Annotated in this window: 195 protein-coding genes, 1 pseudogene and 2 riboswitches (2 of these 198 only partly in view); of the genes and pseudogenes, 116 read left to right on the forward strand and 80 right to left on the reverse strand. The window is 46.8% G+C overall.

Annotated elements, in window-relative coordinates:
* Positions 1-1,063, reverse strand: a protein-coding gene (locus tag H6X83_RS01860) for an IS3 family transposase (RefSeq protein ID WP_246419068.1) whose coding sequence is annotated in 2 segments (ribosomal slippage) — positions 1-805 and positions 805-1,063 — 1,152 coding nt in all (it extends 88 nt beyond the left edge of the window). Because the reading frame shifts where the segments join, the coding sequence is not laid out codon by codon here.
* A 401-nt stretch (positions 1,064-1,464) separates the two neighbouring features.
* Positions 1,465-1,566, reverse strand: a complete 102-nt coding sequence (locus H6X83_RS14755; protein WP_212507486.1) for an IS3 family transposase — start codon at positions 1,564-1,566, stop codon at positions 1,465-1,467.
* Between the two features lie 244 nt (positions 1,567-1,810).
* On the opposite strand from H6X83_RS14755, the gene H6X83_RS01870 reads away from it, so the two are divergent.
* From H6X83_RS01870 to H6X83_RS01890, 5 genes are all read left to right on the forward strand, one after another.
* Positions 1,811-2,359 carry an ATP-grasp domain-containing protein gene (locus tag H6X83_RS01870; RefSeq protein WP_212507487.1) on the forward strand — a complete coding sequence of 183 codons (549 nt, stop codon included), beginning with the start codon at positions 1,811-1,813 and terminating at the stop codon, positions 2,357-2,359.
* Positions 2,360-2,501: 142 nt separating this feature from the next.
* Positions 2,502-3,104, forward strand: a complete 603-nt coding sequence (cas5, locus tag H6X83_RS01875) for a CRISPR-associated protein Cas5 (RefSeq protein WP_212507488.1) — start codon at positions 2,502-2,504, stop codon at positions 3,102-3,104.
* A complete protein-coding gene (locus H6X83_RS01880; RefSeq protein WP_212507489.1) occupies positions 3,094-5,196 on the forward strand; it encodes a type I-C CRISPR-associated protein Cas8c/Csd1 in 2,103 nt (700 codons plus the stop codon). The genes cas5 and H6X83_RS01880 overlap by 11 nt, the downstream gene beginning before the upstream one ends.
* Positions 5,196-6,083, forward strand: coding sequence for a type I CRISPR-associated protein Cas7 (locus H6X83_RS01885; RefSeq protein WP_212507490.1), 888 nt, complete (start codon positions 5,196-5,198; stop codon positions 6,081-6,083). Before H6X83_RS01880 ends, H6X83_RS01885 begins: the two co-directional genes overlap by 1 nt.
* 2 nt (positions 6,084-6,085) lie before the next feature.
* The gene (locus H6X83_RS01890) at positions 6,086-8,347 is read left to right on the forward strand and encodes a CRISPR-associated endonuclease Cas3'' (protein WP_212507491.1); all 2,262 of its coding nucleotides are present in this window, start codon (positions 6,086-6,088) and stop codon (positions 8,345-8,347) included.
* Positions 8,348-8,591: 244 nt separating this feature from the next.
* On the opposite strand, the gene H6X83_RS14655 is transcribed toward H6X83_RS01890, so the two are convergent.
* The 6 genes from H6X83_RS14655 to H6X83_RS01915 form a co-directional block, all read right to left on the reverse strand.
* Complete coding sequence (locus tag H6X83_RS14655; protein ID WP_281391039.1) at positions 8,592-8,723, reverse strand: hypothetical protein; 132 nt, start codon at positions 8,721-8,723, stop codon at positions 8,592-8,594.
* 315 nt (positions 8,724-9,038) lie between these two features.
* Positions 9,039-10,352 (reverse strand): DHA2 family efflux MFS transporter permease subunit, encoded by a 1,314-nt coding sequence (locus H6X83_RS01895; RefSeq protein ID WP_246419429.1) that lies wholly within the window; start codon positions 10,350-10,352, stop codon positions 9,039-9,041.
* Between the two features lie 81 nt (positions 10,353-10,433).
* Complete coding sequence (locus H6X83_RS01900) at positions 10,434-10,874, reverse strand: MarR family winged helix-turn-helix transcriptional regulator (RefSeq protein WP_212507492.1); 441 nt, start codon at positions 10,872-10,874, stop codon at positions 10,434-10,436.
* Positions 10,875-11,516: 642 nt separating this feature from the next.
* The gene (locus H6X83_RS01905; RefSeq protein WP_212507493.1) at positions 11,517-12,173 is read right to left on the reverse strand and encodes an ABC-2 transporter permease; all 657 of its coding nucleotides are present in this window, start codon (positions 12,171-12,173) and stop codon (positions 11,517-11,519) included.
* Complete coding sequence (locus H6X83_RS01910) at positions 12,170-13,027, reverse strand: ABC transporter ATP-binding protein (protein WP_212507494.1); 858 nt, start codon at positions 13,025-13,027, stop codon at positions 12,170-12,172. Before H6X83_RS01910 ends, H6X83_RS01905 begins: the two co-directional genes overlap by 4 nt.
* A 3-nt stretch (positions 13,028-13,030) precedes the next feature.
* Entirely contained in the window at positions 13,031-14,404 is a 1,374-nt protein-coding gene (locus tag H6X83_RS01915) for a radical SAM protein (protein ID WP_212507495.1), read from the reverse strand.
* A 530-nt stretch (positions 14,405-14,934) separates the two neighbouring features.
* Here H6X83_RS01915 and H6X83_RS01920 point away from each other — a divergent pair.
* Complete coding sequence (locus H6X83_RS01920; RefSeq protein WP_212507496.1) at positions 14,935-15,468, forward strand: YyaL domain-containing protein; 534 nt, start codon at positions 14,935-14,937, stop codon at positions 15,466-15,468.
* 417 nt (positions 15,469-15,885) lie between these two features.
* On the opposite strand, the gene H6X83_RS01925 is transcribed toward H6X83_RS01920, so the two are convergent.
* From H6X83_RS01925 to H6X83_RS01935, 3 genes and pseudogenes are all read right to left on the reverse strand, one after another.
* Complete coding sequence (locus H6X83_RS01925; RefSeq protein WP_484484217.1) at positions 15,886-16,440, reverse strand: ABC-2 transporter permease; 555 nt, start codon at positions 16,438-16,440, stop codon at positions 15,886-15,888.
* Between the two features lie 61 nt (positions 16,441-16,501).
* Positions 16,502-16,955, reverse strand: a pseudogene (locus tag H6X83_RS14850) (DDE-type integrase/transposase/recombinase); the annotation flags it as partial.
* 128 nt (positions 16,956-17,083) lie between these two features.
* Entirely contained in the window at positions 17,084-18,106 is a 1,023-nt protein-coding gene (locus tag H6X83_RS01935; protein ID WP_212507499.1) for a LacI family DNA-binding transcriptional regulator, read from the reverse strand.
* Between the two features lie 423 nt (positions 18,107-18,529).
* On the opposite strand from H6X83_RS01935, the gene H6X83_RS01940 reads away from it, so the two are divergent.
* The 4 genes from H6X83_RS01940 (at position 18,530) to H6X83_RS01955 (ending at position 23,922) form a co-directional block, all read left to right on the forward strand.
* Positions 18,530-19,918 carry an ABC transporter substrate-binding protein gene (locus H6X83_RS01940; RefSeq protein ID WP_212507500.1) on the forward strand — a complete coding sequence of 463 codons (1,389 nt, stop codon included), beginning with the start codon at positions 18,530-18,532 and terminating at the stop codon, positions 19,916-19,918.
* 119 nt (positions 19,919-20,037) lie between these two features.
* Positions 20,038-20,901 carry a carbohydrate ABC transporter permease gene (locus tag H6X83_RS01945; protein ID WP_212507501.1) on the forward strand — a complete coding sequence of 288 codons (864 nt, stop codon included), beginning with the start codon at positions 20,038-20,040 and terminating at the stop codon, positions 20,899-20,901.
* Positions 20,902-20,936: 35 nt separating this feature from the next.
* Positions 20,937-21,767, forward strand: coding sequence for a carbohydrate ABC transporter permease (locus H6X83_RS01950; RefSeq protein ID WP_212508461.1), 831 nt, complete (start codon positions 20,937-20,939; stop codon positions 21,765-21,767).
* A 94-nt stretch (positions 21,768-21,861) separates the two neighbouring features.
* Positions 21,862-23,922: a glycoside hydrolase family 31 protein gene (locus tag H6X83_RS01955; RefSeq protein ID WP_212507502.1), complete on the forward strand. Its 2,061-nt coding sequence runs from the start codon at positions 21,862-21,864 to the stop codon at positions 23,920-23,922.
* Between the two features lie 80 nt (positions 23,923-24,002).
* Here H6X83_RS01955 and H6X83_RS01960 read toward each other — a convergent pair whose 3' ends face one another.
* A complete protein-coding gene (locus H6X83_RS01960) occupies positions 24,003-24,374 on the reverse strand; it encodes a substrate-binding domain-containing protein (RefSeq protein ID WP_212507503.1) in 372 nt (123 codons plus the stop codon).
* On the opposite strand from H6X83_RS01960, the gene H6X83_RS01965 reads away from it, so the two are divergent.
* A complete protein-coding gene (locus H6X83_RS01965) occupies positions 24,375-25,520 on the forward strand; it encodes an extracellular solute-binding protein (protein ID WP_212507504.1) in 1,146 nt (381 codons plus the stop codon).
* Between the two features lie 238 nt (positions 25,521-25,758).
* Here the strand turns inward: H6X83_RS01965 and H6X83_RS01970 are convergent, their stop codons facing one another.
* The 3 genes from H6X83_RS01970 to H6X83_RS01980 all read right to left on the reverse strand — a co-directional run bounded on the left by H6X83_RS01970 (position 25,759) and on the right by H6X83_RS01980 (position 27,239).
* Entirely contained in the window at positions 25,759-26,100 is a 342-nt protein-coding gene (locus H6X83_RS01970) for a hypothetical protein (RefSeq protein WP_212507505.1), read from the reverse strand.
* On the reverse strand, positions 26,055-26,384 hold the full coding sequence (locus H6X83_RS01975) for a hypothetical protein (RefSeq protein ID WP_212507506.1): 330 nt from the start codon (positions 26,382-26,384) through the stop codon (positions 26,055-26,057). Before H6X83_RS01975 ends, H6X83_RS01970 begins: the two co-directional genes overlap by 46 nt.
* A gap of 582 nt (positions 26,385-26,966) precedes the next feature.
* Positions 26,967-27,239, reverse strand: a complete 273-nt coding sequence (locus H6X83_RS01980) for a hypothetical protein (RefSeq protein WP_212507507.1) — start codon at positions 27,237-27,239, stop codon at positions 26,967-26,969.
* A gap of 255 nt (positions 27,240-27,494) precedes the next feature.
* Between H6X83_RS01980 and H6X83_RS01985 the strand changes: the two genes are divergently transcribed.
* Both H6X83_RS01985 and H6X83_RS01990 read left to right on the forward strand, forming a co-directional pair.
* The gene (locus H6X83_RS01985; protein ID WP_212507508.1) at positions 27,495-28,280 is read left to right on the forward strand and encodes a sporulation initiation factor Spo0A C-terminal domain-containing protein; all 786 of its coding nucleotides are present in this window, start codon (positions 27,495-27,497) and stop codon (positions 28,278-28,280) included.
* A gap of 258 nt (positions 28,281-28,538) precedes the next feature.
* The gene (locus H6X83_RS01990) at positions 28,539-29,975 is read left to right on the forward strand and encodes a GHKL domain-containing protein (protein ID WP_212507509.1); all 1,437 of its coding nucleotides are present in this window, start codon (positions 28,539-28,541) and stop codon (positions 29,973-29,975) included.
* Between the two features lie 168 nt (positions 29,976-30,143).
* Here H6X83_RS01990 and H6X83_RS01995 read toward each other — a convergent pair whose 3' ends face one another.
* Positions 30,144-31,745: a response regulator transcription factor gene (locus H6X83_RS01995; RefSeq protein WP_212507510.1), complete on the reverse strand. Its 1,602-nt coding sequence runs from the start codon at positions 31,743-31,745 to the stop codon at positions 30,144-30,146.
* Positions 31,742-33,247 carry a sensor histidine kinase gene (locus H6X83_RS02000; protein WP_212507511.1) on the reverse strand — a complete coding sequence of 502 codons (1,506 nt, stop codon included), beginning with the start codon at positions 33,245-33,247 and terminating at the stop codon, positions 31,742-31,744. Before H6X83_RS02000 ends, H6X83_RS01995 begins: the two co-directional genes overlap by 4 nt.
* A 264-nt stretch (positions 33,248-33,511) precedes the next feature.
* On the opposite strand from H6X83_RS02000, the gene H6X83_RS02005 reads away from it, so the two are divergent.
* The 9 genes from H6X83_RS02005 (at position 33,512) to H6X83_RS02045 (ending at position 44,622) form a co-directional block, all read left to right on the forward strand.
* Positions 33,512-34,687 carry an IS110 family RNA-guided transposase gene (locus H6X83_RS02005; protein WP_212507512.1) on the forward strand — a complete coding sequence of 392 codons (1,176 nt, stop codon included), beginning with the start codon at positions 33,512-33,514 and terminating at the stop codon, positions 34,685-34,687.
* Between the two features lie 368 nt (positions 34,688-35,055).
* Complete coding sequence (locus tag H6X83_RS02010; RefSeq protein WP_212507513.1) at positions 35,056-36,408, forward strand: ABC transporter substrate-binding protein; 1,353 nt, start codon at positions 35,056-35,058, stop codon at positions 36,406-36,408.
* Between the two features lie 107 nt (positions 36,409-36,515).
* Positions 36,516-37,433, forward strand: coding sequence for a carbohydrate ABC transporter permease (locus tag H6X83_RS02015; protein ID WP_212507514.1), 918 nt, complete (start codon positions 36,516-36,518; stop codon positions 37,431-37,433).
* A gap of 20 nt (positions 37,434-37,453) precedes the next feature.
* The gene (locus H6X83_RS02020; RefSeq protein ID WP_212507515.1) at positions 37,454-38,317 is read left to right on the forward strand and encodes a carbohydrate ABC transporter permease; all 864 of its coding nucleotides are present in this window, start codon (positions 37,454-37,456) and stop codon (positions 38,315-38,317) included.
* Between the two features lie 61 nt (positions 38,318-38,378).
* Positions 38,379-39,491 (forward strand): beta-galactosidase, encoded by a 1,113-nt coding sequence (locus tag H6X83_RS02025; protein ID WP_281391067.1) that lies wholly within the window; start codon positions 38,379-38,381, stop codon positions 39,489-39,491.
* A gap of 27 nt (positions 39,492-39,518) precedes the next feature.
* The gene (locus H6X83_RS02030; RefSeq protein ID WP_212507517.1) at positions 39,519-41,366 is read left to right on the forward strand and encodes a sensor histidine kinase; all 1,848 of its coding nucleotides are present in this window, start codon (positions 39,519-39,521) and stop codon (positions 41,364-41,366) included.
* Positions 41,359-42,864, forward strand: coding sequence for a response regulator transcription factor (locus H6X83_RS02035; protein WP_212507518.1), 1,506 nt, complete (start codon positions 41,359-41,361; stop codon positions 42,862-42,864). The genes H6X83_RS02030 and H6X83_RS02035 overlap by 8 nt, the downstream gene beginning before the upstream one ends.
* 89 nt (positions 42,865-42,953) lie before the next feature.
* On the forward strand, positions 42,954-43,814 hold the full coding sequence (locus H6X83_RS02040; RefSeq protein WP_212507519.1) for an NAD(P)/FAD-dependent oxidoreductase: 861 nt from the start codon (positions 42,954-42,956) through the stop codon (positions 43,812-43,814).
* Positions 43,815-43,947: 133 nt separating this feature from the next.
* Positions 43,948-44,622, forward strand: a complete 675-nt coding sequence (locus H6X83_RS02045) for a Crp/Fnr family transcriptional regulator (protein ID WP_212507520.1) — start codon at positions 43,948-43,950, stop codon at positions 44,620-44,622.
* Between the two features lie 104 nt (positions 44,623-44,726).
* Here the strand turns inward: H6X83_RS02045 and H6X83_RS02050 are convergent, their stop codons facing one another.
* Positions 44,727-47,192 carry an FAD-dependent oxidoreductase gene (locus H6X83_RS02050; protein WP_212507521.1) on the reverse strand — a complete coding sequence of 822 codons (2,466 nt, stop codon included), beginning with the start codon at positions 47,190-47,192 and terminating at the stop codon, positions 44,727-44,729.
* Positions 47,193-47,277: 85 nt separating this feature from the next.
* Positions 47,278-47,589, reverse strand: a complete 312-nt coding sequence (gene trxA, locus H6X83_RS02055) for a thioredoxin (protein ID WP_212507522.1) — start codon at positions 47,587-47,589, stop codon at positions 47,278-47,280.
* A 252-nt stretch (positions 47,590-47,841) separates the two neighbouring features.
* Between trxA and H6X83_RS02060 the strand changes: the two genes are divergently transcribed.
* From H6X83_RS02060 to H6X83_RS02080, 5 genes are all read left to right on the forward strand, one after another.
* Entirely contained in the window at positions 47,842-48,219 is a 378-nt protein-coding gene (locus tag H6X83_RS02060; RefSeq protein ID WP_246419587.1) for a BlaI/MecI/CopY family transcriptional regulator, read from the forward strand.
* Positions 48,216-49,904, forward strand: coding sequence for a M56 family metallopeptidase (locus H6X83_RS02065; RefSeq protein WP_212507524.1), 1,689 nt, complete (start codon positions 48,216-48,218; stop codon positions 49,902-49,904). The genes H6X83_RS02060 and H6X83_RS02065 overlap by 4 nt, the downstream gene beginning before the upstream one ends.
* Before the next feature lie 150 nt (positions 49,905-50,054).
* Positions 50,055-51,860: a leucine-rich repeat domain-containing protein gene (locus H6X83_RS02070; protein ID WP_212507525.1), complete on the forward strand. Its 1,806-nt coding sequence runs from the start codon at positions 50,055-50,057 to the stop codon at positions 51,858-51,860.
* Between the two features lie 351 nt (positions 51,861-52,211).
* Positions 52,212-52,559: a helix-turn-helix domain-containing protein gene (locus H6X83_RS02075; RefSeq protein ID WP_212506439.1), complete on the forward strand. Its 348-nt coding sequence runs from the start codon at positions 52,212-52,214 to the stop codon at positions 52,557-52,559.
* Positions 52,559-53,401 carry an IS3 family transposase gene (locus H6X83_RS02080; protein ID WP_343063143.1) on the forward strand — a complete coding sequence of 281 codons (843 nt, stop codon included), beginning with the start codon at positions 52,559-52,561 and terminating at the stop codon, positions 53,399-53,401. The genes H6X83_RS02075 and H6X83_RS02080 overlap by 1 nt, the downstream gene beginning before the upstream one ends.
* 71 nt (positions 53,402-53,472) lie before the next feature.
* Here H6X83_RS02080 and H6X83_RS02085 read toward each other — a convergent pair whose 3' ends face one another.
* The gene (locus H6X83_RS02085) at positions 53,473-53,682 is read right to left on the reverse strand and encodes a helix-turn-helix transcriptional regulator (RefSeq protein ID WP_212507526.1); all 210 of its coding nucleotides are present in this window, start codon (positions 53,680-53,682) and stop codon (positions 53,473-53,475) included.
* Between the two features lie 34 nt (positions 53,683-53,716).
* The gene (locus H6X83_RS02090) at positions 53,717-53,884 is read right to left on the reverse strand and encodes a hypothetical protein (RefSeq protein ID WP_212507527.1); all 168 of its coding nucleotides are present in this window, start codon (positions 53,882-53,884) and stop codon (positions 53,717-53,719) included.
* 142 nt (positions 53,885-54,026) lie between these two features.
* Here H6X83_RS02090 and H6X83_RS02095 point away from each other — a divergent pair, with 142 nt between their 5' ends.
* Positions 54,027-54,203 carry a ribbon-helix-helix domain-containing protein gene (locus H6X83_RS02095; RefSeq protein WP_212507528.1) on the forward strand — a complete coding sequence of 59 codons (177 nt, stop codon included), beginning with the start codon at positions 54,027-54,029 and terminating at the stop codon, positions 54,201-54,203.
* Between the two features lie 238 nt (positions 54,204-54,441).
* On the opposite strand, the gene H6X83_RS02100 is transcribed toward H6X83_RS02095, so the two are convergent.
* The 3 genes from H6X83_RS02100 to H6X83_RS02110 all read right to left on the reverse strand — a co-directional run bounded on the left by H6X83_RS02100 (position 54,442) and on the right by H6X83_RS02110 (position 57,070).
* Positions 54,442-54,954 carry a ferritin gene (locus tag H6X83_RS02100; RefSeq protein WP_212507529.1) on the reverse strand — a complete coding sequence of 171 codons (513 nt, stop codon included), beginning with the start codon at positions 54,952-54,954 and terminating at the stop codon, positions 54,442-54,444.
* 82 nt (positions 54,955-55,036) lie between these two features.
* A complete protein-coding gene (locus H6X83_RS02105; RefSeq protein WP_212507530.1) occupies positions 55,037-55,411 on the reverse strand; it encodes a desulfoferrodoxin in 375 nt (124 codons plus the stop codon).
* 657 nt (positions 55,412-56,068) lie between these two features.
* Entirely contained in the window at positions 56,069-57,070 is a 1,002-nt protein-coding gene (locus H6X83_RS02110) for a LacI family DNA-binding transcriptional regulator (protein WP_212507531.1), read from the reverse strand.
* Between the two features lie 419 nt (positions 57,071-57,489).
* Here H6X83_RS02110 and H6X83_RS02115 point away from each other — a divergent pair, with 419 nt between their 5' ends.
* The 6 genes from H6X83_RS02115 (at position 57,490) to H6X83_RS02140 (ending at position 64,724) form a co-directional block, all read left to right on the forward strand.
* Positions 57,490-58,434, forward strand: coding sequence for an ABC transporter permease (locus tag H6X83_RS02115; RefSeq protein ID WP_212507532.1), 945 nt, complete (start codon positions 57,490-57,492; stop codon positions 58,432-58,434).
* A 10-nt stretch (positions 58,435-58,444) separates the two neighbouring features.
* Complete coding sequence (locus H6X83_RS02120; RefSeq protein WP_212507533.1) at positions 58,445-59,371, forward strand: carbohydrate ABC transporter permease; 927 nt, start codon at positions 58,445-58,447, stop codon at positions 59,369-59,371.
* Positions 59,372-59,416: 45 nt separating this feature from the next.
* Positions 59,417-61,039, forward strand: a complete 1,623-nt coding sequence (locus tag H6X83_RS02125) for a type 2 periplasmic-binding domain-containing protein (RefSeq protein ID WP_212507534.1) — start codon at positions 59,417-59,419, stop codon at positions 61,037-61,039.
* Positions 61,040-61,117: 78 nt separating this feature from the next.
* Positions 61,118-63,514 (forward strand): glycoside hydrolase family 31 protein, encoded by a 2,397-nt coding sequence (locus tag H6X83_RS02130; RefSeq protein WP_212507535.1) that lies wholly within the window; start codon positions 61,118-61,120, stop codon positions 63,512-63,514.
* 450 nt (positions 63,515-63,964) lie between these two features.
* Positions 63,965-64,600, forward strand: a complete 636-nt coding sequence (locus tag H6X83_RS02135) for a hypothetical protein (protein WP_212507536.1) — start codon at positions 63,965-63,967, stop codon at positions 64,598-64,600.
* A complete protein-coding gene (locus H6X83_RS02140) occupies positions 64,575-64,724 on the forward strand; it encodes a hypothetical protein (RefSeq protein ID WP_212507537.1) in 150 nt (49 codons plus the stop codon). The genes H6X83_RS02135 and H6X83_RS02140 overlap by 26 nt, the downstream gene beginning before the upstream one ends.
* 204 nt (positions 64,725-64,928) lie before the next feature.
* Here H6X83_RS02140 and H6X83_RS14720 read toward each other — a convergent pair whose 3' ends face one another.
* Positions 64,929-65,306 (reverse strand): helix-turn-helix domain-containing protein, encoded by a 378-nt coding sequence (locus H6X83_RS14720; RefSeq protein WP_212507538.1) that lies wholly within the window; start codon positions 65,304-65,306, stop codon positions 64,929-64,931.
* 117 nt (positions 65,307-65,423) lie between these two features.
* Between H6X83_RS14720 and H6X83_RS02150 the strand changes: the two genes are divergently transcribed.
* Entirely contained in the window at positions 65,424-65,735 is a 312-nt protein-coding gene (locus tag H6X83_RS02150) for a hypothetical protein (RefSeq protein ID WP_246419435.1), read from the forward strand.
* Between the two features lie 159 nt (positions 65,736-65,894).
* Here H6X83_RS02150 and H6X83_RS02155 read toward each other — a convergent pair whose 3' ends face one another.
* The 4 genes from H6X83_RS02155 to H6X83_RS02170 are packed head-to-tail and all read right to left on the reverse strand — an operon-like array spanning position 65,895 to position 71,096.
* Positions 65,895-67,436, reverse strand: a complete 1,542-nt coding sequence (locus tag H6X83_RS02155; RefSeq protein WP_212507539.1) for an alpha-amylase family glycosyl hydrolase — start codon at positions 67,434-67,436, stop codon at positions 65,895-65,897.
* Positions 67,437-67,484: 48 nt separating this feature from the next.
* The gene (locus H6X83_RS02160) at positions 67,485-68,378 is read right to left on the reverse strand and encodes a carbohydrate ABC transporter permease (RefSeq protein ID WP_212507540.1); all 894 of its coding nucleotides are present in this window, start codon (positions 68,376-68,378) and stop codon (positions 67,485-67,487) included.
* 17 nt (positions 68,379-68,395) lie between these two features.
* A complete protein-coding gene (locus H6X83_RS02165) occupies positions 68,396-69,328 on the reverse strand; it encodes an ABC transporter permease (protein ID WP_343063131.1) in 933 nt (310 codons plus the stop codon).
* A 58-nt stretch (positions 69,329-69,386) separates the two neighbouring features.
* Positions 69,387-71,096: an extracellular solute-binding protein gene (locus H6X83_RS02170; protein ID WP_212507541.1), complete on the reverse strand. Its 1,710-nt coding sequence runs from the start codon at positions 71,094-71,096 to the stop codon at positions 69,387-69,389.
* A gap of 227 nt (positions 71,097-71,323) precedes the next feature.
* Here H6X83_RS02170 and H6X83_RS02175 point away from each other — a divergent pair, with 227 nt between their 5' ends.
* A complete protein-coding gene (locus tag H6X83_RS02175; RefSeq protein WP_212507542.1) occupies positions 71,324-72,853 on the forward strand; it encodes a response regulator transcription factor in 1,530 nt (509 codons plus the stop codon).
* A gap of 18 nt (positions 72,854-72,871) precedes the next feature.
* Positions 72,872-74,623 (forward strand): sensor histidine kinase, encoded by a 1,752-nt coding sequence (locus tag H6X83_RS02180; protein ID WP_212507543.1) that lies wholly within the window; start codon positions 72,872-72,874, stop codon positions 74,621-74,623.
* A gap of 435 nt (positions 74,624-75,058) precedes the next feature.
* Here H6X83_RS02180 and H6X83_RS02185 read toward each other — a convergent pair whose 3' ends face one another.
* The 3 genes from H6X83_RS02185 to H6X83_RS02195 form a co-directional block, all read right to left on the reverse strand.
* Positions 75,059-75,220, reverse strand: a complete 162-nt coding sequence (locus H6X83_RS02185) for a hypothetical protein (RefSeq protein WP_246419439.1) — start codon at positions 75,218-75,220, stop codon at positions 75,059-75,061.
* Positions 75,221-75,280: 60 nt separating this feature from the next.
* Positions 75,281-76,687 (reverse strand): glucuronate isomerase, encoded by a 1,407-nt coding sequence (uxaC, locus tag H6X83_RS02190; RefSeq protein WP_212507544.1) that lies wholly within the window; start codon positions 76,685-76,687, stop codon positions 75,281-75,283.
* A gap of 78 nt (positions 76,688-76,765) precedes the next feature.
* The gene (locus tag H6X83_RS02195) at positions 76,766-77,764 is read right to left on the reverse strand and encodes a LacI family DNA-binding transcriptional regulator (protein WP_212507545.1); all 999 of its coding nucleotides are present in this window, start codon (positions 77,762-77,764) and stop codon (positions 76,766-76,768) included.
* A gap of 225 nt (positions 77,765-77,989) precedes the next feature.
* On the opposite strand from H6X83_RS02195, the gene H6X83_RS02200 reads away from it, so the two are divergent.
* From H6X83_RS02200 to H6X83_RS02245, 10 genes are all read left to right on the forward strand, one after another.
* Positions 77,990-79,456 carry a tagaturonate reductase gene (locus H6X83_RS02200; RefSeq protein WP_212507546.1) on the forward strand — a complete coding sequence of 489 codons (1,467 nt, stop codon included), beginning with the start codon at positions 77,990-77,992 and terminating at the stop codon, positions 79,454-79,456.
* A gap of 4 nt (positions 79,457-79,460) precedes the next feature.
* Positions 79,461-80,945 carry a UxaA family hydrolase gene (locus H6X83_RS02205; protein ID WP_212507547.1) on the forward strand — a complete coding sequence of 495 codons (1,485 nt, stop codon included), beginning with the start codon at positions 79,461-79,463 and terminating at the stop codon, positions 80,943-80,945.
* A 33-nt stretch (positions 80,946-80,978) separates the two neighbouring features.
* A complete protein-coding gene (locus H6X83_RS02210; protein ID WP_212507548.1) occupies positions 80,979-81,626 on the forward strand; it encodes a bifunctional 2-keto-4-hydroxyglutarate aldolase/2-keto-3-deoxy-6-phosphogluconate aldolase in 648 nt (215 codons plus the stop codon).
* Between the two features lie 298 nt (positions 81,627-81,924).
* Positions 81,925-82,683: a response regulator transcription factor gene (locus H6X83_RS02215; RefSeq protein WP_212507549.1), complete on the forward strand. Its 759-nt coding sequence runs from the start codon at positions 81,925-81,927 to the stop codon at positions 82,681-82,683.
* Positions 82,670-84,439, forward strand: coding sequence for a cache domain-containing sensor histidine kinase (locus tag H6X83_RS02220; RefSeq protein WP_212507550.1), 1,770 nt, complete (start codon positions 82,670-82,672; stop codon positions 84,437-84,439). Before H6X83_RS02215 ends, H6X83_RS02220 begins: the two co-directional genes overlap by 14 nt.
* 17 nt (positions 84,440-84,456) lie before the next feature.
* Positions 84,457-85,785, forward strand: a complete 1,329-nt coding sequence (locus tag H6X83_RS02225) for an ABC transporter substrate-binding protein (protein ID WP_212507551.1) — start codon at positions 84,457-84,459, stop codon at positions 85,783-85,785.
* 215 nt (positions 85,786-86,000) lie between these two features.
* A complete protein-coding gene (locus tag H6X83_RS02230) occupies positions 86,001-87,344 on the forward strand; it encodes an ABC transporter substrate-binding protein (RefSeq protein ID WP_212507552.1) in 1,344 nt (447 codons plus the stop codon).
* Positions 87,345-87,437: 93 nt separating this feature from the next.
* Positions 87,438-88,340 carry a carbohydrate ABC transporter permease gene (locus H6X83_RS02235; protein WP_212507553.1) on the forward strand — a complete coding sequence of 301 codons (903 nt, stop codon included), beginning with the start codon at positions 87,438-87,440 and terminating at the stop codon, positions 88,338-88,340.
* Positions 88,341-88,353: 13 nt separating this feature from the next.
* Entirely contained in the window at positions 88,354-89,232 is an 879-nt protein-coding gene (locus tag H6X83_RS02240) for a carbohydrate ABC transporter permease (RefSeq protein WP_212507554.1), read from the forward strand.
* Between the two features lie 28 nt (positions 89,233-89,260).
* The gene (locus H6X83_RS02245; RefSeq protein WP_212507555.1) at positions 89,261-90,835 is read left to right on the forward strand and encodes a glycoside hydrolase family 43 protein; all 1,575 of its coding nucleotides are present in this window, start codon (positions 89,261-89,263) and stop codon (positions 90,833-90,835) included.
* A gap of 250 nt (positions 90,836-91,085) precedes the next feature.
* Here the strand turns inward: H6X83_RS02245 and H6X83_RS02250 are convergent, their stop codons facing one another.
* Positions 91,086-92,114 carry a LacI family DNA-binding transcriptional regulator gene (locus tag H6X83_RS02250; RefSeq protein ID WP_212507556.1) on the reverse strand — a complete coding sequence of 343 codons (1,029 nt, stop codon included), beginning with the start codon at positions 92,112-92,114 and terminating at the stop codon, positions 91,086-91,088.
* 195 nt (positions 92,115-92,309) lie between these two features.
* Here H6X83_RS02250 and H6X83_RS02255 point away from each other — a divergent pair, with 195 nt between their 5' ends.
* The 5 genes from H6X83_RS02255 to H6X83_RS02275 all read left to right on the forward strand — a co-directional run bounded on the left by H6X83_RS02255 (position 92,310) and on the right by H6X83_RS02275 (position 102,221).
* Positions 92,310-93,572 (forward strand): extracellular solute-binding protein, encoded by a 1,263-nt coding sequence (locus H6X83_RS02255; protein ID WP_212507557.1) that lies wholly within the window; start codon positions 92,310-92,312, stop codon positions 93,570-93,572.
* 94 nt (positions 93,573-93,666) lie between these two features.
* The gene (locus H6X83_RS02260) at positions 93,667-94,554 is read left to right on the forward strand and encodes a carbohydrate ABC transporter permease (protein ID WP_246419443.1); all 888 of its coding nucleotides are present in this window, start codon (positions 93,667-93,669) and stop codon (positions 94,552-94,554) included.
* A complete protein-coding gene (locus H6X83_RS02265) occupies positions 94,551-95,396 on the forward strand; it encodes a sugar ABC transporter permease (protein ID WP_212507559.1) in 846 nt (281 codons plus the stop codon). The genes H6X83_RS02260 and H6X83_RS02265 overlap by 4 nt, the downstream gene beginning before the upstream one ends.
* Positions 95,397-95,414: 18 nt before the next feature.
* Complete coding sequence (locus H6X83_RS02270) at positions 95,415-97,145, forward strand: alpha-glycosidase (protein ID WP_212507560.1); 1,731 nt, start codon at positions 95,415-95,417, stop codon at positions 97,143-97,145.
* Between the two features lie 393 nt (positions 97,146-97,538).
* Positions 97,539-102,221, forward strand: a complete 4,683-nt coding sequence (locus tag H6X83_RS02275) for an endo-beta-N-acetylglucosaminidase (RefSeq protein ID WP_212507561.1) — start codon at positions 97,539-97,541, stop codon at positions 102,219-102,221.
* Positions 102,222-102,337: 116 nt separating this feature from the next.
* Here the strand turns inward: H6X83_RS02275 and H6X83_RS02280 are convergent, their stop codons facing one another.
* Positions 102,338-107,812 (reverse strand): Ig-like domain-containing protein, encoded by a 5,475-nt coding sequence (locus tag H6X83_RS02280; RefSeq protein WP_212507562.1) that lies wholly within the window; start codon positions 107,810-107,812, stop codon positions 102,338-102,340.
* Between the two features lie 700 nt (positions 107,813-108,512).
* Here H6X83_RS02280 and H6X83_RS02285 point away from each other — a divergent pair.
* The 4 genes from H6X83_RS02285 to H6X83_RS02300 are packed head-to-tail and all read left to right on the forward strand — an operon-like array spanning position 108,513 to position 111,855.
* Positions 108,513-108,713, forward strand: coding sequence for a hypothetical protein (locus H6X83_RS02285; RefSeq protein ID WP_212507563.1), 201 nt, complete (start codon positions 108,513-108,515; stop codon positions 108,711-108,713).
* A 13-nt stretch (positions 108,714-108,726) separates the two neighbouring features.
* The gene (locus H6X83_RS02290) at positions 108,727-109,941 is read left to right on the forward strand and encodes an extracellular solute-binding protein (protein ID WP_212507564.1); all 1,215 of its coding nucleotides are present in this window, start codon (positions 108,727-108,729) and stop codon (positions 109,939-109,941) included.
* A gap of 43 nt (positions 109,942-109,984) precedes the next feature.
* Complete coding sequence (locus tag H6X83_RS02295) at positions 109,985-110,980, forward strand: carbohydrate ABC transporter permease (protein WP_212507565.1); 996 nt, start codon at positions 109,985-109,987, stop codon at positions 110,978-110,980.
* Positions 110,977-111,855 carry a carbohydrate ABC transporter permease gene (locus tag H6X83_RS02300; protein WP_212507566.1) on the forward strand — a complete coding sequence of 293 codons (879 nt, stop codon included), beginning with the start codon at positions 110,977-110,979 and terminating at the stop codon, positions 111,853-111,855. The genes H6X83_RS02295 and H6X83_RS02300 overlap by 4 nt, the downstream gene beginning before the upstream one ends.
* Positions 111,856-111,976: 121 nt before the next feature.
* Here the strand turns inward: H6X83_RS02300 and H6X83_RS02305 are convergent, their stop codons facing one another.
* A complete protein-coding gene (locus H6X83_RS02305) occupies positions 111,977-113,014 on the reverse strand; it encodes a LacI family DNA-binding transcriptional regulator (RefSeq protein ID WP_212507567.1) in 1,038 nt (345 codons plus the stop codon).
* A gap of 498 nt (positions 113,015-113,512) precedes the next feature.
* On the opposite strand from H6X83_RS02305, the gene H6X83_RS02310 reads away from it, so the two are divergent.
* The 8 genes from H6X83_RS02310 to H6X83_RS02345 all read left to right on the forward strand — a co-directional run bounded on the left by H6X83_RS02310 (position 113,513) and on the right by H6X83_RS02345 (position 121,483).
* Complete coding sequence (locus H6X83_RS02310; protein ID WP_212507568.1) at positions 113,513-115,459, forward strand: glycoside hydrolase family 127 protein; 1,947 nt, start codon at positions 113,513-113,515, stop codon at positions 115,457-115,459.
* Positions 115,460-115,817: 358 nt separating this feature from the next.
* Positions 115,818-116,030 carry a FeoA family protein gene (locus H6X83_RS02315; RefSeq protein ID WP_212507569.1) on the forward strand — a complete coding sequence of 71 codons (213 nt, stop codon included), beginning with the start codon at positions 115,818-115,820 and terminating at the stop codon, positions 116,028-116,030.
* A gap of 12 nt (positions 116,031-116,042) precedes the next feature.
* Positions 116,043-116,264, forward strand: coding sequence for a FeoA family protein (locus H6X83_RS02320; protein ID WP_212507570.1), 222 nt, complete (start codon positions 116,043-116,045; stop codon positions 116,262-116,264).
* 79 nt (positions 116,265-116,343) lie between these two features.
* Entirely contained in the window at positions 116,344-118,512 is a 2,169-nt protein-coding gene (gene feoB / locus H6X83_RS02325; RefSeq protein WP_212507571.1) for a ferrous iron transport protein B, read from the forward strand.
* A gap of 22 nt (positions 118,513-118,534) precedes the next feature.
* Positions 118,535-118,687 carry a FeoB-associated Cys-rich membrane protein gene (locus H6X83_RS02330; RefSeq protein ID WP_212507572.1) on the forward strand — a complete coding sequence of 51 codons (153 nt, stop codon included), beginning with the start codon at positions 118,535-118,537 and terminating at the stop codon, positions 118,685-118,687.
* A 45-nt stretch (positions 118,688-118,732) separates the two neighbouring features.
* A complete protein-coding gene (locus tag H6X83_RS02335; protein ID WP_212507573.1) occupies positions 118,733-119,080 on the forward strand; it encodes a metal-dependent transcriptional regulator in 348 nt (115 codons plus the stop codon).
* Positions 119,081-119,219: 139 nt separating this feature from the next.
* Entirely contained in the window at positions 119,220-119,678 is a 459-nt protein-coding gene (locus H6X83_RS02340; RefSeq protein WP_212507574.1) for a VOC family protein, read from the forward strand.
* Between the two features lie 236 nt (positions 119,679-119,914).
* Complete coding sequence (locus tag H6X83_RS02345) at positions 119,915-121,483, forward strand: glycoside hydrolase family 43 protein (protein WP_212507575.1); 1,569 nt, start codon at positions 119,915-119,917, stop codon at positions 121,481-121,483.
* 63 nt (positions 121,484-121,546) lie between these two features.
* On the opposite strand, the gene H6X83_RS02350 is transcribed toward H6X83_RS02345, so the two are convergent.
* On the reverse strand, positions 121,547-121,756 hold the full coding sequence (locus H6X83_RS02350; RefSeq protein WP_212507576.1) for a rubrerythrin: 210 nt from the start codon (positions 121,754-121,756) through the stop codon (positions 121,547-121,549).
* Between the two features lie 315 nt (positions 121,757-122,071).
* Between H6X83_RS02350 and H6X83_RS02355 the strand changes: the two genes are divergently transcribed.
* Positions 122,072-123,040, forward strand: a complete 969-nt coding sequence (locus tag H6X83_RS02355; RefSeq protein ID WP_212507577.1) for a C-terminal binding protein — start codon at positions 122,072-122,074, stop codon at positions 123,038-123,040.
* A 76-nt stretch (positions 123,041-123,116) separates the two neighbouring features.
* On the opposite strand, the gene H6X83_RS02360 is transcribed toward H6X83_RS02355, so the two are convergent.
* From H6X83_RS02360 to H6X83_RS02400, 9 genes are all read right to left on the reverse strand, one after another.
* A complete protein-coding gene (locus H6X83_RS02360; protein ID WP_212507578.1) occupies positions 123,117-124,247 on the reverse strand; it encodes an NAD(P)/FAD-dependent oxidoreductase in 1,131 nt (376 codons plus the stop codon).
* Positions 124,244-124,573, reverse strand: a complete 330-nt coding sequence (locus H6X83_RS02365; protein ID WP_212507579.1) for a (2Fe-2S)-binding protein — start codon at positions 124,571-124,573, stop codon at positions 124,244-124,246. Before H6X83_RS02365 ends, H6X83_RS02360 begins: the two co-directional genes overlap by 4 nt.
* Entirely contained in the window at positions 124,570-126,153 is a 1,584-nt protein-coding gene (locus H6X83_RS02370; RefSeq protein WP_212507580.1) for an FAD-dependent oxidoreductase, read from the reverse strand. The genes H6X83_RS02365 and H6X83_RS02370 overlap by 4 nt, the downstream gene beginning before the upstream one ends.
* Entirely contained in the window at positions 126,150-126,476 is a 327-nt protein-coding gene (locus tag H6X83_RS02375) for a (2Fe-2S)-binding protein (protein WP_212507581.1), read from the reverse strand. The genes H6X83_RS02370 and H6X83_RS02375 overlap by 4 nt, the downstream gene beginning before the upstream one ends.
* Positions 126,477-126,518: 42 nt before the next feature.
* Complete coding sequence (locus tag H6X83_RS02380; protein WP_212507582.1) at positions 126,519-127,658, reverse strand: tyramine oxidase subunit B; 1,140 nt, start codon at positions 127,656-127,658, stop codon at positions 126,519-126,521.
* A gap of 171 nt (positions 127,659-127,829) precedes the next feature.
* Positions 127,830-128,711, reverse strand: coding sequence for an aminotransferase class IV (locus H6X83_RS02385; protein ID WP_212507583.1), 882 nt, complete (start codon positions 128,709-128,711; stop codon positions 127,830-127,832).
* 28 nt (positions 128,712-128,739) lie between these two features.
* Positions 128,740-129,492, reverse strand: coding sequence for an amino acid ABC transporter ATP-binding protein (locus H6X83_RS02390; protein WP_281391042.1), 753 nt, complete (start codon positions 129,490-129,492; stop codon positions 128,740-128,742).
* Positions 129,480-130,301, reverse strand: coding sequence for an amino acid ABC transporter permease (locus H6X83_RS02395; protein WP_212507584.1), 822 nt, complete (start codon positions 130,299-130,301; stop codon positions 129,480-129,482). Before H6X83_RS02395 ends, H6X83_RS02390 begins: the two co-directional genes overlap by 13 nt.
* Positions 130,302-130,303: 2 nt before the next feature.
* The gene (locus tag H6X83_RS02400; protein ID WP_212507585.1) at positions 130,304-131,431 is read right to left on the reverse strand and encodes a pyridoxal phosphate-dependent aminotransferase; all 1,128 of its coding nucleotides are present in this window, start codon (positions 131,429-131,431) and stop codon (positions 130,304-130,306) included.
* A gap of 515 nt (positions 131,432-131,946) precedes the next feature.
* Here H6X83_RS02400 and H6X83_RS02405 point away from each other — a divergent pair.
* Positions 131,947-132,834, forward strand: a complete 888-nt coding sequence (locus H6X83_RS02405) for a transporter substrate-binding domain-containing protein (protein WP_212507586.1) — start codon at positions 131,947-131,949, stop codon at positions 132,832-132,834.
* Between the two features lie 117 nt (positions 132,835-132,951).
* Positions 132,952-134,142 carry a M20 family metallopeptidase gene (locus tag H6X83_RS02410; RefSeq protein WP_212507587.1) on the forward strand — a complete coding sequence of 397 codons (1,191 nt, stop codon included), beginning with the start codon at positions 132,952-132,954 and terminating at the stop codon, positions 134,140-134,142.
* A 113-nt stretch (positions 134,143-134,255) separates the two neighbouring features.
* Here the strand turns inward: H6X83_RS02410 and H6X83_RS02415 are convergent, their stop codons facing one another.
* Together H6X83_RS02415 and mgtA (H6X83_RS02420) are read right to left on the reverse strand one after the other, a co-directional pair.
* Complete coding sequence (locus tag H6X83_RS02415; protein ID WP_212507588.1) at positions 134,256-134,774, reverse strand: winged helix-turn-helix domain-containing protein; 519 nt, start codon at positions 134,772-134,774, stop codon at positions 134,256-134,258.
* 40 nt (positions 134,775-134,814) lie between these two features.
* A complete protein-coding gene (mgtA, locus tag H6X83_RS02420) occupies positions 134,815-137,481 on the reverse strand; it encodes a magnesium-translocating P-type ATPase (RefSeq protein ID WP_212507589.1) in 2,667 nt (888 codons plus the stop codon).
* A gap of 210 nt (positions 137,482-137,691) precedes the next feature.
* Here mgtA (H6X83_RS02420) and mgtA (H6X83_RS02425) point away from each other — a divergent pair, with 210 nt between their 5' ends.
* The gene (gene mgtA, locus H6X83_RS02425; protein WP_246419458.1) at positions 137,692-140,424 is read left to right on the forward strand and encodes a magnesium-translocating P-type ATPase; all 2,733 of its coding nucleotides are present in this window, start codon (positions 137,692-137,694) and stop codon (positions 140,422-140,424) included.
* A gap of 13 nt (positions 140,425-140,437) precedes the next feature.
* Positions 140,438-140,590 carry a hypothetical protein gene (locus H6X83_RS02430; RefSeq protein WP_212507590.1) on the forward strand — a complete coding sequence of 51 codons (153 nt, stop codon included), beginning with the start codon at positions 140,438-140,440 and terminating at the stop codon, positions 140,588-140,590.
* 99 nt (positions 140,591-140,689) lie between these two features.
* Here H6X83_RS02430 and H6X83_RS02435 read toward each other — a convergent pair whose 3' ends face one another.
* From H6X83_RS02435 to H6X83_RS02470, 8 genes are all read right to left on the reverse strand, one after another.
* Positions 140,690-142,366, reverse strand: a complete 1,677-nt coding sequence (locus tag H6X83_RS02435) for a type 2 periplasmic-binding domain-containing protein (RefSeq protein WP_212507591.1) — start codon at positions 142,364-142,366, stop codon at positions 140,690-140,692.
* Positions 142,363-144,069 carry a sensor histidine kinase gene (locus tag H6X83_RS02440; RefSeq protein ID WP_212507592.1) on the reverse strand — a complete coding sequence of 569 codons (1,707 nt, stop codon included), beginning with the start codon at positions 144,067-144,069 and terminating at the stop codon, positions 142,363-142,365. Before H6X83_RS02440 ends, H6X83_RS02435 begins: the two co-directional genes overlap by 4 nt.
* Positions 144,056-145,576, reverse strand: a complete 1,521-nt coding sequence (locus H6X83_RS02445) for a response regulator transcription factor (protein WP_212507593.1) — start codon at positions 145,574-145,576, stop codon at positions 144,056-144,058. The genes H6X83_RS02440 and H6X83_RS02445 overlap by 14 nt, the downstream gene beginning before the upstream one ends.
* Before the next feature lie 168 nt (positions 145,577-145,744).
* The gene (locus tag H6X83_RS02450; RefSeq protein ID WP_212507594.1) at positions 145,745-147,358 is read right to left on the reverse strand and encodes an alpha-amylase family glycosyl hydrolase; all 1,614 of its coding nucleotides are present in this window, start codon (positions 147,356-147,358) and stop codon (positions 145,745-145,747) included.
* 2 nt (positions 147,359-147,360) lie between these two features.
* Positions 147,361-148,221, reverse strand: a complete 861-nt coding sequence (locus H6X83_RS02455) for a sugar ABC transporter permease (protein WP_212507595.1) — start codon at positions 148,219-148,221, stop codon at positions 147,361-147,363.
* Entirely contained in the window at positions 148,221-149,618 is a 1,398-nt protein-coding gene (locus H6X83_RS02460; RefSeq protein ID WP_343063132.1) for a carbohydrate ABC transporter permease, read from the reverse strand. The genes H6X83_RS02455 and H6X83_RS02460 overlap by 1 nt, the downstream gene beginning before the upstream one ends.
* Positions 149,619-149,759: 141 nt before the next feature.
* Positions 149,760-151,061 carry an extracellular solute-binding protein gene (locus tag H6X83_RS02465; RefSeq protein ID WP_212507596.1) on the reverse strand — a complete coding sequence of 434 codons (1,302 nt, stop codon included), beginning with the start codon at positions 151,059-151,061 and terminating at the stop codon, positions 149,760-149,762.
* A 261-nt stretch (positions 151,062-151,322) separates the two neighbouring features.
* Positions 151,323-151,583: a hypothetical protein gene (locus H6X83_RS02470; RefSeq protein ID WP_212507597.1), complete on the reverse strand. Its 261-nt coding sequence runs from the start codon at positions 151,581-151,583 to the stop codon at positions 151,323-151,325.
* A gap of 261 nt (positions 151,584-151,844) precedes the next feature.
* Between H6X83_RS02470 and H6X83_RS02475 the strand changes: the two genes are divergently transcribed.
* A complete protein-coding gene (locus H6X83_RS02475) occupies positions 151,845-152,456 on the forward strand; it encodes a recombinase family protein (protein WP_212507598.1) in 612 nt (203 codons plus the stop codon).
* Between the two features lie 58 nt (positions 152,457-152,514).
* Here H6X83_RS02475 and thiE read toward each other — a convergent pair whose 3' ends face one another.
* Genes thiE through thiW form a run of 3 tightly spaced genes read right to left on the reverse strand, consistent with a single transcriptional unit; the run spans position 152,515 to position 154,506 of the window.
* Positions 152,515-153,144: a thiamine phosphate synthase gene (thiE, locus tag H6X83_RS02480; protein WP_212507599.1), complete on the reverse strand. Its 630-nt coding sequence runs from the start codon at positions 153,142-153,144 to the stop codon at positions 152,515-152,517.
* Positions 153,141-153,962 (reverse strand): hydroxyethylthiazole kinase, encoded by an 822-nt coding sequence (thiM, locus tag H6X83_RS02485; RefSeq protein WP_212508468.1) that lies wholly within the window; start codon positions 153,960-153,962, stop codon positions 153,141-153,143. Before thiM ends, thiE begins: the two co-directional genes overlap by 4 nt.
* Positions 153,963-153,966: 4 nt before the next feature.
* The gene (thiW, locus tag H6X83_RS02490; RefSeq protein WP_212507600.1) at positions 153,967-154,506 is read right to left on the reverse strand and encodes an energy coupling factor transporter S component ThiW; all 540 of its coding nucleotides are present in this window, start codon (positions 154,504-154,506) and stop codon (positions 153,967-153,969) included.
* A gap of 316 nt (positions 154,507-154,822) precedes the next feature.
* Positions 154,823-154,922, reverse strand: a riboswitch (TPP riboswitch).
* Positions 154,923-155,266: 344 nt separating this feature from the next.
* Between thiW and thiD the strand changes: the two genes are divergently transcribed.
* Positions 155,267-156,073, forward strand: coding sequence for a bifunctional hydroxymethylpyrimidine kinase/phosphomethylpyrimidine kinase (gene thiD / locus H6X83_RS02495; RefSeq protein WP_212507601.1), 807 nt, complete (start codon positions 155,267-155,269; stop codon positions 156,071-156,073).
* Positions 156,074-156,356: 283 nt separating this feature from the next.
* Here the strand turns inward: thiD and H6X83_RS02500 are convergent, their stop codons facing one another.
* Complete coding sequence (locus H6X83_RS02500; protein ID WP_212507602.1) at positions 156,357-157,244, reverse strand: AraC family transcriptional regulator; 888 nt, start codon at positions 157,242-157,244, stop codon at positions 156,357-156,359.
* Positions 157,245-157,364: 120 nt separating this feature from the next.
* Between H6X83_RS02500 and H6X83_RS02505 the strand changes: the two genes are divergently transcribed.
* Complete coding sequence (locus H6X83_RS02505) at positions 157,365-159,344, forward strand: glycoside hydrolase family 31 protein (RefSeq protein ID WP_212507603.1); 1,980 nt, start codon at positions 157,365-157,367, stop codon at positions 159,342-159,344.
* 92 nt (positions 159,345-159,436) lie between these two features.
* On the opposite strand, the gene H6X83_RS02510 is transcribed toward H6X83_RS02505, so the two are convergent.
* Together H6X83_RS02510 and H6X83_RS02515 are read right to left on the reverse strand one after the other, a co-directional pair.
* The gene (locus H6X83_RS02510) at positions 159,437-161,353 is read right to left on the reverse strand and encodes a methyl-accepting chemotaxis protein (RefSeq protein ID WP_246419460.1); all 1,917 of its coding nucleotides are present in this window, start codon (positions 161,351-161,353) and stop codon (positions 159,437-159,439) included.
* 752 nt (positions 161,354-162,105) lie between these two features.
* Positions 162,106-162,681: a flavodoxin family protein gene (locus tag H6X83_RS02515; RefSeq protein WP_212507604.1), complete on the reverse strand. Its 576-nt coding sequence runs from the start codon at positions 162,679-162,681 to the stop codon at positions 162,106-162,108.
* 252 nt (positions 162,682-162,933) lie between these two features.
* On the opposite strand from H6X83_RS02515, the gene H6X83_RS02520 reads away from it, so the two are divergent.
* The 7 genes from H6X83_RS02520 (at position 162,934) to H6X83_RS02550 (ending at position 169,257) form a co-directional block, all read left to right on the forward strand.
* A complete protein-coding gene (locus H6X83_RS02520; protein WP_212507605.1) occupies positions 162,934-163,101 on the forward strand; it encodes a sigma factor in 168 nt (55 codons plus the stop codon).
* A complete protein-coding gene (locus H6X83_RS02525; protein WP_212507606.1) occupies positions 163,058-163,474 on the forward strand; it encodes an RNA polymerase sigma factor in 417 nt (138 codons plus the stop codon). The genes H6X83_RS02520 and H6X83_RS02525 overlap by 44 nt, the downstream gene beginning before the upstream one ends.
* Positions 163,449-164,552: a hypothetical protein gene (locus H6X83_RS02530; protein WP_212507607.1), complete on the forward strand. Its 1,104-nt coding sequence runs from the start codon at positions 163,449-163,451 to the stop codon at positions 164,550-164,552. The genes H6X83_RS02525 and H6X83_RS02530 overlap by 26 nt, the downstream gene beginning before the upstream one ends.
* A gap of 218 nt (positions 164,553-164,770) precedes the next feature.
* Positions 164,771-166,123, forward strand: a complete 1,353-nt coding sequence (locus tag H6X83_RS02535; protein WP_212507608.1) for a metallophosphoesterase — start codon at positions 164,771-164,773, stop codon at positions 166,121-166,123.
* A gap of 215 nt (positions 166,124-166,338) precedes the next feature.
* Complete coding sequence (gene vanR, locus H6X83_RS02540; RefSeq protein ID WP_212507609.1) at positions 166,339-167,037, forward strand: VanR-ABDEGLN family response regulator transcription factor; 699 nt, start codon at positions 166,339-166,341, stop codon at positions 167,035-167,037.
* Positions 167,027-168,208: a sensor histidine kinase gene (locus tag H6X83_RS02545; protein WP_246419461.1), complete on the forward strand. Its 1,182-nt coding sequence runs from the start codon at positions 167,027-167,029 to the stop codon at positions 168,206-168,208. Before vanR ends, H6X83_RS02545 begins: the two co-directional genes overlap by 11 nt.
* Before the next feature lie 152 nt (positions 168,209-168,360).
* Entirely contained in the window at positions 168,361-169,257 is an 897-nt protein-coding gene (locus H6X83_RS02550; RefSeq protein WP_246419462.1) for a D-alanyl-D-alanine carboxypeptidase family protein, read from the forward strand.
* Positions 169,258-169,381: 124 nt separating this feature from the next.
* On the opposite strand, the gene H6X83_RS02555 is transcribed toward H6X83_RS02550, so the two are convergent.
* Complete coding sequence (locus H6X83_RS02555; RefSeq protein WP_212507610.1) at positions 169,382-170,170, reverse strand: helix-turn-helix transcriptional regulator; 789 nt, start codon at positions 170,168-170,170, stop codon at positions 169,382-169,384.
* Positions 170,171-170,273: 103 nt separating this feature from the next.
* On the opposite strand from H6X83_RS02555, the gene H6X83_RS02560 reads away from it, so the two are divergent.
* The 8 genes from H6X83_RS02560 (at position 170,274) to H6X83_RS02595 (ending at position 182,369) form a co-directional block, all read left to right on the forward strand.
* The gene (locus H6X83_RS02560) at positions 170,274-171,809 is read left to right on the forward strand and encodes a GH39 family glycosyl hydrolase (protein WP_212507611.1); all 1,536 of its coding nucleotides are present in this window, start codon (positions 170,274-170,276) and stop codon (positions 171,807-171,809) included.
* 245 nt (positions 171,810-172,054) lie between these two features.
* Positions 172,055-173,836, forward strand: coding sequence for a histidine kinase (locus H6X83_RS02565; protein WP_212507612.1), 1,782 nt, complete (start codon positions 172,055-172,057; stop codon positions 173,834-173,836).
* Positions 173,808-174,566, forward strand: a complete 759-nt coding sequence (locus H6X83_RS02570) for a response regulator transcription factor (RefSeq protein ID WP_212507613.1) — start codon at positions 173,808-173,810, stop codon at positions 174,564-174,566. Before H6X83_RS02565 ends, H6X83_RS02570 begins: the two co-directional genes overlap by 29 nt.
* Before the next feature lie 185 nt (positions 174,567-174,751).
* Positions 174,752-175,696 (forward strand): ABC transporter permease, encoded by a 945-nt coding sequence (locus H6X83_RS02575; RefSeq protein WP_212507614.1) that lies wholly within the window; start codon positions 174,752-174,754, stop codon positions 175,694-175,696.
* Between the two features lie 12 nt (positions 175,697-175,708).
* Positions 175,709-176,653, forward strand: coding sequence for a carbohydrate ABC transporter permease (locus tag H6X83_RS02580; RefSeq protein ID WP_212507615.1), 945 nt, complete (start codon positions 175,709-175,711; stop codon positions 176,651-176,653).
* A 52-nt stretch (positions 176,654-176,705) separates the two neighbouring features.
* Positions 176,706-178,199 carry an ABC transporter substrate-binding protein gene (locus tag H6X83_RS02585; protein WP_212507616.1) on the forward strand — a complete coding sequence of 498 codons (1,494 nt, stop codon included), beginning with the start codon at positions 176,706-176,708 and terminating at the stop codon, positions 178,197-178,199.
* A 76-nt stretch (positions 178,200-178,275) separates the two neighbouring features.
* Positions 178,276-179,274, forward strand: a complete 999-nt coding sequence (locus H6X83_RS02590; protein WP_212507617.1) for a glycoside hydrolase family 130 protein — start codon at positions 178,276-178,278, stop codon at positions 179,272-179,274.
* Complete coding sequence (locus H6X83_RS02595; protein ID WP_212507618.1) at positions 179,271-182,369, forward strand: alpha-mannosidase; 3,099 nt, start codon at positions 179,271-179,273, stop codon at positions 182,367-182,369. The genes H6X83_RS02590 and H6X83_RS02595 overlap by 4 nt, the downstream gene beginning before the upstream one ends.
* A gap of 223 nt (positions 182,370-182,592) precedes the next feature.
* Here H6X83_RS02595 and H6X83_RS02600 read toward each other — a convergent pair whose 3' ends face one another.
* Positions 182,593-184,083 carry an ABC transporter substrate-binding protein gene (locus tag H6X83_RS02600; RefSeq protein ID WP_212507619.1) on the reverse strand — a complete coding sequence of 497 codons (1,491 nt, stop codon included), beginning with the start codon at positions 184,081-184,083 and terminating at the stop codon, positions 182,593-182,595.
* Positions 184,084-184,175: 92 nt separating this feature from the next.
* Here H6X83_RS02600 and H6X83_RS02605 point away from each other — a divergent pair, with 92 nt between their 5' ends.
* Positions 184,176-186,299 (forward strand): glycoside hydrolase family 3 C-terminal domain-containing protein, encoded by a 2,124-nt coding sequence (locus H6X83_RS02605; protein ID WP_212507620.1) that lies wholly within the window; start codon positions 184,176-184,178, stop codon positions 186,297-186,299.
* A 52-nt stretch (positions 186,300-186,351) separates the two neighbouring features.
* On the opposite strand, the gene H6X83_RS02610 is transcribed toward H6X83_RS02605, so the two are convergent.
* A complete protein-coding gene (locus H6X83_RS02610) occupies positions 186,352-186,978 on the reverse strand; it encodes a TetR/AcrR family transcriptional regulator (protein ID WP_212507621.1) in 627 nt (208 codons plus the stop codon).
* 269 nt (positions 186,979-187,247) lie between these two features.
* A riboswitch (FMN riboswitch) is annotated at positions 187,248-187,363 on the forward strand.
* A gap of 164 nt (positions 187,364-187,527) precedes the next feature.
* Between H6X83_RS02610 and ribD the strand changes: the two genes are divergently transcribed.
* The 6 genes from ribD (at position 187,528) to H6X83_RS02640 (ending at position 193,683) form a co-directional block, all read left to right on the forward strand.
* A complete protein-coding gene (ribD, locus tag H6X83_RS02615; protein WP_212507622.1) occupies positions 187,528-188,631 on the forward strand; it encodes a bifunctional diaminohydroxyphosphoribosylaminopyrimidine deaminase/5-amino-6-(5-phosphoribosylamino)uracil reductase RibD in 1,104 nt (367 codons plus the stop codon).
* A 14-nt stretch (positions 188,632-188,645) separates the two neighbouring features.
* Entirely contained in the window at positions 188,646-189,251 is a 606-nt protein-coding gene (locus H6X83_RS02620; RefSeq protein ID WP_425489199.1) for a riboflavin synthase, read from the forward strand.
* A gap of 11 nt (positions 189,252-189,262) precedes the next feature.
* The gene (locus tag H6X83_RS02625; RefSeq protein ID WP_212507624.1) at positions 189,263-190,462 is read left to right on the forward strand and encodes a bifunctional 3,4-dihydroxy-2-butanone-4-phosphate synthase/GTP cyclohydrolase II; all 1,200 of its coding nucleotides are present in this window, start codon (positions 189,263-189,265) and stop codon (positions 190,460-190,462) included.
* A 24-nt stretch (positions 190,463-190,486) separates the two neighbouring features.
* Positions 190,487-190,954: a 6,7-dimethyl-8-ribityllumazine synthase gene (gene ribH / locus H6X83_RS02630; protein WP_212507625.1), complete on the forward strand. Its 468-nt coding sequence runs from the start codon at positions 190,487-190,489 to the stop codon at positions 190,952-190,954.
* Positions 190,955-191,129: 175 nt separating this feature from the next.
* A complete protein-coding gene (locus tag H6X83_RS02635; protein ID WP_212507626.1) occupies positions 191,130-193,421 on the forward strand; it encodes a glycoside hydrolase family 3 C-terminal domain-containing protein in 2,292 nt (763 codons plus the stop codon).
* Positions 193,422-193,497: 76 nt separating this feature from the next.
* Positions 193,498-193,683, forward strand: coding sequence for a DUF6440 family protein (locus tag H6X83_RS02640; RefSeq protein WP_212507627.1), 186 nt, complete (start codon positions 193,498-193,500; stop codon positions 193,681-193,683).
* A 53-nt stretch (positions 193,684-193,736) separates the two neighbouring features.
* On the opposite strand, the gene H6X83_RS02645 is transcribed toward H6X83_RS02640, so the two are convergent.
* Genes H6X83_RS02645 through uxuA form a run of 3 tightly spaced genes read right to left on the reverse strand, consistent with a single transcriptional unit; the run spans position 193,737 to position 197,171 of the window.
* Positions 193,737-195,353 carry a mannitol dehydrogenase family protein gene (locus H6X83_RS02645; RefSeq protein WP_212507628.1) on the reverse strand — a complete coding sequence of 539 codons (1,617 nt, stop codon included), beginning with the start codon at positions 195,351-195,353 and terminating at the stop codon, positions 193,737-193,739.
* A 7-nt stretch (positions 195,354-195,360) separates the two neighbouring features.
* Positions 195,361-196,071: a GntR family transcriptional regulator gene (locus H6X83_RS02650; protein WP_212507629.1), complete on the reverse strand. Its 711-nt coding sequence runs from the start codon at positions 196,069-196,071 to the stop codon at positions 195,361-195,363.
* Positions 196,072-196,091: 20 nt separating this feature from the next.
* A complete protein-coding gene (gene uxuA / locus H6X83_RS02655; protein ID WP_212507630.1) occupies positions 196,092-197,171 on the reverse strand; it encodes a mannonate dehydratase in 1,080 nt (359 codons plus the stop codon).
* Between the two features lie 368 nt (positions 197,172-197,539).
* Between uxuA and H6X83_RS02660 the strand changes: the two genes are divergently transcribed.
* The 8 genes from H6X83_RS02660 (at position 197,540) to H6X83_RS02695 (ending at position 207,392) form a co-directional block, all read left to right on the forward strand.
* On the forward strand, positions 197,540-198,400 hold the full coding sequence (locus H6X83_RS02660; protein WP_212507631.1) for a YitT family protein: 861 nt from the start codon (positions 197,540-197,542) through the stop codon (positions 198,398-198,400).
* Positions 198,401-198,470: 70 nt separating this feature from the next.
* On the forward strand, positions 198,471-199,067 hold the full coding sequence (locus tag H6X83_RS02665) for a winged helix-turn-helix domain-containing protein (protein WP_212507632.1): 597 nt from the start codon (positions 198,471-198,473) through the stop codon (positions 199,065-199,067).
* A 37-nt stretch (positions 199,068-199,104) separates the two neighbouring features.
* Entirely contained in the window at positions 199,105-199,893 is a 789-nt protein-coding gene (locus H6X83_RS02670) for a Cof-type HAD-IIB family hydrolase (protein WP_212507633.1), read from the forward strand.
* Positions 199,894-199,895: 2 nt separating this feature from the next.
* The gene (locus tag H6X83_RS02675) at positions 199,896-200,606 is read left to right on the forward strand and encodes a class I SAM-dependent methyltransferase (protein ID WP_212507634.1); all 711 of its coding nucleotides are present in this window, start codon (positions 199,896-199,898) and stop codon (positions 200,604-200,606) included.
* Between the two features lie 219 nt (positions 200,607-200,825).
* Entirely contained in the window at positions 200,826-202,916 is a 2,091-nt protein-coding gene (locus H6X83_RS02680) for a glutamine synthetase III family protein (RefSeq protein ID WP_212507635.1), read from the forward strand.
* 229 nt (positions 202,917-203,145) lie between these two features.
* Positions 203,146-204,804, forward strand: a complete 1,659-nt coding sequence (locus H6X83_RS02685) for a tripartite tricarboxylate transporter TctB family protein (protein WP_212507636.1) — start codon at positions 203,146-203,148, stop codon at positions 204,802-204,804.
* A 181-nt stretch (positions 204,805-204,985) separates the two neighbouring features.
* The gene (gene ftsH / locus H6X83_RS02690; RefSeq protein ID WP_212507637.1) at positions 204,986-207,004 is read left to right on the forward strand and encodes an ATP-dependent zinc metalloprotease FtsH; all 2,019 of its coding nucleotides are present in this window, start codon (positions 204,986-204,988) and stop codon (positions 207,002-207,004) included.
* Complete coding sequence (locus H6X83_RS02695) at positions 206,985-207,392, forward strand: C-GCAxxG-C-C family protein (RefSeq protein WP_212507638.1); 408 nt, start codon at positions 206,985-206,987, stop codon at positions 207,390-207,392. Before ftsH ends, H6X83_RS02695 begins: the two co-directional genes overlap by 20 nt.
* A 69-nt stretch (positions 207,393-207,461) precedes the next feature.
* On the opposite strand, the gene H6X83_RS02700 is transcribed toward H6X83_RS02695, so the two are convergent.
* The gene (locus H6X83_RS02700) at positions 207,462-207,824 is read right to left on the reverse strand and encodes a hypothetical protein (protein WP_212507639.1); all 363 of its coding nucleotides are present in this window, start codon (positions 207,822-207,824) and stop codon (positions 207,462-207,464) included.
* A gap of 94 nt (positions 207,825-207,918) precedes the next feature.
* Positions 207,919-208,095, reverse strand: coding sequence for a DUF4250 domain-containing protein (locus tag H6X83_RS02705; RefSeq protein WP_212507640.1), 177 nt, complete (start codon positions 208,093-208,095; stop codon positions 207,919-207,921).
* Between the two features lie 212 nt (positions 208,096-208,307).
* Here H6X83_RS02705 and H6X83_RS02710 point away from each other — a divergent pair, with 212 nt between their 5' ends.
* The 5 genes from H6X83_RS02710 to H6X83_RS02730 all read left to right on the forward strand — a co-directional run bounded on the left by H6X83_RS02710 (position 208,308) and on the right by H6X83_RS02730 (position 212,508).
* Positions 208,308-210,431 carry a sodium-translocating pyrophosphatase gene (locus H6X83_RS02710; protein ID WP_212507641.1) on the forward strand — a complete coding sequence of 708 codons (2,124 nt, stop codon included), beginning with the start codon at positions 208,308-208,310 and terminating at the stop codon, positions 210,429-210,431.
* 136 nt (positions 210,432-210,567) lie between these two features.
* Positions 210,568-210,960, forward strand: coding sequence for a secondary thiamine-phosphate synthase enzyme YjbQ (locus H6X83_RS02715; protein ID WP_212507642.1), 393 nt, complete (start codon positions 210,568-210,570; stop codon positions 210,958-210,960).
* Between the two features lie 338 nt (positions 210,961-211,298).
* Positions 211,299-211,811 carry an NUDIX hydrolase gene (locus H6X83_RS02720; protein WP_281391044.1) on the forward strand — a complete coding sequence of 171 codons (513 nt, stop codon included), beginning with the start codon at positions 211,299-211,301 and terminating at the stop codon, positions 211,809-211,811.
* Positions 211,808-212,062, forward strand: a complete 255-nt coding sequence (locus tag H6X83_RS02725) for a hypothetical protein (RefSeq protein WP_212507644.1) — start codon at positions 211,808-211,810, stop codon at positions 212,060-212,062. Before H6X83_RS02720 ends, H6X83_RS02725 begins: the two co-directional genes overlap by 4 nt.
* 137 nt (positions 212,063-212,199) lie before the next feature.
* Positions 212,200-212,508 (forward strand): hypothetical protein, encoded by a 309-nt coding sequence (locus H6X83_RS02730; protein WP_212507645.1) that lies wholly within the window; start codon positions 212,200-212,202, stop codon positions 212,506-212,508.
* Between the two features lie 59 nt (positions 212,509-212,567).
* Here H6X83_RS02730 and H6X83_RS02735 read toward each other — a convergent pair whose 3' ends face one another.
* A complete protein-coding gene (locus H6X83_RS02735; RefSeq protein WP_212507646.1) occupies positions 212,568-213,422 on the reverse strand; it encodes an AraC family transcriptional regulator in 855 nt (284 codons plus the stop codon).
* Positions 213,423-213,612: 190 nt separating this feature from the next.
* Between H6X83_RS02735 and H6X83_RS02740 the strand changes: the two genes are divergently transcribed.
* Positions 213,613-214,593: a D-isomer specific 2-hydroxyacid dehydrogenase family protein gene (locus H6X83_RS02740; protein WP_212507647.1), complete on the forward strand. Its 981-nt coding sequence runs from the start codon at positions 213,613-213,615 to the stop codon at positions 214,591-214,593.
* Positions 214,594-214,687: 94 nt separating this feature from the next.
* On the opposite strand, the gene H6X83_RS02745 is transcribed toward H6X83_RS02740, so the two are convergent.
* Entirely contained in the window at positions 214,688-215,683 is a 996-nt protein-coding gene (locus tag H6X83_RS02745; RefSeq protein ID WP_212507648.1) for a helix-turn-helix transcriptional regulator, read from the reverse strand.
* Positions 215,684-215,837: 154 nt separating this feature from the next.
* Between H6X83_RS02745 and H6X83_RS14660 the strand changes: the two genes are divergently transcribed.
* On the forward strand, positions 215,838-215,960 hold the full coding sequence (locus tag H6X83_RS14660) for a hypothetical protein (protein ID WP_281391045.1): 123 nt from the start codon (positions 215,838-215,840) through the stop codon (positions 215,958-215,960).
* 5 nt (positions 215,961-215,965) lie between these two features.
* On the opposite strand, the gene H6X83_RS02750 is transcribed toward H6X83_RS14660, so the two are convergent.
* From H6X83_RS02750 to H6X83_RS02765, 4 genes are all read right to left on the reverse strand, one after another.
* On the reverse strand, positions 215,966-216,130 hold the full coding sequence (locus H6X83_RS02750) for a hypothetical protein (protein WP_212507649.1): 165 nt from the start codon (positions 216,128-216,130) through the stop codon (positions 215,966-215,968).
* A complete protein-coding gene (locus H6X83_RS02755) occupies positions 216,127-216,438 on the reverse strand; it encodes a hypothetical protein (protein ID WP_212507650.1) in 312 nt (103 codons plus the stop codon). Before H6X83_RS02755 ends, H6X83_RS02750 begins: the two co-directional genes overlap by 4 nt.
* 72 nt (positions 216,439-216,510) lie before the next feature.
* Positions 216,511-217,470, reverse strand: coding sequence for a YihY/virulence factor BrkB family protein (locus tag H6X83_RS02760; protein WP_212507651.1), 960 nt, complete (start codon positions 217,468-217,470; stop codon positions 216,511-216,513).
* 35 nt (positions 217,471-217,505) lie between these two features.
* Complete coding sequence (locus tag H6X83_RS02765) at positions 217,506-218,444, reverse strand: DMT family transporter (RefSeq protein WP_212507652.1); 939 nt, start codon at positions 218,442-218,444, stop codon at positions 217,506-217,508.
* 223 nt (positions 218,445-218,667) lie between these two features.
* Between H6X83_RS02765 and H6X83_RS02770 the strand changes: the two genes are divergently transcribed.
* The 5 genes from H6X83_RS02770 (at position 218,668) to H6X83_RS02790 (ending at position 224,526) form a co-directional block, all read left to right on the forward strand.
* Positions 218,668-220,035 (forward strand): MATE family efflux transporter, encoded by a 1,368-nt coding sequence (locus tag H6X83_RS02770; protein WP_212507653.1) that lies wholly within the window; start codon positions 218,668-218,670, stop codon positions 220,033-220,035.
* Positions 220,036-220,338: 303 nt separating this feature from the next.
* Positions 220,339-221,637 carry a galactokinase gene (locus H6X83_RS02775; RefSeq protein WP_212507654.1) on the forward strand — a complete coding sequence of 433 codons (1,299 nt, stop codon included), beginning with the start codon at positions 220,339-220,341 and terminating at the stop codon, positions 221,635-221,637.
* A 204-nt stretch (positions 221,638-221,841) separates the two neighbouring features.
* Complete coding sequence (galT, locus tag H6X83_RS02780; RefSeq protein WP_212507655.1) at positions 221,842-222,825, forward strand: galactose-1-phosphate uridylyltransferase; 984 nt, start codon at positions 221,842-221,844, stop codon at positions 222,823-222,825.
* A gap of 94 nt (positions 222,826-222,919) precedes the next feature.
* Positions 222,920-223,930, forward strand: a complete 1,011-nt coding sequence (gene galE, locus H6X83_RS02785) for a UDP-glucose 4-epimerase GalE (protein WP_212507656.1) — start codon at positions 222,920-222,922, stop codon at positions 223,928-223,930.
* 257 nt (positions 223,931-224,187) lie between these two features.
* Positions 224,188-224,526 (forward strand): cupin domain-containing protein, encoded by a 339-nt coding sequence (locus H6X83_RS02790; RefSeq protein ID WP_212507657.1) that lies wholly within the window; start codon positions 224,188-224,190, stop codon positions 224,524-224,526.
* Positions 224,527-224,568: 42 nt separating this feature from the next.
* Here H6X83_RS02790 and H6X83_RS02795 read toward each other — a convergent pair whose 3' ends face one another.
* The 4 genes from H6X83_RS02795 to H6X83_RS02810 form a co-directional block, all read right to left on the reverse strand.
* Positions 224,569-225,381, reverse strand: coding sequence for a purine-nucleoside phosphorylase (locus H6X83_RS02795; protein ID WP_212507658.1), 813 nt, complete (start codon positions 225,379-225,381; stop codon positions 224,569-224,571).
* A gap of 639 nt (positions 225,382-226,020) precedes the next feature.
* On the reverse strand, positions 226,021-226,875 hold the full coding sequence (locus H6X83_RS02800) for a hypothetical protein (protein WP_212507659.1): 855 nt from the start codon (positions 226,873-226,875) through the stop codon (positions 226,021-226,023).
* Positions 226,876-227,198: 323 nt separating this feature from the next.
* Positions 227,199-227,900, reverse strand: coding sequence for a DUF3298 and DUF4163 domain-containing protein (locus H6X83_RS02805; protein WP_212507660.1), 702 nt, complete (start codon positions 227,898-227,900; stop codon positions 227,199-227,201).
* A gap of 502 nt (positions 227,901-228,402) precedes the next feature.
* Positions 228,403-228,615 carry a cold-shock protein gene (locus H6X83_RS02810; protein WP_212507661.1) on the reverse strand — a complete coding sequence of 71 codons (213 nt, stop codon included), beginning with the start codon at positions 228,613-228,615 and terminating at the stop codon, positions 228,403-228,405.
* A 414-nt stretch (positions 228,616-229,029) separates the two neighbouring features.
* On the opposite strand from H6X83_RS02810, the gene H6X83_RS02815 reads away from it, so the two are divergent.
* Together H6X83_RS02815 and H6X83_RS02820 are read left to right on the forward strand one after the other, a co-directional pair.
* The gene (locus H6X83_RS02815; RefSeq protein WP_212507662.1) at positions 229,030-229,392 is read left to right on the forward strand and encodes a FlxA-like family protein; all 363 of its coding nucleotides are present in this window, start codon (positions 229,030-229,032) and stop codon (positions 229,390-229,392) included.
* A 78-nt stretch (positions 229,393-229,470) separates the two neighbouring features.
* Entirely contained in the window at positions 229,471-229,743 is a 273-nt protein-coding gene (locus H6X83_RS02820) for a hypothetical protein (protein WP_212507663.1), read from the forward strand.
* A 4-nt stretch (positions 229,744-229,747) separates the two neighbouring features.
* On the opposite strand, the gene dinB is transcribed toward H6X83_RS02820, so the two are convergent.
* Positions 229,748-230,686: the 3' portion of a DNA polymerase IV gene (dinB, locus tag H6X83_RS02825; protein ID WP_212507664.1), read on the reverse strand. 312 nt of this gene lie beyond the right edge of the window; only the last 939 of its 1,251 coding nucleotides appear in the window; its start codon lies beyond the right edge, outside the window; its stop codon occupies positions 229,748-229,750.

A 230,686-nucleotide genomic window follows, 5' to 3' on the forward strand; every position in this document is an offset into this window, starting at 1 on the left:
TCAATATATTGGAATATGGACAACTGTAATTCCTGTAGGGAGTGATAAGCTTTCCTGTTGGTTTCTTCTTTTTTTAGATATTTGAAGAAACTTTCACAGCAAGCATTATCAAAAGGATAGCCCTTTTTGGAAAATGATTGCACAACATTAAGAGAATCTAGAAGCTGTCGAAATGAAAAAGCAGTATACTGAGATCCTCGATCAGAATGAAACATAAGTCCAGAAGGGCAGTTTCTTCTATCATAAGCTTTTTTGAACGCAGTCATGACGAGGTCGACATCTGGCTTGCCTGATATGTTCCAGGAGATGACTTTGCGAGAAAATAAATCCATTACAATACAAAGATAATACCATTTGCCGGCAACTTTGATGTATGTGAAATCACTTGCCCAGACAATGTTTGGAGTTTGCTGATTGAACTCCTGGTGAAGGTGGTTGGTACACTCGCCGTTGTCCCGATGCTTATAATTTTTATAAGGTTTTTCGGTGGACATCCGTGGAAGTTTTAGAGTCCTCATCAGTCGGTACACTCGTCCGACACTGATGTTAATGCCATAATCACGCTGGAGAACATAGGTAATCTTGTAAGCTCCAAGACGTTTGTTATAATCTGCATAGATTTTAAGAATAAGCTTTGCAATCGTTTGATTGTCTTTTGTACGATCAGCCGGTTCGGTGTTGTAATGCTTATAGTAAGTACTTCGATTAACGCCAAGAACCTTACAAAGGAGCTTGATATTGTGTTGGAAACGGAGCTTATGAATAGCTTCTAATCGTTGTTTGAGTGTGGCGTGAAGATGGCAATCGCTTTTTTTAGTATAAGGAGTTCCTCCTCAAGCTGAGCATTACGCTTTTGGAGGTCTTTGACCTGCTTAGCAGTTAGTATTTCGCCATCATCCGTTTCGACGATTGAGTATTGTTTAATCCAACGGCCAAGTGCGGTGATAGAAACGCCATACTCTTTACAGAGTGCTGCTTGTGATTTGCCGCCAGATTGATAAAGGTTGACGAGAGTTCGTTTGAAATCTTCGTCATATCGGGTTCCGGTTTTACCAGTGGACATGAGTAAGTGCCTCCTTTTGGGTGTCTACTTAATTATAATTGATAGTTACTTCAGGTGTCCACTTATTTAATATAGATCCAAGCAAGAAATAATAGCAATTACGAAAATGATAGACAAAAGGGTGTCCACTTTTAATAAGAGGATACCTGCAATTTTGATAATTGCCATAAAAGGTTGAATTGTCTGGAACAAAAGGAACCATAGTGTAAAGGCCTTTTTGGGTGTATGCAAACGATTGGCAATATTGAATGGTTACACAGTAAGAAGCCAAGAAGACGCAAACCTCATAAGAAAAACAATAAAGCCGCCGGCGGGTCATTTGAATTGACCCCAAAAGTTAGACAATATTTATAAGCAAACAACTGGAAAGGTCAAGAAAAAATAGACACAAAGTTAAGCATTTAAAAATTTTGCACTTCAAACTGAACTGGGCTAAGCCAGCCCAAAGCAGAATGAATGCGCTTCGTGTTATAGTAGGTTTCGATATATTTACCGGTTTTCATGTAGAGAAAGAGGCTGGAACCTTGTTGGAGGTTCCAGCCTCTTTCTCTCTAAGTACGTTTTATGGTACTGTACTTTTGCTATGATAAGAATAGTTCAAAACTAAATTGACAAAGTGTAGTTCGGATTTTGAAAGCGAAAATAAATTTATTAGGAGGAGCAGACATGAAGGTTTATATACAGACAGGCCAACAACACGCACCTTGTAATTACTACTTTTTCAATGCCGTTCATGGGTTTCGTTAAATGGGTTTTGAATGTATTTCTTTTTGCAGCAGAGAGAAACTGAACACAGCGAGTCCAGAGAATGTCGTGGTTGGGTATGCAAATGCCGTTCAAGAGCATCTTTTTGACGTTGGCATTATGACGCCGGAACGGGACTATCCCGCTGAATTAAAGAAATACCTGGGGCGAAAAATTTGGAAAACAAGAATTGATTATGTAAACAGTAGTCCGGAACTGTGGCCGGTTTTTGTAAAACCGATCGAAGACAAAAAATTTACGGGCAGAGTTATTTATTCACCGAAAGAACTGATATGTTGCGGCAGATGCGGTGAAAATGCAGAAGTGTACTGTTCGGAAGTTGTACCGTTTACGGCTGAGTGGCAGTACTTTGCACGTTACGGAAAAATTCAGGATGTCCGTCCGTATCGTGGGGACTGGCGGCTGCATTTTGATCCAGCTGTAATCGAAAATGCCATTCAGGAGTACACTTCGGCACCGAATGGTTATGCAGATGACTTCGGTTTGACAAGTGATGGCAGAACTCTTTCAATGGAAATCAACGATGAGTAGCCTTGGGATGCTATGAATTTTTGTACATGGATTACGCAAAGCTGCTGTCCGCACGGTGGGCGGAACTAACCGATACATCGGATGAGTATGCATTTGATTTGTAACCGCAAAAAGCGTATGAATACAGAAAGGAGAAACAAATATGATAGAAAAAAGGTATAATTGGGCATTTGAGATAGCAGGACGAAATGCTTGCTTCACCAGACCGGATACCGGTGCTGTACCAATTTCTTATCCGGCACCCACTCGATCTGCTCTCATTGGAATCGCAGAAAGCGTTGCACTGTTTAAAAACGCTTATTTTTGGCCGGAGCGTGTGGAGATTTGCAGTCCCATTGTTTATCATAAGTATGTCCAGAATTACAATGGTCCATTGCGTGAGAAGACAGGTCCGTTTCAATTAGTCATAACAGTTTTGGAAAATGTAGATTACAAAGTCTACGGCACCATTAAAAGCTATGATAAGCCTACCCACGAAGTAAACTACGCACATGAGATGCAGGATATGTTTCTTAGAAATTTAGAAAAAGGCCGTTTTTTCAGCACACCGCACTTGGGCCTTTCCGAGATGATACCGGCCTATTTTGGACCGCTGCGTTCAGATACAGTTCCGGATGAAAGTATCAATCTGATGATTCCGTCTATGCTGGATACAATGTATGACAGACAGACCGGAGGGCGTCTTTCTCCCAAATTTCAACAGAATGTCCGCATTGAAAAGGGGGTGCTGCGGTATGCTGAATGAACTGTACCAGCTTGCCGGTACATTGGAAAAACAGCAGGTGCTTTCTGAGATGCAAACACAGCGCGATATACATAAAGTAGCGAAGTGCCAGTGTCTGTATATTCGGTTAGACCAAGCGGGCATGCCGCAGTATGTCAAGATACTTTCTCCACAGAAAACCGGAATCCTGTGGAAACACAGCAAGGGAAATCATAATAGTTTCCCGGCGATCCGCGTACAAAAGCCCCTTTTAGCAGAGAGTGTTTCACGGTCATTCAATGAAGCAGCATGGAAAAAAGCAGATGTGCAGGAAAAGGGAAAGCTGTTTTCTACGTTGGAAGATACGGCAAATCATGACAGCCAAGAGATTACAGTGAAAAAGTGGACATTGGAACAAATGGTACCGGTTTTGCAGAGCGACGATTCGGATTTAGAGGCGCTGCGGCGCTTGCTGCTTCGTTTTCCACAGGAATACAGTGCTGATTTTTATTCTTCACTGCGTAAAGCAGTGAAAGAAAACCTTACAGACCTTTTCACATCAGCAGAGAATGCAGAATTCCTCAAAAAGTTATTTGTTGGAGCCGGTGATATGAAAAAGGGAAAATATACGGCGGGCTGTATGTGCTATTTTGATATAGCGGAAACAGAAGAAGTAGACTGCATTGTCGCTAGTTTAGATACGGAGCAGGCGCTGATTCGCTGCCTGTTAACAAAGCCAGAAGAAGCATCCAATGCAGCCGCATTGGGTATATCGGCGCTTTCTGGGGCGAATTGCCCGCTGATATCGGATAAATATCCCAATCCATCGTTTCAGGTGCTTGGCTTGGTATCCTTGTTTTCCAATAATACATCAGCTATTCCGTGCTACCTTCGCTACCAACTGGAGGGAGCACAGGCTTTTTCGGCAGGCGTAGACGAAGTACAGCAAATAACTGACGCACTTGCCTTTTTGATGGATGAACAGCGCAAGGGGAAAACTTGGAGCAGCTTTCCGGGTGTTGCTAAGAAAAAGCCCATGCTTTTGTTGGCATGGCTGGAAGATGACTCGGCTTGTGAAGCTAAACTGGCGCAGTCCCTATCGGATGACGGACAAATAAAAATTTATGAATCTATATGTAACAATGTACTTGATTATTTAAAATTGAAAATAGAATCTGTTCCGGACAAGGCGGTACATTTGCAGCTCTTTGAAACACTGGACGCGGGACGCAAGCAAATTGCCTATGCAAATGTTTTCACAGCACAGCAGGTATATGCAGATATATCGGAATGGTGTGAATCCGCTAAAAATTTGCCCCGTATTTTGTTTGCTGTTAAGTTTAAATCCAAGGATGGTCGGGAAATCCGATGGTACAGGCCACACTGTCCGGGACCAGGCGCCGTTTGGCGGGTGCTGCATCTGCAGTATCATTCACAGCTGGGTGTGACAGACGGAATAGACCAATTTGTGCGTGAGGTTACTTCTGAGCGGCCAACGCTGCAGCAAATTTATGGGCTGTTTTTATCACATACGGAGAATCAGCAGACGGACTGCAAATTTGCACGGGAATTTTTGCAGCAGACGCTCACAACGGTTAGCGGATTCTTGGTGGATGCGGCTGGCTTTCAGACCACACAATTCAAACAGCCGTTTTCGCAGAAAAACATGGAAAAGCTTTGTGCGGCGGTTTCCCTGCTGGGAATTTTGCTTTACAAGTGTCAAATTAAGAAGGAGAATTATATGGAGAATCAGGCGTTTTTATTGGGACGTTTTTTGAAGTTAGCAGACCAACTGCATAAAGAATACTGCATTGCTGTGCGCAATGGTGGGGATAAAACGCAGCCGCTGCCAAATCAGCTCATGGGAAATGCAGTGTTTATGATTGCTTTGCAAAATCCGGTGGAAGCACTTGACCGTCTTGAAGAAAAGATGCGCATTTATATTGGTTGGGCAGAAAGAGAAATAGACTGCAAAACCTTAAAACAATTTGAAAAGGTTTCTGCAGAACTGCATCGGTCATCTGCATTTCCACAGAAGCTTTCTGCAGAAGAACGTGCCGAATTGCTGCTGGGATATCTGGCACAACTGCCGGATGACAGTGCAGATAAATCAAATCAGGAGGAGAATGCATAATGAATCGGGAAACTTTACATCGTATGACAGGACTTTTGTGGATTGAGGCCATTAATTCAAATCCAAACGGGAATCCAGACCAGGATAATGACCCACGACGCCGTGCAGACGGCTTTGGTGAAATTTCTCCGGTTTCTCTGAAGCATAAGGTACGCGCATTAATCGCCGACAAGGAAGGTCCCGTGTGGCAGGAAATCAGTGAGGAATTGGGAATTACACCTAAAGACGCTGGCCACTATGACATATTGGAGCAAAAAGACACAAAGCGGACGGAAATTAACAAATTGACTGCTGAAGAATTTATTAACCGCTTTTGGGATGCCCGCGTTTTTGGCTCAACATTTCTGGAAAAGAAGAACAGTGAGGACTCCAAGAACAGTCAAATTCATACCGGTGCCGTGCAGTTTGGCATGGGTGTTTCTCTGTCACCCGTTGAAGTAGAACGGCTGACGACCACTAAGCTTTTACCGGCACAGGACGGTAAGGGCAAGGGGATGGCGCCGCTTGCTTATCGTATTGTACCATATGGATTGTATACGATGCCGTTTTTTGTGAATGCCACAGCGGCAAGGCGCACAAACTGTACTCCGCTTGATATTGAATTGATGCTTCATGTACTGCCCTACGCATATCAGGAAACCGCTTCCTATATTCGCTCGCAGGTCAACTTGGTCCATATTTATTGTACAGAACATGCCAAAGCACGCGGCTGTTACAATGACTTTAAAATTATTGAGGCGCTTACCCCAACACCGCTGCATCCGGGTGAATATGCGCATAGCTTGCAGGATTATGATTTGGAACTTGTGGAAAAACGGATAGAGCAGCTCAATCAGCAGATGGAAGGCAAGGTCAGTCCGGTGTGTGATTTGATGGAGCAAATGTAAAGATGGAATATCTGGCACACAGTGCATCATTTTGCGGACAGGAGCAGACATACCGAGAACATATTCAGGGGACTGTGCAAAAAGCTGAAAACCTCTTGGAAACAATGCGTCCGTTTTTTTCGGAGCAGCAATTTGAAAAGATGTACGCAAAACTTCAGGCAGCTGCGGAGATGCATGATCTTGGGAAACTGAGTGATGCAAATCAAGAGGTCCTGCATGAGCAAAAACGGACAGGCAGACTGCCGGAACGGCATAGTGTAATGGGTGCCCATTGGTTTTACGAGCAAGGCGACTCACTTTCGGCTGCATTGGTTTATGGACACCATTACCCCGGACTTCCCGATATTTATGAAGAACTTGGACAAGAAATGCCGTTTTGCAAAAATTTCAAAGCAGAGGAATTTCAATTTGATGAGGCAAAAATTCAGAAAAATATGAATAATTGCTGTGACAGACATCAGGCTGTGGCGGGTGGTTTGCCGCAGCCTGATACAGCAAAATTACAAACTGCGCTGGAAGAGCGATTGCTGCTGTCCTGTTTAGTGACTGCTGATTGGTGTGATACCGGCGGCAAGAAATTACCGCAGCCGCTTGCTCCAAGATGGTCAGAACGTTTAGCAGCATTAGACAACTATGTTGCAGGTCTAGAAGAAGACGCGCAGAAAGCTGAAAACAGCAAAGAAAGGGAACGTAACCGGCTGCGGCATGATTTTTATCAAGCCTGCCGAACGCAGACAGATACAAACGCTTCTCTGCAAAATTGTGAAGCGCCGGTTGGCACTGGAAAAACAACAGCGGTGTTGGCTCATTTACTGCGCTGTGCAGTGCAGCGAAATCTGCGGCATTTGTTTATTGTGTTGCCTTATACCAGCATTTTAGAGCAGATGAAAAAAGTCTTAAAAGATGCCATCTTATTGGAAGACGAAAAAAATGAATCCGGAGAAATCATTGCTGTTTTGCATCACCGTGCAGAATATGACAAAAAAGAATGGAGAAGTCTGGCGGCAACTTGGGAAGCACCGATTATTCTTACAACGGCTGTTCAATTTTTTGAAACACTGGCATCAAATGAGCCGGCACGCTTATATAAACTTCATCAACTGCCGGGCTCAGGTATCTTTTTGGATGAATTTCATGCCTCTGCACCCGTGCAGTGTCTGCCTGCCGTTTGGGAGTGGCTTACGCAGCTGCAAAAAAATTGGGGCTGCTCTGTAGTGCTCTCCTCCGGTACGATGATTCAGTTTTGGGAAGAACGGAATTTTCGGAAAGCATATTTTAGTGGCCACGCCGAAAAACATCCGGTAACTGTCCCCACACCAATGCTGCCTGCAACTTTGCAGAAAGAGATGGAGCAGCAGGAAAAAATTCGTGTGCACATGCACCTCTTACCGCAGGAGTTTGCACAGTGTCGCTTCAGTACACTGGACGAACTGCTCTGTTTTGCGCTGTCACAAAAAGGCCCGCGCATCATTATGTTGGACAGCCGCCGCGCGGCCGCACAAGTTGCCTATGAACTGTACTGTAAAGGGGAAAAAGTATATCATTTATCAAATGCATTTGCACCGCAGGACAGTGCGCGCATTTTGGATAAAGTAAAGGAACTTTTGGATCCGAAAAACGGCGCGGACGGAAATTGGACACTTGTTTCTACCACCTATGCAAGCATGGGACTTAACCTGTCCTTTCGAAACGGTTTTTGCAGGGCATTTTCCTGTGCTTCATTTTTGCAGCTTGCGGGTCGTATCAGCCGAGAGGGAGAATATGAAAGTCCTGGCTTGTGGGCATTTACGCTTGATGACAGTCGCTTCCCAGCCAGCAGTGCATTTTCAGTTTCTGCTGAAGTTTGGCGGGAAATGATAACTGCCGACACACTGAAAAAGCCGCTGCAAGGCAGTGCACCGTCTGAAATGGTAACGCATGCTTTTTCACAGGAATGCAAACGCAGCCATATCCGAAAAATGCAGGATAAACTGTTAAGCGATGAACGAAACTTTGAATTTTTGACGATGGCAAAAGAATTTAAAATTATCACGGAAGACGCGGAGGTGTTGGCTGTCACCAATTCTGAAGTTAAAAAGATGCTGGAAAATGGTGAAATTCCCTCGCAGGCGCAGCTTCAAAACAACAGTGTTTCCATTTACTTTAATTTAGTAAAGAAACTGCATCTTACAGAAATACCGGATACTCCGAAAATCTATTGGCTGCCCCCTGAACAATATGACGCAGATTTGCTTGGTTGTTATAAAGCGCTTGTGCTAAAGTGAATCAGAAGAAAAATTTTGCCCTGCAGTGGTTTGCAGAGTACAGGGCATGACTCCTTTAAAGCAGTTTATTGAAACCCTTGGTCGCTGTGGAGGTGCAACTCCCTGGCGACCGTTTCTTTTTCCATAGCAAGCTTGATTGTATTCAAAACAAGATTTACCGTCTGTTCGGTTCCTGTCTTGTAAGCGACAATGCTGTTGTCAAAGAGATTGCGAATCATAGACAGATACAGAACGCCTTGGTCGGTTAATCCAGCCTTTTATCTGATTTTTCTTTAATCCTAATTCGTCCTGCAATTTCACGTCGCGTTTTTCCTGCTGCCCTCATCGCCAAAATTTTCGGCTCAAATGCTTTTATATTCGTCCAACTTCTTTTCATAAAAAGAGCCTCCCATCGTAGTTTAATTATCCTACGATGGGAGGCTCTTTTGCAATGTCCGTTTTTACTGGGGCAGTTCAAAAGGCGGCAGGAGGCCATTTTCATACCCAAGCAATACATAAATTTCTTGGACATACCGGTTAATTGTTTTATGCCGCTGGACCTTCGTTTTTGTCTGAATCGCTTTGTACAGATTTCTGTGCATTTCCTTGTTTAAAGAAGAAGGCCAAAATGACACCAACGACCAAAATACCCGCTGACACGAGCATAGAAGTTTTGACACCACTTACCAGACCAAGCGCTTGTGTTGTTGCACTATGGTTGCCAGCTGCACAAATATAATTGTTTTGCACTGCTGTCATAATTGCAACCATAAGGGAAGTACCAAAAGCGCCGCCAATCTGCTGGAGTGTATTGCTGATTGCAGTACCGTGCGGATACAAATCCGGCGGAAGCTGGTTCAGGCTGTGCGTCTGTAAAGGTGTATTCAGCAGGCCCACCGCAACCAGTGACAGGCAGTGTAACAAAATAACAACCGCAATCACTGTGGTCGTAGACCTGTGAGAACAGGAAGAACACAACCAGTGACAGAATGAAGCCCGGAACGACCAAAACCCGTGGTCCATATTTATCGTAAAGGACGCCGGAAATCGGTGAAAAGATACCGTTGATCAATCCACCTGGCAGCATCATGACGCCTGCAACCAGAGCACTCAGGCCCATTGCTCCTTCCATGAACATGGGCAGAATTAGCATAATTGCAAAGTTCACCATCTGTGTAATCATAATTAATAACATACCGACGGAAAACACCGGATAACGAAATGCCCGTACATCCAACATTGGCTCTTTAAGCTTTAACTGCCGCACAGTAAACAATGCCAGAACAACGACACCGCAGATGAGCGGAACTGCTGTCAATGCAGCATTTCCACCGCCAATATTGCTTGCTCCATAAATCAAACCGCCAAAGCCAATTGTGGAAAGAATGATTGACAAAACATCTAACCGCGGTTTGGTCAGTTTTGTAACATTGACAAGGAATATTGCGCCAAATATTAAAACGATGATGCTAAAGGGCAGGATGCATAAGAACAGCCATCTCCAGCCAAGTGACTGTACGATGATACCGGAAAATACCGGCCCGATTGCAGGCGCAGAAAACATGACAAGGTTAAAGATGCCGAGTGCCCTGCCGCGCTTTTCCACTGGATTAATAACAATCAGAGTGTTGACGATATTGGGGATCAGCATGCCGGTTCCGACAGCCTGTACAAGGCGGCCGGTAAACAGAATCGCAAACGATGGTGCAAAACCCGCAATTATCGTTCCGAAAATGAAAAAGAGCATTGCAATTTCATACAAACGTTTTGTTTTGATCGTTTGTATGAGAAACGCTGAAATAGGAATTGAAACAGCCATAATCAGCATATAGCCTGTGCTTAACCACTGTGCAGTAACCGCTGAAACGCTAAACTGTTTCATGATACTCGCAAGCGCCATGTTCAATACAGTTTCATTGAACATGCAAAAGAAGCCTGAGATTGTGAGAATTGCTGTAATCAGGCCAACTTTGATGGGTTTACCATTCACATCCAGACCCGCCGCATTTGTTGATGTTGTTGACATTGTGTACATACCCTCCAATAAGTAAAATAAAAAATAATTTAAAAGCGCAGCTGGTTCAGCTGCGCTTTTATCGGGCAATTTTTAATGGTTTAAAAGAAATTCCAAATTATCGTCCATCTTTTTAAGCACCTGCTTAAAAATAGTAACTTTATCATTTGGTATGTCCGCCGTAATTTCTTTAAACTTTTCTTCTATAAAAGGAGCTACATTTTCTACCAGACTTTTGCCCTGTGCAGTAATTTGCAGCAGGAAAGCTCGTCTGTCAAGCTTGTCCACTCCCCGTTTTACTAAATACTTACGTTCAAGGATATCAAGAATCCTCAGCAGAGAGGCTGGGTCTTTACCAGATTTCAAGGAAAGTGTTTTTTGATTAATGTTTTCCTGCTCAGCCAGTGTGGAAAGCACTACCCATTGTTCGAGCGTGATATTATAAGACTCCAGACTGCGATTTAAATACCTCAGCAATTTTTTTTGCATTCGGTTGGTCTGTAAGCCAATGGACTCATCCAAATTCGTCGGCATTGAAACCCTCCCCTGCATATATAGTTGATACTAAAACTATTGATATATCAATTATAATCAAGAATTAGATTTTTGTCAATAATTTAAAAATAAAATTCAGCCGACTCTGGATTCATTTCGCGCGCGCAAAGGTCTTATTAAGCGGATTTTTAAGCAGCCAAACATCTATAACCACCTTCGTCTGCACAGTTCTCTATACAATTTGACACCAACAGAATATGCTTTGAAAATCTCAGGCGATTACTAACTTCCTATCTGGACGGCTTTTGGGGACAGGTCAGCAGAATGAATAATTGAAACAATGAAAAAAGCTAGACGAGATCAAGGTGCGTTTGATAATTACCAACCGTGGCTCATCATTGTACACTACCCTTCACTCGGCGCAGTAATCGTGTACGGGATGATTGTACCGGAGAATCCCAATCATTTTTTGTGTTGAGAATCATTTTTATTGTGGACATGAACCATCTTCTTCATTTTTTCAAGAAATGTACATTTCACATCTGTTTCTGTTTTAATATTATGACTTCTAGTTCCACATTTGGGGCAAAAAGATCCAATGTACACTTGCCCACAATGCAGGCAACGCTGATACGGTTTTAGCTTCATGCTTTACTACACCTCGTAAATATATTTTTGTAATTATATTCGATGACTTTTCAAAACGTGAATTGTTATTTTAATTGAAACAAAAGCTGCAAGAATAAAAATACCTACAATCATTATAGCAACCATGTTTGCAGGAATAGAAGACATAATATTCGTAATTTTAATGTTTTTCAGGCTACTCAGAACAATAACGACAATAACCGGGATTAGAATAAATCCCATAATAAAATATCGACTGTTTGCAGTACCAAACCGATAGGTTGCTGGAATGGAAACACAGCCAAATATAAATCCGTAACAAGCAGTAATTAATGTATCAATTGTAATTATAGCAAATGACATAGGAATGAATCCAATCGCTGAAACAAAATTTCCAATGGTAAAAATTATGCCGCCGGAAATTATGCAATACAGAAATAGTGGAATATATTTACTAAGTGTTTCATCAGTTACGGAAACCGGCAAAACACGGACATAATTTTTCCATTTGGACTGTTCATCAAATGAAATAGACTGAATCACCAGCCCTGGCAGATAAACGCTCAACAGCATTGAAAGGATGGGTATAAAATACACTTTATTTGCTATGGAGCATACAACTGCTAATACAATCGGCATAAGTGACATTGCGCTCATTGTTTTTTTTGTCATAATCCAATCTTTACACCATAGCGCTAATACTTTATTCATTCGTTTTCTCCTTTAATGTACATAAGCATAATATCATCCAGACTGGCAATCTTTATTGGGAAATGATATTGCTCTTTCGGAAAATCAGAAGTGATCAATGCATGATATTTGTTACCTACTTTCAATGTGGACTCTAGAAATTGTGCTGGAATGGATTGCATTTCTTCTTCAGAACATTCAATAATCATCTGTTTTGTATTTAAATTTTCCGTAAATTCATCAAAAATTATTTTTCCATGATGAAGAAAGATGACTTTATCAGAAAATCCTTCCAAGTCGCTTGTTATATGAGTAGAGAAAAATACAGAATTTCCCCTGTTAGCATACTCTCTCAACATTGTCATCACTTCATGTCGTACAACAGGATCAAGTCCTGATGTAACCTCATCAAGGATTAAATACTTTGCCTGATGGCAAAGCGCAGTTGATAATAGTAACTTTGTTTTCATACCTTTTGAATAATTGCAAATTGGTTTGTCAATAGGCAAGTTGAATTTTTTCAAGAAACTATTATAAATTTTCAGTGACCAATTCGTATATATTCGTTTTAAAATGCGGCTTATATCCTGTGCATTCAGCTTGTCATAAAAAAAAATGTCGTCCTGAACAATACCAATTTGGTTTTTGATCTCCGCTTTTGCATCCATAATGTCCTCTTCACCGTATTTCACTTCACCGGTATCGCGTTGAATCTGATTTAGAAGCAGAGAAATCAGGGTTGTTTTCCCTGCACCATTTTCTCCAATCAGACCAACAATTTGTCCTGGTTTAACTGTAAAACTAATGTCAGATAAATGGAAGTTCGAGTATTTTTTCCCTAGATGTTCTACAGAAATATTGTTTTGCAAAGTCATATTTTAGTTTTCCTCCATAAAATGTATATATGGTAATATTTTAGCTCCATTTTTATTATTAGAGTACCATTTACATTCTGTTCCAATTTCACGAAAGTGCTTTAAGGATCTCAACAAACAATGTCCGCATTCGATTTTATAGCGGCACATTTTACAGAACTTAGATTCAGGATATGGTGCGATAGTTTTGCGGAGAACTGCAAGGAATTTTTTATTGTTATCATAGATTTCTTTTATGGAAGTTTTAAGAGCGTTTCCTAAAGGAATACTAAAATATTTTGCCGTATCCATATTGCACAATTTAATGAGTCCTGCTGAATTAATTGAAACATGAGAAACTATAGCCCCACAATTTGTATTTAAATTTTGCGGTTGAATTATCATATTCGGGAAATAGTTATTTACTTTTTTTATTTCCCTATTAAAAATAAGGACCTGATTTTCATTTAGGAAAAGAGGAGCGGCAGAAGAAGAATCGGTCTCTGCACGACCAAGTGGTGTAACGATGGAGGGCGAATATAGTTCAACCCCACTATCGTGACACCATTCTGCAATTTGAAAGATTTCATTTATGTTTTTAGAAGTAAAAATAGATGCTACGCGGATATTTACACCTTCATTTGTAAGTGTCAATATATTATTTTTAACCTTTTCAAGATTTCCACAAGACTGTGTAAACCAATCAAAATATGATGAATCTAAAGAATGTAAATCAATTTGCACAAAAATATTATTTTTGTTTTCTACTAGTACTCTCTGTAAACTATTTGACATATAAACACCATTTGTTAATAACATAACTTTTGGAATACCCTGTTGTAGAGCATATCTAATTATGTCAGAAATATCTGGATGCACACTAGGATCCCCACCTGTAATTTCTAATATATTAATTTTAATAGTTGCCAAATCACTTATAATTTTTTTACATTGATTAAGTGATAATTGTTGATTCAATTCTCGTCCATATGAGCCATAACAATGTCGACATCTTAGGTTGCAATTATTTGTAATTTCTAAGGTGGCAACAGTTGGATAGTCATTTTGTTCATTAATAATTGACGGACATGCATTTACTGGGATAGAAGATTTAAGTAAATCAAATGAATAATTATTTACTAGTTGATTTATAAACTGATAAATATTATTTTCAACATTTACTGGGGTTTCATTATATTTCTTTGTAAATATATTGACGATGGAATCAAAATTATGCTTTCCATCACAAAGTGTCAAAATATCAAATGCTACTTCATTAATTGGATTCTTTTGAGGCAGTGTTTTGGGGTTATTTGTGCACATAAGATAGTATATGGTTGATTGTGGTAATTTACAAATGTAGATTTCAGGTATAGGCTTAAAATAAATATATGACATAAAAATCACACTCCTAATTTGACAAAGGATTCCACCAATTTTGTGAAATTAGTGGAATCCTTTGTCATTATGTAATTAAAATTACCATTGAGTCAGAGAAGAACTTGAAGCCAAACTAATTGAGCCAACCAGTGCAGGAGTAAAGCCACATGTTCCACATCCCATACATCCTACACAGATGACGCAGTTCCATCCATTCGGTGAAATTTTCGCCATAGGCATTTTAAGATCCCTTTCTTTAAAAATTAATCAATCCGGATCAACTATGTATATATTACATTTTTTTTCATTATTTTTCAAGAGGTTGCTTCCTTTTTTGTGAATATATTGTTGTTTTAGCTAAAATAAGAACTAATGTAGCGTATGTAGTGGTAAGCGTTTTTGTAACACAACTGTGTAAATGAATCAAATCCGTATCTTGTTGCATAGAGCGTCCGATAATCGTTTTACGTGCGTTTGCACTGTTGAAGCTCTATGATGCAACGTTTAACGCAGATTATTTGGAACGGGCGACGGAAATATCTGATCAGATGATCAAATGTTTTTTTGACGAAAGCAAAGGCGGTTTCTTTTTATATGCCAATGACAGTCAGCAGCTTATCACCCGTCCCAAAGAAACCTACGATGGTGCTATCCCATCTGGCAACTCGGTCGCCGCATGGGTGCTTGCCAGGCTTTCTCGACTTACTGGCGAAAAAAAGTGGTTTGAATACAAAGAAAAACAACTTGCTTACCTTGCGGGACAAATACGGCAATATCCAGCCGGACACAGCGCCGCCCTATTCGCTTTTATGCAGGAGCTTTATTCTTCTCAAGAACTTGTATGTGTCACAACTGACGAGCAGAATTCCGCCGAACTTAAGAAATTTTTGCGGGAAAATGAGCTGCCGTTGCTATCCACACTGATAAAAACGAGAGAAAACCAGCTTATGCTTGCCAAATCGGCACCGTTTACCAGAGAATACCCGTTTCCGAAAGAGGGAACTGCTTATTACCTTTGCCAGGATGGTACCTGCGCTGCACCGGTGCACAATTTGCAGGACTTGAAACATCTTTTAGTCTAATCAGCCAGAAGGTAATTACTAACTTTCTATCTGGACGACTTTTGAAGGCAGGTCAGCAGAATGAATAATTGAAACAATGAAAAAAGCTAGACGAGATCAAGGTGCGTTTGATAATTACCAACCGTGGCTCATCATTGTACACTACCCTTCACTCGGCGCAGTAATCGTGTACGGGATGATTGTACCGGAGAATCCCAATCATTTTTTGTGTTGAGAATCATTTTTATTGTGGACATGAACCATCTTCTTCATTTTTTCAAGAAATGTACATTTCACATCTGTTTCTGTTTTAATATTATGACTTCTAGTTCCACATTTGGGGCAAAAAGATCCAATGTACACTTGCCCACAATGCAGGCAACGCTGATACGGTTTTAGCTTCATGCTTTACTACACCTCGTAAATATATTTTTGTAATTATATTCGATGACTTTTCAAAACGTGAATTGTTATTTTAATTGAAACAAAAGCTGCAAGAATAAAAATACCTACAATCATTATAGCAACCATGTTTGCAGGAATAGAAGACATAATATTCGTAATTTTAATGTTTTTCAGGCTACTCAGAACAATAACGACAATAACCGGAATTAGAATAAATCCCATAATAAAATATCGACTGTTTGCGGTACCAAACCGATAGGTTGCTGGAATGGAAACACAGCCAAATATAAATCCGTAACAAGCAGTAATTAATGTATCAATTGTAATTATAGCAAATGACATAGGAATGAATCCAATCGCTGAAACAAAATTTCCAATGGTAAAAATTATGCCACCGGAAATTATGCAATACAGAAAGAGTGGAATATATTTACTAAGTGCTTCATCAGTTACGGAAACCGGCAAAACACGGACATAATTTTTCCATTTGGACTGTTCATCGAATGAAATAGACTGAATCACCAGCCCTGGCAGATAAACGCTCAACAGCATTGAAAGGATGGGTATAAAATACACTTTATTTGCTATGGAGCATACAACTGCTAATTGTCGTGGTCAAGAAAAATTGTAACGCACCTACCCAAATCGTTTACGCAGCGTATCTTGTTTCAAAGGGTGTTCTGAAATGATTGAAAGAATGTGGACGAACATGGTTGTACCAACCATACGCGAATTCTTCGATAACACGGTAAAGCTGCTTTTCGGTTTCATAGCTATGTAGATAAATCAGATTGCTTTTGTGCGTGTTGAAATATCGTTCCATCGGAGCATTGTCATAAGGGCAGCCAACTCTGCTCATGCTTTGTCGAACACCGTGACGTTTGCAGAAAACAGTGAATTCTTTCAATACGAACTGGGAGCCTTGGTCACTGTGCAGGATCAGTTGACCTTTGCGAATGTGCTGGGCTTTCAGCATTTTTCGCAGAGTTATAACGCTTGCTTCCATTTGAGAGGTATAAGTATGTAAAGTCCGTACACCAAATGGTGTTGCGAGCGTCGACTGTGAAATTCTGCTGAACCAAATTTTTGAAAACCTTATATGCCGTTTTTGCTTAAAGTTAAATAACTAAAATAAGCGCCCTTGACTTCTTGGAAGAGGTCAAGGGCGCTTTGCGTCTGTGGCAGAAGTGACTTATCACATCGTTTATGCAGCTTGCGGGAAATGCTGTTTTTATTGGTCATCCTGCGCAATTGTACGCACACTTTTGCGTTCTACAAGGTGGACGGGCAGATGAATATTTGTTTCGGCGGGTGGTTTACCGTTCAGCATATCCATTAAAAGTGAAACCGCCATGGCGCCTTTTTGGGAGGGATCCTGATGCATGGTGGTCAGCGCGGGACGGGCATTTTTGCCTAAAATATTATCATCAAAACCAACAACTGAAAGTTCCTGCGGAATCTGCAGGCCGTTATCCTGTAAATAGTTCATCGCCAGCATAGCGTAGTAATCCGAAGCAAAAAAAGCAGCAGTAAATTCGTTTCTGCGGTGCAGCAGTTCAGCCGGTGCTTTTTCATGGTCATCAGCAGAGAAAGGAATATACCACGAATCCTGATAGGTGATTCCATGGTCATGCAGTGCTTCCCTGTATCCTTGAAATCGTTCGAAGTCAACACTGATCAGGTTGTCGGATGAAAAGGCAATTTGGCGGTGGCCGTGTTTAATCAGATAGGAAGTTAACTGATAGCCTCCACTGCGGTCATCCAAGCCAATATTTGCAAACAGATGATCTTTTCCATCGAAATAGGAGTCAATGAAAACAACGGGTTTGTGCGTAATTGTTTCGATATGTCCCCATGCATCTTTGTGCATATTACAAATGATGAGTCCGTCTACGTTCCAGGAAAGCGCCAAATGAATGGCTTCTTCCTCTTTATTTGTAATATGAACCATCATATAGAACTGGCGCTCCTCGATTGCAGCGGCAATGGAGCCGACTAGCTCACCGTTAAAGGGGTCTGCCAGTGCCTGTGCGCCGATGCCCTTTTCAAAGCACAGAATTACACCAATGATGCGGGTCTGGTTTCGAGCCAGATTGCGTGCATTCATGTTTGGAACGTAGTGTGATTCTTTGATTACCTGCTGCACTTTTTCAATTGTAGCAGGAGACACTTCTTGTGTGTTTCCATGAATGACGTTAGACACAGTCGTGGAACTAACGCCAATTTTTTCGGCCAGCTGTTTTATCGTTATCATTTTTTCAGTAGGTCCTTTCCAGCGCAAGGAGTGTAAAATCTTTTTCAATAAAATTATATTCCACATATAGAGAAAAAACAATCGAAGAACTGAATATAATGCCGGAAAAATCCGGTGAATATTTCTCAGCCGGCCGTTTGTTGCTGAAGATTGGCGGGAATACAGTGTATGTGCAAAGGAAAATACAGTTTTCAACGCGGTGCAAGCAGATAAAACATATACAAAATGAACAAATACTCGATTAAATTAAAAATATTTAAAAACTTATGCGCAAAAGTATTGCAAAATAAGAAAACGAGATGTATAATAATCACATAAAATCAGCAGAAAACAAAATAACTTTTGCGGCAAAGCTACAATAAAAATACGTACAAGAACCTGCTGATTTTTAGAATTGTATTGGAGAAAGGGAGTTGTTGTAAAATGAAATGCAAAAAGATCTTGGCAGTTGCAATGGCTGGCGCAATGTGTGCAGCTGCACTGACCGGCTGTTCGGGAAGCGGGGAGTCTTCCGCAGCCAGCACACCGACAAGCAAGGATGCTGCTTCTGCGTCCGGTACCTCTGCGGGTGCGGTTCCTACTGACAAAAATATCAGCCTCAGCATGTTTCAGTTTAAGGTAGAAGCAAAGGATGCGTTCCAGAAAGTGATTGACGCATATCAGCAGAAACATCCGAATGTGAAAATTACCATGGAAACAGTTGGCGGCGGTTCCGATTACGGTGCAGCACTGAAAACAAAAATGCAGTCTGACCCGCCGGCCATTTTCAATATCGGCGGTCCGCAGGATGTGAAGGACTGGAGCAGCAAGTTGGAAGACCTTTCTGACCAATCATGGGTTTCACACTTGCCGGCAGATTCGCTTTCAGATGTTAAGCAGGGAAGCAAGGTGCTGGGGATGCCTTTTGATCTGGAGGGCTACGGCATTGTGATTAATAAGAAAATGTTTGAAGATGCCGGTGTTTCCTATGATTCCATGCTTACATATGACGGCATGAAAAAAGGTTTTGATACACTGAAAGACAAGATTGCCAAGGGTGAGATGAAGGACAAATATCCGCAGTTGGAAGCAGTTATGGAATATCCGGCAAAGGAAACCTGGGTAATTGGCGATCACGACATCAACGCAGCATTGACACAGGATTTCAAATCCGCTACAGATGCATTCAACGCCAAGGAGATTCCTTTTAAAGCGGCGGATGCCTACAAAAAGATGATTGATTTTCAGGCCGGCTACACATCAAATGCAAATGACAAGGGTAAATTGAATTCCATTGATTACAGTACTTCTTTGGAAGGCGGCCTTGCGATTGAACGTGTTGCCGCGATTGAACAAGGCAACTGGATTGCGCCTTCCGTTACGAATGTAGATGCAAACGTGCTGCAGAAGCTGGACCTGCTGCCATTCCCGATTCCGGGTTATTCCGAAGGCACATGGCCGGTTGGTGTGCCGGAATACTGGGCGGTGAACAAGGATGTCAGTGCTGACCAAAAAGTAGTAGCAAAGGATTTCCTGAACTTTATGTATCAGTCTGATGAGGGCAAGCAGATTATCATCAATGACGCAAAATTTGCCGTTGCGTTCGACAACTACGGCGATTTGAAGCCAAGTGATCCGCTGAATCAGCGTGTTATGCGGGCTGTGCAGGATAAGAAAACCATGCCCGGCTGGGTTTACAGCGGCGCACCTGCCACTTGGACACAGAAAGTTGCCGGTGCCAATGTGCAGAAGTACCTGAGCGGTGAGGAAACCTGGGATCAGGTTGTAAAGAACTGCAAGGATCAGTGGAAGTCCATGCGTGCTTCTTCCTGATGTATTCCATTTGTTTACAAGTCAATACTTTCCTTATAGGGAGCCGCCGCTAGAACGGCGGCTTCTGTTCTAATGGGGAAACTTTACAGTTACATGATATTTCTAAGGGGGAATTACCAATGCGAAAAAGCAAAGCGAGGTTCTGGCTGTTTCTGCTGCCTGCGCTCGTTGCCTTTAGCCTGATTGTACTTATCCCAATGCTTATGGGATTTTGGTATGCGTTTACAGATTGGAACGGTATTTCAGAAAGCGCCAAATTTGTTGGTGGACGCAATTTTGTCACAATTTTTCAGGACCAGACCTTTCTGCACGCATTTGGCTTTACGGCGCTGTTTGCAGTGTGCGCAGTTATCCTGGTAAATGCTGTTGGCTTTGCTTTGGCGCTGCTGGTAACACAGAAGTTTCCGGGTGCAACGGCACTGCGCGGCGTATTCTTTATGCCAAACCTGATTGGCGGTTTGCTGCTGGGTTTTACTTGGCAGTTCATCTTCACCTCCATTTTTTCTGCTTTGGGAAAAGCAACCGGCTGGTCATTCTTAAACGGCTGGCTTTCTACGCCGCAGACTGGTTTTGCGGGGTTGCTGATTCTGACAGTCTGGCAGCTTTCCGGTTATATGATGATTATCTATATAGCGCAGCTGCAGCAGATTCAGGACTCTGTAAAGGAAGCGGCCCGCATTGATGGAGCAGGTCCGGGCAGTATGCTGGCACATATTACCCTGCCGCTGATGATGCCGGCTTTCACCATCGGCTTGTTCATGACGATTTCGAACTCCTTTAAGATGTTTGATCAGAACCTGGCGCTGACGGCGGGCGGCCCTTACCGCGCAACCGAAATGCTGGCACTCAATATTTACAACTCTGCATTTGCGGAAAACCGTTTGGGTGTGGCACAGGCCAAGGCAATCGTGTTCCTTGTTGTAGTGGCTGCAGTGGGCATTACACAGCTGCTGTTGACAAAGCGGAAGGAGGTTGAGATGTAATGCAGGCTACTAATACATTGGTCGTAAAAGCAGGTATGCACAAAAAGAATGTCACGTTGAAAATTGTATATATCTTAATTGGAATTGCGCTGGGTATCTTGTTCCTGTTTCCAATTCTGATACTTGTACTGAACTCCTTTAAAAACCAGAAGGGTATTTTCCTCAATGTGCTGGGATTTCCGGATGCAGGAACTTTCACACCGAAAAATTATCCGCAGGCATTTCAATCCTTAAACTATGTTCAGTCCTTTGCCAATTCTCTGGTCATCACAGTGGTTTCTACGCTGCTGATTCTGCTGGTTTCCTCAATGGCAGCGTGGGTACTGGTGCGGTATAAAACAAAAGCCAGCTCTGTCATTTTCATTCTGTTTGCAGCGGCGATGTTGGTTCCGTTTCAGTGTGTAATGCTGCCGTTAATGAGCATGGGTTCAGCACTGCATATGATTAACCGTGTTGGCTTAGTCATTATGTATGTCGGCTTTGGCACCAGCATGTCCATTATTATGTTCCATGGCTTTATTAAGAATGTGCCGGAGGAGTTGGAGGAAGCCGCTACGATTGATGGCTGCAATTCTGTACAGCTTTTCTTCATTATTGTGGTGCCCATGCTGAAAACTATTATGATTACCGTTGCCATTTTGAATGTGATGTGGATTTGGAACGATTATCTGCTGCCGTCACTTGTGATTAACAAACCGGGCTGGCAGACCCTGCCGCTGAAAACCTATCTGTTCTTTGGGCAGTTCTCCAAGCGCTGGGATTTGGCTTCGGCAGGCTTAATGCTCTGCATTATTCCAATTGTGGTGTTTTATCTGTTCTGCCAGAAATATATAGTCAAGGGTGTTACAGACGGCGCGATTAAGTAATTTGAAAAAGTATAATATAGAAAAAGGCCAGAGTGCCGCGCACTCTGGCCTTTTTCTGAATGTGGAGTATAATCGTATTACTGGAGGGAATCAAATGATAAAACTTTACCGATTCGGCCGGCCGTTTGCAACAGAAGCGGTTGTGGAAGCGCTTGCACCGCAGCCAGCGGAAACACTGCCGTATTTTTCAGTTCAAAATGACGGATGCGGCTTTTCGTGTGAGCTGGGAAAAGAAACCGCTGTTTACGGTTTGGGGGAAGCCATTCGCGGTATGAATAAGCGCGGATGGATCTACAAGAGCAACTGTGCAGATGACCCATCCCATACGGAGGGGAAACATTCCCTTTATGGCGCACATAACTTCCTTTTGATTGCGCGGGAAAAGCCTTTTGGCGTATTTTTTGACTATCCGGGCGAGCTGATCTTTGACATTGGGTATACCGAGATGAATACGCTGCAAGTTTCCACAAAAGAAGCGAATCTGGATGTTTATATCATTGACGGCGATGGTTTAGAGGATATTGTCCGGCAGTTCCGCAGGCTGATTGGCAGAAGCTATATTGCGCCCAAATGGGCTTTCGGCTATGGGCAGAGCCGCTGGAGTTATTACTCAGAAGATGAAGTCCGCGAAGTTGTGCGTCAACACCGTGAAAATCATATCCCGCTCGATATGGTGTATCTGGATATTGATTATATGGAGCGCTACAAGGACTTTACGGTCAATAAAAAAACATTTCCGCAGTTTCAGGAGTTTGTGCAGGAAATGAGACAGCAGAATATCCATCTGGTGCCGATTATTGATGCCGGGGTAAAAATTGAAAAGGATTATTCGGTGTATGAAGAAGGCGTACAGAATGGATACTTCTGCAAAAAAGCAGATGGCAGCCCGTTTGTCGGTGCTGTTTGGCCGGGCAAATCGCATTTCCCGGATTTCCTGAATCAAAAGGTGCGCGAATGGTTTGGCAAAAAATATGCTTTCCTGCTTCGTCAGGGGATTGACGGCTTCTGGAATGACATGAACGAACCGGCTGTTTTTTACTCAGAGGACGGTCTGAAAAACACATTTTCTGAGCTGAAGAAGCTGGAAGGTCAGAATCTGGATATGGACAAAGTCAATCATTTCCGCGGACTGGTGAATGATCTGTCCAATAATCCGGAGGACTATAAAAGCTTTTACCATAACTGTGACGGTAAAATGGTGCGGCATGACAAGGTCCACAATCTGTATGGCTATAATATGACCCGTGCCGCGGGAGAGGTTTTTGAAAAACTGGAACCAGACAAACGAATTTTAATGTTTTCACGGTCATCCTATATCGGTATGCACCGCTTTGGCGGCATTTGGACAGGCGACAACTGTTCCTGGTGGAGGCATCTGCTGCTTGAAATCCAGATGATGCCGTCACTGAATATGTGCGGCTTTTTGTATGCCGGTGCGGACATCGGCGGATTTGGGGATGATACCACAGCGGATTTGCTGCTGCGCTGGACCGCATTCGGCATTTTCACACCGCTGATGCGCAATCATTCTGCACTGGGAACACGCAAACAGGAAGCATACCGCTTCCCAGAGGCAATGCCTGCGCTGAAAAAATTGATTGGTATTCGGTATGCGCTTCTGCCGTATCTTTACAGTGAATACATGAAAGCCGCACTGCGGGGAAACCTGTATTTCCGCCCGCTGGCTTTTGTGTATCCGCAGGATAAGCAAGCCGCGGAGGTGGAGGACCAACTGATGCTCGGCGATGAACTGATGCTGGTACCGGTATATACACAGAATGCAAGTGGGCGCACAGTCTATTTACCGGAGGACATGAAGCTGGTGCAGATGCGCTCTGTTTCGGATTTTACAGTAGAAACCATGGAGAAAGGTTATCACTATGTACCGGCAGCGCTGGATGAAGTGGTGTTTTTCATTCGGTCAGACCGTTTGATTCCGCTTTCGTATGGTGGAGAATGTGTCAGCCAGGTCGATTTTAATCATCTGCGTTTGCTGGGAAATGTGCAGACCGCCGCCACTTATCAGTATTACAATGATGACGGCAGCAGCAAAGATTACGAGAATCCCGCACACTTTGCGGAAATTACCATGAGCGCTGACAGCCGCGTATCTGCTAAAGGAGATATGTGCTTGCAATTGGAAAGTGCGCTATAAAAATTGACTGGAACCTGCAGCAGGCTTCCAGTCAATTTTTTATGCTCTACTTTACCATCATGAAAAACCGCTCTATTTTGTTACGACCGTATGTACTTGTACTTTTGGAAACACCAAACTTTTTGGCCGCCGTGCTCTGGAATCTTCCAGCCCTTTTCGTTAAATGCCTGCAGCACGCCTACTGCCATGGCATCACTTGCAACGCAGAATGCAGTTGGCATTTTTTCACCCAGTCCTTCGATGGCTTTTACCGCCAGCCGGTAGCCTTCCTTTACAGAAAACGTACTGCCGATAAAAATCATTTCTTCATTTAAAAGATGATAATACTTTGCACTTTCACGGAAAGACCATTCACGCACATCCATGGAGGGCTGTTCTGTATCAATATTAAAGTCAGTTGCGCCGATAAAACTAATACTCTGATGCCCTTTGCTGATAAAATAATTGACCATTTGTGTCTGGAGAGCGAAACAAAGACCCTGCAGGAGTACGGGAAAAAATGGGGACAGGAAACCGGCAATACCGTCAATGTAGTCCATCAGACACCGGATCTGCAGAAATTCACACAGGCAGCCAAAAGCGCGGATGGTCCAGATGGTGTTTACGGTATGGCGAATGACCAGCTTGCAAGTTATATTTCTGCAGGTTTGGTGCAGGAAGTACCCGACGGCATGTTTCAGGAGGCGGACTATTCTCCGGCGGCTGTTCAGGCGTGCTGTGCAGACGGTAAAAAATATGCGCTGCCAATCGCGGTAGAAACCAACGCGTTGTTTTATAATACCAAGAAGGTTCAGAAAGCACCGGACAACTGGGATGAACTGATTGCCGACGCAAAGAAAAACGGCGGCATCAAGTTTAAAGCTACCAGCATTTATTATGACCTCGGTTTCCTGCGCGCGTATGACAGCTACATTTTTAAATACAGCAACAGCAAATATGATGCAAAAGACATTGGACTTGGCAATGACGGTGCGGTAAAAGCGTATCAGTTTATCAAGAGCCTTGCAGACGATAAATTCCTCACAGCGGATGTTACCAGCGACCTTGCAAAGAGCAGTTTTCAAAGCGGCGAAACCGCATTTTACATCGGCGGCCCATGGGATACAGACGGCTTTAAATCTGCAAAAGTGCCTTACGCAGTTGTACCAATGCCAAAGCTGAACGGCAAAAATTTTGTAACGCCGGTTGGCACACAAGTCGGTTTTGTCAGTGCAAAGTCACAGAAGCAGGGCGCTGCTTGGGATTTCTATAAATATTTAGCGAAAAACGCGGTCAGCGACCTTTATAAAGCAGGCGGTCGCATCCCAGCACAACTTGCCGCACAGAAAGAAATTGCTTCGGATGACACCACAAAAGCGTTTATTACACAGATTACTTGTTGTTTGCAGTTCTGCGGGATAATTGTTAATGCGTTGCTCCCTGCTGCGACTAAATCATTATTTCGTAATGCTGCTAGTAACGATACTTTACAATTGACAGTCGCTTTAACTGTGGAATTACTTATGGTTTGCGTGAGTTCAAAAATTCGACTTTTTAAAGTTGCTGAATTTCCTCTTAAAATGTTAGATTGGAATTCAAACTGGTTATGCCCAGATTGAATGCTGTTGATTAGTTTTTCAATTCCATTGATTTCATTATTATCAATCGATAATTGTTGTTCAGCTGTTGCTTTTTGATTTTTTGAAGTCTCAACATTTATTTGTAATAAAGCATCTACGACTTTTACAGTTTGCCAATCCTAACTTTTCCGCGGCCTTTATCATTCCCAAAACATTGGTGCCCTGCTTATTGTTCTGGCTACTTTTCGTATGGTTTCCTTTATTTCAGTTTGGATTGTTATTTTCCACGTTTTTCGGGGGCCGCTGACAAGCACGCAGCGCTAACAACATACAAGTACATGAATTGCATATTGTTATCCTTATCTATTATTGAAAAAACAATTATCAGTACAACCAGCAAAGAAATAGCAAGGATATAATACTTTTTCTTGAGTTTATGATAAACTCGCTCTTTCAATTTAAAAAAATGTTCTACAAGCAGAAAAGCAATCAGAAGGATGATTGCCGGCAGCAATTCCATAATTGTTTTTATTACAACGTTCATATGTAGTTCCCACTCCACAAAAGTATGATTTAAAAATCCTTTTTCTTTCGCTTTAGAAATTTTAAAGCGAGCCAAATTAAGGCACCTACTCCAATAATCGCGCCACCAATTGCAAGGATGGGAGCAAGCGGGGAATCATTTCCCACTGCTGTTACAAGCAGCAGTATGACGTTTAAAAAGAAAATCAGGTAATTGATGTAGGGCATAGGCCCCGAAGTGCTTTTTGCAAGGGTTAGATATACGTTGAAACCCGCCATAGCGCTCATCCAGAGCATATAATAAAACCAGAATGAATCAGAATAGTTTGTCGAAATAATTTCAAACAAGGCGACCATTTCTGTAAGCATCAAATTAATCACAGCAACATCCCTATCATAAAAAGTGGTATGTACCCGATGCTTCCCTGAGATATACAGTAAATGCCCATGCATTCATAGAAAACACAGTCAAAAATGATGAAAGACTTTGTGAATTTATTCCAATTATTTATAATTAGCACTCCTTCGTATGCAAACATCAGAAAAGGATATCATTGTATCCTAAATAAGGAGCAATGATATCCCAAAATGTTGTCAACTCATCATGCAGTTGCATACAAACCATATCCGGCCATAACTCCACCTATGGCTTCCTTCAGCAAAGGCCGGACATATTACACCACAATCACCGCTATCAGCCATTAATCTTACTTTCATACATGATCGACATGTATTTGTTCCAAAGTCCATTTTGAGCATTCCAGAATCCTCAAGTTCTGTATATTCAGCCATAGGCATTATCATTGTTGCTTCCAACTGTTTAAGACTCCTTTATTTTATGTAATATTTATTCAAAAAGGAATTTGCACTTAGGAGGGCTCTTCACAAGCTGTAAATTAACTTTTGAATCGGAGATAAACTATAATTTTTTGAACGCGCCATCGTTCCAAGGGTCTACGTTGTTCATATCAAATAAAACAAAAATGAGTGTAGCAACAGTGCAAATTCGATTTTTTTGCGGTTGATGACAACCAGTACGATTGCTGCTGTGATGAATGCGATTAGAATTACAGCAGCAATGCAGCCTGCCGATAAAAATTTTGCAGAAACCACCGGCTTGCGAAAATGGCCGCAAATTTTTTGTTTGAGCAGTTTTCTGGCAATCATAAACGTAATCAATTCCGCGGCAAAGGTTGGCAGCATGGTTATCGCAGGGTTAGATAACGTATTTTGCAAAGAAAGCATATCCGGCTTTTTATGCTGCAGTGCATAAAATAAGCCAATCAGTAAACCTAAAACAAATTGCAGTACAAACGCAAAGGCCTGAACCAGCACGAGCAGAAGCCAGTCCTTATTTCCTGTTTTTACGAGTAACTTTTTGGGTATTTCGGCTTTTGTAGGGAATTGTTGTTGCTTTTTGTTGGATGAATATTGTAAACACCATATGAATGTGCTACAATCTGGGAAAAGAGTATATTCTGGTGACTGCTTATGGAAAAGAGAATGTCCATCCTGCTTGTTGAAGATGATGAAAAGGATTGTCAGAAAATCAAGCAATATACCGAAGAATTGGATGATATAAGCCTGATCGGTATTACAAATAATTTAGACGGAGCGATTTGTTACACAAAAGAGTTCTTGCCGGAGGCCATTATTCTGGATTTGGAACTTCATAAGGGCGGCGGAAATGGATTGAGCTTTTTGTGTGAACTGAAAAAGCTTGAATTGCCGTATCACCCGTTTGTGTTGGTAACGACTAATAACTGCAGTGATATTACATATGAATGTGCTCGTGAGAACGGCGCAGATTTTATTATGGCGAAGTATCAATCGGACTATTCTCCGGAGGGCGCCGTAGATTTTCTTAGGATGATGAAAACTGCAATTTTCAGCAAGATTCAGTCCCTTTCTCCGGAACATGAAACAAGCGAGTCTCCAGAGCAAAAGGAAAAACGCATTGTCAGCGAAATTCATCGGGAGTTTGATCTCGTCGGAATGAATCCCAAGCATGTCGGGTATCGATATTTGACAGAGGCCGTTCAGCTGGTTCTCGACGAACCAGTTCACAACTTATGCTCAATTCTGGGCGCTAGGTTTGGAAAAACAGATGTAAGTATAGAGCGAGCCATGCAGAACGCAATTAACAAAGCCTGGCGAACTTCCGATATTGAAGACCTGCTCAAATACTATACCGCGCATATCAACGCGGAAAAAGGAACCCCAACCATAACCGAGTTTATTTATTATTATGCAGACAAAATCAAGAATCGGTACTGAAAATATTAGACTGTAAATTTGTATATGTTAGAGTTTTTCAAAGTAGTTTCGAAGCCATTGCAGTATTTGCCACATATGTTTTATCCCCCCTGTTAAATTTTCTAAAACTAGGATAAAACTATTGTAAAACAATTTGCGTTTGTTATGATGATTGGATTTCTGTAGAATTTCGTTGGTTTATGTTATGAAAAGGGGGATAAACTAGATATGTGGGGATCCTATATTAAGTATTTTGGCATTATTTTTGGAAGTTGCTATATGTATGAAAAACTTTTGCATCTAAAGCAAAACAATCGAAAAATGCTTCTCAATTTAATTTATGCTCTCATAACAGCTGCCTTGATGTGTGTGATACTGATGAGATATAAATTGCTCATTATACCGGCATTGGCAATTTTGCTATTTGTCTTTTTGACACGGATAAATCAAACAGAGAGAAAACTGTCTGTTACAACAACGCTGCTCTCAATCAGCCTAAATTATATTGTCAATTTTATTTCAGCGTTTTTAGCAGCTGCTGTATTTGGACTTTGTAATTTGAAAATTTCAGGTGGTACTGAAATACTCAATTCTGCTTGTGTGACGTCATTGCAGTTGCTTTTGAGTTACCAGCTTTTCAGAATTCGGCGTTTGAAAAATGGTATGCCTTTTTTAACCAAAATAGGAAGCAGCGAAGGTGTATTGATTAGTTTGATATTGATATGCAGCTTTATTTGTATTAGTAACGTTTATTTTTCAGAATTGTGTTTTTTCATGTTTCTAATCTCTTTTATCCTTTTAGGCAGTGTGTTTGCTTTTGTCTGGTGGCAGAACTGCCTGACAAAAAATTACTTGGAAAAACTTAAGAGCAATGAATTTCAACAGCTGCAAGGCACGCTGGAAGAGCAGCAGGAGGAGATTCATCGTTTAAAGGAATCGAATGATCAACTCGCCAAGTTAATTCACAAGGATAATAAATTGATACCCGCAATGGAACTTGCGGTTAAAGAATATTTGGAACAAAGTGAATCGGAAAAGTATTCGGAGCGAAACAGCGAGGGGCACATGCTGCTCGAAGAACTGCGGTCTATTTTTGACGAACGTGCAGACGCTTTGAAAAGTTTCAGCTTTTGTCAGAAAGCGCTGCCTGTTTCGGGTGTGTTTCAGATCGATTCTTTGCTGCGGTATATGTACTGCAAAGCACAAGGAGCAGATATTCAGCTGGAATTTACGTCTTACGCAAGTATGCAGTACTTAACTGAAAACATTATATCTACATCAGATTTAAGAACAATTTTAGCCGATTTACTTGAAAACGCCATTATTGCGGTTAAAAGCAGCAATGCAAAGAATCGAAAGATTTTGATTGTGCTTGAAGTAGTGAATCAATCTTATGAAATAGAAATATATGACAGCGGCATCCCGTTTAAACGAAAAACGATTCATTGTCTTGGAAAAAGGAACAATACCACTCACGCAGCAGATGGTGGAAGTGGAATCGGGCTGCCAACTGTTTTAGAAACTTTGCGGTATTATAAGGCTAGTTTTTATATTCAGGAGTTTCGTAATGTGAACGATGCTTTTACGAAAAAGGTATCAATAAAATTTGACGGTCTCAATCAATGTATTGCCCAGACAGACAGCAAAGAAATTATAAATATCATTCCGGCGGCCTATTATTTAGATGTACAGGCGAATGAAAAACTGATATCGTAAATCAAAAAAAGACAGAGCAGGCGAAAAGTCCGGTGTGCATATCAATAATATTGCCTGCGAAGATTACCGCGTGTTCAATATCACGGTAAAATAAGTTTATAAAACAGCAAAGCCCCGAAACCAATGGAATGTTTCGGGGCTTTGTACGGTATGCAATTCGATTGTTTACTATATCCTGTCAATACTGCGCCGCATATATTCCCGAGGAGAGCACCCCTCTACTTTTTTAAAAACCTTGCTGAAGTAAAACGCGCTGTCAAAACCGAGCTTTTCGGCAATTTCATAGATTTTACAGTCGCTGTTCGCCATCATTTCCTTGGCGGCAGCGATTTTTTCGTGTGTGATAAACTCTACAAAATTCTGACCGGTTTCTTTCGCGAAAAGCTGACTGAGATAGTTGGGGCTAAAGCCAAAAAATGCAGCTACTTCCGGTAGTGAAAGTTTGCGGTTTAGGTTTGCACGGATGTACTGCATTACTTTTTGAACGGTATGTGCTTTGTAGGTTTGGCGCCGTTTCGTCAGTTCACAGACAAGGCCGCTTTGCAGTATGGTGATCCATTCAACAACTTGAACAACGGTTTGGCAGCGATACAGGCAGCGGTAACTGTCTTCTCCCGTAAAAATGCGGTTTAACAGGGTTTCCCCGTCCGGCAGCAGTGTAATTGACATATAGAGCAGGGTGCTGGCGATGTCCAGTGCTTCAATATAGTGCGAAGGCTGTGCTTTCAGCGCGGCTGCAATTTTGGAAAGTGCTTGTGAAAGTACATCCATATCCAACTGTTCGAATGCCTGTGCAATTTCTTTGCGATAAAAAGGAATGTCCAAGGACGGCGGTGTGCTTTCTGTTTGTGGGTCAAAAAACGCAATGTGCGCCGTGGAAAGAACGTGTCGGGCAGAAGCATAGGACTCGGAGATGGCATAGGGATCCTTGACTAAGCGACCAATGCGGCAGGTAAGTGTTACATTAAAATAAGAATACACCGTATCGGAGGCTTCCTGAAGAATCGTTTGCAGCAGGTGCTGTACGTCGGGCAGTTCCTGCTGGCTCAGGCAGAAGGTAATGTTGAAATGCCGCAAGTCCAGGCTGGTAATGTAGCAGGCCATGTAGCGGTTAATGGTTTCACGAATCATATGAACTGTACCGGAGTAAAGCTGCGTGCGCTGTTTACAGTTTTGACTGGACAACGAAGCGGAATCTAATATTTCGCAGTAACATACCGTGTATGCATTAAAAGAAAAGTCTACCTGAAGTTCTTTGCGCTGCAGTTCATATTGCTGTCGGTTTTCAAATAAGCCGTTGTACAGGCGGATAAAGAACCGTTCATACAGAATGGAGAGGTCGTCCATTGTTCCGGCTGGAGAAGTGCCCTGCCGGCGGGTGTATATTGTGGCAAGCAGTTTCAGGCACCGTTTAACAGCATCCGCAAGGGACTCAGAGGTCAGCTCTAACTTAATAAGGTAGTCCACGGCACCCAGCCGGATGGCTTCCTTTGCAAACTGAAATTCCTCAAAGCTGGTAAGCAAAATGAACAGCGGAAGTTCGCTGCCTGCTTTCCGGCATTCCCGCACTACCTCCAAACCATCTTTTACGGGCATTTTAATGTCAATCAGTACAATATCCGGTTTTTGTTCTGCAATACGTTTCAGAGCTTCTTCTCCATTGTGTGCAACACTGCAAAGTTCAATATTGTACGCATTCCAATCAATCATGGATTGCAGTCCGACCAGCACTAAAGGCTCATCGTCTGCCAGCAGAAGCTTAATTTTCATGTATTTTTCTCCATCTTTGCAGAATTTTTGCAGTTGTCCGGCAGCAAAATAACCATTTTTGTGTATGCACCTTCCTTGCTTTCAATCGAAAGGCCGTACGGTTTGCCAAAGTTGTACTGCAGCCGCTGGTTGATTGTATGAAGCCCTAACTTTTTGAACATACCGGAAGGTTTTTCTGCATCATCGGTCAGGCAGTGCATGGCGGTCTGCGGTGTCATGCCAATACCATCATCTTTCAGAATGACGGCAATGTCTCCGGATTGCAGACGGACAGCTTTCAGCAGAATGGTTCCTGCGCCGCCCTTGGGCTCGATTCCATGAAAGATAGCGTTTTCCATAAGCGGCTGCAGCGTAAACCGCGGAATTTTTGTATCCAGTACATTTGGGTCAAGTTCCTTTGTCAGCTGAATAGAACCGCCGTAACGGTACTTTTGAATGACGTAGTAGTCATCCAGCAAGGCAATTTCCTCCCGCAGCGGCAGAAGTTCCTGTGTACCCTTTGAAATGTTTTTCAGCAGTCTTGCAAGGGAGGTGGTCATTTCCGAAATGCCAGCGGCACCCTGAATGGTGGCCATCCATTTAATAGAATTCAGTGTGTTGTACAGAAAATGCGGGCTGATTTGGCTTTGTAGCATTTTATACTCCAAATCCTTTTTCTTTTTCTCGTCATCCACTCTTTCCCGCAACAGTTTGTCTACATTTTGCGAAAGATTGTTGATGCCGCGGCCGATGTCGCCAAATTCATTGTCCCATTCCAGTTCCGGAGCGGGGGAAAAGTCTCCCTGGGCAATTTGATTCAGCCGGTGGCGCAGGCTGGCGACTGGCGGGTTGATTAATCGGTCCAACACCAGTCCAATCGCGATGCCCAGCAGGATAATGGCGGCGCAGATAATGAGCAGCAGCCGCGCGTAAAGCCAAAGCTGCTGGTGTACCAGTTCCAGCGACAGTTCGTTGGCCATGTACAGCTTTGGGATTGCCTCTACCGGGTAAACCACCAGTTCCACCGGGGCGGCTCCCTTTACCGCGTACTGGCCGACAAGGGTGCCGCTGTGTAGGGTGTTCTCTTTGGTAAGTGACCAGCTTCCGGCCATGTGCTGCGTGGTGTGCAGCGTGCCGCCGGAAAATTCCAACAGCGCCTGTGAAGGCAGCTGAATAAAGAAGCGGTTGTTTGCGCTGACGTAGTATCCCTTGAGTGAGTCGGTTAACACAGAGGTTTTTACGGAAAGATAGGCATACCCAATAATCGTGCCACCGCCGCTTGCGGTAATTGGACGCGTAATTGTAAGAATTTGTTCGTCTGGCATCAAATAATCCGTAGAAACGGATTGCCAGGCCTGCAAGCGCTGCAGCCTGAAGTCTATGTGCCGCGCGTAGGTTTGAAAAAAAGACACACTGCAGGTCGCCAAAATCACGGCAACAACCAGGCTGAAGGTTACGGTGATAAGCTGAATTCGCCCCTTGACGGTTTGAAAAAGCGGACGTTTAAAGGTTTGGTGATACATAACAATTTTCCTCTCCAATTGCTCCTTGTATTATAGAGTAGTAGTTATTAGAGCCCCTCTCCAAGGGCTGTGCTACACTGTAATGGATGCTGTGGATTGGTATAATTCTCCTACCACCAGATGGTTTTAGAAAGGTTCCAACCACAGCCCTTTGCAGTTTTGTTAATCAGTTAAATACCGCCAGACGGTTTATGTAGAACAAGGTTACAAAGCAAAGCGTTCTGTGGATGCAGCATCACAATTTTTACCGTCGGAGGTTTTGTTATGATTTCTGTTGGAATTGATGTCGCCAAGGACAAGCACGACTGCTTCATCATCAACTCAGAAGGCGAAGTTCTTGCGGATGTTTTCACCATTCCAAACAACATGGATGGCTTTCAGCGCCTGCTGCAAAGGATTCGGGATTGCTCCTCGCCTCAGGACAAAATAAAAGTAGGGCTTGAGGCAACCGGGCATTACAGCTACAACATCCTTGGGTTTCTTCTTAACAACGGTCTTCCCACCTATGTCTTGAACCCCTTGCACACCAACCTTTACCGGAAAAGTCTCAGTCTCAGGAAGATGAAGACCGACCGAGTCGATGCGCGAACGATTGCAGCTATGCTTTTGTCCGATGTGAGCCTCAAGCTCTACACAGACACAGCATACCACAATGAGGAGTTAAAGTCACTGACGAGATACCGTTTTGACAAGGTGAAAGAGCGCGGAAGGCTCAAGCAGTCAATTGCCCGCTTGGTCTGCATCCTGTTCCCTGAACTGGAAAAGCTGGTACCCACACTTCATATGGTCTCGGTCTACGCTCTGCTCGATGAGTTTCCTGGAGCAAAGCAGATTGCCAATGCGAACCTGACGCATTTGAAATCCGCGCTTTATAGCGCTTCCAAGGGCCGCTACGGTAGGGACAAAGCTGTCGAGATACGCGAGTCGGCCAGGACCTCGATTGGCTCCGTGATGCCGGCAAAGTCGCTGGAGTTACGGCATACCATCCGTCTTATCCGGGAACTGGACGAAGAGATTGATGAAATTGAAGCGGAGATTCAGCAGATCATGGATGAACTGCACTCTCCCATTACGACGATTCCCGGCATTGGCTGCCGAATGGCTGCCATGATTCTCGCTGAGGTTGGCGACTTTTCCCGCTTTGACTCTCCCGACAAGCTGCTGGCTTACGCAGGGCTTTCGCCTTCTACTTACCAATCCGGGCAACTTAAGAATTGTTATGCCCACATGGAGAAACGCGGCTCCAGATACCTGCGCTATGCCATCTTCAATGCCGCCAAGTATGTCTGTCTTTGGGACCCGACCTTTTCTGCCTATCTTGCAAAGAAACGGGCAGAAGGCAAGCATTACAATGTTGCCATCTCTCATGCTGCCAAAAAGCTGGTACGCCTCATTTTCGCCTTAGAGAAATCCGGAGAGTCTTACCGCTTGTCAGCGTAACTTTCACTTGATAGTCTTTGCGGTACCCTGATGGGTCTCTGCTTTGCTATACCTTTTTGAGCCATCTGCTTTTTTGATCACCATCCTCAGTTTCGGGCTTGACTTTTAATAGTTAATCTTTCTATTGTAGCATGATTTCAAAGAAATCGGAATTCCTGTTTTACCCTTTTGCAAAAGAAGCAGAAAAAGTACATCTTACAGAGAAAAAATATATTATTTTTTTGCTTCCATGCAGAATGTGATAAGATAATGAATCATTTCTGTGCAAAAGTGCATTCAAATTTTCTTCTTCAAACGGTAAACTAAAAGCACAAACAAGCCGTACAGGAATCTTGTCCGGCGGCAATTAATGGGAGGTAATCAGAATTATGAAGCACAACAGACTGCGCCGCACCACAGCGGTAATTTTAACAGCAGCACTTGCTGTGGGTTCTTTGGCAGGCTGTGGAGCAAACACTGCCAGCTCATCTGCCAATGGTGCCGGCAGTACAGCGGGCAGCAGTGCCGCAACCAACGCAAAGGTGACCATCAAACTTGCCATGTGGGATAAAAGCAAAACGACATACTTGCAGCCGCTGTTTGACGCGTACACAAAAAAGCATCCAAATGTCAGCTTTAATGCGGTCGACCTTGGTTCTTCGGATTACATTACAGCGTTGACGACCCAGCTGGCGGGTGGTTCCAGTGATTTCGACGTGGTTTCTGTCAAGGATATTCCTAGTTACGTCAGTATGTCAAAGGCCGGGCAATTGGAGGATATGACGCAGACCATTGCAGACAACAGCCTTAAAGATGAGGACTTTGGCGGTGTGCTCAGCCAGATGAAGTACACAGACGGTAAAACTTATGCAATTCCGTTCCGCAATGACTTCTGGGTTATCTTTTACAACAAGAAGCTGCTTAAGGAAAAAGGTATTGAGCCGAGCAATGACCTGACCTTTGACCAGTACAACGAAATGGCAAAGAAGCTGACCAGTGGTTCCGGTAACAATAAGGTTTACGGCGACTATTTCCATACCTGGCCCTCCACCGTGCAGCAGTTTGGCATTCTGGATGGAAAAAATACGATTTTAAATGGTCTTGAGGGCAAGGACTATACTTTCCTGAAGCCGTACTATGAGACGGTTCTGAAGCAGATGAAGGAGGGTACCTGCATGGATTACGCAACAGCAAAGTCTTCCTCCGTCCATTACAGCGGCGTGTTTGAAAATGGTCAGGCTGCTATGATTAATATCGGTGCCTGGTTCATCCCAACTTTGATTAACGACATCAACAGCGGCAAGGCAAATGAAGTAAAAGACAACTGGGGTATTATGAAGTACCCGCACCCCACCGGTGTTAAGGCAGGTACGACCATTGGTACTCTGACCAGCATGGCTGTTCCCACCAGCGCACCGAACAAGGATGCCGCCAAGGACTTTGTTGCATTTGCAGCAAGCAAAGAGGGCGCAAAGGTTTTGGCAGCAAATGGTTCTTTCTCTGCTTACAAGGACCAAAGTGTTGTTGAAACATTGAAAAATATGAAGGGCTTCCCAGGAAGCGACAGCATCAGTGCAGAAGCGCTGAATGTAGAAAAGGCTTACCTGGAATTCCCGGTGACCCCGAATGCCTCTGAACTGGACGGCCGCCTGACAGAATCTCATGATGCTATTATGACAAAGGCAAAAACGATTGACGAAGGACTTGCCCAGATGAAGAGTGATGCAGAGTCTTTGAAATAAGATTTTTTAAAGTCATAAAAATGTGCGGACTGGTGTGGACACAATGTCTGTCCGCTCCGGCTCCGCATTTTTTGCGCCGGGTATCGAGAATAAAGGAGGAAGATAGAATGATGGCTGCTGCATCGAAGGGAAAACAAATTAAAGCAGTTAGTTCCCGCCAAAGAAAAATTCGGAACAATCTGATTGCATACAGCTTTATTGCGCCGAACTTTATCGGCTTTGCCGTGCTGACTTTGGTACCGATTATCGCTGCGGTAGGGCTTAGCTTTGCCAGTTGGAACGGTTCCACAAAGCTGGAGTGGGTGGGTTTGCAGAACTACGCAAGGCTGTTTACTGACCGTATTTTCAAGCAGAGCTTTGTCAATACGCTGATTTATTCCGCTGCGACTGTGCCGCTTACGATTATTGCATCGCTGCTGCTTGCAATTTTGCTGAATCAAAAAATTGCAGCACGAAATTTTTTCCGTACAGTCAGTTTTTTCCCATACGTTGCTTCCATGGTTGCGGTTGCGGCAGTTTGGAATGCTCTGTTTGACCCGAATAAGGGTATGGTGAACCAAATGCTGATGGGACTAAGCATCCAGAATCCACCGCGGTGGATTGCGGATCCGCACTGGGCTATGGTGGACATTATCCTGTTCAGCGTCTGGAAGATGATGGGTTACTACATGGTCATTTATCTTGCTGGGCTGCAGGGCATTAACCCGGAGCTTTACGAGGCCGCCGGACTGGATGGTGCGAATGGGTGGCAGAAGTTCCGGTATGTAACACTTCCGCAGCTTTCCAGTACTACATTCTTTGTCTTGATGATGGTTGTAATTCAGTGCTTTAAGGTGTATGACATTGTATTTATGATTACCCAGGGCGGCCCTGGCACCTCAACTTATGTGCTGGTTTACGACATCTATCAGGTAGCATTTAAAGAGCTGCGGTACGGCTATGCCAGTGCGATTTCCATGGTGCTGTTTGCTTTGGTTCTAATAATTACAATATTACAGTTCCACATTGAAAAGCGGAAGAAATAAACAGGAAAGGAGATGATTTCATGGCAAACCCCACAGCACTGACACTGGCCGGCAAAAAGCGCCGCAAAGTAACGCCCGGCAGAGTGGTTACCTATATACTGTTGATTCTGCTGGCATTGGTTATGCTGGTTCCATTTGTCTGGATGCTCAGCGCTTCTTTTAAGCTGAACAAAGATGTTTTTACATTTCCGATTCAGTGGATTCCCAAAGAGCCGCGTCCGCAGAATTATATTGATATCTGGCAGCAAATACCGCTGCTGAAGTTTATTGGGAACACAGCGTATATTACAGTAGTTGTTACCCTGCTGCAACTTTTTACCTCCAGTTTTGCAGCTTATGCTTTTGCAAAGCTGCATTTTCCGGGACGGGACATTTTATTTGTTATGTACATTGCAACGATTGCAGTTCCTTGGCAGAGCTACATGGTGCCGCAGTTCATGATGCTGCGTTCTTGGCATCTGAACGATACGCATTTGGCCATTATTTTGCTGCAGGCTTTCACGGCGTTTGGTGTATTCATGATGCGGCAGTTTTACGACGGCATTCCGGATGAACTGTGTGAAGCCGCTAGAATTGACGGCCTTTCAGAGTACGGGATTTGGGCAAAAATTATGCTGCCGCTTTCCAAGCCGGCAATTTCCACTTTGACAATTTTTACTTTTGTCGGTACTTGGAACGACTTTCTGGGGCCGCTCATTTATTTGACAACGGAAAGCAAAAAGACCATTCAGATTGGTCTGCGAATGTTCATTTCTCAGTATTCAGCGGAATATGGACTCATTATGGCAGGTTCGGTAGTTGTGCTGATTCCGGTATTGATTGTTTTCCTTGCTTTACAGAAGTATTTTGTGCAGGGCATTGCAACCAGTGGAATGAAAGGCTGACACTTTTGATTAGCGCAGTACGGCGGCACTGGCACTGAGCAAAATTGGCTCAGGCGCAAATCTGCTTGGGTATTACATGTATCACGGCGGAACAAATCCATTGGGGAAGTATTCTACACTGCAGGAGTCTAAAGCAACCGGTTCCTATACAGATGTACCGGTTTTGTCCTATGATTTCCAGGCACCGGTTGGCGAGTACGGGGAACTGCATCCAAGTTACCGAAAGCTGAAAGTCCTGCACCTGTTTTTGCAGGAATTTGGTGATTTGCTGGCGCCTTCCGAGTGCACTTTTCCAAAGAATATGGTGGTGGATTCGGCGGACACACATTCCTTGCGGTTTTCTGTGCGGCACAACAGCAGCTTTAATGGCGGTTTTTTAATTGTCAATAATCATCAGCGCCTGCGGCAGATGGAATCTCATACTGTTCAATTTCAACTGCAGCTGGGAGAACAAACGATAACTTTTCCGCAAATGCAATTTGAAAACCATGATTTTGGAATTTACCCTTACAATTTACCGCTTGGAAATACGGTGCTGGAGTCCTGCAATGCACAGCTGCTGTGCCGGCTGGGACAAAGCTATGTTTTTGTCTGTCAGGAGAAACCAGTGTTTCGTTTTAGCTGCGGCAGTGTGCCGACTCTCGTCCTTACACCAGAGCAGGCGGAAAATGCGTGGAAGTTTGGTGAAAAACTTTATTTAACAGCTGGGGAACTTTATAGAGAGAAGAATACTCTGCGTCTGACAACAGAACATACAGAGGAATCGATTGAAATTCTGCCGGAGCACATAAAATGGACAGTCAAATTTCCAAAGAAGCAGTTTTCATGCAGTATTCAGCCGCATTCAGAGCAAGCAGCGCACAGCGAGTATTTTCTTCAGCTGCAAGTGACGCCGGATAAGGAATGTCTGGATGCAATTTTAAACATAGAGTTTACAGGTGGACGTGCGGAATTGTATAATGAAGCAGGAGATTTGATGGCTGACTGGTTTGCATTGGGCAAGCCCTGGCGAGTCAGTCTGCGTCGTCTTGGATTTCCACAAAAGATAATTTTGAAAATCTTTAAGGATACACAGCCGGTTTACTATGAATATGCGCAGGAAAGCACCCCCCGGCTGCTTCGGGCAGAAATCTGCCCGAAATACACGGTGCTGCTGCCGGAAAATTTGGTTTAAAGTGATTTGTACAGAAAGAGCGGTGCTATGAAAGTCATACTGGGAAAACAGAAAAAGGTACGGCAGAAAACGGATTACGAGCAGGGAAACAAAAGTCTGCGCATGAAAATTTTTATGCTGAACCTGGCGGTAGTAATGAGCGCGCTTTTTCTGTTTTGCGGCATCTTTTTGCGGGTGACTACCAGTAAGCTGCAGAGCGAAACCCTGCAGTCTGCGCAGGCTGCGCTGAATCAGGCGGGAGTCATGATGGAAGAGCAGACGCAGGCCTTTCGCAGCAGTGCAGATTCCCTGTCATTAGACGAAGCAAATGTCAGTTTGCTGAATCAGGACAATATGGAACGTTACCGTTCGGTTGTGAACTGGAATCAGGATTATGTGCTGCTGAAAAAACGAATCGCGGGGCTGCTGTTTCGCTCCAATATCAGTGACGTTAAAATTGTTACGCAAAATGCGGTTTCAATGTATGAAACAGGATCAATTATTTCCTTTGACAGTGTAAAAAACACGCAGTGGTACAAACAGGTTTCTGCTTCAAAGTCCGCGTACATTTGGTCGAAATATTCTTCACTTTTTTCCGGCGAGAGTGATGATGAAATGCTTCTTTTTACACGGAATCTGCCATACGAGTATCCAAATTACAAGACTTTTTACGTTGGCTGTGTCAAAAAAGATAATTTTAAGGGATTGCTTTCTGCCGGTACAGCGGATAAATATACGTCTTATTATGTGGTGAACTCTGAGAATGAAATCCTTTTGAGCAGCCAGACAGCAGTACCGCAGAAGGATCTTGACCGGATTCTCAGCTGGATACAAATGCGGTACAGTCACTCAGAACAGCCGATTTCGGTACAGCCAATGAAAATAGAAAACCGCCAATATTTTGTTGGTTCGCAGCCGATTCACAATACGGATTTAAAGCTCGTCTGCACTTCTTCGTTTTATGCCAAACAGGGAGACACTATTCAGAAAAATATTTTTTCCATGGGGCTCATTGCAGTCGTGGTACTGCCGCTGGTTTTGCTGTTTTCCTTGCTGATTTCCCGCTCAATTACGAAGCCGCTTGAAAAGTTGAAAGAAAACATGATGATTGTCAGTGAGGGCAACTTTGACGTGCCGGTTGTTCCGCCTTCTTCTGACCGCGAGGTGCACGCACTCACGCGATGCTTCAATTATATGCTGTTCAAAATTTCAGATTTGCTTGAAAAACAGTACAATTACGGCAAACGTATCAAAGAATTAGAGGTAAAATCACTGCAGGCACAGATCAATCCGCATTTCCTCTATAATACACTGGACCTTATCAAGTGGAAAGCAATCAAATACGGCGACAATGATGCGCAGAACCTGATTACCGCACTTTCCGACTATTACCGCCGGGGGCTGAGCAAAGGCGCGGATGTTGTTACACTCCAGTCTGAGATTGAACACGTGACTTCCTACGTTTATATTCAAAATATGCGGTTTGACAACTGCATCAAACTGCAGTGCGTGACAGATGAAGAAAGCAGGGCTTGTTTGCTGCCAAAACTTACTTTACAGCCATTGGTTGAAAACGCAATTACACACGGCATTCTGGAAACCGAATCCGGCGAAGGCACGGTACTGATTAAAACCTTTCATGAAGGGGATGTGCTGTATATCGCCGTGGCAGATGACGGCTGCGGCATGCCGGAAGAGAAGGCACAGCATATTTTTGAATGTGCACAGTCCAGCCCGGTCACGGGTTCCGGCTATGGCCTGCGAAACATTAATGAGCGCATTCGGCTTGCTTATGGGGAAGAATTCGGTTTGTCTTTTCTCAGCTTTCCGCAAAGAGGAACTGCGGCGATTCTGAAGCTGCCGTTTCAAATGAAAAAGGAGGAGAAGCATGTATAAGCTGCTTTTTGCAGAGGATGAAAGCGCAACACGAAACGGTATCCTGGAGTCAATAGATTGGAATTCACTGGGTATTCGGACGGTACAGGCAGAAAAAAACGGAGCGCTTGCTTTTCAGGCCGCAGAAGAAGGTTTTTGTCCTGACATTTTGTTAACGGATATCAAAATGCCGCGTATGGACGGCATTGAGCTTTCCAGAAAGATTCGCAGCCTGAATCCGCAGTGTTCCATTCTCATCATCAGCGGATATGCTGAGGTGGATTACCTGAAGTCTGCGATTCAGCTGAAAGCAATCAACTTTGTGGACAAACCAATTAAGTTGGATGAACTGACCGAGCAGATTCGCCGTGCTGTGAATGCACAGGATGAACTGCGGGAGAAAAAGGAACTGCTGAAAATGGAAATTGGTTCTATGTTGCGCTATTCCGGATTTTCTGCTCAGAAATTGGAACATGTGCTGCGGGAACTTTACCCGCAGCTTCCGGCAAGTTTGTACAGCCGGGCAGTTCTCATTCGTGTGCTGACAGCGGATGGCAATCCTGTACCAGACAGCAGCCTCTTTTCAATCTTATCAGAAGTGCAGGCTGTTTTGCGGGGGGAAGACTCCGTTTGTATTCCGGCTATCCATAAATCCTGCATACAGCTTTCTCTGTTTGGAGAAAAAGGCCTGTCCTGCTGCGAAATTGAAGTGCTCCTCAATAAAGCTTTGCCACAGTATCGATTATATTTCTGTGAGGGGACAGATGTGCCGCTTGCGGAATATGAGTTTTCCCTGAAACAGACATCCGGCCTGCTGCCGCAGATTTTTTACAATCAGGATAGGCATCTGCTGACACCAGATATGGGAATTTCACTTTCAGAGCCGGTGCAGCTGCCGGATTTGCAGCCATTGTCGGATTTATTGCTGACCAAAGACCGTGAAAAAGTGAAGCATTATATACAAACTTTGTTGAACGAGATGAGCCATGGAAAGAAACGACTTTCCCCTGACGGCATCGCGGAATTTTGCTTTCGTATCCTGTTGAAGCTGATACCAAAGGAGGACAAATTTTCTGCGGAATCTAACCGGGATTCCGCTGCCGAGTGGCTTACCTCCTGTGTCTTTCTGGACCGGATGGAAAAAGAACTGCTGCAGGAAGTGGACCGCTGTTTTGATTCCTTTGGCAGTGACGGAGGTTCTTCTTTGATTGACCGCGTTTTAGTTTATATTAAGGAAAATTACTGCAAACAGGAGCTTTCCCTGAATTTACTGAGTCAGCAGTTTTATGTTTCCAACGTTTACCTTTGTGTAAAATTTAAAGAAAAAGTCGGCAAGACCTTCGTGCGTTACCTGACGGAACTGCGTATTCAAAAAGCCAGCCAGATGCTGCGTGAAAATGATCTAAAAATCAATACGATTGCGGAAAATGTTGGATTTGACAACGGAAGTTATTTTACAAAAATCTTTAAACGTGAGGTTGGGATGACACCGGCTGAATACCGCAAATTTGCGGTATAGCTGCTTCTTGCTGCGTCTTTTCTGTGCTTTAGTTACAGAAGGATAATCAAAAACCGGGTATACTAAGCTTCATACTAGGAGGTGCTGAAATGGCAGATGTAATAATTATTGGTTCGGGTCCCGCAGGTGTGTCAGCTGCGCTGTATACTGCACGTGCTGGACTGAATACGATCATTTTATCTATGGGCAGCGGTGCTTTAGCCAAAGCAGAGGCAATCCAAAATTATTACGGGTTTTCATCCCCGGTTTCTGGACAAGCGCTGGCACAGGCTGGAATTGAAGGTGCCAAAAATGTTGGTGTGCATTTTGAAACAGGTGAGGTCGTCGGAGTTGGCTTTGACGAGAATTTAATTGTAGAAACAGCAGCGCAAAGCTATCAGGCAGATTTTGTAATTCTGGCAACCGGTTCCCCCCGTGCAACGCCGCGTATCCCTGGTATCGAAGCATTTGAAGGAAAAGGTGTCAGCTACTGCGCTGTTTGTGATGCTTTTTTTTATAAAGGAAAAAATGTTTGTGTTTTAGGAACAGGGGAATATGCAATCCATGAGATTGCCGCACTGCAGCCAGTGGCCGCGTCTATCACACTTTTAACTAATGGCGAAAAACCATCTGCCGAACTGCCGGATGGTGTAATGGTGAATACCACGAAAATTTCTGCGATTACCGGCGATGACCGTGTAGAGAAGGTTCAGCTTGCGGACGGCACCGAAATAGCAACAGACGGTATCTTCGTTGCCTATGGCGTAGCAGGAAGCACTGCTCTTGCAAGAAAAATCGGTGCGCAAATTGACGGCAATAAAATTGTTGTCGATGAAAATATGGCAACCAACGTTCCCGGTCTGTATGCAGCTGGTGATTGCACCGGCGGACTGCTTCAAATCTCAAAAGCGGTATATGAAGGAGCAAAAGCGGGAATGGAAATTTCAAAACTTGCACGGAAAATCAGGTAAGTGTATCGAATACAGGAATTTGTCTGTTGTTGCCCAATGAACGCGCTGGTATTTAAGTTAACATATCCTTTCCTTGCTATATGTAAAAAATTATGTTATCGTAGAATTATGCCGATATATAGGAGACGATGACATGATTGAGAATGATTGCAGCGATTTATTCGTTCAGAATTTTTCGTTTTGGAAACATTTGACGGATACGGAAAAGCAGTTTTTATGTGACAACACGGCTCCGGTACACTATTTTAAGGGGACAAATGTCCACAATGGGAATTCCGATTGCATTGGTGTCTTATTAATCAAAAGCGGCCAGCTGCGCACTTATATGCTGTCGGAGGATGGACGTGATATCACTTTGTATCGGCTCTTTGGCGGCGATGTTTGTATTTTGTCTGCATCCTGTGTACTGGATGCCATAACATTCGATGTCTTTATTGATGCGGAAGAGGACACGGATGTTCTGCTTATCAATTCTGCCGCTTTTCGCCAGCTGGCAGACCAGAACATTTACGTGAAATGTTTTGGCTACCAGCTGACCGCTGCACGCTTTTCAGATGTAATGTGGGCAATGCAGCAGATTTTATTTATGGGAGCAGACAAGCGCCTTGCCATATTTCTCTCGGATGAAATTAGTAAGAGCGGCAGCAATGAAATTAAAATGACCCATGAGCAGATTGCACGATATATGGGCAGCGCCCGCGAGGTGGTTTCCCGAATGCTGAAATACTTTTCCGAAGAAGGCATCGTAGAACTTTATAGAGGCGGCATACGAATTATTGATAAGAAAAAACTTCATAGTTTGATTTAAGTGGCAGCAGAAATTTGTTTGCCAAATGGAAGAAAAAAATACAGCTAAAACAAAAAGCTAAGGACAGGAAAAATCCCTGTCCTTAGCTTTTTTTAATCAATTTATTAGATGAAAAGATTCACATTGGATTCCTCGGCATCCCCCAGATAGGTACCAACGCCGCCAAGTTCCACACCGTCAATGAGTTCTTCTTTTTTGATGCCCATTACGTCCATGCTCATAGTGCAGGCTACAATTTTGACGCCCGCCTGCATGGCCTTTTGAATGAGCGCTTCCAGCGAGTCCACACTCTTGTCATTCATGATTTTTTTCATCATGGCTGTGCCCATGCCGCCCATATTCATCTTGGACAGCTTCAGCTTTTTGCTGCCACGGGGAAGCATGGCGCCGAACATGGATTCCATCAGGCTCTTTTTGACCGGCTGCTTTTTTTCTTTGCGCAAAGCAGTCAGACCCCAGAAGGTAAAGAACATGGTGACCGGACGCCCCATTGCGGCAGCACCGTTGGCAATGATAAAGCTGGCCAGCACCTTATCCAGATCCCCGGAAAAAACGATGATTGTTTTTCCTCCCGAAGAATCCATTACCACAGTATCCTTCACCGCGGTGGCAGGCTTGGTGCTCTTTTTTACGCAGGCTACATAGTCGTTTCCGCGGCGTTCGTTTGACACCAGTGTATTTCCGGTTCTGCGGCACCATGCGCCAATATCGCGGGCAAAGCCGGGGTCAGAGGCGGAAACCTCTATTACCTCGCCATCCTTCATATTCTTCATGGTTTCAAATACCTTCATGATTGGGCCGGGACACTGCATTCCGCTGCAGTCGATTCGCATGGCTGCAGTAGGATGATCTGCGTTATCCGTATGGTCGTTGTCAGAAATCGTTACTGGGGCGGTAAATACAGAGGTCTCCGTTTGTGGATGAACAGACTGATAAAACCGGGTTCCTGCAGGGTACAGCTTTACATTCGTAAAGCCATTCTGCATCAGGATGCGCGCGGCGTTATAGGAACGCACACCGATGGCGCAGAAGGTAATAATCTCTTTACTGCGGTCCAGCTCCGTCAGGCGGCTGCGCAGCTGGCCAAGCGGGATATGAACAGCGTTAGGAATGGTAAATGCCATGAGTTCGGCATCTTCTCTTACATCCAGCAAAACCGCATCCGGATGCTTATGTTCGACATCCCAATCAGAAAACACCACCAGACCGTTCAGCACATTTTCGGCCACAAAACCTGCCATGTTTACCGGGTCTTTTGCGGAAGAGTACGGCGGCGCATAAGCAAGCTCCAGCTTTTTCAGGTCATCAATCCCAGCTCCCATCCGCAGGGCGACTGCCAGTGTGTCAATGCGTTTATCCACACCGTCACGCCCGACAATCTGCGCGCCGAAAATCTTCCTGCCGTCCATAGAAAAAAGCAGCTTCAACGTCATAGGAACAGCACCCGGATAGTAGCCGGCGTGGGAATTCTGCGTGATGATAATACTTTCGTAGTCCTTGCCTTTTGTAAGGCCGCGCTTTTGCAGAGTCTTTTCATTGGAACCAGTGGAAGCTGCGGTCAAATCAAATACCTTTGCCACGCTGGTGCCTTGTGTGCCTTCATATCGCTCCTGAGCGCCCGCAATGTTATTAGCCGCAATGCGTCCCTGCTTGTTAGCCGGGCCTGCCAGCGGAACCATAGTACGTTCCTTGGAAACGAAGTCTTCCACTTCAATCACATCGCCTACTGCATAAATGGACGGATCAGAGGTTTTCAGAGTGTCATCCACCACAATGCCGCCGCGCACGTTCAAAGAAAGGCCCGCGGCTTTGGCAAGCTCGCTGTTGGGGCGAACACCGATAGCAAGAATAATCAGGTCGGTTTCTACTGCTTTTCCGCTTTTCAGTGTTACTGTTACTCGGTCGTTTTCCTCCCGAAAGGAGGCAACACCGTCTCCAAGGAAAAGCTTTACACCGTTTTGCAGAATGTTTTCGTGGAGTATCTGCGCCATTTCATAGTCAAGCGGTGCCATGACTTGGTCCATCGCTTCAATTAGTGACACTTCAATGCCGGCATGACGCAGGTTTTCTGCCATTTCAAGGCCGATAAAACCACCGCCAATGACGGCAGTTTTCTTGATATTCTGTTTCTGAATGAGTGCATGAATGCGATCAGTGTCCGGTACCGTCCACAGGGTCTGAATACGGGAAGACTCGATTCCTGGAATCGGAGGACGAACCGGAGAGGAGCCGGTGGCAATCACCAAGGTATCATAAGCTTCCTCATAGATTTCGCCTGTTTCCAAGCGCTTTACAATAATCACTTTCTTATCCCGATCGATGGAAACAACCTCGTTTTGTACCCGAACATCCACTTTAAACTTTTTCTGCATGGCTTCCGGGGTCTGCAAAATCAGAGCGTCTCGGGATTTGATGACATCACCCACATGATAGGGCAATCCACAGTTGGCATACGAAATGTACTTGCCGCGTTCCAACAGTATGATGTTGGCTTCCTCATCCAATCTGCGAAGTCTTGCAGCGCAGCTGGCACCACCCGCTACACCACCGATAATAACAACCTTTTTCATTGTTTCCTCCTTGTTGAATGTATGTTGTGAAATGACAGTAAGCAGCGAAAGACTTTTCTCTTCCGCTGCTTACCACGCCAATTTATTACTTCCCAATCATACTGAGAATTTCGGTCTTAGGCTTTACGCCAACAGACTGCTGCTCTATTTTGCCGTCCTTGATAAGAACCAGCGTGGGAATGCTCATTACGCCGAACTGACGGGCAAGCTCCGGCTGTTCATCTACATTTACTTTACCGACCTTAATATCAGCGGTTTCTTCTGCAATTTCGTCCACAACGGGCGAAAGCATCTTGCAGGGTCCGCACCAGCTGGCCCAGAAGTCCAGCAGGACAGGTTTGTCGGAGTTTGTAACCTCGGTGTTGTAGTTGGAATTGGTAATTGTTAAAACAGACATATTTATTCTCCTTTTCTTTTTGTAGTTCGTTTCTTATGAGCTTAGTATATCCAATAATGAAGCATCTCTCTGTAATTGAGTCACAAAAGAATTTTTATCGGCAAAAATCATGTCGAGTTCCTTTTGTCGTATCTTATCATTTATCGCTGCTTTCATGCAAAGTCGTGAAAGTACTTGACAACTATTTTAGGCAGTTGTATAATATTAAATATAGGCAACTGCCTAAAAAGGAAGGTGAATAAATTGAACGAGATGAAAAAGCTGCCGGATTCAGAATTTGCGGTGATGCAGGCAGTGTGGGCGCAGACGCCGCCGGTTACCGCCGGGCAAGTGCAGAACTTGGTGTCGGAATACGGCTGGAAACTGCCAACGGTCATTTCTTTTCTGAAGCGTCTGGTGGAAAAAGGCTATCTTAGTACGCAGAAAGAAGGCAAGGAACGCCGCTTTTCACCGCTGATAGAGCAGCAGAACTATTTACAGTTTGAAACGCAAAGTTTTTTAAAGCAATATCATGGAAGTTCTGTGGCCAGTTTGGTGAATACACTGTACAACGGCAAAAGTATTTCAGACAGCGAATTGGATGATTTGCTGCAGTGGGTGCACAGAAAAAAAGAGGAGAATGACGCATGAAGACATTCTTGATTTCTTCTTTTACGGTTGCAGTGGTAATGCTGATATACCGGATGCTACTGCCGTGGCTGCAAAAGAAGTACTCGGTGCGGGCGCTGTGCGTAGTCTGGATTTTTCTGGCCTTTAGCCTGCTGGTTCCGGTGCGTCCGGCATTGCCGCTACTTCCGGCACAGCCGGGTACAGCAGTGTCTGTACCACAGCGGCCGGTGTCAGTGACTGCTTTTCCAATAAAGAAACCGCATGTGGTTACTGTACAGCAAGCGTCGGAACGTGCACAGACGCAGCCATTTTCACCGGAGACAGGGCTGATGGTAGTTTGGCTTGTTGGCGTGGCAGCGTCTGTGCTGTATGCAGTTTTGCGTCAGCACAGTTTTGTAAAGCTGGTACGGCATTGGAGCTGTCCCTGTGAAAATGCAGAGTTGCTGACGCTGCTGGAGGAGTGCCGCAAACAGGTGGAGGTACACAGTGCGGTTAGGCTTTACATCTGTTCGGCGGTACAGTCACCCATGAAAATAGGTTTGCTTCAGCCTGCTATTTTACTGCCAAAAAAGAAATATCAAAATGAACAATACCGCTTCTTTTTTCTTCACGAACTAACGCATCACAAGAATCACGACTTGTGGGAACGCTTTCTGGTGCTGACTGTTTCTGCAATCCATTGGTTTAATCCGGCTGTTTATTTGATGCAGCAGTCCTTGAGTGAACTTCAGGAGCTGCGCTGTGATGCGGCGGTATTAAAGGGGACGAATTTGGAGCTCCGCTGTCAGTACACCCAAACTGTTTTGGAAGTTGCAAAAGACTGTACCTGCAGAAAGGCTGCACTTACTACAGCGTTTGCAAGCAATCACAATGGCCTAAAAAGTCGCGTACACAATGCCATGGAAACAGATGTGAAGCGCCGTGGAACAGCGTGTGTGGCATGTGGTTTATGTGCGGCGATTCTGGCAGGCTGCACCTTGGTTCCGGCCAGTGCGGGCACAAGCGCGGCAGTGCGTTCGGTTCCGGAAAAACCGCTGGTGGAAAGTGCCGTTTCTTCTTGGACGTTTCAGCCAGGTGTGACGAAACCGGCTGCTTCCAGCAAACCGGTACTTTCCAGCAAGCCAGTGGCTTCCTCTGCGTCGGCTGTGCATATTGCTTTGTGCAAACCAAAGGCTGCCGCAGTGAAGAGGCAATCCAGCAGCGTGCCGGTTTCCGCGGCTTCTGCCACCAGCAGTACTGATACCAAAGCTTTTTCAAAGGAAGCCAGCGAGCCAGCGCAGCTGTCTGATTACCTAAAGCTGACATTTTCTCAGCTAAAAAAAGCTTATGGGCCTGAAGTAAAATACAATTACACTTCTAGAAATATGATAAATTACAGCTTTTATTATCTTGGCAGCAGCCTGCGGTTTGCTTTTGCAGATACAGGCAGTGACATGTCCAACAGCAAGCCACAGGCAGCTTACTATTATAATTACGGAAATAACGGCACAGTGACCGCGCAAGGTGGGCTGAAAATAAATTTGACATATCAGCAAGTTCAAAAGGTGCCGGGCTCTAAACTACGTCACTCCAGCATAGAAAACGACCCCGCTGCTTGGGAGGTGATGCTGCCAGATAATATTCGTTATAGCTATGTTGGCAGTGAAAACGCTCCGCCAGCTTGGAATGCCGTTGCATACAGGATTTCAGTTGGATCAGCTGAATAAAAATCAGCTGTGAAAATGCAAAGCAGCTTTATTTATAAATCTGCATTTACAACACAATATGGCTGGCAAATGGTCAGCCAAACACTTCGACAGGTACAGAAAAGTAGCCGTTCTGTATAACATTGAGATTTGGAGAAAGAGGTATTTTCAGTGAAAAAATTTTTATCAGTTCTTTTAACCGGAACATTTTTGTTGAGCTTACCCACGCCTGCTTTTGCAGCACAGCCAAAATCAATGTTTCCCGCTGCACAAATGACTGCTGTGAAAACGGAAACATCTGACAGTACGGTTATACCGAACAGCAGCTCCGGCATTCCGGACTGGGCGCTTTATACCGCAGTCAAATCAACTGCTAAGGTAAGCGAAAACAAGGACTTGACAGTAGGCGATGCGAAAAAAGTTACTTCACTTGAATTTTGTGATGGCCCACAGGTAAAATCACTCAAAGGAATTTCATTCTGTCCTAATTTACTATCCTTCAAAGACCAAACAATAGTGGATTCAACCGGAAATGTTCTGGAGGATTTAGGCGATATATCTGCTTTGCAGCAGCTGCAGACATTAGAAATTGATGGTTACCCAACATTGATAACCACAAAGAATAAACTGAAAAATTTATCTCCACTTTCCGGTTTGACCAGTCTGCGCAGCCTGACGATTTCTTACGAGCCAATTACAGATATTTCTGTATTGAAAGAATTAAAAGGACTGGAAACACTGAAACTTGACAACTGCCATATCGGCGATTTGACTCCGCTGCAAAGTTTAACGAAGCTGCAGTCTCTTAATATTAGCTGCAATCAAGTCAAAGACCTGACACCGCTAAAAAGTCTTGCGAATTTGAAAACGCTTGCGCTTTCCAGCAACAAATTTAACGATTTGGCTCCGCTTAAAAATTTGACTGAACTAACATCTTTGGCACTGAACAATAATGTACTGCAAAGTATTGAACCGCTGACAGCACTGACTAATCTGACAAAGCTGGATATCGGCGGCGATTATTTGCTTGATTTTTCCCCGCTGGCAAAGCTTACGAAACTGCGCGAATTGTATGCGTCCTCAACTGGTATTACAAGTGCAGAAGAGCTTGCAAAACTGCCTGTGCTGGAAAAGCTATCACTTGATTGCAACAGCATAGACGATGCTGCACCGCTTGCGGGTATGATATCATTGAAAGAACTTGATCTTTCAAATAATAAACTAACAGATATTGCTTCGCTTGCAGCATTGAAAAAGACGCTGCAAAAACTGTCTGTAAACGGTAATAAAATTGACATTACGCCGGAAGAACTTGATACGATACTGCCCGATGCTATGAAAAAAAGCATGACTGATGCGGATTATAAAAAGCTGCTTACGGATATAGTGGGATCACAGATGGTCGAAAAAAATGTGCGCTTTTTTCCGGATTGGCTGGAAGACAGTTACGGACAAATCACTTCTGAATCCGTTGTTGATTTGCCTTTGGGCGCGACCAGAAAATTTGGCGTTTTGGCAAATGTAAAAATCAAGGGAGCAGCAAATCTGTGTACGGGAAACGGAACTGTGGCTGCGACCCGACTGTATAAAAAATGGGACGGCGAGGGCGGAAGCTACGGCCTGTATGGTTGCGGTAAGATTGGTCAAGTCACGGGCGTGTACATGAATGGTCAGAAGTTGTTTGCCGTGCGGCTGATTGCACCGCCGTTTACAAGTGACACAACCCAAGATGTGACCCGCCGTGTGGGGCAGAGATACACTTTCCGTGTGACGGTGCCTTATGGTGGTCAAGTGCCTTCTTTTACTGTGGGAAATGGCAGCCTGCTCTCCACATATGTTGCCGGTAAAGTGACGAAAAAAAAAGACAGTTCTAAAAACTATTTCTTTGGCTACCGCTGTTTAAAGCGAGGCCGAACCGGAGTTTATGTAACACTGGGCGGAAAAAACTACTGTGCTTTCTGCGCAAACGTTCAATAAAAGTTTTATTTCACGGTCTTGCTCTTAATTTGAAAGAAAAAGTTGAGTACTGCGTCCAAAACGAAAGGAGCCGCGCTGGAAAACCGAATCAGCAGTTTCAGTCTGGACACCTAAAGAAGTTTGAAAACGGAAATCTGATGGCTTGGTTTTCGGGGTTCAGGTCGAAATGAGCAGTCCAAAGTCAATAATGCAAAAACCGTTTTCTGACGGCATTATAGCGGACGAAAAATTATGAGCAAACCCTTTTAATGGCCTGATTTGAGGAATGACAAAAAGCACGCGGGTGAAAATGAACTGAACCCCATTTGTTAGACAAGTGATATACTTGTTTAAGGAATGGGGTGTTTTTATATGCCGAAAGGACAACGCAAGCATTTTTACAGTGGTGACTTCAAATTAGAAGTAATCGAAACCATGGAGCGAGAGCATTTAAGTTTGAGTGAAGCGGCTCGGAGGTTTAGGGTTCCAGATCATACAATTGTAGCGAGATGGGAACGCCACTATCTAACAGAAGGAAAACAAGGACTCTACATTGAACGCCGAGGAAATCCGAAAGTGGCAAGAGAAACTAAAATGCCGGATGAAACGCGCAAGGACTTAATCGCAGAAATACAGCAGTTGCGAATGGAGAATGAATATCTAAAAAAATTGAATGCCTTGGTCTTGAAAGAGGAACAGCAAAACAAAAAGCACAAATAATTCAGGAATTAAGGCAGACATATCCAATAGGTAAGCTGCTGCAATTTGCAGGTATTCCTCGCAGCACCTTCTACTACTATTTGCACCAGTCGAAGCAGCCATCTCGGTACAACCGGGTGAAAGAAGAAATACAACGCATTTATACGGAGAACCATGGCCGTTACGGTTACCGCAGAATTACCTTAGCCTTAGGCAAGGCAGGAATTGCAATAAACCACAAGACAACGCTAAAACTCATGCGTCAAATGGGGTTGTTCTGTCGTGTCCGTATGAAGCGTTACAACTCTTACAAAGGTGAGGTTGGCAACATTGCCCCCAATCTGTTGGAGCGCCAGTTTACGGCACCGGCGCCGAACTGCAAATGGATCACTGATGTGACCGAGTTCAAGATTGACGGGAAGAAGCTTTATCTGTCGCCCATTTTGGATTTGTATAACCGCGAAATCGTCAGCTACTCGATTAGTGAGCATCCCGACTTTGCTATGATTTCCGAAATGCTTTCGAAAGCATTTCAGAAACTGCCGGATAAAGCAGAAAATTTGATCCTTCACTCTGACCAAGGCTGGCTCTACCAAATTAAGCCCTACCAACGAATACTACAAGGCAAAGGTATTTCACAAAGTATGTCCCGCAAGGCAACTTGCCTTGATAATGCTGTTGCTGAAAACTTCTTTGGCATTCTCAAAACGGAACTTCTCTACTTGCAGAAATTTGATTCCATGGAGCAATTCAAGGCCGCTTTGATTGAGTATCTCGATTATTACAACAATCGCCGCATCAAGGCAAAACTAAACGGCCTGAGTCCTGTGGAGTACAGAATTCAGACCGTTCAGGTTGCTTAATTCAAATTTTGTCTAACTTTTGGGGTTCACTTCAAAATCATCCGCGTGCTTTTTTGCGATTTTTTCTGTTATCATTCGACTCCTGATAATAGTTCATCCCATGATGACAGATGGTAAATTCGTTTCAGCTTGGCTAATGTGTGCAGGTTGGGTGTAATTCTGCCACTCTCCATGTATGCAACTGTTGAGCGATCCAAATTCAAACTGTCGGCAAGCTGCTGCTGGGTAAGGCTGTGTTCCAAACGCAGGTGGCGCAAGTGACTGCAAAGGGACTGATTCATGTTTATCGCGACCTTTTTGTTTCATAATAAAGATTCACTTAGTGCTCGTTCCTTTTTTCCGCGCAATAAGTCCGCGAGAAATCAGGTCACGAATCATTTCATTATGTGTGTTTTTACAATATTTTTCCTTTTTTGCGGTATTCAACTGAATTTCTAAATCGGGTGTGACCGAGATTGTAAAATGTTTCAGTTCTGTTGACATGGTTACCTCCTTGTCACTGGTGGTTCAGTGAATCTATAATTCTATTATATTGGTTCACTGGTTCACTGTCAACAGCTTTTTGCACATCCGATATTCTTTACATCACTGGTGCAGTGATGTATAATCATAACGAGGTGATAATATGGCTACTGAGAAGTCACGTTACACAGTGTCTGTGGATAACGATATGTTTCAACAAATTGAAAATTTTCGGTTTGAGCATCGCTTTCAAACCCGTTCGGAGGCAACGGTGGAGCTCATTCGCCGTGGTTTAGAAACACTGAAGGACGAAAAAGCGGATGAAAAATCCAAAGTGTGAGGAAGTATTTTTGCTCCCTGCAAATGAAATATAACTTGTGGTTGTAGACAGAAAAAGAGCGTGCAGGTGGTTCACCTGCACGCTCTTTTAGTATTTATGAAATAACAAAACATTTGGTAGGAATGGGATGATTCAGCAGACTTGTTCAAATCTGAGGATGTTTGCTTTCATCATGATTGAGTATCTAAGAAACTGTTTCAGCGACAGAGTTTGGGTAGTGAAAGGCAAATTTGGAGTTTCAAATTACCAAGGTTGCTGGAGTGTAAACTCTGGTTGCAAGTTCTGCATCCAACAAATACAGCCCCTTTGCGTCCTTTCCAAACAGGTCATATCTTTTTAGAACAGCCTCGGTGTTCTTTTCTTCCTCACCCTGCTCTTTTACAAACCAGTCGAGAAACTGCATAGTGCGAAAATCCTTTTGCTCATAAGCAACTGCATAAATGTTATTAATGGATGCAGTCACTTTCTTTTCGTGTTCAAAAGCAGCATTTACAGGTTCCCGAAAATCTTTAAAAACAAAGTGCTGAGCCTGCACATCCTGTAGAGTAACCTTTTCGCTGTTGTTAAGCAGATATTTTATGAACAACATAGCATGATCGCGTTCTTCCTGTGTTTGAACATTAAACCAGTTTCCAAAACCATCTAAATTTTTATCTGTATAATAGCTGTAAATATCAAGATAAAAATAAGCGGAATACCATTCCATATTGATTTGATTATTTAACAATGATACCAGTTTTTTGTCAAGCATTGTATGCTATCTCCTTTGTTCGCAGTAAATGAATCATTTTAAGGGAAATATGCTGCTCTATCATCAGTCATTCAAGTTTACTTCAGAAATCTGTTTTCCACAGACCATGCAGGTTGCAGTATGCATATACCGTACCTGATTCTGCTTGTGCAAATTCTGCTTTCGGTTCTTCACCCGGTTTTAAGAATTTAAACTCAACCTTGTCGTCAGCAACAAGCGCAATCCACTCAATTCGGTGCTCCGGCAACATAGGATGCAGTGTGGAACCGACCGCCACTTTGATTTTGCCATCTTCTCTGGTTACAACCGGAACATGCTTTTCTTGGGCGGCGTCAGTTGAATTTGCGTTAAGTTTTGTCATTGCCTGCCCACAGCAGGTAAGTGTGCCGCCTCCGGCTTCAATCAAAGCGACAATATTCCCACACTTTTCACAACGATAGAAATTAAAAATTGACATTTCCAAGACTCCTTTTTATTATATATTTTTGTTACAAACAGACAAATGAAAGTTATGCAGCTAATCATTCTTACAAAAGAACATTTCCCAACACTGGGGACACGCTATTTCTCACTGCATTTTCAGAGCTTTGCTTTTGAAATTCAGTGCAAAAGTTACTAAATAATGATAACTATTATCACTTGCAAGCTTATAATAACACTACTAATGCCATTTGTAAATACTTTTTTTAAAAAGTTTAAATTGTCAAGTCAAGTGCGCCAGTTCTTGTAGAAAAACTTGTATACGAGATTCCCAGCCAAGACATTTACGAGGTCTCAAATTGATGGAGAAATAAGTTGTGTGCTAATTCTTTGCGCTGCATACGTCCCTCTTTTGGTGAAACATTGGATGGTGACTTATCTTGCAAAATTTCAAATCATTACCGACTTGCAGAAAACAAGAGATGAGTTGATGCTGGAGTGTGCAGTGTGTATACCGAGCAAACGGAGCGGAATCTGAGGAACAGCGCACGGCATTTTGGACTTTTGTAAAAAATCTGCATATGGAACAGGATAATGAAAACATGGTGCTAGGCAAATTCTTAATGAAATAACTTATGGCAGAGCAGAAAAGCACCTCATGCTGGACGATACCATTACCTTTTGTGTCTGCGCGTCAACGGTCTGGCGGCAGAGAAGAAACTGATTCGCGCTCAATTAGCTGAACGTCCAGAATAATGTTTTCAGCAGGTGCTTTTGCGTTTGCAATATGACGAAAAAGTAAATCAACTGCGGTTTCGGCTTTCAGGTGAATATCCTGCCGGATGGTGGTTAATGATGGCGTAATGTAAGAAGATGTTGGTAAATCATCGAATCCAATAATTGAACAATCCTGCGGAACCCGAAAACCAAGCTCATGCAGCTGCCGCATTAAGGTAATGGCCAGTCTGTCGGCTGAGGCAAAGAACGCAGTCACAGGGTGGCTGCCTGAACATAGTGTTTTCAACGCTGGCAGCGTGGGTGCGTCCGGCAGCACCTGCTCTGCTGACAGACGATATCCGGCTTCCGTGCAGACGCTTGCGAAGCCTTTTAACCTTTGGCGAACAACTCCGCTGATGTCGGTTGAGCTTCCGACAAAGGCCAAATTTGTGTGCCCCTTTTTCAGAAGATAACGTGCGGCCATTACGCCCCCCTTGAAATCATCCAGTCCGACATTTGTAATTTGCCGGATGGGGCTGTAGCAGTCTGTGAAAATCAGCGGGATTTTGTTGTCTGACTGTATCTTTTCCAAATTTTCATCAAATGTTCCGAGGAAGATGGCACCGTCCACGTTCCACGCGTGAAGCTTTTTGGTAATGCCCTGATATTCGGAAGCAAAGTAGAGCATCGGCGAATACCCATGTTTTTGTATCAACGAGCCGATTTGCCCAATCATGGATGCATTGTAAGGGTACTCTAAAATATCACCGTCACCCTGTGCGACAATCGCAATAATTTTCGAAGAACGCGAGGATAAGCTTCTGGCCGACTGGCTGGGAACATATCCCCGCTTCTCTATAATTTTTTGTATTTTTTGAATATTGGCATCGGATACTTTTGAAAGCTGTCCGTTTACAACGCGCGAAACTGTCATAACGCTGACGCCGGCTTCCGCGGCAATGTCCTTCAGTGTAACCATAAATAAACTCCTATATTTGTGTTAGATGCTGTGTTAAAATCAAGTGTTAATTAACAGTAATACTAAGAACAGTGTAATACAAATAGGATTTTGATGCAAGATATAAAATTAAATTGTGAATAATTACAATGATATTTCGAGAAAATTGTGCAGTATTTATTTGACTTTCATGATCAAAAAGATTATTCTAGAAAATGTGATAACGTTAACACAAACAACAATAGCAACTATTCCTTTGAAAATCAATTACAATCTGGCGATAATTTACAAAATGTAGGAGCAAATTCAAATAAATCGTGATTGATGTAAAAACTTTAATGAGGAAATTTGTGTTAACGAAAACATTTGGGGAATGGAGGAATCACATTGTTTAAAGTATTGGACAGAAAAGCACATTGTTATAGGCAGGGGGTGTGCATATGAACCGAAAAAGAAGCTGGGCGCAAGCAGCTCAGTATGCAGGCGGGCAGATCCGGAAAAATTGGGGGCTATATTTATTACTGCTGCCTGCGTTCATTCTCTTGATTTGTTTTTCCTACAAGCCAATGTACGGCGTGCTGATTGCGTTCAAGGATTACCACAACAGTTTGGGAATTGTGGGAAGCGCCTGGGCAGACCCCTGGTACAAATACTTTGTGAAATTTTTCAATTCCTATCAGTTTTGGCCGACGATTAAAAACACACTGATTCTCAGTCTTTACGGAATGGCGGCATCCTTTCCGCTTCCGATTATTCTGGCATTGGTTATCAATCAGATGCGGGCAAAGCGTTTTAGAAAGTTGTTTCAAACCGTTTCTTACCTGCCGCATTTCATTTCCACTGTGGTTATGGTTGGCTTGATCCTGATTTGGCTTTCTCCGTCTACCGGCCTTTTCAGCAACATTTGCCGGGGCGTTGGGGTACAGCAGGTGCCAAACCTAATGGGTACGGAGTCTGCATTCAGCAGCCTTTATGTTTGGTCTGACGTTTGGCAGCATACCGGTTGGGACAGCATTATTTATGTTGCGGCACTTTCGGCAGTGGATCCGTCGCTCTATGAAGCGGCAACTGTGGATGGCGCCAACCGCTGGCAGAAAATGTGCTACATAGACTTTCCAATGCTGCTGCCAACGGCGGTAATCCTGCTGATTATGCGTGTTGGTAGCATCATGAGCCTTGGCTTTGAAAAGGTTTACCTGATGCAGAACAACCTGAATTTGGGCGCGAGTGAGATTATTTCGACCTATGTGTACAAAATCGGTATTATCAGCAGCCAGTACAGTTATTCGGCGGCTATCAATTTGTTCAATACAATTATCAATTTAATACTTCTTGTTGCGGTCAATCAGATTTCCAAAAAACTGAGTGACAACAGTCTGTGGTGAGGTGAGAGAAATGCCAGAAGATATTCTGAAAAACGAGAAAGGTACCAAAGCCATAAAAGTGAAAAAAACGCGTGGGGATATAATCTTTGATATTGTGGTATATGGATTAGCTGCAATCGTAATGCTGATTATTCTTTATCCGCTGTATTTTATTGTAATTGCCTCTTTCAGCGACCCTTCGCAGGTTGCTAACGGCAATGTTTGGCTGTACCCGAAGGGCTTTACACTGGATGGCTACAAAGAACTGCTGAAGCAGCAGGACATCTGGACCGGCTATGGAAATACCGTTTTGTATACGGTGGTAGGCACCGTTATCGGTTTGGCGGTGAACATTCCGGCGGCTTACGCGCTTTCCAGAAAAGACCTCTATGGAAAAAAAGTGCTGACTTTTCTGTTTTTGTTCACGATGTTTTTTAACGGCGGTTTAGTGCCCACTTACCTGACAGTGCAGCAGTTCCATCTTTACAATACGTTCTGGGTCATGGTGCTGCCGTTTTCCGTATCTGTTTACAACATTATTGTGGCACGCACCTTTTTCCAGAGCAGCATTCCGGCAGACCTTTGGGATGCCGCGCAGATAGACGGCTGCGGCAATCTGCGGTACTTTGCGCAGATTGTGCTGCCGCTTTCCAAGGCAATCCTCGCGGTGCTTGGACTGTGGATAGCGGTTGGAATTTGGAATTCTTATTTCAATGCGCTGATTTATTTGAAAGACACTTCTCTTTATCCGCTGCAGCTGGTGCTGCGCAATATACTGGTAACCAATCAGATGCAGTCGGCACTGGGTACCGGTGAAGCTGCGCAGGTTGCACTGCGCATGGCGAACCTTCTGCGCTATTCGGCGATTATTGTTTCTACAGTACCCATTATGTGTGTATATCCGTTTGTGCAGAAGTATTTTAATCAGGGCGTTATGATTGGCGCAGTAAAAGGTTGATTGAAACTGCGTTCATAACAATAATATAAAAAGGAGCGAGTTGTAATGAAGAAAAGAATGAGAGTCCTCGGCTTGGTGCTGGCAGGTGCCCTGTGCGCTTCCGCCTGCGCCGGCTGCGGCAGCAACAACAGCAGTTCTTCTGCCGGCAGTACAGTAGCTGCGACAAATGAAAACTTTAACAAGGAGGGCCTGCCCATTGCCAAAAACACCATTACGCTAAATGTGCTGACCACACGCTGGGGGAGCATGGGCGACACATTTACAAAAAATCAGTGGCTGGTGGATCTTGAAAAGCAGACGAATGTAAAAATCAAGTGGCAGGTGCAGTCCCTGAATGACTGGAGTGAGCAGAAATCCATTATGCTGGCAAGTGGGGAATTGCCGGACATTATCATTGGAGACCAGACCTTTACTTCCGAAGATATTGTAAACAATCAGGATTTGTTCCAGCCGATGGATGATTTGATTGAGCAGTATATGCCGAATTATAAAAAAGCATTGGCGGAGTACCCGCAGATAAAAAAGGTGTCCATTTTCCCGGATGGAAAAATGTATTCGCTGGCAAAGAATCTGCCTTCACGTCCTTCTGTTCGGAACCAGCCGATTATCAATAAAACTTGGCTGGATAAGCTTGGTTTGAAAGCACCAACAACCGTTGACGAGCTGGAGAATGTTCTGAAAGCTTTCAAGGAAAAGGATCCGAATGGAAACGGCAAGGCAGACGAACTGCCTGTGATTGGTACGAACAAGAGCTTGAATCTCAATCTGCTTGACCCGTTTATGGAAGCAGATCCCTATGACACAAATTTTGTTTTGGAAAGCGGAAAGCCTGTTTACAAATATGCTACCGCAGGCTACAAAGAGGGTGTAAAGTGGCTGAACCAACTTTACAAAGAAGGTTTGATTGACACAGAAGCCTTTACCGCGGATGATACCATGGACACCGCAAAGAACCAGGATGCGAACACTGCACGGGTTGGTTTTACATACGCGTGGACACCGGATGCGCTGTTTGGCAAGTGGAGCAGCCAGTACGAGGCGATTGCACCGATCGCAGGCCCGGATGGAACCAAACGTGCCGGCGGCGACCCAGATGGCTACAGCAGCATTACCGGCAATGAAGTGGAAATCACAAAGACCTGTAAGCATCCTGAAATTGCTGCACGCTGGGTGGACCAGTTCTACACCAATGAAGCCAGTATTCAGAATTTCTGGGGCGCAATCGGCACGGTTATTAAGAAAAACAGCGACGGCACCTACGAACTGAATGATCCGCCAGCGGGAACCAGCGCAGATGCTTGGTACTGGGACCAGAGCCTGCGCGATTTTGGGCCGAAATATGTTACAAAAGATTTTCAGTCCAAAATTAAGCTTTCCAGCAAAAGCGGCGACGGCCTGAAGCTGGAGATTTCCAAACTGGGTGAACAGTATCTGCAAAAAGACTTTTTCCCGAACAATATTATGCACACCGCAGAGGAATACGCCGAGATGCCAACGCTGGCGACTGACCTTGGCAATTATGCAAACGCAACGCTGGCTAAGTGGGTTACAAAGGGCGGCGTGGATGCAGAATGGGATGCCTACCAGAAAAAACTGAAGGACATGGGGCTGGATAAGTATGTAAAAATCCAGTCGGATGCTTACAATCGCTATCTGCAGGCGAAGTAAGGAAGGATTAAATTTATACGAACGGCAGAGGGACGGAAACGCGAAGCCGTCCCTCTTGCTGTTAAAGGAGCAGGTGAAATGTACAACAAGTCGATTCAAATGTGTCCGGCTGCAAGAAAAGAAGCAGTTGTGCAGGGGGAAAATTACAGATTTACAGTTTTGACCGCGGGGTTGCTGCGCATGGAGTACAGCGCGTGCGGCTGCTTTGAGGACTGTGCAACGCAAACGGTTGTAAACCGCCGCTTTCCACTTTCAGCATTTGAGGTGGAGGAAGATGAAACAACACTGGTCCTTCGCACTGAAATGCTGACATTAACGTACCAAAAGAAACTTGGTTTTACGGAAAACGGGCTGCAGATTCGGCTTGCGGGTAATTTCAGCCTGCACAAGTCTGTTTGGTACTTTGGCCATGAGAGCGATGATCTGGGCGGAACCGCACGTACATTGGATAACGTGGACGGCGCAATTCCACTGGAGCATGGGATCCAGTCGCAAAACGGATGGTCCACTCTGGATGACATTCATTCGCTGCTTTTGTCAGAGGATGGCTGGGTGCGGCCGCGCCCCGGAACAGAAACCGCAGATATATACTTTTTCGGCTATGGTCACAAGTATTCCCTGTGCCTGCAGGACTATTATAAATTAACCGGCAGTGTGCCGTTGCTGCCGCGGTTCGCGCTTGGAAACTGGTGGAGCCGTTACTACCGTTACACAGCGGAATCCTATCAGGAACTGATGCAAAAGTTTGAAGAAAAGCAGGTGCCGTTTACGGTTGCTGTTGTGGATATGGATTGGCACTTGACAGAGGTTGACCCAAAGTATGGTACCGGCTGGACAGGGTATACATGGAACCGTGAACTTTTTCCAAAGCCACAGGAATTTTTGGCGTGGCTGCATAACAGGGGACTGCACGTTACCCTGAATCTGCACCCTGCTGACGGCATACGCCCGTTTGAGGACTGCTATGTGCGCATGGCAAAAACTTTGGGGCAGGATCCGGAAAAAAAGATTACGATTCCCTGCCGTATAACAGACAGAGCATGGATGCGTGCATGGTTTGATACTGTGCTGCATCCGCTGGAAAAGCAGGGGGTGGATTTTTGGTGGATTGACTGGCAGCAGGGGAGTGTCAGTGATGTACCGGGACTTGATCCGCTTTGGATGCTGAATCATTTTTCTTACTTGGACAACGGGCGCACCGGAAAAAAGGCACTGGCATTTTCCCGATATGCGGGTCCTGGCAGCCACAGGTATCCGGTTGGCTTTTCAGGGGACTCGGTTATTTCATGGGCATCGCTTCAGTTTCAGCCCTACTTTACCGCAACCGCCGCAAACATTGGCTACAGCTGGTGGAGTCACGATATTGGCGGGCATATGCTTGGGGTAAAGGATGATGAATTGGAAACGCGGTGGGTGCAGTTCGGTGTTTTTTCACCCATCATGCGCCTGCACAGTTCCGCCAGTCCATTTAACGGAAAGGAACCGTGGCGCTACGGCATGGAAGCGGAATGTGTAATGGAGGATTTTCTCCGGCTTCGGCACAGAATGCTTCCCTACCTGTATACTATGAATTATCGTACACACAATGAGGGACTGCCGCTTGTTCTTCCGGTGTATTATCAGTGGCCAGAGCAGGAAGAGGCTTACCATGTGCCGAATACATATTTGTTTGGTACGCAGCTGCTGGCCTGTCCGGTAACAACGCCCGCCGCAAAGGAAACAAAGCTTGCCTGCACGGAAGGATGGCTTCCGGTGGGAAGCTGGTATGATGTGTTTACGCATCTGCGTTATACAGGCGGCCGCCGCCTGCGGTTTTACAGACCATTGCAAAGCATACCTGTGTTTGCGCCTGCCGGTGCAGTCATTCCGCTTTCCGCAGACAGCGGAAACAGAACGGAGAATCCCGCACATTTGGAGCTGCAGGTGTTCTGCGGCAAAGACGGCTCGTTCGACTTGCTTGAGGATGACTGCAGCGAAGACAGCACCGCGGAGGAAACGTGGGCAAGAACCTCTTTCCGGATGCGGTGGGGAAGTACGGCCCGGTTTTCTGTTCTGCCGCCGGATGAAAACATCGGTTTTTTGCCAAGGCAGCGCAGTTATACAGTCTGCTTTGTCGGTCTGCGGCAGCCGCAGCAGGTACAGGCGGAAATCGGCGGAAACATCTGCAATACGGATGTTTCGTATGAGGATTCTGTGCTTCGTGTAAAGCTTCCACCTGTTCCAGCAGAGGAAAAAGTAACGCTCATTCTGCAGCATGCAGGTTTGCAGGAAAACCACGTTACAGAATTGATCTATACGCTTTTGGACCGGGCACAGGTGCCTTTTGTGCAAAAAGACCGGATTTTTCAGCTCATTCAGCAGGAACAGAATACCGCGTATATCCTCTCTGAATTGATGACCATGCAGCTTTCGGAGGAACTGCTGGGTGCGGTCAGCGAGATTCTGCTTGCCTGCACAGATGGAGCAGATTCTTAATTTTCATATTTGTGTATAAGACTCTCTTTCAATACAGGTGCAAACGGACATTGAGAAATGGCTCAACCATTCTCAATGTCCGTTTGTATTTAGCCGGTGAGAAATCCTGCATGTACTGGTACAATTTGTGTTGTGCTTTAAAAATTTTGTGCTTTCACATTATTATTTTTGTTTATAAGCTTATATTTCCTTTATTAGAGTATTATTCGAGAATGAGTCAGGGAATGAATTCAACCAACAGTTCAATGACATGGACTGCTCAGTACGGTAGAATGTAATTAGAGTGATGATTTTAATTGCAAAGGATCTGGGTGAAAGCCCACCTCTTTTGGAAGAATTGCCCCAGACGTTTTCTAAGAACACCTCTGCGAAGATATGCAGTGGCGGAAAGTAGTTTGCTAACATTTTTAAGGATTGCTCTGGAAATAGAAATGGACAGGAGTGAAAAATATGAACCTGAAAGAAGCATTTCGTTATCAGAATAAGCTGCAGGCTCTTATGGAAGAAGCGCAGGACATTGTCAGCAGAGATTCTAACATAACAAAAGTAAAAAATACATATCTGCACAAAAAAGTGATGAGCGAAGCGGAAAATGAAACTACCGTAGATCTGCCCGGCACGGAATATGCAGAACAGATTACAGAGATTGCCGGATTTCTGCTCTATCTGCTGCATCAGCGTGAGGTGCTGGCCAAGGAAATCCGCGCGGCAAAGAACCAGCTGCCAATCGACATGGACAGTGAAGTCAGTCTGAACAATAAACGCCAGAGTATTGCTCATACTTTTCAGCACATGGCAAATCTGCGAAGCTCCGAGGTGCTTGTGCCGCATGGCGGAACCGGTTATCGCTTCAACGCGGATGGCAATCAGGTGTCCTACAAATGCGATGTTGCGCGCGTTACTACCATCAACTTTGACCGCTGTCTGGTTCGGAAATACCTTGCGCAGATGAATCGAAAATCGGATGCCGTTTCTGCGGAACTGGACCGCTGTCTTGTAAATACTGAAGTTGACTTTGCACCTCCCTTTGATGTCAATGACAGTTTTGCGGATGTATTCGGTGCATATACAGAGAAACAGCAATAGTCTGCTTTTCATTGACCGGCTGTTTTGGGTGCGGCAGGATAAGAAAGCGCAGAAACCGGTTCAGGTGCAGATGAACTATAAGGCTGCACATTTAATTGCTTCCTTTGGGAAGAATCTATGGTAAAAAGATTACTGTTTTTAAATCAACAGCGAAAGCATACGGGCAATCAGTTTCTTCCTATCCGTACAACGCAGATTCCACATTCTGTTTTTTCATCAGCTTCACTATTCTTGCTGACCATACACACCTCTCCATTTTGGCTTAAAAGCCTCTATATTTTAAAAATAATGCTTTTCATTCAAGCGGCTGCCGCAGAAAGGTGTGCTTTTAGGCAATGCCTTTTGTGCAGGCGATTGGAAAAATGGTCAAAGCGAATTCTGACTTCTGCCGTACCCAAAACAGCCGGTATGCATAAAAAACGGAGCAGCAGGTACCAACCTGCTGCTCATTTGCTGTTTTATCTAACTTTGGTTTTGTCGGAACCAAAATTTTATCCATAGAAACCCCAAGCAAAGCACCGAGGGCATACAAATTGTCAACGGACGGCAGACTTTTGCCGCGCTGCCATTTGTAAATCGCCTGTGGTTCTTCGAAACCAAAGAACACTTGCAAGTCCCGCACAGACAAACCACGTTCCTGCCGAAGCCGGATAATGTTCATACCGGTTGCCACGGGATCGATTACGGGAAATTGAATTTGCTGCATAACTTTCGCCTCCAAATTTTACTTTTTAGAAGGGAATATTTTATAATACCTGGAATTTCGGAAAAAGTCAATAATTAATTTATACTTGCAGCGCAGCATTTAAAGGAGGAAAAGATTTTGGAAGAACTGAAAAATTATCTGCATTTGGAGAAGTTTTCTTTTCACTATTACTTTTATGCGTATCTTGATACCGGAGATTATCAGGCAGATGGGTTATTTGCCAAGCATCAGGTTCACGTAAAGTTCCTGCAGGAATACCAGAAAGATGAATCGGTCTATCACATAGTTTTCTGCCGGATACGAAAACAAGAGAAGGATGCCTTTCTGGAAGCTTTGCGGGAACTGCCTGATAAAATGCTCCTTTGCGGGTTCCAGGATTATGCGGTTCAGTGCAAGCAATTCATGGAAAAAATCGAAGCCTTGCAGTAACGCATCTGCTAATGACACCTACCAGAATTGAAGGGAGATAGTATCCTTATAATGTCAATGCTTTTGATACAACACAAAAAACCGGAAGACAGCCATTTTAATGGAAATCTTCCGGCTTTTTGTGCTATGCAGATTTTGTTTGAGTGGTTCCGCCAAATTTCAATTCATATGAAATATTGAAAAAGATTGGCCTTTCATGGAAAGGCAACCGTTTCCTAACGTGCTGCCTCCCAGCTGAAATACAGGATTTCCAACCAGCTTTAGCGGTATGGATGCTGATCGCCACGACGGATTGACTGCTATTAAAAACTGACCGCGGCGGAATACAAATGGATATTTTCCTTTTTCTGCGTAGACAACTTCAAAATTCGGCTGTGCCTGTAAATCTGGATTTTCGTGGCGTAATTTTAGAATTTTTCGCACTGTATGCAGCAGAGAATTGTCGTCCTTTTCCTGACTTTCCACTGTCGGTGCGCAGTCTCTTTCGTCCACAGGCAAGTACAGTTTCTCTTTTTCTGCATTGGAAAACCCAAGGTTCTTTCCATTTGACCACTGCATGGGCGTACGCGTTCCGGTACGCTGGTATCCGCCTTCAACACTGTTAAGCCGGAAATACTGCATGCCGATTTCATCACCGTAATAAATGAAAGGAACCCCCGGCATTGTCAATAGAAAAGCATAGGCAATTTTACATTCTAATTCATCAAAACCCAGTGTCATGCGGGGTGTGTCGTGGTTACAGGTCATCATGCTGATGTAACCTGCTGTTTGTGTTGCATGGTACTGCGGCAGGTAATCATCCAGGAACTCCATAATGTCGCCGTTGCCCTGCTTGCTGAAGAAACTTCGCTGGCTGCCGTCACTGCCTGTTTTTCGGAACAATGCATGGTATCCGTTATCGTGATGATCCAAATAAAAATCCATGTCGAACTGGGCTTTCCCAATCGCTTTAGCGGGGTCAGACCACTCTGACACCATGGCGGCTTCCGCATACTCCTGATTGAGCATTTCGCGGATGTTTCTCCATATTTCGGCGGTCGCTTCTTTGCCGTCATCGTTTTTTACCAATGAATCGGCCATATCTACCCGGAAACCATCGCAGCCTGCATCCAGCCAAAACCGCATGACATCTTTCAGGGCTTCCCGTGTGGCAACACAGTCAGGCTGGGTGTAATGCATTTGCCATGGTGCGGTTATTTTGTTGAATCCATAGTTAAGCGCTGGCTGGGAAGAAAAGAAATTCAGCAAGTAGCAGCCGTCCTTTTCGCTGACCCCGCACATACTGTTGAATCCGGCAGGACGGTTCCACACGGAGTCCGTCCAGATATACCGGTTCGTATATTCATTTTGGCACGCTTTCTGGCTCTCTCGAAACCATTCGTGCTGGTCAGAGGTATGTCCGGGTACCAAATCAAGCAAAATATGCATTCCACGTTTGTGTGCCTCGTTAAAGCAGTGTTTCAAGTCATCATTTGTACCATAGCGCGGAGCAACCTTTTTATAATTACTTATATCATAACCGGCATCCATAAAAGGAGAATCATAACAGGGGTTGATCCAAACTGCGTTGCATCCTAAAGATTTGACGTAATCGAGCTTTTCTGTGATGCCGTTTATATCGCCGATACCATCACCATTTGTGTCGTAAAAGCTTTGCGGATAAATTTCATAAAATACTGTGTCATTCAGCCATTCGGGCATTAAAATTCCTCCATTCGTTTTCCAATAAACTTCATTGTTTCCATAAGTTTATTCCTTTACGGCACCAACTACAATACCGGTGACAAAATATTTTTGCAGGAAAGGATAAATTGCAATGAGCGGGATGGTGGAAACCACGATTTTCGCAGCATTCAAGTTTTTATTGGTAAGTTCAGCGGCACCCGCCAGTGTATTGGAGTTTGCTCCGGCCTTTAACAAGTCAGCAATATTGATATTCAAAGACTGAATATACGTCATGAGCGGGAAATCCCTTACTTTGGTGATGTAAATCAAGCCGCTGAAGAAGTCGTTCCAGCTTCCAACAATGCTGAACAGAGCAATCGTTGCAAGTACCGGTACTGAACAGGGAAGATAAACTTTCCACAAGACCTGCATGGGATTTGCGCCGTCTATCACTGCGGCTTCCTCCAGCGATTTCGGCACGCCGGCAAAGAAATTCATAACCAGTATGACATTGAAAATCGGGACCGCACCCGGTAAAATCAGGGACCAAATCGTATTTAGAAGACCTAAATCCTTTACGATAAGATAAGTGGGAATCATGCCACCGTTAAACAGCATTGCGAAAATCATAAATTTCATGTACACGCCGCGCGCATGGAACTCGCGTTTCGACTTAGAAAGTGGATATGCCATCAGAACAATCAGCACCATATTTAACGCAAGCTGCAGAACGACGCGAGCTGCTGAGATAAGAAAAGAACGCCAGAACTGCGCATCAGCCAGCATCTTTTGGTAGGGAGCAAGTGTAAAATCTACCGGAAGGAAGCCCACCTGATTCCCTGTAACAGCTGCACTGCCGCTAAATGAAATTGCCACGATATTAAGCAGTGGAAGCAAGCAGGTAAGCCCCATTAAAATAATGATTATGTAGATAAATGTTTTCCCTGCTTTTGCCCATCCGTTGTTGTATTGTTTCATAAACCTTTTCCCCCCTTCTAAAAAATGCGGGCATCTGTAAACTTCTTGGAAAGTCCATTCACGGAAAGCATCAGGACCATGCCCACGAATGACTTGAAAAGTCCGACTGCCGTTGAAAAACTGTATTGATGGCTCAGCAGGCCCATTCTGTAAACATAAGTATCAATAATGTCGCCTGTTTCATAGACCATTGGGCTGTACAGGTTGTAAACCTGGTCGAATCCCGCATTGAGCACATTGGCAATGTTCATTACCGAGATCAGCAGAATAATGCTCAGCATGCCCGGCAATGTCACATGCCATGTTTTCTGCCACCAGTTGGCCCCGTCAATCGCAGCTGCCTCATAAAGCCCCGGGTCAATTGAGGTGATGGCCGCTAGAAAAACGATAGAGGAATAGCCAAATTCTTTCCAAACATCGGTCATGATCAGCAGCGGCTGAAACAGTGTGTTGCTGCCCAAAAAGTTCGTTTGGCCAATTCCAATTTTACTAAGGATCTGATTGACCGACCCGTCCAGATTAAACATATTTACCACAACGGTTGCAAGGATAACCCATGAAAGAAAATGGGGGAGGTAAACGACGGTCTGTATCGCTTTCTTCATCCAGTTCAGCCGGATTTCGTTGAGCAGTACAGCAAATACAATGGCCAGCAGAGTGGTCAGAGTCATTTTTCCAATAGCGATGCACAGCGTATTCCGGATAATTGCCCAAATATCCGGCAGTGAGAACATATACTGAAAGTGTTTCAGTCCCACAAACGGCGATCCGAAAAAGCCCTTGGATGCAGTGAAATTTTCAAATGCCATGATAATGCCTACCATAGGGATATAGCTGAAGATAATCAGAAATATCATACCCGGCAGCATCATGAAGTGAAACATCGTGTTTTGTGAGCGCAGTCTGCCGGAAACAGCACTGTGCGCTTTCGTTTTATGCAGAAATTCCATTGAGATCCTCCTTAATAAAATGGGACTGTGTTTTAACGACACAGTCCCACTGCTTTTCTTATTTTCCAGAAGCTTGGGATTCTACTTCGCTTGTTATCTGACTGCCGCCCTGGGACTTCCAGCTGTTAACAAACGTGTCGAAGGCACTTGGCTGAACGGCTCCGGTTATAATTTTTATAACAGATTCGTTCTCCAGCTTATCCAGATTTGTCCACATGGATTCCATGGAATCGGTTGTTCCTGTAAAGCCCGGCATCTGCCAATTAAACAGGTTTTTCTGGGTGAGTTTGTAATACAGTCCTAAGCCAAACAGACGGGAAGTATTATGGGACCAATCTTCTACCGGTGCGGATTTCTTGTCTTTATTATAATTGTTAATTTCAGTAACAATCATGCGGTCTTCCGCCATATCGATATCCTTGACTTTGGCGGGATCTTTTACAGCTCCCGAAATCTGTTCGTAACTGTTCAAATTCAATTTTGCGTCCAGTATTTCCATGTTGACTGGTTTTGTGGCATTGTCCATCTGCATTGCTTTGGAGATATTCGGCATTGTTTTGGATGCATCTTTTCCGTTTAGCTTGTCATAGAACAAGTTTAAAAGTTTGATAACAGCTTCAGGATGCTCATACCCTTTGCGCACCACTAAGTACTTATTTGACGGTGCTACGTGCATGAAGTTGACTTTACCGTTTTTGTCGGCGATTGCATAGCATCTGAATTCTGCGTTGGGATCTTTCTGCTTTACCAAGTTGAAGCACCAGTCAGGCATATGCCATTGACCAAAAACGATGCCGGTCTGATTGTTGACTAAAAGGCTCTGGCAGTCGTTCCATGTACGCGTGCCGGTTTGCGGGTCAAGAATGCCTTCCTTAAACCAGCTTGCCATCGTGGTAAGAAATTCCTTTGTTTCATTGGTGGTGGAACCGTACACGATTTTTCCGCTTGCATCTTTCTGCCAATGTTTCGGAAAAGCGTTGAACGAATTGGCGATGCCGGTTAAGGTGAAGGAACCGCCGTCGTTAGTACCATCGGTAGGATATTGCTGAACCGGTATGCCCACCGGTTTCCCCGTCTTGCCCGGGTCTTTCGCAATAAACTGCTTTGCTGCATTTTTCAGTTCATCCAGGGTAATGCATCCGTCCCCGTCTGAATCCAGCTTGATACCAAGCTTGTCAGCCCAATCCTGACGAATCCAGGCCACATTGGAGCCTGCATCGCCGCCTACGTCCGGCATTGCCATGATTTTGCCGTCAAACGTACATTTTCCAAAGGCACCGCCCTGGTAGACATCTTTGAATGAATTATAGATTTCCTTAATTTTATCAGAAGCGTATTGATTGTAAACTTCTGTCAGGTCCATGACCTGATCGTTGTTTACCATCTCTTTCAGGTCGTTGTAACTGTCGACCAGCATCATGTCCGGCAGGGAGCTGCTTGCCATTGCCAGTGAGACCTGACGGTCATAGTCCGCGCCGTTCGCTTCAAATGCGTCTTTAATTACAATGTTTAGCTTTTCTTTTAAAATCCGTGTGTATTCATTGTTTTCATATGTATCGCCTTTTGGCAGCCGTGCATTGGTAGCCGTTTGCCGCCCCGTGTTGATTACGACTGACTGATCGTATTTCGCCATTGGGTCTGTTACCTTAGAGGCGGTTGGTTTTGATGAGGCGCTTGGGGTGGAATTTCCGCAGGCAGATAATCCAACCACAAGTGTTGCTGCCAAAACAAATGCTGCAGAACGTTTGACAAAATGATTTCTTTTCATTACTGAACCTCCCATTGATTTTTGCACTCCCTAACATTCACAATCTTCGTGAATTTTAAGCGCAAATTTAGTATAATCTATCCATACAGCTGCTGTAAATAATAAAGAATCCAGATATCTGTCCAAATATCCCGAAGATACAAATATGGATACTTGATTTTGTTGAAAGCACCAAATAAAACAATTATACTTGACTTAACCTTGAATTTCTAAGCGGAGGTGCCCTTATGTACCGAATTCTGATTGCAGATGACGAAAAAGATGAGCGGGAAGCAGTAAAATTTCTTTTAAAAAAATATAATTTTGAACTGGACATTGAGGAAGCCGAAAATGGACAGGATGCCCTACAAAAAGCAGAAAGCAAAAAAATGGACATTTTGTTTACGGACGTGAGAATGCCTTTTTTGCTGGGGACCGACCTTGCAACCCAAGCACGGGAACTGTATCAGAATGTGCAGATTATATTTTTCAGTGGTTATAATGACTTTCCCTATATTAAAAAAGCGCTCACTGTGGGTGCTGTTGACTACATACTAAAACCCATTAATCCGGAAGAACTTAGAAAAGTGCTGAAAAAAGCAATCCAAAAACTGAACGCGCAAAAACAGATCATTAGACAGGAGCAGTTTGCCGCAGTTTATATGCAGAATCATATTTTGTCCCGGCTGCTGTACGGAGCCAAGGCGGAGATGCTTTGCAGTGAATTAGGAGGCGTTGACCTTACTTTTTTGGAAAAATTCAAATGGCTGCTTCTGCTTCAATTTGATAATCCTGTTTTTGGGAGCATTCCCCAGGACAATCTTGAAAAATCCGTTGCAGACGTGCTGAATGGGCAGCCGCATCACTTCCTCAATCTGAACACTTACCAAAGTGTTGTATTTCTGCAAAAGGATACGGAAACAGATTCAGATTCATCCGTTGCTGCTATGGCACAAGTACTTCAAAAGCAAATCTCTGCGGATGCTGGTGAACCTTGTTACATTTCCATCAGCAGTCCGCTGACGGGGGCGGATTCCATTGCATCGGCATATGCACAGGCAGAAAAAGCACTGGATGACCGTTTCTTTTTTAGAAACTGTTATTTGTACCCGATTCCTGATAAAACTTCAAACGGTTTAGAATCTTATGAGGAAGATGATGCCCTGCTTCGCTCCGCTGCAGATGCCATTCAGTTTAAGGACGGCTACAGTCTGCAGAAAAGTGTTGCTATGCTGCTGGCAAAATATCAGCACAAGCGAAACCAGTCCCATATCAATGTAAGTTATATCCTGTCACAGCTGGCGGCTATCTTATACAGTGCACTGCCGTCCGAAAAAAACGATTTGCAGGCAATGATTGAGCGTTTGTATTTCTGTCAGTATTTTGAGGAGAGCAAGGCACTGATATCGGATGTTACGGAAAAAGTTGTTGCCAACCTTGCCGCTGATACCGAATCCACAGGGCACACAATTCGTATGATTAAGCAGTTTATTCAAAGTCATTATGGCGAGGAATTAAGCCTTTCCCGACTTGCGAAGCAGTTTTACTTGTCCCCGCATTATTTAAGTGATTTGTTTATCAGTGAAACCGGCTGCGGAATTAATAAATATATTAAAACGGTACGAATGGAAAAAGCAAAAGAGAAATTATTAGATACAAATGAAAAAATCCAGGATATCTGCAAAAGCGTCGGTTACACAAACTTTTCCTATTTCTGCAGAAGTTTTCGGGAAACTTTCGGGAAAACGCCGGAATCCTATCGGCAGTCGGCGCACTAAGCAGCAAGGAGAGCACCTATGCGGCAGTTAAAACAAATTTTATTAAAGTGGTATCGAAATATAAGTTTTCGTCGAAAAGTTTATATGGTGTGTATTTTAGCAGGGCTGATTCCGGTTCTAGTGCTGGGAATTTTCTGCTACCTGCAAATTGATAATTTGTTGGTAAACCGTGAAAAGCAGGCAGAACAGGACACCGTTAAGCAGGCCGCTATTGTTTTTCAAAGCAAGCTCAACGCATACCGGAACACAGTTTCCAATGTTGCGTGGAATGACGGGATTGGGCAGGCAGTAACGCGAAATTACACCAATAATTACGAAATGTATCTTGCGTATAGAGATGAGGTTGACCCGCTTTTAGCGGCAATATCGATGTTGAATGGCGACATCAGTTCCGAAACACTGTATACTTCCTGCAATTTATATCCGCATGGAAGCACAGTCAAAACTCTGAAGGACGCCAGAAGAGAACCTTGGTATCAAACAGCGTTGCATGCAAAGAAACCGTCTTTTTATATCTCAAGGGCAAATAAAGATATGATTATATACTGCCCGATTTTTTCCTCATCCATAAAATCAGAAAATTATATTGCATTTAATCTTAACTATAAGGGAATTTTTTCACAGTTCAATACTTTATTTGATAATAATTTCGGTGTTCTGCTGCTGGACAGGCAGGGAACGATTCTGTATTCCTATCAAAATTTTAGCAGTCAAATACCAGAGGAACAAATTTCAGCCTTTGCAAAAGACAAAAAACTGCCGAAAAACTATATCAGTATGGAAAATGTTCTGACGGAAGAGGGCTGGACTTTATTTTTATACCGTCCCATGAATACGATATGGAACAATATAGCACCCATCTTGCTGATGGTTTTGTTGGTAGTCCTCGGCTGCGCATTCCTGCTGAACCTGCTCACACGAACTTTGTCTCACGTAATTGTACGTCCATTGGAAACCCTGACGCACAACATGAAGCTGATTGGAAGCAAGGGCCTTTTTGTGGATTTACCGCTGGACGAACCCTGCAATGATGAAATAGGCGTACTGGCTAAGCAGTTTCGCATTATGGTCCGAAAACTGCAGCGACTGGTCAATGAAATCTATAAAACCAAAATCGAAAAGCAAAAATATGAAATCAAAGCTCTGCAGGCGCAAATTAATCCGCACTTTTTTTATAACAGCCTTTCACTGATCAACAGCAAAGCGCTTGTTTCAGGACAGGAAGACATCAGCGAAATGGCACAGCTGCTTTCTGCCTATTATCGGACTACGCTGAATCGGGGAACTTCCGAAATATCGATAGAGGACGAATGGAAAAACACAGTTTCTTACATTAAAATACAAATGATGATGCACAGCCGGTCATTTCAATTTGTAGAAAATTTGGACCCTTCTGTTTTGAACTATAAAATTCCAAATCTCATCTTACAGCCTTTAGCGGAAAATGCCATTGCTCATGGGATAGACCAGCGAACGGCCCCCGGGCCTGGGCTGCTGAAAATCTCTTGTAAAGCAATCAATGACCAAATAGAATTTATAGTTGAGGATAATGGCTGCGGAATCCCGCCGGATAAACTCAAAAATATCTTGACTGCCAAGAGCAATGGATATGGCATAAAAAACATACAGCGCCGCATACAGCTTTACTTTGGAAGAAGTTATGGTTTGACATTTGCAAGTACCGAAAATAAAGGAACTATTGTAACCTTGCGCATTCCCCAACGGGAAATATTAACCGATATTTCTGATTCTGAACGTGTTTCTCTTTAAGAAAAATGGTAGACCGCTAAATGAAGTACACCATTTTAAAGAAATAAAACGGCAGCTCATCATGCAACTTTCGTGTCGAATGAAGTTTATAAACCACGTTCAGAACGGGAATACATGATGAGCTGCCGTTATTTTATCGCATGCGCGTACAGATGTATGTAAAAAAATAATAGAAACTGCTTGACTTGGAGCTTACTTCAGGGTGTAGCATAAGTCCTGTTCTGCAGAAACAAAATGGAAGCCGGGCAAAATGCTGAACCATGCAAATAAAAACGATTTGAAGGAATGGGTAGACAGCCTGCATCTGTAATTCCAGTTAGAACGGATTTTCTTAAAAAAACAGCTTTACAAGGCAGAAAAAAGGAGCGTATCGGCGATTTTTATCGTCAGTATGCTCCTTTTTTTAATTGATTGAACATCAAAAATTCTTGATATTCATCCTTTTACAGCACCAATCATGACGCCTTTTTCAAAATATTTCTGAATGAATGGGTATACACACAGTACAGGAACAGTGGAAACAATGATAACACCGAACTTAATTTGGTCGGCATATTGCTGTACATAACTGCCTACACCGCTGCTCTTGCCAGCCATTGCCTGGTTAGACAGCAGAATATTCCGAAGAACAATTTGCAGCCGGTTGATTGATGTTCTTTAAAAAGTGAAATTAAAATAGCGCACCGCATTGTTAAAAGAAATATCCTGCACGATTTTACCGAGTGCTTCTTGGTCGTTTGGATACTCGCCATTTTCCACCCATGTGCCAAGCAGATTGCAGAGAATCCGGCGGAAATACGCATGCCGTGTGTAGGACAAAAAGCTGCGGGAGTCGGTGAGCATACCAATAAAGTTGCCCAGAACGGACAAACTGGCAAGACTAGTTAGCTGCGCGGTCATGCCGGATTTCGTATCGTTGAACCACCAGGCCGCGCCATGCTGCAGTTTGCCCGCCGCGGCAGTTCCCTGAAAGCATCCGATAACCGTATCCAGCATGGCATTATCCGCGGGATTTAAAGAGTACAGTACGGTTTTCGGGAGTTCATCAGTCTGATTCAAATCGTTCAGGAAGTTTACAATGCTTTCCGCACTGCTGTGTGTAGAAATACAGTCAAAACCAGTGTCTGCCCCCAGCGATTGGTACATGGCAGTGTTGGTGTTGCGCACAGCACCGTAATGAATCTGCATGACCCATCCGCGTTTCGCGTATTCTCTGCCGAGGAACCGCAGAACCGCATATTTATACTGGTCAGCTTCTTTTGCAGAAAGTGCGCTGCCCTCCATTTTTTTTGTAAAGATCTGGGCGATTTGTGTATCCTGAGCCGGTTCGTACATGATGTAGTCCATGCCGTGGTCAGAAGCCCGGCATCCCATGGCTGTAAAGAAATCCAGCCGCTTTGCGAGTGCGGACAGCACATCGCGGAAGGTGCGAATCTGTATATCGCTGACTTTTTCAAGTGTTGAAACATATTGTGCAAACTCTGGTTTTTCGATATTCATGATTTTATCTGAGCGCCATGTTGGAATCACTTTGACAAGGCAGGTGCTGTCGTCCTCAATTTGTTTGTGCCATTCCAGCGTGTCTACCGGATCATCAGTTGTGGCAATCAGCTTTACATTTGATTGCTCAATAATTCCGCGGACGCGCATTTGAGGTGATTTCAGTTTTTCGTTGCATAGGTTCCAAACTTCTTCGGCGGTGCTGCCGTTTAGCACACCGCTGTAACCGAAATATTTTCTCAGTTCCAGATGCGTCCAGTGGTAAAGTGGATTCCCAATCGCTTTTGGCAGTGCTTCGGCAAACATCTGGAATTTTTCACGGTCGCTGCCGGCACCTGTGATGTATTTTTCGTCAATGCCGTTGGAACGGATCAGGCGCCATTTGTAGTGGTCACCGCCCAGCCATACCTGCGTAATGTTATCAAACTGACGGTTTTCGGCAATTTCGCGCGGGTCAATGTGGCAGTGATAGTCCACAATCGGCATTTTTGTGGCGTAGTCATGATACAGTATCTTAGCAGTTGAGTTTGACAGTAAAAAATCGTTATCCATAAAATCTTTCATAATGTGCATCCCTTTATCATACGATTTTGGTTGCCATGCAGCAGGGGCTGCAAAAAATCTGACCGTGTTTTAAACGAGTCAGACATTTGAAGCTGCTGCATGAAAGGTATCCCGTTCAATTAATTTTGCAGAAAGTATGATTTTTTGAGGTGTTTCTTTTCCGTTCAAAATATCCACGAGCATTTTTACGGCGGTTGGGCATAAGGTGTCCAGCATATTATCTACACTGGTCAGAGCAGGAGAAGCGCACTGCGCCAAAATAGAATTGTTGAACCCAATGACCGGCATGGAAAGACCTGCACTTTGCAGCGCTTTCAGTGCGCCGACCGCCAATAAATCTTCGGAAGCCAAGACAGCCGAAAAGACGGTGTGCTTTTGCAGCAGGGCAGATACCTCCTGCGTAATCTGCGGCAGTGCTTTTGGAACTTTTAACACAAGTTGATTTCGCAGTGGAAGGCCGCATCGGCGCAGTCCCTCTTTGTATCCGGCAAGTTTCGCGCTGCCGCTGAAAGTAAGCACATCATATAGATAGAGAATATCATTACAACCTTGTCGGTGCAGAAGCTGCACATTGCGGCTGACCGCTGCCCGTTCATCGCACAGCACACAGTAGGTGTTCGGAAGGTCTGCCGCCCCGTTAATAATGATAATGGGCACTTGTTTAGCGGCGCTTTCAATGTGGGAATTGTCTGAGTTCTCTTTAAAGGCTGAACCGATTAAAATAATAGCGTCTACCCTTCGGTTCAGCAGGATATCCAAATATTTCTTTTTATCGGCCAGTTCGTTGCCGGTACAGCAGAGCAGTGCACCGAATCCGTTTTTGCGGAGCAGCTCTTCCACCAGTGAAACAGCTTTTGCGTAGTAGGTGTCAGAAACATCTGTGCACAGAATGCCGATGACCTTCATGGAGTTCAGCCCCAGCCCACGTGCAAAGACGTTGGGGGTGTAATCCTCCTGCTGCATGACCGCAAGGACTTTTTTGCGCGTTTTTTCACTGACCTTTTGGCCGCCGTTTAAAACGCGGGAAACAGTCGCAATGGATACACCGCTTTGTTTGGCAATGTCGTAAATATTCAATGGAGCCACCTCAATTTGTAAGCACTTACACATATTATACTTTATCAATTCCAGAATAGCAAGATTCCATGAAAATATTTTCCAAGAAAAATAGAAGCGGGAAAAATGGAAATGGAATAATGCTTGAAAAATCAAGAATTCATTTCGATGTTTTGTATTGACATTTCAAAATTGAATGGTAGAATAGCAAATGTAAGCACTTACAAAATTACAAGGAGCAAGGCCATGAAAAAAATCAATGAACTTTACAGCCGCAAACCGCGGGAAATCAAAGTGGTACAGTTCGGCGAAGGCAATTTTTTGCGGGGTTTTGTCGATTACATGATAGACGTGGCAAATGAAAAGGGCGTTTTTAACGGAGACGTTGCCATTGTAAAACCGATTCCGTTTGGCAGTCTGGAGCGTTTTGCTGCGCAGGATAATCTGTACACCATTTCTCTGCGCGGGCGGGTGGACGGCGAACCGTATGTGGAAAACCGTGTTGTTACCTGCGTGCAGAAAGCGCTGGATACTTATGGGGATTACGACGCATACATGGCGCTGGCCCGGTTGGATTCTCTCCAATTTGTGGTGTCGAACACAACAGAAGCCGGCATTGTATATGATGAAAGCGACCAGTTTGCACTGACACCGCCGAATACCTATCCCGGCAAGCTGACAAAATTTTTGTATGAACGTTTCACAGCTTTCAACGGTGCCGCCGACAAAGGACTGATTTTGCTGCCGGTGGAACTGATTGAGGACAACGGCGGCCACTTGAAGGAATGTGTACTCAAATACATTGACCAGTGGAAACTGGGGGATGCGTTTAAAGCATGGATCTGTGAACATAACATTTTCTGCAGCACACTGGTGGACCGCATTATTACAGGTTACCCCAGAGCGGAAGCAGCACAAATCTGTGAAAAGCTTGGCTATGAAGATGAACTTCTGGACACAGGCGAGCCTTTTGCACTGTGGGTCATTGAAAGCCAGCAGGATATTTCCGGTAGGTTCCCACCGGATAAAGCGGGCATGCACATTGTGTTTACCAAGAACCAGAAGCCGTACCGCGAGCGGAAAGTGCGTATTTTAAACGGCGCCCACACTTCTTCTGTGCTGGCAGGCTATTTGATGGGAAAAAATATTGTGCGGGAGTGCATGCATGATCCGCTGATTCGCAAGATGATGGATAAAATCGTATTTGAAGAAATTGTTCCGACTGTAAAGCTGCCCCAGCCGGAGGCGGTCGATTTTGCAAAAGCGGTTTATGAGCGTTTTGACAACCCATTTGTCGACCATTCTCTGCTTGCAATTTCGCTGAACTCTGTTTCCAAGTGGCGTGCCAGAATCCTGCCGACTTTCCGGGATAATTACGCCAAAAATCAGAAACCGCCGAAGTACCTGACTTTCTCCTTTGCCGCACTCATGGCGTTTTATACTTCTGATAGACTGGAAAACGGCGTACTGCTGGGGAACCGCGGCGGTGAAACTTATGAAATCAAGGATGACCGGAAGGTACTTGCTTTCTTTGCGGAAAACAGCAAAAGTATGACTGCAGGGGAACTTGTAAAAGCTTTTGCTTCAAACACTGATTTTTGGGGTGAGGATTTGACAAGCTATGATTCATTCGTCAGCATGGCTGCCGCTGACCTGGAAGACATCCGTGCAAATGGAATGACGGCCGCGGTGGAAGCACTTGTAAAGGACTGAACCTATGGAGAAAATTTTAAAAATCAATCCGCGGGACAATGTTGCAGTTGCGCTGCAGGATCTGCCTGCAGGCAGCAGCGTGCAGGCGGACGGGCAGACGATTTTTGTGAAAACAAAGGTTGCTGCCGGCCACAAGCTTGCTCTGCAGCCGATTGCGCGGGGTGACTGCATTGTGAAATACGGCTATCCCATCGGTATAGCAGCGTGCAGCATTGCACAGGGAGACTGGGTACATACACATAACGTGCAGACACGCTTGGGCGATTTGTTGGAGTACGCTTATGCACCGGACTTTGAGCAGCCAAAGCCGGAACCCCCGAAAACTTTTCTGGGGTATCGCCGCAAAAATGGAAAGGTGGGCATACGCAACGAGGTCTGGATTATTCCAACGGTCGGCTGTGTGAATGCAGTTGCAAAGCAAATCGAAAAGGAGTCCCAGAAATTTTTAACACCGACTCTGGACGGTATCTATTGCTACAACCATCCGTACGGCTGCTCACAGCTTTCACAGGATAAACTGAATACAGAATCGGTGCTTGCCGGATTGGTCAATCATCCGAATGCCGGTGCGGTTCTGGTGCTTGGGCTGGGCTGCGAAAACAGCAACGTTGAAGAACTGAAAAAAGCTTTGGGTACATATGACCCGGACCGTGTGAAGTTTTTAGTTTGTCAGGAACACGAGAGCGAGGTGGAAGACGCTGTTCAAGTGATGCAGAAACTTTGCACATATGCGGCGCAGTTTCGGCGGGAACCATGCAGCGCGGATCAGCTTGTAGTCGGCCTGAAGTGCGGCGGCTCCGATGGCTTTTCAGGCATTACAGCCAATCCGTTGGTGGGCGCTTTTTCAGACAGGCTGATTGCACAGGGCGGCACTGCAGTTTTGACCGAAGTTCCGGAAATGTTTGGTGCGGAAACCATTTTAATGAACCGGTGCAGCAGCAAAGCGGTTTTCTGCAAAACCGTGGATTTAATCAATGACTTTAAAAAATACTTTATGCGGTACCATCAGAAAATTGATTCCAATCCTTCGCCCGGCAACAAGGCGGGAGGCATCACGACACTGGAGGAAAAGTCGCTGGGCTGTGTGCAGAAAGGCGGTACCGCGCCGGTGAATGATGTGCTGGCCTATGGCCATCCGGTGTGCCAAAAAGGACTGAATTTGCTGCAGGGGCCGGGAAACGATTTGGTTGCGGCTGCGGCACTGGCAGTATCCGGTGCACATCTGGTGCTTTTTACCACAGGACGCGGAACCCCCTTTGGGTGTCCGGTACCAACAGTGAAAATTTCCAGCAACTCCTCACTTGCCCGCAGAAAAACAGGGTGGATCGATTTTAATGCCGGCACATTGCTTGCCGGAGAACCCTTGCCGCAGCTTTCTGAAAAGCTGTTTGATTTTGTTCTGGAGGTTGCCTCTGGGACGCGGCAGGCCAAATCAGAAGCGTTTGATAAAAGCGCTTTAGCAATTTTTAAAGACGGCGTTACGCTGTAAGTACAGCAAATTGGATTTTGGAGGATCTTGCACATGAGCAGTATGACAGTTATAAAGGAGATACGCGAAGCGGGTGTAGTTGCGGTTATCCGCGCTGACACAAAAGAAAAAGGTAAAAAGCTGATTGATGCAGTTTTAAAGGGCGGCATCCGAGTCATTGAGATTACTATGACTGTACCGGGGTCCATTGAACTAATTCGGGACATTGCTGAAACTTACAAAGGCAAAGCTGTGATTGGCGCGGGAACTGTACTGGACCCGGAAACAGCCCGTGTGTGTATTTTAGCAGGAGCAGAATTTATTGTCAGTCCGGCACTCAATGTAGAAACAATTAAGCTGTGCAACCGCTATGACATTCCCGCAATTCCGGGGGTTATGACTGTCAGCGAAGCGGTTGAGGCACTTACTTACGGCGCAAAGGTCATTAAAATTTTTCCGGCGGGACTGTATGGCCCTGCAGTAATTAAATCTTTCAAAGGCCCTTTGCCGCAGGCTTCGTTTATGCCGACCGGCGGCGTGACCATTGAAAATGCAAAAGAATGGATTCAGGCGGGTGCTGTTGCCATTGGAACGGGCAGTGACCTGACGCGGGGAGCACAGACCGGAAATTACGCGCTTGTGAAAGAAACAGCGGCACGGTTTGTTCAGGAAGTGGCGCTGGCGCGTAATACACAGCAGTAAAGCAGTTTTTAATTGAGAAGGGAGCCGGACACAGGTATATGCAGTGTCCGGCTCCCTTTTTGACGTTAGAAATAATTAAAAACAATGAAAAACGACTTAAAACATTTAACATATAAATAAATATAAATGAAATATAACAAAAAATGATACGAAAACATAAACGGGAGGGTTTCGATAATGGTTTAATAATGGTAAAATGATATATGGCAGAAACTGTGATGATTGAATAGAGTTTTGACTTCATGCGGAGTATTCGGCGTACTTTGCGTTGGTTTCTGTGAGCGGAAAGGAAAGCAGAATGTACAAACTGATTATCGTGGATGACGAAAAGAAAATTTTAGAGGGCATTGCCAACATCTTTCCATGGAACAGCATCGGATTTGAAGTTGAAGCTGTTTTTACAAATGGCAGGCAGGCGCTGAACTACTTGGCAACGCATCCGGTCAATGTTGTAATGACCGATATCCGTATGCCGGAAATGAACGGCTTGGAAATGATTAGGGAGCTGGAAAAAAATGAACATCTAAAAATCATTTTGTTCAGCAGCTTTCAAAACTATGAGTATTTTCGCTCGGCAATCAAGTACAGGGTTACAGATTACCTGCTGAAACCGATTAAGTATGATGAGCTGCTGAACTGTTTTATGGATGTTCGAAAAACACTGGATAGTGAAAAAAACACGGAAACAGTGGAAGAACCGCCAAAAGGGTATTATGACAAAGTAGTGACGACTGTAAAGAAATATGTTGTGGAGAATTACCAGAACGCGTCTTTGGAAAAAGCATCCATACTGGTAAGCCTGAGCAGCAGCTATCTTTCTAAAATTTTCAAGGAACATGCGGGTGTCGGTTTTGCGGAATTCCTTATGAAAGTACGCATGGAAAAGGCGCGGGAGTTTTTGGGGGACATTCACTATAAAAGCTACGAAATTGCAAATCGTGTGGGTTACGACAATCCTAAAAATTTTTCAAGGGCTTTTCGCAGTTTTTATAATATGAGCCCGACAGAGTATCGAAATCAAAAAACCAGGGAAGTGCAGAACGGTGAAAATCAATAAATTTTTTGTAAAGCGCTTTCGCACTTTCTTTTTGATTATGATGGTCCCCACGCTTGTTATTTTTTCAGTCTTTGTCGGCTTTATGGGGCAGGAGTTTAACAATACACTGATTACACAGGGGCAGAATTCACTGAAAGGCATCCAAACAAACTTTGACCTTGTGGTCCGCAATGCAGTTTATCAGCAAAATCTGATGACCAGTGACAATAAAATGATGCTTTCCCTGAAAAAGCTGATTATCAGCGGCGGCAGCTATGATTACAGCGACGGTGTGTTTCTGGATGATTTGCAGACCGCTTTGCGGAGCGTTATTTATTCACATTCTTACATCGACTCCATTTACATTTATCTGGATGGATATGATGACTTTTTCACATCCACACAGACCGGCCTTGCAAAGCTTGCGGATTACTATGACAAGGACTGGAATAAATATTATGTCAAAGACACCAATATGCATTCGCAGTGGATTGTAAAGCGAACGGTCAGCCAGTATTCCTATGAACCGGCACAGCCAGTGCTGACTGTGTTTCAGCGGATGTCCTCCACAAACGGTGTGATTGTGGTGAATATCAATGAAGAAAAACTGATTAATATTTTTAATTCAATCGTAACTGATCCAGAGGAGTCGGCGTTTATCTTGGATGAAAATTACGCAATGATTTTGAGCAACCGGGGAAATGCAGGGCCTGCAGCACTCATCGGCACCGGATTTTTCAAAAAACAACAGGCAGCAGGAAAAACGGATTTCACAAAACTTTCCGGCCAGTGGATTATGGTCGGCAAGGAAAAGTACCTGCTGAGTTGTTCTAATTATCCGGAATCGCAGATTTATTTTGTAACGCTGATTTCCGGTAAATCACTGCTCAATCAGTACAAAGATTTTATTGCGAATTTTATCATTATTTTCGCGATTGACCTGGTGGTCGTTTTCCTGCTTACATACATAACAACGAAGCGGAATTTCAAGCAGATTGACTACATGATTGACGTGTTTGGCAGAGCAGAGCAGGGCTTGGTTACAGAATTTCCGAAAAAACGCAAACAGGATGAATATGATGTAATCATGAATAATGTTATTGGTCTGTTCTTAAAGACCACGCAAATGAACAAAGTGCTTGTGGAGCGCCAGCACAGTTTGGAAGTGGCAGAACTGACTGCGCTGCAGCTGCAGATTAATCCGTATTTTCTGTTGAACACCCTGCAGACAATGGATCTGGAAGCAACCAAAATGCTTGGCCCGTCCACGCTGAATGAAATCATTCAGAATTTATCGGATATCCTCAAGTATGCACTGGGGGACCCCTCAAAACCGGTCAGCCTCCGTGAAGAGCTGGCGTATTTGAAAGAGTACGTAAGCATACAGAAATACCGGTTCGGTGACAAATTCATTGTGTATTACGAGGTGGACAATGAGCTTTTGGATTACCATGTGTTTCGGCTGATGCTGCAGCCGCTGCTGGAAAACAGTATTCTGCACGGTGTGCGTGCTCTGCAGGGTACTGGGTTTATTAAAATCAAAGTGATTCGGCGCGGAGCGTTCCTGTATATCCGAACCATTGATAATGGCGTTGGGCTTACGCACAGCGAGGTAGAAGCGCTTTACGCCCAAATTAATGATGCGAAGAGCAGAAGTATCGGACTGACAAATGTAAACCGGCGGCTGACACTGGAGTATGGAAATGAGTGTGGGTTACACATTCACAGCAAAAAGGATGTTGGCATGTGCATATCATTTACAGTTCCCCTGCAATAAAAACGGAGGTGAAAAAAATGACAGCAGTGAAAAAGGGAATCGCGCTGATGCTAGTGGTGGTCATACTGTTTGTTTTGACAGCCTGCGCTAATGAAAGAACTGCTGGCACGGGCAGCACAGCCTCTTTTGCAGTGTCCAACCCGGTAACACTGCGCTTCAGCTGGTGGGGCGGTGACACAAGAAATCAGGCCACACTAAAAGTTATCAAGCAGTTTGAGGAAAAGAATCCACAGGTCAAAATTGAAGCGGAGTATGGCAGCAGCGATGGCTATAACGTAAAACTTGCGACGGAACTGAACGCGGGCACAGCCCCGGACATTGTGCAGATCGACCCATCCTATCTGCCGACTTATTACCGAACCAATAAAAACAGCTTTGTCGATTTTCAGAAACAGAATATTGATTTGTCAGGGTATGAGCAGGACTATCTGCAAAGCAACGGCAATTATGATGGCCGGCAGCTCGGTTTGCCAACAGGGATTGGCGGAGTTTCCATTATTGAAAACACGAACCTTGCTTCAAAAATCGGAATTGACCTGACACAGCAGTATACATGGGACGACCTTGCTGCCATGGGAAAAAAAGTGCAGGGATACGATGAAAATCTGTATTTGTTGGCTGCCAACCTTTCTTATATTGCAGATGACCTGCTGCGGCCGTATTTGCTGCAGCTGACCGGAAAACCGCTGCTGCTGGACCGCACCAAACAGCTTGGCGTTACGCAGGCAGACCTTGAAAAAGGCCTGACGATGGTCAAGCGTTTGTATGACACGCATGTACTGCCGCCAGAGTCACACATGCTTTCCTATGAGGGGGATAATATTCCCAAAGACCCGAATTGGATTTCCGGAAAATATGTTTCGGCGCTCTGCGTGACTTCCACAGCAAAAGATTTGGCGGCTGCCAATAAAGGCGCTGTCTTTGTGGCATCCAAATTGCCGCAAATGAATGGCAGCCTTGATGAAGGCTACTGCGCATCTGCGCCGCAGCTGCTGTGTATTAATACAAAATCCCGAAATATCCCGGAGGCCGTGAAATTTTTGAACTATTTTTTAAACAGCGCGCAGGCCACAGAAATTCTGGGTGCGGAACGCTCCATTCCTGCTGTTCGCTCTATGCGGCAGCTTGTAGAGGAAAAAAAGCTGGCAGATTCACTGACTATGAATGCGGTTAACATTTGTATGTCCTACAAAGGTTCGCTCGTAATTGGCTATTCCTCAACCGAAGAAGTGAAAAGCATTCTTTCAGATGCGATTTCCTACGTTGCCTATGGAATAAGCACACCGGCAGTGGCTGCCGAAAATGCGTATCTTTTGCTGAAAAACTGTATTGCCACACAAAAGTAAATCTGTAAAAAAGGGCCGGGTGTACGTGCAGCAATGCCGCAGCACCCGGCCCTTTTTGCGGCTCCAAATGCCGCAATTTTTATGATTATATTTAAAAATGATACCTTTTTTGCAATGCGCATAAAAACTGAGAGCAAATGACAGAACGAAATCCTTTTTTTACATAACGCCTCTATATATAATACATATAAAATAAACCACTTGGAGGAGAGAAAATGGTTAAGTTGAGAAAAGGAATTTCATTTGCACTTGCTTTGATGATGGCGCTGGGCATGACCGCCTGCGGCAATGACGCGGGCACAAGCGCCGGCAGTGCAGCCGGCAGTGCGGCTGCAGCAGCAGTTGGCTCCCGCGACGTGACCCTGCGTTTCAGCTGGTGGGGCGGCGATGCCCGCAACAAGGCTACGCTGGAGGTTATCAAGCAGTTTGAAAAGAAATATCCGAAGATCAAAATTGAAGCAGAATACGGCAGCAGCGACGGCTACAACGACAAGCTGGCTACACAACTGAGTGCAGGCACCGCGCCGGATATTGTGCAGGTTGATCCTTCTTACTTCCCGACCTACTACCATACCAATAAAGATTATTTTATTGATATGAGTAAGCAGAAAATCGACCTTTCCGGTTATGATGCAGATTACCTGAAGAGCAACGGCAATTATGACGGCAAACAGGTTGGCTTGCCGACAGGCGTTTCCGGTGCAGCCATTATTCAGAACTCCGACCTTGCTGCAAAATTCGGTGTGGATTTGACTAAGAATTACACATGGGATGATATGCTGACCATGGGCAAGAAGATTAAGAGTGCGGATAAGAGCAATTATCTGCTGGCAGCGAACCTTTCTTACATAGCCGATGACCTGCTGCGTCCGTACCTGCTGGAACTGACCGGCAAACCTCTGATTGTTGACAGCGAGAAAAAACTGGGCGTTACACAGGATGACCTTGCCAAAGGTCTGAACCTGATTAAGAGTTTCTATGACAACAACGTGCTTCCGCCGGAATCTCATATGTCTTCTTATGAGGCGGATAATATGCCAAAGGACCCGGACTGGATTGCAGGCAAATACGTGGCGGGTGTATGTGTTACTTCGACTGCCAAGGTTCTTGCGGCAGCCAATTCCAATGCAAAGTTTGTTTCTGCAAAACTGCCGCAGCTGAAAGACGGCAAGGACGAAGGCTACTGTGCTTCCTGCCCGCAGCTGATGTGTGTAACTTCCAAGTCACAAAATACCCCTGAAGCAGTGGCATTCCTTGACTATTTCTTCAACAATGAAGAGGCAGCAAAGACGCTGGGCGCGCAGCGCTCTATCCCCGCAGTAAAGGCAGCGCGCCAAATCGTTCAGGACAACAAGCTGGCGGATGATTTGACCGTGAACACAGTGAACACCTGCCTTTCCTACAAGGGTACACTGGTAATCGGCTATTCTTCCACTTCTGAAGTCAAGAGCATTCTTTCTGACGCAATTTCTGCTGTGTCATATGGCAAGAGCACACCGGAAGATGCAGCGGCAAGTACTTATAAACTGCTGGAAAACTACCTTGCAAATCAAAAATAACGACAGTTTACAAAGCTGCTGAAAAGGTGGGATATCCTGTCACTCAGGATATCCCATCATTTTCAGAGGGGCATTTGAGAAAGGTTGACAAGCATGAGCTCAAAACTGGTTAAGACTTCAAAATACACCAAAAGGAACTATCAGGCATTCTTTTATATTGCACCTTGGATACTGGGCTTTCTGGTGCTGCAGCTGTATCCGTTTATCAGTTCACTGATTTACTCTTTTACGGATTACACAATCGGTTCCGCTCCAAAATTTGTGGGACTGAAAAACTACATCGATTTGTTCACCATTGACCGCGACTTTCTGCTTTCGCTGAAAGCAACTTTGCTGTACACACTGATGACTGTACCGGGCAAGCTGATTCTGGCGCTGGTAATTGCTGTGCTGATGAACAGAAAATCCAAAGGAATCAATTTCATCAGGACACTGTATTACATTCCGTCTTTGTTCGGCGGCAGCGTTGCAGTTGCACTTTTGTGGAAGATCATGTTCATGGATAACGGCATTATCAATTCCTTGATTAGCAAAATGGGCCTGCCCAGTGTAACATGGCTGGGTGACCCGAACACCGCGCTGCCTACAATCTGCATGCTGGAAATCTGGCAGTTCGGCTCCTCCATGGTTATGTTTCTGGCAGCCCTCAAGCAGGTTCCGGCCTCTCTTTATGAAGCGGCCAGCATTGACGGCGCGGGCAAGGCAAAGCAGTTCTTCAGCATTACCATTCCACAGATTACGCCAATCATTTTCTTTAACATGATTATGCAGACCATTCAGGCACTGCAGAACTTTACTTCTGCAATGGTTGTGACCAACGGCGGTCCGCTGAAAGCAACCTATGTGCTGGGCATGAAGCTTTACAATGAAGGCTTCAGCTATTTCCGCATGGGATATGCCAGCGCGATTTCATGGATTGTGTTCCTGCTGATTATGGTGGTTACATCCCTGCTGTTCAAATCTTCGTCAGCATGGGTGTTCTATGAGAATGACTGAGGAGGTAGCTTTTATGACAGGTCAAGTGGCTGTACAGACCCCAAAGAAACGGCAGACGAAAAAAATCATTTTTACCTGCATTTTGGTCTTCATTTTTGTAGTACTTGGTGTATTTCTGCTGTTCCCGATTCTGTGGATGTTCCTGGCGTCTTTTAAAACCAATGAAGAAATTTTCGGTTCCGTCAATCTGCTGCCCGCACATTTTAGCTTTAACAGTTATGTGCAGGGCTGGCAGGGCAACGGACAGTATGATTACGGTCAGTTCTTTTACAATACTTTTGCATTGGTTGTTCCAACAACAGTGCTGACCGTTGTTTCCAGTTCTTTTGTAGCCTACGGCTTTGCACGTTTTAGTTTTCCGTTTAAAAAGCAGCTTTTTGCACTGCTGATTTCCACACTGATGCTGCCGAATGCGGTTATTATCATTCCGCGGTACACACTTTTCAACAAATTCGGTTGGATCAATACATACATGCCGTTCTATGTGCCGGCAATTCTGGCCTGCTATCCATTCTTTATCTTTATGCTGGTGCAGTTTATGCGCGGCTTGCCAAAGGACCTGGACGAGTCTGCTTATCTGGACGGCTGCGGAACGTTCAGGGTGTTTACTTCCATTTTACTGCCGCTTTTAAAACCGGCGCTCTTCTCTGCGGCACTGTTCCAGTTTATTTGGACTTACAATGACTATTTTAATCCGCTGATTTTTATCAACTCGGTTTCCAAGTACACCATTTCGCTTGCCCTGCGCATGTCGGTTGATTCCGAATCCATCGTGACCTGGAGCAACGTAATGGCAATGTCCTGCCTTTCCGTTATTCCGCTCATCGTTTTGTTCTTTGTTGGACAAAAATACATGGTGGAGGGTATTGCAACAACTGGCATGAAGGACTGAATATTTTTACTGACAAGAGGTGTTTGTTTTGCGAACGATTGCAAATCCGGTTTTAAAAGGGTTTTATCCGGACCCATCTATCCTTCGTGTGGGCCGGGAATACTACATTGCCACATCGACGTTTGAGTGGTTTCCCGGTGTGACTCTTCTGCATTCCCGCGACCTGCAGCATTGGGAAACGCTGCAATCTCCCCTTGGAGAGGAAAGCGGGTTTGACCTGCGGGGCATTGACACCGCCTGCGGCATCTGGGCACCGAACCTGACTTACAGTGACGGCGTTTTTTATCTGCTGTATACAATTGTTTATACAGACAGACACCGCTACAAAGATACACACAATTTTCTGATTACCGCAAATACTATCGAAGGCCCCTGGAGCAAGCCTGTCTTTTTGAACTGCTCCGGGTTTGACCCTTCCCTTTTCCATGATGATGACGGGCGCAAGTGGATGGTGAACATGACGGTTGACCAGCGGCCGTCAAAAAAGCGCTTTTCGGGAATTGTACTGCAGGAATATGACGCAAAACTGAAAAAATTAGTTGGTAACGTGTATCCGGTGTTTTCCGGGACAGAACGTGGTACCACGGAAGGGCCGAACCTTTATAAGCACGGTGGCTATTATTATCTGCTGTGCGCGGAGGGCGGAACGGAATTTGGTCACTGCTGCACCTTGGCGCGCAGTCGGGAGATAACAGGAAAATATGAAGTGTGCCCTGAAAATCCGGTTCTGACCTCCGATGAATCTAAAGAATGTCCGTTTCAGCGTGCGGGGCATGGTTCTCTTGTGGAAACGGCGGAACATAACTGGCTGATGGCACATTTGTGCTCGCGGCCTGTGGAACGGTTCAGCATTTTGGGCAGAGAAACCGCGATTGAAAACGTAGAGTGGACAGCGGACGGCTGGCTGCAGCTTTCCGGCCGCGGGAAGCTGCCGAAAACATCCTTTTTGTGTGGCGCTTCCGTGGATAAGCTTTCCCCATCGGCAAAAATACGGGAAAACTTTGACGCACCGGTTATTCCAAAGGAATTTCTGACACTGCGGCAGTCTCCCGCGTCCTGTGGGATTACAGCGGAAGAGCGCAAAGGCTTTTTGCGGATTTATGGAGGCAACTCTTTATCCAGTAAGTTTCATGTTGGTCTGCTGGCACACCGGCTGCAAAGTTTAAGCTGTACCTGTACCACAGCGGTGGAGTTTTATCCGCAGACATTTCAGCAGACAGCCGGACTGGTGTGTTTTTACAATGGCGATAATTACGATTACCTGAATATCAGCGGTGACGAAACCGCAGGACGGTGCATTTCGGTTGTTTCCATGAATAACCGTGAACTGCAGGAAAGTGAAAGGGTGCCGCTGCCGGAAACAGCCGCCATTTCTCTGCGCGCACGGATTCAGGGGCGCAGTTTGTATTTTTCCTATGCACTGCAGGACGGAGTTTTCAAAGATGTTGGGGAAAAATATGATATGGCAGTGCTTTCAGATGAGCATGTAGAAGGAAACGGTTTTACCGGTGCAATGGTCGGTATGGCGTGCGAAGATTTGCAGGCGAAAAACTGCTGTGCGGATTTTGGCTGGTTTCAGTATGAAGAGGAAACAGAATTTTAATCTGATTGGCTGTCAGTGTAAAGTTGATTCAGCAAAAGTCAGGGCAATTCGTTGGTGAACGTAAGAGCTGCTGCGGCCGCAGTATGTTCTTTCATAAAAAGCATTAAAAGTAAGGCCAGACATATGGGGGAGCAGTACAACTTTCCCGGTGTGTCTGGCTTTTTATGTTAAGAAATGCATTGGTAAAACAGGAACATTCCTTATTTTTGCGTACCTACTCAAAGGCAGAGCAAAACTGAAAGTGGGCAGGTCATTTTTCGGTTTTTACCGCGCGTGTGGAATTGCGGACAATGAGAACCGGAAGCGTGGTATACGTCTGTACCTGCAGATCCGGTTTTTTAATCTTTCGCAGCAGCAGGGAAGCTGCCTGCATACCCATATCGTGTACATCAATATCCACAACGGTCGGCATTGGGTCCATAATTTCTGAAAACGGATAATTATCGAAACAAATCAGAGAAATATCTTTGGGAATCTCTAAGTTTCGCTGATGAAGCGCTTTAATAACGCCAAAGGCAACCACGTTGTCCTCGCAGATAATTGCTTTTGGCGGCTGGCTGCCGGAAAGTACTTCATTGGTCAGCGTAAAACCGCTGGCACTGGATGAATCTCCGTATTTCATGTATTCCGGCGGTACAGTTAGTCCCCGTTCCTTCATAACAGAGAGGAATCCATTCAGTCGCTGTGAAAAAATCTTGTCCTGTTTGGCGCCGCCGATAAATGCAATTTCTGAAAAACCACATTTGCACAAATGCTCGGCGGCAATTTGCCCGGAAAGAAAATTGTTGGTGTCAATCCAGCAGGCTTGGCTTTCAAAATTCGGTTTGCCAATCAGGACGTGCGGAAAATGTGTTTCCGTCAGAAAAGTCGTCAATTCTTTAGTAGTCGCTGAACCATGTACAACCACGCCATCCGCGCTTTTCTGCTGAACGATTCGGCGTACGGTGTCAAGCGCTTCCTCGGGCTGATGAACACTGACCAGACTGAAATTGTACCCTTTCTGCGCCAGCACTTCCTGCACACCGCAGAGGATGTCGAACATATGCGGGTTGGTAAAAGCGCTGTGCGGTTCCAGCTGCATAATAAATGCAATATTTTGTGTCGTCTTTTTTGCAAAGTTGCGTGCCTGTATGTTGGGGGAATAATGCAGCTGCTCCATTACCTCGTGAATCCGCTGCACGGTGGCATCGGGAATAGACGGGGAGTGATTCATTGCTTTCGAAACGGTGGAGGGGGAGACATTCGCCGCACGTGCCACATCTTTAATTGTAACAGCCATAATTTGACTCCTTTCGGGTCGGTTTTATCATAAATTATAGTACACCGGTTTCCTAAGTTTTTCAAGATATTTGTATAAAATCTATTGAATTTTCTTTAAATAGCATTTATACTTAGGCCTAAAGAGGAAATAATCCCGAAAATAAATAGAATTTTCGGGAAAACGATTTCCTTAAAATTTGTGGAGGTAATTGTTATGAAAAGGAAAACAAGAATACTTGCGTCCGTGCTGGCTCTGTGTATGGCCGGCACATCTCTGGCGGGCTGCCAGTCAGGGGGAGGAACCTCGTCCGCTGCTTCGGCGAAGGCGTCGGATGCAGCTTCATCCAAAGCAGCCGCAGCACCCACCACGATAACCATCTGGCATTCCGCGGAGGCGGGCATCATCAAATGCCTGCAGACAGAACTTGACAAGCTGGCGCCAAACGTTACCGTGAAATTTGAACGCAAAGAAAACATGAGCGACGCCTTAAAGCTGATTGGCAACGATCCCTCAAGCGCGCCGGACATGTACCTTTGGGCACATGACAAAACCGGTACTTTTGCGCAGATGGGTATCCTTTCTCCGGTTACGGACTTTGTTTCCAAGGATGAGCTTGCGGATTTGCTGCCGGTCACCACAACTGCTTCTACTTATCAGGGGCAGATGTATCAACTGCCAATCTTCTACGAAACCCAGATGTTCCTTTACAACAAAAAGCTGATGAAAACGCCGCCAAAGACCACCGATGACTTGCTGAAGTATGCGAAAGAAAATACAAAGAACGGTACATATGGACTAGTGGAACAGCACAGTACCGCCTACTATGCAGCTGCATGGATGCACGCTTTTGGCGCTGCGATTGTTAATGATAAATCCGAGCCGCAGCTGAATACACAGGCGATGATGGATTCGGTTGCCTACCATAAGCAGTTTGTTCCCTATGAGCCGGTCGATGGTGAATACAACACTGTGACCACTCTGTTCAAAGAGGGCAAGGCACATTCCATCATCAGCGGCCCGTGGCTGGTGCCGGATTTGAAAACTTCCGGCATTGACTTTGGCGTGGCACCGATGCCGACGGTAAGTTCCACCGGAAAAGCACTGACGCCCTACGCCGGTGTACAGGGACTGTTCGTGCTGAAAAACTCCGCGGAGGGCAAGAAAGATGCTGTTACTTCCGTACTGCGTCAGCTGTTAAAGACCGATGTAGGCGTTTCCCTCGCCAAAGCAGCAAGCTGTGCGCCGGCAAATAACAAATGTTACAGTGACGCGGCGGTCAGCAGCAATGAAATGCTGATGACGATGAAAAAGACAGCCGAAACCGCAGTGGCAATGCCGAACACACCGGAAATGGACGTTATGTGGGATGCCACTGAAACGATGTTGGCCGCAGTCAACAAAAACAAAAAAGATATTAAAACCGAATGTGAAAGCGCCCAGAAAAAGGCTTTGGAAGGAATCCAATCTATGAAATAAAGCTGCGCTTGCAAAAAATTAAATGAGGCGGCACGGCTGATTCCTTCGTTTGCAGAGCCGCGCCGCCTGTTTTTGAAAATGTGGGGTGTATTGTGTGAAAAAGAAAATTCGTCCCTGGGCATATTCCTTGCCTGCGCTGGTCATTATCGGCTTCGTGATCCTGTTCCCAATCCTTTATACCGGCTATATTTCCCTGACCAATATGAACGTTTATCACTGGTTTAATTTTCAGCTGGTTGGTTTGAAAAACTATGGCAAGGCACTGTTTTCGTTTGACAGCGGCTTTGTGCCGGCGCTGCTGCTAACCCTTCTCTGGACTGCGCTCAACATGGTGATTCAGGTCGTTGTTGCTTTTCTGCTTGCGGTTTTGCTCAACAGCGAGGGACTGAAGCTGAAAAATCTCTACAAAACGCTGCTCATGTTCCCTTGGGCTATGCCCGCCTATGTGTCAATTTTACTCTGGCGCATGGGTATTTACAACACAGAGTTTGGCCTGCTCAATCACATCCTGAGGCTGCTAGGCATGCAGCCCATGAACTGGCTGAACGACAGTACCTCTGCGTTTATCTGCTGTATGGTCGTAAATCTGTGGATGGCTTTTCCGTTTATGATTCTTACCATGGACGGCGCGATTCAGAGTATCGACAAATCCTACTACGAAAGCGCAACGCTGGACGGCGCCGGCACCTTTGTGAAGATGACAAAAATTACGGCGCCATTTCTGCGGCCAATCGTTACCCCTGCAATTATCATGACTGCCTTTACGACTTTTAAGCAGTTTGACATCATCTACCTGATGACGCAGCAGCAGGGTGCGAAAACCGGTGCAAATATCCATACGGTGATTACTTACGCCTATGACAAAGCCTTTATCACAAACAATTACGGCTTCAGCGCGGCCGTGTCCATTCTAATCTTTGTTATTATTATTGCGCTTTCTGTATTTACAAGGGGTTACATCAAAAAGGAGGGAGCCAGATGAACAGAAAGAAAAGGCGGCGCACAGTTCGCCTGGTGTTCACCAACGTGTTTTTCATTGCAATTTGCCTGCTGGGACTTGTTCCGATTCTTTATGCAGTCAATGTTTCCTTTAATGCGCAGAACAGCGTGATGAGTTCCAGCTTTTCGCTGCTTCCGCAGCAGTTCACGCTGGACAATTACAAAAGCGTGCTGTTTGAGCGCCCGTTTTTCCTCTGGCTGAAAAACAGCGCGCTGCTGGCACTGGTTACAGTTGCCATTTCGCTGCTGGTCGGTGTGCCGGCGGCGTATGCTTTCGCGCGTTTCCGTTTCAAGGGGCGCAGCCCCGCGCTGTATCTGCTGCTGATTCTGAACGCGTTCCCGTCCATCCTTTCTATGTATGCACTCTACCGGCTGTTCCGCTCAATGGGACTCATCAACTCCTACATCAGCTTGATTATCATCTACACTGGTTCTATGACGATTTTCAGCCTGTGGAACATGAAGGGTTACTTCGACACCATTCCAGCTGAAATTGAGCAGGCCGCACAGATTGACGGCGCAAACGATTCCCAGATTATCTGGAAAATCGTGATGCCGCTTGCAAAGCCGACGATTATTGTTACCGCGGTGCTGGTTTTGATTTCTGTTTGGAATGACTACATTTTTGCAATCAACTTCATGACAAAAGCGGGGAAGTACACGCTTGCCGCCGGACTTTATACGCTTCAGGCCACCGAGTACACCCGTAACTGGCCGCAGTTTTCGGCGGCATCCCTGCTGTCGTCGCTGCCGATTCTGATTATCTTCTTTATCATTCAGAAGAATATGCAGACCGGGCTGACCGCCGGCGGAGTAAAGGAATAAAGAAATGGGGAATCGTCCTTGATTAAAGAAGCAATTCTGCACATACCGGATTCCAGCTACGCGTTTGCGCTGGATGAAAAAACGGTGATTTTAAGACTGCGGACAAAGAAAAATGATATTGACCGCTGCACACTTTTTTACGGCAACCGGGTATATCCCACTTCGCCGGTGCCCATGCAGCAGCTGCCTATGCGGAAAGTGGGCGCGGATGACCTTTTTGATTACTACGAGTGCAGGCTGGTCAGTGGATTCAGCCGGATTTTTTACGGCTTCTTGCTGGAGGACAAATCCAGCCAGCTGTATTACTACGGGGACGAATTCCATGACTCTGTCCTCAATGACCGAACGGTATTTTACCAGTATGCCTATGTTCGCCGGGAAGATATTCCGGACGTGCCGGAGTGGGCTTCTTCGGCGGTGATTTATCAGATATTTCCGGACAGCTTTGCTTCCGACAGGTGCAGCATCCGCATGGAGAGTCAAACCTGCAAAACAGCAGAGGGCATTAGCTGTTCCTGCCGCTGCGGCGGCACACTGAACGGCATTGAGAAAAATCTCGATTACCTGAATGAACTCGGCATCAACTGCATTTATCTGAACCCGATTTTTACAGCAAATTCGTATCACAAATATGATACTGCCGATTATATGAGCATTGATCCCTGCTTCGGTACGGCACAGGACTTAAAAGCGTTGGTTGCCGCCTGCCACCGGCGCGGAATTCGGGTTTTGCTGGACGGCGTTTTCAATCACTGCGGGCCTGATTTCTTTGCTTTTCGGGATGTGCTGGAGAACGGCAGCCGTTCCGCCTATACGGATTGGTTTTATCATTTGGAGTTTCCGCTGCACTGCGAAACACCGCCAAATTACGCCGCCTTTGCTTATGTGCCGGAAATGCCAAAGCTCAACACAGGAAACCCGGAGACTGCTGCCTATTTCTGCAAGGTTGGGAAATACTGGATTGAGCAGGCGGACATCGACGGCTGGCGGCTGGATGTTGCCAACGAAATTAACCATGACTTTTGGCGGCAGTTCCGCGCCGCTATCCGTTCGGTGAAGCCGGATGCCTTCTTAATCGGCGAAATCTGGGAGGATTCTCCGCAGTGGCTGCAGGGGGATCAGCTGGATTCCACCATGAACTACCGGTTTTCAAATTTGTGCAGGGACTATTTTGCGCAGCGTTCCATTTCTGCGGAGGAGTTTGGGCAGCACCTGACCGCGATGCTGCTTCGCTACAAAGAGCCCATGACTTATGCACAGATGAATCTTCTGGACAGCCACGATATTCCCCGCTTCCTTTCAAAGTGCGGCGAAGATGCCCGGCGGCTGAAGCTGGCGCTTTTCTTCATGCTCACTTTTGTTGGCGTGCCGTCTATTTTTTACGGCGATGAAGCTGGAATTTCCGGCACAGCAGAAGCGGAGTATCGGCAAGCGATGCCGTGGCAGAACTACCCGGAAAACGGCGAACTGTATCAATACCTGAAAGCGCTGATTACCCTGCGCAAACGGCACCCAAGCTTGACATCTGGTACTTTTCAGCCGGTTCCGGTAAAAGCAGAAGGCGTGTTTGCTTTTCGGCGGGAAGCGGCAGGGGAAAGACTGCTTGTGGTCTTAAACAACAGTGACCAGTGGCGGCAGGTTTCGCTTGGGGAAGAATGCACTTCCCTGCAGCCACTTTTTGGGCAGGACGGTAAAACCGCACAGCCATTCACTTTTGCGCCGATGGAGGGACGAATTTTTAAGTGTTGATAAACAACTGAATAGAAGTTCACATTTCAAACGGTCGGATTCTGCTCCAAAAGCAGATTTCCGGCCGTTTTTTTGTGAACTGCGCGGATGGTCGTTTTGCAGTGTGCTTCTACTATGAAACAAGTCTTGGATATTCAATAATATGGAAAGCAGACGCTAATTTTCAGAATAACCTGACTTTTTTAACCAGTTTTACACGTTGCTTAAATTCATAAGTGGAAATGGTCCGCTACCGGAAAAACTCCATTTTTATGGACTGATAAAGCAGACAAAAATGATTGAAATATCAAGTTTTTAGTGATAAAACTATGGTTATTTGTGTGGAAAATTTTGTACGGTTTTTCTATACTGGACAAGTACAAATGAAATGATTCTTTAGGAGGAGAGAAAGGAATGAAACAGAGAAAAAATCACGCAGGAACCGACTGGCTCAAAAAGACGGTTGCCTGTACACTGGTTCTGGCCGTTGTAGCATCATCGTCTGTGCTGGGCATAGGCGGTGTTTATGCAAGTGATACGCTCCCATATCTTGGTGAGAGCGCGCGTGGACAAAATCAGGCTTATGAGCACGGCTACCGTTCTTTGGATTTAAAAAATTGGAGTCCGGAAACGGATCCCTTTTCAGAGTCCATGCGTGCGCAGATTCCACTGCAGCAGCGGAACGCCGCTTTTTCTGCAACGCAGGCAAATCCAAATTTAAATGCGGAAACACAGATGTTTACACTGGCAGGGGATTACGGAAACGCGTTTTTCGACAGCTATTCTTATACCAATGAATTCAGCCAGTACCTGTTTAATTTCTGGCAGTACACAGATTACTATGGTTCTTGGCATGGTATGCCTACCAAAGATGTGCCGGAATCTATGTATCAGGATGAACGCGGTGTTACAGATGCGTGGAAGAACCGCAAGTTTGAATTTGGTACCATCAATATGCCAAACCCGGGATATACGAATGCGGCGCATAAAAATGGTGTAAAATCTATCGGCTGCATTTTCCTGCCGCGTACAGGACAGAGCTGTGACAATATGCTGCAGCAGGATAGTAGCGGCAAGTTTCCGATTGCGGAAAAATTGGTTGCAATGTGCAAGTGGTACGGCTTTGACGGATATTTCATCAATCAGGAGGAGAAAATTACCACGGCACAGGTACCAGTTTACAAAGCCTTTATGAAACAAATGCGTGATGCAGGCGTTTATATTCAATGGTACGATTCCGTTGTAGAGAATGGTTCGGTTTCCTATCAGAATGAGTTTAACAGCAGCAACAGTCCTTTTGTCAAAGACAGTAAACTAGGGCAGGTTTCGGACTCTATTTTCCTGAACTACTGGTGGGGCAAAGACAAAATGACTAATTCCGCCGCACAGGCAAAGACACTTGGTTTAAATCCGCTTAGCAGTGTTTTTGCAGGAATTGAGGCGGGCGGTGACCGCTGGAACCGCAAATATGACCTCAAAGACAATCTTGGCGAAGACGGCCGGCCGATGAACGGCATCGCATCGCTTGGCTCCGAGTTTGTACACGATGGCCTAGACGAAGACCTTGAAGGCGGTGCCAATAATAACGTAGAAATGCGTCGTGAAAAAGACGATTATCAGTGGATGACTTTTCAGCGCGAGCGTATGTGGTGGACCGGCCTTTCGCAGAATCCGACAACCGCACTTGAAAACCGCCGCGATGCATCCTATAAAAACACGGGAATCGGTGTTAACGGCAACAACTGGGATGGTGTGTCCGCGTATATTACAGAACGTTCCGTTATTAACGGTGATACGTTCATAACAAACTTCAATACCGGTCACGGTCTGGAATATGTGCAGGACGGTACAGCTTCCAACACACATGAATGGTCCAATATCAACATTCAGGATATTCTGCCTACATGGCAGTGGTGGCAGGAAACAAGCGGAACTAAACTGAATGTTGATTTTGACTATGGCACAAAGTATAAGAAGACGCTTGCCGACAAGAGCAGCGGTACTTTTGACTTTATGCCGGTTGGTGCCTACAATGGCGGCAATTCGCTGGTCGTTTCCGGCAAGCTGGACGCGGATAGCGCACTGCACCTTTACAAAACCAATTTGGATGTAAAGGCTTCTTCCAAGATGCAGATTATTTTCAAAAAGACTTCTGACGACAATGCGGCTATGAAGCTGCGGGTTTATCTGGAAGATGCTCCGACTGTTCCGGTTGATCTGGAAATTGCCAATACCACTGTAAAGAGCGATAGTTGGGTGACGAGCAGTGTTGACCTTTCCAGCCTTGCAGGCAAGAAGATTGCCGCCGTTGGTTTGGTATTCAGCGGAACCGCTGCCAGTTACCAGATGAATATTGGTCAGCTGAAGTATACCAGCAGCGCGACTGTAAAACCAGCAGCACCTGCTAACCTGCACATTTCCAAAGCATATGATACCAAGGAAATGAAAGTTACATGGGACAAAGTTTCTTATGATACGGTAAAGCAGTACAATGTTTATGCTGTGATAAATGGTAAAGAGATGTACATGGGTGGTACCTATGACAACATTTTCTACATTAAATCTCTGTATGATGCGCAGGGGACAGTAACAATAAAATTGAAAGCTGTCAGCGCGGATGGCACGGAAAGCGACGCAGCCAGTGCAGACTATGACTACAGCAAGGCGGTTACAGATGTAAAAGTAACGCCAAATCCGACTACACTTGATGTTTCGTGGAAAGCACCTGCGGGAGTTACACTGGGCACAACTGATCTTGTTGTTGCCAAAGAATATGATTCCAATACACAAACTTATAAAGCACAGGCAGTAAGCGGTGCAACAAGCTGTTCAGTAACAGTTCCTGCAACGGATGGTGCACGCTACACCATGAAAATCACACCGAAAGACACAAGTGGAAACACTCTTGCCACAGTAAATTATGATGGTAAGTTGGCAGATAAAACTGCAGCCAAGTACACTGGAAAAATCGTTGGCGGCAAGCTGACTGAGCCGGAACCAAACGACTGGAATAAAATTTACTATACAGAAATTATCGGCGGTGCGGAGGGAACAGAGAAAACCGTTACCCGCAGTGTGGACGCAATGCCTGCTATTAGCAAAACTGCTGATAGCGTAAAAGTTGTGTTGGAGGATTACGCTGGTAATAAATCGGAAGCAGTGACAGTGCCAAACTGCATTCAGGTCACAGTTTCACCAACCACAGCAAAAGTGCAGGTGTCCATGACACAGCAGTTTACGGCGCAGGTCAAGAATTATCAATCTGCTGCAGGTGTCACATGGGCAGTACAGGGCGCGTCCTCTGCTGAAACAAAAATCTCCGTGGACGGTTTGCTTACGGTTGGTGCGGATGAAACCGGGAAGTCGATTCAGGTTGTGGCTACGTCAAAAGAGGACCCGGAAGTTTCCGCGCAGAGTAATGTGTCAGTTCAGCCCGCAATGGTTTTGACACCAGACAGCGGCGCGGTATATAAGGGAGAAACGCAGCGGTTCACGGTAAAAAATCTGGAAAAAGCTTTGGAAGCTTCTAGTTATAAATGGGAAGTATCTGCCCGGTACGGCAATCTTGCAGCGGGTACCAACATCAGTGAAAGCGGATTGCTGACAGTTGATACATCTGAAACAGCGTATACCATTACGGTTAAAGCAACAAATAAAACAAATTCGGAGCAGGTGCTGACCGCAACTGTATCTCCTAAAGATGCTTATGCACTGCAGGGGGTAGATTACAGTCTTTATAAAGGCTGTCAGCATACATTGAATTTGCTTTATAAAGGAGAAATTGCACCTGCATCAGACTTTACATGGACAGTTTCAAGCGCAAATGATACCCCACTCGCTGCAGGAACTTTGATGCGAGAAAATGTTTTAGTGGTCGATTCTTCAGAAACTGCGCAAACATTGAATCTTACTGTAACAAAAAAAGCGGATAGCAGTATTGTACTGAAGCATACTTACTATGTGAGTGACCCTTATAAAGTAACCAGTATTTCTAAACTGGGAGATTCAGTAGAACAGCAGACTGTCAAATACGGTACACAGTTGAAAAAACTCAATTTACCGACAAAGCTGAATGCAGAAGTGGACTTTGGTTATGGTGAACCATCCAGCGAAGCAGTGAACGTAATGTGGAGTTCCAGTCCGGAGTATAGTGCGACAAAAGCCGGAAAATATGTCTTTACGGCGAAACTGGCAGCAGGCTATGTGCCTGTAGAAGGTGTGACTTTGCCAGCTATCACCGTGACGGTGCAGCCGTCAGGCAATGTGCCGGTCGTTACATCGCCGGTTACCGCTTTGCCAGCAGCAAATAATTCGGCAGCAAAAGCAGCTGTGGAAAAAGCTGTATCCAGTTCGGAAAAGAGTTTGATTGTTACACTTGGCAAGGGACAGGATAAAACAGCCGCAGTTGAAGCAAAGAGCCTTGCGGGTCAGCAAGTTTACCTTTATAGTCTGAACAATGGCGTATTGACACTGGCAGACAGCAAAGCTTCCAAGGTTGACAGTAGCGGCATGCTTTCATTGGCAAATTTGACCGGTACAGATTCCACAACCTATGTTTTGATTCCGGAAAGTGAAAAGCCGCCAGTCAGCAGTTTCTGCGGTACTATAGAAGTTGCGCAGGGCAACACAGCGGCTTTCCACCTGCAGAGCGGAAAACCGACAGATGCAGGATTTGCTGCCGGTAATGGTGCGGCCTCTGAAACCCGTGTCTTTGAAGCCTACAAAAACGGCACTGCTTATTACGGCGCTTACGGCCACGGCAAGGTTGGACAGACAACCGGTATGTATGCAAACGGTGTAAAGCTTTTTGAGGTAAAAATTGTGAAAGCACCCTACAGTTCCGACACAACTGTGAACATCACAAACAAAAAACAAGGCTCTATTTACTGGTTCAAAGTTACACTGGACAATGCTTCTACAAAGGTCAGCTACACCGCCGGCAACGGTAAAGTACTAAGTACCCGTTCCAAAGGACTGCAGAAAGATGGCAGCTATCTCTTTGGCTTCCAGATTACCGGAAAAGCGGGAGAAAAGAGCGGTGTGTATGCTAATATTGACGGCAAAGATTACTGTGTGTTTCATGTTATGGTAAAGTAAATAGAAAACACTTATGATTTGATATAAGTAGGCAAAAAGCAGGCAGAAACCCGGAGGGATTTCCGCCTGCTTTTTTAGGTTGGTTACGTATAAAGTATCATTTGGGGATTTGTTGCTTAACTGATTTTGAAATGAAAAACACAATAGGTTTCGTTGTTTATGTGTACATACAAACCAGTACGTTCCCCTTTTTTGCCGGAAGCTGTGATGCCGAACAAATAGCTTCCATCGGTTTGTTTGCCTTTGGAAAGGGTTGTGCCAATTTGCCCGTTGCCTGCGGTGTAACTGACTGGCTGCGAAAGTACATCTGCTTTTACTGTAAACCAGTAGGTTTGGCCAGATTTAAAGGCCATATCTACAGTGGTATCGGAATGATAAGGTGCTTTTACGGTTTCAATTTCAAAGAGTTTTACATCATTTACATAAGCACCGGTTTTTTCACCGACTTTTCCGGAAGCATACGCGCCTAGTTTGCCGTTTGTATACAGGCAGGTGTGCATGACTTTTCCGCTGCCGGCAGCATAGCTTTTCTTATTTCCGCCAAGCAGGTCAAAAACCGCGGTATTACCCTGTGCTACTTTTACGGTGCCTACAACACTGCTGACTGGGGGCTTTTCTGTGGCAGGAATCAGCACATAGGTTGTGTCACCGGGAATTGTGGCGACAGAAGAAACATTCGATTTAGAAAGTGGGAGCGTTCCGTCTTTATCAATGATCAGTGATTTTGCGGAAACTAGCTCCAGCGTGCCTTTGTTGAGGCGATACAGATAAATGTTTTGTCCGGAAAGTGACTTAGCTTCCACTACCACTTTTTCAGCATCTTTTTTCACAGAAGCAATGACACTTTTGGTCGAAGCAGGAACCGCTTTTGCAAGAGCTTGCTTTGCACTGGCGTTTGTGGAAGCGTTGGCCGCGGTAACGTGTGCAGTACCGTTATTTGGTATAGGAGCAGGTTGCGTGGTTGGCTTATAAAGTGCCAGAGCAGTTTTCAGTTCTGCCACCGCACCCTGAATATCACCGTCTGTGGCACTGGCATTCGCATATACTTTGTTGCCGTTGTCAAGTGCAGCCTGTACTTTGTCCTTTTCTGCAGCAGACAATGTTTGATAAGATGCTGCATTTTTTTGGCATGCGCTGACTTTTTGCAGCAGAGAGTTTAACTCACGCTTGTCATACTTTACAACAACGGTGCAGCTTGCAGATTGGTCTGTGCCCGCAATGGTTCCGGTCAGCGTAAAGCTTGTTGCAATAGAAAGTTTATCCTGTGATACAGCAGCCCAACTAACAGGTGCTGTGCCTGTAGAACCGTCTGTGTAAGTTACTGGAACAGTTGCGGGCAGCTGAGGTTTCTGCTTGACATAGGTTTCTACAGAAATGGGGGAAACGGATTTGATTTGCTTTTCTGCTTTGGCAGAACTGCTGGTCAGTACCCGCCATTCCTTGATGCCGTTGTAAGCATCACCGCGATTCGTTAATGTAATGCGCAGTTTGGTGGTCTGCATTTCTTTAAAGGTGTCGTTTACAAACTTACCCAAAGAAGCAGTACGGGCGTCATCTGTGGAAAGATCTTTGGTTACAACTGTGACAAATCCGTCTTTGTCAGCAGATGAATTCGATTTGTCGTAGTAAGCAATTGTGTACTTTGAGGGTACCAATGTTCCGCCGCCGTCATCATAGAAAAATACACTGCTGCCACTGAGCTTTTGTGCGGAGGACCAAGTGTAGACAACACTTTGCTCGGTCTTTCCGCTGCCCCAATTGCCCCACTGCAATTTCTGATTGGATTCATCAGTTTCAGCACCGGTATTTGTGGTTGGTATAAAACCGTCATTCACAGCAGCAAGACGCTCCCAGCCGGGGGTATAGTTGGCAGTTGGAGTGGCAAGCAGACCAACGTTAACATACTGCAAGTTATTGATTGCAGACTGCAGTGCCTGTGCTTGCTTTTCTACATCCGCTTTTGTAAAGTCAGTTTTTGCGAGCAGCTTTTGTGTAGAAGAAATCTGGGCTTGCAGCGCAGTCCAGGAATCTGTTGTAAAATCTTCCTGGTTACGGGCTAGTGTTAGACCGTCAGCAGTTTTCTGGTTCAGATATGGTGCCATCAGACTGGTTAGTTCACTGGTAGGAACGAAAACGGTTACTTGGAACGGAACGGCTGTTTCAAGACTGCCGTCACTGACGGTCAGCTTCAGCTGATAAGTTCCAACTGTGTCAAAGGTTACATTCAGAGCTGCAGCGGTGCTGTCTGTGATAGAATATTTGCAGCCGTCAGGTCCAGAAGTGACTTCCCACTTATAGGTCAGCGTTCCGTTTGGCAGAGTAGAATCGCTTACTTCCGGAGTGACCTGCAAAGAGGAACCTTGCTCAACACGCAGGTTGTCCGGCAGGCTGACTTCAGGCGCCTTATTTTCACCTGGTGTCACGTTCAGGTGATTATTGTAAATTTGAATTTCTTTTACACCGGTACTTACGCTGGTACTGTGGTGCAAAGTAATCCTGATTTTTGAAGTAGTGACCGTCGGAAATTTAACGTCATTATAGTTTGAAGCAATGATGGCAGGCTCACGCACCTGATTTGCAACAGATTTGAATGTACCGCTATCATCCATGTAAGACACGTCAAACGATTCCGGCGTGCCGTAGCCGTCTTTCATTCGGTCATTGTAGAAATACAGTTTTACGTTGTCAACTGCCTTGGCGGTACCAAAATCGAAATCGATAGTATCGGAGGGATTGGCAGTGCCTTTAAACAGCGCTGTATGCTGCACTTTCTTGGACGTATCATTAAAAGTAATGCCGCCGCCGGTGACAGTAGAGCCGTCCTTAACGCGGTCAATGTTAGCTTTGTCATAACTGGAAGTGACTGTGGCAGTCAGCGCAAGATTTTCGTTGTCATGCGCAAGGTCGATGCCAGCTTTATTAAACATATCAACAGCTTTTGGGTAGGCAGTTAAGGAGGCCGCGGAAGCAGTGGACACAGCACAATCTGCTGCGGCATGACTGTTCACGGTAGTGCCGGCGTTGCTGCCAGCAGCACCCGAAACATCATTTTTCGGAAGTTCTACACTGCCGGTCGTCGGGTCATAAATCACATGGGACATTTCGTTGTTGTTCATGACTAATTTGCCATCAACATACAGGGAGAAACCCTGCGGAACGCCTTCATATGTAGTAGCAGTTTTTTGCCAGACGATGGACAGGTTCTTGCCGTGATAGCTGATATTATCTACTGCGAAGTGATCATAATCCACATTTAGCGGCCATAGTTCAATCTTGTTGTCCATACGTGGCTGCAGACCGGCAATATCCTCAATTACGGAGTAATCCATCATTCCCAATGTGTCATGGTGAATCCAAGAACGAATCAGGTTGCCAGTTGTGGTGGAATCTTTTGTTGCGTCCATCCCGAAGCCGTTGGACCAGAAGAATTCATTGGAATCCAAATGATCTGTGTTTCCTGGTTCCACAGTGTGCAGCCAAGCACCATATGCAAACAGCTTTTTGTAGGTGTCTGGGGTAATGTTGTCCACTGGGTAATAGCGCATAGAGGAACGCAGAACATTAACGAAGTTGCCAAAATTGCACCATGCGAAATGGTCACAGCAGGTTTTGTCTGAGTCACCATTTTTAATGTCATTCAGACGTTTGGCAATGCTGTTCTGATCGGCTGTATAGAATGGAAATAAAGGGTAAAATGCGGGGTCACCGTAATCTTTCAACTGACTGGTATATTTTGCATAGTCGGCATATTTGTCTTTCTCAAGTGCAGTGGGAGCAACACCAAAGCTGAATGCAAACATATTGTTGTCACGGTAGGGTACATATGCTTGAGTGGCTACCTGCCGGTGCAGGAAGCTGCCTTCACCGTTGGTGTCTTTCTTTCCATCCTTGTCAAAGTCGCTGCCCTCGTACCAGAAGTTCTTCAGCATGGCGGCACGAATCGCTTCAGCTTTGTCATTCATCAGTTTGGCATTTTCCGTATCGCCCAATTCCGTATACATTTTTGCTGCGGCAACCGCATTTGCATAAACAGTAGAAGAGCCGTCAATACGGGCATAGTTGTTGCCTTTTGAAGACTGATAATGCATACCGGCACAGTCGCCGTCATTGCCGGTAATCGGTCCGTGATTGTAACAAATCAGATTTTCAAAATCACCGGTGCCGCCAAAACGCTGCAATGAACCAAGCACATCACCTTTTGCGTAGTCAGCAAACTTCTTTAAAACCTTTTCGCCGCCTCCATGGATTTTGTAAGCTTCCAGACCAACCTGTGAGGTGTTTTGCATCATATCCCAAGTCCAGGTGCCGGGGCGGCCGGGGTTGTTTTTATAGTTGTCATCGCCGGAATACTCACCCTGAGCGAGCCAGGTACCATAAACGTAGGTTGGGTCGCGCAGCCATTTTAAATCCTGCATGGCCCACGGTACACTGACGGTGATTCCGTTGTTGTAACCGAGGACACCTTCCATGTTCATCGGGAACTGCCAGTCATTTCCGGGAACCTCTGCATCCAAAATGTTAAAGCGATTGCACCACCAGCGGTAGTACAGAACTTTCTTAACATTTTTGTCTGCAATGTCGATATATGGAATATTGTCGGCCCACCAGGCATTATAGGTTTCTACCTGACTTTTAAATGCATCCGCGTTACTGTATGTTTTATATGCGCTGTAATCTGTCTTTGACTGCGGTAGCTCCTTGGCAATCCAGCCCATAACAACATTTTGCTGTATGGATTTTCCGACAGGTACGGTGACTTCTTTTGTCAAAGTACCTTCCTTCGGTGTTAGGCCAGTACCAGACATATGTACATCCACATAAGACATTGCGCTTACGGCGCCGCTTTGTGCGGTGTTTACCATGACCGGTGCTGCTACACGCTTGCCCACCAGTTCGCTTCCGCTGCTTTCCTTTGCAAATGGGGAACTGACAGTCATAGTAAAAGTAACGGGGGTACTGCCGCTGTTTGTAAAGTCATAAAGTGCAACGGCGGTGTTGCCGGCAGTAATAAACTTTTTCTGTATGACAGTCAAGCCGTTTCCATCTGTAAAAGTTTGGTTCTCATGGCTTGGGTAGTTCATTCGGTTGGCAGAGTTTTCGGTGACCTTGACGGAGCCAAGGTCTACTTGCATTAAAGCACTTTGATTCAGTGTGTCAGCGTAATATGGCTCACCCACAAAGCCCAATGTATCAGCCTGCTGGTTTTTCATGTACAGTGCGCTGCCGCGGCTGAACAATGTGTTGATGGCGTTTGTGTCATCATCCGGGATAACGCCTTTGTTTACCAGAAGCTCATCCATCCATGGCAGCTTAGTGGGGTCGGCTTCAAATGCGGCAAAATCCTTTGCCTGTATCTCCTTCAGTGTTTTAGAAGCATTGGAACTTTTGAAGTTTACACTTTCTGGTGCAGTGACGTTTGTGCTGCTCCAAGTGGGGGCTGGTGTTTCTGCTGCACTTTTTGCGGCAGTGCTTTCCACTTGAAAGTTGGTTTCATAGGCGTGTGCACTAATGGGGCATGTACCAAAGACCAATGCAGCAGCCAGCACCAGAGTACCTGCCTTTGAAACAGCAGAGCGAAATACCTTTTTCATAGACTTTTCATTACCTCCCTAATTTGATCAACTCCATGAGCCTCTGATTGTTTAAAAATTTAAATTTTGCTCCTTTCGTAATCATGTATTTATGTGCGATGTTACGTGCCTTTTTGTTTAAAATGAATCTTTTAAGCAGACATGTACAAGCACAAATGATAAAACGTTTAACTAATCAAGCAGACTCATTCAAGTTGTTAGTATAAATGCGGCCAGTAGAAAAGTCAAGCACAAAATGTATAATATATTCAATAAATTTATTTACGTCAAAATCATTTTGTGACTTATTGCTTACATGTTTGACGCATAAAAGGCTGATGTCAAATGAATTATGGAAGGTTTTATTCAAAATTTATTTATAAAACTGTGATGAGAAATTCTTATATGCCTTAGAATATTGCCCTATTAGACATAAATTAAACGATTTTATTTTGTTTTGCATGTGAAAAATCTAAAACAATGAGAGAACAAGAGAAAATAAAAGTATAAACGAGGTAAATGGACTTTAAATTAAAATATTAATGAAATTCAGCCTTTTAATTTTTAAAAATGATATGCTATAACTGTTTGCAGAGCAGTTATATGGGAATTACTGCTCGATTTTCTTGCTCAAAGGACTTTAACGTTAAGCTAATCTGGTAAAGTACTTTAGGTAATGAAGAAAAGTTCTTTGAAGATTATTTTGGGAGGAATTACAAGTATGAAAAGTAAGAGGTTTCTTGCGGGTGTACTAAGTATGGTGCTTTTGACCGGAGCATTAACCGGATGCAGCGGTGGAACTGCATCCTCCGCTGCAGGTGCTGCTTCCACTGGAAGTGGAGCATCCGGTGCGGCTAGCACTGCCAGCACACAGGCGGCTGGTAAGAGCGTAACGCTGAATTTCCTTTATTGGGCAAGATGATGCACAGACCAAGATGGTGAAAAGCTCCTGCCGTGCTTATGAAAAGGCAAATCCGGGCGTAACCATTAAGGAGCAGGCGCTGCCTGCAGATGGCACATTTGACCAGTACATTCAGTCTGCAAAAGAAAAGGGCACGCTGCCAAACATCAGCTACATGGGTGAAGGAGACATTCAGAAGTACAATGAAATGGGCCTTTTGGCAGACATTTCAGATGTTTTTGAAAACGGTACTGTTAAGGAAAAACTCCCTGCAGTGACTGTAAAAGATCCTAAAACGAAGAAGGTTATTGCGGTTGGCCTTTCTAACCAGATGAATTTGCTGTATTACAGCAAATCTAAGTTGAAAGACGCTGGCATTGAAACTCCCCCGACGGATGTTTCAAAAGCATGGGATTGGGATACTTTCGTGAAAAACTGCAAAAAGCTTACAAAAGATTCCAACGGAAAGACAGCTGCGGATGCCGGGTTTGATCCGAGCTTAATTGAAAACTATGGTCTTGGTTTCAACTGCCTGCGTGAATTCCATTTGTTCTGGGGCATGTATGCCAATGGCGGCGGCGTTGTTTCCGCAGATGGCTCTCAGTTCCTGATGGACAAAAATGAATCCATCGAGGGTGTACAGAAGTTTGCCGACCTGATGAATAAAGATCATGTTGCTTCTGCGGCTACTTACAGCTTTACCGGTGGCGCAGGTGCAGTTGCGGACGGTATTTCTGCCGGCTACGCAATGATGATTAACGGTTCCTGGGATCTGGCAAATGTTAAGGGAAATGATGATATCGGTGTGGGTGTCCTGCCGAAGATGAAGAACGCTGTTACGGTAAACTGCGGCGGTCCGCTGGTGGTTTATAAAACGGACGATAAAGATGTGCTGGCAGCTTCTAAAAAATTCTATGCTTATATGGTAGATCCGGCACAGAATCTAGCATTGGTTAAGAGCGGCGCATGGCTGCCGAATCAGTCCGATTGGTATACAGATGCTTCACTGGTCAGCAAATGGGGCGATGAATATCCGGCGGGTGCAAAAGACTCCATCCTCAGCTATGCCAACACGAAGGGTGCCATTGCACAGTGGCCTGCTTATTATGTACCGGCTTACAACAAAATGAACGCAACTTTCGAGAAGTACATAGATAAAGCGCTTAGTGGTAAAGAAACTGCTAAGCAGGCATTTGGTGAGTGCATGCCGGAAATTAAAAAGCAGTTTGAAAGCGGCACGGTGGGCTGACCGTTCATTTGAATGCAGCCCGGCAAGGAAGGAGATATCAACATTGAAGGAACATAACACATCCAAAGCAGAGAGACGATTAAATGGCCGCACAAAAGAGGCTGTTATCGGCTATCTGTTTGCTGCACCGGCAATTATCGGTTTTCTGCTGCTTACGCTTTACCCCATGCTGGCCAGCCTTTTTTACAGCTTTAACAATATTACTACGGCACATGGGGTTACAACCTTTCAGTGGGTTGGCCTGCAGAATTATCAGAATATCCTGAAAGACCCGGTGATAGGGGTTGATTTTCGTAAATCACTTTCAGTCACCCTGTTGTATGCAGCCGTCAATGTGGTCCTTGTGATTCTGTTCTGCCTTGTGTGCGCGCTGCTGTTGAACCGGAAGTTCCGCGGTCGCAACTTACTGCGTGGACTGTATTTCCTGCCCTCCGTTATTCCAATGGTTGCAACAGGCATTGTGTGGAAGATGCTGCTGCAGAATCAGGCTCAGGGCGGTTTGGTGAACTGGTTCTTTCTGAAAGTAATGAAAATGCATCCGATAGACTTCATTAACTCTCCAGCCATTTTTATCACGCTGTTTTTAATGAGCCTATGGACATGCGGAGGTACAACTGTTGTGCTGATTGCCGCGCTGCAGGATGTACCAAAAGATCAGCTTGAATCCATTGAAATTGACGGCGGTAATGCCTGGCATAAATTTGCAAAGGTAACGCTGCCCACAATAAAGCCAATCCTCTTTTTTCAGATGATCATGTGTATGATGACTTCTATCCAGATTTATACACAAAGCGTGGTTTTCTCTCGCAATGGTGCACCGGATCACCTGACGTATTTTATCAATATCATGATTTACGACCATGCATTTGTACAAAATAATATGCGCGGCCAGGCTGCAGCTGAAGCATGGGTTGTGTTTGTTATTATCCTTGTCATTACGCTCGCACTGTTTTCTGCTGAAGGAGTGTTTCGGAAGGACGATTCTTCCGGTTCGGCCAGGGCAAAAAAACGCGCCAAAAGAGAGGCAGGAAGAAAATGAATCAACTGTCAGAGATTAAAACAAGCAGCTATGCAAATGCCAAGAAACGTAAAATGGCATGGAATGTTGTCTTTATTGTGATTGCCATTATTATTGGAGTGGCTGTGGCATTCCCACTGTTCTGGCTGATTAGAAGTTCTCTCGTGACGAAGGCGGAGCTCTTTGCACGGCCACCGGTATTTTGGGCGAAAGAAATGCAGTTTGAAAACTTCTCAAAAGGAATTATGCGCATCAATTTTGCGCAGCAGCTCTGGAATTCTGTAACGATTGCAGTGCCGTATGTTTTGGGAACAATCATCACTTGCGCACTTGCAGGTTATGCGTTTGCACGGCTGCGCTTTCCGCTGCGAAACGTTTGGTTTGCACTGGTAATTTCCTCAATGATGCTGCCGAGTGTCGTTACGCTTCTGCCGCAGGTAAGATTGTACAGTGCACTGGGGATTGCCAACAAATGGGCACTAATTTTGCCGGCGTTCCTGTGTGCAGGCGGTAATGCCTACTTCGTTTTCCTTTTGCGTCAATTTTTTACGACGATTCCAAAAGAATTGGATGAAGCCGCCAGTATTGATGGTGCGGGGCATGTGCGTACATTCATAAGCATTATGGTGCCGCTTGTAAAGCCGGCATTGATTGTTGTAGGACTGTTCAGCTTCATTAATTGCTGGAATGAAATCTTTTATTCTACAATTTATCTGCAGAGTGAGGATCAATATACACTTCCACTTGGCCTGCTGATGGTACAGGGTATCAAAACGCCAAACTATGAACAGGTAATGGCATTGGCGCTGTTGGTCAGCCTGCCATGCTTGGTGTTCTTCTTCGTAGGCAATCGGTATTTTGTGGAAGGTATTTCGACTGGCGCGGTAAAAGGCTGACTGATTACAGAAAGGAAAGCAGTACACTTTTACAGTAACAAAAAACACCCCGTTTGCCTGCACAGTAGTTTATACGGCAGTCAAGCGGGGTGTTTTATACAATAAATAGGGGGGAAGTCTGTTACACAGTGGTGCAGGGCCCGATGGATTCTCTTTCCAGAAGGATGCAGGGAAGACGTGTAATCTCAGATTTTGGCGGCTCACCGTCAATGGCACTGGTCAGCAGGCGGGTGCAAGTTTGACCGATTTCTTCCAGTGGCAGTTTTGCGGTAGTTAATGAAGGTGTACAATCCGCACTGATGTCACGGTTATCAAAACCGGCAACAGAAATATCTTTTGCAATTTGCAGGGAATTCCTTGCACAGTATTCATAAACTCCACAGGCCATTTCATCGTTGAACGCAAAGATTGCGGTGACTCCGGCTGGTACCAGCAGTTCGGCGGCAGCAAATCCGGAACTGCGGCTCCAGTCGCCGTACTGCAAGAGCTGTGGATTAAATAGAATACCGTTTTCATACAATGCACGCTGATAACCTTTTAAACGTTCCAGCGTATGAAAGCTGTCTAAGGGTCCACAGATTGCACCAATTTGGCGGTGCCCTTTTTGAATCATCAGCATGGTGAGGTCATAAGCAGCCTTTTCGTCATCATAAATTACTGCGGGATATTTTTGATTTAGGGGGTAGCAGTATGCATACACAATCGGTACGGTAATACGGCTGGGCAAATAGACCAGTTTGCGGCAGTGGTAGCCGATGTAAACAATGCCCTCAACCTGATGAGAAAGCATGTGCTCAATCATTTTATCTAATAGCTGTTGGTGACGTTGTGTGTCGGTAAAATCATTATTATAACGCTTGTAAAGGCGCATATTGCCCAAGATGATTTCCAGCCCCATTGCTTCGCATGCGGCGTCCACGCCATCTACAATTTCGGGAGTATTAAACACAGTCAAGTCCTCTGTAATAATGCCAATGGTATTGCTGTGCTGGTTTTTCAGGCGCTTTGCCAGTAGATTTGGGGTGTAGTGCAGGCGCTCCGCGGTTTCGCGGATTTCACGTGCCTTTGCCTCACTGGCACCGCCCTTGCCATTAAGAACATTGGAAACTGTAGCGGCGGAAACATGTGTACATTCTGCAATTTTTTTAATGGTAGTCATGGCTTTCCCCACTCTAATTACAGGAAAATTTGGACTATACGTTTAATAAAACAACTTGACGCAAAGTCGTCCTGTTTTCTTTAATAACAGTATCATACCACATTTTTGGTCAAATGAAAACTGTTTTGCTAAATTCCATTGCGTTGGCAAAGCGGACTGCACGGACGATGCTGCACAGTTTTTTTACATACATGTAGAGATTCAAGGGCGAAATACAGGATTTTCCTTGCAAGTTATATTCTGACCTGCTTTTTCGAAGTAAAATTCATTTTACTGAATGATAAACGTTTAACAAAGCGGGCACAGAATATAAAAACCATGATTTTATATAAAATGTTAATTAATATGTCATAAAAAAAGGCGTAATATTGGGAAAAACATCACTTTTTACGCAAGAAAAAGTGTGTTATAATCAAACTATTATCAGAGTTTTGAAGAGGACATTTTACGAAGTTTTAATAAAACGTTTAGGAAAATGTCCACAGAAAGGAACGCATTATGGATTGGAAATCATTACATTCACTGCCTCTAAAAAATATTCAAATTGATGACAACTACTGGAACCGGTATATCCGTTTAGTGCCGGAAAAGATTATTCCTTATCAGTGGGAAGTCCTTAATGATCGAGTTGCAGATGCAGCGCCAAGCTACTGCCTGCAAAACTTTAAAATTGCAGCCGGTGAGGCTTCGGGCGAGCGCAAAGGCGCCGTCTTTCAGGATTCCGATGTAGGTAAGTGGCTCGAAGCGGTTGCTTACAGTTTGGAGTCCACACCGAATGAAAAATTGGAGAAAATTGCAGACGATGTGATTGCACTGATTGGGCGGGCACAATGCGCGGATGGCTACATTAACACTTACTTTACTATAAAAGAAGGTGGTCGCCGCTGGAAAAATCTTACGATGGGACATGAATTGTATACCGCCGGACACTTAATTGAAGCGGCAGTTGCATATTACAACGCGACCCGCAAGGATGCTTTCCTGAAAATCATGTGCCGTTTCGCAGATTTAATTTGCAAAGAGTTTGGCCCCGCTGAAGGACAGCGGCACGGCTGCCCCGGGCATGAGGAAATCGAATTAGCACTGATTAAGCTTTATCGCGTAACTGGCGAACAGCGCTATTTGGATACCGCTAAATATTTTGTGGATACACGCGGTCAAAAACCAAATTACTTTTTGCAGGAAATTGGGCAGAAAGATTTTCATGAGGTTTATGATGAAAGAAAATTCTTTTTCCCGGAATATTCTCAGTCTGACCAACCGGTGCGCGAGCAGACACATGCGGAGGGGCATGCGGTACGCGCAGTTTATCTGTATTGCGCAATGGCGGATTTGGCAGGCGAATATCAGGATGCAGAACTGCTGGAAAGCTGCCAAAGACTTTGGAATGATATGGTTAACCGCCAGATGTATATAACCGGCAGCATTGGCTCCTGTGCGAATTATGAGGGCTTCACCGTCGATTACGATTTGCCGAATGATACGAATTACAGTGAAACTTGTGCTTCTATAGGCTTAGCTTTGTTTGGCCTGCGTATGAGCCGTGTAACTGGTGAGGCCAGTTATTTGGATACTGTGGAACGTGCACTTTACAATACCGTACGCGCGGGTATTTCTCAGGAGGGTGACCGTTACTTCTATGTGAATCCATTGGAAGTTTGGCCCGAAAATTGTTTGCCTCACAGTGCAAAAGAACATGTAAAGCCAGTTCGGCAGAAATGGTTTGATGTGGCGTGCTGCCCAACCAATGTGGCGCGTACGCTTACTTCTTTGGGGCAGTATATCTATTCTGTATCAAACAATGACCTTTATTTGAACCTGTTTGTAGGTAATCAAACGGAGGTTAAACTTAACGGTACGCCGGTTGAACTGCAGCTTGCGTGTGATTTCCCAGTCAGCGGGCAAATGACACTTACGGTTGCTGCGGAACAGGAAACGGAATTTACGCTGCGCATGCGGGTGCCTGCCTACGCTAAAAATTATAGTCTGCGTGTGAACGGACAGATTCAAGCGGTCAAAATTGAAAAAGGTTTTGCTGTTCTCAAACGAAAGTGGAAGAAAGACACCATTGCTATTTCTTTCGATATGGAAGCCAAGTTTGTCAGTGCTAATCCACAGGTGCGGGCGGACGCAGGACGGATTGCACTGGTGCGCGGACCGGAAACATTTTGTTTGGAAGAAGCGGATAACGGAAAGAATCTTTCGGCAGTTTTTGTGAATCGAAAAACTGCCCTAATGACCGCATATGACGCGAAACTATGCGGTGGTGTCAATGTAATCCACTTTGAGGGAGAACGTTTAAACGAAGAAGATTGGGATGCGGATACACTTTACAGCGCAAAGGAACCGGTTTATCAGCCCGTAATGCTGAAAGCAGTGCCATATGCCTGCTGGGGTAATCGTCAATCGGGTGAGATGCTGGTTTGGATGCATGCAAAAGATTGAGCCGGCTGGCGAAGAAATAATATAAGTCAGTGATAGAGCCAAAAGAATACTCAAAATAGTACGAAATCCACCCTGCTTAACTGAATAGCAGGGTGGATTTTTTCTGCTGTGTACAGAAACCATGCGGGGGCGGCATTCAGCATTACCTGTAGCTGCAAAAACAAAAACTTTGCTTGCTGTGGCAGGAAAAAGAATTGAAAGCGTCAGTTGTTAAGAACTTTTTAAAAAGTTCGCAATCATCTCTTGACAAGTTCAGTTAGCGGTGGTAAACTGAAAATGTTCAAAGGTTAGTGAATACTAACCTTTATTTCTTACATATTGGTTAGCGAATACTAATCTCACAGGAGGTGTGGCGGCGATGATGCCGTTATCCATGGCAAAACCGGGGGAACCGGTAACAATTCACCGCATCAGCGGCAAGGACGAGGTGCGCCAGCATCTGGCGGAGTTGGGCTTTGTAGTGGGCAGTGAAGTGATGGTAGTGAACGAACTTGGCGGCAATCTGATTTTGCAGGTAAAAGACAGCCGCATCGCGCTGGACAAAACCATGGCAAGTCGAATTCAGTTTTAGGGGGGCAGAACAATGAAAACGCTGAAAGATGTTAAGATCGGGGAGTCGGCAACGATTAAAAAGCTGTACGGTGAAGGTGCTGTGAAACGCCGTATTATGGATATGGGGCTGACAAAGGGAACACAGCTTACTGTGCGCAAGGTTGCACCGCTTGGTGACCCAATGGAACTGCACGTGCGCGGCTACGAACTCTCTGTGCGCAAAGCGGACGCGGAAATGATCGAAGTAGAATAAACTGCTGTTTCAGCAGGAATATAAGTTAGCAAAAGCTAATAAAGTTAGCAGATGCTAAGAATTTAGAGGAGGAAAGCAGATGGCAGTTACAATCGCACTGGCAGGAAATCCAAACTGCGGCAAAACAACGCTTTTTAATGATCTGACAGGCTCTAATCAGTATGTCGGCAACTGGCCGGGCGTTACCGTGGAAAAGAAAGAGGGACACCTGAAGGGCAGCAAGGATGTGGTCATTCAGGATCTACCCGGCATCTATTCTCTTTCACCGTACACCCTGGAGGAAGTGGTGGCGCGTTCTTATCTGGTAAACGAAAAGCCGGATGTGATTTTAAACATCATTGACGGTACCAACATTGAGCGTAACCTGTACCTGACAACGCAGCTGCTGGAACTTGGGATTCCAGTATTGATTGCGATTAACATGATGGATCTGGTGCAGAAAAAGGGTGACCTGATTGATACTGCAAAGCTGGGCGCGGAACTTGGCTGTGAGGTCGTTACTATCAGCGCACTGAAAGGGCAGGGCGGCATGGAAGCAGCGGGAAAGGCCGCTGCACTTGCGCAGAGCAAAGTGGCTGAAAAGCGGGAAGTCCCGCACGTCTTTACCGGAAGCGTGGAGCATGCGGTTGCGCACATTGAAGAATCTGTGCAGGAAATCGTGGATGCACAGAGCCTGCGCTGGTATGCAATTAAAATCTTCGAGCGCGATGAAAAAGTGCTGGAGAAACTGAAACTGGATGAAATCTTAAAGTCACATGTAGAAGAACATATTGCGGACTGCGAAAAGGAAATGGATGATGACGCGGAAAGCATCATCACCAATCAGCGCTATGCGTACATTAAAGGTGTGATTGACAAAGCGGTAAAGAAAAAACCGGTAAAGAACAACATGACGGTGTCGGACAAAATCGACAGAATCGTCACAAACCGTGTGCTGGGCATTCCGATATTCATTGGTATTATGCTTTTGGTTTACACAATCTCTATGAGTACGGTCGGCAAGTTGGTTACAGACTGGACCAATGACACATTGTTTGGAGATGTGATTCCGCCGGCGGTACAGGGATGGCTGTCGTCCATCGGCTGTGCTGACTGGCTGAACAGCCTGATTGTGGACGGCGTAATTGGCGGTGTCGGCTCAGTGCTTGGTTTCGTGCCGCAGATGCTGATTCTGTTCTTAATGCTTGCCATCTTGGAAGACATTGGATATATGTCCCGCGTGGCATTCATTATGGACCGTATTTTCCGCAAATTCGGGCTGAGCGGCAAAAGCTTCATTCCCATGCTGATTGCTTCCGGCTGCGGTGTACCGGGAATTATGTCCAGCCGAACCATTGAGAATGACCGCGATCGCAAAATGACGATTATGACCACTACCTTCATTCCCTGCGGCGCGAAAATGCCGATTGTTGCTTTGTTTGCAGGTGCACTGTTTGGCGGCAATCCGTTCATTGCAATTTCGGCTTACCTGATTGGTGTGGCGGCGGTCATCATTTCTGGCATCCTGCTGAAAAAGACAAAGCCGTTTGCGGGTGATCCGGCTCCGTTTGTTATGGAACTGCCAGCTTACCATGTGCCAAGTGCAAAGAATGTGCTGCATGCCATGTGGGAACGCGGCTGGAGCTTCATTAAACGCGCTGGTACCATTATTTTTGCAGCATCCATCGTGCTTTGGTTCCTGCAGGGCTTTGGCTTCACTGACGGCCAGTTCGGCATGGTTGACGACAACAACACCTCTCTGCTCGCCTCTATTGGTCAGGCAGTTGCGTTCCTCTTTGCACCGCTTGGTTTTGGCTCCTGGAAAGCAACGGTGGCTACTTTCACCGGCCTGATTGCCAAGGAACAGGTTGTCGGTACATTTGGCGTTTTGTACGGTGGAGTTGATGTAGAAAATGGCACACAGCCTATCTGGGCAGAGTTGTCGCAGGATTTTACACAGCTTTCCGCATACAGCTTCCTCATCTTCAATTTGCTGTGCGCACCGTGTTTCGCGGCAATGGGCGCCATCAAGCGTGAGATGAACTCCGCAAAATGGACCATGGGCGCAATCGGCTATATGTGCGGCTTTGCCTATGCGATTTCTATGATAGTATATCAGCTTGGTTTGCTGTTCACAGGTGCCGGTTTCTCGGTCGGTACCGTAGCGGCCATTGCAGTTCTGGTGTTCCTGATTTACATGGTTGTACGTAAAAACAAATACAATGATAACGTGCTGACAGTCAGCTCCGTTGCTGCTGCCACCCGTTAAACGAAAAAAGGAGGCATCCTGTATGAATATTCCCACACTGATTTGCTTTTTAATCCTGGCGGCGGTTTTTGCCGCGATTGTTGCAAAAGGCATTTGGAACAAAAAACACCATAAAGGCGGCTGTGGCTGCGGCTGTGACAACTGCGCCAGCAGAGGTGCCTGCCACACAAAATAAACCAAAGCGGGCGCTTGCCCGCTTTTCTTTAGGAGAGCGGATTCCATGGAAGAACTGACCAGTACACATCTGCGCTATCTGCTGGCGATTTATCAAATTGGCAAACTGGAGCAGGATGTCTGCTCAACAAGTATTTCAGAATTTTTAAATGTCAGCGGCCCATCGGTTTCACGGATGCTGGGTGTGCTGGCGCAGAAAAACCTGATTGCGAAAAAACGGTACAGCAAAATCTATTTGACGGATAAGGGCTTTTTGCTGGCGCGGGAACTGGATAAAAATGTTGCCCTGCTGAAAGAACGAATCCCCAGAATGGGGATTCCGATGACTGATGAAAAAATTGAGCAGGCAGCGGTTGCACTGGCGGCTTTGCTGCCTGGAAAGCAAAGCATTTAAACTGCAAAATTGAATTGCAAAAGCAGCACACAGTTTGAACGGATAACTGTGTGCTGTTTTTCGCCATTACAAAACGGCTTGACAAACAGACCGTCCTGCTGTTTAAATAGAAATAAACGTTTTTCTGGAGGAAAAGAAAATGCAATTTAAAAACCCGCTGATTGCGGTAAAAGATTTGCAGGCATCCAAGAACTTTTACCGCACGGTGCTGGGTTTGGAGGTTATTTTGGACTTTGGCGCCAATGTGACACTGACCGGCGGCGTATGTCTGCAGACGCTGGAAACCTGGAAAACCTTTTTGGAAACCGATGAAATTGTCTTTGCGGGCAGGGACGCGGAGCTTTACTTTGAAGAGGATAATTTTGATGCTTTCGCAGCAAAACTCAACCGCCTGAACCTAAGGTACGTCCACCCGGTAAAAGAGCACAGCTGGGGGCAGCGTGTTGTACGTTTTTACGACCCGGATGACCACATCATTGAGGTGGGGGAAAACATGAAGTCGGTTTGCCGCCGTTTTCAGGCAGCGGGCATGACGCCGGAGCAAACGGCACAGCGGATGGACGTCCCGCCGGAATTTGTGAATGATTGCTTGAAATAAAAGTTGACTGAGCGGGTGGGGAAAGCGTTGGTGCTGTTCCTGCCCGTTTTTTAATAAATCAGATTCCTGAATGCATATGTTTTTGTTATCTTCAAAATTTACAGCAACACAGCACGGAAAAATACAGTGCGGTTTTCCGAGCTGTGTGGTAAAATGAAAACGAAAAGCAGCCCGCTGCTGCAGAAAGGCCGACTCTGCCTGCGGACAATTTTAGGTTTAGAGGGAGCGTTTGCTGTATGAATTATACCAATCCGGTTTTGCCGGGATTTCACCCTGACCCAAGCATTTGCCGCGTGCAGGATGATTATTTTCTGGTCACCAGTTCTTTTGAATATTTTCCTTCCATTCCGCTGTTTCACAGCCGAAACCTGATTGATTGGGAGCAGATTGGCTATTGCGTGACCAAAAGCGAGTGGCTGCCGCTGATGTGCGGTGTGCCGAACAGTTCCGGCATCTATGCGCCGACCACCCGCTTTCATAATGGCCGCTATTACGTAATTACAACAAACGTTTCAACAAAGGAAACCGGTGAACCTGGATTTGGGAATTTCATTATTACTGCGGAGGATCCTTATGGGGAGTGGTCCAAGCCGGTTTGGCTGGACAGCCCCGGAATTGACCCATCCTTGTTTTTTGACGAATTCGGAGCGGTTTACTGCTGCGGTTCCTGCAACGGTATTTTTCTTTATCAGATTGATGTAAAAACTGGTGCAAGGCTGAGTGAACTGAAGTATATCTGGCAGGGAACCGGCGGCACCTGCCCGGAGGGGCCGCATATCTACCGCCGCGGCGGCTGGTACTATTTGATGATTGCAGAGGGCGGAACGGAATACGGCCATATGGTTACTATGGCGAGGAGCCGCTCTGTATGGGGGCCTTATGAGGCGTGCCCTCACAATCCGGTTTTGAGCAACCGCAGCACAGGCCGCCCGATTATGGCGACCGGACACGCGGACCTGGTGGAGGACGGCCGCGGGAACTGGTGGGCAGTGTGCCTTGGCAACCGGCCAATCTGCTATCCGCCAAAGCACAATTTAGGCAGGGAAACCAATTTGGTGCCTGTTCTTTGGCAGGAGGACGGCTGGCCGCAGATGGGGAACAATGGTGTTGTGGAGCAGACTGTAGAAACTGAGCAGCTGCCGGAAGCTGCCGGCTGGCAGAACAGCGCTTTTAACCAAATGCCAAAACCAGACGAAGACTTTGCGTTTCAGGAGGATTTCCGCGCTTCCAGTTTAAATGTCCGCTGGAATTATCTTTATGGGCCGGATGAGCAGGCGGTTCACTTTGGGGATGAAACAGGGCTCAGACTGAAAGGAAAAGCCGCGTCTCTCTCCGACGCAGCACCCTGCACATTTTTAGGCTGCCGCCAGGAACACCATGTCTGTACAGTGCGGGTGCGGCTGTCCTTTCAGCCGAAATGCGGCGGTGAAGAAGCTGGTCTGGCGATTTATCTGAACCGGGAGCATCACTATGAAGCGGCGCTGACCCGGCAAAATGGGGAAAACCTCCTCATTCTGCGAAGAACGATTGGCTCCCTTTGGCGGGTTGAGCAGGCAGTGCCCTGCAATGCGGCTGGTGTAACGCTGGAGATTGCCGCTTCAAAAGAAACGTATGCTTTTTCTTACAGTGTGGATGGCGAACATTTCACACCGCTTGGCGGCGGTGAGGCCTGCTACTTAACAACAGAAGTCGGCGGCGGCTTCACTGGCTGCTGCTTTGCTCTGTATGCATCCGGAAACGGAGCGGTGTGTGAAAATCCGGCATATTTTACGGACTTTCATTATACAGCAAAAGGCGTTCAGTAACGCTGTGGAAGAAATTTATGTAATAAAAGACGGTGGCTGAATTTCTTTTTCAGCCACCGTCTTTTATTGTGCAAATCCATGCAGGGTCTTGAGCAGTTCTGCAGCGTGAACTGCCTCATCCTCGGCATATTCGGCGAAGAGCGTTGAAAGCGCCTGATCGTCTTTGATTTCCTGTGCATAGGTTTGATAATCACGCACCAATTCTGTTGAGTTCTGCCATGCCCTGAGTGCTCTGTCACGGTTTGTGATGGAAACTCCGGTTTTATCATCCATAATGTAATCTCCTTACGCGCTTAACATTTTTCATAGTATTATCCGCGGGCCAGATATTATTCCCGCGGTTCAACGCCTGTGCAGCGAAAGCTGGCCTAACAAGATAAAGTAAAGCCGCGTAATTTTTTTAATTTGCAATGCAAAAATCAATTTTAAATGGTATGCGTTGACACCGAAAAACAGCCGCGGTATACTGTAAAAATAGAGATTATTATGGTTTGCTTAGCAGTGAGGCTTGCGTTTGTCCCTCTTTCGGGATAAGTGCAGGCCTTTTTTGTTTCACAAATGAATTTTGCAAATGGAGGAAAAAACAGCATGCACGAGATTTTGTATTATCATATTGACGACACATTGGATTACGAAAATCAGCTGCTGCAGGAGTGGAGTGTGACGGACCTCTGCCTGCGGGAAGAAAAAGGAGAAGTTCCACTGGCAGAGTGTGCCCAAAATGCCGAAGGACTTGTTGTGGAGTATGAACAAATAACGGCGGAGAAGATGCGACAGCTGCCAAACCTAAAAATCATTTCACTCCAGTCCATCGGCTACAACAACGTTGACACTGCTGCGGCAACACAGCAGAATATCTGCGTTACCAATGCGCCCGGTTTCTGCGCGGAGGAAGTGGCCACACATGCCGTTGGCATGATACTTGATCTTGCCCGCAAACTAACTTACTTTGACCGTACCGTTCGCAGCGGAAAGTGGAATCCGCTGCTGGGGTACCCGCTGCACCGCATGAGCGGTGAAACGGTTGGACTTGTTTATTTCGGCAACATTCCTCAAAAAATGGTGCCGATTTTAGAGGCACTTCAAATGCAGGTGCTGGTGTACGCACCGACAAAGTCAAAGGAATATCTGGCGGAATTCGGCTGCGAAAAAGCGGAAACACTGGACGAACTGCTGGAGCGTTCCGACTTTGTTTCTCTGCACACGCCGCTTATGCCTCAAACCACCCATTTAATCGGGGAAAAGGAGCTGAAACGGATGAAAAAAACAGCATTCCTAATCAACACCGCACGCGGCCCGGTGGTTGATGAACCGGCACTGGTGCAGGCGCTGAAAATCGGTGAAATTTTGGGTGCTGGCATTGATGTGATTGAGGATGAAGGAACAGAAGAAAGCGAGCTTTTCAAGCTGGAAAATACAGTGATTACACCGCATGCGGCGTTTATTTCAGAAGATTCCTTTTATGACGCGCGCAAAAAGGCACTTGCGCAGATGGTGCAGCGGCTCAGCAAATGCGAGCGGCCGGAGTTCCTTGTGAACAAAGCCGTAAAGTTCTGAAATAAAAAGAAACAGACCCCGGAATCCAGCAGCTTTCTGCTGTACTCGGGGGTCTGTTTTTAACTGCGTCGATTGTTTAAATCTTTGCTTTGAAACGCGTGCAGCGGAAGGGCGCTAAATCCACAGGCGGCTCGCCGCCGGTCATCACTTCTGCAAGGCTGTAAGCGGCGGCCGGGCCGATGCCGAAGCCGTGGCCGGAAAAACCGCAGGCAATGTACAGCCCGGGCACGCCGTCTGCTTCGTCAATTACAGGGATGCCGTCGGCGGAAGCGTCTGTCCAACCGGCCCATGTCCGCACGATTTTTGCGTCTGAAAGCGCCGGAAAATACTTCATGATGCCGCGGCAGGTGCAGGGAGCGGAAAGGCTGGTGGAACCGGGAACCGCTTCCGCCATCAAACCGAACGGCTCCAGACCGGTGGAACCGCCGAAAACAAAGGAACCGTGTGTGGTTTGGTGGCCGTAAAAATCCGCTTCGGCGGTGCCGAGCATCTGCGCAAACATGGGCGGTTCCGCTTCGGTGACCAGACACTCGGACTTTTTCTTCCGCATGGGAATGTCTACACCAAGCGGCAAAGTCAGTGCACGCGTATCATAACCGGCTGCCACAAGGATTTTGTCCGCTTCAAAGGTGCCGTCCGGGGTAACTGCCACGCGGGCTTTGCCTTTCAGCTTCTTGATTTGGAGTACCGGTTCGCCGGTGATAAAGCGTGCACCAAGCTCACGCGCTTTTTTGTAATAGCCTAATGTTGTGGTGAGGGGGTTGGCGTGTCCGTCTGTAGGGCACCAGCTTGCGCCGATGACTTCATTGGAAAGGTACGGATTGATTGCACGCACTTCGTCACCGTCAATCATACGCACATCCAGTCCGCAGGCAACGGCGCTGTCGGTCAGCTTCTGCAGGGTTTTCAGGTGCGCTTCCGTTTTGCCGAGACGCAGGTTGCCTTTCTGGGTGTACTCCACGTTTGTGTCCAACTCTTCCGCAAGGGTTGGCCAAATGTTTTTGATGCCCCACATTACCATGGGCAGTTCACGCGGGTCACGACCGGACTGCCGCACGCCGCCGCCGTTGCGGGAGGAACCGCCGCTTCCAATGGCATCCGCGGCGTCCAACACGGTAACGGATACCCCTTTTTTGGCCAGATAGTAAGCAGTGGCGCTGCCGATAATGCCGCTGCCAATAATGATCACATCTGCTGTGCTGCTCATGCTTCTCCTCCGTTCTCACTTCCCAGAATTTTCATTTCGGTTGGGCGCATGGGTGCGCGGCCGGTGGCTGCTTCCAGTTGGGAGGGCTTTACCCCAAGTTCGCGGGCAATGATTCCTTTTACCAGCTTGCCGCAGGTCTGCCCCTGACAGAGTCCCATGCCGCAGCGCAGGTAGCGCCGGACTTCGGTCAGGGTATACATGCCGTCATGCACGGCCCTACGAATCTCGCCTTTGGTCACTTCTTCGCAGCGGCAGATAATCAAATCATCGTCTGCGGCGGGTACAAACGGCCCTATAGCAGTACATCTGTCATTTGCATGCATCATAATTCTAACGCCTCCTTATAAAAGCGCGCATCCATTCCGTTTTCCTTTGGAACCTTAATGGTGAGCAGCGCGGTGTGGTCAAATGCGGGAGAAGCCTTTACACCAACCACTTCCGCGTCGCAGACAGGCTTGCCAGCGCGGTCAAGTGCCTTGCCTTTGCTGCCTTTCTGCGGGAGCGGCAGAAATTCATAGGGCAGCGTAACCGCGGTGAAGCCTGGCTCGTACTCTTCGTTCAGCAGAAAGATTGCCTGCCCGGAGCAGCTGGCAACGCACATGCCGCAGCCAATGCACTGCACTTCCGGGTCAACCTGCGGCAGGGAAGTAATGCTGCTGCCGATTTTAATGCAGTGTTTGGGGCAGGCATCCTGACAGGGATTGCAGGGGATGTTCTGCGTACATTCCATAACCGGATGTACACCGACTTCGTGAATCACGCCGGGAAAGCGCTCCGCTTCCTCTTTGGTGATGTGCCCCTGCGTCAGCAAAGTGGTGGAAATATCAATTCCCTCTTCGGTTTTTGGGAGCTTTTTGCCGCGGTTTTTGGGAGCGAACATACCCTGACGCAGTTCATTCAGGTCATCGTTTAAGGACTGCAGGGCTTCCTGCTTCTCCGTTTTCGCGCAGAAGCCGAGGTACTCTGCCGCACAAATGCCTGCCATGCGGCCTTCAATCATTGCGGAACTTGCTTCTTCAATGCCGGAAACATCGCCTGCGGCAAAAATGCCTGGAATGGAGGTTTCGCCGTACTCGCCGCAGACAGGCACCTGACCGCCACGCTTCGGGTCGTCCACCATATCGCAGCCTGCCATCATCAGCAACTGGGACATGGGGGAAAGACCAACGGCAACGCAGATGGTGTCCACATCAAAGTGCTTTTCCGTGCCGGGAATTGGCTGGAAGTGTGCGTCTACCTGACTGACTACTGCACCGGTTACACAGTCGGTTCCCTCCGCTTTTGTAATTGTGTGTGAAAGGTAAAACGGTACGCCGCAGCGGGCGACTTTTGCCGCGTGTACGCCATAGCCGCCGATGCGCGGCGCGGCATCCACAAGCGCCTTTACCTCACAGCCGGCTTGCAGCAGCTGGAAGCTGACCACCAACCCGACGTTGCCGCTGCCGAGCATCAGCACTTTTTCTCCCGGCTTGACGCCGTGCAGGTTCATCATGGTCTGCGCCGCGCCTGCACCGATTACGCCCGGCAGTGTCCAGCCGTCAAACGGCACCATATTTTCGGAAGCGCCGGTGGCAACAATGATGCTGTCCGCTTTGTAGTGGCAGACGCTTTCTTCGTGGCGCACCACCACTTCTTTGCCGGGGTAAATGCCGACCACCGGGGAGTTAAGCTGTACATCTACGCCGCTGGAAGCTTCCGCGAGCAGCTGCTCGCCGATTTTAAAGCCGCGGATTTTTGCCTTGTGCTTTTTGGAGCCGAAAAATTTATGTATCTGTTTAAAAAGCTGGCCGCCGGGTTTGGCGTTTTCGTCGAACACCGCAACGGACATACCGCGTTTGCTGGCTTCAATGGCGGCAGAAAGTCCGGCAGGACCTGCGCCGATGATAATCACATCATACCGTTTCATTTATTCTGCACCTCACTTTTTGCCTGTGTGCCGTACTGCGTCTGTACCCGCATGCCTTCTTTGAGCGGAGTGATGCAGGTGCGGATGTTGGGCTTGCCGTCCACCACCATGACGCAGTCTGTGCAGCGTCCAATCGCGCAGAAGATGCCGCGGGGCTTGTGCTGCTTTGCCGTGTAGCGGTGAATCATGACTCCGTTTGCTTTCAGTGCAGCCGCAATCGGTTCCCCCTCACAGCCGGTCAGCGTCTTTCCGTCCAGCGTAAAAGTCACTTCACGCCCTTTTTCTATCGTACCCAGAATCGGATGTTCCGCAATTCGCTTCATGCTGTCTTCCTCCAGTCGTTGATTGATTTGGTGCTGCCGCGTTTATGCAAGTTCAGGTGCTGTCCAAAGGTTGAGCTTCTGGCCAACGCCGAGCTCTTTTGCTTTCTCAAGGCATTTGCAGCCCCAGCCGACATCTTCCGTCGGCATACCGCCAACTGCATAAACAATAATCTGTTCTTCGGAGGTGCGCCCTTTTGTATCGCCGTTTATAATGTCGCCAATATTTGCGATCTCGTCTTCCTTTAGTTTACCGGTGGTTACAAGGTCGTAAAACAGCATGCCGATTAGGGTTGAAACCGACTTCTGTGTCGGATATTTTTTACCGGCTCCCCAGCCGGCGTACATTTTGAAGTTGTCGGCAACCAGCTTGCACTTTGAAGTATCTGCAAGGAAGTCACTGTCCATCAGCAGCGCCGAGGTGCTGATCAGCAGAGCACCGGGTTTAAGCCACTCACCCTTAACATACGGATTGTCTTCAAACTTCGGTGCATTGTTGGTGCCGAAGCAGATGATGTCGGCATCGCGGCAGGCTTCTTCGTAGTCTTTACAGACAATGTATTCTTTGACGTTTGGAAAATGCTCCTTGCAGTAATCCATAAAGTCATCAATGCCCTTTTGACTGCGGCCTTTTATTTTGATTGTGTCAATTCCCGGCTGTTCTGTAAGAAAGGCATCAATGGCGGTCTTGCCCATAACACCTGGGCCAACGATGGAGGCAACTTTCGGATTTTTTACCGAAAGCAGGCGTGCGCCCAGCCCCGGCATGGCACCTGTGCGCATGGCGCTGAGCACATTGGCAGACATATACGCGCGGGGTGCACCGGTTTCGGGGTCCATCAGGGTCAGCATCAGAATAGAACGCGGAAGACCAAGCGCGCGGTTGTGCTGGTTGGAGCCGTAACATTTAATGCCGCACATGTGAAACTTTCCGCCGACATAGGCGGGCATTGCAAAAAAGCGTTTATCAGGCCCATCAAGCGGCATGCCCGGAATATCCGATTCTTTCGGAAATTCCAGCTTAATGCCGTGATCATTGCCGCTGGGGCCGCCCATGCGGTAGTCGCCTTTGCTCATCAGGGAAAAGACCTCCTGCATCGTGTCAATGCACCCCTTCATATCACGAACCCCAGCTTTGAGCATATCCTCTTCACTCAGGTACAGAAAATTAATTGATGTGTCCATTTTCTCTATTCTCCTTCATCGGTTTTTGATTTTGTCAAAAGACGCGGCAAAATGTATGCAATAAAAAGTGCCATAACGAAAGTCCAAGCCATGGCAGCATTGCCGCAGAAAAACAGGGAGGCGGAAACAGCCCTTTGCTGCCCGCTTGCTGTCTTTTAGTTGACATAAACTTTACGGATACAACTGCCCGGTATAGTCCGAAAATTTTACATGCGTTTCTTCCTCAAACTCGCGGATAGAAGCATCCTGCAGTTTCCGCAGCAGGTCGGGTGCACCGCCGCCGACCTGCTTTCCGTCGATTTCGTTAATCGCGTTACAAAGCGTGCCGCAGTTGTGGACAATCACTTCATCTGCGTCCAGAAGTTCCTGCACAGTGAAAGACGTCTGTTCAACTGGGATTCCCTCTTGTGCGGCAAGACGAATCAAATGCTTCCGCACCGTTCCTGAAAGAATCAGGCGGCTCAGCGGTGCGGTGCGGAACACGCCGTCTTTCAGGATGGAAACATTGCTGTGCGCGCATTCGGTCACCAAATCACCGCGGTGAAAGATGGCTTCTTCACAGCCGGCTTCCTTTGCCTGCTGCGCCGCCATTACGTTGGGAATCAGGTTAAGCGTCTTGATGTCGCAGTGAAAAAAGCGTGTATCTTCAACGGTAATAGCACAAAAGGTCTTTTGAATCGGTGTAAGCGGATCCGGTTCCACCATGACCATCAGGTTCGCAGGTACCTCTGCTGCGGGGAAAATGTGGTTGCGATTTCCGCTGCCGCGGGAAACTTGCCAGTAAACAAACAGGCTTGTGGAATCTTCCACTTGGTCAACCAGTTTCTGCAGCGTTTCGGCAAGCTGCGCACGCGTCATGGAAAACGGTATTTTGAGCTTCTGAAAGCTGCTAAAAAAGCGGTCAATATGGTCTTCAAGCGCTACGATTGTGTGGTGAACAGCATAAGCCGCGTCATAAACGCCGTCGCCAAAGTAAACGGCCCGGTCCAAAATAGGCATCTGCATTTCTTCCAGTGGGCCGATTTTTCCGTTGTAATATCCTAAGTTTCTCAAAACTCTCATCCTTTAAAGTATGGGTACTTTACGAATTGATAAAGCGGGAAAGGAATTCCTTTGTGCGCGGATTTTGCGGTTGGTCAAAGATCTGCTGAGGGGTTCCCTCTTCAGCGATTACACCTTTATCCATAAAGATGACCCGCGTGGAGACATCTTTTGCAAACGCCATTTCGTGTGTCACAATAATCATGGTGAGACCCTCTTTTGCCAAATCCCGCATAACCTGCAGCACTTCGCCGACCATCTGTGGGTCAAGTGCACTGGTTGGTTCGTCAAAAAGGAGCACTTCCGGCTCCATTGCAAGTGCGCGCGCAATGGCAACACGCTGCTGCTGACCGCCGGAAAGCTGTGCGGGTTTTGCGTTGATGTAGGGAGCCATGCCTACCTTGGTAAGGTACTTAATGGCAAGGTCATGGGCTTCTTCTTTGCCCTTTTTCAGCACTTTGCGCGTGCCGACCATGCAGTTTTCCAGTACCGTCATGTTGTGGAACAGATTAAAGGACTGAAAAACCATGCCGACATGTGCATGGTAAGAATTCAAATTAAATCTCCGCGAAAAGATACTGGTGTCGTGAAACTCGATTTCGCCGGAGGTTGGGGTTTCCAAACGGTTGATGCAGCGCAGAAGCGTTGATTTTCCGGAGCCGGAAGCACCAATGATGCACACAACGTCCTGTGGGAACGTTTGAAAGTCAATGTCCTGCAAAACAGGGTTTTCACCAAACTTTTTGCTGATATGTTCCATTTTCAAGATGGGTTTTTGTGTTACCGCAGCCATATGCGCATACCTCCTCTAACCTTTTTCTTTTCGGGCTTTTTTTCAGGCAGAACACCGGTCGGGTCTGCCATGGGGTCTGCCAGTTTATAGAACCTGGAGCCGTCAATTTTGTGCTCAACCCAGCGCAGCAGGCGGGCGCAGGCAAACGTCATGATGAAATAAAGAATGCTGATGATAATGTAGGTTTCAAAGTAACGGTAGTAAACGCCTGCGGCGGACTTGCCGTTGAAGTACAGCTCGGTTACAGAGATGACGTTCAGTACGGATGTATCCTTAATGTTAATAATCAGGTTGTTGCCGATTTGCGGAAGGATATTGCGGATGGTCTGCGGCATAATGACGCTGACCATTGTCTGCCAGTGGGTCATGCCAATCGCTTTTGCGGCTTCCACCTGGCCTTTGTCAATGGAATCAATTCCGCCGCGCACGGTTTCTGCCATATAGGCGCCTGTGTTGATGGAAACCACCAGAAAACCTGCGGTCAGCGGGGACATATTAATGTTAAAAAGCTGCATGGAGCCGTAAAAAACGACCATCGCCTGCACCATCATAGGGGTCCCACGAAAAACTTCTATGTAGGCAAGCAGGAAGAACTGAAGCAGTTTATACAGCAGCTTTTTGACGATATTTGCGTCCGGCGCAGGTTTGGAAATCGTGCGGAGAATGCCGACCAAAAGGCCGATTACGCAGCCGAAGAACGTGCCGACCAGTGCCAGTACAATCGTGGTGACACAGCCCTGCAGAAAAAAGCTTGAATATTTTTGCCACAGGAACAGCATCCAGTCCATAAAAGTTTGCGGTGTTGCCATAATTAATTCGCCTCAATTCTTGTTTGATAGGATGGATACGGGGAAACGATGGTGGTCTGCGTTTTGCAGCAGCGGAGCAGAATCTTGTCAATTTTCGCAATGACTGTGTGCATCTGTTCTTCTGTGCCAATGGACATGCGGATATAGGTTTGAATACGCGGCTGATCGTAGTAGCGTACCAACACGCCTTCCTGTTTGAGTGCTGAATACAACGCTTCAGCAGAAAGAACAGTTGGTTCGAAAAACAAAAAGTTAGTGTTGGATTCCAAAACATGAAATCCCCGCTGCAAAAGGGCTGCGCGTACTTTTTCGCGTGTGCGTATAATTTTGCTTACGCACTGGTGCATATAATCCACATCCCGCACAGCGGCACATCCGAGTGCCTGCGAAATGCTGTTGATGCTGTCCGGATTAAAAGCGGCTTTCATCTGGAAGAGGTCGGCAATATTCTGTGCGGATGAAACTGCAAACCCAATGCGGGCACCAGCAAGATTGCGGGATTTGGACATTGTCTGGATAATCAGCAGGTTGTCGTACTGGTTTATGAGCGGGACACAGCTTTCGTTGCCGTAATCTACGTAGGCTTCATCAATAATCACCAGATGCGCCGAGTTTGTGGCGGCTATGCGTTTTACATCTGCTAAGTCAAGTTTCAGCCCGCTGGGTGCATTTGGGTTTGCAATCAGCACGTTGCATCCGCAGCTGCAGTAATCGTCGGCGCAGATGCTGAAATCCTTTTTCAGTGGAATTTCGCGATACTGCAGGCCGAAAAAGATGGAAAAGGTTTTGTAAAAGTTGTAGGTGACATCGGGAAAACAAAATCCGCCGTTGCCGCTGCCAAACGCAATCATACAGTAAGCCAAAATGACATCTGAACCGCTGTCGGCAAAAACTTGTTCCGGTTTTACGTGATAATAAGCGGCGATTGTTTTTGTCAGTTCAGTGCTTTTCGGGTCCGCATAAAGATTCTGTGTGGTCACCAACTCTTTTGTGAGGGCACTTAATACGGCTGGCGAGGGCGGATAAGGCGATTCATTTGCGTTAATTTTAATATAGGTTCTGTCCTTGGGCGCTTCTCCCAGGTGGTAGCCCTCTTTATCTTGAAAGTGTTTGCTCAAATATTTACCCATAGGTGATTCTCCTTTTCGCACAAGTGAAATTTGCCTGAAGCAGAAGCCCCTGCTTTTGCGGTGGCACTGCTGCGTTCAACAGTCTATATTATGAAGCGAAAAGGGTCCGATTGCAAGCAAATTGCAAGTTTAATAAATAAATTATTCAAAAATGCATGTCGAGTTTATATAATTAACCTTTTGGCACCAAATACTTTGTTATCTGAACCAATTTATATTTTTGCATGCTTTCAGATGGAATGAAAACTGGAATTCCTTAATAAATATAGGAAAATCGGCGATATAAGCTAGCTGCGCACTTACAGAAATATGAATAAATTTACTGGACGATACAAAAATGCTCAAAAAATTATGAAAACTTCAAAAGTAAAGTGTTACATGCAAATGAAATAATTAATCACTGAAATTTCATATTCATCTTGACAACGAAATGAAGATGCCATATAATCAAAGCCAAATCCACGAAGCCTTCCATACCATACCTGCAAATTTATAAGCAAAAGAGGTAGTGAGAGATGAAAACAAAAAATAGTGTAATTGCAAAAAGAGTAATCGCGGGGGTGCTGGCGGCAGTTTCTTCTGCAGTCCTCTTCGCGGGCTGTTCTTCCGGCGGCAGCCAGTCCACTGCAGGCTCCACGGCGGCTGGCGCACAGTCAGCAGAAAAGAAAACTTTTAAAATCGCTCTGGAATGTGCCTATGCACCGTACAACTGGACACAGACGGATAATTCCAACAACGCGGTTCCAATTCAGGATTCCGGTACATACTGCAACGGATACGATATTCAGATTGCAAAGAAAATTGCGGACAGCATGGGCTGTGAGTTACAGGTTTATAAAACCGAGTGGACCTCCATTCCGACCGCGATTACTTCCGGCAAGGTGGACGCAGGCATCTGCGGTATGACTGTAACTGCGGAACGCAAGAAGACGCTGCTGTTCAGCGACCCGTACTACACATCCAGCTTTGTTGCATTGGTGAAAAAAGACGGCAAGTTTGCCAATGCCAAGAGCCTTAACGACCTCAAAGGAGCTGTCTGCACTTCCCAGCAGAGCACAGCTTGGTACGATCTGCTTTCGCAGATTCCCGGCGGAAGCATACAGCCGGCTTTAACGGATGTGCCGACCATGCTGGTTGCGCTGACCTCCGGCAAGTGTGAGATGCTTTCCTGTGATAAGCCGACCGGAATGGCTGCGGTTAAGGCATATTCAAATCTCAAAATGATTGAATTTGCTGAGGGCAGCGGTTTTAAGGTGGACGCAGAGCAGACACACGTTTGCGCCGCACTTTCCTTGAACAATACGGAATTGCAGGGCAAAATCAACACGGCTCTCAAAAATATCAGTACAGCCGACCAGGAAAAGCTGATGCAGTGGGCAGTTGACCACCAGCCTTCGGCCTGATAAATGAATTGCTGCATATAAATTAAAACATCCGCAGTGAAGAAATCCCTGATTTTCAGAAGGGTTTTTCGGCAGCTGCGGATTTTTATTAGAAAATTCAAGCGGAAGGTGAAGCACATGGACAAAGCGATTGCAGAAGCTGCACAGCAGATGGAACAGGAAATTATCGAAATCAGTGATTACATTTATAACCATCCGGAACTGGGTGATAAAGAATATAAAAGTTCAGCGTTTTTGGCAGACCTGCTGCAAAAAAACGGCTTTCGAGTGCAGTATCCCTATTGTGGCTTGGCAACTGCGTTTCGCGCGGAGTTTGGCAGTACGAATGGCAGCCGAATTGCGCTGCTTGCGGAATATGATGCCTTGCCGGGCTATGGTACCGAAAACAAGCCGGCGCATGCCTGTGGGCACAACTGGATTGCGGCTTCTACGGTCGGCGGTGCACTGCTGCTTTCTAAAGCGTATCCGCAGATGGAAGGCACAGTGGTGGTGATTGGGACACCGGCGGAAGAAACAATTGGCAGAAAAATCGATTTGCTTCGGGCCGGTGCTTTTCAAAATGTGGATGCTGTTTTTCAGATGCACTTAGGAAAACACACCAATCTGCATGTATCTGCACTTGCAATCGATTCCTGGAAATTCGAGTTCTTTGGGAAAGCCAGTCATGCGGCAGCGGCTCCTTATCTCGGCATCAATGCGCTTGACGCAGCAAATCTCACTTTTTCAGGTGTCAACGCGCTGCGTCAGCAGCTTCGCCCGGACGTTCGGGTCCACGGAATCATTGCATCCGGCGGCGAAGCGCCAAACATCATTCCCAGTTACGCAGCATGCAAATTTTATGTAAGGGCAAAGAATCGCACGTATCTGGATGAAGTTTCAGAAAAGGTCAAAAATTGTGCGCGCGGCGCAGCTTTAATGGCCGGTGCAAAGCTAAAAATCAGCAAATTTGAGAACAGTTTCGATCATCTCAATGTGAACCGGACGCTCTACCACGTAATGGAACAAAGTCTTAAACAATGTGGAATTGCTGACTTTGAGCAGGAACCGGAGCTTACCGGTTCTACAGATATTGGAAGCGTTAGTTCCTGTGTACCTGTCTTTTATGGGCACATTGGCGTTGGAAACGGGAAAGCTGGCCCACACGAAGAAGAATTTTTGCAGTACGTAAATTCCGAAGAAGCACATTACAAACTGCTGCAAACAGCGCAGGCCTTCGCACTTGCCATTCATCGGGTCATTGCAGAGGAAGCGTTAATGAAGCAGGTTAAGCAGGAATTTCAGAAGAAGTCAGCCGAAAAAGAAAGCTGAAACTTTGCCTGAATGTCACAGACAATAAAATACTCCCGAAGCGAACAATGTGGAAAAGAACACACAGTTTGCTTCAGGAGTATTTTTCTTTCATTATTTAAAATAAATTAACCTTATGAATCTGTATTTTTTAAGTTGTCATTGAATTTGTAGCCAACACCCCAGATTGTCAAAATATAGGTTGGCTTGTCCGGATTTGGTTCAATCTTTTTGCGCAGCTTCCGGATAAAAGCCATAATGTTGCTGTCGGAAAGCAAGTAGTCTTCTTCCCAGACGGCGTTAAATATCTGCTCTTTTGTAAAAACGGTTCCCCGATTCTGCGCGAGAAAGTACAGAATATCAAATTCCTTCGGTGTCAGCAGGACAGGGGTACTGTTTAGCTGCACGGTACGGCTTTTTGGAAAGATTTCCAAGCTTCCGAATTTCAGAGGCGGCATCTGTACCACTGCGGCGGGGATTTCATCTTTTTCTTTGCAAATAATCAGGCTGCCGATTTTACCCTGCAGCAGTTCTGAAAGGCCTTCTTGCAGTTCTTTCATGCCTGCCGCATTTTCGGGAACTTGACTGCTTTGTTTCAGAAGCCATTGTAAGGAGGAGGCATCTGCGATAATAATGCTTGCGTTTTGTTTCAAGAAAATACCTCCTCTGGGACAATACTTAAAAATTATTAACCTAAAACAACCTGCTGTGCTTCTTTAAATACAGTGCTTTCACAACGGACGCAACCAGCATATAGCAGACGCACACAACAATGATGTAGAGATAAAAGTAAGGTGGAACAGCAGTCAGGCCGATACCCGCGGCGGCGGGAAGGCAGGAAAATACCGTCAGGCTGAGTATGCCGGCCAATGTGGTCAGCAGTACCGGCACAGAGGGACGGCTCTGCACAAAGGGGATGTCCTTTGTGCGCAGCATATATAGAATCAAAATCTGCGACCAGATGGATTCCAAAAACCACCCGCTTTGAAACAGTGTGGCAAACTGTGCCCGCAGAGCCGGGTTAGTGATCTCGTAGAATAAATGGCCGCCGCATGCGGTGGGGCAGACAAAAAAGTAAAGAAACAGAAAAGTCAGAATATCAAACACAGAACTGACTGGCCCAAAACAAAGCATAAAGCGAGAAAGGTGTTTGCCGGAAAACTCCGCCGGCTGTTTGAAAAGGCTGCTGTCCACGTTGTCCCATGGCAGCACCATGCAGATCATGTCGTACAGGAGATTCAGCAAAATCAGCTGCAGAGAAGTCATGGGCAAAAACGGCAGAAACAAACTGGCACACACGATGGCAATGATGTTTCCCAAATTAGAGCTTGCGGAAATGTGCACATATTTTGAAATATTGAGAAAGGTTTTTCTGCCCTCTAAAATGCCTTTTTCCAGGACATTTAAGTCCTTTTTCAGAAGTACCACATCAGAAACTTCTTTGGCGGCATCCACCGCATTTTCTACGGAAATGCCGACGTCTGCTTCCGCAAGCGCCGGGATGTCATTGATGCCGTCGCCGAGGAAACCAACGGTGTGGCCCTGTGCCCGCAGAGCATAGAGAATTTTCACCTTTTGCTGTGGTGTCAGCTCGGCAAAGAGGCTGCAGTTTTCCGCAGCCTCACGTAGTTGGCTGTCCGTCATTTCGGCGATTTGGCGGCCGGTAACAATGCGGCTGGCAGGAATGTTAAGCCGCTCGCAGACAGAGGCGGTTACCTCTGCGCTGTCACCGGACAAAATCTTGGTCTGTACTGACAAACGATGCAGCTTTTCCAGTGCAATTTTAGCAGATGCTTTTGGTGCATCAAAAAAAGCGAGGTACCCCAAAAGCGTCATGCTGTTTTCATCTGCGGCGGTTACAGTAGTTCGCTGCGGCGCAATTTCTTTTATCGCAACGGCAATCACCTTAATGCCGTCTTCCAGAATTTCTTCTGTTATGGCACGGATACTGTCGGTACGGTCTTTGCCCATAGGTACTGTTTTGCCATTGACACGAACAAAGCTGCAGCGCTCGCTGACCGCATCCACACTGCCCTTGGTAATCATCAGGCAACTGCCGTCGGTACTGTGCGCCAGCACACTTACACATTTTCGGCTGTAGTCAAAGGGCAACTCATCTGCCTTTTTCCAGTTGCCCAGCAAAGAGGAAAAATGCTGTTCGTGGTGCGGCATCCGGCGGCACTTCAGCACGGCGCTGTCAATATTATTCTGTGCACCGGAATGAAAGCTGCTGTTTATGAAGGCCATGTCAAGCACTGTGCTATCCTCATTGCCCAGAGCGTCCATGTAATATTCCAAAAGGATTTTATCATTCGTCAAAGTGCCTGTCTTATCCATACAGAGCACGTCCATACTGCCGAATACCTGCATGGAGTTCATATCTTTTATCAGTGTTTCTTTTTTTGACATGGCGATGGCGCCTTTGGTCAGGCAGGCGGTTATCACCATTGGCAGCATTTCCGGCGTAAGTCCAACAGCAACACTGAGCGCAAACAGAAAGGAGGTGACCCAGCTGCCATGCATGATTCCCAAAAGAAGAAAAATCATTGGAACCAGCAGAAGCATAAATTTGAGCAGCACTTTGGCAATGGAGGAGGAGGTAAGCGTAAAAAGATTCTTTTTGCTGCTTTGACAGGCATGAAAACTGCCGTAGAGCGTGTCCTGCCCCACTGCCAGCACAATGCCCTCTCCGCTGCCGCTGATAATCGTGCTTCCGGTAAAGCCAAGGTTGCGCAGTACAGCCAGAGAAGCCCCTGTGTGTTCCGGCAGGGTGGAGGCATCTTTTTCTAAAATTGCACTTTCGCCGGTAATGGCAGCCTGTGAAACAAATAGATCTGTAGCACTGATGAACCGTACGTCGGCGGGGATAGAGTCACCGGCACAAAGACGAATTCGGTCGCCAATGACCAATTCACTCATTGGCAGTTCGGCCAGCTGACCATCCCGAAAAACAGAAACGTTTGCATGAATCATCTGTGTCAGTTTGTCGGTGGCTTTTCGGGAGCGCAGTTCCTGTGAAAAGCGTAGGCATCCGCTGATTAGAAACATCAGCAGAATGATAGGTGCAGTGGTTAGTGAGTTTGGCGCGGCTTTTTGCGAAAGCATGGTATCTGCGAAAAAGGAAACAAAGCCGACTGTCAGTAAAATGACAGTCAGTGGATTCAAAAAAGCACGCCGCAGGCACTGCGGCAGTGAATCTTTTCTTTTCTGTATTTCATTGTTTCCATATTTTTCCCGCATAGCTTGTGCCGCCGCAGTGGAGAGACCGCCGATGGACAGGGAAAAGTCCTCTAAAAGCTGCGAAATACTTTTGTGGGAGTAGGTTTCAAGCCGTTCATGAAGTAAAGAATCCTTTGCCACGAAATTTTCTCCTGTTCCAAATTTTTCTTGCACTTCTTGTACTTGTACTATTAGCATTTTCGCATAATTTGGCGTATGTTTCAAGGCGAAAGTCGTTTTTTGAGTGAAAGCAAGAAAATCGCAAGATTTTGGTCATGGTCTCACCCGATTGTTTTTGTTATGCTAAAACAAGTGCAGACCGCAGTGTGCACAGACAGGAGGGAATGGATAATGACTTTTCGCAGCAAGCAGCTGCCAACCAAAAAGACCAGGCAGCTGGAACTCCGCAGGGAGAATGTCCGCAAAAGACTGATGGCAGCAGCCATGCAGGATAAGGGCTTGATTCTTGGCCGGATGGATGTTGGGATTGACGGCCTTTCAGAAGAACAAGTGGAAAAGAATCAGGAGCTTTACGGAAGTAACAAAATCGAAAGACAGAAAAGGGATTCGCTGCCGAAAAGGCTGATGAAAGCGTTTATCAATCCGTTTTCCTGCATTTTAATTTTTTTGGCGGTCATATCTTTCTTTCAGGATATTATTCTGGCAGAGCCGGGCGACAAAGACCCCGTGACCTTTATTATTATTACAACAATGGTATGCATCAGCGGTGTTCTGCGCTTTGTGCAGGAGACCCGCTCCGGAAACGCTGCGGAAAGCCTGCTGAAGCTGATTCGCACAACCTGCACCGTGCGCAGGGAGGGTACGCTGCAGGAAATTGATTTGGACGATTTGGTTGTTGGCGACATCGTGCATCTTTCCGCGGGGGATATGGTTCCGGCAGATGTGCGGGTGTTAAGCGCAAAAGATTTATTTGTCAGTCAGTCCTCCCTAACCGGAGAGAGCGAGCCGGTGGAAAAGAATGCGCAGCAGAGCGGCGAGATGATGTCCTTAACAGACTACAGCTGCTTGGCATTTATGGGCAGCAACGTCATCAGTGGCTCTGCGGAAGCAATTACTGCCGCAGTTGGGGAGGATACCCTGCTGGGTTCTATGGCCAAAGAGATTCAGAGTGTACCGCCCGCCAGCAGCTTTGAAAAAGGTGTCAATGCAGTCTCTTGGGTGCTCATTCGTTTTATGATGATTATGGTTCCAATCGTATTTTTCATAAACGGCATTACAAAAGGTGACTGGCTCAATGCGTTTACTTTTGCCGTGTCGATTGCGGTAGGACTGACGCCGGAAATGCTGCCGATGATTGTAACGACCTGCCTTGCAAAAGGGGCCGTTGCGATGTCCAAAAAGAAAACGATTGTTAAAAATCTCAATTCGATTCAGAATTTTGGTGCCATGGATGTTCTCTGCACCGATAAAACCGGTACGCTGACGCAGGATAAAGTTGTGCTGGAGTATCACATGAACATTACCGGCGCCGAGGACATGCGCGTTTTAAAGCACGCTTTTTTAAACAGCTACTTCCAAACCGGTTTAAAGAACCTGATGGATATCGCGGTAATTGAGCGAATGAAGGAAAGCGGTGAGGAGGGCAGCGAGCTGCAGGAGATTGCGGAAAAGTACACAAAGGTAGACGAAATTCCCTTTGACTTTGCCCGCAGACGCATGAGCGTGGTCGTTTCCGACGGCACAGGCAAGCGGCAGATGATTACCAAAGGTGCCGTGGAGGAAATGCTTTCGGTATGCTCCTATGTGGAGTATGACGGCAAGGTAACAGCGCTGACGGATGAAATGAAAGAAATGGCGCTTGCCACAGTGGATAAGCTGAACGATGACGGCATGCGGGTCATTGCGGTAGCGCAAAAAACCAATCCCGCGGCAGCGGACGCCTTTTCTGTGGCGGATGAAAGCAATATGGTCATGATTGGCTACCTGGCATTCTTGGACCCGCCGAAGGAGTCCACAAAGGCTGCAATCCAGGCGCTGAATGAATACGGTGTAAAAGTAAAAATCCTGACGGGTGACAATGAGCGTGTGACCCGCTGCATCTGCAAAATGGTTGGACTAAAGGTGCACAATATTCTGACCGGTGCAGATATTGAGAAAATGAATGAAAACCAGCTGAAAAAGACCGTTGAAAAAACAATGGTGTTTGCCAAGCTCTCCCCATCGCAGAAAGCGCAAGTGGTTACTGTTTTGCAGCAAAACGGCCACACGGTCGGCTTTATGGGGGACGGGATTAATGACGCCGCCGCTCTGAAAAGTGCTGATGTTGGCATTTCGGTAGACACAGCGGTAGATATTGCCAAGGAATCAGCAGATGTGATTCTGCTGCAAAAGGATTTGACAGTGCTGGAGCAGGGCATTGTAGAGGGCAGAAAAACTTATGCCAACATGATAAAATACATTAAAATTACGGCAAGTTCCAACTTTGGCAATGTATTTTCGGTGCTGGCGGCAAGTGCGTTCATTCCTTATGAACCGATGGCAGGCATTCACCTGCTGCTGCTCAACTTAATTTATGATATTTCCTGCACAGCAATTCCATGGGATAATGTGGACCGGGAATTTTTATTGAAGCCGCGCAAATGGGATGCTTCCAGTGTTGGTCGATTTATGCTGTGGATGGGGCCTGTAAGCTCTGTCTTCGACATTACAACATATTTGCTTTCTTATTTCGTCATCTGTCCGATGTTTGTACCCGGTGCAAACGGCAGGACATTTAATCAGATTCCGGCGGCGGAGGAAACAGTTCGCAATATCTACATGATGATGGCACAGGCAATCTGGTTTGTAGAGTCCATGTGGACGCAGGCAATGGTAATCCATATGATTCGCACCGAAAAAGTGCCGTTTGTGCAGAGCAGAGCATCGTTCCAGCTGACTGTGCTGACCTTTGCCGGTATGGCTGTGCTTACGGTGATTCCATTTACCGGAGTTGGCGCGAACATTGGCCTGTATCCATTCCCACCAGTCTGCTTTGTCTGGCTTGCTGCTACTGTGTTTTTGTATATGATGCTGGCGACGGCTGTCAAACGGATTTACATTAAAAAGCACGGAGAACTGCTGTAGGGAGGGGCAAAAAATGAAATTTTTAATTACCGCTGCCGCAGTACAAAATGTTATTGCAAGAGCAGCTGAAACTTACCATAGAAATACAGAATTGATGATTCTGCTGTTTGGCATCATTTTGGCCGTTACAATCGTTTTGCTGATTGCCGGCAGAAAAAAATCATGAAAAAAGATGCTCTTTGTGACCAGGCAAATTACACCCTGACCATAACAGTATTTTATACTGAATCATGGCTAGGGCGCTTTTTTACCTGCCTTTTCATCATCACTGCTGATTTTCTTGTTGTGTTAGTTTTTCGCCGCCCATGTCATACCAGCGCTGTACAAAGGTATCAAAGTATGTAATCGGCTGATTGCCAATAATTATATTTAAAAAGGCTTCTTTTTCAAGTTCAGCGAGCTCGGAGGGAATTGCTGTGTTGGTGGCGGAGGTTTGCTTATTTACGTAAGTGACTTTGTTGTTTAGCAGCAGCTTAACCGCTGTAATGCGGGAGGTGAAAGCTGCCCAGGAGGTTGGCTGCTTGACCTTTTGCGAAAGGTAGGTATTGCAGCTTTTATAGTACGCACGCTCCACCATATTCAGACTGGTTTGCGGGGAGGAACCATTCAGCACAGAAAGAATATGGTTGGTAGTCCGTGTGACAGCGTCGCTGTAGTCACAGTTTAGCACCAGCGGTGTTGCAGTTGGGTCAACATTTTCGGAAAAATAGGTTTGCAGCTCTGAAACCGCAGGGTCCTGATATCGTGCGTAGTCATACAGTGTACTCATAATTTTCATGACGATTTCCGGATGATTGTAATTTTTGCGGACTACGATATATTTGGGGGATGCTGCCGGCAGACAGACGCGAACCGTACCGTCTGAACCGGTAGGCAGCAGGTAAGGCACCCATTGGGCGGAAGGATTTTTCTGCATGCTTTGAATCAACGGATTGTTCGGTGCCCACCACCAGCCGAACAGTGCGCCGGTTTTTCCCGCGGCTACCAGTGCGGCGGCATTATCATTGGTACGCAGCATAAAATCCGGGTCGATGATTCCGTCGCGGTACCATTCATGCAGCAGGGCAAGTGCCTTGCGCGTGTTCTGCGTTACAGAGCCGTATACTTTTCCCCCACTTTTATCCTGAATCCACTTTTTGGGGTAAGAGTCAAACTGTGCAAACAGCGGGTCAAGTGAATAACAAGTGGAGGGGTTGCCAACTAAGTCTGAGTCACACACCAGTCCCACGTTGTTGTCCAAACCATTTTTCCCTGGGTCTTTCTCTACAAACGCCTGAATGATTTTCTTGGCATCCGCAAGTGTTTTGGGTGCGGAAAGCCCCAGCTTGTCCATCCAGTCCTTGCGCAGCCACAGAAAATTGGGACCGCTGTACACATCTGTTTCCGGCAGTGCCATGATTTTTCCGTTGAAGGTTACGGAATCGATCAGACCGTCGTAACTGTTGTAAATTTCACGCAGCCGGGGGCTGGCGCAATGCTTAAAGGCATCCGTCAGGTTGGCGACAAGGTCGTTTTGTATCATGGTGATTAAAAACTTGCGGCTGTTTACCAGCATGACATCCGGCAGGTCCTGATTGGCAACGGAAAGCTCCACTTCGGCTTCATAATTGTCGCTGTCCGTTACTTCAAAAGTATCTTTGTTTTGAATGTTTAGCTTCTTTTTCAGGTAACGGGTATAGGCATTGTTTTCATAGGTGCTACCGGCAGGCATATTGGAATTGTTGCCGCTGCACATTTTGCCAAGGGTATAAGTAACTGTTTGCGGATAAGGGGAAAAGGGAGCCGATTTTGCGGTTTCCCAGCTGCTCTTTTTCAGGGCAGGCGGTGCGGAAGAAGACACGGAGTTGGAGGCTGTGCCGCCGCTTCCACATCCGGCTAAAATACCGGAGAGCAGAGAAACAGTCAGCAGGCAGGCCGCAAGGCGATAGGTGGGTTTCATCATGTTGAAAGCTCCTCCTTTCCGTTTTTGGGAATGTTAACGGATACCACAGTGCCGCAGCCGGGTGAACTGGAAATTTTCAGCGCATGCGTGCTGCCGTAAAGCATGACAATGCGGTCATTTACGTTTTTCATACCGTAACCGGTGGTTTCACAGTTAATGATGCTGTCTGCTTTTTCCTGCGTCATGCCGACACCATTGTCCCGTACAGTAAAAACAATGTCACTTTTCGTTTGCTGTGCAGAAATAGCAAGGCTGCGTTCACCGGTTTCCTTTACGTCCAGCCCGTGTTCCAGTGCATTTTCAACAATGGGCTGTAAAATCAGTTTGGGCATTGTATACGGATAAACTGCTTCATCAATGTCCCAACTGACGGTGAAATTGTTGTCGTGCATCATCAGTTGAATTTCTAAGTAAGAACGGATATTTTTTAACTCATCAGCAGCTGTCAGCAGGCTTTTGCCTTTGTTCAGCGTCGTCCGGTAAAACTTTGAAAGGGCAAGGGTAATGCGGCTGATGTCCTTTTCCCCGGCGGCAAGTGCTTTCCAGTTAATCATAGACAGGGTGTTGTACAGAAAATGCGGGTTTATCTGTGACTGCAGTGCTTTCAGCTCTGCCTCTTTTTGCGCCAGCTGGCTTTCGTAGACTTGATGAATGAGCTGATCGATTTTAGCAATCATTCTGCGGAAATTTTGAATCATGATGCCGATTTCGTCATTTTCCCGACTGGTCACAGTGACCTTCATGTTCCCGGTGGAAACAGAAACCATATTCTGCGTCAGCGCTTCAATGCGGCGGGTCATTGTGTGGGAAAGCAGCCGCCCGAAAATCAACAGAACCAGCAGGCTGACACCGAGCATAGCCAATGTGCGCGCGGCCGTCAGCTGGGCGGCCGCGGAAAGACTGCTGTTGGTCGTGTAAAGGTAAACGTCCCAGTTTAGCCCGTCTATATGGTGCTGTAAGCAGATGCGGCTGGTACGGATGGAGTTGCAAAATTCCTCTTGGCTGGTGGTGAAGCCTTTATCTGCAGTGCCGGAAACGTACAAAATGTGATTGTCCTGAAAGACTGCAACATCCGCATTTTTTTGCTTCATTTGTACCAATGGCTGCAAAAAGGAATGCATGTCATATTGAATTGTAAGGTAGCTGTTGTTCTGTCCCTGATAATTTGAAACTTTGCAGACAGAGAGCATGGTGTCCTTCTGTGTGCTGTCCAAAATCCACTGAAAGCCCGGCGCATCCTGCACCAGCCCAAACCATTTTTGTTCTTTGAAAGCGCGCAGCGGCCTTAAAATGCTGCCATAATCGGTTGTGACACCGCTGGAGTATACGGTAATACCTTTCATATCCGTGGCAAAGTAGCGGATGGTGGTTAGCAGCGGCTTCACCGTTTGCGTATACATTTTATACTTTTCATAACGTTCACTGCCGTCCAGTGCCAGCGCACTGTTTAACCCATCGTTAAAGACAATGTAACGGGCCATCAGGTCGTCCCGTGCAACTTGATTTTCAACAGAGGTGGTGGCCTGCAGCAGAGAAGTTTTCATGTTGGTTGACTCTTCGTCACCAACAATTTTTTGAAATTCAGTAAAAAGTGTGACACCAAGAATGAAAATGGGAATGATGCCTGCCAGCATCAGTGCAATGTTCAGTTTCGTCCGGTATTTCGTATCCCGGCATTTTTGGAGCAGCTTATTCGTTTTCATTTTCTGCCATCCTGAAGCGGTGCGGACTGGTTCCGAAATGTTCCCGGAAACGTTTGCAGAAATAAGAAACGTTTGTAAATCCGGTTTTCTGACAGACCTGCACAATTTTCATATTGGTGGTTTCCAAAAGGCACTTTGCCTGTGCCAGCCGATAGGCACGTATGTAGGAATTTAGGTTTTGTCCGGTTTCCTTTTTAAAGATAACGCTGAGGTAGCCCGGCGAGAGATAGACTTTTTCTGCAAGTGCTTCAACACTTAAATCTTCATCATAGTGCTGTGAAATGTAAGCTTTCACCATGTTGACATCTGCACGGGCGCTGTCCTGGCCAATTCTGCTATTCCTCTCATAGGCGCAGATGCTCTGGTGCAGCAGCGCACAAACCTGCGGCAGCGTTTTGGCGCGGTAAAGTTCCTCCAGTACAGCGCTGCGGCTGTCAGAATCAGTAGCAGAAGTATTCCAGAGAAGGTGCAGGGTGGTGGAAGCTGAGAATTTATCGGCCGCATTGACGGGCATGTCTACGGTTTCTAAAAAGCTGCTGCGCATATCGTAAAAACTTTTCCACAGCAGTGCAACGTCGCCGCGGCGTGCACTTTCCTGCAGCTGTTCAAACATCTGGGTCAGCAGTGCTTTGTCCGGATGAACAGGTTTTGCTGCTGCTTCCAGCTGCAGCAGATGACTGTCCGAATCAGCATTGCTGCCTAGCAGCCGCACCAGTCCGCGAAATGTTTTTGTCAGTTCCTCTGGGCCGGAAAGCTGTCCGCTGAAGGCTAATAAAACTGGCTGACCGCTGCGCTTTTCCAGGTACTGCTGTGCAGTCTGTGCGAGCATCCGGCGGCTGCAGGGAAACGGCTGCCCCAGCAGAAAAGCAGCCCGTGTGTCCTGCAAAACCAATGAATAAACCAAGCAGTGCAGGCTTTGCTGAAAATCCGTCTCACGAAACCACTGTTGGTCTTCTGCAAAAATCGGTGCGCTGCTTTCTGCCACAAACAGGCAGCTGCAGTTTTGCCACAGTGAAATATCTGCGAATTCTCCGGCTTTCTGCAAATCGGCCGCCGTGCCCTGGCGCAGGTACTGCTGCAGGTAATAGTTGCTTTCAATTTTGTAAAGCTGTTTTTTTACTTCCAGCAGTTTTTTTCGTTCTGTCACATTTGCGGTTACCCGTTCCATCGCTTCCCGAAATTCTTCCGGATCAACCGGCTTCAGTACATAATCCGAAACGCCGTATTGAATGGCCTGCTTTGCAAAGGCAAAATCGTTGTATCCGCTGAAAATGATGATTTGCAGTTCTTTTTGCAGCCTTTTGGATTCTTTTGACAGTTCCAGACCGTTCATAAAGGGCATCTTGATGTCGGTGAGCAGAATATCAAAGGAAATCTGCTGCAAAAGGGCAACCGCATTTTTGCCGTTTTCTGCTTCGTAGATTTCAAAATTTTCATCCAGTTCCCGCAGCAGAAAGCAAATTCCGTTCCGTCCAACTTTTTCATCATCCACAACAAGCACCCGCACTGTACAGACCTCCTTGGCTTTACTGTTGGCATTTAAAGCGTATTGAATCCACAAAATTATAGCACATTCTTTGAAATTTTTCACTAATAATTAAATGAATACAAAAAAATCCCGCTCCTGGTAAGGAACGGGACGATGGGAGGAAGCTGTATATTGAAAAAAGGTAGCTCAGCTGAGAACGGCAATGCTCCTTGCGGGCATTGTCAGCTCGATTCCCTGCTGCCGGACTTGGTCGCCGCCGGTCACGAGAGAATCCCTCAGCTGAAGGTTCTTGTAGGCATCGCTGTTCAGCGAAACGCCGGTGCTGCTTTTGCTGAAATTATAAAGAATGTAGCAGGAGGACTGCCGCCACGTTTTTTGAATGGCACTGACGCAGCCTTTGGAAAGACCGTTTGCCACAGTGACTTTGCCGCGGGGGATTTCCGGGTACTTCGCGCGCAGGGCAATCGCCTGTTTGTAGTATTGGTATACGGAGGAAGCATTGTCCTTTTGCTCTTCGTAGCTGCCAAACGGGTGCTGCGGCACGGTGCAGTCAGGCGGCGGCTGGGTAACGCCGTCGGTTCCTTTGGCGTTCCAGTACATAGGGGCGCGTTTGTTGGGGTCGGTGCCGGAGCCTTTCATGCCGAGTTCCTCGCCGTAGTAAACAAACGCGCTGCCGCTCATCAACAGATTCATGGCGCCGGCCATTTTGCAGCGTGCCTCATCGCCGTTTACAAACCCGGCTATGCGGCCGACGTCGTGATTGCTTAAAAACGGTGCGTCAATCATTTTGGGGTTGGACTGCGTGAGCAGGTTTTGCACCGTCACCAGATTTTTGCCGTATTTCTGGATGGTGTCCTCGTTGCCGTTGCAGTTGACCGTACGGATAATCTGGCCGTCATTGTTACCGTAGGGATAGTTAAAGATGCTGTCAATGCCGCTTTTGTAGTAGTCCTGGATTGTTGGAAGCGTATCCCAAACCTCGGCCACCAAATAGGCATTTTTACTGCAGCTTTTCACATAATTTGTGAACCAGTGCAGTACCTCAACGTTTTTTTCCGTATTGCCGCTGAAATATTCTTTAGCGGCATCCAGTCGGAAGCCGTCAGCGCCTTTGTTAAGCCAGAAGGAAGCGGCCTTTTCCATTTCCTTGCGCACAGCGGTGCTGCTAAGGTTGAGGTCCGGCATGTTGGCGGAGAAAACGCCCTCATAAGCCCAATCCGTTCCCTCAACAGGACGGTCGTTTGCCTGCGGGTTAGCCGCTAAGTGAAAGTTGTAGTATCCAACATAGGGGCATTTCTGCAAATCCGGCTGTGCGCCTTTGGGCAGTGTTTTCAAGTACGCAACCGCTTTTTGAAACCACGGATGCTCACTGGAGGTGTGGTTCATTACAAAGTCCAGAATTACGCGAATCCCCTTTTTATGGCAGGCGGCGGCAAATGCTTCAAAGTCCTGCATGGTGCCGTACTGCGGGTCAATGCTGCAGTAGTCGGTCACGTCATATTTGTGGTAGCTGGGGCTTTTGCAGATGGGCATCAGCCAAAGTCCGGTAAAGCCGGTGTCCGAAAGGTAGGGCAGCTTTTGAGTCAGACCTTTTAGGTCACCGATGCCGTCCCCGTTGCCGTCACAATAGGAACGGACGAACACTTCACAGTAGGTGCGGTAGTTGTCATCAATCACGGCCGGCTTTGTGTCCGCGGTTTTTGAGGTGCATCCTGCGCAGCTGCAGGCACACAACGAACCTGCCAGCACTGCACACAGTGTTCTTCTCAGTGTCATTAGAAATCCTGTGTTCTTTTTCATGGTTATCCCTTTACCGCGCCGGTCAGCCCCTCGGTGTAGTACCGTTGGACAAATAGGAACAGGATGGCGATGGGGATGGATACGCACACTGCACCGGCGGCAAAACAGGTGTACCAGTTATCAATGTTTTCTTTCTCAAGCATTTTCCACAGGCCAATCGCAACTGTGTAGTAATCGGCGTTGGCGCGGCAGATAACCTTGGCAAAAATGAAGTCCAGCCACGGTGCCAGAAAGCTTTGTATGACTGTGTAAACAATAATAGGTTTGCTCAGTGGGATGGTAATACGGGTAAAGACGTTCCAGCGTGTGCAGCCATCCAAGTAGCCTGCTTCGTCCAGTGTTTTCGGAATTGTGTCGAAAAAGCCCTTGGCTATGTAAAACGTAAGCCCGGCACCACCCGAATAAACCAGAATCAGTGCCACACGAATCATGGAACCCTCCGAAAGGCCAACTGCCTTTAAAATGAAGTATACGGCAATCATGGACATAAATCCGGGGAACATGGTCAGCACCATGGCAACATTCATAAAGGGTTTGCGCATGCGAAAGCGCAGCCGTGACATGCAGTACGCAATGGAAAGAATAAAGAAGGTGGAAATAATGCAGGAAAAAATGGCAATAATCAGCGTGTTTGCAAACATACGCGGGAAATTGAGCACCTGCGTGTCGGTAAACAGCTTTACATAGTTTGCGGTTGTGTAGCTTTTCGGGAAGAAGGTGGAAATGTAGGAGCCTTTTTCGGCGCGGAAGCTGGTCATAACAATCCAAAAGATTGGGAACACCCAAATAACCGCCAAAATGGCAAGAATAATATGTACAATCGAATTGGTTACGTGCTTTTTTATGCTGCGTTTTTTCTTCATTACTGGAAAGCCTCCTCATTGTTGTAGGAGCCGCTTCTGCGGTAGGTAATCAGGGATACGACCATCATAACCACAAAGGTCAGAATGCCGATGACCGAGGCAAGGTTGTAGTATTGCTGGTCAACGGTCAGCTTGTAAAGCCAGGTGACCAGCAGGTCGGTCTTGCCGGCAGTGTAGCCAACCGGTGTCGGGTCGCCGCCGGAGAGCAGGTAGATGACATTGAAGTTGTTGATGTTGCCGGTAAAGGTCATGATTAGGTAGGGTGTGGTGACGAACAGCATATAGGGCAGTGTGATCTTAAAGAAAATGACAACACTGCTGGCACCGTCCACTTTGGCTGCCTCGTACAGTTCCTTTGGAATGTTCTGCAAAATTCCGGTGACCTGAAGCAGCGTAAACGGAATGCCGACCCACAGATTGATAATAATCACCGTAAGGCGTGACCAGGTGGCATCCGTAAAAAACGGAAGCGGGCTGCTGATAAGCCCGGCGTTCTGCAGCAGTACATTCACTGCACCGCCCGGCTGCAGCATGGTGCGCATAATCAGCAGGGAAACAAACTGTGGAATCGCAATGGAAAGTACAAAGCAGAAACGCCAGAAGGCTTTAAAGCGGGTATCCTTGCGGTTAATTACGATTGCCAATATCATGCCGAGAATGTAGTTTAAGAACGTTGCGGCTACTGCCCATACCAGCGTCCAGCCGAGCACAGACCAGAAGGTTTGGCCGATGGTACCGCTGGAATTCAGCACGGTGCTAAAGTTTTTCAGCCCGACCCAATCAAACAGGATAAGGTGGTCGCCCTCTTTGCTGTAGTTGGTAAAGGCCATGCAAATCATAAAGACCAGCGGCAGCAGGGTAAAGGCAAAGATGCCGGCCAGTGGCAGCGGCATAAGCAGTTTGTGCAGGTTCCTGTCAAACAAGTCACGTACATCTTCTGTAAAAGTGCTGATGTGTTTGTTATGTTCCTGCTGATACTGTGCTTTATAACTGCTTTTTACAGAAGAAGCCCAAAATAAAGCGAATAGAATAATGATTGCTACACTGGCAACGCCGTAAAGTAAAATCAGCAGCGAATTATCGCCTGCAGTATACTCATAGATGCCCTTTGCTTCATTCCATACCTTTTGCTGGGCCTTTCCACCAAGCGAGGGCAGCATGAAGATGCAGTGCAGGCCGTTCGCAATCAAAAACCAGATGAAGCCCACTTCTGCGCAAAGATAGATAAGTCCCTTAACAATCCGGCGATGCATCAGGTTGCCAAAGCCCATGACCAGAAAAGAAACGCGTGTTTTCCAGTCCCCATTGCAAGCCGCGTTTTTCAGCGTTATGGGTGCTGCAGACATGGATTCTTTAGAGCGCATAAGCGGCAGTGCTGCTGCAGAAACTTTTTCCACAATGATTTCCTCCGTTCTGTGCAGCTGCCGGGATTTCCGCAGACAGCTGCCAAATATGAATTTAAAAAATGCCGGCCGGAATTTCCGACCAGCATCGAATGAAAATATAAGAGAGTTTACAGCCAATGCAGTCAGCAGAAATCAGGAAACAGGATTCTTATAGGCCTTGGTCAGTGCCTCTACCTTGGAAGCTGCGTTGTCCTTTGTGATTTCTTTGCTGATAAGGGCTTTGCCGAAGTTTTCGGTGGGGGTCCAGAAGTCCTTCATGGAAGCAACAAAGGGCTGAATGATGGAGGTCTTCTCAAAGGTTTCGTTTTGTGCAGTGACCATAGCATCTTTCTGAATGTCAGTATCCTTCAGAACTTCGGTGTTGCAGGGAACGATGCTGCGGAGCTTGTAGTGACTGCGCTGTGCATCTGCGCCGCCCAGATACTTTGCGAGTGCAACCGCGACTTGTGGGTTTTTGGTGTTCGGGTTTACGCCGATTGCTTTAGAGCCGGAGAAACTCTTGAGCTGCTTTTCAGAACCGCCGATGTTCACAGTCGGCAGAGAAACTGCACCAAAGTTGCTGCCCAGTGCTTCTTTTACAGCAGCTGCATCCCAAGAGCCGGAGAAATAAGCGGAAATGCTGCCGTCACGCAGGCCTGCAAGGCCGGAACCGTCAGCGTCATTCTTAAAGTTCGGGTTTGCTACCAAAGTGGCTAAGTACTTGGTGACTTCTGTGCCCTTGTCACCACCAAACTGAATGCCGGCAGATTCATCTGTGCCCTTATCACCGTACATAGTGCAGCCGTTTGCAATGAAGAATGCCGGCAGGTACCAGGAGTTGGAAATAGGGAAGGCGACCTTGCCTTTTTTCAGCATTGCGTCAAGGCTCTTTACGTCTGTGTCAGAGAACTTGCTTTTGTTGTAATACATGAACCAGGTGTTGGTTGTGAAAGGCACTCCGTAAACACTGTCTTTCACAGTAACAGAGTCAATGATTTCTTTTGAGCAGCTGGATTTGATTTCATCCACGGTGGAACCACCCAGCTCGGACAGCGCGTTTGCTGAAATCAATGTATTGATCTGATCGTTTGCGAAGAAGTACACGTCACCGGCCGCGGAGGGGTCCTGCGTAACGGTCTTGCCTGCGTCACCTTCGCTGCAGGCGGAGTATTTAAACGTGATGTTCCACTTTGGATGCAGCTTTTTGAACTGCTCGCACGTGGTTGGCAGCCAGTTGCCTTTGTCTTTCGCCTGGTCCTCTGCAGGCCCCCAAACGTTCAGCGTGCAGGTCAGTGCTTCATCCTCTGCGCTGGCTGTGGATGTTGCCGCTGTGCTGTCGGCTTTACTGTCGGAAGCGGCTTTGCTGCTGGATGAGGAAGATGCAGTACCGCTGCACCCTGCCATACTGGCGGTGAGCATGGCACCGGCCAGAACTGCTGCAAGAACTTTCTTCATAATTACAACTACCTCCTGAATTTTTCTATTTGGTCAGACCCTGTTGCCTGACCTCATGCTTTCATTATAAATTCTGTGGCACCCACCTTAAATATAAATAATCTTAGAAACATGTTGCGTTTCGTTTATTTTGAATATTTTTAACAGACAAAGTGGCAACGTTATGTGAGAAGTGACACACAAAATACCGGATTACATAATGAACGGCAATAAAAAAGCTGTATGCAAAAAGCATACAGCTTAAAGAATTCAATTTTACAGCTAGTTTTTACTAACCTGAAAGTTTGAAAGAACGTTTAATAAATGCTGACGGCATTGGGCAGGCGATGAAAAAGAATCATGGGTGCCTAAAATGTAATTGGCAGTATCCGTCCACTCTTTTAGGGAATATGCGTTTGCATCTATATATTTTAATTTCCGTGCAATCAAATGACTGTAATAAATCTGATGCAAATCGGATAAGTAGACTGCACCGGCACTGTCGGCTAGTTCGTTCAGCAATTCACGTTTTCTGTCTGGCATTCCATTACCTCACTGAAGCCCGAAAATACCCGTTTGAGCTTACCGGGTTTTACACAAAACGTATACGTTGTGTGTACGTTCAGTAAAATATGCAAAGAAAAGGTTGATTTTTTACTAATTATGGCATAAAATAAACCTGTATTATTATATCCAAATAAATTTACAAACGTTACACACAACGTATACGTTCCGTGAATGGATAAATTGTATAGAATAAAATTTTCCTTCCTATCATGATAAAATAGATAGGGAGGTCTTTTTATGCAGAATTTTTATGGATATATGCGGGTATCCACACTGGAACAGAACAACGAAAGGCAGCGGGCAGAGTTGCTGCGCTGGGGTATCATTGAGAAAAACCTTTATTCAGACAAACAGTCCGGCAAGGATTTTAACCGGCCGGAGTACCAAAAGCTGCGAAGAAAAATTCGGCGTGGGGATGTGCTGGTTGTAAAGTCTATCGACCGCCTCGGCCGCAACTATGATGACATTCAGGAGGAATGGCGTTACATTGTTAAGGAAAAGGGCGCGGACATCGTGATTTTGGACATGCCGATTTTAGATACGCGAACCAACAAAGATTTAATCGGTACCCTGATTTCAGACATTGTGCTGCAGCTTTTGTCCTATGTAGCGCAGGCGGAACGGGAATTTATCCGTCAGCGGCAGGCGGAGGGAATCGCCATTGCAAAAGCACAGGGCAGGCACCTGGGGCGCAGGGCGAATGCGCTGCCGGAAGGCTTTGTGGAGGTTTATGGGAAAATCCAGAGCAGGGAGCTGACTTATCAGCAGGCTGCGGAAGAACTGGGCATTCCTTATGACCGGCTGCGGGGGATTATTTACCGTTACCGAAAGGCACAGAAAAAAGCGTAAAATGAAAGGGCACTTTTCACAGCTCACAAGCCGTGGGAAATGCCCTTTCAATATTGTATCAATTCAGCAGGTCGGAAACTGCGGCGTGAAGCTTTTGTGCAGCGGCTTCCGGATTTTCAGATTTCATAATCGCGGAGACCACTGAGATTCCGGCAATCGGCACGCCTTTTAAAGCCTGACAGTTGCCGAGGTTCAGTCCGCCGATGGCGATTGCGGGAATAGAAACCGCGCGGCAGATGTCACTGAGTACGGCAATCGGGGTTAAAGTGGTTATTACTTTGGTTGTGGTTGGGTAAATTGCGCCAACACCCAAGTAGTCCGCACCGCCTTTTTGGGCGGCGAGTGCCTGCGCAACGGTTTTTGCGGAAGTACCCACGATTTTATCATTGCCGACGATTTTTCTGGCAGCCCAAACAGGCAAATCTTCCTGCCCAATGTGCACGCCGGCGGCGTCACAGGCAACCGCAATATCCGCGCGGTCGTCAATAATCAAGGGAATCCCGTAAGCATCTGTGATTTCTTTTACGGCCTTTGCAAGGTGCAGGTATTCGCGGGTGGATTTCTTTTTTTCCCGCAGCTGCACCAGAGTCACTCCACCACGGCAGGCCTGCTCCACTTTTGTGAGAAAGTCTTTTTCAGAAAGTCCGTCACTGCAGGTGACGAGGTACAGGGTGAGATCTATTTTCATTTTGGCTGCTTCCTTTTCCATTCAAAATATGTATTGTGTATCCTCTCTAAAATAACATGATTCGATAAGCAGGAAAGGTGGTCTAACAGAGCAATGTGGAAGCTGCCTGCACCGGGAACCTCCTGCGAAAGCTCTCCTGCAATTCCCAACATGGCAGCGGCAAGGACAGCGCTGCCGAACGCATCTCCCTGCGAAAGAAAAGCTGCTGTCAGTGCTGTCAGCATGCAGCCGGTGCCGGTTACGAGCGACATCCGGCTGCACCCGTTGGAAATTCCGCAAAGCAGGGTGCCGTCAGAAATTAGGTCTACTTCGCCGGTTGCCATGGCAACGGCGCCTGTTTGTGCGGAAAGCTGCTTGAGCAGGCTGCCGGCCTGCGGTGCGGTTCCCAATGTAATGCGGTCATACGTGCCGGCATCTACACCAACAGAGGCGTTTGGTACGCCGCAGAGAGCTTTTATCTCCGAAAAATTGCCTTTGATGACGCTTGGGCGGCACTCCGCAATCAGGTGCTTGGCATAGTCTAGCCGCAGTGAACTGCAGGCAATGCCCACCAGGTCCAGTATGGAGGGGATCTGCTGCTTTTTTGCGGTTCGGCCGGAAAGCAGCATGGATTCCATGCGCGCATCGGTGATGTTGCCGAGGTTCAATGCCACTGCCTGTGCGGCTGCCGTGATTTCGCTGACTTCTCTGGGGTGTTCCGCCATAATCGGCTTTGCTCCAACTGCCAAAATGACGTTGGCGCAGTCGTTGATGGAAATCGGATTTGTAATGCAGTGAATCAAGGGGGCAGTATCCTGTACCTGCTGGCGGATATCCAATAATTCAGAGATTGACTTTGGCTGGACGTGCATAGATTTTTGCCCCCAGACTTTTTTGCATTTTTATTAACGTGCCGCCCCGCTGCAGAGCAGTTAGGAACAGCAATGCGATTGCGCCGCCCATCAGGGTCGCTCCGGTGAACATCGGGATGTAAAAAATCCAGGTAAGCCCCGCTCTGCCCCAAAGGAACGTCATAATCGGGTAGGAAACGACTGCCCCAATGATGCCGGTACCAATTACTTCGCCGAGTACGGCAAAAATCAGCTTTCCATTGGAAATGCGGTACAAAATACCTGAAAGTGCTGCGCCGAATACGGCACCAGTCAGCGCAAGCGGCGGAATGCCCATCAGCGTCATTCGGATAATGCCGATAATCACAGCACACCCAAGCGCATACCATGGGCCAAACAAGACCGCACACGTGATGTTGATAAGGCTGGACATGGGGCACATCCCCTCAATGCGCAGGATTGGCGAGATGACAACACCAACGGCTATCATGAATGCCATGGTGACCATTTTTAATACATGACTTTTTTTCATACGGCTTTTACACTCCTTTAAAGCAAAAACGACAGACTGCTTCTTTGCAGCTGCCGCATTTCAGTCTTTAAAGGTTTATGCAAAGGGCAGAAAAATCCCAAACAGCTTTTGTGCAGCAGAATCTGCAAAGCGGTCGAAACTGAAAAGTTTCCTCTCAACCCGAAACACGGGCTCCCTCGCTATTTGGTTGTTTTGCTGCTGCCAGACGCAGGGCGCTCCCCCTTCATCTGTTTCCTGACGCATCAGGGCAGCGGATTTTTCTGCACTCCTTTCCAAAAGTTCATGAAAAAAGGGACACCCACGCATGGATGCCCCTAAAAAGTCTGCGATAACTTCCTACGGTGGCATTACCCACATCAGGTGAAGGGTCGAAGCAAACGCTTCCTCTCAGCCTTTCGGCTCCCCTGTTTTCCTGCCTATGATATCACGCAAAGGCAGGTTTGTCAATTCGCGTCGAAACCGGGTTGCAGTGCGGCGGCTTCTGCTTTATACTGAAAAAAGGATGTAGAGAAAAGACAAACTGTGTTTTCCGTCACTTTCTATAGCAGTCCAACAAAGTAATGCATAATTGAAAAATCACTTTCTGTCGCTTCCTTAGAGCAATGCTCATAATTACTAAGGCCCTGGGCTTGCAGCCCAGACCTGCTTCTCATGCTGCTAAAGTCAAGAGCAGGTCGCGGAGGGCGTTGCCCCCGCACCCCCAGTCGCTTTCTAAGAAAGCGATGGAAAGTAATGTTTTGAACAGAAAGGACCATACAAAATGAAAACAGCATTGACGATTGCCGGCAGCGATTCCAGCGGAGGTGCCGGCATTCAGGCAGACCTGAAAACCATGACGGTGAACGGTGTTTACGCAATGAGTGCCATTACTGCGCTGACTGCTCAGAACACGACTGGCGTAACGGATATTTTGGAGGTTCCGCCGCAGTTTTTGGCGGAACAACTGGACGCTGTTTTTACCGATATCTTTCCGGATGCTGTAAAAATCGGCATGCTGGCTTCCAGTGATCTGATTGCGGTAACTGCGAAAAAGCTTACCCAGTATCACGCGAAACATGTTGTGGTGGATCCGGTGATGATTTCTACCAGCGGTTTCAGACTGCTGCAGAAAGCTGCGGTTTCTGTTTTAACGACCCGACTGCTGCCGCTGGCAGAGATGGTAACGCCGAACATTCCTGAAGCGGAGCTGCTTTCTGAAATTAAAATCACTTCCGAAGAAACTACCGCAGCCGCGGCAAAAGAAATCTGCAGGCGCTTTGGATGCGCTGTGCTGCTGAAAGGCGGGCACAGTGTGGGTGGAGCCAACGACTTTTTGTGGAACAACGGAGTTGGAAAGTGGTTTTGCAGCAGCCGGATTGATAACCCGAATACACACGGCACCGGCTGCACGCTTTCCTCCGCAATCGCGGCGAACCTTGCCAAAGGTTTTGACTTGGAAATTTCGGTACAGCGCGCGAAAGATTACCTTTCCGGTGCGATTGCCGATATGCTGAACCTGGGTCGCGGTGCCGGCCCCATGAACCATGCCTTTGATATTAAACCGGCATATAAAGAGGAAAAAGATTAAAAAGGTGCACCTCTGAAATTACTTTCCATCGCTTTCTTAGAAAGCGACCGCAGTGTGGCGCGCGTAGCGCCACGGCCTTTCTCTTGACCTTGCTCTTATATCATAAGAAGCGCTCGCGGGTTTGGGAGCCTGCAAGTCAGGCTTCCAAGGCCTTCTCCTAAAGCTCAAAACTCCGTTAGAAAATCGACCCCTTGTGAGGGATTCCCATCCCTCCTGCACTTTTTTACACGATAAAGGAAGACTACTAGTCGCTAAGAAAGCGACGGAAAGTAGTAATTGCCGCTTATGTTTCGCTGCGCTTTCCGTTTTGCCGGAACTGTGTAGGCGAGCAGTGCATATACCTGCGAAAGGTTTTGTTAAAGTAGCTGATATTGTTAAAGCCGACCAAACCGGCAATTTCACCGATTTCTTTGTCAGTTTCCTGCAGCAGTACGCCGCTTTCACTGATGCGGCAGGAGTTAATGTATTCCACTGTTGAAAGATTGATCATTGACCGGAAAAAGCGGCAGAACTGTCCCTCACTCATTTGAAATTCCGCTGCCAGTTCTGCCAGGGTGATTTTCTGCCGGTAATGTTCCTGTATATAGTTTAAAACTGCTTTGATGCGCACAATGCGGTAGTCGCTGAGTCCGGTGGCTTCTTGGGCGGATTGTGAGTGCGCAAACAGCAGGTACCACATTTCATAAAGCTTTGCTTTGAGGAGCAGTTCGTAGGCTGTCTCCTGCTGCAGATAGATGTTCTGAACCTGCGTGAGCAGAACAAGTACCTCTTGTTCCCAATTTTCCTGCGGCCGAATATGTTCCGGGAAACGGACCTTGTTGTGCAGCACTGGTTCCACGTATTTTTGCCAGATGCTGTCGTTACCGTAATTGCCCAGTAGAGAGGGACTGAACACAACAGCGAAAAAGCAAAAGGGCTCTTTTGCCACAGCGGTGGCAGAGTGCAGGCGGTTTGTGTTTACAAAAAGCAGGTCACCTTTTTGCACACGGTAATTTTCGGCATCAATGTGAAAATCCGCGCAGCCGCGGGTAACTACCAAAAATTCCAGTTCTGCATGCCAGTGGCTAACGATACGTTCCTGCAGGCAGACGTCTGTTTCAAACACGTGTACCATTAGCGGAAACATGGCATCGCCGTGCGGTATTTTTTCTTTTAGTGAATCATGGTCCATTTTGACTGTGCCTTTCTGAAAACAGCAGGATTGTGTTAATACTTGTTAATTTTATTCAAGATTTAAGAATTAGAAATCAGTATAGTATCAGTATACTGTAAATTGAATTGAGGTGCAATCATGTCTTTCTTTAAAGAAAATCATGCGCTCGTTTTTCAGAAGCGGGGCGAAACTTTGCGCATTGAAGCGTGGGGAAACAATGCCCTGCGTGTGCGCTGTGCAAAATTCGGCCGCTTCAACAGCTGTGACTGGGCGCTTTCGCCCGCTCCGGAGGCTGTGCCGGAGATTTCGATTGAAGAACAGCAGGCAACCATTCAGAACGGCAAAATCCGTGCCTGTGTAAATTTTGCCGGTGTGCTTACGTTTTATAAAGAAGACGAGCAGATTTTGCAGGAATATTTCCGTTGCTATGACGGTACCGTCAGCCGCGAGAGCCGGTGTACAAAAGTAATCGCACGTGAATTTACACCAATCGTCGGCGGGGACTATCAGCTGCACGTGCGTTTTGAAAGCGATGACCGTGAAAAAATCTTTGGAATGGGGCAGTACCAGCATCCCTATCTGGATCAAAAGGGCTGTGTGCTGGAGTTGGCGCAGCGAAACTCACAGGTCACGGTGCCATTTGCCGTTTCCAGTTTGGGTTACGGCTTCCTGTGGAACAATCCGGCAGTGGGCAGAGTTTCTTTCGGAAAAAACTGCACCGAATGGGTTGCAGAAGCAACGGATCAGATGGACTACTGGGTTACTGCGGACGACACGCCCGCAGCCATTTTGCAGAACTACACGGCAGTTACCGGCCGCGCGCCGCTGATGCCGGAAAATGTGCTGGGACTTTGGCAGTGCAAACTGCGCTACCGCACACAGGAGGAAGTGCTGACCGTTGCCAGAAAGTACAAGGAACTCGGCATTCCGCTGGATGTTATTGTTATTGACTTTTTTCACTGGATTCGGCAGGGTGACTGGGGCTTTGACCCGCAGTACTGGCCTGACCCGAAAGCAATGGTGGACGAGCTGCACGCCATGGGTACGCGCGTCATGGTTTCCGTCTGGCCGTCGGTTGACCGCAAGTGCAGCCACTTTGAGGAAATGTATGAAAAAGGTCTGCTGGTCACTACGGAACACGGTACGATTCAGACCTACGATTTTAACGGTGACTGCGTTACCTTTGATGCCATGAATCCAGAAGCGCGGGACTTCATCTGGAAAGTCTGCAAGGAGAATTACACAAAGTTCGGCATTGATTTCTTTTGGCTGGACAATGCGGAGCCGGATTACGCGGTGTATGACTTTGCAAATTACCGCTATTACCTTGGACCGGCGCTGAAGGTCAGCAATATCTATCCGCTGCTGTATACAAAAGCCTTTTTCGACGGACAGCACAGTGAAAATCGTTCTGACTTTGTCAACCTTGTGCGCAGTGCATGGGCAGGCAGCCAAAAATATGCGGCATTGGTCTGGTCCGGTGATGTGCCCAGCACCTTTGAAGCTTTCCGTGATCAGATTGTGGGCGGTTTGAACATCGGTCTTGCGGGCATTCCGTGGTGGACTTCCGACATTGGCGGTTTTATGGACGGCGACGGCAGTGATCCGGCCTTCGTACAGCTGCTGATTCGCTGGTTCCAGTTTGCTGTGTTCTGCCCGGCACTGCGTATGCACGGTGACCGCGACCCGCACAACATTCCTCCGCTGGATGACAAAGACTTTGGCGGAGGCTACTTGTACACTGGTCAGCCGAATGAACTTTGGAGCTACGGCGAAGAGGCATTTGCAATCATGAAGAAGTATTTGCAGCTGCGCTTGAAGCTGAAGCCGTATTTGGTACAGCTTTCAAAAGAAGCGCATGAAACAGGTGCACCCATGATGCGTACCATGTTTTATGAGTTCCCGCAGGATGAAAAGTGCTGGAACATCAGTGACCAGTATATGTTTGGCTCGGAATATCTGGTGGCACCGGTGCTGTACGCTGACCAGACCTCCAGAGAAGTCTATTTGCCAAAGGGCAACTGGAGTGCACTGTATAGTGGTAAAGAGTACGCAGGAGGTACAACGATTACGTGCAGTACGCCGATTGACTGTATTCCTGTTTTTCGTAAAAAGTAATTAACTGTGCTCATCAATAAAGGGCGGGCAAATCCGAAGTTTTCACTTCGGATTTGCCCGCCCTTTTGTTTAATTGAATATCTTGCGGAAAATCAGTATTTGCTGGAAGTGCTCATCTGGGAGACTCCATCATAATCTGCGCTGTTGTCTATTGTGGTCGGTACACTGGCAGTGCTGGAAGCAGTGACAGAGACAGCAGCTGCAGTTTCACCGCTCAGTTGGAACTGTTCAACCATATCCTTCAGCATCTGAGCCTGACCGGAAAGTTCTTCGGATGCAGCGGCGGACTCTTCGGAAGTAGCGGACGTTGTTTGTACAACACTGGAAATCTGGTCGATTCCTTGCGTAATCTGCGTAATGGAATCAGACTGGTTGTGTGACGTTTCTGCAATCTTGTTGATACTTTCGGCGGTTTCATTGGTACCATTTACAGCATTGAGCAGCGACTTAGCGGTTTCATCTGCTATTTGTGAACCATGTGCAACAGCCTGCAGTGAGCGCTCAATCAGTTCCGATGTACTCTGGGAAGCCGCTGCGGATTTGCTGGCCAGGTTGCGGACTTCATCAGCGACTACAGAGAAGCCTTTACCTGCTTCGCCGGCACGCGCTGCTTCTACCGCGGCGTTAAGTGCAAGTATATTCGTTTGGAAAGCAATGTCTTCAATCGTTTTAATGATCTTGCTGATTTGGTCAGAACTGCTGCTGATGTCAGACATGGCGTGAATCATTTCCTGCATTTGACTGTTGCTTTCCAGCAGCTGACTGTTCACAGTTTTCATGCTGGCATTTGCGTGCAGTGCTTTGTCGGCATTGTCGCGTACTTGTATGGAAATTTCATCGATTGTTGCCGCCAACTCTTCTACAGAAGAGGCCTGTTCCGTTGCACCTTGGCTGAGGGCCTGTGCACCTGCAGATACCTGATCAGAGCCGCTTGCAACTTGCTCTGCTGACTGCTGAATCGTGCGGATTGTGGTGCTAAGCGACTCGGAAATATTTTGCAGGGATACTTTTACTTTAGAAAACTCGCCGGCGTAATCATATTTTAAATTGAAATTTAAGTTTCTGTTAGCAATTTCATTGAGCACATCGGCGATTTCATCTATGTAATTTACGTAATCCCGCAGCCGTGTAACTGTTTTGTTGAAATTGAAAGCCAGCTCGCCAAACTCATCATTGGATTGGAAAGTGATTTTTTCATTTAATTGTCCTTCGGCAATTTTTCTGGCAACGCTGTCAAGTTCTTTAACAGGTTTGTTGACCATGCGGCCGACGAGCAGAGTAATGAGAGCAATCAGAATCAGAATGGACAGGGCTGCAATAATTACCAATGTGCGGGTCAGCGTGTCCAGTGCACTCATGATCTCATTTTTGGGAACATAGGAAACTGCAGTCCAACTGCTGTTCGGAATGGCAGCTACGTCCATATAAATGCTGTCGTTTCCGCTGCCGTAGGTGATAATGCCGGTTTTTTTCTGTTTCAGTGCATTTGCCACAAACTGGTACATGCCGTTGGTCTGTTTGTCCAGTGTTACGCCTACAGCGGAATCTTCTTTGGCACCAATTACCGTGTTGGTTTTTGTGTCCACCAAAAATGCACCACCGGTAGTTTCAATGGTAATCGGCTTTATCATTTTTGTAATAGCGCTCAAAGAGATATCTGCTGCGGCAACACCTTTGACATTGCCGTTTTTGTCTTTCAGTTTAGCAGAGGCACTGACCACATAACTTTTGGTGTCAGCATCTAAATAAGCAGGCCCCAGGGTAAAGTCGTCTGATTGTATACCAACCTTGTACCAGTCTCTTACACGTGGATCATAACTGGCATCAGGTGTAAAGGTAACGCCCAGGAATTTGCCATTTGTATAGCCAATGTACATCCCGTTTGAGAAAGCATCGTACTGGTTTGCAGTAGTTTTTAAAAAACTGAGCGTATCGGCACTCGTTTTAGGTGAGTGGTACTCCAGCGCTGTGCGCTGTGCCTTCAGTGCCGCAAGATTCTCCTGTACCATGCCATTAATTTGATTTACTACGCTGTCACTGCTTTTTGAAAGAATGGTCTCACTGCGGGACAGCAGTATGTTAGCACCGGCATTGTAAACGATTAATAGGATAATAATAATTGCGGCGGCTACTGCAGTCAGCAGGGAGAGGAGCAGCTTGGCCAGAATACTGGTTCTCTTTTTGCGGGCTGCGTGTTACTAGGTGTTTTCATAAAAACATTCTCCTCTAAATTATTTTCGTTAAAACACATAAAGATTTTTGTGAATACGAAAACAAATTTTAAAACTATGAATATATGTAAGTGTATTTATTATATAGCATGATACCAGTAATGTCTATAATTCTATTTAAAGAATAAGCAATATTACTCGAAATATAGATATATTATACATTAAAAATGAATTTAGTTGAATAAAAACAAGCTATATAAATATTGATGAATTGGAAAACCTCAAAATTTAAATTCAAAAAATGTATGGATTTTACTATGACGGATTTTAATTACACGTAAAAGCAATATAACGCAAAAGTGCCTTTCAAACACCTGCAACGCAGAATCTGAAAGGTACTCGAAGCTGGACGATGAATTACACCGTTAATTTTTGTAGTGGCCGAATTCATAGTGCCTTCGGCGTGGATATTTACGGTTCCGTCCACACGGTCGTGCTCAATTCTGGCTGATATGTAAATCCCTTATTAGCAAGTAAGAAATGAGATTTTAACAAACAAAAACAAAACGTCAACCCAATAAGTTTCAAAGTTATTTTACCAGCCGCCGGATTTTCCGAATCGTTTTTGGCGGGACTGATTGCAATCCTTTGGAACCTGCCAGAATCACTTTGCCCGCCATGCGCATTCCTGAGGTGTGGAGAACCTCATACATGGCGTGAATGCAGCCGCTGCTTTGCCCGCACAGCCAATTAAACGGAAACGGTGTGCTGCACGCGGTCAGCAGTAAAAATTTCTGTGTCGGTTTCATCCTTCCGTGTGGTATACCGGCAGCATTTTCGGACATCATCAATCCGGCAGTACGGTCAAACAGCAGTTTCAGCGGCGCGGGTATGTTTGCCCAATAAGTCGGTGTGGCGATTACCGTGAAGTCGCTTTCCTGCAGCAGGCTCGAAATTTCCTGCATATCGTCCGCAATGGGGCAGCTTTTCCCGCTGCGGCAGGCCATGCAGCCAGTGCAGGGGGAAATCTGTCTTTCATACACATTGATTACGCTAACTTTATAGCCGCATTTTTCCCCCTGTTCCACTGCGGCGGCGAGCATGTCTGCAACTTTGCCGTTTTTGCGCGGGGACGCCAAAATAGCGAGCATTTTCTTCTGGTTCATTTGAACGGCTCCTTTTGTAATTTTATAATAATCATACTAACAGTACGATTATTATATTATAAGTATTAAAAACTGTCAAGCAATCGCTATATAATTGTACATGTATGGCATTATATAGGCAAAGCACTAAAATGTTCCCTTGCATATGTTCTAAATGCTTTCAGAAAAAATAGAAAATTTCCAATTATAAATGCACGTTTTTCCGCCGCTCGTCCGTGTTATGGATGAAGGCGGAGAAAGAGTGGTGAGAAAATGAAAAAAGAACTGCGTTCGGAGGAGTTTCTGCGGGACACAATGGATAGGTTCACAAAAACGGTTTATCTACTGGCACTCAGTCAGGTACATCGCAGCGAGGATGCAGAGGATATTTGTCAGGATGTGTTTCTGCGCCTGCTGCAGGACGATACATTTTTTTTCTGACGAGGAGCATCTGAAAGCATGGCTGCTGCGCGTGACGCTGAACCGCTGCCGGGATTTCTTTCGGCTGGCGTTTAATCGCAAGCGCGATCCGCTGGAGGAGAACCGTACAGAAAAAGAGGCACCGCCGCTGGAAAACGATGTGTGGGAAAGTGTGGACAGTCTGCCGCCGAAGCTGCGTGCGGTGGTTCACCTGCACTACGCGGAGGGCTACTCCTGTGAAGAAATTGCGGGTATTTTAAACTGTACCTGCACAGCGGTGAACTCCCGCCTGCACCGGGCGCGTAAACAGTTGAAGCTGGAATTGACAGACAGCGAACAAACAGTATTGAAACCGGAGGGAAACCAGCATGAAAAATCTACACAATGCTTATAAGAAGCATATGGAGAATCAAATGAGTGAAGAAAATTTTAATGAACTGAAATCCCGCATTTTATGCGCTTCCCGCGAAGCGAGGGTACAGCAGAGCACGGCTGCCACTGCTGCGGCACACAAAAACCGCCCGGTGTACGGCCACCCCGCACTGCGGCGTGTTACCGCCTGTGTCTGTGCGCTGGCGGTGGTGTGCGGCGCGGTGCTGGTCAGTGGAATGCAGAACGGCAGTATGCCAGTGCAGCCCAGTGCAGCAGGAACCGTCGCTGCCAGTCATACCAATGGCAACTGGTTCTGTCTAGCAGTTTATGCAGCGGGTAGCGATACCAAAACCGTACAGGCAGCAGGGGCAAAGGCAATTAAAAACTTTGATTTTTATAGTCAGGAAAATATTGTAGAGTTTGGCAAGCATCGTGCAATTACGGACTTTGTATTTTCGATGAAATGCGATGGCAAAAACATTCGTGAGTTGAAATATGAAATCAGCGGGAAACCCACATTTGCTATCAGCGGAAATCCTAAGCGCGAAGGTTATCCTTACAATCCCTATGATTATCTGCCGAAAGAAAAAACTTTTACTAGCTTTACTGCAAAACCTGGAGATGACCTGAGCAAATACCGCATCCACTGCGTTGCAGAGATTACTCCAGAGGAGGATGCACTGCTGAAGTCCATTAAGGACGGAATACGATACACTCGGAAAGAAGCGGAGGAAATCAAGGCTCGTGCAAATGCGGGAGAGGACACTTCCTCTGAACTTGGGCCAGACCGTACAATTCAGGATGTAAAAATCAATAATGTGCTGGATGGAACTATTATTTCTATTACAGCAGTATTTCAGGATGGTACTACACAAAAGGCACGCTACCAGCTTAATGCTGCAAAGGACTACTTGGACAAAATTCGCGCATGGCAGGTAGGTGGACATCAGATTGAAAAGAAGTACGAAAAGGCAAGTGCCAATTTTTCTACCAAAGAGGGTGCTCCAAAAACAAAAGAACAAATAGAAATGGAACAGGAATGTGAGAAACTGGATAGCAGAACACTTGATAAATTGTACTACATCACCGAGTTGAAATAAGGACCGCTTCTAAACTTTACAAGCACAAAACTTTACGCAAATCGCACACTTTTAAAAGGCAGGCAGAAAGCAAAAAAATGCTTCTGCCTGCTTCTTTTGTTTGCACTATGCAGGTTTTACCGAACTTTAATCTGATTTTTACAGGAACTGGGCTTTGTTTGTGTGCTTTTTGGTTAAAATAAAAGGAAATGAAACATAGGGGAAAGGAAGAGATCCGTATGAGAAATCATCCTGTGCGCAGAATCCTAATCATTTCGGTTGTTGCAACAGTGCTGATTGTCTGCACGATTTGTGCGGCGGCCGGTTTTCAAAGACTGTCAAATTTGAATTTTCAGTTCGGCACCAGCAGCGCGGCCGCAGCGTATCCGAATACCAAATTTGCGGTTGTCAGCGATACGCATCTGTATGATACATCTCTCGGTACGGCCGGCAATGCCTTTGAAAAATGCATGGAGTCAGACCGGAAACTGCTGAAAAACAGTGAGGAACTTATCTCTTTCGGTATGAAGAAAATAGAAGCCTCCGGCGCGAAATTTGTGCTGGTGACCGGCGACCTTACGAAAGACGGCGAGCTGCTGAATCATCAGAAAATGGCGGCACAGCTTTCGGCCTTGAGGAAGCAGGGCATTAAAGTTTATGTGGTTCCCGGCAACCATGATGTCAGCAATCCGGGCGCGGTGCGATACGCGGGGAACAAGGAAACCACAGTGCCGAATATTACCGCTGCGCAGTTTGCCGAGATTTACAAAAACTGTGGCTACGGCGATGCGATTCTACGCGACCCTTCCTCTTTAAGCTATGTGGCGCAGCCCCAGGCGGGGCTGTGGATTGTAGCGTTGGACAGCTGCCGCTACAGCGAAAACAAACCGGGAGGAACAGAAACCGTTGGCGGCAGACTGACGCAGGCAGAGGTTAATTGGCTGGAGGGTGTTCTTGGGAAAGCAGAACAACAGAAAAAAGCTGTCATCGTGATGCAGCACCACGGCATTGTGGAGCATTGGAAAGGGCAGAGCAGCCTGCACCCGGATTATTTGGTGAAGGACTATCAGAACATCGGAAAGCTGCTGGCTTCCTACCATGTGCGGGCGGCGTTTACCGGGCATTACCATGCACAGGACATTACCGAGGGAACATTCGGGACGTACGGCAGTTTGTACGACATTGAAACAGGTTCCATGATTACACCACCCTGCCCGGTGCGGTACTGTACGATTTCCGCAAAAAAATTGAATGTTTCCACTGAGCGTATGATTGGGGAGATTCACCCCGGCACCGATTTTCAGAAAAATGCGGATATCTTTGTGCGGAAAACGATTTTAAATGAGGCAAATGAAGTGTTGAATAAATACCATGTTGTAGGCAATGACGCAGATTTGATAGCGAATCAGGTAGCTTCCGCTTTTGTGGCACATTACAACGGTGATGAAGACCCGACAAAACGTCCGGCGTTTGACGAAAGCAAACTTTCACTCTGGGGCAGAATCGCATATGCCAAGGAACGTTACGTTCTTGACGGGCTGTGGAATGACCTGCCGCCGGCAGACAACAAGTGTACGATTCCTTTAAATTAAAATAGAAGAAGAAAAGAGAAACACTGCAGGAACATGATGCTCTGCGGTGTTTCTCTTTTCTTGACGTTTTTTCCAATTCCTTTTACAATGAATCAGTAAGCTGCGCGCTGCTTTTGTAATCTTATGAAAATCTTAAGACTTTTGTGGATGCGGTCGCGGCCTGATTTGTTGTATGATAAAAAGGATTTTGGTTTTTAAAGGGCGGGCGGCGACTTATGCAGGAAAAAATTCTGGTTGTGGACGATGAACAGTCCATCGCAGACTTGGTGGAACTGTACCTCAAAAATGAAGGCTTTCAGGTACACAAGTTTTACAGCGGCACCGATGCGCTGATGTGCATTAATACAGAAAAAATCGACCTTGCGGTGCTGGATGTGATGCTGCCGGATGTGGACGGCTTCTCCATTTGCCGCAAAATTCGGGAACATTATAATTTTCCAGTCATCATGCTGACAGCAAAGGTAGAGGAAATCGACAAAATCACCGGACTGACGCTGGGGGCAGATGATTATGTAACAAAGCCGTTTCAGCCGTTGGAGCTGATTGCGCGGGTAAAAGCTCAGCTGCGCCGCTGCAAGCACTACAATGCAGTGGAACCGGAGAAAACGGACACGGTACTGGAGTTTTCCGGAATTGTACTGAACCGCGATACGCATGAATGTTTCTTGAATGAAAAATTGCTTGAGCTTACACCTACAGAATTTTCAATTTTGTGGGTGCTGGGCGAAAATTATGGCCACGTGGTGAGTTCTGAAGGACTTTTTCGGGAAGTCTGGGGAGAGAAATATTACAGCAGGGACAGCAATACGGTTATGGTGCACATTCGCCATTTACGGGAAAAGATGCAGGACTCTGCCGAGCATCCAAAATACATTAAGACGGTATGGGGAGTAGGGTATAAAATTGAAAAGTGAATTACATAAAGTTCATCTTCCAGTGCTGGTAAAAATCCTGCTGATTTCTGTTGGCACTGCTTTTGCCGCAGCGGCAGTCCTCTATTTCTGGGATAACTCCCAGCTGACAAACGGCAGAACCGCTGACTGGTTTTCAGAATGGGTACTGCATTTTCTGCTGCCGGACACAAGTAAGTCCGAAAGCTACATCAAAAACGGAGTCAGCCTAACAGATTTGATGAATTCCGTGTCGGCTATGTGGTGGTCTTTTCGGAGTGCAGTCGGTACAATCCTGATTTTGCTTGCTACAGCAGCAGCTTTAATAATCAGTGCAGTTGCTTATGGTGCTGCACGCTGGAAATCCAGAAAAATCATTTGTGAGCTGGCTGATGCCATGCAGGAATTTGTGCGGACACAGAAAGTACCGGAACTGCCGGAAAAATACGCAAAAATTCAAAAACAGATGGAACAGATTCAGCAGATGGAACGGCACAGCCGTGAACTGGCGCAAACCGAAGCACAGCGCAAAAATGATCTTGTCACTTATTTGGCGCATGACCTGAAAACACCGCTTGCTTCTGTTGTGGGCTATCTGTGCCTTTTGGATGAAGCACCGGATATGCCGGAAGCACAGAAAGAAAAATACACGGGAATTGCACTCCAAAAAGCATACCGTCTGGACGACTTGATTAATGAGTTCTTTGATATTACACGCTTTAATTTGCAGACCATTGAACTGCAGAAAGTCAGGTTTGACCTTGCTATGCTGCTGCGGCAGCTGGCAGATGAGTTTTATCCGATGCTGGCACAGAAAGGAATAACAGCAGCAGTGCAGGTGCCGGAAACTTTGACCTTGACCGGTGACCCGGACAAACTTGCACGCGTGTTTAACAATATTCTGAAAAATGCGGCAGCCTACAGCTATGAAAACAGCGAGATTTGCATGACAGCGGAAAAAGAAGACAATCATATTGTTGTTTCAGTTATCAGTCACGGTGAAGTGATTCCACTGCAGAAATTGGACATGATTTTCGAAAAATTTTACCGGCTGGATTCTTCCCGCTCTACGCATACCGGCGGTGCAGGGCTGGGACTTGCTATTGCAAAAAAAATTGTAACTGCGCACGGCGGCAAAATACATGCTGAAAGCAGTGAGGAACAAACAGCTTTTATAGTTGAACTTCCGCGGTAAGAAAATCTTAAGAAACTTGTAAGGAAAAAATGCAGCATCATTTTTTTATGTGTGTTTTAATAGAAGTAAATCAAAAGTAAATCCCAAAACAAGGAGCTGCAGGATTTGTGCGAAGTACCAGAAAAAGAAAAAGATTAAGATGCGTGCTCATTTTGCCAATCATTCTGGCGGTTGCGTTTTCCGGATGCAGCCTGCAGAACATTGGCGGAAAAATTTTCAGCAGACAGAATGAGATGTCCGGTCAGCAGATTGTTTTAAAACCGGCCGCTCGAAAACTGTCGGTGGGCATTAACAGTCCCAATGCAATTTTAGTCCGGCTGAGTGATTATTCCGTACTGCTGGATAAAAACAGCAAAGAGAGAGTTTATCCCGCGTCACTTACAAAAATGATGACGGCAGTTGTGGCAATTGAAAATCTGCCGAACCTCGACGAAAAAATTGTGCTGCCGACCTCTATGTTTAAACCGCTTTATCAAGCGGATGCGTCACTGGCAGGGTTTCAGGGAGAAGAAGAAGTAAGCGCGCGGGACTTGCTGTACGGCGCACTGCTGCCGAGCGGTGCAGAGTGCTGTCTGGGACTGGCAGAAAAGGCTGCGGGTTCAGAAGAAAGCTTTGTGAAGCTGATGAACCAAAAAGCGAAGCAGCTTGGCATGAGCAGTACACACTTTGCAAATACAACCGGGCTGCACAACGAAAATCACTATACAACTGTTCAGGACCTTGCTGTATTGCTCAGCTACGCACTGAAAAACAATACGTTTCGCCAGATTTTTACCACAGAGGAGTACAATACTGCTCCTACCAACAAGCATGCGGATGGTGTTGCATTTGTCAGCACCATGTTCCAAAAACTGAAAAGCAACGAAATTTCCGGCGGAAAAATTCTGGGTGGAAAAACGGGCTTTACCAATGAAGCGGGGCTGTGCCTTGCCAGCTTGGCACAGAAGAACGGAAAAGAATACATTTTAGTTACTGCCGGCGCAAAGGGCAATCACGCAACTGAGCAGTACCATTTGGAAGACGCAAAAAAAATATACAACGCATTTTAAAAAACGAAACGCATTTCGGCGGCAGATAAAGCTGTGCCGAAATGCGTTTTGTGTTGTCAGAAAGTTAAGAAAAGGTCAAAAAAGTGTGGGAATATATCATTGCTCTGTTCTGCGTGATTGCCTATCATAAAGATACGGAATTTGCCTGTGTTGTATTTGCACTTTTTCGGAAAGCGGAAGGGGAAATCCCTGCTGTTTTTTTAAACTGGCGGCAGAAATGTTCCACATTGCTGTAGCCGCATTGCTCTGCAATTTCCGCAACGGGTTTATCGGTGTAAAGCAGCTGGTCCTTTGCCATGCGAATGCGACCGTCAATCACATCCTCCATACAAGATGTTTCAAAAATCTTTTTGTAAAGTACCTGCAGGTAGCCGGCGCTCATATGTAGCTTTTTTGCCATGATGGGGACTGTCCAGTTGTACTGCGGATTGTTGTAAATCTCTTTGCGCAGCAGCAGCAAATCATGGCTGTGCGGTGCAGAGGGTTTCCGTGAGCATGCTTCAAACAGCTTTGTAAACAGGACCCGCAGCAGCTGGTCAATGCAGCGTTCACTGTTCGCACTCGGCATGGTGTGCTCCCACGTCAGCAACTGGAACAGATTGTGGCAGTACTCTGGGTCCGGCAGAGAAAAAGGTACCCCTTGTACCGGCAGGGTGGAAACGTAAGTTTCGTCCGACTCAAACCGAATCCAGTCGTTTTCATAGTGCTCCGCACAGGCGCGGTAGTAGATTTTGTGATGCGGCGCAAACAGGATGGCGCTTTTTGCCGGATATTCCCGCAGAGTGCCGTCTACAAAGAACAGTGCAGGTGTGTGTGTGAGCAGCAGCAGCCAGCAGTCATGACCTCCGGGAACGTCAAAAACGAAGTCCTTGGGGTGTACGGCGCTGTAGCCGATGTAGCGGATCTCATTCATATTTTGTGACTTCCTTGTTTAAAGAAGAATTTATCAATTTTAAAAAAGTATACCACCCTGCCGCAGAGCGGTCAAGCATGGGTGAAAAATGGAGTGTATGATTATGCAGGAAACAAAGAACTATCAAATCCTTCCGGGGGCTGCCGTACCGTTTCACAACAATGTGGATTACTGTGTAGGGACCGGCCGCATGGGACTGGCACTGCAGAAAGAATATCAGGACCAGCTGGCATTGGTGCAGCGGGAAATTGGGTTTAAACACATCCGCGGTCACGGCCTTTTTTGCGAGGACATGGCGATTTACCAGGAATACACAGACGAAAATGGGGAGACAAAGCCCGAGTATAACTTCACATATCTTGACCTTGTAATGGACAGCTACTGCAAGGTGGGGCTGCGCCCGTTTTTGGAGCTTGGCTTTATGCCAAAGGCGCTGGCCTCCGGAGAGCAGACGGTTTTTTACTGGAACGGCAATGTAACACCGCCGAAAAGCTACGATGCCTGGTGCGCGCTGGTGCAGGCGACTCTGCGTCATTTGATGGAGCGTTACGGCGCGGATGAAGTGGTAACGTGGCCGGTCGAGGTGTGGAACGAGCCAAACCTTGCGGGGTTCTGGAAAGATGCGGACCAAAAAGAGTATTTTAAACTTTTTGAGCGCACATTTGCTGCGGTCAAGGAAGTGGACAAGCGCTTTCAGGTAGGCGGTCCGGCAGTATGCGGCGGTACAGACGAAGTTTGGATTCGCGCGTTTATGGAATTTTGTGCGGAGAAGCACATTCCGGTGGACTTTATTTCCCGTCACCATTACACCATTAGCCCGCCGCAGTATGTGGGCCACTACGGTTACTGCAGGCTAAATCCGCCGGAAGAAGGACTTGCCAATCTGCACACAACCCGTGAAATCGTGGACAGTTTCCCGCAGTATCGCGGCCTGCCGATTCATGTTACAGAATTTAACACATCCTATAATCCCAAAACACCGCTGCATGACACCAACCAGAATGCAGCCTATATTGCCCAGCAGCTTTCGCGACTAGGGGACGATAATGAATCTTATTCTTACTGGACATTCGGCGATATATTTGAAGAATGCGGCGTACCCTTTACACCATTCCACGGCGGCTTTGGGCTGGTGGCAAACGGCTGTATTCCCAAACCGACTTTCTGGACATTCCGCTTCTTTAAGGACTTGCAGGGGACCTGTGTGCACCGCGCAGAAGATTCTGTTATTGTTCAAAAACCGGATGGAAGGTACTGCGGTGCTGCCTGGAATCTTTCTCTGCAGGACACAGACCGTGAGCTGACGCTGCAGTTTAGCCTGCCGGCGTGCAAGAAGGATGAGTGGTGCCTCTTAACAAAGACAGTAGACGAAGAGACCTGCAATCCGCTGAAAATGTGGCATGACTTTGGCGAGCCGGCAAGCCTTTCACCGGAGCAAAAAGCGCTACTGCAGCAGTGTGCAGTTCCGCTCCTTGCAACAGAGCAGAGAGCTGCTGAAAACAATATGATTCAGATAAAACTGCTTTTAAAGAAAAATGCGGTTGTTTATTTTGAACTAAAGCCGGTTTTGCGTCAGTGTGACCGCGGTTTCTCCTATGAGCGTACAATGTGCAGTCAAAAGGAAAGTACAGCGGACTAAATTTGCCGCCAACATAAATCATATTTTGAAATGGACTGAATGTTTTTGAAGCATTCGGCCCATTTTTGTTACTTCATGCTATGTTTGTTGAATTCCGATTTAAGAACTGGAAGAAGCTGTCCTTTTAAAACTAACGTTTTTATACTATAATATAAACAATTTGCTCTGTCCGGATTGAAAAATTACAGCTAAGATTGAATTGAGTCAGAAGGTATAGGAGAAAGGCGGACGGGATGCTCGAATTTATGAAAAAACGTGTCTACCGCACATCTTTCCTGATTTATACGGGAGCTTTGCTTCTGGCGTGTGTGTTGGTATTCATGCTGTTTTTTAACCATATATTCAGTACACAGGAAGCCTCCTGTGCGCAGGCAGCGCAGCAGAGCTTTGCCAGTACCGAACAGGAAATTTCAACCTACAGCGATAAAATCGATAACTATATTTTAGGACTTTACCGCGAACAAAGTGAAGGCACTCTGCGCGATTTCATGCGTTTTTTAGGGCACAATGCAGACGAATACATGACCGCGCGGCTGCAGGCGCTGCCTGCCAGCTCATTTTCTTCGGTTGATTTTCTGAAGAGTATCCAACAGTTTGTGCAGGACAGCCGTTATTCCATTTCGCGCGTCAGTTTTACTTTGGACAACAAAGCCAGTATTGCAAATGTGCTGACCTACGACACAAATGGTACTGGGCGGCTGGAATTTGCAGTGACGAATCCGGAAAAACAGGAGTCAGGAAACGACGACTTTTTGTTTATCCATAATGTTATGAATCCAAAGGATGTTTCCAAAAACCTGGGGACTGTACGTTTTCGCGTGCGTGCGTCAGAGCTTTTCGGCGATTTGGAAAAACTGGAGCTAGGTTCTGCTGCCGTCATTACAGATGAGAACATTATTTTTTTGCATGAACCGTATCCTGATGAAAAGGCAGCTTTGCTGGCTGCCTCCAAACAAAGCGGTATGCAAGGGAATCTTTCCAAAGGTAATGGACTGTCCGGGCACTTTTTGCGCTATGTTTCTCCTCACAGCGGTCTGAAAATGGTTTATTTTTTGCCGTCCGATGAAGTTTTGCGTCAGTGCAGTGCGCAGCTGCTGTTTCTTGCACTGTGTATGGTTGCGTTATTTTTCTGCATTACATTGTTGATTGCGCTTCGCATGAGCCGCGACGCGCGGTATCTCAATAAAATCACATCTGCAATCGACGGCATGAAGGCCGGCAGCTTTACGCATATCAATTTGGAGAAGCGCAGGGACGAGTTCCGCATTATTGCGCAGGAGTTTAATGAGATGTCCGACCGCCTGGAGAACTACGTGCAGCGCGAATATGTTTTGAAACTGAAGCAGCAGGAAGCGCAGATGAAAATGCTGCAGCAGCAGATTAACCCGCATTTTCTGTACAATACGCTGGATATTATCCGTTCCCGTGCACTGGTGAATGAAGATGTTGAAGTTGCAGATGCTGTGTGCGGACTGGGTTCCATGTTCCGCATGGTGGTAAAAGGGCAGGATTGCATTAGCGTTGCAGAGGAACTGGAGATTTTAACACAGTACCTCAAAATCATGGAGTTTAAGTACAAGGATCATTTTTTCTATCAGGTGGATGTAGATAAAGAGATTCTGCAAATGAAGACGATTAAGTTTTGGATGCAGCCGGTTGTGGAAAATTATTTTGTCCATGGCATTGACCCGAGCAGCGAGTTCAATCTGCTGTTGGTTAACGGGCATCTGGAGGGAAATGAAGCAGTTTTTGAATTTATCGACAATGGAAGCGGCATGGAACTGAAACATCTTGAAGTACTGAACCGTTCCCTGACAGTGGTGGAGGGAGAGCAGCCGGCACATGCCGGAAAAAGCATAGGTCTGCAGAATGTTTACACGCGGCTGCGCTTCTTTTACGGAGAAGGGGTTTTCATGCAGCTGCACAATAATGAGGAGGCAGGTGTTACAACCACCATACGGGTGCCGTACCTGCCAGCGGAAGGAGAGAAGGAAACGGATGTACAGACTGCTTGTAGTAGACGATGAACCGGATATTTTAAAGGGCATTACTCGCTTGGTTCCGTGGCCGGATTATGACTTTACACAAGTGGAAACAGCCGGAAGCTACCCGGAGGCGGTGGAAAAATCTATGATGATGCACCCCGACATTGCGTTGGTGGACGTTTGCATTGGCGAAACGCGCGGGTATGAAATGATTGGCAGGCTGCAGGAACTTGGGCTGAAAACAAAGTTTATCATGATGAGCGGCTACGATACGTTTGAGTATGTGCGGCGCTCCATGACAGTTGGTGCAAAGGATTATCTGCTCAAGCCGGTCGAGCGGCAGACACTGCTTAAGTGCATTGAAAAAATTATCACGGAGGACTTTCACGGTACCTTTGCAAACCGCAGTGCGGAACATGAAGCACGCGACCCGGTGCTGAATGTTCCATACTCTGAAATTTCCAATCTCACAAACAAAATCCTGCTGATGATTCGTGAGGAATATGCACACAACCTGACCCTCAAAGCAGTGGCTGACAAATTTAAAATGAATTCGACCTATATGGGACAGATATTCCTGAAAGAAACGAAAATGAAATTTTCGGAGTACCTGATGGTTTACAGAATGCAGGAAGCCCGCAGGCGAATTGAGAATTCTTCTGATAAGATTGCGGTGGTTGCACACGATGTGGGTTATGCAAACCTGAATTATTTTTACACGCACTTTCACAGCTACTTTGGGCTTTCGCCATCCGATTTGCGGGGGGCATAGCCGAAAAATTACATACAACACTGGGACAGGTGCACAGAAAACCTCTGTGTGCCTGTCCCCTTTTTCTATATTTTTTATAGAAACTAAAGTTTTTATACTATGGAATAATCTTTTTTGTCTGGAAGCAAAAAAGGAAAGCAGATATGATTAAGGTGCAGCAGGAGAGATGAAAGGATTGATTAACTTTGGCACAGCATAAAAGAACACGGAAACGCTGGAGCAAGGATGATACTGAGCTGACGCTGCTTGCAGCGCCAACTACGATTTGGTACATCCTTTTTAGCTTTCTGCCGATGTTCGGTGTGATTATTGCTTTTAAAGATTTTCGAGTACGTGGCAGTTTCATTTCAAGCGTGTTTTCCAGCCCTTGGGCGGGTGGCACCGGCCTGAAAAATTTTCAGGCAATGTTCAGCTTCAGTGATATCTGGATGACCATCCGCAACACGATTGGTTATAACCTTGTCTTTATTCTGCTGAACATGGTTGTACCGGTGGCGTTGGCACTGATGATGGGGCAGCTTTACAGCAAGCGGCTCGGAAAAGTTTATCAGTCGGCTATCTTTTTCCCGTATTTCCTTTCCTGGGTGGTTGTTTCCGCACTGGTCATGGGATTTTTGAGCTATGACAAAGGCTACGTCAACAGTGTGATTGCCAGCATGGGCGGCGAGCGTGTGCAATGGTACATGCAGCCGCAGTACTGGCCGCTTTTCCTGACTTTTATGAACATCTGGAAAGGCCTTGGGTACAACATGGTGATTTACCTTGCGACGATCACCAATCTGGACAGCACCTACTATGAGGCGGCTTTGATCGACGGTGCCAGCAAATGGCAACAGACGCGCTACATTACCCTGCCGCTGATTCGTACAACAATTATTATTATGCTGATTATGGCAGTCGGCCGTATCTTCTCTACGGATTTCGGCTTGTTCTATCAGGTCCCGCAAAATTCCAGTTCCCTTTACAATGTGACGACCACCATTGACGTTTACGTCTTTACCATGATGAAGAAAGGGAGCACCGGCATGGCGAGTGCTGCGGCGCTGGTGCAGTCAGTGGTCGGCTGCATTATGGTTCTGGCAGCCAACGGTGTGGTACGAAAAATTGATCCGGACAGCGCAATGATTTAAGGAGGGCTGGCAATGACAAATTCAGCAAAAGTAAAACCGGTAAAAAGCCAGACCGGCCTGGATAAATACAACCGCGTAAAGCCGGTAACGAATGTTGTTTTTAACATTATCTTTATTGTGTTGGTGCTGGTTGCGGTTGTTCCGATTCTGTTTATGGTGTCTATTTCTTTTTCAGATGAAAAAATGATTCAGCAGTTCGGTTATCAGTTCATTCCAAAGTCGTTTTCCGCAGCGGGCTATCAGTTCCTGTTTCAGCAGAGCGGCACTATTTTGAAAGCGCTGAGCATTTCTCTGTTTGTGACCGTTGTAGGTACGGTAATCGGCGTGCTACTGACAACCACAATGGGTTATGTGCTTTCCCGCCCGAAGTACCGGCTGAAAAAGTTTATGACGTGGCTGGTCTTTATCCCCATGATTTTTAACGGCGGTTTGGTTGCCACTTATTTTGTAATCGGCAACATGATTGGTCTGAAAAATACACTTTGGGCATTGATTTTGCCGCTGGCGGTTTCTTCGTTCAACGTTATCATCTGTAAAACGTTTTTCTTGGGTTCCCTGCCGGAAGCGATTGTGGAATCCGCAAAGATTGATGGCGCAAGCCAGCTGCGTATTTTCTTCAATATCGTAATTCCGATTTCCCTGCCGGTGGTTGCAACCATTGCATTGTTCTTGTGCTTTGGCTACTGGAACGACTGGTTCCAGTCCATGCTGTACATAGATGACCAGCGGATGTACTCCCTGCAGGCGCTGCTCAATCAGATTATGGGGCAGGTCGAGTACCTTGCGCAGAACGCGACTTCCATGGGCGTAAGTGCAGCGCAGATTGCTGCCAATATGCCGAAGGAATCTGCCCGTATGGCGATTGCGGTGCTGATTGTGCTGCCGATTGCCTGTGCGTACCCCTTCTTCCAGAAATACTTTATTTCCGGTCTTACCGTTGGTGCCGTAAAGGGCTGACCCACTGAATCAGGGTCTTATCATTCAGTTTTATATATTTTGGGAGGTAACTATGAAAAAGGCAAAGAAAATTGTATCAGTGCTTTGCGCCGCTGCAGTTGCAGCGGGTGCACTGAGCGGATGCGCCGGCAGCGGCTCATCTCAGGCAGCGCAGTCCGGAACAGCTTCCGGAGCAGCCAGCACCGCGGCTTCTAAGAGCGGTGGAACCGAAACCATTACATGGTGGACGATTGGTGATCAGCCGGCAGACCTTGAGGCCGGCCTTGCAGCCATCAACAAGTACAGTGAAGAAAAAATCGGCGTCAAAATTGACCTGAAAATTGCCGGTTGGGACGCTTGGGCCGACAAGATGAACACCATTGTCAACTCCGGTGATTCTTTCGACATGATGTTCACCAACAACACAAACTACAGCCGCTTTGCAAACCTGGGCGCTTTTGCGGACATCACCGACCTTGCAAAGAGCGCTTCTCCGGAGCTGTATAAATTCATTCCGGAAAAGGTTTGGAAGGGTACTGAAGTAAACGGCAAGGTTTACGCTGTACCGACTTACAAGGATTCCTCTATCACGCAGTACTGGGCATGGGATGACAAGTATGTTAAGAAGTACAATATTGATACAAAGAGCATTAAGACCATGAAAGATTTGGACACACCGTTGCGCAAGATGAAACAGGGCGAGGGCAACAGCTTCTATCCGCTGCATCTGGACAAGAGCAACGGCTTCTCCGGTATGTTCAATGAATATGACAGCCTTGGCACCGGCCTGCCGATTCTCGGCGTCAAAATTGACGACAAGAGCCGCAAGGTTGTGAATACACTGGAACAGAGCGATATTAAAGAAAAGCTCAATCTGTTGCACAGCTGGTACAAAGACGGCATCATCAATCAGGATGCTTCCACCGTTGGTGATGCGCCGAAAAACAAGGCATTCATGAGTGCACAAGGCTTCCCGGGTGCAGAAGTTGCCTGGGCACAAAAAGAGGGCGTTTCCAAGTACGATTCCGTACAGGTTTCTGACCCACTGTACACCACTGAGAGCATTCAGGGTTCCATGAACGCGATTTCCGCAAATTCCCAGCATAAAGAAGCCTGCCTGAAGCTGCTGCAGCTTATCAACACGGATTCCTATATGCGTGACCTGATGGCTTACGGTGTGCCGGACAAAGACTGGAGCTACACAGATTCTTCCAAGAATGTTGTTAAGATTCCGGAAAACAAGCAGTGGACACTGCCGGCTTACTCACAGGGCACTTTCTTCGTCCTTTCTCCGATTTCTCCGAACCCGGCGAATCAGTATGATGAAGTAAAGAAGCTGAATGAAAAAGCAACCGAATCTGCCTGCCTGGGATTCTCTATTGACATTTCGAACCTTACCAATGAAATGGCGAACTGCAACACCATTTGGGAAAAATACAAGACAGAGCTCTGGACCGGTGCTTCCGACCCGAATACCGTGATTCCGCAGCTAACTGCTGAACTCAAGCAGAACGGCTTCGACAAAATCATGCAGGAAGCACAGAAGCAGCTGGATGCCCAGAAGTAATAAGTGCTAAAACCAAAGACCCGAATGGAAACCCGTTCGGGTCTTTCTGTGTCAGTGAATTTGAAAGGAGTCTCTCATGAGCCATTTGAAAGGAAATGTCCTGCCCGACATGCCGTGGCAGGAAAAACCGGCAAATTGCCGGATGCCCGTCTGGAGGTACAGTGAAAATCCGATTATTACGCGGGACGCCGTGCCGAATGCCAACAGTATTTTTAATTCCGCGGTGGTACCGTTTGGTGAGGGGTACGCCGGTGTATTCCGCTGCGATTCCCGTTCCGTCAGCATGGATATTTTTGCGGGTTTCAGCAAAGACGGCATTCATTGGGAGATTTCCGCGCAGCCGATTTCCTTTGAGGGTGACCCGGAAGTTACAAAGCGGGAGTATCGTTACGACCCGCGTGTCTGCTTTATAGAGGACCGCTACTACATTACCTGGTGCAACGGTTACCACGGGCCGACTATCGGTATTGCGTATACCTTTGACTTCAAAACATTTTATCAGCTGGAAAATGCCTTTTTGCCCTACAACCGCAACGGCGTGCTGTTTCCGCGAAAAATCGGGGAACACTATGCAATGCTTTCCCGCCCAAGTGATACCGGACACACTCCTTTCGGCGATATCTTTTACAGCGAAAGTCCGGATTTGACTTTTTGGGGAAAACATCGCTGGGTGATGGGGCAAATTACCGGGGACGCTTCCGCCTGGCAGTCCAAAAAAATTGGCCCGGGGCCGACTCCGATTGAAACAGATGAAGGTTGGCTGCTGATTTACCACGGGGTCATCAACACCTGCAACGGCTTTGTCTACCGCATCGGCTGTGCACTGCTGGACTTGGAAAAGCCGTGGATCGTAAAGGCGCGCTCCCGCAACTACATCCTTGCACCGCAGGAACTGTATGAATGTGTAGGCGATGTGCCAAATGTTACCTTCCCCTGCGCGGTGCTGACCGACGCACCCACCGGCCGCATTGCCATTTACTATGGTTGTGCGGATACTGTGACCGGCCTTGCCTTTACAACTGCAGAGGAACTGCTGCAGTATATGAAAGATTATCCTTTGGAGGAAACCACATGATTTTTGCAAAAGAACGGGCACAGGTAATCTGTGACCAACTGAAAAAAGCAAAATGCGTGCAGAAGCTGGAGCTGACCGATTGGCAGCGCAAGGAAGGGAACTTTCTGCGCCCGGCAGATGCCGACAAATCCGAAACACCGTGGCAGACGTTTGACAGCCGCACCATGCACTGGTACGGGCCGGACAAACACGATTGGTTCCGCACTACGCTGACCGTGCCGCAGAGTTTTGACGGCCGTCCGCTCTGGTTCAACATCCGTACTCAGATTGACGAGTGGGATGACGGCAAAAACCCGCAGTTTTTGCTGTTCCTGAACGGCGAAATCGTACAGGGAATCGACATGAACCACCGCGAAGCACTCATAACCCGCAGCGCAAAGGCAGGGGAAACCTATCAGGTGGACCTGCAGGCGTATACCGGTACCCTGCACGATGAATTCCGCTTGCTGGGGGAAGCAATGGAGATTGACCCCCAAGTGGAGGGCATGTACTATGACCTGCAGATTCCGCTCTGGTCACTGGCGCGCATGGAAAAGGATTGCCGTACGCGCTATGAAATTGAAACGGTTCTTAATGACACAGTGAACCTATTGGATATGCGCTGTGTGCCGTCACAGGACTTTACCGATTCCGTAAAAAAGGCACGTGCTTACATCGGCGAAAAGCTGTACACTGAGCTTGCCGGTCACGATGACGTAATTGCTACCTGCATCGGCCACACACACATTGACGTTGCGTGGTGGTGGACGGTAGAGCAGACGCGCGAAAAAGTTGCGCGCAGCTTTTCCACGGTGCTCAAGCTGATGGAGGAATACCCGGATTACAAATTCATGTCCAGCCAGCCGCAGCTTTATCAGTTCCTGAAAGACCGCTACCCGGAGCTGTACGCAAAAGTGAAGCAGCGCATTGCGGAGGGTCGCTGGGAACCGGAAGGCGGCATGTGGCTGGAAGCCGACTGCAACCTGACTTCCGGCGAATCGTTGGTGCGACAGTTTCTGAACGGCAAGCGCTTTTTCCGTGAAGAATTCGGCAAGGACAACAAAGTGCTTTGGCTGCCGGATGTGTTCGGCTACTCCGGGGCGCTGCCGCAGATTGCAAAAAAGTGCGGCATTGATTATTTTATGACCACCAAGCTTTCATGGAACCAGTTCAATAAAATACCGTATGATACTCTGAATTGGCGCGGCATTGACGGCACTGAAATCCTGACGCATTTCATCACGACGCTGGGTGTAGGGCAGCCGACCGGAAACTTCTTTACAACGTACAACGGCATGCTGCATCCAGATTCCGTTATGGGCGCATGGGACCGTTACCAGAACAAAGAAATCAACAATGACGTTTTGATTGCCTACGGCTACGGCGACGGCGGCGGCGGCCCGACCCGCGAGATGCTGGAAACCTCCAAGCGCTTGGAAAAAGGTATACAGGGTGTGCCGAAGGTGCGGCAGGAGTTCGCCGGAACCTATTTCCGCGAACTGGAAGAAAGAGTCGCCGGAAACAAGCGCCTGCCTGTGTGGGAGGGTGAGTTCTATTTTGAATATCACCGCGGTACCTATACCTCCATGGCACGCAACAAGCGCGCTAACCGCAAGAGTGAACTGATGCTCATGGATTTGGAACTGCTTTCTGTGCTGGCAGAACGCGCGGGAATGGACTACCCCGCAAAAGAACTGGAGCAGATGTGGAAAATCGTGCTGCTTAATCAGTTCCATGATATTCTGCCCGGCAGCGCTATCCATGAAGTATACGAGCAGACGAAAAAGGAATATGCCGCACTTGCAGAGCAGGCACAGCGGCTGATTCGCGAGCGGCTGCATCTGCTTGCCGGAAACGGTGGGGCGCAGGTGCTGTTTAATACACTCAGCTTTGTGCGGGATGACGTAGTTATACTGGACGGCTGCAACGCTTCTGCATTGCGCCTGCCGGACGGCAGCACAGCACCCGTGCAGAAGTGCGCGGATGGTACCGCCGTTGCCTATGTGACCGGGCTTCCGGCAAAAGGCTGTGCAAGCCTGCTGCCGTGCAGCGCGGAGCATGCGGAGAATCCGCTGCAGATTTCTGACAGCGGAATTGAAACACCGTTCTACTCTGTAAAATTTACAGCGGATGGCTGCTTTGCTTCTGTGTTTGATAAAGAAAATAATCGTGAAGTGCTGCAGCCCGGTAAATCGGCAAACCTGATGCGCGTTTATGAAGATAAGCCGATTTATTACGATAACTGGGACATTGATATTTTCTACAAAGAGAAATACTGGGATGTCACCGATGCGCAGTCCATCGAGTGGACGGAGCGCGGCCCGGTACGTGCAACATTACAGATTGAACGGAAATTTCAGGGCTCCCTCATTCGGCAGAAAATTCATTTTTACGCAAATCTGCGCCGCATCGACTTTGAAAGCTATGTGGACTGGCACGAGCATCAGCAGTTGCTGAAAGTGCATTTCCCGCTGGCGATTCATACAGACGAGGCAACGTTTGACATTCAGTTCGGAAACGTCAAGCGCAAAGTGACGCAGAACACCAGCTGGGAAGTCGCACGCTTTGAATCCTGCGGGCACAAGTGGGCGGACCTTTCCGAGGGCGGCTACGGTGTTTCCCTGCTGAATGACTGCAAGTACGGTCATTCCGTACATGACGGTGACCTTGCTTTGACACTGATTAAATCCGGCATTGAGCCGAACCCCACCACCGACCAGGAAGAGCATTTCTTCACCTACTCTTTGTACCCGCATAGGGGTTCCTGGCAGGAGGGCGAAACCGCCAAAGAGGCGGCAAAGCTGAACCAGCCTGCTTATGCCGTGCAGGGCGGAGAGAGCCTGAACAATTCGTTCCTTTCTGTGGACGCAGAACACGTTATGCTGGAAACCGTAAAGCAGGCAGAGGACGGCACCGGCACAGTTGTGCGTATTTACGATTACCAGAATCAGCGCGGCCCAGTTACCATCACTGCGGCGGTGCCGATTGCGTCGGTTACCGAGTGCAATCTGATTGAAGAGGAACAGAAAGCGGTTCCGTATGACGGAAACCGCTTTACGTTCCACATTGACCCGTACGAAATCAAGACCTATAAGATTCAGTTTGCCACAGAGTAAGACAAATCAAAACAAGAGCCGCTGCGGTGGTAAAAGCAGCGGCTCTTGTTGGCTTTCAGTAAAGTTTTCGCCAACCTTGTTCACAAGGCTGTAGGGTTTGGGGCAAAGCCCCAAGATCTTTCTCTTGACCCGTAAAGCCCTTTGTGTGAAAAAAGCAGTACACAGCAGCATCCTCTGCGGCGGGCGAAGCCATGCCGTAAAGAAGCTGCGCTGCGGAAAGCAACTAAAACCCTTTTGCTTTCCAGGCAGTAATCTGCTGCTGCAGCGTGCTTTGCAGTTTGTCAATGCCTGCTTCGCGAAGTTCCTGCAAAAACAGCGGCAGAATTTTATTTGGGTCTACCGTGCCGGTCATCAGCGATGGATAGTATTTTTCGGTGACACGCACAACTGCGGCGGCCTGTGCCGCGGAGCTTGAATCCGAAATATCCGGTGTGAATCCGAGTGCTTGTGAGCGTACCGCCTCTTTGTTGAATTTTCGGTAAGCATCCCATTTGTTGACCGGGTCATTCACTGTGGTGTAAAGAATGAACCAGTTTCCCTGAGTGTACTGAATGCCGCGGTAGCCGCTGTCCAACCCAATGACCTGATGCTTTTCAGACAGGCGGTAGTGTGTACCTTCAATTCCGTAATTCAGCATATTGCGCACTTCTGCGTCTGTATTCAGGCAGTTCAGGAAGCGCACACATTCTTTAGGATGCTGTGTGTGCGCGCTGACGGACATGATGCCGCCGCGTGTGGATTCGGAAGTGATGACGGAGGGAGAAACCTGCTGGCACACCACCGGATAGCCAAGATTGTTTGCCCAGGTGGAGTCTGAGTACGGTCCGCCGGAACCATTGTGCCACAAAACGGTGTAATTTTTCAGGTCATCGCTGTTGGTTTTAAAGGCGGCGTCCGCATTGATATAGCCGAGTTTATAGTAACGGCGCAGGGTGTGCAGCACCTGTTTTGCACAGTCAGTTTCATAGATGTTGACAATTTTAAGACTGGTGTCAGAGGACTTGACCATCAGCGGAATGTTGTGATTGACGATGTATTCGTAGCCGTCTATGCTAAAGAAATTCTCGGAGTTGCGGTCCAGTGCCATGGGGATGCACTGCGGCTCTGCCTGCTTTACTTTTTTTAGGATTGGCTCCAGAGATTCCAGCGTCCTGTACTGCTTTACGTCAATGCCGTATTTTTCTGCGAGTGCTTTGGAATAAATCCAGAGATCAGGGGTGGCAATTTCTTTGTTGGTGGGAATGCCGTAGGTTTTGCCGTCGATTTTAATGCCTGTCCAGAAAAGCGGGTCAATCGCGTCGTACATTTTCTTTCCAGTAGTTTTTAAGTAAGAGGTCAAATCCAGCCATGCGCCCTTGCGGGCATTGCCGACAAAGTCGCCCTGTTGGCTGGAGGTGAAGGCAATGTCGAAACTGGTGCCGGAGTCGATAATTGCGGAAAGCTTGGTAGTGTAGTCGTCCCAGTCGATATAGTTGATTTTGACCCGGACACCGATTTTTTTCATCAGCAGTTCGTTGAGTGCATTGTTTACGGCGGTAAGGTCCTTGCCGGCCGGCCCAATGGTGTAGTATTGCAGCGTAACAGCGGAAGCTGAATTTGACGCGGCAGTGGATGCAGCAGCCGAGGAAGAAGCGGCTGTTTCCTGCCCGCAGGCTGCAGCAGCGGAAAGGATCGCGGCAGAAAGAATACAGGCAAGTGCTTTTCGCAGTTTCAAAAAGAATCCCCCAGTAAATCGAAAATTATATAGTTTCATGTTATAGAAATATTATAAATTTTGTGTTAGTTGATGTCAATCAGGAGGCAGAAATGAGCAAACAGGAAAAACAAAATTTGTTCCGACAGCAGGCACAGCAATTAGTGGAAAAGATGACGCTGGAGGAAGCAGCTTCGCAGCTTCGTTATGACGCGCCTGCAGTGGAACGCCTGCATATTCCGGCCTGCAACTGGTGGAATGAAGCACTGCACGGGGTGGCACGCGCAGGCACCGCCACGGTGTTCCCGCAGGCGATTGCGATGGCCGCTGTTTTTGATGAAGCGGAAATGTCTGCTATGGCGGATATTATTGCCGAGGAGGGGCGCGCCAAGTACAATATGCAGGCCGCTGCAGGTGACCGGGACTTGTACAAAGGTCTGACTTTCTGGTCGCCGAATATCAACCTTTTCCGTGACCCGCGCTGGGGCAGGGGGCAGGAAACTTACGGCGAGGATCCATTTTTAACAGCGCGGCTTGGCTGTGCCTACGTGAAAGCCCTGCAGGGGGACGGTGCTTACCTGAAAGCTGCTGCATGTGCAAAGCATTTTGCAGTGCACAGCGGCCCGGAAGCGACCCGCCACGGCTATGACGCTAAAGTCAGCCTGCACGACCTGTGGGATACCTATCTGCCCGCTTTTGAAGCATTGGTCAAAGAGGCGGATGTTGCAGGTATCATGGGTGGCTATAACCGCATCAATGGTGTGCCGTGCTGTGCAAATCCGCAGCTGCAGAAGATTCTGCGCGGAAAGTGGGGGTTTCACGGATATTTTGTTTCAGATGCGTGGGCACTGCATGACCTGTACCAGTTCAGCCCCTTGACCGAGGGACCGCTGGATACTGCACAGCTTGCTCTGCCCAATGGCTGCGACCTGGACTGTGGGGATACTTATCCGCATATCATGGAAGCGTTTGCAAAAGGAATGGTTACAGAAAAGGACATCCGCACAGCGGCAGAACGCCTTTTCACCATCCGCTTTGCACTTGGCGAATTTGCACAGGACTGCCCATATGACAGTATTCCGTTTTCAGAAGTAGATTCAGCGGAACACAATGCAGCTTCTCTGCGTATGAGTGAAAAATCCGCGGTGCTGCTGAAAAATGACGGCCTGCTGCCGCTTTCGCTGAAATCCCTGCACACCATCGGTGTAATTGGCCCGAACGCAGACAGCATTGAAGTCCTGCGCGGTAATTACTGCGGTACGGCATCCCACTGGGAAACCAACCTGCGCGGGATTCAGGACTATGTGGGCGGCAGCGCAAGGGTGCTTTATGCGCAGGGCTGTCACCTGTACAAAGATAATGTGATGGATTTGGCACAGCAGGATGACCGCCTGAGCGAGGCCGCCGCCGTAGCTGCTGCTTCAGATGTAGTGGTTCTCTGCCTTGGATTGGACCCGACCATTGAGGGCGAGCAGGGGGACGCCGGAAACGAGTTCGCGGCAGGCGATAAAACAGACCTGCGCCTGCCCGCGCCGCAGCGCCGCCTGCTGCAGGCGGTGTGTGCAAGCGGCAAGCCGGTGATTCTGGCGGTAAACAGCGGCAGCGCACTGGACCTGCGCTTTGCACAGGAACACTGCACGGCAATTTTGCAGCTGTGGTACAGCGGCGCACACGGCGGCACCGCGCTGGCACGGCTGCTGTTTGGTGATGCGGTGCCTGCCGGACGTCTGCCGGTCACGTTCTATGAAAATACGGACGACCTGCCGCCGTTTGATGATTACGGCATGGCGGGGCGCACCTATCGGTATTACCGCGGAACACCGCTTTATCCGTTTGGATACGGTCTTTCCTACAGCCGTTTTGCGTACAGCAATTTACAACTGGAAAAGGACACGCTTGTGTCCGGCGAAAGCCTGCGCCTGACTATAGAGGTGCAGAACACCGGTGCTGTAACAGCAGATGAGGTAACGCAGATATATCTTGGCAAAGAGCAGCCGGGTGAACTGGACCCGGCTTACAGACTGTGCGGCTTCGCGCGGACAGCTTTGGCTCCCGGCGAAATTCACCGCCTGACCTTTGAAATTCCTGCGGTTTCTTTTTACAGTGTGGATGCACAGGGGCAGCGCCGGTTTGAGGCCGGAAACTATGTCGTTTATGCCGGCGGACATCAGCCGGACGAGCGCAGCCGCGCGCTGTGCGGCAGCGAGGCACTCAGCTGCCGCATATATATGCGTTAAACTAAAAAATTCCTCTCCAGAAGTCTTGAAATTTCTGGAGAGGAATTTTGCATTACGGATGTTTTTCTTCCGGTACAGCCTGCACAGCGGGCCATTTGATGGTGCTGTCCTTATGGAAAGCACCTGCTATGCCGTGAAACAGCAGATTGTACATAGTGCTGCGCTCTTTGCTGCCGGAGGGCAGCCGTTCGTCAATGATGCGGACAGCAAAGTTCAGCGTGGTTTCAATGATATAAGTCCACAAAATGTCAGAATTGACGTTCAGCACAGACTGATTTTTCTGGATCAGCTTGATAAAAAACGGAAAAGATTCATTTTGCCCTTCTATTACTTCTTCTGTGTAATAAGAAGAGTGCCGGAACTGTACGTAAAACTTTGCGTGAAAGCCGTTTTCCAGCCAGTAGTTCAGGTAGGCTTCCCACAGTGCGTTTGCATTTTTTTCAAAGTTAAGTCCTTGAAAAGGAACTTCGTGCAGAGCAGCGTCAACTCTCCTGTCAATATAATAAAGGCACTGCAAAAGCAGCTCTGATTTCGTTGCGAAATTATTAAAAATGGAGCCTTCTGAAATGCCTAACTCGGTGGCTATTTTTGCGGTGGAAACTCTCTCAAGACCATGTTCGCCAACATAGCGAATGGCAGCTTCCAAAATACTGTTTGGCTTAATTTCTTTTCTTCTCATAAAATTAATGATACCCCTTGAACTTGTATTCGTCAATATATGTACGGCAGAGTTTTCAATTTGGAAACAAAATTCAAATCATACTTTTTCTGTAAAATTTAAACTTGCCGTTTCTATTTAAAGCTGTTTAGCAGGATATAGTGCGTAGGCATTGATTATAAAGCGGAGGAATTTGCAAAATTACAAGCTTTGTGAGCGGTAATCCAGTCAGTCGGAAAAATTCGCTTGACAGTTCGTTGGTGCGCGGCTATAATAAGCACAACTGAATAAAATATCTTCGGGGCAGGGTGAAAATCCCTATCGGTGGTAAAGCCCACGAGCCGCAAGGCATGACTCGGTGTGATTCCGGGGCCGGCAGTTAAAGTCTGAATAAAAGAAGATTTGCGTAAGCAGTGTTTCTGTGTTTATGCCTGTATTTTCTGCTCTGAAATGGTTTTCTATCATTTCAGAGCTTTTGTTTTTTACAGGCAGAATGCATGGAAAAGCTGCTTCTTGGAAATGCCCTGAACGATTCTTGTTCAGGGCATTTTTCTGTACAGGAGTGGTTCTATGACGGATGAAGCATACATGCACATGGCGCTGGGGCTTGCACAAAAAGGCTGCGGCCGTGTCAACCCCAACCCAATGGTCGGCGCGGTGATTGTCAAGGATGGCCGAATAATTGGTCAGGGGCACCACCAGCAGTACGGCGGCTTGCACGCAGAGCGAAACGCACTGGCAAGCTGCAGCGAATCCCCGCAGGGAGCAGAGCTTTTCGTTACGTTGGAGCCTTGCTGTCACTGGGGGAAAACGCCGCCCTGCACGGATGCCATTCTGGAAAGCGGTATCCGGCGGGTTGTGATTGGTTCCGCGGACCCCAATCCGTTGGTGGCGGGAAAAGGGGTGCGGACTTTGCGGGAACACGGAATTGCTGTAACGGAGAATGTGCTTCGCGGGGAGTGTGACCGCCAGAATGAAGTTTTTCTGTATTTTATTCAGAAGAAAGTTCCGTTTGTTGTGCTCAAATATGCCATGACGATGGATGGGAAAATCGCGGCGGCTTCCGGACTTTCCAAGTGGATTACCGGGGAAGAAGCACGCAAAAGAGTGCATCAGGACCGGAACCGATATGCAGCGGTTCTGGTGGGTGCCGGTACGGTGTTGGCAGATGACCCGCAGCTTACCTGCCGCCTGCCGGAGGGAAAAAATCCGGCGCGGATTATTTGTGACACACATTTGCGCACCCCGCTGACCGCGCAGGTGGTTGCTACGGCAAAAGAGACCCGCACTATTCTTGCCACCTGTTGTGCAGAGAGTGACCTGCAGCAGCCGTACCTCGCTGCAGGCTGTCAAGTGCTGGTGCTGCCGGAACGGGACGGCCGTGTGAATCTGCGGGCACTGATGCAGGAACTGGGCAGGCAGGAACTGGACAGTGTCCTGCTGGAGGGCGGCGCCGCCCTGAACTGGTCTGCGCTGCAAAGCGGGATTGTCAATAAAGTGCAGGCGTACATTGCGCCAAAGCTGTTTGGCGGTGCAGCAGCAAAAAACCCGGTGGGCGGCTGCGGCGTGCAGTCCCCACAGGCAGCGTTCCAACTGTCCGAACCGTCGGTTGAGCGGCTGGGAAGCGACCTGCTGCTGGAAAGTCAGGTGATATCGTGTTCACAGGAATCATAGAGGAGATTGGTACAGTGCAGGCGGTGCGAAAGAATGCGGCTTCTTTGGCACTCACGGTGCAGGCACACAAAGTCCTTGCCGATATGCAGGAGGGGGACAGCATTGCTGTGAACGGCATCTGCCTGACGGTAACTTCATTTTCGGCGGAATCTTTTACCGCGGATGTGATGCATGAAACGCTGCTTTACACGACATTTGCTCGTCTGCACAGCGGCAGCCCGGTGAATCTGGAGCGGGCCATGCAGGCAAACGGCCGTTTCGGCGGGCACATTGTGGCGGGGCATATTGACGGCACTGGCACGATTCTGGCAGTGCAGAAGGATGATAATGCCGTTTGGTACACCATTCGCGCCGGAAAGGACATTATGCACTACATTGTGAAAAAAGGTTCTGTTGCCGTGGATGGAATCAGCTTAACGGTGGCGGAAACTGCCGATAATCGTTTTCAGGTATCGATTATTCCCTATACTGCCGCCTGCACCACGCTGGGACTGTGCCGTGTGGGTGACACGGTCAATTTGGAAACCGACTGCATGGGAAAGTACATTGAAAAACTGCTGCAGACCCCCGCACCGCAAAACGGTGTTACGCAGGCATATCTCGAAAAATTCGGATTTTAGGAGGGAACAAAATGTTTACATTCAGCACGATTGAAGAAGCAGTTGAAGATTTAAAGCAAGGCAAAGTGATACTGGTTACAGATGATCCGGGCCGTGAAAATGAGGGAGACTTCATCTGCGCGGCAGAGTTTGCCACAACAGAAAACGTCAATTTCATGGCGACGCATGCAAAAGGACTCATTTGCATGCCGATGAGCGAAGCATACTGCAAAAAACTGCAGTTTCCGCAGATGGTGGCCAACAACACAGACAACCACGAAACCGCTTTTACTGTTTCAGTGGACTATGCCGGAACAACGACCGGTATTTCCGCTGAGGAACGCGGCATGACCGCCAGAGCGTGTGCGGCACAGGATGCAAAGCCGGAGGATTTCCGCCGCCCGGGGCATATGTTCCCGCTGTTGGCTAAGAAAAACGGTGTGCTCGAAAGAAATGGCCACACGGAAGCAACCGTTGACCTGCTCCGGCTTGCCGGTCTGAAAGAATGCGGCTTGTGCTGTGAGGTCATGCGGGAGGACGGCACCATGATGCGTACCGCGGAACTGAAAGAACTGGCACAGAAATGGGACCTGAAATTTGTTACCATCAAAGCTTTGCAGCAATACCGAAAAGTGAATGATCAGCTGGTGGAACGGGTCGCTGTGGCAAATATGCCGACAAAGTACGGAATGTTTACGGCATACGGCTATGTAAACAAACTCAATGGCGAACACCATGTGGCGCTGGTCAAAGGGGAAGTCGGCAACGGTGAGGACTTATTGTGCCGGGTGCACTCCGAGTGCCTGACGGGCGACGCTTTCGGCTCGGTTCGGTGTGACTGCGGCCAGCAGTTTGCTGCGGCAATGCAGCAGATTGAAAAGGAAGGACGCGGCATTCTGCTGTATATGCGGCAGGAGGGGCGCGGCATTGGCTTAATCAACAAGTTGCGCGCCTATGAACTGCAGGACAAGGGCATGGACACGGTGGAGGCAAACCGCGCTCTCGGTTTTGCGGATGACCTACGTGAATATTATATCGGTGCGCAAATCCTGCGGGATTTGGGTGCCAAAACTCTGCGTTTGCTTACCAATAATCCGGATAAAGTCTATCAACTTGCGGATTACGGCATGAAAATTACAGAACGAGTGCCAATCCAGATGCCCGCAACAAAATATGACCTTTTCTATCTGCAGACAAAGCAGACAAGAATGGGACATATTTTGCAGTATTGATTATCAGAAAAGGAGCAAAGAATTATGCGTACATATGAAGGAAAACTGGTAGCTAAGGGAACAAAAGTCGGCATTGTTGCCGCAAGGTTCAACGAATTTATCACATCCAAACTTTTGGGCGGTGCGCTGGACGGTTTGCGCCGGCATGATGTGCAGGAGGAAAATATTTCGGTGGCATGGGTGCCGGGCGCGTTTGAAATTCCGCTGATTGCTTCCAAAATGGCGAAAAGCGGGAAGTATGACGCGGTTATCTGTCTTGGCGCGGTCATTCGCGGCAGCACCAGCCATTATGATTATGTTTGCAGTGAAATGTCCAAGGGAATTGCGCAGGTGTCGCTTACAAGCGGGGTTCCGGTGCTGTTTGGCGTGCTGACTACGGAAAACATTGAACAGGCGATTGAACGCGCAGGCACCAAGGCGGGCAACAAGGGCTTTGAATGTGCCGCAGACGCTGTGGAAATGGTCAACTTGATTCATGAACTGGAAGCTTAAATTCTAATGCAAAAAAACAGGCGGGTATCTCCAGAGGGGGTACCCGCCTGTTTCTGTTAGGTATAAAGTTTTACAGAAATAAGCAGAGAATTCTATTGCATATGTAAAATAAAAACATTAAACTATAAATGTAATTTTTATAAAAGAAGTCAATATTGCAAAGGGAGAGAGCAGCATGGATATAAAAGAACTGGTCAGCAAAATGACATTGGAAGAAAAGGCAGGACTATGCTCCGGCGCAGATTTTTGGCATACAAAGGCAGTACCGCGGTTGGGCGTACCTTCCATGATGGTGAGTGATGGCCCGCACGGCCTGCGCAAGCAGGACCTGCAGGCAGACCACTTGGGTATCAACGAAAGCATTAAGGCAGTCTGCTTTCCGGCGGGCTGTGCAGCCGCGGCTTCTTTTGACAGAAACCTGCTTTACAAGATCGGCGAAACGCTTGGAAATGAATGTCAGGCTGAAGGAGTCGGCGTGATTCTCGGCCCGGCGGTCAATATTAAGCGTTCCCCGCTTTGCGGACGCAATTTTGAATATTATTCTGAGGACCCATACCTTGCTTCTGAACTTGCGGCAAATGAGATAGAAGGGGTGCAGAGCAAAAATGTCGGCACCAGCCTCAAGCATTTCTTTGCGAACAATCAGGAGCACCGGCGCATGAGCAGCAGTTCCGAAATGGACGAGCGCACCGCACGGGAGATTTACCTTGCCGCGTTTGAGGGTGCGGTAAAGCAGGCGAAGCCCTGGACGGTGATGTGCTCCTACAACCGCATTAATGGTGTTTATGCCGCACAGAACCGGAAGTCACTGACGGATATTCTTCGCAAAGAATGGGGCTTTGACGGCTTTGTGGTCAGCGACTGGGGCGCCGTGAATGACCGCGTACCGGATTTGGAAGCAGGGCTGGATTTGGAGATGCCGACTTCCTTTGGACTAAATGACGAAAAAATTGTGCAGGCAGTTCAAAATGGTACGCTGAAAGAATCTGTTCTGGACCGTGCGGTGGAGCGTATCCTGACACAGGTGCAGCGTTTTGAACAGCACCGCGACAAAACAGCTGTGTTTGACAGGGAAAAAGACCACGCACTTGCGCGCAAAGCTGCGGGGGAATGCATGGTGCTGCTCAAAAATGATGCAGAGCTTCTGCCGCTTTCCAAAACAGCAAAGCTTGCGTTTATCGGCGAATTTGCGGCAAAGCCGCGTTATCAGGGCGGCGGCAGTTCGCACATTAATTCCAGCCGCGTGGATTCCGCATGGGGACTGGTGCAGGAAAACTGCGGGGAGTACCCGAACATTTCCTATGCACAGGGCTACGACACCAATACAGACCAGATTTCAGCGGACTTGCAGCAGCAGGCGGTGCAGGCGGCAAAGGAAGCAGACACAGCGGTCATTTTTGCGGGATTGCCAGACACCTATGAATCAGAGGGATACGACCGCACCCATATGCGTCTGCCCGAAAATCAGGCTGCACTGATTGAAGCAGTGACTGCGGCAAATCCGCATACTGTGGTGGTACTGCACAACGGCTCGCCAGTGGAAATGCCGTGGCTTGACCGTGTGCAGGCAGTGCTGGAAGCTTACTTGGGCGGACAGGCTGTCGGCGGTGCGCAACTGGATGTGCTGTTCGGCGCGGTCAATCCCAGCGGGCATCTGGCGGAAACTTTCCCCAAAAAACTGGAGGATAATCCATCTTATCTGTACTACCTCGGCGAGGGTGACAAAACTGAATATCGGGAGGGCGTTTTTGTTGGCTACCGGTATTATGACACCAAAAAGATGGACGTTTTGTTTCCCTTTGGGCATGGGCTCAGCTATACTGCTTTTTCCTGTGACAGTATGCGGCTGGACAAAGACCATATGCGCGATACGGACACTTTAACGGTTCAGGTGCAGGTGACCAACACTGGCAAACGCACTGGTAAAGAAGTTTTGCAGCTGTATGTTGCACCGCCAAAGGGAGAGGTCATCCGCCCAATCCATGAACTGAAAGGCTTTGAAAAGGTGGAGCTTGCCCCCGGCGAAACCAAAACTGTGACGTTTACGCTGCAAAAGCGCGCTTTTGCCTACTATGATATGGATTTGCCGGATTGGCGGGTGGAATCCGGCACCTATACGATTGAACTTGGCGAATCGAGCCGCAAGATTTTAAAAACCGCGCAGATTGCGGTGACAGGCACTTCTAAAAAGCTCAGAAAGGTGACATTGGATACCACGTTTGGGGACTTGATGCAGATACCCGGTGCCGCAGAAATTTTGCAGCCGCTTGTACAGGATTACGGTATTACTTCGGATGACTCCGGAGATAGTACAGCTTTAGGGGAAAGTACTGCTCAAATGATGGAACAAATGCTGCGCTATATGCCTCTGCGCGGGATGGTCGCGTTTGGCGGTGGCAAAGTGAATTACGCGGATGCACAGGCGGTGGCGGAGCAGATTAACCGGCTGCCCGCCCTGCAGGATTGATTTTTTGGTTTGCCTTGCTGCAGAAACAGCGGTATACTATTGAAAATGATAAAAAGCGTAAGGAGCGGCAGTCAGCATGAAAAAAGAAGAACGATTTGTTAAAACATTTTCGCAGGGTGGCTTATCAATTACGCAGATCTGGGTGGACCGCGAAACCGGCGTCAATTATCTTTTTCACTGTGATGGATATGCCGGTGGGTTGACAGCACTGTTGGACAAAAACGGAAAACCCGTAATCACACCACTGGAACCGGCAGAATAAAAAAAGACAGGAACTGCACCGAAACCGGTGGCAGTCCCTGTCTTTTTAATTTTTTATAAATTTACATATTTTTTAAGGGTGCTTCTTACCGCGCCGGGGCCTTCGACCAGTTCCGCAAAGTAAGTTTCCACTGTTTTTCCCAGACCTGCTTCGTACAGGTCAACACCGAAAATAGCGGAATTGGAGAGAATCGGCTGCAATGCTTCGTGGAATGGTCCCTTGCTGCCCAGTTTTACATTGGCAAGGTATGCTTGGTTTTCCGCAAGCAGCGGGTCGGAGGACGGCTCAAACGTTTCGCCGCTGTCATCTACGCCCATAATATAGCGGCACCAGCCAGCCAGCACCAGCGGAATCAGCTTGAGGTCGGTTACATTCAGCGTGGGGGAGGCGAGGTATGCCTTAATGGTTTCACCGTAACGAATGCCAAGTTTCTGGGAAGTATCGGTTGCAATACGCTGCGGCGTGTCCGGCATAAACGGATTCGGTACACGTACATTCAGTACAGTGTCAATGAATTCCTTCGGGTCAAGAATACCGGGGTTGACAACGACCGGCAGACCCTCTTTGTAGCCGATGATTTCCACCAGCTTTTTCAGTTCCGGGTCTTTCATCTCTTTGGAAATCAACGTATAGCCAAGCAGGCAGCCAAAAACCGCCAGCGCGGTGTGCAGCGGATTCAGGCAGGTGCAGACTTTCATTTTTTCCACTTTGTCCACCGTTTCGCGGTCGGTGAAAATCACACCGCCTGCGTCCAGATTCGGCCGGCCGTTGGGAAACCAGTCTTCAATGACCAGATACTGTGTTTCCTCGGAATTGACAAAAGGAGCAACATAGGTGTGCTTGCTGGTCACTTCAGCTTCTACATCTTCAAAACCGTCTTTCACAAGCATTTCTTTTACAGAATCGTCCGGACGCGGCGTGATTTTGTCAATCATGCTCCACGGGAAAGAAACTTTGCTGCGGTCATGAATATAAGCATCGAAACCGGCGTCTGCCACACCATTTTCCATCCATTTTTTTGAGAACGTACTGACGGCATTGTAAAGCTTGGTGCCGTTGTGGGAGCAGTTGTCCATGCTGACTAGTGCCAGTGGGAGTTTGCCGCTTTGGTAGCGTGCAAAGACAAGCGCCGCCAGTTTGCCAATGTAGCTGATTGGCGCGGCGGGGCCATTTAAAAAATCCTGCTGTACAGCGTCAGTGAATTCGCCTTTGCCGTTTACCAGACTGTAGCCCTTTTCGGTAATGGTGAAACTGACCATCTGCAGGGCGGGAGCGCAGAAAATTTCTTTCAGCCGTTTCCATTCCGCTGCATCCTGTGAATCTACCTTTAAAGATTCTACTATGCTGCCGACAACGGTCTTTTCAATGGAACCGTTGGATTTCAGTGTGACCAGAACGGAAAGGTCATCGTGCGGGCGGTACATTTTGTCAATGATTTCGTAGTCAAAACCTTCGGCCACGATGATGCCGGTGTCTGCTTTGCCTGCATTCAGAATATCCTGCTGCACGTTTGCGGTAAATGCGCGGAAAATGTTGCCTGCGCCAAAGTGAATCCACTTTGGTGTTTTCTTTGTCTGTTCGCGAACCTGATTCCGGTCAAATTGCGGCAGGGCAAAGCCTGCTTTTTTCCAGGCAGCCTTGTCCTGCAGTGCTGCTTCATTCAGTTTCATGATTTGGTCATTCCTTTCGTTCTTTTCTGTCAATGAAATAATCCGGATACTGCCGGAACAAATCCAGTTCCTGTATGTTGATTTTGCGGCAGTGGTTTTCTTCAAGGTGGGTCAGGCGGCGGCTGTCTGCTTCGCGGATGCACCGCAGCATTTCTTTGTGTTCGTCAATGGCGCAGCCGACGATTTGTGCGTCCCACAGGGTCATGAGCCGCGCGCGGCGGTAGTGGCCGGACATGTTTTCAATCAGTTCCCAGCAAAGCTGTTTGTCAGCGGCGTGGAAGAAGACGCTGTGAAAGGCCTCGTCTTTGTCCAGAAAGTCTGCCATGCGGGCTTCACGCAGGCACTGTGCCTGCACCTCCACAAGCTGTTCCATCTGCGCAAGGTCCGCCGGTGTACAGCGCTTCAGGAAAAGGTCAAGCAGCCGAACTTCCAGACTTTCGCGCAGGAAGCGTTCTTCCTCAACTCGGTGCGGGTCAATGCGGGAAACGCGGGTGCCTTTTTGCGGCAGTACGTCAGCAAGTCCCTCTTTGGCAAGCCGCATCACAGCGTCCCGCACCGGGCTGCGGCTGACTTCCAGCTTTTCCGAAAGTTCCTTAATATTCAGTTCTTCACCGGGGTGCAGGCGCAGCAGCATGATATCTTCCCGCAGACCGGCGTAAATGCGGTCACCGATATTTTGAATTTGAAATTTTTCGGGTTTGGTCAGTGCAAACGGCATTTTGGGCCTCCGTAGTTGTTTTATGCTTTTGCGTTTTTGTCAATGGCTTCCCACAGACCGTTCAGGTATGCGATGCCGAGTGCGCGGTCATACAGACCGTAGCCGGGGCGTCCGACTTCGTCCCAAATCATACGGCCGTGATCGGGGCGGACGTAAGTGTCCGGACAGGTTTCGTACAGGGCTTTCATGATTTCATACATATCGAGGGAGCCGTCACTGGAAAGGTGGGAGGATTCGCGAAATTTGTGATGACCGAGAAATTTGATGTTGCGGACGTGCGCGCAGCCGATGCGGTTCATCTTGCCGAAGTGGCGGATGATAGACGGAATATCGTTTGCAGGGTCGGAGCCAAGGGAACCGGTGCAAAGGCAGACGGTGTTGCTGGGGCTGTCATGCAGTTTGACGATTTTATCGAAGTCCGCCTGTGAATGTGCAATGCGGGGCAGGCCGAAAATCGGCCACGCGGGGTCGTCAGGGTGGCACGCCATGACGATGCCGACTTCTTCGCAGGTGGGGATGATGGCGTCCAGAAAATACTTGTAGTTTTCACGCAGCTTTTGTTCGTCAATGCTTTGGTACTGTTCCAGTACGCTTTGCAGTTCTGCCAGACGTTCCGGTTCCCAGCCGGGCAGGCTGAAGCCGTTGGAACTTTTAGCGGTGTTTTCTACAATTTGAATCGGTGTCATGCCGGCAAGTTCGGCTTCATCAAAGTACAAAGAGTTGGAGCCGTCCTCCGGGATAACGTGTGCGAGGTCGGTGCGCAGCCAGTCGAAGACGGGCATGAAGTTGTAAACAATAACTTTCACGCTGCACTGTGCCAGACTTTTGATAGTCTTAATGTAATTTTCAATGTAACGGTCGCGGCTGGGTTTGCCAAGCTTGATGTCCTCGTGAATGTTTACACTCTCGATTACCTCTGCTTCAAGACCCGCTTCGTGAACGTGTTTCACATAGTCCTGAATGACCTCCAGCGGCCATTCTTCGCCTGCGGCATACTGGTCAAGTACGCCCATAAGTCCGGTGCAGCCAGGGATTTGTTTGATTTGTTTCAGGCTGACGCTGTCGCGGCCTTCGCCGAACCAGCGGAATGTCATTTTCATAAATGAAACGCTTCCTTTCAAAGATTCTGTTTCTTAATATACTAATATATTAGTATATTAAGTGACAAATGTAAAGGACCTGCTGTGAAAATATGAATTAAATTCTTTAGCGTACAGTTCAAAAAATAGAAGTATGGTTTGGAGCTAGCTTTGTATGTAAAAAAGTTTCTGTCAAAAAATAACCCTGCCGTCCTTAAAAAGACGGGCAAAATACAGCTGAAAGAGCAGCTTCTAACTTAACATTTCAATTATTTTGTCAAATATGGTTCCATTCTTTTGGGTAATCGCCTATAATATTTTTTGATTAGAAATGCCTGCGGCAGATTACGACGTTTTTAAGAATGAACATTTTGCAGTGAGGAGATATTATGGATAAAAAGAAGATTGCTTCTATACTCAAAGAGTATTCCTACTTAACTGTGGGTACGCTGATTATGGTGGTTGGCATTTATTTTTTTAAATTTACAAACAATTTTTGCTTTGGCGGTGTAACCGGCATGGCAGTGCTGTTCAGCGGATTTACGATTTTCAGCGCTTCCGATTTGACGTTTATCATCAATATGCTACTGTTGGTGGTCGGTTTTCTGTTTGTGGGAAAGTCTTTCGGTGTGAAAACCGTGTATGTCAGCATCTTAATGTCTGTTGCACTGAGTGTTTTGGGAAAAATTTACCCATTGACAAAGCCGCTGACCAATGAGCCAGTGCTGGAATTTATGTTTGCTGTGTTTCTGCCTTCACTCGGTTCTGCCATGCTGTTTGACGCGGAGGCTTCCAGCGGCGGTACGGACATTTTAGCGATGATCTTAAAAAAGTATACCAGCCTGAACATCGGCGTGACACTGATGATTGTGGATGTGGCGATTACTGTGATTGCGTTTGCAGTGTACGGGCCGAAAACCGGGCTGTTTTCGGTGGCGGGGCTGCTGACCAAGACGTTGATGATCGACAGCGTGATTGAAAATATGAATCTTTGCAAATATTTTACGGTGGTTTGCGACGACCCGGAGCCAATTTGTGACTTTATTCATAAGGAACTGGACCGCAGCGCTACGATATTCAATGCAGAGGGCAGTTACCAGCACAACGAGAAGAAAATCATTTTAACAGTGATGAAGCGCAATCAGGCGGTGCGGCTGCGCAAATTTATCCGCCAGCAGCAGCCCAACGCTTTTATTATGATTACAAACAGTAGTGAGATTATCGGCAAAGGCTTTCGCGGTATGAACTGAATGTAAGGACCGCTTTTGCAGAATACTCTTTGTTATGTTATAATTTCTGTATCAAAGGAGATACGGAACTATGAAACAGGAAATTCTTGAACTGCGGGATGAAGAGAGTTTAAAGATTTATATGGATCCGCTGCGCCAGCGCATCGTTTTAACGATGTGCTCGCTTAACCGGCCGGTGACTGCAAAAAATTTGGCGGATATTATGAGCATTTCACCATCTTCTGCCAAGCACCATCTGCAGAAGCTGCAGAGTATCGGCGTGGTGCAGGTGGACCACACCGAACAGATTCATGGAATCACAGCGACCTTTTATATTTGCGCACCGGTGGAGGTGCGCATTGCCATGGACAACAATGACGCAGAAAGCGAGGATATGAAGCGTCTGCTGGGTGAAAATATGGTTCGCATGGTGTATAAAGACTATTATGAGAAAATGCGGGAGCATGCGGAAGAAGTCGGCTGGAAAAACATCTATAAAGAAAATCCCTTTGTCGGTAGTCTGCTTGGCGGGGTCATTTATATGACGCAGGAGGAAATTGACACGCTGTACGAAAAAGTGTTGACGTTTGTGCAGGCACACACTGCTTTCGGCGGAGAAAATACCATTCCGATTGAGTACAGCCTGATTGCTTTCAATTCACAGAAGAAAGAAAAGAACAGCAAATAAAAACAATCGCCGGACTTTCAACCATGGGGGCATATGTGTGGAAAAACTTTTATGCTTTGATTATGATATGACGCTGCTGGATCATGCAACAGGGAAAATACCGGAAAGTACACTGCGTGCAATCGAAAAGCTGCGGCCGGAATGGAAAATTGTAATTGCCACCGGCCGTGACATGGAGCAGCCGGAAAGTGCATATGGTATGAAAACGGTTCAGCCGGATGCGGTCGTGCAGATGAACGGCGCGAAGGTCTGTGCCGAGGGCAGGGCACTGTACGAATATTTTATGCCACAGGAATTACTGCAGCAAATTTTTATATTCGGCAGAAAGCATGACCTGTGCATCAGCTGCCTTTTGAACAACATTTATTACACGACAAAGCCGCAGCCGCTGCGTGACTTTGTTTACACCTGTGTGCGGCAGGATGAAATTCATATCCGCCCAGCCGAAGAGGTTTTTGGACAGCAGGTGAGTGCGATGGCACTGGTTGGAAATGTGGAAGATGCGCAGCTGCTGGAGGCGGAATTCCCGCAAATCCGCGTCCCGCTGTTTGCTAAAAAACACGGCGCGGATATTATCCCGCGTTCTCTTTCCAAAGCAGAGGGAATGCGCCGTTTGCTGAAGCACTATGGAAGCAATTTTTCACAGGTTATCTTCTTTGGGGACAGCGGCAATGATCTGGAACTAATTGAGGCGGCAAAGCTCGGCATTGCCATGGGAAATGCAATCCCGCCGCTGAAAGAGGCTGCGGACTATGTGACGGACGCAGTGGACAAAAACGGTATTTGGAACGCACTGATTCACTTTAATTTATTACAGGAGGAATGAATATGAAAAAAGCAAATTATGGAGTGGACGCTCCCTTGGTGGTGTTTCTATATCTTGCTGTTGGAGCGCTGTGTTTCATTTTAGCAATCGTGCGAGCGCATACAATCTCCTATTTTGGAATTTTGCTGCTTGTGATTGGTGGCTATATGCTTTACGGCAGCAAATGCGGCAAATACAAAATGCGGGAAAAAGTTCTGCAGCGGCTGGTGGTGCGTGAAAATGACATGGTTTTGGATGTTGGCTGTGGCCGCGGACTGATGCTCAATGGCGCTGCACGAAAGCTGAAAACCGGCAAGGCCTACGGCATTGACTTATGGAGCGGAAAGGACCAGTCTGGCAACAGCCGAAATGCTACACTGAAAAATGCACAGTTGGAAGGTACAGCGGATAAAATTAAGGTTCAAAACGCGGATATGTGTGCGCTGCCGTTTAAGGATGAAACTTTCAGCGTCATTGTTTCCAGCCTTGCCATACATAATGTAAGCGGAGAGGACTCACGCAAAAAGGCGCTGCTTGAAATCGCGCGTGTTGCGGGGAATGGCTGCCGGGTTGCAATCCTTGATTTGGCACATGTGCAGGAGTATGCGGACATTCTTTCAAAAAATGGGTTCATGGTAGAGGAAATCAGCAAAAATAAGTGGCAGATGTTCCCGCCGGTCAGGGTGCTTTATGCTCGCCGGCAGAAAATCGCCAATCTGACTTCTAAAAAATAAGTGCGGGCGCCGAATCTTTGCGGAATTTGTCTGCACGCACAAAAAAAACAAAAGTCAGCGGCGTGAATTTTTTGCTTTTCCTTATTTCATGCCGTTGACTTTTTGCTGCGGAGGGCATATAATAATGCCAACGACAGTAAAGGCGCTGTGGGGCTTTGGTTCCCTATGGCGCTTTTTGTCTATCTACGTCGATTTTGTGACTGCATGGAGGGAAATTGCATGAGTACGGTACCAGAATTATTTGGCAGCCAGGTTTTCAATGAGACTGTCATGAAGGCACGCCTGCCCAAAGACACGTTTAAGGCACTGATGAAGACCCGCAAAGAGGGTCAGCCGCTTGTTTCGGACGTTGCAAATGTTGTGGCAAATGCAATGAAGGATTGGGCTGTGGAAAAAGGCTGCACCCATTACACCCACTGGTTCCAGCCGATGACAGGCATTACTGCGGAAAAGCACGACAGCTTTATTTATCCTGTTGACGGCGAAAAAGTCATCATGGAATTTTCCGGCAAGGAACTTGTCAAAGGTGAGCCGGACGCCAGCTCATTCCCGTCCGGTGGCCTGCGTGCAACTTTTGAAGCACGTGGATACACCGCGTGGGACCCTACCAGTGATGCATTTATTAAGGACGATACCCTGTGCATCCCAACCGCTTTCTGCTCCTATGGCGGCGAAGCACTGGACAAAAAGACGCCTCTGCTGCGTGCTATGAATGCACTTAACAAGCAAGCTATGCGTATTCTGCGCCTGTTTGGCAACACCACCGCACAGCGGGTGAATACCACCGTTGGCCCGGAACAGGAGTATTTTCTGATTGACCGCGAGCTGTACCTTAATCGCCGCGATTTGGTTTACACCGGCCGTACCCTGTTTGGCGCAGAGCCGCCGAAAGGGCAGGAGATGGAGGACCATTATTTCGGTGTAATTAAGCCGCGCGTGAAAGCTTTCATGAAAGATTTGAACGAGGAACTGTGGAAACTCGGTATCCTTGCCAAAACGGAGCATAATGAAGTTGCGCCCGCACAGCATGAACTTGCGCCGATTTTTACCGGCACGAATATTGCTGCTGACCACAACCAGCTGACCATGGAAATCATGAAGAAAGTTGCTGCAAAGCACGGTATGGCCTGCCTGCTGCATGAAAAGCCGTTTGATGGCGTTAATGGCTCCGGCAAGCACAACAACTGGTCTATGGCAACCGACACTGGCGTAAATCTGCTTGACCCCGGCGATTCTCCGCGTGAAAATGCCCAGTTCCTGCTGTTCCTTGTGGCAGTACTGGAGGCTGTGGATGAGCATCAGGATTTGCTGCGAATTTCCGTTGCCAGCGCCGGAAATGACCACCGCCTGGGTGCCAACGAAGCACCGCCGGCCATCATTTCCATTTTCCTTGGCGATGAGCTGACCGCGGTTTTGGACTCTATTGAGCAGGGCAAGCACTATGCGCAGAAAGACAAAGAAGTGCTGACTGTCGGTGTTGATGAACTGCCGCCGCTTTCCAAGGATGCCACCGACCGTAACCGTACCTCTCCGTTTGCATTTACTGGCAATCGCTTTGAATTCCGCAGCCTTGGTTCCACCGTTTCCATCGCCTGCCCGAACATGATGCTGAATACGATTGTAGCGGATGTACTGGAGAAGTATGCTGACCGTCTGGAAAAAGCAAAGGACTTTACAAAGGAACTGAATGTAATTATTCACGATGCGTACCACGACCACAAGCGAATCGTCTTTAACGGCGACGGCTACACAGACGAGTGGATTGCAGAGGCTAAGAAGCGTGGCCTGCTGAACCTGCCGTCCACTGCGGACGCCCTGCCGTACTACACCCGTCCGGAAAACGTGAAGCTGTTTGAGCACCATGGCGTGCTGGCAAAGGATGAAGTTTTCTCTCGCCGCGATATTCAGCTGGAAAACTATGCAAAGCAGCTGCACATTGAAGCGCTGACCATGGTAGATATGATTTACAAGGATATTCTGCCGGCAGCGGGCAAGTATATGAAGGATTTGAGCGAAGAAGTTGCCACAAAGACCTCTGTTTGTGCCGGCATCAGTGCGGAATTTGAAAAAGATACCTTGAAAGAGCTTTCTGCATTGAGTGACTCACTCTATAAAGAAACAAAGACGCTGCAGAAAGCCATTGCCGGTGAGGGCAAGGGCTCTGTGCAGGAGCAGGCGGAGTATGCCCGCAACGCACTGTTTACACAGATGGAAAAGACACGCAAGGTTGCAGACCAGATTGAGCCTAAGGTTGGCAAGACCTACTGGCCGTATCCGACCTACGGCGACCTGCTGTTCAGCGTGCTGTAAAATTAAATTTGTTTTTGAACTGCCGCAGTGTTTTGCACTGCGGCAGTTTTTTGTACGAAAAGTAGCGCATTTTTTGAAAATCGTGTATACTAATAGCAATGCATAAAAGCAAGAAAGAACTTTCTGCCGCATGCGCCCCCAAAAAGGGGATTCTTGGAAATCAGCACATTGCGCCATTTATAGCTTACTATGGAATCAAGCTATAGGAAGACAGGAAAGAGAGGACAAAATGAAACTGAAAAAAGTAATAGCATCGGGAGAGGGAAAAAGTAAATCCTTTAAACGTATCGTAACAATTATTGTAATTGCTGTACTGGCGTTCCTGTATTATTATGCGGAGCTGCCGGCAATCAATATCCACTCCGGCGGATTCTGGGGATTCATCATTGTGCTTGCAGTGATTCTGGTGTTTGGCTTCTTGATTGTTCCGGCGGTTCACCGTGCATCTGACAGGGGGGATTCCTCACCGGACTGGAAACATGAAAAGGCAGCGAAGACCGGAATCCTAGTGGTGCTGGGCATTATCGGGGTATTTATCATTGGAAGTATCCTTTCCTCACCAATTGTCAACGCCAAGAAGTACCAGCAGCTGCTGACTGTGAAGGAAAGCGACTTTACCAAAGATATACAGGAAGTCGACATGAAGAAAATTCCGCTGATGGACCGGGATTCCGCAACGCTGCTGGGCAACCGCAAAATGGGCAGTATGGCGGACATGGTTTCACAGTTTGAGGTTTCAAGTGAGTACAGCCAGATTAATTACAAAAATACACCTGTGCGCGTTTCTCCTTTGCAGTATGCCAGCGTGATTAAATGGCTGACCAACCAGAGCAGCGGAATTCCGGCTTACATTAAAATTGATATGGCTACGCAGGACACCGAACTTGTGAAGCTGAGCCAGCCGATTCGCTACTCAAAATCGGAACATTTCAACCGAAAAATCGAGCGCCACCTGCGCTTCCGTTACCCGACCTATATTTTCGACACCCCCAACTTCGAGATTGATGAGCAGGGAACACCGTGGTGGATTTGTCCGGTAAAGGATTACACCATCGGCCTGTTCGGCGGCGAAACTATCGGCCGTGTGGTTCTGTGCAATGCACAGACAGGAGAAACGCGGGACATGGCGGTGCAGGACGTGCCGCAGTGGGTAGATAAAGTTTACTCCGCAGATATGCTGAACGGATTCTATAATTATTATGGTACACTGAAGCATGGCTACTTCAATTCCATTCTGGGACAGAAAGACTGCCTGAAAACCACAGATGGTTACAACTATCTTGCACTGAATGATGATGTTTGGGTTTACACCGGCGTTACCTCTGTTACCGGCGACCAGAGCATTGTGGGCTTTGTGCTGATGAATCAGCGTACCAAGGAAACAAAATTCTATTCGGTCAGTGGTGCAGTGGAAAGCTCCGCAATGGGCAGTGCGGAGGGGCAGGTGCAGAATCTGGGCTACAAAGCAACTTTCCCGCTGCTGCTGAATACAGCGGATCAGCCAACCTATTTCATTGCATTGAAAGATGACGCAGGACTTGTAAAAAAGTATGCGATGGTAAATGTTCAGAAATACCAGATTGTTGCCATTGGAGATACCGTGCCTGACTGCATGAAAAATTACAAGGCATTGATGAAAACCAATGGAATCAAAACAAACGCTTCCACACAGGATGCAGACAAAACTGCAACCGGAAAAATCAAAAAGATTGCACAGGCAGTGCAGGACGGCAATTCGCATTACTATGTAATGCTGGAAAATGACAATCATTTGTACGATATCAATCTTGCGGACAATGTTGCATTTCTGCGTTACAGCGAGGGGGACACAGTTACCCTGACTTACACGGAGGGAACTCCAGCCTGCACGGTTACAAAAGTGGGCTAAATTGAATAAGAACAGGCCTTTGTGCAGATTCTAACTCTCTGTGCAGAGGTCTGTTTTCTGATTTGTTCATTTTCATTTCATAGTAATCTGCAAAAAAATGTGGTATGATGTTCACAAAGTGAAAATCCAGCCGGCCCTGCAGCGGCGTGCTGTTTTTAGATGCCGTGCGAAAGGAATGTAAATGAAAGAGCAAAAGAATCCCAGAAAACAAATCATTATTTTTTATGCGGTCGCAATTGCACTGATTGCGCTGATGAATTTGGTCGTTTTTCCGGCTATGACGCAGCCGAAAACAACCAGTGTTGATTATGCCACTTTCCTGAAAATGGTGGACAATGGCCAGGTCAGCAAAGTGAGCATAGATCGTACAACTCTAAAAATCACCTTTATGGCGAAGGGCAGCGTGCCGGTGGTGAATCCCTCTGCTTCTTCCGCCTCCTCTAAAGACTCCGCAGTGAGTCTGCCGTCTGCTCTGCAGACAAAAAAAGACCCGAATGCAGAAAACATTTATGTAACCGGAGTGATGCCGGATGAAAAGCTGACGGAGCGCCTGCTTGCAAAGGGAAATATTGAATTTACCGCAGAAATTCCACAGCAAACCTCGCCGCTGCTTTCTGTTTTTATTGAGCTTGTGCTTCCAATCGGATTGATGCTGTTGGCAGGCTGGCTGTTACTGCGCATGATGCAGAAAAAAATGGGTGGCAGCGGCGCCATGTCATTTGGCAAGAGCAATGCGAAAATTTATGTGGAAGCGCAGACCGGCAAAACCTTCAGTGATGTTGCCGGCGAAGACGAAGCCAAAGAAGCGCTGGTGGAAATTGTTGATTTTCTGCACAATCCGCAGAAGTACACAGACATTGGTGCGACACTACCGAAGGGCGCGCTGCTTGTTGGCCCTCCCGGTACCGGCAAAACTCTGCTTGCACAGGCAGTGGCAGGTGAAGCACACGTGCCGTTCTTCTCTATTTCCGGTTCAGAATTTGTAGAGATGTTTGTCGGCATGGGTGCCGCAAAGGTACGTGACCTATTTAAGCAGGCACAGGAAAAGGCCCCCTGCATTGTGTTTATCGACGAGATTGATACCATCGGCAAATCGCGCGACAACAGCCTTTCCACCAACGATGAACGCGAGCAGACGCTGAATCAGCTGCTTACTGAAATGGACGGCTTTGACGGCCGAAAGGGCGTCGTTATTCTGGCGGCAACCAACCGCCCGGACAGTTTGGACAAAGCACTGCTGCGTCCGGGACGTTTTGACAGGCGAATTCCGGTTGAACTTCCGGATCTGAAAGGCCGCGAGGCAATCCTGAAAGTACACGCAAAGGATATTAAAATCGGGCCGGATGTGGACTACAACGCGGTTGCTCGCGCAACGGCCGGTGCTTCGGGCGCGGAACTTGCCAATATCATCAATGAAGCGGCGCTGCGTGCGGTAAAGTGCGGCCGCAAATCGGTCATTCAGGCGGATATGGAAGAAAGTGTGGAAACCGTTATTGCTGGGTATCAGCGTAAAGGTGCTGTGATTCCACCCAAAGAAAAGGAAATCATTGCATACCATGAAACCGGACATGCACTGGTTGCCGCCATGCAGAAAGGTACCGCACCTGTTACCAAAATTACGATTATCCCGCGTACCAGCGGTGCACTGGGCTATACCATGCAGGTAGACGAAGATGAAAAGTCGCTCATGAGCAAAACAGACTGCCTTGGAAAAATTACAACACTGTGCGGCGGCCGTGCTGCAGAAGAGCTGATTTTTGAAGATTCTACCAGCGGCGCCAGCAATGATATTGAAAAAGCGACTAAGATTGCACGTGCCATGATTACACGCTTTGGCATGAGCGAAGATTTTGGTATGGTTGCAATGGAAACCGTGCAGAACCAGTACCTCGGAGGAGATACCTCGCTGACCTGTTCTCCTACCACTGCTGCAAAGATTGACTTAGAAGTGCAGCAGATTATTAAGGAGCAACACGAAAAGGCATTGGACATCTTAAAACAAAATACAGGAAAGTTGCATGAGATTTCACATTATCTGCTGGACAAAGAAACCATTACCGGCGATGAATTCATGACGATACTGAACCACAAACCGGCATTGGAGGAGCACACAGCAGACAGCGCTCTGCCGGATGCAGACAGTGAAAAATCAGAAAGCAGCGGAAAGGATGCACAACAAAATGGAGAGTCGAATCAGTAAAGCATTGGAGCGCCACCACAGTGGTTATAATTGCTGTCAAGCGGTTGCTTGTACTTACAGTGATTTAGTAGGTGTGCCGGAAGACGAGCTGTTTCGTATGGCAGAAGGTTTTGGCGCAGGTATGGGTGGTATGGAGTCTACCTGTGGTGCTGTCAGCGGCGCAGTGCTTTTGGCGGGTCTGAAAAGCAGCGGCGGAATGCAGCAGCGTACCAAAAGTGCAACTTATCAGCTTTCCAAGGAGATTGTGGAGGAGTTCCGCCGTAAAAATGATGCGATTGTCTGCAAAGACTTAAAAGGAGTGGACACCGGCAAAGTCCTGCGCAGCTGCGACGGCTGCATAGAGGATGCCTGTGAGTTGGTTGAGCAAATCCTGTTTCAGGAAAAGTAAAATTTATTAAGAAAAGAGCTGCTGGCTTTGCACAAATGTGGGCAAAGCCAGCAGCTCTTTTTATGTAATTCAGTTTACCTGTTTTAATTCCCATTCGTCCAATGTCGGATGCTGGCGGGGATCGTTTGCCCAAGCAACCAGATGTTCCACACCGCTTCTGGTGATTTTTCCGTCTTCTTTAATTTCTGTCAGCTGTTCTTCCACGTTGCTCAAACGTGTGTCCATTGCGTTCAGACGTACGTCCATGTCATCCAGACGGGCATCAATACCGTCAAAACGTTTGTCCATGCCATCCAAGCGGTTGTCCATGCCATCCAAACGGTTGTCGATACCATCCAAACGGGCATCAATTTTTTCTAAATGCTGATTGATTGGATCCAACTTTTGGTCAATCATGCCGGAAAGGCTTTGCAGAAGTTCTTCACTTGTCATTTAGCGATTTCTCCCCCCTCTTTTTATATTAAGAATAGCATGAGCAACTGTGTGTGTCAAGAAAATCTGGAAGGTATAATCTGTTTGTACAGAATCATACAAATTGATTGCAGGAGGGGTCATAAACGTAATCGATAGCAGAGAGCTTTTTTTCCAACGTGCTTTGGTCTATTTCCAGACTGCGGCACAGGTCGGCAAGGTTAGGACACTCGTCACGGAGCCGTGTGTTGATAAAGCTCAGTAAAATAGCAGGGTCAGTTGGCAACTTCATTGACAGGACTTCCTTTCTGTATTTATAGTATACCGTAAGGAAAGCACCGTTGCAAGCAGTGGATATTAGTCGTGTATGCGCGAATTATAGATTATTGTGACTTTAAGATAAAATTTTTTAATTGTATATTTACTTTTTATACACAATTCATTATAATGGGATTGAAGCTAATGGAAGAATGCAGTAAAATTAAAGAGTAGGGAGGTCCTTTTATGCTCACGTTCTTAGCGCCTGTTGGTTCGGTAATCGCACTGTTATTTGCGTTTTATCTGGCCAGGCGGGTGCGTCAGGCAGAGGAAGGCACAGAAAAGATGAAGCAGATTTCCGCGGCTGTGCGCCGCGGTGCGAATGCTTATCTGAAACGTCAGTACACTGGTGTGGCTATCTTCTTCGCTGTTATGTTTGTGGTTCTGTTCATCATGGCAGGGTTTGGATTCCTTACCTATTTTGTTCCGTTCGCTTTTGTGACAGGTGGCTTCTTCTCCGGCCTTTCCGGTTTCATCGGAATGCGCATAGCTACCTCGGCAAATGCGCGCACCGCCAATGCAGCCAGCAAAAGCCTGAATTCTGGGCTGCGGGTAGCATTTTCAGCTGGCGGTGTAATGGGCTTTGTGGTGGTTGGACTTGGATTGCTGGACATTTCATTCTGGTTCTTCTTCCTCAAGTGGTTTTACTCCAATCCGGCGAATCTGGGACTTGCCGCAGATGTCAGTGCAGCAGCACTGGAATCCGCACAAGTACAGGCAATTACCAGTGCAATGCTGACCTTTGGCATGGGTGCTTCCAGCATGGCATTGTTTGCGCGTGTCGGCGGCGGTATTTTTACCAAGGCGGCAGACGTTGGTGCTGACTTGGTTGGCAAAGTGGAAGTCGGCATTCCGGAAGATGATCCGCGAAACCCCGCTGTTATTGCTGACAACGTCGGCGATAATGTTGGCGATGTAGCTGGCATGGGTGCTGATCTATACGAATCTTACGTTGGCTCCGTCATTTCCACAGCAGCTTTGGCAGTTGCAGCAGGTTATGGTTTTAAAGGAGTTTCCATTCCGATGGGCATGGCTGCGATTGGCATATTGGCTTCCATTATCGGTACCTTCTTTGTCAAAACCAAAGAGGGCGCTTCGCAGAAAAATCTGCTGACAGCACTGCGGCGCGGTACATGGATTAGTGCAGCAATTATTACTGTGGCTGCATTCCCGCTAATTTGGTTTGGTCTTGGCAGTGAACATATTGGACTGTATGCGGCAGTCATTTCGGGACTGGTTGCCGGTATTTTAATTGGTATTTTCACAGAATACTACACCAGTGATACATATAATCCACTGAAGAAGTTGGCTGAATCCAGCAAAACCGGTGCGGCAACGGTTATCATCAACGGTTTGAGCCTTGGCATGAAGTCCACAGCTGCTCCGGTCGTAATTGTCGGCATTTCTATTATTATCAGCTATTTTTCATCTGGCGGTGCACAGGCCTACGATAATGGACTGTACGGAATCGGGCTTTCCGCGGTCGGCATGCTTTCCACACTGGGGATTACCCTTGCAACGGATGCATACGGTCCGGTTGCAGACAACGCAGGCGGTATTGCGGAAATGGCGGGTTTGGATGAATCCGTTCGTGAGCGCACAGACGCGCTTGACAGTCTTGGCAATACCACAGCCGCTACTGGAAAAGGGTTTGCAATCGGTTCGGCGGCCCTGACTGCTTTGGCGCTGATTGCTTCTTATATTAGTGAAGTAAAGGTACGTGACCCGAACTTTGCATTTAACCTAAACATTACCAGTCCGGCGGTTTTGGTTGGTCTGTTTATTGGTGCGGCGCTGCCCTTTATGTTTGCAGCGCTTACGATGGCAGCAGTTGGAAAATCCGCACAGAGTATTGTGTTTGAGGTTCGCCGCCAGTTCCGGGAGATCAAAGGCTTGCTGGAGGGCAAGGCAGATCCGGACTACGAAACCTGCGTTGATTTGTGTACCCGTTCCGCGCAGAAGCAGATGATTGCGCCGGCACTGATGGCTGTAATTGTACCGATCGTGGTTGGCTTGCTGCTGGGTGTCAATGGTGTGTGCGGTATGCTGGCCGGGGCAACAGCGTCTGGATTTATCCTGGCAATCATGATGGCAAATGCGGGCGGTGCATGGGACAACGCAAAGAAATATATTGAAGCTGGCAACTTTGGCGGCAAAGGCAGCGATTGTCACAAAGCTTCGGTGGTCGGCGATACGGTCGGTGATCCGTTTAAGGATACCAGTGGCCCCTCCATCAATATCCTGATTAAGCTGCTTTCTATGGTTTCCATTGTTTTCAGCGGTCTGATTATAAGCTGTCACTTGATGTAAAATAGAAATAGAAAAGCGGTGCCTGCCATTGCGGCGGACACCGCTTTTTTCATGCCTTGCGTTTTTTGCTGCAAAGCTCTATACTTTATAAAAGCGGCAGTTTATTACAAAAACCGTATGAAACGGAGGACTGGCAATGCTGTATTCTTACGAACTGGAAACCGGTAAAGAGGGCTTCTACGAAATTACGGACAAGGTGCGGGATGCACTGAAAAAGAATGGTGCAGAGTCTGGCATCTGCATGGTCTATTGTGTGCATACCACAGCGGCTGTTACCATCAATGAAAATGCTGACCCGGATGTTGTGCACGACTTGATGTTTGCACTGGACAAAACTTTTCCGGACAGACCGGAGTTTCAGCATCAGGAGGGAAATTCGGCGGCACACCTGAAGTCTTCAGTAATTGGCTGCAGCGTAACTGTTCCAATTCAGGATGGCCATCTGGCGCTTGGAACGTGGCAGGGCATTTATTTTTGCGAGTTTGATGGGCCGAGGCATCGCCATTTTACTGTGCAGATTATGCACTGAAGAAATGTGCAGGAATTCTTAAAATATTGCAATTATCAATCTGCACACAACACGAGAAATGCAATATTTTTGAATTGTAAAAATAAAATTGGAACATATATATCCATAAAGTGGAATTTTAAAAGTGAAAGCGTAAAGGCCTAAAGCCTTACTGATGTAAAGATTAAACACTTTACAAAGTAAATCGAGAAATGCCAGGATTTGTCGAATAGAATAGTAATGTAAAGGCACATAATATTACAGGTAGGGAAGAAAATATAGATGAATTACTTACAATATATGACCAAAATTTCAATATTACTGGTACTGCAGAACGCGCGGTTGCGCACACAATAGGCATGTGGCATGCGGTCGTTCATTGTTGGGTGATATCCAAACGGCAGGACGGCATTTGGATATGGTTTCAAAAACGTGCACACACGAAAAAAGCATTCCCGGATTATTACGATACTGCAGTTGGCGGACACATTTCTGCAGGCGAAAAAGCGATTGAAGCCGTCCTGCGGGAAACACAGGAGGAACTTGGTTTGCATCTTCAAGAGTCAGACGTTAATCTGCTGGGCATTACTAAAGAAGATGAGGTATTTGCGGAGAGCCCATTGCAGGATAGGGAATTTTGCTACGTCTTTTTGTATGAAGATGTGAATCCGCCGTTTGCACCGGGTGAAGAAGTGGATGATATGGTTCGGATTTGTTTAACGGATTTGTCCGCAAAGGAATTGCATGGCGCAAAGACAGTTCCTGCGGTCACGATGCAGGGAAAAAAACTGGTGCTGCGCGCGGAGGATTTTTGTATCCACCCAGGTGAATTCACGCATTTCATTTTACCGAGACTGGAGGAACTGCAATGAAGCGTCTTTTGTTTCGTGGAGAACACAAATTTCGTGCGGCAGAGCTGTTTTTCGGTGATAAGCCCCGCTTTCAGGTAGAGGATTATGTTCCATATAAAGAACTGGAAGTGGTATGGCAGGATGACGGCCGATATTCTGTTTGGGGTGATCTGGACGATGACGCAGTTTTGCTGCAAGATACCACGCACGACCCGCGCCACTTGGTGCCCCATGCTTTACCGTTGGCAGATGAGGTTTTGGAAGAAGAATGAACAGCGAAAAATGTGTATGAATTGTAACGTTTTAAACAATGTAAGAATCCCTCTTGTTTTTCACGTTATGGTGGAGTATAATCACTTCAAACAATCATGTGCATTTTGGTAAGGATTCACAAGAAGGAGGCAATTGCATGGCACAGGCAAGCAGAGAAAAAGGAATGCTCGAAAAATTTGAGGAGTTCACCGGTATGGTGAGCGGCTTGGAAAAGAGTATGACTTTGGATGACCTGCTGACGGATTCTTTTTTGAAAGAATATACGCAGTTTGAAAATCTGGCAGCTTTCAAAGATGCCTGCGGTGGAAAAGTTGAGTCACTCGACGATTTGTCCCAGCTCAGTGACAGCTTGGTGCAGGAAAAAACGAAATTCAGCACAGCCGAGGATTTTATGAATAAGGCAGTTGAAGTTTACATTGCTTCTGTCTTCAGTGACGAAGAATAAACAGCCCGTTAGCAAAGAAGCTGCGGTACCACATGAATTTGTGGTACCGCAGCTTCTTTTTAATATTGAGAGAGCACGGGCATCTTTTCCGCACGTTTTTGTGTTCGGTAGTCACTGGGGCTGCAGCCGGTCAGCTTATGAAAAGCTTTTGAAAAGGCAAGCGGATCTGGGTAACCGCAGGAGTGTGCAACCTGATTTACCGGTAGGTCAGAGCGGTACAGCAGGCCACAGGCTTTTTCAACGCGCAGATGTATCAGAAAGTCACGCGGTGACATCTGCATCTGCCGCTGAAACAAAGAAGTAAGGTAGCTGCGGTTTAGGCATACATAGTCCGAAAGTTCGGCGATTGTAACGTCATTTTGATAGTTTTGCTGCATATATTCAACGGCCTTATTGACATAAAGATTTTTAGTAGGCCCGTTTTGTTCGTAGGGGAGTGCACTGTCCGCGGCAATCAGAGCAAACCACTGATAAAGCAGTCCCTGTAAAAAAAACTCATCACTGTAGGAAAGTTTTCGGTGTTCCAGCATCTGCTGCAGGCAAGCGGAAAGTGCCTCAGCTTCTTTACAGCGAAAAACACGCTGTTTACCGGAAAGCCCGCACCGCGCCAGATGCGTTTCTGCCTGAGTGCCCGAAAAAGCGATCCAAATGCAGTGGCACGGGTCATTCAAATCTGCCTGATAAAACGTGATTTCTTCCGGTAAAACCAAAAATCCTTCCTGCGGGCCAAGTGTGTAGCTTTTTCCGCCAGCCTGAAAAACTGCATGCCCGGAAATGCAGTAGTACATCATGTAATGTTCCCGTACAGCAGGGCCAAAAGAATGTCCCGGCTGGCAGGCACGCTCACCGCAGAATAAAAGAGAAAATTCTTTGGATACAGAGGGTAAATCAACTTTTTCTGCTGTGGACTCCATACTGCTTTCCTTCTTTTTTCGGATTTGCTGTCAAACGAAGCGGAATTCAGTATAGCATATTCAGCAAGGGGCGGCAAGCATTTTTTCTGCAGATACAGGTGCTTTCCTTTTTTCTCTGAGTGGTCTATAATGGACATTAAATGTACAAAAAACTGAAGACGATGTTCTGTGGCAGAAAGGGTGGATTGAATTGTCAATTACGGTATATTCCTGCCGTGCGGATGAAGCTGCGTTTCTAAAGAAATTTGCACAGCAGTATCAGGTGGAGCTCAAAGAAACCGAGCAGCCGCTGACGGCACAAAATGCTGCATTTGCACAGGCCAGCAGTACGGTCAGTATCATCACCACTCCAGTAACACGCGGTGTGCTGGACGCACTGTACCAGGCAGGTGTACGTTACATTTCCACACGAACCATTGGATATGACCATATTGATACAGCGTATGCGGAATACTTGGGCATTCATGTCGGCAATGTCAGCTATTCACCAAACAGTGTTGCAGATTACACTTTGATGCTCATTCTGATGGCAACGAGACGCATGAAATCCATTCTGCGCCATGCGCAGGTACAAAATTTTTCACTGCAGGGGATGCAGGGACGTGAACTTTCCAATCTTACCGTTGGTGTTGTCGGTACAGGGCGGATTGGGCGAACAGTGATTACCCGGCTGACCGGATTCGGCTGCCGCATCCTTGCCCATGATTTGTTTGAGAGCGCTGCTGTAAAAGCTTTTGCGTCCTATGTGGATTTGGATACGCTGCTGAGAGAAAGCGATATCGTTACTCTGCATATGCCTGCAACAGATGAAAATTACCATATGATTGGAAAAGAAAATCTTGCAAAAATGAAACCGAACGCAGTGCTGGTAAATACCGGCCGCGGTTCACTGGTGGATACGGCAGCACTGATTGATGCATTAGAGGGTGAAAAACTCGGCGGTGCTGCGCTGGATGTGATTGAAAACGAAAGCGGACTGTACTACAAAGATTTGCAGGACAAGCCGCTTGCCAATCGTGACCTGGCTCTGCTCAAAGCAATGCCAAATGTGCTTGTCACGCCGCACACCGCTTTTTATACGGATCAGGCGGTCAGCGACATGGTGGAGAACTCTATAAAAAGTTGTTTGGCTTTTGAAAAGGGAGAGAACAACCCCTGGCAGGTCATTTGATTTTAAAAAATTTAAAAACACATTGAAAAAGCACCTGCTGCGGTTGATCAGTTTCGCAGCAGGTGCTTAATTTTGTAACAAAGCACATCCAAAACTACTTCCTGTCGTTTTCCTGAATAATAGCCCACGCCTGCTTTTGCAGACTGTCCTGCACACGAACGGGGGAAATGATACGTACTTGGCTGCCAAATTGAAACAGCCACGCCAGAAACGGCGGGCTTATCTGCACATTGACCACCACGCGAAACCAGCCGGGTGCATCTGCCGCGTACATTTTGGTGCCCAGTCCAAAGCGGTCCAGAACAGAATCAACAAGAGCTTCTACAAATTCCAGTGTAACCTGTTCCTCCTGTCCGCCGTACATGCTGAAAGACTGCTTTGTGTAGTTTACAGAATTAAAGTCCGGCGGGGCAGGATGCGCGGGTTCTTCCAAGATCAGAATGTTTTCTATACGGTCAACGCGGAAGTTGCGCAGTTCACTGCAGCGGTCATACCACGCAACCATATAGTAAAATTGATTATTCCAACACAGTGCATAAGGAGTAGCTACATAAGGTTCGCCATGATATTTGTAAATTTTTTGTTTTTTGTGGTCATAGTGAAAATATTGGAAACTAATTTTACGTCCCACGGAAATCGCCTGATGGATACTGTCTACATTATAGTAGGACTGCGCGTTTTCGGAATGTACGCGCCCCATTACATAAATTTGACGCTGCAACTGTTCCGCTTCATAGCGGCTGGCCATCGATTCGATTTTCTGAATCAGCTGGCGGGATTTTTTCTCGGTGAGAAATTTTGCGGACGCAACTGCATCTGCAAGCACCTTTAGGTCAGAGGTTTCAAAGCCAAAGGGACGGCTGCACAGCCGGTATCCGCCGCCGGTGCCTCTTTGCAGCTCCACGGAGATTCCGCCGTCATTCAGCTCGGCGATGTCATTGTAAACGCTTCTGCGGCCGGTCGGAACACCTGCTTCTTTTAATTTGCTAAGAATCGTTTCCATTGAAACTAAGTGTTGGTCGTCAGAGTATTCCAAAAGAATTTGGTACAGCGCAAGAATCCGCCGTTTCTGTCCCTCTGCTTTCGCCATGCAGTCCACTCCCTTTTCTTTCAGAATAGCACAGAAACTGTAAAAATTCAACTGAATTTTCCTGTAAAACAAGTTCAAAAGTACACTTTATTGTACTTTGATTCTGCTATACTGAAGATAATCAAAAAGTAGATTGCAAAAGGAGATGTCAGTCATGGGTTATCAAATCAAACAGGTGAACGGTCATGTGGAGGTATTTGACAGATTCGGCGGATTTGTTTTTTCAGCGGATACGTTTCAAGAGGCGGAAAATGATTTGAAAGACATGGCTGCTTGAAAATATTAAAGCATCCCTTTCAAATGTTCTGCTGTCTGCATGAGTTCGCCGAGGGTGTCAATTTCCACTCCGGAGTCCAGAAGAAAATTTTGTACCTGCGGCGGCAGACTGGAAAAGTAAGCAGCGGTTTCCTCATCTTTCCGGCACCACTCCGGCAGCTGCTGCATCACTGATAAAAACGAGGCGGCGGGCAGCGGCGCAGTTTTTCTTCTTCGTCTGTGTCCGTCTGTTCTTCTGCGGAGCGCTGTGCCTTTTTGGCGGCGCGGTCAGCGCTTTCGTCAGCATTTGCGTGGGTCTGTCCGGTTGTGGCAATGCCGCCTTCATAGGAAATGTCAGCACTGTTTGTGCCGGAAAGCACATCTTCAATGCTGCAGTCCGGAATGTGGCAGTAACGGTCGTTGTTCTGCTCGAAGCCGCTTACCTGCTGTGCTGCACTTCGGCGGCAGTCCTTAAAGAGTTCGTCTGGCTTGTATTGCATAAAAATCACCTCATGCATAGGTTGCCCGCTGCATGAGGTGATTTTCATTTAAAAATTTGCCGATTTTGCTTCCTATTTTTTGTTGAACTGATTTTTGGTGGGTGTCTGTTTCGGCGAACGGTGGAACTTCCAGCCGCACACCCACAAGTACTTCCACTGCGGCACTTTAACTTTTTTTGTGCGCATTTCTGTGCGCATTTCCAAATAGATGCCGTTTACTTCTGCACCAATAATCAGCACAAAGCTGCTGAAGTACAGCCAGAGCAGCAGAACGATTGCAGCTCCAAGCGCACCGTACAGCAGGGAATAATTGCTGATATTTTCCACATAGAATGCGTAGATAATGGAAAATGACAGCCACGAGGCCGTGGCAAGAAAGGTGCCGGGCAGTACCCGCTTTGGAGAATGTAAGCGGTCAGGCACCAGATAATAGATTAAAAGCAGTACCGCAAACAGAACAGCTGCGAGAATGACAAAACGAGTTAGGTTCCAAACGTTGATTGAGGTGGAGGTCAGATGCAGCACTGGTGAAAGGAAGTGCAGCACTCGCCGTCCAACGTTTATGAGTACCAGTGAAAACAGAATCGCAATCATCATGAAAAAAGTTGCAACAAACAGGTTCAGCTGCTGCCGCAGCGGCGATTTTGTCGATTTGTAGCCGTAAGCGGTGCGTATGTTGCGTATTACGCAGTTCATGGCGCGCATCGTGAAGTAAAAAAGCAGCAGGATGCTGCCAATCAGCCAAGAAAGATTTTTGCTGCTGCTGTTTACCTTGCTGATGTGATCCATATAGTTAGACACAATATCCAAAACATCCTGCGGCACGATTCCTTTCAGCATGCCCATAAAAAGCGGCGGCAGGTTCAGCCACGTCAGCAGCATGGTAAGCAGAATCAGTGCCGGAAACATAGAGAACAGAAAGTAGTAAGCCAGTGCAGCTGCGGAACGTCCAATGTCATGAATTACAAAGCGCTTAATCAGCCGAATGAACACCGGCTGTTCCGTATAAGGAAGGGAGAGATTTTCTTTCAAGCAGCCACCTCCTTTTGTGTATGATCCGTTTACTGCTAAATTTTATTTTTGCGGCGGTTTGCCGGAGCGGCCAGATTTACCAGAATAATGCCTGCGCAGACCAGAATGAGTGCCACTGCTGTTTTCCAGCCGGAAAGGGATTCCTGCAGCAGCAATGCGGAAAGCAGCACACCAAATACCGGCGTGAGAAAATTGTAAACGGCGACCTGACCAGCCGGATGTTTTTGCAGCAGAATTGCCCAAATGGAGAAAGCAATACTGGAAAGCGCTGCAAGGTACAGGAAAATGCCCCAGCAGGCCGCACCGGAGGGCGTAAGCTGCCCGCCGCCGCATATGCCGATCACAATCAGCACGATTCCGCCCAGAAACAGCTGCCAACCGGTTGCACAGAACGGTTCCACCGTGCGGGTAACACCCTTACTGAGCAGAGAGCCAACAGAAAACATAGCGGTTGCCAGGAACATGAAACCCTCACCTGCAAAGGTGAAACTACCCCCGGCACCGTCCAGATTTACCAGTACAACGCCGGCGAAACCAATCAGACAGCCCAGTATGCGGCTTATGGTAATGCGGTCATCTCCGCGCAGGAAAAAGTGTGCCAAAATCACTGTCAGGAATGTTCCGGTACCCTGAATAATAGAGCCGCGCACACCGGTCGTGTGGGCCAGCCCCAGGTAAAACAGCAGATATTGTCCGGCGGTCAGCACCAGGCCGAGGCGGAAAACTGAAAGTCTGCTGCCGCGCGGCGGAATGCAAAAGCACTTTTGTCGGACAGACTGAAACAGAAGGACCAAAAGTCCGGCAAGCGCAAAACGATAGCCGGCAAATAAAATTTGCGAAAAAGGTCCTTCTACATGAAATGCTTCGTAGCCGATTTTAATGAATGGAAAAGCGCTGCCCCACAGCAGTGTACACAAGGCTGCCGGAAGCACGACCGTAACAGCAATTTTCGTATTTTCAGAAGTTTTCAGCATCAATAAAGTTTTCCCTTCAAATCAATATGTAAGATAGCCACCATAATTCATTATTATACAACAGCTGCATGTCCATTTCCAGTCTGTAAAGGAAAGATTCGCCGCAGTGAAAAGTAAAAACATTCTATTTACTTTTACAGGATGGGCGCGTACAATGATGAACGGAAAGAATGAAAGCTATTTCATATTATTAAATTCAAAATTCAAATTTGAGGAGGAAACAATGGAACGACAACAGGGAACCCTGTTTACAAAGAGGCAGTTATGGCAGCTCATCTGGCCGCTGATTATCGAGCAACTGCTGGCAGTAACGGTGGGCATGGCGGATGTTATGATGGTTTCATCCGTTGGAGAAGCGGCGGTCAGTGCTGTTTCACTGGTGGATATGCTCAATGTGCTGATGCTGAACGTTTTTGCGGCAATGACCACCGGCGGCGCGGTTGTTGTCAGTCAGTATCTGGGTGCAAAAGACCGGGAGAGTGCCTGCCGGGCGGCTTCACAGCTGCTGACGGTGTCACTGCTGATCAGTGCAGTATTTATGGTGCTGTGCCTGGTTTTCTGCAGGCAGATTCTGCGTGTGTTTTTCGGTTCGATTTCGGATGAAGTCATGCAGAATTGTACGATCGTTTTTACGATTTCGGCAGTCAGCTATCCGTTCATCGCGCTGTATAACGCTGGTGCGGCACTGTACCGTTCTATGGGCAACAGCCGCATTTCCATGATGACTTCGGTCTTTATGAATGTGATGAATATTGCCGGGAACGCATTCTTCATCTTCGGTGTGCACAGCGGTGTGGAGGGTGTTACGATTTCTTCTACCATCTCCCGTACAGCAGGCGCGGTGATTATGCTGATGCTGATACGACGGCAGGAAAATGCCGTTTATGCTTCTTATTCGTGGCAGGCGCTGAAACCAAACGGCGCCATGATAAAGCGAATCCTGCGCATCGGTATCCCCAGTGCTTTGGAAAACAGCATGTTCCAGTTAGGGCGCACGATGGTGGTCAGCATCATTTCTGTTTTCGGTACGGTGCAGGTTGCGGCAAATGCCGTGGCTAACAATCTGGATGGAGTTGGCTGCATTCCGGGACAAGCTATTTCGCTGGCGATGATTACTGTAATCGGCCGCTGCGTGGGTGCTGGAGATATGCAGCAGGTGCGGTACTACACCAAACGGCTGACCGGCATTGCCTACGCCAGTATGGCGGTGGTGTGCGGCAGCGTGCTGATTTTTCTGCAGTACATATTTAAGCTGTATAACCTTGGACCGGACACCTTGGACCTTGCGACCAAACTGGTGTTTATTCATGATGGATTTGCCATGCTGCTGTGGCCGATGTCCTTTGTTCTGCCGAATGCTCTGCGTGCGGCAAACGACGTTCGCTTCCCAATGATCTGGTCAATCTTTTCCATGTGCGTGTTCCGCGTTTTGTTCAGCTATATTCTGGGGCAGTGGTTTGGCATGGGTGCCGTCGGCGTGTGGATTGCCATGATTATTGACTGGGCGTTCCGCGCGGCGGTGTTTATGATTCGCTTTTTTTCCGGAAGATGGGAAAATTTTGCGAAGCAGCATGCGGTGCGTACGCAGTAGCAGTGTGATAATTGCTTTCCACCGTTCGTGTGCCACTAAGGGGTATTTTCAGAAAGTGACGGAAAGTGATTTTTGATATTTATAAGCATTACTTTTGTGTTTTGGCAAATTAAATAAATTCCCTGCTGCGCGCCTGTGCAAAGTTCCAAAAGCACAGGCGCGCAACATTTATCCATAAATTTGAAACATTCCGTGCTTGCAGGAATCACCAAAGCGGACTAATATAAAAACGTAAACAGTTTAAAAAAATTGATTAAAAACTCTGAATTTGTCATAAAAAGTTGAAACGAGGAGATGTATGAAATGAAACTTGCGCAGGCAAAGGAAGCCTTTTTGATGGGTACAATGAATGAGAAGATAAAACATATTTATGCCTGTGGGGATGAGGACTGCGAAACAACCATACAGCGCTATGCGGATGCGGTTAATTGCTTTGCTTCCCTTTATGGTGAAAACCGTGAGGTTTCCGTGTTCAGCGCGCCGGGGCGCACAGAAATCGGCGGCAACCATACAGACCATCAGCGCGGTCATGTGCTGGCGGCAGCAGTAAATCTGGATGTCATTGCAGTTGTTTCCCGCAATGAGGACTACAAAATCCGCATCAAGTCGCAGGGGTACCCGGAGGATGAAATTGACCTAACAAATCTTGCTGTGCAGGAAAACGAAAAGAACGGAAGCAAAGGGCTGATTCGCGGAATTGCAAACCGTTTTATCGAAATGGGCTATCCGGTTTCCGGTTTTGACGCGTATACCACCTCGCAGGTGCTCAGCGGCAGCGGCCTTTCCAGCAGCGCAGCGTTTGAGGTGCTGGTCGGTACGATTATCAATGCGCTGTTCTGCTCCGGTAAGGAAAGCGCTATGAAAATCGCGCAGGTGGGGAAGTATGCCGAGAACGTTTACTTCGGCAAGCCCAGTGGCCTGATGGATCAGGCGGCAAGCAGCGTTGGAGGCTTTGTGGCAATCGACTTTGCGGACAAGGACAAGCCCAAGGCCCAGCAAGTGGACTTTGACCTGAACTCTTGCGGTTACGCGCTTTGTATTATCGACACCCACGCAAGCCACGCCGACCTGACGCCGGACTACGCGGCGATTCCGGAAGAAATGAAGAAAGTTGCTGCTCACTTTGGCAAGGAAGTTCTCAGTGAGGTGCCGGAAACACAGTTTTACGGACATATCCCGGAGCTTCGCAAAGAAATTGGCGACCGTCCGGTTCTGCGCGCGATGCATTTTTATAGCGATGATAAACGCGCGAAGGATGAAGCACTTGCGCTGCGCATGAAAGACTTTGAAAAATTCAAGCAATTAGTGCGTGCATCCGGTGAATCTTCTTTTATGTATCTGCAGAATATTTACAGTGCAGAGCATTGGAATGAGCAGGCAGTTTCCGTAACACTCGGTCTGATTGCACACTTTGCGGCCGGTCTGCCGGAAAAAGATGCAATGGCATGGCGTGTGCACGGCGGCGGTTTCGCCGGAACAGTGCAGGCATTTGTTCCGCAGAAATATGCGGCGGACTTTGTGCAGACTATGAACAGCTGGCTTGGGGAAGGTTCCTGCCACCTGCTGCGGGTGCGTCCGGTGGGCGGCACGCAGATGCTGTAAAGCGCGCGTACAGTAAAAAAGTTTCGCCCGCCTCGCGTGCCCTCGAAGCCCGCGAGCGCTTCTGAGGATACTAAGGGCTTATGGTCAAGGGAAAGGTCGTGGCGCTGCGCGCGTCACACTGCGGTCGCTTCCTGAGAAAGCGACGGAAAGTAACTTCTTTAACATAATTTTCAAGTTTGATAAGATAAATGGAGGTTAATTACATTGGCTGAATTAAGATGGAACCCGTTTTTACAGGACTGGCACATGATTGCAAGCAACCGGCAGAACCGCCCGCAGATGCCCAAGGATTACTGTCCGTTCTGCCCAAGTTTCGGTAATGTGCCAGACTACGAAGTAATGGAGTATGACAACGATTTTCCGGCGCTCACGCAGGACCCGCCTGCTCCCGATGATGTGGCAACGGATTTCTTTAAAACGGCACCGAATTACGGCAAATGTGAAGTCATTCTGTATTCCCCCGGACACACCACTACGCTGCCCGAGCTTTCTGACAGCCATATGCGCAAGCTGGTTGACCTCTGGTGCGAGCGTTTCAGCAAGATGGCGGCAGATGAGAAAATCAAGTACGTTTTCCCGTTTGAAAACCGCGGGGATGTTGTTGGCGTAACCATGCCGCACCCGCATGGTCAAATGTACGGCTACTCCTTTATTCCAAAGCGGATTCAGGTGGAGTCCCACAGTGCAAAGGAATACTATCAGAAAAACGGTTCCTGCCTTTTTTGCGACACCCTGAAAAATGAACTGAAAGAGCAGAAGCGCATTATTTTCAGCAATGAACATTTCACAGTGTATCTGCCGTTTTATTCCGATTATCCATATGGTGTCTATATTATGGCAAACCGCCATGTTTCCTACATTACAGACCTGACCGGCGCAGAAAGGGACAGCCTAGGCATTACAATTCGCGACACAGCCGGTATGCTGGACGCACTGTTTGACTACCGCTTTCCGTACATGATGTGTATGTACAGCGCACCGGTGAACAGCGGCGATTACAGCAAAGATTTTCATTATCATATTAAATTCTTCCCGCCGATGCGCAGCGCGGAAAAGCAGAAATTCAACGCTTCCAGCGAAACCGGCGCGTGGGCAAACTGCAACCCGACCTGCCCGGAAAATACCAGTGAAGAACTCCGCGCGGCATACAAAAAGTACCTTGCCAACCGCCCCGCGCAGGACAAGTAAAACTTGACGGTCCCAAAACTTCGGTGTATGATGTCCACAGACAAAATGAACCAAAGCTGAATGCCGGCAATTCCGGCAGAAAGGAAGTACAACAATGAAAACGATTCTGGTAACCGGCGGCGCCGGCTTCATTGGCAGCCACACCTGTGTGGAACTGCTTAATCATAATTACAATATCGTTGTAATGGACAATTTTGTCAATTCCAGCATGGGCGCAGTGGAAGCAATCCGCACCATCACAAAAAAAGATTTTCCGTTTTATGAATGTGATATGCTGGACGAAGCGGCATTTGAAAAAATCTTTGCGGAAAATAAGATTGACGCGGTCATTCACTTCGCAGGCTTAAAAGCAGTCGGCGAAAGTGTGCATAAACCGTTGGAATACTACCACAACAACCTGACCGGTACGCTCAATTTGCTGAAGCTGATGCGTAAGTACGGTGTACATCAAATTGTGTTCAGCTCCTCCGCGACGGTGTATGGCAGCAAAAACCCGGTTCCATTCTGTGAGGATATGCCGATTGGCGGCACAACCAATCCCTACGGTACGACGAAAGTCATGATTGAGCAGATTCTGCAGGATACCTGCGTGGCTGACAAGGACTTAAGAGTCGCGCTGCTGCGTTATTTCAACCCAATCGGTGCGCATCCCTCCGGCTTGATTGGCGAAAATCCAAACGGCATTCCGAACAACCTGATGCCATATGTTGCCCGCGTTGCGGCAGGCATTCTGCCGTGTCTTTCCGTTTATGGCGATGATTACAATACACCGGACGGAACCGGCGTGCGTGACTACATCCATGTGTGCGACCTTGCCAGCGGCCACATCAGCGCGCTGGAAAAGCTGGACACCGTAAACGGCTGCGTTATTTACAACCTTGGCACCGGCTGCGGCAGCAGTGTGTTGGATGTGGTACATGCGTTTGAAAAGGCTTCCGGCAAAAAGGTGAACTACAAGATTGTTGCCCGCCGTGACGGTGATATTGCAACCTGCTACGCGGATGTTTCTAAGGCGAAAAAAGAATTGCATTGGGAAGCAAAATACAATTTGGATGACATGTGCCGTGACTCCTGGAATTTCATTCAGCATACCAAACAGAACTAGTTGGTGAATCCTACAAAAAACATAATTAAAAATTGGAATTGAAATTTGCCGGATTATCCGTTATAATAGGTACTTGTAACAGGGAAGTATGTATTCCCTTCCCTGCTGCACATACGTCAACAAAAGCAGATTGATGCCCAGCTCGGGCCGTCTGCGTTCCACATACCTGCTATGAGAGGGATCTTTTGTTGAGATTAGGGGCTGCCAAAAGGCGGCTCCTTTTTCTTTTTATCAAAAACTTAAAAGGAGAAATTAAATTGAATGATTTTCCTGGTTTTATGAAAAGGCAAAGAAATATCGTTCCGGAAAATCAGCAAAATACGTTTGATATAAAAGGCTGTTATTATACTGCTGAAGATGGAAGTCAGATGGCTTTTTGGACTTGCTTTCAAGACAGAGTATCAAAAGAACATAAGCATGATTATGACGAATACATGATTTGTGTATCGGGACGATATACAGTAACAATAGATGGAAAAAAGTTCATATTACACGCTGGGGATGAACTGTTTATTCCAAAAGGAACTTTGCAGGGAGGAGAATGCAAAGCGGGAACCAGAACGATTCATGCATTTGGTGGCAGAAGAATACAGTAAAAAAATGAAGCAGCGGAATTTTCGCTGCTTCATTTTTGATACTTACATCTTTTCAAGAATGGCGCTGATTAAATGCTGCAGGTCATGCCCGCGGGCATCAGCTGTGCGGATTACTTCCTCACCGCTTAGCGGCTGGTCAACCACACCGGCACCCATGTTGGTGATGAGCGAGAAGCCCAGTACTTGCAGACCGCAGTGCGCGGCGGCGATTGCTTCCGGTACGGTGGACATACCAACGGCGTCTGCACCCAATGTGCGGAACATGCGGATTTCCGCCGGTGTTTCGTAGCTGGGGCCGGTTGTGGAAAGATAGACGCCCTGCTGCAGAGTCAGGCCGCATTCTTTTGCAGTACGCAGTGCCAGTTCGCGCAGTGCCGGCGTGTAAACATAGGTCATATCGGGAAAACGCGGGCCAATCTGTTCCTCATTTTGACCAATCAGCGGGTTTGTGCCGAGATAGTTAATGTGGTCGGTCAGCAGCATCAGGTCGCCGGCTTTGTAGCTGGTGTTGACGCCGCCGGCAGCGTTGGTTAGAATAACCGTTTCAGCACCAAGTGCTTTCATTACGCGAATGGGGAACACAATGTCCTCCATGCGGTGTCCTTCATAGTAATGCAGGCGTCCCTGCATGCAGACTACCGGAACAGCACCGATTTTGCCGAGCAGCAGTTTTCCGGCATGTCCCGGTGCAGTAGACGGTGCAAAACCCGGGATTTCTTTGTAGGGGATAACACAGGGGTCCTGCACGCTTTCCGCCAGCCCGCCAAGGCCGGAACCGAGGACGATGCCGACCTTTGGAATCAGAGGTGTTTTTTCACGAATTGCCGCAACAGCAGCATTGATTTTTTCCAGCATAAAGATGCCTCCTAAAATTTTAAACAATGGTGAATTTTGGGGCTGCATGTGTAATTGTCAGCACTAGTATATACGATTGGCCGATGGTTCGCAAGCAATAATCATGTTCTAAAATTGTGCATAGAAGTGTTACAAATCATTCACAAGTCATTCAATCATATGTCACAACCAAACAGTATACTTTACCTTGTTCCAAAGGGGTACAAGCCGAGCCGCGGATCTGCCGACCGCGGTGTGCTCCTAAGAACTTTCAGTTTGTTTTCATAAAGATTTCTCCTCTCTCTTAACAGTAAAGGCGCGGTTTCTTCGGAAGCCGCGCCTTTACTGCGTTTACGGCACTTTTCAGGCTTTTTCAGAAGCCGAATTTTCGCCGTTTACTAATGAATATGTGTGTTTCATACAAAAACGACTATTTTCAAGGGTGGAAAAAAGAAAATTAAAAAGTGTGATTTCTGACAGTGGATTTCATACTACCTGCCTGTCATTATCAGCCTCTGTGAAGAATAGCTTTTTGTTTTCATCATCCACTTTTAATACGACTATTATGAAACGTATGGCAATGATTCCCAGCGCTTATCAAATAAGCTTTAGGAAATGCAAATCAAAAATTCCCGGCCGATTAAGGTCGGGAAAAAGTAATTATTCAAATTTTGTCATGGTGGCGTACTCAATGATAAGGTACTGACCATTACTCACTTTAACATCGCGGTTTCCAGTGAAATAATCATCATAAGCGGTGCTGCCAGGCGAACCGCCATCCGAATTTTTAAGTTCAATATATGCTTCGGAAAACTTGTCACTGCTGGCAGCCTGTACGCGATAAGTTCCTGCTGGAATGTCAAAGCCAACCTTGAACATGGTTTCGCTGTATTTTCCGTTGTTAGACAGAAACTTTCCGGCATCTTTCGCGGGAATCATGGTTGTGTGCTGGAGAATCAGATACTGTCCATTTTTTACCGTTACGTATCTTCTACCATTGAACAGGTCATATGTTTCAAGGTTATCCAGGAAATCGGCAGGACTGGTGCGGATTTCATAGTAACCGCTGTTGCCTTTGTTTGGAGTAAGTACATACTGACCGGCCTTAATACTGCTTCCGGCTTTATACATTCCCGCAACGTAAGGGATTGCAATGTCAGAATGCCGAACAGCGGCCTGACCGGGGAGCGTTGTGTAGACGCCGGCTGCTTCACCATCCTTTCCGATTGCGTGGACTATAAAATAATATACGTCATTTCCGCCTTCGGTCTTGTGAATCGTGCGCTCTGTCTGCAGCACTTTGCTGTTGCCGGTGGCAATCTTGGGATTGGAATGTGTACCGTGCACAGTCATTTTGTAAGCATATGTTTTCCCATGGTCCAGTGTAAAATTGACGGTTGTGTCGCACTCAACCCAAGGCTGTGATACGTCCACAGCGGCAAAAGCAACGGGACAGGATGAAATGAACACCGCTGCTGACAGAGCTGCTGAAACTAAGAACTTTAATCTTTTCAAAAAACGAATACCTCCTAAATAAGATATACTTTTACTATATTGTTATATCCATATATTGTCAATGTTAAATTCAACAAAATAAGCTTTCTAAGCAAAATCCCCAATTTGGGACACTTCTAAAAGTTTTTCGAAAAATTCCCGACCGGTTAAGGTCGGGAAATAGGGAATTAACGAATACACACTTGGCAGAGGCGTTTCGGCGGCAGTCACGAGAATAACCTATACAGCGAAAATAGTCAACGCCTGCAGCAAAATCCATGGGGAAATCAGGTTAATGTCAATCATGCGCAAGTGCGGCTAATCTGTGAGCATTATAAACGCAACTATTCGCTAGCAGAATTAAAACATTGCGGACGCCAGCCCACTGCAGCGTATGGGATGGTGAATACAACGATTCCCGTAGCATAAGGCGCAATGTCATATTGCTGATAATAAATTGCGATGCCGCAGCGGGTGAGATAATAGCTTTCTTTGTTGAAATTCTTTACAATCAGTTCCCGGTAATTTTCAAAATAAATTCCGGGATTTTGCTGATATTGTTTGTCAGCCTGCTTAATAATCTGCTCTGTCAGTAATCCACAATAATCCTGATTGGCTGGGAACAGGCAGGCAAGCGGGACGTTTTTTCCGTTAGTAAGGTTCCAAGTGTCGGATGACCTGACCGTACCTCCATGAGCGCCGCCGGTATACTCGTACTGATCACGGTATACGCTGAGATAGCAGTTCCAGTTGTAAGTTGTTTCATATTTTAGAACTGCGTCATAGGGATGGAAGGGAAATCCCTGCTCCAATGCGTCCTTATAATAGGCAATGGCCTGCTGATACAGTTCACCGGATGCATGCTGAGAAAATGCATCAACCTGCTTTTGAATTTCGGCATTGATGCAGGTTTGTACGGGTTCATTGTTCTGTAAGCATATTTTGGGATAGGAAATGGCAAACGTAAGCATGGTTGTATTGTCGTATGTAAGAGTGCGTTTTGTTTTACACGTCTTAATAGATGCGTATGCGTTAAAAAAATTCATGAGCAGAGCCTCCGTTTTAGATTTTTATTATTTTATTCAATCAAAGCGGAGATTGACACAAAGTGGGGGAACGGAAATAACTGCGCTTTCAATCAAAAAACAATAGTTTGACAGCCTTGTAAACTGGGATTGTTCGTTGGTTTGGAGTGATGGCGATTAACTACAATGAAAAACGGCCCCTACTGTTAAGTAAGAACCGTTACTTTTTATTCTTTGAGTGTTTCTATTTCATTTCGCAAGTCGTTAATCATGGAGCCGAGTTGGACCATTCGTTTCAAGTCTTTCGTTCGCTTGGCTTCCTGATAACCAGTGGTATACACGATCAATTTACTTTTTAGGATTGCTTTTGCGTTTTTGCACATGATGGTCCTCCATTCGCTGTTTTGTAGTTAACGTGTGGTAATGTATGTGATGAAAAGAAATTGGAACAGGCCGCTTTTAAAAGCTGGATTGAAATAAACAAAAAACCGCCCACAAATGGGCGGCCAATGTTCAGTCTCAATTATGCTGGGCGCACGTTGGTTGCGCGCATTTTGCTGCTGTTTTTGGGATCAGCTTCGACGTCATAGGTTACCTTTTGACCTTCTGCCAAGGTTTTAAAACCATCGCTCACGATGCTGGAGAAATGTACAAATACATCTCCGCTGCCGTCATCGTTGGAAATAAAACCAAATCCCTTAGCTTCGTTGAACCATTTTACTGTACCGTTATTCATAAACAGGTACCTCCATAAATTTATTGAGTATTTTACAAGTAAAAAAAACTCACATTTTTTGTAAATTTTCACAGCGTGAATGACTTACAAAAAATGTGAGGCAATTCGTACATTAAAAATACTCATTTATAATACCATAACTTTTTAAGAATGTCAAGATATTATTTAAGATATTTTGCAAATACAGTATGAGTGGAAATAAATCTGCGCTATGGTATTTTATAATTTCAGATAACACACAAACTTATCTTTGCTTTTTCACACAGGCTCCTTTTATTGTTCACTCAATCTTAACGTAACTTAATTATTATAAAGATTAACAGGGAATAAGAAGAATTTCTATGATTGACAGAATGTTTTGTTCAGTCTATGATTGTAGTAAACAGATGTGTAAATTCGAAAGGGGAACCGTGTATGAGCAGTTATTCAGTTGGAGCAGTCAGTGGGACAGGCAGCACTTCTGCAGCAGATACCAGTACCGCACAGCAAATTGCACAGCTTAAAAAGGAAGAGCAGTCTTATGAAAAGCAGCTGACGAAGCTGAAGCAGGGCGGCGCCTCCAATGATGAAACACAGCAGCAGATACAGCTTCTGCAGAATAAAATTCAAAATATCCAGCAGAAAATTCAGGAGCTGCAGGGCACTTCTTCGCAGTCAACAGCTGCTGCTGTACAGCAAAGTGACGCTGCACAGCAGCAGACACAACAGACGGCTGCCGTTTCCGGCAGTGTCCCAGCTAATTCGGATGGTACACACACAGTGGATATTTTGCTGTAATTTTAGTAGATGGACAAGGAAGTCCGCGGGCAGTTCCCGCGGACTTTTTTGTAGAAACAAGAGAAAAGAGGGAGCTTTATGAACGAAACACTATCGCACCTTTTAGATGATGCACGAAAAGACAATACGTTAAAAGAAGCTCTGCTTGCAACTCGCAAGGCAGAGGACCCCATGGATGCTTTTTGCATTTGTGCGACTGCGCATGGCTATCCGGTAACGGTAGGGGAACTGTTTGAGATGGGTGAGCAGTTTACAGACGATATTTTCTGCAGCTGCAACGGCCGTGCCGAGGAACCGATTGCAGAGTGGTCGGATGCATACGAAACTTTTTTTGCTGCGCTTGCAAACTGAAAGTTTACTTTGCGGGCGCTTCTGCCGCTGGGGGCAGCGCAGAAAGCCGATTTCCCTGAAATTCTGCCAGCATCATGTCTTCCAGCAGAACCGCCGGACGTACACAGGCGGTGCCGTAGCGTTTTTTTAGGTTATCGACTGCGGCATCCAGCTTTTCCGCACGCTCTCGAGAAGATTCATTGCTGAAAAGACTGGTTTGCACGCACTGTTCGGCAGAAACAAAATCGGACACTGTAATTCCCACGCTGCGCAGTGGGCGTATCCAGTGATAATTTGTTTGGAATAGTGCATAGGCGTCTTCTGCAATTTCCCGGGTGATGTTGGTGTATTCCTGCCGCGCATGCTGCCGCGTAAAGGAATGCAGGGCAGTATCCCGCACACCAATGGAAACTGTGCGCGCAAGAAAGCCCTGTTCCCGCAGGCGGCGTGCGACACTGTCCGCTAATACCAGAAAAACCCGCTTAACATCTTCATTGCAGGTCAAATCCCGCGGAGTGGTGGTTGAATTGCCGATGGATTTCACTGCCGGTTTGCTGCCCCAATGTTCAACAGGGGAAGTGTCCATACCATTGGCGTAGCGCCACAGAACGTCACCGCCTTTGCCAAAGCGGGTCTGCAGCACTTTCTGCGGCATGGCGGCAAGGTCACCGATGGTATGCACACCGTATTCCAGTAACTTTTTCTGCGTTGCCTTGCCAACAAAAAGAAGATTCTCCACCGGCAGCGGCCAAATGCGGCTTTTCCAGTCATTGTGCAGGAAAACGGTGGTTGCATCCGGCTTCTTGTAGTCACTGCCCAGTTTTGCAAAGACTTTGTTCCAGCTGACACCGACGCTGACGGTAATGCCCAACTTGTCGTGAATACGGCAGCGGATTTCATTTGCGGTGCGGATGCCCTGTTCGGGGGAGGAAACGCTTCCGGTAATGTCCAGCCATGCTTCGTC

Source organism: Caproicibacterium amylolyticum, assembly GCF_014467055.1.
Lineage (GTDB): Bacteria > Bacillota > Clostridia > Oscillospirales > Acutalibacteraceae > Caproicibacterium > Caproicibacterium amylolyticum.

Bases quoted from the DNA above. Each gene is read 5' to 3' on its own strand.
- H6X83_RS14755 (WP_212507486.1), bottom strand. From the start codon at position 1,566: ATGAAAACCGGTAAATATATCGAAACCTACTATAACACGAAGCGCATT.
- H6X83_RS01870 (WP_212507487.1), top strand. From the start codon at position 1,811: ATGGGTTTTGAATGTATTTCTTTTTGCAGCAGAGAGAAACTGAACACA.
- cas5 (WP_212507488.1), top strand. From the start codon at position 2,502: ATGATAGAAAAAAGGTATAATTGGGCATTTGAGATAGCAGGACGAAAT.
- H6X83_RS01880 (WP_212507489.1), top strand. From the start codon at position 3,094: ATGCTGAATGAACTGTACCAGCTTGCCGGTACATTGGAAAAACAGCAG.
- H6X83_RS01885 (WP_212507490.1), top strand. From the start codon at position 5,196: ATGAATCGGGAAACTTTACATCGTATGACAGGACTTTTGTGGATTGAG.
- H6X83_RS01890 (WP_212507491.1), top strand. From the start codon at position 6,086: ATGGAATATCTGGCACACAGTGCATCATTTTGCGGACAGGAGCAGACA.
- H6X83_RS14655 (WP_281391039.1), bottom strand. From the start codon at position 8,723: ATGAAAAGAAGTTGGACGAATATAAAAGCATTTGAGCCGAAAATTTTG.
- H6X83_RS01895 (WP_246419429.1), bottom strand. From the start codon at position 10,352: ATGTCAACAACATCAACAAATGCGGCGGGTCTGGATGTGAATGGTAAA.
- H6X83_RS01900 (WP_212507492.1), bottom strand. From the start codon at position 10,874: ATGCCGACGAATTTGGATGAGTCCATTGGCTTACAGACCAACCGAATG.
- H6X83_RS01905 (WP_212507493.1), bottom strand. From the start codon at position 12,173: ATGAATAAAGTATTAGCGCTATGGTGTAAAGATTGGATTATGACAAAA.
- H6X83_RS01910 (WP_212507494.1), bottom strand. From the start codon at position 13,027: ATGACTTTGCAAAACAATATTTCTGTAGAACATCTAGGGAAAAAATAC.
- H6X83_RS01915 (WP_212507495.1), bottom strand. From the start codon at position 14,404: ATGTCATATATTTATTTTAAGCCTATACCTGAAATCTACATTTGTAAA.
- H6X83_RS01920 (WP_212507496.1), top strand. From the start codon at position 14,935: ATGATCAAATGTTTTTTTGACGAAAGCAAAGGCGGTTTCTTTTTATAT.
- H6X83_RS01935 (WP_212507499.1), bottom strand. From the start codon at position 18,106: ATGATAACGATAAAACAGCTGGCCGAAAAAATTGGCGTTAGTTCCACG.
- H6X83_RS01940 (WP_212507500.1), top strand. From the start codon at position 18,530: ATGAAATGCAAAAAGATCTTGGCAGTTGCAATGGCTGGCGCAATGTGT.
- H6X83_RS01945 (WP_212507501.1), top strand. From the start codon at position 20,038: ATGCGAAAAAGCAAAGCGAGGTTCTGGCTGTTTCTGCTGCCTGCGCTC.
- H6X83_RS01950 (WP_212508461.1), top strand. From the start codon at position 20,937: ATGCACAAAAAGAATGTCACGTTGAAAATTGTATATATCTTAATTGGA.
- H6X83_RS01955 (WP_212507502.1), top strand. From the start codon at position 21,862: ATGATAAAACTTTACCGATTCGGCCGGCCGTTTGCAACAGAAGCGGTT.
- H6X83_RS01960 (WP_212507503.1), bottom strand. From the start codon at position 24,374: ATGGTCAATTATTTTATCAGCAAAGGGCATCAGAGTATTAGTTTTATC.
- H6X83_RS01985 (WP_212507508.1), top strand. From the start codon at position 27,495: ATGGAAAAGAGAATGTCCATCCTGCTTGTTGAAGATGATGAAAAGGAT.
- H6X83_RS01990 (WP_212507509.1), top strand. From the start codon at position 28,539: ATGTATGAAAAACTTTTGCATCTAAAGCAAAACAATCGAAAAATGCTT.
- H6X83_RS01995 (WP_212507510.1), bottom strand. From the start codon at position 31,745: ATGAAAATTAAGCTTCTGCTGGCAGACGATGAGCCTTTAGTGCTGGTC.
- H6X83_RS02000 (WP_212507511.1), bottom strand. From the start codon at position 33,247: ATGTATCACCAAACCTTTAAACGTCCGCTTTTTCAAACCGTCAAGGGG.
- H6X83_RS02005 (WP_212507512.1), top strand. From the start codon at position 33,512: ATGATTTCTGTTGGAATTGATGTCGCCAAGGACAAGCACGACTGCTTC.
- H6X83_RS02010 (WP_212507513.1), top strand. From the start codon at position 35,056: ATGAAGCACAACAGACTGCGCCGCACCACAGCGGTAATTTTAACAGCA.
- H6X83_RS02015 (WP_212507514.1), top strand. From the start codon at position 36,516: ATGATGGCTGCTGCATCGAAGGGAAAACAAATTAAAGCAGTTAGTTCC.
- H6X83_RS02020 (WP_212507515.1), top strand. From the start codon at position 37,454: ATGGCAAACCCCACAGCACTGACACTGGCCGGCAAAAAGCGCCGCAAA.
- H6X83_RS02030 (WP_212507517.1), top strand. From the start codon at position 39,519: ATGAAAGTCATACTGGGAAAACAGAAAAAGGTACGGCAGAAAACGGAT.
- H6X83_RS02035 (WP_212507518.1), top strand. From the start codon at position 41,359: ATGTATAAGCTGCTTTTTGCAGAGGATGAAAGCGCAACACGAAACGGT.
- H6X83_RS02040 (WP_212507519.1), top strand. From the start codon at position 42,954: ATGGCAGATGTAATAATTATTGGTTCGGGTCCCGCAGGTGTGTCAGCT.
- H6X83_RS02045 (WP_212507520.1), top strand. From the start codon at position 43,948: ATGATTGAGAATGATTGCAGCGATTTATTCGTTCAGAATTTTTCGTTT.
- H6X83_RS02050 (WP_212507521.1), bottom strand. From the start codon at position 47,192: ATGAAAAAGGTTGTTATTATCGGTGGTGTAGCGGGTGGTGCCAGCTGC.
- trxA (WP_212507522.1), bottom strand. From the start codon at position 47,589: ATGTCTGTTTTAACAATTACCAATTCCAACTACAACACCGAGGTTACA.
- H6X83_RS02060 (WP_246419587.1), top strand. From the start codon at position 47,842: ATGAAAAAGCTGCCGGATTCAGAATTTGCGGTGATGCAGGCAGTGTGG.
- H6X83_RS02065 (WP_212507524.1), top strand. From the start codon at position 48,216: ATGAAGACATTCTTGATTTCTTCTTTTACGGTTGCAGTGGTAATGCTG.
- H6X83_RS02075 (WP_212506439.1), top strand. From the start codon at position 52,212: ATGCCGAAAGGACAACGCAAGCATTTTTACAGTGGTGACTTCAAATTA.
- H6X83_RS02085 (WP_212507526.1), bottom strand. From the start codon at position 53,682: ATGAATCAGTCCCTTTGCAGTCACTTGCGCCACCTGCGTTTGGAACAC.
- H6X83_RS02090 (WP_212507527.1), bottom strand. From the start codon at position 53,884: ATGTCAACAGAACTGAAACATTTTACAATCTCGGTCACACCCGATTTA.
- H6X83_RS02095 (WP_212507528.1), top strand. From the start codon at position 54,027: ATGGCTACTGAGAAGTCACGTTACACAGTGTCTGTGGATAACGATATG.
- H6X83_RS02100 (WP_212507529.1), bottom strand. From the start codon at position 54,954: ATGCTTGACAAAAAACTGGTATCATTGTTAAATAATCAAATCAATATG.
- H6X83_RS02105 (WP_212507530.1), bottom strand. From the start codon at position 55,411: ATGTCAATTTTTAATTTCTATCGTTGTGAAAAGTGTGGGAATATTGTC.
- H6X83_RS02110 (WP_212507531.1), bottom strand. From the start codon at position 57,070: ATGGTTACACTGAAGGACATTGCCGCGGAAGCCGGCGTCAGCGTTATG.
- H6X83_RS02115 (WP_212507532.1), top strand. From the start codon at position 57,490: ATGAACCGAAAAAGAAGCTGGGCGCAAGCAGCTCAGTATGCAGGCGGG.
- H6X83_RS02120 (WP_212507533.1), top strand. From the start codon at position 58,445: ATGCCAGAAGATATTCTGAAAAACGAGAAAGGTACCAAAGCCATAAAA.
- H6X83_RS02125 (WP_212507534.1), top strand. From the start codon at position 59,417: ATGAAGAAAAGAATGAGAGTCCTCGGCTTGGTGCTGGCAGGTGCCCTG.
- H6X83_RS02130 (WP_212507535.1), top strand. From the start codon at position 61,118: ATGTACAACAAGTCGATTCAAATGTGTCCGGCTGCAAGAAAAGAAGCA.
- H6X83_RS02135 (WP_212507536.1), top strand. From the start codon at position 63,965: ATGAACCTGAAAGAAGCATTTCGTTATCAGAATAAGCTGCAGGCTCTT.
- H6X83_RS14720 (WP_212507538.1), bottom strand. From the start codon at position 65,306: ATGCAGCAAATTCAATTTCCCGTAATCGATCCCGTGGCAACCGGTATG.
- H6X83_RS02155 (WP_212507539.1), bottom strand. From the start codon at position 67,436: ATGCCCGAATGGCTGAATGACACAGTATTTTATGAAATTTATCCGCAA.
- H6X83_RS02160 (WP_212507540.1), bottom strand. From the start codon at position 68,378: ATGAAACAATACAACAACGGATGGGCAAAAGCAGGGAAAACATTTATC.
- H6X83_RS02165 (WP_343063131.1), bottom strand. From the start codon at position 69,328: ATGGAATTTCTGCATAAAACGAAAGCGCACAGTGCTGTTTCCGGCAGA.
- H6X83_RS02170 (WP_212507541.1), bottom strand. From the start codon at position 71,096: ATGAAAAGAAATCATTTTGTCAAACGTTCTGCAGCATTTGTTTTGGCA.
- H6X83_RS02175 (WP_212507542.1), top strand. From the start codon at position 71,324: ATGTACCGAATTCTGATTGCAGATGACGAAAAAGATGAGCGGGAAGCA.
- H6X83_RS02180 (WP_212507543.1), top strand. From the start codon at position 72,872: ATGCGGCAGTTAAAACAAATTTTATTAAAGTGGTATCGAAATATAAGT.
- H6X83_RS02185 (WP_246419439.1), bottom strand. From the start codon at position 75,220: ATGGCTGGCAAGAGCAGCGGTGTAGGCAGTTATGTACAGCAATATGCC.
- uxaC (WP_212507544.1), bottom strand. From the start codon at position 76,687: ATGAAAGATTTTATGGATAACGATTTTTTACTGTCAAACTCAACTGCT.
- H6X83_RS02200 (WP_212507546.1), top strand. From the start codon at position 77,990: ATGAAAAAAATCAATGAACTTTACAGCCGCAAACCGCGGGAAATCAAA.
- H6X83_RS02205 (WP_212507547.1), top strand. From the start codon at position 79,461: ATGGAGAAAATTTTAAAAATCAATCCGCGGGACAATGTTGCAGTTGCG.
- H6X83_RS02210 (WP_212507548.1), top strand. From the start codon at position 80,979: ATGAGCAGTATGACAGTTATAAAGGAGATACGCGAAGCGGGTGTAGTT.
- H6X83_RS02215 (WP_212507549.1), top strand. From the start codon at position 81,925: ATGTACAAACTGATTATCGTGGATGACGAAAAGAAAATTTTAGAGGGC.
- H6X83_RS02225 (WP_212507551.1), top strand. From the start codon at position 84,457: ATGACAGCAGTGAAAAAGGGAATCGCGCTGATGCTAGTGGTGGTCATA.
- H6X83_RS02230 (WP_212507552.1), top strand. From the start codon at position 86,001: ATGGTTAAGTTGAGAAAAGGAATTTCATTTGCACTTGCTTTGATGATG.
- H6X83_RS02235 (WP_212507553.1), top strand. From the start codon at position 87,438: ATGAGCTCAAAACTGGTTAAGACTTCAAAATACACCAAAAGGAACTAT.
- H6X83_RS02240 (WP_212507554.1), top strand. From the start codon at position 88,354: ATGACAGGTCAAGTGGCTGTACAGACCCCAAAGAAACGGCAGACGAAA.
- H6X83_RS02250 (WP_212507556.1), bottom strand. From the start codon at position 92,114: ATGGCTGTTACAATTAAAGATGTGGCACGTGCGGCGAATGTCTCCCCC.
- H6X83_RS02255 (WP_212507557.1), top strand. From the start codon at position 92,310: ATGAAAAGGAAAACAAGAATACTTGCGTCCGTGCTGGCTCTGTGTATG.
- H6X83_RS02265 (WP_212507559.1), top strand. From the start codon at position 94,551: ATGAACAGAAAGAAAAGGCGGCGCACAGTTCGCCTGGTGTTCACCAAC.
- H6X83_RS02275 (WP_212507561.1), top strand. From the start codon at position 97,539: ATGAAACAGAGAAAAAATCACGCAGGAACCGACTGGCTCAAAAAGACG.
- H6X83_RS02280 (WP_212507562.1), bottom strand. From the start codon at position 107,812: ATGAAAAAGGTATTTCGCTCTGCTGTTTCAAAGGCAGGTACTCTGGTG.
- H6X83_RS02285 (WP_212507563.1), top strand. From the start codon at position 108,513: ATGAAAAGTAAGAGGTTTCTTGCGGGTGTACTAAGTATGGTGCTTTTG.
- H6X83_RS02290 (WP_212507564.1), top strand. From the start codon at position 108,727: ATGGTGAAAAGCTCCTGCCGTGCTTATGAAAAGGCAAATCCGGGCGTA.
- H6X83_RS02300 (WP_212507566.1), top strand. From the start codon at position 110,977: ATGAATCAACTGTCAGAGATTAAAACAAGCAGCTATGCAAATGCCAAG.
- H6X83_RS02305 (WP_212507567.1), bottom strand. From the start codon at position 113,014: ATGACTACCATTAAAAAAATTGCAGAATGTACACATGTTTCCGCCGCT.
- H6X83_RS02310 (WP_212507568.1), top strand. From the start codon at position 113,513: ATGGATTGGAAATCATTACATTCACTGCCTCTAAAAAATATTCAAATT.
- H6X83_RS02315 (WP_212507569.1), top strand. From the start codon at position 115,818: ATGATGCCGTTATCCATGGCAAAACCGGGGGAACCGGTAACAATTCAC.
- H6X83_RS02320 (WP_212507570.1), top strand. From the start codon at position 116,043: ATGAAAACGCTGAAAGATGTTAAGATCGGGGAGTCGGCAACGATTAAA.
- feoB (WP_212507571.1), top strand. From the start codon at position 116,344: ATGGCAGTTACAATCGCACTGGCAGGAAATCCAAACTGCGGCAAAACA.
- H6X83_RS02330 (WP_212507572.1), top strand. From the start codon at position 118,535: ATGAATATTCCCACACTGATTTGCTTTTTAATCCTGGCGGCGGTTTTT.
- H6X83_RS02335 (WP_212507573.1), top strand. From the start codon at position 118,733: ATGGAAGAACTGACCAGTACACATCTGCGCTATCTGCTGGCGATTTAT.
- H6X83_RS02340 (WP_212507574.1), top strand. From the start codon at position 119,220: ATGCAATTTAAAAACCCGCTGATTGCGGTAAAAGATTTGCAGGCATCC.
- H6X83_RS02345 (WP_212507575.1), top strand. From the start codon at position 119,915: ATGAATTATACCAATCCGGTTTTGCCGGGATTTCACCCTGACCCAAGC.
- H6X83_RS02350 (WP_212507576.1), bottom strand. From the start codon at position 121,756: ATGGATGATAAAACCGGAGTTTCCATCACAAACCGTGACAGAGCACTC.
- H6X83_RS02355 (WP_212507577.1), top strand. From the start codon at position 122,072: ATGCACGAGATTTTGTATTATCATATTGACGACACATTGGATTACGAA.
- H6X83_RS02360 (WP_212507578.1), bottom strand. From the start codon at position 124,247: ATGAGCAGCACAGCAGATGTGATCATTATTGGCAGCGGCATTATCGGC.
- H6X83_RS02365 (WP_212507579.1), bottom strand. From the start codon at position 124,573: ATGATGCATGCAAATGACAGATGTACTGCTATAGGGCCGTTTGTACCC.
- H6X83_RS02370 (WP_212507580.1), bottom strand. From the start codon at position 126,153: ATGAAACGGTATGATGTGATTATCATCGGCGCAGGTCCTGCCGGACTT.
- H6X83_RS02375 (WP_212507581.1), bottom strand. From the start codon at position 126,476: ATGAAGCGAATTGCGGAACATCCGATTCTGGGTACGATAGAAAAAGGG.
- H6X83_RS02380 (WP_212507582.1), bottom strand. From the start codon at position 127,658: ATGGACACATCAATTAATTTTCTGTACCTGAGTGAAGAGGATATGCTC.
- H6X83_RS02390 (WP_281391042.1), bottom strand. From the start codon at position 129,492: ATGGCTGCGGTAACACAAAAACCCATCTTGAAAATGGAACATATCAGC.
- H6X83_RS02395 (WP_212507584.1), bottom strand. From the start codon at position 130,301: ATGGCAACACCGCAAACTTTTATGGACTGGATGCTGTTCCTGTGGCAA.
- H6X83_RS02400 (WP_212507585.1), bottom strand. From the start codon at position 131,431: ATGGGTAAATATTTGAGCAAACACTTTCAAGATAAAGAGGGCTACCAC.
- H6X83_RS02405 (WP_212507586.1), top strand. From the start codon at position 131,947: ATGAAAACAAAAAATAGTGTAATTGCAAAAAGAGTAATCGCGGGGGTG.
- H6X83_RS02410 (WP_212507587.1), top strand. From the start codon at position 132,952: ATGGACAAAGCGATTGCAGAAGCTGCACAGCAGATGGAACAGGAAATT.
- mgtA (WP_246419458.1), top strand. From the start codon at position 137,692: ATGACTTTTCGCAGCAAGCAGCTGCCAACCAAAAAGACCAGGCAGCTG.
- H6X83_RS02430 (WP_212507590.1), top strand. From the start codon at position 140,438: ATGAAATTTTTAATTACCGCTGCCGCAGTACAAAATGTTATTGCAAGA.
- H6X83_RS02435 (WP_212507591.1), bottom strand. From the start codon at position 142,366: ATGATGAAACCCACCTATCGCCTTGCGGCCTGCCTGCTGACTGTTTCT.
- H6X83_RS02440 (WP_212507592.1), bottom strand. From the start codon at position 144,069: ATGAAAACGAATAAGCTGCTCCAAAAATGCCGGGATACGAAATACCGG.
- H6X83_RS02450 (WP_212507594.1), bottom strand. From the start codon at position 147,358: ATGAAAAAGAACACAGGATTTCTAATGACACTGAGAAGAACACTGTGT.
- H6X83_RS02455 (WP_212507595.1), bottom strand. From the start codon at position 148,221: ATGAAGAAAAAACGCAGCATAAAAAAGCACGTAACCAATTCGATTGTA.
- H6X83_RS02465 (WP_212507596.1), bottom strand. From the start codon at position 151,061: ATGAAGAAAGTTCTTGCAGCAGTTCTGGCCGGTGCCATGCTCACCGCC.
- H6X83_RS02470 (WP_212507597.1), bottom strand. From the start codon at position 151,583: ATGCCAGACAGAAAACGTGAATTGCTGAACGAACTAGCCGACAGTGCC.
- H6X83_RS02475 (WP_212507598.1), top strand. From the start codon at position 151,845: ATGCAGAATTTTTATGGATATATGCGGGTATCCACACTGGAACAGAAC.
- thiE (WP_212507599.1), bottom strand. From the start codon at position 153,144: ATGAAAATAGATCTCACCCTGTACCTCGTCACCTGCAGTGACGGACTT.
- thiW (WP_212507600.1), bottom strand. From the start codon at position 154,506: ATGAAAAAAAGTCATGTATTAAAAATGGTCACCATGGCATTCATGATA.
- thiD (WP_212507601.1), top strand. From the start codon at position 155,267: ATGAAAACAGCATTGACGATTGCCGGCAGCGATTCCAGCGGAGGTGCC.
- H6X83_RS02500 (WP_212507602.1), bottom strand. From the start codon at position 157,244: ATGGACCATGATTCACTAAAAGAAAAAATACCGCACGGCGATGCCATG.
- H6X83_RS02505 (WP_212507603.1), top strand. From the start codon at position 157,365: ATGTCTTTCTTTAAAGAAAATCATGCGCTCGTTTTTCAGAAGCGGGGC.
- H6X83_RS02510 (WP_246419460.1), bottom strand. From the start codon at position 161,353: ATGGTACAGGAGAATCTTGCGGCACTGAAGGCACAGCGCACAGCGCTG.
- H6X83_RS02515 (WP_212507604.1), bottom strand. From the start codon at position 162,681: ATGAACCAGAAGAAAATGCTCGCTATTTTGGCGTCCCCGCGCAAAAAC.
- H6X83_RS02520 (WP_212507605.1), top strand. From the start codon at position 162,934: ATGAAAAAAGAACTGCGTTCGGAGGAGTTTCTGCGGGACACAATGGAT.
- H6X83_RS02525 (WP_212507606.1), top strand. From the start codon at position 163,058: ATGTGTTTCTGCGCCTGCTGCAGGACGATACATTTTTTTTCTGACGAG.
- H6X83_RS02530 (WP_212507607.1), top strand. From the start codon at position 163,449: ATGAAAAATCTACACAATGCTTATAAGAAGCATATGGAGAATCAAATG.
- H6X83_RS02535 (WP_212507608.1), top strand. From the start codon at position 164,771: ATGAGAAATCATCCTGTGCGCAGAATCCTAATCATTTCGGTTGTTGCA.
- vanR (WP_212507609.1), top strand. From the start codon at position 166,339: ATGCAGGAAAAAATTCTGGTTGTGGACGATGAACAGTCCATCGCAGAC.
- H6X83_RS02555 (WP_212507610.1), bottom strand. From the start codon at position 170,170: ATGAATGAGATCCGCTACATCGGCTACAGCGCCGTACACCCCAAGGAC.
- H6X83_RS02560 (WP_212507611.1), top strand. From the start codon at position 170,274: ATGCAGGAAACAAAGAACTATCAAATCCTTCCGGGGGCTGCCGTACCG.
- H6X83_RS02565 (WP_212507612.1), top strand. From the start codon at position 172,055: ATGAAAAAACGTGTCTACCGCACATCTTTCCTGATTTATACGGGAGCT.
- H6X83_RS02570 (WP_212507613.1), top strand. From the start codon at position 173,808: ATGTACAGACTGCTTGTAGTAGACGATGAACCGGATATTTTAAAGGGC.
- H6X83_RS02580 (WP_212507615.1), top strand. From the start codon at position 175,709: ATGACAAATTCAGCAAAAGTAAAACCGGTAAAAAGCCAGACCGGCCTG.
- H6X83_RS02585 (WP_212507616.1), top strand. From the start codon at position 176,706: ATGAAAAAGGCAAAGAAAATTGTATCAGTGCTTTGCGCCGCTGCAGTT.
- H6X83_RS02590 (WP_212507617.1), top strand. From the start codon at position 178,276: ATGAGCCATTTGAAAGGAAATGTCCTGCCCGACATGCCGTGGCAGGAA.
- H6X83_RS02595 (WP_212507618.1), top strand. From the start codon at position 179,271: ATGATTTTTGCAAAAGAACGGGCACAGGTAATCTGTGACCAACTGAAA.
- H6X83_RS02605 (WP_212507620.1), top strand. From the start codon at position 184,176: ATGAGCAAACAGGAAAAACAAAATTTGTTCCGACAGCAGGCACAGCAA.
- H6X83_RS02610 (WP_212507621.1), bottom strand. From the start codon at position 186,978: ATGAGAAGAAAAGAAATTAAGCCAAACAGTATTTTGGAAGCTGCCATT.
- ribD (WP_212507622.1), top strand. From the start codon at position 187,528: ATGACGGATGAAGCATACATGCACATGGCGCTGGGGCTTGCACAAAAA.
- H6X83_RS02625 (WP_212507624.1), top strand. From the start codon at position 189,263: ATGTTTACATTCAGCACGATTGAAGAAGCAGTTGAAGATTTAAAGCAA.
- ribH (WP_212507625.1), top strand. From the start codon at position 190,487: ATGCGTACATATGAAGGAAAACTGGTAGCTAAGGGAACAAAAGTCGGC.
- H6X83_RS02635 (WP_212507626.1), top strand. From the start codon at position 191,130: ATGGATATAAAAGAACTGGTCAGCAAAATGACATTGGAAGAAAAGGCA.
- H6X83_RS02640 (WP_212507627.1), top strand. From the start codon at position 193,498: ATGAAAAAAGAAGAACGATTTGTTAAAACATTTTCGCAGGGTGGCTTA.
- H6X83_RS02645 (WP_212507628.1), bottom strand. From the start codon at position 195,353: ATGAAACTGAATGAAGCAGCACTGCAGGACAAGGCTGCCTGGAAAAAA.
- H6X83_RS02650 (WP_212507629.1), bottom strand. From the start codon at position 196,071: ATGCCGTTTGCACTGACCAAACCCGAAAAATTTCAAATTCAAAATATC.
- uxuA (WP_212507630.1), bottom strand. From the start codon at position 197,171: ATGAAAATGACATTCCGCTGGTTCGGCGAAGGCCGCGACAGCGTCAGC.
- H6X83_RS02660 (WP_212507631.1), top strand. From the start codon at position 197,540: ATGGATAAAAAGAAGATTGCTTCTATACTCAAAGAGTATTCCTACTTA.
- H6X83_RS02665 (WP_212507632.1), top strand. From the start codon at position 198,471: ATGAAACAGGAAATTCTTGAACTGCGGGATGAAGAGAGTTTAAAGATT.
- H6X83_RS02675 (WP_212507634.1), top strand. From the start codon at position 199,896: ATGAAAAAAGCAAATTATGGAGTGGACGCTCCCTTGGTGGTGTTTCTA.
- H6X83_RS02680 (WP_212507635.1), top strand. From the start codon at position 200,826: ATGAGTACGGTACCAGAATTATTTGGCAGCCAGGTTTTCAATGAGACT.
- H6X83_RS02685 (WP_212507636.1), top strand. From the start codon at position 203,146: ATGAAACTGAAAAAAGTAATAGCATCGGGAGAGGGAAAAAGTAAATCC.
- ftsH (WP_212507637.1), top strand. From the start codon at position 204,986: ATGAAAGAGCAAAAGAATCCCAGAAAACAAATCATTATTTTTTATGCG.
- H6X83_RS02695 (WP_212507638.1), top strand. From the start codon at position 206,985: ATGGAGAGTCGAATCAGTAAAGCATTGGAGCGCCACCACAGTGGTTAT.
- H6X83_RS02700 (WP_212507639.1), bottom strand. From the start codon at position 207,824: ATGACAAGTGAAGAACTTCTGCAAAGCCTTTCCGGCATGATTGACCAA.
- H6X83_RS02705 (WP_212507640.1), bottom strand. From the start codon at position 208,095: ATGAAGTTGCCAACTGACCCTGCTATTTTACTGAGCTTTATCAACACA.
- H6X83_RS02710 (WP_212507641.1), top strand. From the start codon at position 208,308: ATGCTCACGTTCTTAGCGCCTGTTGGTTCGGTAATCGCACTGTTATTT.
- H6X83_RS02715 (WP_212507642.1), top strand. From the start codon at position 210,568: ATGCTGTATTCTTACGAACTGGAAACCGGTAAAGAGGGCTTCTACGAA.
- H6X83_RS02720 (WP_281391044.1), top strand. From the start codon at position 211,299: ATGTGGCATGCGGTCGTTCATTGTTGGGTGATATCCAAACGGCAGGAC.
- H6X83_RS02725 (WP_212507644.1), top strand. From the start codon at position 211,808: ATGAAGCGTCTTTTGTTTCGTGGAGAACACAAATTTCGTGCGGCAGAG.
- H6X83_RS02730 (WP_212507645.1), top strand. From the start codon at position 212,200: ATGGCACAGGCAAGCAGAGAAAAAGGAATGCTCGAAAAATTTGAGGAG.
- H6X83_RS02735 (WP_212507646.1), bottom strand. From the start codon at position 213,422: ATGGAGTCCACAGCAGAAAAAGTTGATTTACCCTCTGTATCCAAAGAA.
- H6X83_RS02745 (WP_212507648.1), bottom strand. From the start codon at position 215,683: ATGGCGAAAGCAGAGGGACAGAAACGGCGGATTCTTGCGCTGTACCAA.
- H6X83_RS14660 (WP_281391045.1), top strand. From the start codon at position 215,838: ATGGGTTATCAAATCAAACAGGTGAACGGTCATGTGGAGGTATTTGAC.
- H6X83_RS02755 (WP_212507650.1), bottom strand. From the start codon at position 216,438: ATGCAATACAAGCCAGACGAACTCTTTAAGGACTGCCGCCGAAGTGCA.
- H6X83_RS02765 (WP_212507652.1), bottom strand. From the start codon at position 218,444: ATGCTGAAAACTTCTGAAAATACGAAAATTGCTGTTACGGTCGTGCTT.
- H6X83_RS02770 (WP_212507653.1), top strand. From the start codon at position 218,668: ATGGAACGACAACAGGGAACCCTGTTTACAAAGAGGCAGTTATGGCAG.
- H6X83_RS02775 (WP_212507654.1), top strand. From the start codon at position 220,339: ATGAAACTTGCGCAGGCAAAGGAAGCCTTTTTGATGGGTACAATGAAT.
- galE (WP_212507656.1), top strand. From the start codon at position 222,920: ATGAAAACGATTCTGGTAACCGGCGGCGCCGGCTTCATTGGCAGCCAC.
- H6X83_RS02795 (WP_212507658.1), bottom strand. From the start codon at position 225,381: ATGCTGGAAAAAATCAATGCTGCTGTTGCGGCAATTCGTGAAAAAACA.
- H6X83_RS02805 (WP_212507660.1), bottom strand. From the start codon at position 227,900: ATGAATTTTTTTAACGCATACGCATCTATTAAGACGTGTAAAACAAAA.
- H6X83_RS02810 (WP_212507661.1), bottom strand. From the start codon at position 228,615: ATGAATAACGGTACAGTAAAATGGTTCAACGAAGCTAAGGGATTTGGT.
- H6X83_RS02815 (WP_212507662.1), top strand. From the start codon at position 229,030: ATGAGCAGTTATTCAGTTGGAGCAGTCAGTGGGACAGGCAGCACTTCT.
- H6X83_RS02820 (WP_212507663.1), top strand. From the start codon at position 229,471: ATGAACGAAACACTATCGCACCTTTTAGATGATGCACGAAAAGACAAT.